The 229,797-nt window shown below is 67.9% G+C and carries 191 protein-coding genes, 2 tRNA genes, 1 rRNA gene and 1 other RNA gene (2 of these 195 running past the window's edge); 98 read left to right on the top strand and 97 right to left on the bottom strand.

Annotation, left to right across the window (positions count from 1 at the left end; genetic code table 11):
- The 8 genes from AC1HFW_RS29605 to AC1HFW_RS29570 all read left to right on the top strand — a co-directional run.
- Window positions 1–471, top strand: the 3' portion of a protein-coding gene (locus tag AC1HFW_RS29605; RefSeq protein WP_479286217.1) for a thiolase family protein. It extends 705 nt beyond the left edge of the window; the window shows 471 of its 1,176 coding nt (coding positions 706–1,176); its start codon lies off the left edge, out of view; the stop codon is at window positions 469–471.
- A complete protein-coding gene (locus AC1HFW_RS29600; RefSeq protein WP_479286216.1) occupies window positions 468–1,709 on the top strand; it encodes an SDR family NAD(P)-dependent oxidoreductase in 1,242 nt (413 codons plus the stop codon). The genes AC1HFW_RS29605 and AC1HFW_RS29600 overlap by 4 nt, the downstream gene beginning before the upstream one ends.
- 31 nt (window positions 1,710–1,740) lie before the next feature.
- Window positions 1,741–2,526 (top strand): cyclase family protein, encoded by a 786-nt coding sequence (locus AC1HFW_RS29595; RefSeq protein WP_006393120.1) that lies wholly within the window; start codon window positions 1,741–1,743, stop codon window positions 2,524–2,526.
- A 39-nt stretch (window positions 2,527–2,565) separates the two neighbouring features.
- A complete protein-coding gene (locus AC1HFW_RS29590) occupies window positions 2,566–3,294 on the top strand; it encodes an SDR family NAD(P)-dependent oxidoreductase (RefSeq protein ID WP_116522811.1) in 729 nt (242 codons plus the stop codon).
- 172 nt (window positions 3,295–3,466) lie between these two features.
- Window positions 3,467–4,615, top strand: a complete 1,149-nt coding sequence (locus AC1HFW_RS29585; protein ID WP_006393118.1) for an ABC transporter substrate-binding protein — start codon at window positions 3,467–3,469, stop codon at window positions 4,613–4,615.
- A gap of 143 nt (window positions 4,616–4,758) precedes the next feature.
- A complete protein-coding gene (locus AC1HFW_RS29580; protein ID WP_061072340.1) occupies window positions 4,759–5,799 on the top strand; it encodes a branched-chain amino acid ABC transporter permease in 1,041 nt (346 codons plus the stop codon).
- Window positions 5,796–7,589, top strand: coding sequence for a branched-chain amino acid ABC transporter ATP-binding protein/permease (locus AC1HFW_RS29575; protein WP_479286212.1), 1,794 nt, complete (start codon window positions 5,796–5,798; stop codon window positions 7,587–7,589). The genes AC1HFW_RS29580 and AC1HFW_RS29575 overlap by 4 nt, the downstream gene beginning before the upstream one ends.
- On the top strand, window positions 7,589–8,332 hold the full coding sequence (locus tag AC1HFW_RS29570) for an ABC transporter ATP-binding protein (RefSeq protein ID WP_061072342.1): 744 nt from the start codon (window positions 7,589–7,591) through the stop codon (window positions 8,330–8,332). The genes AC1HFW_RS29575 and AC1HFW_RS29570 overlap by 1 nt, the downstream gene beginning before the upstream one ends.
- A gap of 40 nt (window positions 8,333–8,372) precedes the next feature.
- On the opposite strand, the gene AC1HFW_RS29565 is transcribed toward AC1HFW_RS29570, so the two are convergent.
- Window positions 8,373–9,308 carry a glycosyltransferase family 2 protein gene (locus AC1HFW_RS29565; RefSeq protein WP_061072343.1) on the bottom strand — a complete coding sequence of 312 codons (936 nt, stop codon included), beginning with the start codon at window positions 9,306–9,308 and terminating at the stop codon, window positions 8,373–8,375.
- A 223-nt stretch (window positions 9,309–9,531) separates the two neighbouring features.
- On the opposite strand from AC1HFW_RS29565, the gene AC1HFW_RS29560 reads away from it, so the two are divergent.
- Both AC1HFW_RS29560 and AC1HFW_RS29555 read left to right on the top strand, forming a co-directional pair.
- Window positions 9,532–10,491 (top strand): LysR family transcriptional regulator, encoded by a 960-nt coding sequence (locus AC1HFW_RS29560; RefSeq protein ID WP_006393113.1) that lies wholly within the window; start codon window positions 9,532–9,534, stop codon window positions 10,489–10,491.
- Between the two features lie 1,076 nt (window positions 10,492–11,567).
- Entirely contained in the window at window positions 11,568–11,696 is a 129-nt protein-coding gene (locus tag AC1HFW_RS29555; RefSeq protein ID WP_006226408.1) for a hypothetical protein, read from the top strand.
- A 133-nt stretch (window positions 11,697–11,829) separates the two neighbouring features.
- Here the strand turns inward: AC1HFW_RS29555 and AC1HFW_RS29550 are convergent, their stop codons facing one another.
- Genes AC1HFW_RS29550 through AC1HFW_RS29540 form a run of 3 tightly spaced genes read right to left on the bottom strand, consistent with a single transcriptional unit; the run spans window position 11,830 to window position 14,194 of the window.
- The gene (locus AC1HFW_RS29550; protein ID WP_479286210.1) at window positions 11,830–12,753 is read right to left on the bottom strand and encodes a sugar kinase; all 924 of its coding nucleotides are present in this window, start codon (window positions 12,751–12,753) and stop codon (window positions 11,830–11,832) included.
- A complete protein-coding gene (locus AC1HFW_RS29545; protein WP_035360020.1) occupies window positions 12,746–13,390 on the bottom strand; it encodes a bifunctional 4-hydroxy-2-oxoglutarate aldolase/2-dehydro-3-deoxy-phosphogluconate aldolase in 645 nt (214 codons plus the stop codon). The genes AC1HFW_RS29550 and AC1HFW_RS29545 overlap by 8 nt, the downstream gene beginning before the upstream one ends.
- Before the next feature lie 24 nt (window positions 13,391–13,414).
- Window positions 13,415–14,194: an IclR family transcriptional regulator gene (locus AC1HFW_RS29540; protein WP_050813218.1), complete on the bottom strand. Its 780-nt coding sequence runs from the start codon at window positions 14,192–14,194 to the stop codon at window positions 13,415–13,417.
- A 243-nt stretch (window positions 14,195–14,437) separates the two neighbouring features.
- On the opposite strand from AC1HFW_RS29540, the gene uvrA reads away from it, so the two are divergent.
- From uvrA to AC1HFW_RS29510, 6 genes are all read left to right on the top strand, one after another.
- A complete protein-coding gene (gene uvrA, locus AC1HFW_RS29535) occupies window positions 14,438–20,197 on the top strand; it encodes an excinuclease ABC subunit UvrA (protein WP_479286208.1) in 5,760 nt (1,919 codons plus the stop codon).
- Window positions 20,198–20,205: 8 nt separating this feature from the next.
- Window positions 20,206–21,342 (top strand): aminodeoxychorismate synthase component I, encoded by a 1,137-nt coding sequence (locus AC1HFW_RS29530; RefSeq protein ID WP_479286206.1) that lies wholly within the window; start codon window positions 20,206–20,208, stop codon window positions 21,340–21,342.
- A 76-nt stretch (window positions 21,343–21,418) separates the two neighbouring features.
- A complete protein-coding gene (locus AC1HFW_RS29525) occupies window positions 21,419–22,051 on the top strand; it encodes an aminotransferase class IV family protein (protein ID WP_006393107.1) in 633 nt (210 codons plus the stop codon).
- 102 nt (window positions 22,052–22,153) lie between these two features.
- Window positions 22,154–22,666: a sigma-70 family RNA polymerase sigma factor gene (locus AC1HFW_RS29520; protein ID WP_241073324.1), complete on the top strand. Its 513-nt coding sequence runs from the start codon at window positions 22,154–22,156 to the stop codon at window positions 22,664–22,666.
- The gene (locus AC1HFW_RS29515; protein ID WP_479286205.1) at window positions 22,663–23,637 is read left to right on the top strand and encodes a FecR domain-containing protein; all 975 of its coding nucleotides are present in this window, start codon (window positions 22,663–22,665) and stop codon (window positions 23,635–23,637) included. Before AC1HFW_RS29520 ends, AC1HFW_RS29515 begins: the two co-directional genes overlap by 4 nt.
- Window positions 23,638–23,738: 101 nt before the next feature.
- Entirely contained in the window at window positions 23,739–26,159 is a 2,421-nt protein-coding gene (locus tag AC1HFW_RS29510) for a TonB-dependent siderophore receptor (RefSeq protein ID WP_479286204.1), read from the top strand.
- 9 nt (window positions 26,160–26,168) lie between these two features.
- Here the strand turns inward: AC1HFW_RS29510 and AC1HFW_RS29505 are convergent, their stop codons facing one another.
- Window positions 26,169–27,071, bottom strand: a complete 903-nt coding sequence (locus tag AC1HFW_RS29505) for a LysR family transcriptional regulator (protein ID WP_006393105.1) — start codon at window positions 27,069–27,071, stop codon at window positions 26,169–26,171.
- Between the two features lie 193 nt (window positions 27,072–27,264).
- On the opposite strand from AC1HFW_RS29505, the gene AC1HFW_RS29500 reads away from it, so the two are divergent.
- The 3 genes from AC1HFW_RS29500 to AC1HFW_RS29490 are packed head-to-tail and all read left to right on the top strand — an operon-like array spanning window position 27,265 to window position 29,339.
- Complete coding sequence (locus AC1HFW_RS29500) at window positions 27,265–28,536, top strand: aromatic ring-hydroxylating dioxygenase subunit alpha (protein WP_479286203.1); 1,272 nt, start codon at window positions 27,265–27,267, stop codon at window positions 28,534–28,536.
- 2 nt (window positions 28,537–28,538) lie between these two features.
- Window positions 28,539–29,012 carry an aromatic-ring-hydroxylating dioxygenase subunit beta gene (locus AC1HFW_RS29495; RefSeq protein ID WP_006393100.1) on the top strand — a complete coding sequence of 158 codons (474 nt, stop codon included), beginning with the start codon at window positions 28,539–28,541 and terminating at the stop codon, window positions 29,010–29,012.
- A 15-nt stretch (window positions 29,013–29,027) separates the two neighbouring features.
- Window positions 29,028–29,339: a non-heme iron oxygenase ferredoxin subunit gene (locus AC1HFW_RS29490; protein ID WP_006393099.1), complete on the top strand. Its 312-nt coding sequence runs from the start codon at window positions 29,028–29,030 to the stop codon at window positions 29,337–29,339.
- 69 nt (window positions 29,340–29,408) lie between these two features.
- Here AC1HFW_RS29490 and AC1HFW_RS29485 read toward each other — a convergent pair whose 3' ends face one another.
- From AC1HFW_RS29485 to AC1HFW_RS29430, 12 genes are all read right to left on the bottom strand, one after another.
- Complete coding sequence (locus AC1HFW_RS29485) at window positions 29,409–30,239, bottom strand: tRNA threonylcarbamoyladenosine dehydratase (protein ID WP_006393098.1); 831 nt, start codon at window positions 30,237–30,239, stop codon at window positions 29,409–29,411.
- 48 nt (window positions 30,240–30,287) lie between these two features.
- Complete coding sequence (locus AC1HFW_RS29480) at window positions 30,288–31,562, bottom strand: efflux RND transporter periplasmic adaptor subunit (protein ID WP_479286201.1); 1,275 nt, start codon at window positions 31,560–31,562, stop codon at window positions 30,288–30,290.
- Window positions 31,555–33,036 carry a TolC family protein gene (locus AC1HFW_RS29475; protein WP_479286200.1) on the bottom strand — a complete coding sequence of 494 codons (1,482 nt, stop codon included), beginning with the start codon at window positions 33,034–33,036 and terminating at the stop codon, window positions 31,555–31,557. The genes AC1HFW_RS29480 and AC1HFW_RS29475 overlap by 8 nt, the downstream gene beginning before the upstream one ends.
- Window positions 33,029–34,231, bottom strand: a complete 1,203-nt coding sequence (locus AC1HFW_RS29470) for an ABC transporter permease (protein WP_479286199.1) — start codon at window positions 34,229–34,231, stop codon at window positions 33,029–33,031. The genes AC1HFW_RS29475 and AC1HFW_RS29470 overlap by 8 nt, the downstream gene beginning before the upstream one ends.
- Before the next feature lie 6 nt (window positions 34,232–34,237).
- Window positions 34,238–34,978, bottom strand: coding sequence for an ABC transporter ATP-binding protein (locus AC1HFW_RS29465; RefSeq protein WP_479286198.1), 741 nt, complete (start codon window positions 34,976–34,978; stop codon window positions 34,238–34,240).
- Window positions 34,979–35,003: 25 nt separating this feature from the next.
- Entirely contained in the window at window positions 35,004–35,846 is an 843-nt protein-coding gene (locus AC1HFW_RS29460; protein WP_479286197.1) for a hypothetical protein, read from the bottom strand.
- 217 nt (window positions 35,847–36,063) lie between these two features.
- Complete coding sequence (locus AC1HFW_RS29455; protein WP_479286196.1) at window positions 36,064–36,474, bottom strand: hypothetical protein; 411 nt, start codon at window positions 36,472–36,474, stop codon at window positions 36,064–36,066.
- A gap of 350 nt (window positions 36,475–36,824) precedes the next feature.
- Entirely contained in the window at window positions 36,825–37,676 is an 852-nt protein-coding gene (locus AC1HFW_RS29450; RefSeq protein ID WP_479286195.1) for a hypothetical protein, read from the bottom strand.
- A gap of 192 nt (window positions 37,677–37,868) precedes the next feature.
- Window positions 37,869–38,780, bottom strand: coding sequence for a LysR family transcriptional regulator (locus AC1HFW_RS29445; RefSeq protein WP_479286194.1), 912 nt, complete (start codon window positions 38,778–38,780; stop codon window positions 37,869–37,871).
- A gap of 319 nt (window positions 38,781–39,099) precedes the next feature.
- Entirely contained in the window at window positions 39,100–40,548 is a 1,449-nt protein-coding gene (locus AC1HFW_RS29440) for an efflux transporter outer membrane subunit (protein ID WP_479286192.1), read from the bottom strand.
- 5 nt (window positions 40,549–40,553) lie between these two features.
- Window positions 40,554–42,512: a MacB family efflux pump subunit gene (locus AC1HFW_RS29435; protein ID WP_035361257.1), complete on the bottom strand. Its 1,959-nt coding sequence runs from the start codon at window positions 42,510–42,512 to the stop codon at window positions 40,554–40,556.
- Window position 42,513: 1 nt separating this feature from the next.
- Window positions 42,514–43,698, bottom strand: a complete 1,185-nt coding sequence (locus AC1HFW_RS29430) for an efflux RND transporter periplasmic adaptor subunit (RefSeq protein WP_061072351.1) — start codon at window positions 43,696–43,698, stop codon at window positions 42,514–42,516.
- A 407-nt stretch (window positions 43,699–44,105) separates the two neighbouring features.
- Here AC1HFW_RS29430 and AC1HFW_RS29425 point away from each other — a divergent pair, with 407 nt between their 5' ends.
- From AC1HFW_RS29425 to purU, 6 genes are all read left to right on the top strand, one after another.
- On the top strand, window positions 44,106–45,314 hold the full coding sequence (locus AC1HFW_RS29425; protein WP_479286191.1) for an MFS transporter: 1,209 nt from the start codon (window positions 44,106–44,108) through the stop codon (window positions 45,312–45,314).
- Between the two features lie 2 nt (window positions 45,315–45,316).
- A complete protein-coding gene (locus tag AC1HFW_RS29420; RefSeq protein ID WP_061072352.1) occupies window positions 45,317–45,970 on the top strand; it encodes a gamma-glutamylcyclotransferase in 654 nt (217 codons plus the stop codon).
- 151 nt (window positions 45,971–46,121) lie between these two features.
- Window positions 46,122–46,751 carry a pyridoxamine 5'-phosphate oxidase gene (pdxH, locus tag AC1HFW_RS29415; RefSeq protein WP_479286188.1) on the top strand — a complete coding sequence of 210 codons (630 nt, stop codon included), beginning with the start codon at window positions 46,122–46,124 and terminating at the stop codon, window positions 46,749–46,751.
- Between the two features lie 45 nt (window positions 46,752–46,796).
- On the top strand, window positions 46,797–47,321 hold the full coding sequence (locus AC1HFW_RS29410) for a flavin reductase family protein (RefSeq protein ID WP_479286186.1): 525 nt from the start codon (window positions 46,797–46,799) through the stop codon (window positions 47,319–47,321).
- Window positions 47,318–48,454: an NAD(P)/FAD-dependent oxidoreductase gene (locus tag AC1HFW_RS29405; RefSeq protein ID WP_479286185.1), complete on the top strand. Its 1,137-nt coding sequence runs from the start codon at window positions 47,318–47,320 to the stop codon at window positions 48,452–48,454. Before AC1HFW_RS29410 ends, AC1HFW_RS29405 begins: the two co-directional genes overlap by 4 nt.
- A gap of 3 nt (window positions 48,455–48,457) precedes the next feature.
- Window positions 48,458–49,312: a formyltetrahydrofolate deformylase gene (gene purU, locus AC1HFW_RS29400; protein WP_006393083.1), complete on the top strand. Its 855-nt coding sequence runs from the start codon at window positions 48,458–48,460 to the stop codon at window positions 49,310–49,312.
- A 27-nt stretch (window positions 49,313–49,339) separates the two neighbouring features.
- Here the strand turns inward: purU and AC1HFW_RS29395 are convergent, their stop codons facing one another.
- The gene (locus tag AC1HFW_RS29395; RefSeq protein ID WP_006393082.1) at window positions 49,340–50,245 is read right to left on the bottom strand and encodes a LysR family transcriptional regulator; all 906 of its coding nucleotides are present in this window, start codon (window positions 50,243–50,245) and stop codon (window positions 49,340–49,342) included.
- An 86-nt stretch (window positions 50,246–50,331) separates the two neighbouring features.
- Between AC1HFW_RS29395 and AC1HFW_RS29390 the strand changes: the two genes are divergently transcribed.
- The 6 genes from AC1HFW_RS29390 to AC1HFW_RS29365 are packed head-to-tail and all read left to right on the top strand — an operon-like array spanning window position 50,332 to window position 55,832.
- Complete coding sequence (locus AC1HFW_RS29390) at window positions 50,332–51,519, top strand: iron-containing alcohol dehydrogenase family protein (RefSeq protein WP_479286182.1); 1,188 nt, start codon at window positions 50,332–50,334, stop codon at window positions 51,517–51,519.
- A 58-nt stretch (window positions 51,520–51,577) separates the two neighbouring features.
- A complete protein-coding gene (locus AC1HFW_RS29385; protein ID WP_479286181.1) occupies window positions 51,578–52,453 on the top strand; it encodes a TauD/TfdA dioxygenase family protein in 876 nt (291 codons plus the stop codon).
- 23 nt (window positions 52,454–52,476) lie between these two features.
- Window positions 52,477–53,457, top strand: a complete 981-nt coding sequence (locus AC1HFW_RS29380; RefSeq protein ID WP_479286179.1) for a Bug family tripartite tricarboxylate transporter substrate binding protein — start codon at window positions 52,477–52,479, stop codon at window positions 53,455–53,457.
- Between the two features lie 22 nt (window positions 53,458–53,479).
- Window positions 53,480–54,637, top strand: a complete 1,158-nt coding sequence (locus tag AC1HFW_RS29375; RefSeq protein ID WP_479286177.1) for an alpha-hydroxy acid oxidase — start codon at window positions 53,480–53,482, stop codon at window positions 54,635–54,637.
- Window positions 54,634–55,056 carry a nuclear transport factor 2 family protein gene (locus AC1HFW_RS29370; RefSeq protein WP_479286176.1) on the top strand — a complete coding sequence of 141 codons (423 nt, stop codon included), beginning with the start codon at window positions 54,634–54,636 and terminating at the stop codon, window positions 55,054–55,056. The genes AC1HFW_RS29375 and AC1HFW_RS29370 overlap by 4 nt, the downstream gene beginning before the upstream one ends.
- Window positions 55,057–55,067: 11 nt before the next feature.
- Entirely contained in the window at window positions 55,068–55,832 is a 765-nt protein-coding gene (locus AC1HFW_RS29365; RefSeq protein WP_198485514.1) for a fumarylacetoacetate hydrolase family protein, read from the top strand.
- Between the two features lie 42 nt (window positions 55,833–55,874).
- Here the strand turns inward: AC1HFW_RS29365 and AC1HFW_RS29360 are convergent, their stop codons facing one another.
- On the bottom strand, window positions 55,875–56,765 hold the full coding sequence (locus AC1HFW_RS29360) for a LysR family transcriptional regulator (RefSeq protein WP_116522664.1): 891 nt from the start codon (window positions 56,763–56,765) through the stop codon (window positions 55,875–55,877).
- A gap of 141 nt (window positions 56,766–56,906) precedes the next feature.
- Between AC1HFW_RS29360 and AC1HFW_RS29355 the strand changes: the two genes are divergently transcribed.
- From AC1HFW_RS29355 to AC1HFW_RS29340, 4 genes are all read left to right on the top strand, one after another.
- The gene (locus AC1HFW_RS29355) at window positions 56,907–58,616 is read left to right on the top strand and encodes an acyl-CoA dehydrogenase family protein (RefSeq protein ID WP_479286174.1); all 1,710 of its coding nucleotides are present in this window, start codon (window positions 56,907–56,909) and stop codon (window positions 58,614–58,616) included.
- A gap of 55 nt (window positions 58,617–58,671) precedes the next feature.
- A complete protein-coding gene (locus AC1HFW_RS29350) occupies window positions 58,672–59,649 on the top strand; it encodes a Bug family tripartite tricarboxylate transporter substrate binding protein (protein WP_479286173.1) in 978 nt (325 codons plus the stop codon).
- A gap of 13 nt (window positions 59,650–59,662) precedes the next feature.
- A complete protein-coding gene (locus tag AC1HFW_RS29345; protein ID WP_006393072.1) occupies window positions 59,663–60,784 on the top strand; it encodes a CaiB/BaiF CoA transferase family protein in 1,122 nt (373 codons plus the stop codon).
- A 292-nt stretch (window positions 60,785–61,076) separates the two neighbouring features.
- Complete coding sequence (locus AC1HFW_RS29340) at window positions 61,077–62,480, top strand: APC family permease (RefSeq protein ID WP_479286171.1); 1,404 nt, start codon at window positions 61,077–61,079, stop codon at window positions 62,478–62,480.
- Window positions 62,481–62,485: 5 nt separating this feature from the next.
- Here the strand turns inward: AC1HFW_RS29340 and ggt are convergent, their stop codons facing one another.
- Window positions 62,486–64,243 carry a gamma-glutamyltransferase gene (gene ggt, locus AC1HFW_RS29335; protein ID WP_479286169.1) on the bottom strand — a complete coding sequence of 586 codons (1,758 nt, stop codon included), beginning with the start codon at window positions 64,241–64,243 and terminating at the stop codon, window positions 62,486–62,488.
- Between the two features lie 127 nt (window positions 64,244–64,370).
- Here ggt and AC1HFW_RS29330 point away from each other — a divergent pair, with 127 nt between their 5' ends.
- Window positions 64,371–65,267, top strand: a complete 897-nt coding sequence (locus AC1HFW_RS29330) for a LysR family transcriptional regulator (RefSeq protein ID WP_479286167.1) — start codon at window positions 64,371–64,373, stop codon at window positions 65,265–65,267.
- Between the two features lie 112 nt (window positions 65,268–65,379).
- Here AC1HFW_RS29330 and AC1HFW_RS29325 read toward each other — a convergent pair whose 3' ends face one another.
- Window positions 65,380–66,363: a tripartite tricarboxylate transporter substrate binding protein BugE gene (locus AC1HFW_RS29325; protein ID WP_006393068.1), complete on the bottom strand. Its 984-nt coding sequence runs from the start codon at window positions 66,361–66,363 to the stop codon at window positions 65,380–65,382.
- A gap of 245 nt (window positions 66,364–66,608) precedes the next feature.
- On the opposite strand from AC1HFW_RS29325, the gene AC1HFW_RS29320 reads away from it, so the two are divergent.
- The gene (locus AC1HFW_RS29320; RefSeq protein ID WP_104021615.1) at window positions 66,609–67,508 is read left to right on the top strand and encodes an AEC family transporter; all 900 of its coding nucleotides are present in this window, start codon (window positions 66,609–66,611) and stop codon (window positions 67,506–67,508) included.
- A gap of 505 nt (window positions 67,509–68,013) precedes the next feature.
- On the opposite strand, the gene fumC is transcribed toward AC1HFW_RS29320, so the two are convergent.
- On the bottom strand, window positions 68,014–69,405 hold the full coding sequence (gene fumC / locus AC1HFW_RS29315; RefSeq protein WP_006393066.1) for a class II fumarate hydratase: 1,392 nt from the start codon (window positions 69,403–69,405) through the stop codon (window positions 68,014–68,016).
- Window positions 69,406–69,576: 171 nt separating this feature from the next.
- On the opposite strand from fumC, the gene tsaE reads away from it, so the two are divergent.
- The 3 genes from tsaE to AC1HFW_RS29300 all read left to right on the top strand — a co-directional run bounded on the left by tsaE (window position 69,577) and on the right by AC1HFW_RS29300 (window position 74,182).
- Complete coding sequence (gene tsaE, locus AC1HFW_RS29310; protein ID WP_081105075.1) at window positions 69,577–70,116, top strand: tRNA (adenosine(37)-N6)-threonylcarbamoyltransferase complex ATPase subunit type 1 TsaE; 540 nt, start codon at window positions 69,577–69,579, stop codon at window positions 70,114–70,116.
- The gene (locus AC1HFW_RS29305) at window positions 70,044–71,423 is read left to right on the top strand and encodes an N-acetylmuramoyl-L-alanine amidase (protein WP_006393064.1); all 1,380 of its coding nucleotides are present in this window, start codon (window positions 70,044–70,046) and stop codon (window positions 71,421–71,423) included. The genes tsaE and AC1HFW_RS29305 overlap by 73 nt, the downstream gene beginning before the upstream one ends.
- 323 nt (window positions 71,424–71,746) lie before the next feature.
- Complete coding sequence (locus AC1HFW_RS29300) at window positions 71,747–74,182, top strand: TonB-dependent receptor domain-containing protein (RefSeq protein WP_479286163.1); 2,436 nt, start codon at window positions 71,747–71,749, stop codon at window positions 74,180–74,182.
- Between the two features lie 49 nt (window positions 74,183–74,231).
- Here AC1HFW_RS29300 and AC1HFW_RS29295 read toward each other — a convergent pair whose 3' ends face one another.
- Window positions 74,232–74,870 (bottom strand): VTT domain-containing protein, encoded by a 639-nt coding sequence (locus AC1HFW_RS29295; RefSeq protein ID WP_085943738.1) that lies wholly within the window; start codon window positions 74,868–74,870, stop codon window positions 74,232–74,234.
- A gap of 98 nt (window positions 74,871–74,968) precedes the next feature.
- Here AC1HFW_RS29295 and mutL point away from each other — a divergent pair, with 98 nt between their 5' ends.
- The 3 genes from mutL to AC1HFW_RS29280 all read left to right on the top strand — a co-directional run bounded on the left by mutL (window position 74,969) and on the right by AC1HFW_RS29280 (window position 78,462).
- Window positions 74,969–76,924, top strand: coding sequence for a DNA mismatch repair endonuclease MutL (gene mutL / locus AC1HFW_RS29290; protein WP_479286161.1), 1,956 nt, complete (start codon window positions 74,969–74,971; stop codon window positions 76,922–76,924).
- 9 nt (window positions 76,925–76,933) lie between these two features.
- The gene (gene miaA / locus AC1HFW_RS29285; RefSeq protein WP_479286160.1) at window positions 76,934–77,884 is read left to right on the top strand and encodes a tRNA (adenosine(37)-N6)-dimethylallyltransferase MiaA; all 951 of its coding nucleotides are present in this window, start codon (window positions 76,934–76,936) and stop codon (window positions 77,882–77,884) included.
- An 83-nt stretch (window positions 77,885–77,967) separates the two neighbouring features.
- A complete protein-coding gene (locus AC1HFW_RS29280) occupies window positions 77,968–78,462 on the top strand; it encodes a hypothetical protein (RefSeq protein ID WP_479286158.1) in 495 nt (164 codons plus the stop codon).
- A gap of 62 nt (window positions 78,463–78,524) precedes the next feature.
- Here AC1HFW_RS29280 and purM read toward each other — a convergent pair whose 3' ends face one another.
- A complete protein-coding gene (purM, locus tag AC1HFW_RS29275; RefSeq protein ID WP_241074629.1) occupies window positions 78,525–79,574 on the bottom strand; it encodes a phosphoribosylformylglycinamidine cyclo-ligase in 1,050 nt (349 codons plus the stop codon).
- 316 nt (window positions 79,575–79,890) lie between these two features.
- Here purM and hda point away from each other — a divergent pair, with 316 nt between their 5' ends.
- From hda to AC1HFW_RS29255, 4 genes are read left to right on the top strand one after another with little or no spacing between them, the layout of a single operon-like run.
- Window positions 79,891–80,592, top strand: a complete 702-nt coding sequence (hda, locus tag AC1HFW_RS29270; protein ID WP_006393057.1) for a DnaA regulatory inactivator Hda — start codon at window positions 79,891–79,893, stop codon at window positions 80,590–80,592.
- Window positions 80,589–81,287: an HAD family hydrolase gene (locus AC1HFW_RS29265; protein ID WP_006393056.1), complete on the top strand. Its 699-nt coding sequence runs from the start codon at window positions 80,589–80,591 to the stop codon at window positions 81,285–81,287. Before hda ends, AC1HFW_RS29265 begins: the two co-directional genes overlap by 4 nt.
- On the top strand, window positions 81,288–82,664 hold the full coding sequence (pcnB, locus tag AC1HFW_RS29260) for a polynucleotide adenylyltransferase PcnB (RefSeq protein WP_006393055.1): 1,377 nt from the start codon (window positions 81,288–81,290) through the stop codon (window positions 82,662–82,664).
- Between the two features lie 4 nt (window positions 82,665–82,668).
- Window positions 82,669–83,151, top strand: coding sequence for a 2-amino-4-hydroxy-6-hydroxymethyldihydropteridine diphosphokinase (locus AC1HFW_RS29255; RefSeq protein ID WP_006393054.1), 483 nt, complete (start codon window positions 82,669–82,671; stop codon window positions 83,149–83,151).
- 58 nt (window positions 83,152–83,209) lie between these two features.
- Here AC1HFW_RS29255 and AC1HFW_RS29250 read toward each other — a convergent pair whose 3' ends face one another.
- The 4 genes from AC1HFW_RS29250 to AC1HFW_RS29235 are packed head-to-tail and all read right to left on the bottom strand — an operon-like array spanning window position 83,210 to window position 87,008.
- Entirely contained in the window at window positions 83,210–84,106 is an 897-nt protein-coding gene (locus AC1HFW_RS29250; protein ID WP_238891962.1) for a sugar kinase, read from the bottom strand.
- Between the two features lie 51 nt (window positions 84,107–84,157).
- Complete coding sequence (locus AC1HFW_RS29245) at window positions 84,158–84,991, bottom strand: HpcH/HpaI aldolase/citrate lyase family protein (protein WP_238891961.1); 834 nt, start codon at window positions 84,989–84,991, stop codon at window positions 84,158–84,160.
- Window positions 84,988–86,181 carry a CaiB/BaiF CoA transferase family protein gene (locus tag AC1HFW_RS29240; RefSeq protein ID WP_479286156.1) on the bottom strand — a complete coding sequence of 398 codons (1,194 nt, stop codon included), beginning with the start codon at window positions 86,179–86,181 and terminating at the stop codon, window positions 84,988–84,990. Before AC1HFW_RS29240 ends, AC1HFW_RS29245 begins: the two co-directional genes overlap by 4 nt.
- Entirely contained in the window at window positions 86,178–87,008 is an 831-nt protein-coding gene (locus tag AC1HFW_RS29235; protein ID WP_479286155.1) for an HTD2 family dehydratase, read from the bottom strand. Before AC1HFW_RS29235 ends, AC1HFW_RS29240 begins: the two co-directional genes overlap by 4 nt.
- A gap of 140 nt (window positions 87,009–87,148) precedes the next feature.
- Between AC1HFW_RS29235 and AC1HFW_RS29230 the strand changes: the two genes are divergently transcribed.
- Window positions 87,149–88,042 (top strand): LysR substrate-binding domain-containing protein, encoded by an 894-nt coding sequence (locus tag AC1HFW_RS29230; protein ID WP_006393049.1) that lies wholly within the window; start codon window positions 87,149–87,151, stop codon window positions 88,040–88,042.
- Window positions 88,043–88,141: 99 nt separating this feature from the next.
- On the opposite strand, the gene paaG is transcribed toward AC1HFW_RS29230, so the two are convergent.
- From paaG to AC1HFW_RS29215, 3 genes are read right to left on the bottom strand one after another with little or no spacing between them, the layout of a single operon-like run.
- Window positions 88,142–88,942 carry a 2-(1,2-epoxy-1,2-dihydrophenyl)acetyl-CoA isomerase PaaG gene (gene paaG, locus AC1HFW_RS29225; RefSeq protein ID WP_479286153.1) on the bottom strand — a complete coding sequence of 267 codons (801 nt, stop codon included), beginning with the start codon at window positions 88,940–88,942 and terminating at the stop codon, window positions 88,142–88,144.
- On the bottom strand, window positions 88,939–90,051 hold the full coding sequence (locus AC1HFW_RS29220; RefSeq protein WP_479286152.1) for an acyl-CoA dehydrogenase family protein: 1,113 nt from the start codon (window positions 90,049–90,051) through the stop codon (window positions 88,939–88,941). The genes paaG and AC1HFW_RS29220 overlap by 4 nt, the downstream gene beginning before the upstream one ends.
- 31 nt (window positions 90,052–90,082) lie before the next feature.
- Window positions 90,083–91,273: an acyl-CoA dehydrogenase family protein gene (locus AC1HFW_RS29215; RefSeq protein WP_241075235.1), complete on the bottom strand. Its 1,191-nt coding sequence runs from the start codon at window positions 91,271–91,273 to the stop codon at window positions 90,083–90,085.
- A 194-nt stretch (window positions 91,274–91,467) separates the two neighbouring features.
- Here AC1HFW_RS29215 and AC1HFW_RS29210 point away from each other — a divergent pair, with 194 nt between their 5' ends.
- The 5 genes from AC1HFW_RS29210 to AC1HFW_RS29190 are packed head-to-tail and all read left to right on the top strand — an operon-like array spanning window position 91,468 to window position 96,579.
- Window positions 91,468–91,866 carry a Zn-ribbon domain-containing OB-fold protein gene (locus AC1HFW_RS29210; protein ID WP_006393045.1) on the top strand — a complete coding sequence of 133 codons (399 nt, stop codon included), beginning with the start codon at window positions 91,468–91,470 and terminating at the stop codon, window positions 91,864–91,866.
- Window positions 91,863–93,035: a thiolase gene (locus AC1HFW_RS29205; protein WP_479286149.1), complete on the top strand. Its 1,173-nt coding sequence runs from the start codon at window positions 91,863–91,865 to the stop codon at window positions 93,033–93,035. The genes AC1HFW_RS29210 and AC1HFW_RS29205 overlap by 4 nt, the downstream gene beginning before the upstream one ends.
- Before the next feature lie 17 nt (window positions 93,036–93,052).
- Window positions 93,053–94,573: a class I adenylate-forming enzyme family protein gene (locus tag AC1HFW_RS29200; protein WP_479286147.1), complete on the top strand. Its 1,521-nt coding sequence runs from the start codon at window positions 93,053–93,055 to the stop codon at window positions 94,571–94,573.
- Between the two features lie 55 nt (window positions 94,574–94,628).
- Window positions 94,629–95,606: a Bug family tripartite tricarboxylate transporter substrate binding protein gene (locus AC1HFW_RS29195; protein ID WP_061074406.1), complete on the top strand. Its 978-nt coding sequence runs from the start codon at window positions 94,629–94,631 to the stop codon at window positions 95,604–95,606.
- Window positions 95,607–95,625: 19 nt separating this feature from the next.
- Window positions 95,626–96,579: an NAD(P)H-dependent flavin oxidoreductase gene (locus AC1HFW_RS29190; RefSeq protein ID WP_479286145.1), complete on the top strand. Its 954-nt coding sequence runs from the start codon at window positions 95,626–95,628 to the stop codon at window positions 96,577–96,579.
- A gap of 376 nt (window positions 96,580–96,955) precedes the next feature.
- Here the strand turns inward: AC1HFW_RS29190 and AC1HFW_RS29185 are convergent, their stop codons facing one another.
- Both AC1HFW_RS29185 and AC1HFW_RS29180 read right to left on the bottom strand, forming a co-directional pair.
- Window positions 96,956–97,939 carry a Bug family tripartite tricarboxylate transporter substrate binding protein gene (locus AC1HFW_RS29185; RefSeq protein WP_479286143.1) on the bottom strand — a complete coding sequence of 328 codons (984 nt, stop codon included), beginning with the start codon at window positions 97,937–97,939 and terminating at the stop codon, window positions 96,956–96,958.
- Between the two features lie 266 nt (window positions 97,940–98,205).
- Window positions 98,206–99,105, bottom strand: a complete 900-nt coding sequence (locus AC1HFW_RS29180) for a LysR family transcriptional regulator (protein ID WP_006393038.1) — start codon at window positions 99,103–99,105, stop codon at window positions 98,206–98,208.
- Between the two features lie 148 nt (window positions 99,106–99,253).
- On the opposite strand from AC1HFW_RS29180, the gene AC1HFW_RS29175 reads away from it, so the two are divergent.
- From AC1HFW_RS29175 to AC1HFW_RS29160, 4 genes are all read left to right on the top strand, one after another.
- Complete coding sequence (locus tag AC1HFW_RS29175) at window positions 99,254–100,168, top strand: SDR family NAD(P)-dependent oxidoreductase (RefSeq protein WP_006393037.1); 915 nt, start codon at window positions 99,254–99,256, stop codon at window positions 100,166–100,168.
- A gap of 7 nt (window positions 100,169–100,175) precedes the next feature.
- Window positions 100,176–101,036 carry a MaoC/PaaZ C-terminal domain-containing protein gene (locus AC1HFW_RS29170; protein WP_479286141.1) on the top strand — a complete coding sequence of 287 codons (861 nt, stop codon included), beginning with the start codon at window positions 100,176–100,178 and terminating at the stop codon, window positions 101,034–101,036.
- A complete protein-coding gene (locus tag AC1HFW_RS29165) occupies window positions 101,033–102,271 on the top strand; it encodes a CaiB/BaiF CoA transferase family protein (protein ID WP_479286140.1) in 1,239 nt (412 codons plus the stop codon). The genes AC1HFW_RS29170 and AC1HFW_RS29165 overlap by 4 nt, the downstream gene beginning before the upstream one ends.
- A gap of 113 nt (window positions 102,272–102,384) precedes the next feature.
- Window positions 102,385–103,839, top strand: a complete 1,455-nt coding sequence (locus AC1HFW_RS29160; RefSeq protein WP_479286138.1) for a PAS domain-containing protein — start codon at window positions 102,385–102,387, stop codon at window positions 103,837–103,839.
- Between the two features lie 112 nt (window positions 103,840–103,951).
- Here the strand turns inward: AC1HFW_RS29160 and AC1HFW_RS29155 are convergent, their stop codons facing one another.
- Together AC1HFW_RS29155 and AC1HFW_RS29150 are read right to left on the bottom strand one after the other, a co-directional pair.
- Window positions 103,952–105,475: a fumarate hydratase gene (locus AC1HFW_RS29155; RefSeq protein ID WP_061072385.1), complete on the bottom strand. Its 1,524-nt coding sequence runs from the start codon at window positions 105,473–105,475 to the stop codon at window positions 103,952–103,954.
- Between the two features lie 162 nt (window positions 105,476–105,637).
- Complete coding sequence (locus AC1HFW_RS29150) at window positions 105,638–106,405, bottom strand: crotonase/enoyl-CoA hydratase family protein (RefSeq protein WP_006393032.1); 768 nt, start codon at window positions 106,403–106,405, stop codon at window positions 105,638–105,640.
- Window positions 106,406–106,662: 257 nt separating this feature from the next.
- Here AC1HFW_RS29150 and glyQ point away from each other — a divergent pair, with 257 nt between their 5' ends.
- The 8 genes from glyQ to def all read left to right on the top strand — a co-directional run bounded on the left by glyQ (window position 106,663) and on the right by def (window position 114,291).
- Entirely contained in the window at window positions 106,663–107,574 is a 912-nt protein-coding gene (gene glyQ / locus AC1HFW_RS29145) for a glycine--tRNA ligase subunit alpha (RefSeq protein WP_006393031.1), read from the top strand.
- Window positions 107,575–109,713: a glycine--tRNA ligase subunit beta gene (gene glyS, locus AC1HFW_RS29140; RefSeq protein ID WP_479286135.1), complete on the top strand. Its 2,139-nt coding sequence runs from the start codon at window positions 107,575–107,577 to the stop codon at window positions 109,711–109,713.
- Complete coding sequence (gene gmhB / locus AC1HFW_RS29135) at window positions 109,710–110,249, top strand: D-glycero-beta-D-manno-heptose 1,7-bisphosphate 7-phosphatase (RefSeq protein ID WP_479286134.1); 540 nt, start codon at window positions 109,710–109,712, stop codon at window positions 110,247–110,249. Before glyS ends, gmhB begins: the two co-directional genes overlap by 4 nt.
- Complete coding sequence (locus AC1HFW_RS29130; RefSeq protein WP_054474610.1) at window positions 110,249–110,977, top strand: lysophospholipid acyltransferase family protein; 729 nt, start codon at window positions 110,249–110,251, stop codon at window positions 110,975–110,977. The genes gmhB and AC1HFW_RS29130 overlap by 1 nt, the downstream gene beginning before the upstream one ends.
- Entirely contained in the window at window positions 110,964–111,947 is a 984-nt protein-coding gene (locus tag AC1HFW_RS29125) for a M48 family metallopeptidase (protein ID WP_479286132.1), read from the top strand. Before AC1HFW_RS29130 ends, AC1HFW_RS29125 begins: the two co-directional genes overlap by 14 nt.
- 56 nt (window positions 111,948–112,003) lie before the next feature.
- Entirely contained in the window at window positions 112,004–113,146 is a 1,143-nt protein-coding gene (locus tag AC1HFW_RS29120; protein WP_479286130.1) for a 2-aminoethylphosphonate--pyruvate transaminase, read from the top strand.
- 11 nt (window positions 113,147–113,157) lie between these two features.
- Window positions 113,158–113,553, top strand: coding sequence for a lactoylglutathione lyase (gloA, locus tag AC1HFW_RS29115; protein WP_006388855.1), 396 nt, complete (start codon window positions 113,158–113,160; stop codon window positions 113,551–113,553).
- Window positions 113,554–113,757: 204 nt separating this feature from the next.
- Window positions 113,758–114,291, top strand: a complete 534-nt coding sequence (gene def, locus AC1HFW_RS29110) for a peptide deformylase (protein WP_006393025.1) — start codon at window positions 113,758–113,760, stop codon at window positions 114,289–114,291.
- Here def and AC1HFW_RS29105 read toward each other — a convergent pair.
- A complete protein-coding gene (locus tag AC1HFW_RS29105) occupies window positions 114,279–116,555 on the bottom strand; it encodes an acyl-CoA dehydrogenase (RefSeq protein ID WP_479286128.1) in 2,277 nt (758 codons plus the stop codon). The genes def and AC1HFW_RS29105 overlap by 13 nt on opposite strands.
- 149 nt (window positions 116,556–116,704) lie before the next feature.
- Here AC1HFW_RS29105 and AC1HFW_RS29100 point away from each other — a divergent pair, with 149 nt between their 5' ends.
- Window positions 116,705–117,934, top strand: a complete 1,230-nt coding sequence (locus AC1HFW_RS29100; protein ID WP_479286126.1) for a nucleoside recognition domain-containing protein — start codon at window positions 116,705–116,707, stop codon at window positions 117,932–117,934.
- Between the two features lie 40 nt (window positions 117,935–117,974).
- On the opposite strand, the gene pyk is transcribed toward AC1HFW_RS29100, so the two are convergent.
- Window positions 117,975–119,417, bottom strand: coding sequence for a pyruvate kinase (gene pyk / locus AC1HFW_RS29095; protein ID WP_006393022.1), 1,443 nt, complete (start codon window positions 119,415–119,417; stop codon window positions 117,975–117,977).
- Between the two features lie 106 nt (window positions 119,418–119,523).
- Here pyk and AC1HFW_RS29090 point away from each other — a divergent pair, with 106 nt between their 5' ends.
- A complete protein-coding gene (locus AC1HFW_RS29090; protein WP_116522681.1) occupies window positions 119,524–120,666 on the top strand; it encodes a glycerate kinase in 1,143 nt (380 codons plus the stop codon).
- Window positions 120,667–120,735: 69 nt separating this feature from the next.
- On the opposite strand, the gene rsmA is transcribed toward AC1HFW_RS29090, so the two are convergent.
- The 3 genes from rsmA to AC1HFW_RS29075 are packed head-to-tail and all read right to left on the bottom strand — an operon-like array spanning window position 120,736 to window position 125,520.
- Window positions 120,736–121,527 (bottom strand): 16S rRNA (adenine(1518)-N(6)/adenine(1519)-N(6))-dimethyltransferase RsmA, encoded by a 792-nt coding sequence (rsmA, locus tag AC1HFW_RS29085; RefSeq protein WP_006393020.1) that lies wholly within the window; start codon window positions 121,525–121,527, stop codon window positions 120,736–120,738.
- 19 nt (window positions 121,528–121,546) lie between these two features.
- Window positions 121,547–123,130, bottom strand: a complete 1,584-nt coding sequence (locus AC1HFW_RS29080) for a peptidylprolyl isomerase (RefSeq protein ID WP_479286123.1) — start codon at window positions 123,128–123,130, stop codon at window positions 121,547–121,549.
- Window positions 123,127–125,520, bottom strand: a complete 2,394-nt coding sequence (locus AC1HFW_RS29075; RefSeq protein ID WP_479286122.1) for an LPS-assembly protein LptD — start codon at window positions 125,518–125,520, stop codon at window positions 123,127–123,129. The genes AC1HFW_RS29080 and AC1HFW_RS29075 overlap by 4 nt, the downstream gene beginning before the upstream one ends.
- Before the next feature lie 169 nt (window positions 125,521–125,689).
- Between AC1HFW_RS29075 and AC1HFW_RS29070 the strand changes: the two genes are divergently transcribed.
- The 6 genes from AC1HFW_RS29070 to AC1HFW_RS29045 all read left to right on the top strand — a co-directional run bounded on the left by AC1HFW_RS29070 (window position 125,690) and on the right by AC1HFW_RS29045 (window position 130,700).
- Window positions 125,690–126,730, top strand: coding sequence for an aminoglycoside phosphotransferase family protein (locus tag AC1HFW_RS29070; RefSeq protein WP_479286121.1), 1,041 nt, complete (start codon window positions 125,690–125,692; stop codon window positions 126,728–126,730).
- Window positions 126,730–127,416, top strand: coding sequence for an N-acetylmuramate alpha-1-phosphate uridylyltransferase MurU (gene murU / locus AC1HFW_RS29065; protein WP_479286120.1), 687 nt, complete (start codon window positions 126,730–126,732; stop codon window positions 127,414–127,416). The genes AC1HFW_RS29070 and murU overlap by 1 nt, the downstream gene beginning before the upstream one ends.
- Before the next feature lie 156 nt (window positions 127,417–127,572).
- Window positions 127,573–128,271, top strand: a complete 699-nt coding sequence (locus AC1HFW_RS29060; protein WP_479286119.1) for a DUF6776 family protein — start codon at window positions 127,573–127,575, stop codon at window positions 128,269–128,271.
- 124 nt (window positions 128,272–128,395) lie between these two features.
- Complete coding sequence (locus tag AC1HFW_RS29055; RefSeq protein WP_479286117.1) at window positions 128,396–130,030, top strand: FAD-dependent monooxygenase; 1,635 nt, start codon at window positions 128,396–128,398, stop codon at window positions 130,028–130,030.
- Window positions 130,027–130,248 (top strand): hypothetical protein, encoded by a 222-nt coding sequence (locus AC1HFW_RS29050; RefSeq protein WP_006393013.1) that lies wholly within the window; start codon window positions 130,027–130,029, stop codon window positions 130,246–130,248. The genes AC1HFW_RS29055 and AC1HFW_RS29050 overlap by 4 nt, the downstream gene beginning before the upstream one ends.
- On the top strand, window positions 130,245–130,700 hold the full coding sequence (locus AC1HFW_RS29045; protein WP_479286115.1) for a MarR family winged helix-turn-helix transcriptional regulator: 456 nt from the start codon (window positions 130,245–130,247) through the stop codon (window positions 130,698–130,700). Before AC1HFW_RS29050 ends, AC1HFW_RS29045 begins: the two co-directional genes overlap by 4 nt.
- Window positions 130,701–130,705: 5 nt before the next feature.
- Here AC1HFW_RS29045 and AC1HFW_RS29040 read toward each other — a convergent pair whose 3' ends face one another.
- The 3 genes from AC1HFW_RS29040 to AC1HFW_RS29030 form a co-directional block, all read right to left on the bottom strand.
- Window positions 130,706–131,032 (bottom strand): 4a-hydroxytetrahydrobiopterin dehydratase, encoded by a 327-nt coding sequence (locus AC1HFW_RS29040; protein WP_006393011.1) that lies wholly within the window; start codon window positions 131,030–131,032, stop codon window positions 130,706–130,708.
- A gap of 120 nt (window positions 131,033–131,152) precedes the next feature.
- The gene (locus tag AC1HFW_RS29035) at window positions 131,153–131,800 is read right to left on the bottom strand and encodes a YiaD family glycine zipper/OmpA-like lipoprotein (RefSeq protein ID WP_061072397.1); all 648 of its coding nucleotides are present in this window, start codon (window positions 131,798–131,800) and stop codon (window positions 131,153–131,155) included.
- Window positions 131,801–131,916: 116 nt separating this feature from the next.
- On the bottom strand, window positions 131,917–132,579 hold the full coding sequence (locus AC1HFW_RS29030; protein WP_479286113.1) for an HAD family hydrolase: 663 nt from the start codon (window positions 132,577–132,579) through the stop codon (window positions 131,917–131,919).
- 305 nt (window positions 132,580–132,884) lie between these two features.
- On the opposite strand from AC1HFW_RS29030, the gene AC1HFW_RS29025 reads away from it, so the two are divergent.
- Window positions 132,885–133,508: an FMN-dependent NADH-azoreductase gene (locus tag AC1HFW_RS29025; protein WP_241074879.1), complete on the top strand. Its 624-nt coding sequence runs from the start codon at window positions 132,885–132,887 to the stop codon at window positions 133,506–133,508.
- A 40-nt stretch (window positions 133,509–133,548) separates the two neighbouring features.
- Here the strand turns inward: AC1HFW_RS29025 and AC1HFW_RS29020 are convergent, their stop codons facing one another.
- From AC1HFW_RS29020 to AC1HFW_RS29000, 5 genes are all read right to left on the bottom strand, one after another.
- Window positions 133,549–136,035, bottom strand: a complete 2,487-nt coding sequence (locus AC1HFW_RS29020) for a TonB-dependent siderophore receptor (protein WP_479286112.1) — start codon at window positions 136,033–136,035, stop codon at window positions 133,549–133,551.
- Window positions 136,036–136,120: 85 nt separating this feature from the next.
- A complete protein-coding gene (locus tag AC1HFW_RS29015; RefSeq protein WP_479286110.1) occupies window positions 136,121–137,116 on the bottom strand; it encodes a FecR domain-containing protein in 996 nt (331 codons plus the stop codon).
- Window positions 137,117–137,118: 2 nt separating this feature from the next.
- Complete coding sequence (locus AC1HFW_RS29010) at window positions 137,119–137,616, bottom strand: sigma-70 family RNA polymerase sigma factor (RefSeq protein WP_104021621.1); 498 nt, start codon at window positions 137,614–137,616, stop codon at window positions 137,119–137,121.
- 371 nt (window positions 137,617–137,987) lie between these two features.
- Window positions 137,988–138,063 (bottom strand) — tRNA-Lys (locus AC1HFW_RS29005).
- Between the two features lie 264 nt (window positions 138,064–138,327).
- Window positions 138,328–139,074, bottom strand: coding sequence for an SDR family NAD(P)-dependent oxidoreductase (locus tag AC1HFW_RS29000; protein WP_116522868.1), 747 nt, complete (start codon window positions 139,072–139,074; stop codon window positions 138,328–138,330).
- 115 nt (window positions 139,075–139,189) lie between these two features.
- On the opposite strand from AC1HFW_RS29000, the gene AC1HFW_RS28995 reads away from it, so the two are divergent.
- Window positions 139,190–139,834: a TetR/AcrR family transcriptional regulator gene (locus AC1HFW_RS28995; RefSeq protein WP_479286107.1), complete on the top strand. Its 645-nt coding sequence runs from the start codon at window positions 139,190–139,192 to the stop codon at window positions 139,832–139,834.
- An 11-nt stretch (window positions 139,835–139,845) separates the two neighbouring features.
- Entirely contained in the window at window positions 139,846–141,441 is a 1,596-nt protein-coding gene (locus tag AC1HFW_RS28990; RefSeq protein WP_479286106.1) for a diguanylate cyclase, read from the top strand.
- 6 nt (window positions 141,442–141,447) lie between these two features.
- Here AC1HFW_RS28990 and AC1HFW_RS28985 read toward each other — a convergent pair whose 3' ends face one another.
- Entirely contained in the window at window positions 141,448–143,520 is a 2,073-nt protein-coding gene (locus AC1HFW_RS28985; protein ID WP_479286104.1) for an AsmA family protein, read from the bottom strand.
- Between the two features lie 295 nt (window positions 143,521–143,815).
- On the opposite strand from AC1HFW_RS28985, the gene AC1HFW_RS28980 reads away from it, so the two are divergent.
- A complete protein-coding gene (locus AC1HFW_RS28980) occupies window positions 143,816–145,741 on the top strand; it encodes an LTA synthase family protein (protein ID WP_061072406.1) in 1,926 nt (641 codons plus the stop codon).
- Window positions 145,742–145,842: 101 nt separating this feature from the next.
- Here AC1HFW_RS28980 and AC1HFW_RS28975 read toward each other — a convergent pair whose 3' ends face one another.
- Window positions 145,843–146,448, bottom strand: coding sequence for a DNA-3-methyladenine glycosylase I (locus AC1HFW_RS28975; RefSeq protein ID WP_479286103.1), 606 nt, complete (start codon window positions 146,446–146,448; stop codon window positions 145,843–145,845).
- Between the two features lie 216 nt (window positions 146,449–146,664).
- Here AC1HFW_RS28975 and AC1HFW_RS28970 point away from each other — a divergent pair, with 216 nt between their 5' ends.
- Complete coding sequence (locus AC1HFW_RS28970; RefSeq protein WP_479286101.1) at window positions 146,665–147,138, top strand: YkgJ family cysteine cluster protein; 474 nt, start codon at window positions 146,665–146,667, stop codon at window positions 147,136–147,138.
- Window positions 147,139–147,151: 13 nt separating this feature from the next.
- Here AC1HFW_RS28970 and AC1HFW_RS28965 read toward each other — a convergent pair whose 3' ends face one another.
- The 3 genes from AC1HFW_RS28965 to AC1HFW_RS28955 all read right to left on the bottom strand — a co-directional run bounded on the left by AC1HFW_RS28965 (window position 147,152) and on the right by AC1HFW_RS28955 (window position 149,106).
- A complete protein-coding gene (locus AC1HFW_RS28965) occupies window positions 147,152–148,015 on the bottom strand; it encodes an alpha/beta hydrolase (protein ID WP_479286099.1) in 864 nt (287 codons plus the stop codon).
- Window positions 148,012–148,170, bottom strand: a complete 159-nt coding sequence (locus tag AC1HFW_RS28960; RefSeq protein WP_157146222.1) for a hypothetical protein — start codon at window positions 148,168–148,170, stop codon at window positions 148,012–148,014. Before AC1HFW_RS28960 ends, AC1HFW_RS28965 begins: the two co-directional genes overlap by 4 nt.
- Before the next feature lie 156 nt (window positions 148,171–148,326).
- Window positions 148,327–149,106, bottom strand: a complete 780-nt coding sequence (locus tag AC1HFW_RS28955) for a helix-turn-helix domain-containing protein (RefSeq protein WP_081105076.1) — start codon at window positions 149,104–149,106, stop codon at window positions 148,327–148,329.
- A 107-nt stretch (window positions 149,107–149,213) separates the two neighbouring features.
- Between AC1HFW_RS28955 and AC1HFW_RS28950 the strand changes: the two genes are divergently transcribed.
- The 6 genes from AC1HFW_RS28950 (at window position 149,214) to AC1HFW_RS28925 (ending at window position 154,159) form a co-directional block, all read left to right on the top strand.
- The gene (locus AC1HFW_RS28950; RefSeq protein ID WP_006392994.1) at window positions 149,214–149,654 is read left to right on the top strand and encodes a ferric uptake regulation protein; all 441 of its coding nucleotides are present in this window, start codon (window positions 149,214–149,216) and stop codon (window positions 149,652–149,654) included.
- A complete protein-coding gene (locus AC1HFW_RS28945; protein WP_006392993.1) occupies window positions 149,651–150,070 on the top strand; it encodes a hypothetical protein in 420 nt (139 codons plus the stop codon). The genes AC1HFW_RS28950 and AC1HFW_RS28945 overlap by 4 nt, the downstream gene beginning before the upstream one ends.
- 410 nt (window positions 150,071–150,480) lie before the next feature.
- The gene (locus AC1HFW_RS28940) at window positions 150,481–151,392 is read left to right on the top strand and encodes a LysR family transcriptional regulator (protein WP_006392992.1); all 912 of its coding nucleotides are present in this window, start codon (window positions 150,481–150,483) and stop codon (window positions 151,390–151,392) included.
- Between the two features lie 183 nt (window positions 151,393–151,575).
- Window positions 151,576–153,192: a methyl-accepting chemotaxis protein gene (locus tag AC1HFW_RS28935; RefSeq protein ID WP_479286096.1), complete on the top strand. Its 1,617-nt coding sequence runs from the start codon at window positions 151,576–151,578 to the stop codon at window positions 153,190–153,192.
- 117 nt (window positions 153,193–153,309) lie between these two features.
- Entirely contained in the window at window positions 153,310–153,597 is a 288-nt protein-coding gene (locus AC1HFW_RS28930) for a hypothetical protein (protein ID WP_054419263.1), read from the top strand.
- A gap of 130 nt (window positions 153,598–153,727) precedes the next feature.
- On the top strand, window positions 153,728–154,159 hold the full coding sequence (locus AC1HFW_RS28925; protein ID WP_479286095.1) for a RidA family protein: 432 nt from the start codon (window positions 153,728–153,730) through the stop codon (window positions 154,157–154,159).
- A gap of 44 nt (window positions 154,160–154,203) precedes the next feature.
- On the opposite strand, the gene AC1HFW_RS28920 is transcribed toward AC1HFW_RS28925, so the two are convergent.
- From AC1HFW_RS28920 to AC1HFW_RS28895, 6 genes are all read right to left on the bottom strand, one after another.
- Window positions 154,204–155,481 (bottom strand): hypothetical protein, encoded by a 1,278-nt coding sequence (locus AC1HFW_RS28920; protein WP_479286094.1) that lies wholly within the window; start codon window positions 155,479–155,481, stop codon window positions 154,204–154,206.
- A 52-nt stretch (window positions 155,482–155,533) separates the two neighbouring features.
- Complete coding sequence (locus tag AC1HFW_RS28915) at window positions 155,534–156,790, bottom strand: hypothetical protein (protein ID WP_479286092.1); 1,257 nt, start codon at window positions 156,788–156,790, stop codon at window positions 155,534–155,536.
- A 10-nt stretch (window positions 156,791–156,800) separates the two neighbouring features.
- Window positions 156,801–168,986, bottom strand: a complete 12,186-nt coding sequence (locus AC1HFW_RS28910) for an Ig-like domain-containing protein (RefSeq protein WP_479286090.1) — start codon at window positions 168,984–168,986, stop codon at window positions 156,801–156,803.
- 65 nt (window positions 168,987–169,051) lie between these two features.
- Window positions 169,052–170,290 carry an HlyD family type I secretion periplasmic adaptor subunit gene (locus AC1HFW_RS28905; protein ID WP_241074486.1) on the bottom strand — a complete coding sequence of 413 codons (1,239 nt, stop codon included), beginning with the start codon at window positions 170,288–170,290 and terminating at the stop codon, window positions 169,052–169,054.
- Window positions 170,287–172,464 carry an ATP-binding cassette domain-containing protein gene (locus tag AC1HFW_RS28900; RefSeq protein WP_479286088.1) on the bottom strand — a complete coding sequence of 726 codons (2,178 nt, stop codon included), beginning with the start codon at window positions 172,462–172,464 and terminating at the stop codon, window positions 170,287–170,289. Before AC1HFW_RS28900 ends, AC1HFW_RS28905 begins: the two co-directional genes overlap by 4 nt.
- The gene (locus AC1HFW_RS28895) at window positions 172,461–173,624 is read right to left on the bottom strand and encodes a TolC family protein (protein WP_479286086.1); all 1,164 of its coding nucleotides are present in this window, start codon (window positions 173,622–173,624) and stop codon (window positions 172,461–172,463) included. Before AC1HFW_RS28895 ends, AC1HFW_RS28900 begins: the two co-directional genes overlap by 4 nt.
- On the opposite strand from AC1HFW_RS28895, the gene AC1HFW_RS28890 reads away from it, so the two are divergent.
- Both AC1HFW_RS28890 and AC1HFW_RS28885 read left to right on the top strand, forming a co-directional pair.
- Window positions 173,518–174,117 (top strand): hypothetical protein, encoded by a 600-nt coding sequence (locus tag AC1HFW_RS28890; protein ID WP_479286578.1) that lies wholly within the window; start codon window positions 173,518–173,520, stop codon window positions 174,115–174,117. The two genes, AC1HFW_RS28895 and AC1HFW_RS28890, sit on opposite strands and share 107 nt — an antisense overlap.
- Before the next feature lie 360 nt (window positions 174,118–174,477).
- Window positions 174,478–174,786, top strand: a complete 309-nt coding sequence (locus tag AC1HFW_RS28885; protein ID WP_479286085.1) for a hypothetical protein — start codon at window positions 174,478–174,480, stop codon at window positions 174,784–174,786.
- Here AC1HFW_RS28885 and AC1HFW_RS28880 read toward each other — a convergent pair.
- From AC1HFW_RS28880 to mnmC, 6 genes are all read right to left on the bottom strand, one after another.
- Window positions 174,776–174,851, bottom strand: a tRNA-Lys gene (locus AC1HFW_RS28880). The genes AC1HFW_RS28885 and AC1HFW_RS28880 overlap by 11 nt on opposite strands.
- A 195-nt stretch (window positions 174,852–175,046) precedes the next feature.
- Window positions 175,047–175,844, bottom strand: coding sequence for a MetQ/NlpA family ABC transporter substrate-binding protein (locus AC1HFW_RS28875; protein ID WP_006392982.1), 798 nt, complete (start codon window positions 175,842–175,844; stop codon window positions 175,047–175,049).
- Between the two features lie 53 nt (window positions 175,845–175,897).
- Window positions 175,898–176,551, bottom strand: coding sequence for a methionine ABC transporter permease (locus AC1HFW_RS28870; protein ID WP_006392981.1), 654 nt, complete (start codon window positions 176,549–176,551; stop codon window positions 175,898–175,900).
- Window positions 176,508–177,596 carry a methionine ABC transporter ATP-binding protein gene (locus AC1HFW_RS28865; protein ID WP_479286082.1) on the bottom strand — a complete coding sequence of 363 codons (1,089 nt, stop codon included), beginning with the start codon at window positions 177,594–177,596 and terminating at the stop codon, window positions 176,508–176,510. Before AC1HFW_RS28865 ends, AC1HFW_RS28870 begins: the two co-directional genes overlap by 44 nt.
- 173 nt (window positions 177,597–177,769) lie before the next feature.
- Complete coding sequence (locus AC1HFW_RS28860; protein WP_104021623.1) at window positions 177,770–179,995, bottom strand: glycoside hydrolase family 31 protein; 2,226 nt, start codon at window positions 179,993–179,995, stop codon at window positions 177,770–177,772.
- A 272-nt stretch (window positions 179,996–180,267) separates the two neighbouring features.
- Complete coding sequence (gene mnmC, locus AC1HFW_RS28855) at window positions 180,268–182,139, bottom strand: bifunctional tRNA (5-methylaminomethyl-2-thiouridine)(34)-methyltransferase MnmC2/FAD-dependent 5-carboxymethylaminomethyl-2-thiouridine(34) oxidoreductase MnmC1 (RefSeq protein WP_479286080.1); 1,872 nt, start codon at window positions 182,137–182,139, stop codon at window positions 180,268–180,270.
- Window positions 182,140–182,270: 131 nt separating this feature from the next.
- On the opposite strand from mnmC, the gene AC1HFW_RS28850 reads away from it, so the two are divergent.
- Window positions 182,271–183,146 (top strand): inositol monophosphatase family protein, encoded by an 876-nt coding sequence (locus AC1HFW_RS28850; protein ID WP_006392977.1) that lies wholly within the window; start codon window positions 182,271–182,273, stop codon window positions 183,144–183,146.
- A 28-nt stretch (window positions 183,147–183,174) separates the two neighbouring features.
- Here AC1HFW_RS28850 and AC1HFW_RS28845 read toward each other — a convergent pair whose 3' ends face one another.
- Window positions 183,175–184,875 (bottom strand): AMP-binding protein, encoded by a 1,701-nt coding sequence (locus tag AC1HFW_RS28845; RefSeq protein ID WP_035359991.1) that lies wholly within the window; start codon window positions 184,873–184,875, stop codon window positions 183,175–183,177.
- 76 nt (window positions 184,876–184,951) lie between these two features.
- On the opposite strand from AC1HFW_RS28845, the gene AC1HFW_RS28840 reads away from it, so the two are divergent.
- Window positions 184,952–186,148, top strand: coding sequence for a M20 aminoacylase family protein (locus AC1HFW_RS28840; RefSeq protein WP_006392975.1), 1,197 nt, complete (start codon window positions 184,952–184,954; stop codon window positions 186,146–186,148).
- A gap of 7 nt (window positions 186,149–186,155) precedes the next feature.
- Here the strand turns inward: AC1HFW_RS28840 and AC1HFW_RS28835 are convergent, their stop codons facing one another.
- Entirely contained in the window at window positions 186,156–187,055 is a 900-nt protein-coding gene (locus tag AC1HFW_RS28835; RefSeq protein ID WP_479286077.1) for a LysR family transcriptional regulator, read from the bottom strand.
- A gap of 141 nt (window positions 187,056–187,196) precedes the next feature.
- On the opposite strand from AC1HFW_RS28835, the gene AC1HFW_RS28830 reads away from it, so the two are divergent.
- The 4 genes from AC1HFW_RS28830 (at window position 187,197) to pagP (ending at window position 190,968) form a co-directional block, all read left to right on the top strand.
- Window positions 187,197–188,285, top strand: coding sequence for a YeiH family protein (locus AC1HFW_RS28830; RefSeq protein WP_006392973.1), 1,089 nt, complete (start codon window positions 187,197–187,199; stop codon window positions 188,283–188,285).
- A gap of 103 nt (window positions 188,286–188,388) precedes the next feature.
- Window positions 188,389–188,799, top strand: a complete 411-nt coding sequence (locus AC1HFW_RS28825) for an acyl-CoA thioesterase (protein WP_479286075.1) — start codon at window positions 188,389–188,391, stop codon at window positions 188,797–188,799.
- A 10-nt stretch (window positions 188,800–188,809) separates the two neighbouring features.
- Window positions 188,810–190,282, top strand: coding sequence for a magnesium transporter (gene mgtE, locus AC1HFW_RS28820; RefSeq protein ID WP_006392971.1), 1,473 nt, complete (start codon window positions 188,810–188,812; stop codon window positions 190,280–190,282).
- A 131-nt stretch (window positions 190,283–190,413) separates the two neighbouring features.
- The gene (gene pagP, locus AC1HFW_RS28815) at window positions 190,414–190,968 is read left to right on the top strand and encodes a lipid IV(A) palmitoyltransferase PagP (RefSeq protein WP_006392970.1); all 555 of its coding nucleotides are present in this window, start codon (window positions 190,414–190,416) and stop codon (window positions 190,966–190,968) included.
- A 40-nt stretch (window positions 190,969–191,008) separates the two neighbouring features.
- On the opposite strand, the gene AC1HFW_RS28810 is transcribed toward pagP, so the two are convergent.
- From AC1HFW_RS28810 to AC1HFW_RS28800, 3 genes are all read right to left on the bottom strand, one after another.
- Window positions 191,009–191,620, bottom strand: a complete 612-nt coding sequence (locus AC1HFW_RS28810; RefSeq protein WP_061072421.1) for a gamma-glutamylcyclotransferase — start codon at window positions 191,618–191,620, stop codon at window positions 191,009–191,011.
- Window positions 191,621–191,850: 230 nt separating this feature from the next.
- Complete coding sequence (locus AC1HFW_RS28805) at window positions 191,851–192,309, bottom strand: Lrp/AsnC family transcriptional regulator (protein WP_006388798.1); 459 nt, start codon at window positions 192,307–192,309, stop codon at window positions 191,851–191,853.
- A 103-nt stretch (window positions 192,310–192,412) separates the two neighbouring features.
- Complete coding sequence (locus AC1HFW_RS28800) at window positions 192,413–193,192, bottom strand: SDR family oxidoreductase (protein WP_006392968.1); 780 nt, start codon at window positions 193,190–193,192, stop codon at window positions 192,413–192,415.
- A 164-nt stretch (window positions 193,193–193,356) separates the two neighbouring features.
- Between AC1HFW_RS28800 and AC1HFW_RS28795 the strand changes: the two genes are divergently transcribed.
- Entirely contained in the window at window positions 193,357–193,893 is a 537-nt protein-coding gene (locus tag AC1HFW_RS28795; protein ID WP_479286073.1) for a cysteine dioxygenase family protein, read from the top strand.
- A gap of 80 nt (window positions 193,894–193,973) precedes the next feature.
- Here the strand turns inward: AC1HFW_RS28795 and AC1HFW_RS28790 are convergent, their stop codons facing one another.
- The 6 genes from AC1HFW_RS28790 to AC1HFW_RS28765 form a co-directional block, all read right to left on the bottom strand.
- Window positions 193,974–195,668: a thiamine pyrophosphate-binding protein gene (locus AC1HFW_RS28790; RefSeq protein WP_479286071.1), complete on the bottom strand. Its 1,695-nt coding sequence runs from the start codon at window positions 195,666–195,668 to the stop codon at window positions 193,974–193,976.
- Window positions 195,669–195,727: 59 nt separating this feature from the next.
- Complete coding sequence (locus tag AC1HFW_RS28785; RefSeq protein ID WP_479286069.1) at window positions 195,728–196,717, bottom strand: tripartite tricarboxylate transporter substrate binding protein; 990 nt, start codon at window positions 196,715–196,717, stop codon at window positions 195,728–195,730.
- Window positions 196,714–197,457, bottom strand: a complete 744-nt coding sequence (locus AC1HFW_RS28780; protein WP_035361235.1) for a GntR family transcriptional regulator — start codon at window positions 197,455–197,457, stop codon at window positions 196,714–196,716. The genes AC1HFW_RS28785 and AC1HFW_RS28780 overlap by 4 nt, the downstream gene beginning before the upstream one ends.
- A gap of 180 nt (window positions 197,458–197,637) precedes the next feature.
- Window positions 197,638–198,357 carry a VOC family protein gene (locus AC1HFW_RS28775; protein ID WP_238891692.1) on the bottom strand — a complete coding sequence of 240 codons (720 nt, stop codon included), beginning with the start codon at window positions 198,355–198,357 and terminating at the stop codon, window positions 197,638–197,640.
- Window positions 198,358–198,369: 12 nt separating this feature from the next.
- A complete protein-coding gene (gene secA / locus AC1HFW_RS28770) occupies window positions 198,370–201,105 on the bottom strand; it encodes a preprotein translocase subunit SecA (RefSeq protein WP_006392962.1) in 2,736 nt (911 codons plus the stop codon).
- 175 nt (window positions 201,106–201,280) lie between these two features.
- Window positions 201,281–202,264, bottom strand: a complete 984-nt coding sequence (locus AC1HFW_RS28765) for a M23 family metallopeptidase (protein WP_035359989.1) — start codon at window positions 202,262–202,264, stop codon at window positions 201,281–201,283.
- A 127-nt stretch (window positions 202,265–202,391) separates the two neighbouring features.
- Between AC1HFW_RS28765 and AC1HFW_RS28760 the strand changes: the two genes are divergently transcribed.
- The gene (locus tag AC1HFW_RS28760) at window positions 202,392–202,799 is read left to right on the top strand and encodes a flagellar hook-length control protein FliK (protein ID WP_006392960.1); all 408 of its coding nucleotides are present in this window, start codon (window positions 202,392–202,394) and stop codon (window positions 202,797–202,799) included.
- A gap of 195 nt (window positions 202,800–202,994) precedes the next feature.
- Here the strand turns inward: AC1HFW_RS28760 and lpxC are convergent, their stop codons facing one another.
- From lpxC to rnpB, 16 genes are all read right to left on the bottom strand, one after another.
- Window positions 202,995–203,918: a UDP-3-O-acyl-N-acetylglucosamine deacetylase gene (lpxC, locus tag AC1HFW_RS28755; RefSeq protein ID WP_006392959.1), complete on the bottom strand. Its 924-nt coding sequence runs from the start codon at window positions 203,916–203,918 to the stop codon at window positions 202,995–202,997.
- Window positions 203,919–204,159: 241 nt separating this feature from the next.
- Window positions 204,160–205,344, bottom strand: coding sequence for a cell division protein FtsZ (ftsZ, locus tag AC1HFW_RS28750; protein ID WP_006392958.1), 1,185 nt, complete (start codon window positions 205,342–205,344; stop codon window positions 204,160–204,162).
- Window positions 205,345–205,533: 189 nt separating this feature from the next.
- Entirely contained in the window at window positions 205,534–206,760 is a 1,227-nt protein-coding gene (ftsA, locus tag AC1HFW_RS28745) for a cell division protein FtsA (protein ID WP_006217473.1), read from the bottom strand.
- A 4-nt stretch (window positions 206,761–206,764) separates the two neighbouring features.
- The gene (locus tag AC1HFW_RS28740; RefSeq protein ID WP_006392957.1) at window positions 206,765–207,589 is read right to left on the bottom strand and encodes a cell division protein FtsQ/DivIB; all 825 of its coding nucleotides are present in this window, start codon (window positions 207,587–207,589) and stop codon (window positions 206,765–206,767) included.
- Between the two features lie 12 nt (window positions 207,590–207,601).
- On the bottom strand, window positions 207,602–208,552 hold the full coding sequence (locus AC1HFW_RS28735) for a D-alanine--D-alanine ligase (protein ID WP_006392956.1): 951 nt from the start codon (window positions 208,550–208,552) through the stop codon (window positions 207,602–207,604).
- The gene (gene murC, locus AC1HFW_RS28730; RefSeq protein ID WP_479286066.1) at window positions 208,549–209,955 is read right to left on the bottom strand and encodes a UDP-N-acetylmuramate--L-alanine ligase; all 1,407 of its coding nucleotides are present in this window, start codon (window positions 209,953–209,955) and stop codon (window positions 208,549–208,551) included. The genes AC1HFW_RS28735 and murC overlap by 4 nt, the downstream gene beginning before the upstream one ends.
- The gene (murG, locus tag AC1HFW_RS28725) at window positions 209,952–211,031 is read right to left on the bottom strand and encodes an undecaprenyldiphospho-muramoylpentapeptide beta-N-acetylglucosaminyltransferase (RefSeq protein WP_479286064.1); all 1,080 of its coding nucleotides are present in this window, start codon (window positions 211,029–211,031) and stop codon (window positions 209,952–209,954) included. Before murG ends, murC begins: the two co-directional genes overlap by 4 nt.
- The gene (ftsW, locus tag AC1HFW_RS28720; RefSeq protein WP_006392953.1) at window positions 211,028–212,221 is read right to left on the bottom strand and encodes a putative lipid II flippase FtsW; all 1,194 of its coding nucleotides are present in this window, start codon (window positions 212,219–212,221) and stop codon (window positions 211,028–211,030) included. The genes murG and ftsW overlap by 4 nt, the downstream gene beginning before the upstream one ends.
- Complete coding sequence (gene murD, locus AC1HFW_RS28715) at window positions 212,218–213,750, bottom strand: UDP-N-acetylmuramoyl-L-alanine--D-glutamate ligase (RefSeq protein ID WP_479286062.1); 1,533 nt, start codon at window positions 213,748–213,750, stop codon at window positions 212,218–212,220. The genes ftsW and murD overlap by 4 nt, the downstream gene beginning before the upstream one ends.
- Window positions 213,747–214,916 (bottom strand): phospho-N-acetylmuramoyl-pentapeptide-transferase, encoded by a 1,170-nt coding sequence (gene mraY, locus AC1HFW_RS28710; RefSeq protein WP_006392951.1) that lies wholly within the window; start codon window positions 214,914–214,916, stop codon window positions 213,747–213,749. The genes murD and mraY overlap by 4 nt, the downstream gene beginning before the upstream one ends.
- Window positions 214,906–217,770 (bottom strand): bifunctional UDP-N-acetylmuramoyl-L-alanyl-D-glutamate--2,6-diaminopimelate ligase MurE/UDP-N-acetylmuramoyl-tripeptide--D-alanyl-D-alanine ligase MurF, encoded by a 2,865-nt coding sequence (murF, locus tag AC1HFW_RS28705; RefSeq protein ID WP_479286059.1) that lies wholly within the window; start codon window positions 217,768–217,770, stop codon window positions 214,906–214,908. The genes mraY and murF overlap by 11 nt, the downstream gene beginning before the upstream one ends.
- On the bottom strand, window positions 217,767–219,494 hold the full coding sequence (locus AC1HFW_RS28700; protein ID WP_006392949.1) for a peptidoglycan D,D-transpeptidase FtsI family protein: 1,728 nt from the start codon (window positions 219,492–219,494) through the stop codon (window positions 217,767–217,769). Before AC1HFW_RS28700 ends, murF begins: the two co-directional genes overlap by 4 nt.
- Entirely contained in the window at window positions 219,491–219,781 is a 291-nt protein-coding gene (ftsL, locus tag AC1HFW_RS28695; protein WP_006392948.1) for a cell division protein FtsL, read from the bottom strand. The genes AC1HFW_RS28700 and ftsL overlap by 4 nt, the downstream gene beginning before the upstream one ends.
- Complete coding sequence (rsmH, locus tag AC1HFW_RS28690; protein WP_061072427.1) at window positions 219,781–220,878, bottom strand: 16S rRNA (cytosine(1402)-N(4))-methyltransferase RsmH; 1,098 nt, start codon at window positions 220,876–220,878, stop codon at window positions 219,781–219,783. Before rsmH ends, ftsL begins: the two co-directional genes overlap by 1 nt.
- 7 nt (window positions 220,879–220,885) lie before the next feature.
- The gene (gene mraZ, locus AC1HFW_RS28685; RefSeq protein WP_006392946.1) at window positions 220,886–221,314 is read right to left on the bottom strand and encodes a division/cell wall cluster transcriptional repressor MraZ; all 429 of its coding nucleotides are present in this window, start codon (window positions 221,312–221,314) and stop codon (window positions 220,886–220,888) included.
- Between the two features lie 325 nt (window positions 221,315–221,639).
- Window positions 221,640–222,045, bottom strand: an RNA gene (gene rnpB, locus AC1HFW_RS28680) — RNase P RNA component class A.
- A 109-nt stretch (window positions 222,046–222,154) separates the two neighbouring features.
- On the opposite strand from rnpB, the gene AC1HFW_RS28675 reads away from it, so the two are divergent.
- Window positions 222,155–223,990: an ATP-binding cassette domain-containing protein gene (locus AC1HFW_RS28675; protein ID WP_479286057.1), complete on the top strand. Its 1,836-nt coding sequence runs from the start codon at window positions 222,155–222,157 to the stop codon at window positions 223,988–223,990.
- Between the two features lie 116 nt (window positions 223,991–224,106).
- Here the strand turns inward: AC1HFW_RS28675 and pyrC are convergent, their stop codons facing one another.
- Entirely contained in the window at window positions 224,107–225,186 is a 1,080-nt protein-coding gene (pyrC, locus tag AC1HFW_RS28670; protein WP_479286574.1) for a dihydroorotase, read from the bottom strand.
- On the bottom strand, window positions 225,182–226,375 hold the full coding sequence (locus AC1HFW_RS28665; RefSeq protein ID WP_006392942.1) for a M20 aminoacylase family protein: 1,194 nt from the start codon (window positions 226,373–226,375) through the stop codon (window positions 225,182–225,184). The genes pyrC and AC1HFW_RS28665 overlap by 5 nt, the downstream gene beginning before the upstream one ends.
- 147 nt (window positions 226,376–226,522) lie before the next feature.
- On the opposite strand from AC1HFW_RS28665, the gene AC1HFW_RS28660 reads away from it, so the two are divergent.
- Entirely contained in the window at window positions 226,523–226,801 is a 279-nt protein-coding gene (locus AC1HFW_RS28660) for an SWIB/MDM2 domain-containing protein (protein WP_006217453.1), read from the top strand.
- A gap of 485 nt (window positions 226,802–227,286) precedes the next feature.
- Here AC1HFW_RS28660 and gcvA read toward each other — a convergent pair whose 3' ends face one another.
- Window positions 227,287–228,189, bottom strand: a complete 903-nt coding sequence (gcvA, locus tag AC1HFW_RS28655; RefSeq protein WP_479286055.1) for a transcriptional regulator GcvA — start codon at window positions 228,187–228,189, stop codon at window positions 227,287–227,289.
- 143 nt (window positions 228,190–228,332) lie between these two features.
- Between gcvA and AC1HFW_RS28650 the strand changes: the two genes are divergently transcribed.
- Complete coding sequence (locus tag AC1HFW_RS28650; RefSeq protein ID WP_479286054.1) at window positions 228,333–228,938, top strand: LysE family translocator; 606 nt, start codon at window positions 228,333–228,335, stop codon at window positions 228,936–228,938.
- A gap of 44 nt (window positions 228,939–228,982) precedes the next feature.
- On the opposite strand, the gene AC1HFW_RS28645 is transcribed toward AC1HFW_RS28650, so the two are convergent.
- The gene (locus tag AC1HFW_RS28645; RefSeq protein ID WP_035359985.1) at window positions 228,983–229,348 is read right to left on the bottom strand and encodes a DUF4870 family protein; all 366 of its coding nucleotides are present in this window, start codon (window positions 229,346–229,348) and stop codon (window positions 228,983–228,985) included.
- A 69-nt stretch (window positions 229,349–229,417) separates the two neighbouring features.
- Here AC1HFW_RS28645 and AC1HFW_RS28640 point away from each other — a divergent pair, with 69 nt between their 5' ends.
- Window positions 229,418–229,720 (top strand): hypothetical protein, encoded by a 303-nt coding sequence (locus AC1HFW_RS28640; protein ID WP_479286052.1) that lies wholly within the window; start codon window positions 229,418–229,420, stop codon window positions 229,718–229,720.
- Here the strand turns inward: AC1HFW_RS28640 and rrf are convergent.
- Window positions 229,715–229,797: ribosomal RNA gene (gene rrf / locus AC1HFW_RS28635) — 5S ribosomal RNA — on the bottom strand (it continues 30 nt past the right edge of the window). The genes AC1HFW_RS28640 and rrf overlap by 6 nt on opposite strands.

Here is a 229,797-nt window from a genome sequence, read left to right as displayed (position 1 = left end):
GCCCGCATCCTGTCCACCATCGAGCGCCACAACGCCTGGATCGAGGACCCGATCCAGACCCGCGGCGGCTGGACCATGGACATCGACGAACTCTACGGCATGGCCGGCGCGGCCCCCGCCGACATGGATTTCCTGCAGGCCTACGACGACTACCCGGTCATCAACCTGATGCAGATGGAAGACCTGGGCTTCTGCCCCAAGGGCGAGGCGCCGCAATTCGTGCGCGCCAACACCTTCACCGTCGACGGCAGTTTCCCGTTCAACACCAACGGCGGCCAACTGTCGGTGGGCCAGGCCGGCGCCGCCGGCGGCTACCTCGGCATGGTCGAGGCGCTGCGCCAGCTGACCGGCACCGCTGGCGGCACCCAGGTGGCCGACGCGCGCCTGGGGCTGGTCAGCGGCTTCGGCATGATCAATTACGACCGCGGGCTGTGCACCGCCGCGGCCATCCTGGCCAGGAGCGACGCATGACCGAGCCGCTAGCCAAGCCGCCACGCAAGAATCCCGTCGCGCGCACGCGCCAGCCAACCCTGCCGCCCGGCGCCCGCAGCCGCGCGGCGCTGGGGCTGACCGCCGCGGCCGCCGAAGGCCGCTTCGAACTGCAGACCTGCGCGGATTGCGGCGCGGTGCAATACCCGCCGCGCGAAGTCTGCGGCCATTGCCTGTCGGAACACCTGCCCTGGCGGCCGGTGGATCCGCAAGGCGAACTGCTGGTCAGCACCACCCTGCATCACAGCAACGACCTCTATTTCCGTGAACGCCTGCCGTGGCGCGTGGGCACGGTGCGCATGGACGCCGGCCCGTCGGTGGTGGCGCACGTGCACCAGGACTGCGCCGACGGCGCCCGCGTGCGGCTGGCCCTGAAACTGGACCGCGGCGGCCAGGCCGTGATGATCGCCCTGCCCGAAAGGAATACGCCCAACATGGAAGACGACAAGACCCTGCGCGAGACCTCGTGCGATCCGAAATTCCGCCGGGCGCTGGTCACCGACGGCAAATCGGCGGTGGGCCTGGCGGTGGCGCGCGCGCTGCTGGACGCCGGCAGCCCGACGGTGTTCGTCGGCGACCCGCAGACCTGGCGCCGCGACGCCGCCTTCGACGCGCTGGCGGCCGATCCGCGGGTGCAGGTGCTGGCGCTGGACGTGACCGATGGCGATTCGGTCGAGCGCGCGGCCGCCTCGATCGGCGGCAAGGTCGAGATCCTCGTCAACACCGCCGACCTGGAACGCGAAGGCGGCCTGCTCGGCCGCAAGGACGTCAACACCGCCCGTGACGCGATGGACGTCAACGTGCTGGGCCTGATGCGGCTGGCGCAGGGCTTCGGCCCGGCGCTGTGCGGCCGCGCCGCCGACGGCGTCAACAACGCCACGGCCTGGGTCAACGTGCTGTCGATCTACGCCCACGTCAACCTGCCGGCGCGCGGCATGTGGTCGGCCTCCAAGGCCGCGGCCCTGTCGCTGGCGCAGTGCCTGCGCGCCGAGATGCGGCCGGCCGGCGTGCGCGTGGTGAATGTGTTTCCCGGCCCGGTGGACCACGAATGGGAGCAGCGCACGCCGCCCCCGCGCGTGGCCCCCGCGGCGATCGCGGGCGCCATCGTGCGCGCGCTGAAGGAAGGCGTCGAGGACGTGTACGTCGGCGACGTGGCACAGGAATTCCGCGCGCGGCTGGCGGAAAACCCCAAGGGACTGGAACGCGAACTGGGCGCTTGACGCCCCGACCCGAAAACCAAAGGAGCAACAGATGAGCCAACCCATACTTGCGCAATTCATGACCGAACTGGTGTCGGGCCGCATCCGCCTGGTGGACCTGACCGAGACGCTGACGCCCGAATTCCCCACCATCGTGCTGCCGCCGGAATTCGGCCAGGCCTGGCCCTTCCGCATCGAGGAAATCTCGCGCTATGACGAGCGCGGCCCGGCCTGGTACTGGAACAACTTCTCGTGCTCCGAACACACCGGCACGCACTTCGACGCGCCGGTGCACTGGGTCACCGGCAAGGACCAGCCCGACAACACCGTCGACACCATCCCGGTCGAGGCCTTCATCGCCGGCGCCAGCGTCATCGACTGTTCGGCCGAGGCCCGCGACAACCCCGACTTCCTGCTGACCATCGACTTCGTCAAGAAGTGGGAGGAACAGCACGGCCGCATCCCGGCCCGATCCTGGGTGCTGATGCGCACCGACTGGTCCAAGCGCGCCAAGCCGGCCGAATACCTGAACATGCAGGAAGACGGCGCCCACTCGCCCGGCCCCGACGCCGAGGTGGTGCCGTGGCTCATCAAGGAGCGCGACGTGCACGGCTTCGGCACCGAGTCGGTGGGCACCGACGCCGGCCAGGCCCATCACCTGAACCCGCCCTACCCCTGCCACTACTTCATGCACGGCAACAACCGCTACGGCCTGCAGTGCCTGACCAATCTGGACCAGCTGCCGCCCACCGGCGCGGTGATCTTCTCGGCGCCGCTCAAGATCCGCAGCGGCTCGGGCAGCCCGCTGCGGGTGCTGGCCCTGGCGCCGCGCGCCTGAACGGCCGTCGATAACAACAGAAACACAGGGGGATCCACCATGACGCAAACCAACGTCGCCATCGTCACCGGCGGCAGCGCCGGCATCGGCGCCGAGATCTGCCGCAGCATGCTCGACGCGGGCTACGAGGTGATCTCGATGGCGCGCCGCGCCGCCGACTTCAGCCACCCGCGCCTGCACAACGTGCAGGTCGACCTGCTGGACGCCGACGCCACCGCCCAGGCCGGCGCCGAGATCGCCGCGCGCTTTCCGGTCAGCCACGTTATCCACAACGCCGGCGTCATCTGGCCCAACCTGCTGCCGCAGGTGACCCAGGAGGAACTGCATGGCCTGACCCAGATCCACCTGGGCGCGGCCATCAGCCTGGTGCAGGCGGCGCTGCCCGGCATGCAGGAACGCAAGTTCGGCCGCATCGTCATGATGTCCTCGCGCGGCGCGCTCGGCCTGCCCACCCGCACCGCCTATTCCGCCACCAAGGCCGGCATGGTCGGCATGGCGCGCACCTGGTCGCTGGAACTGGCGCCCTACGGCATCACCGTCAACGTGGTGGCCCCCGGCCCGATCCAGACCGACATGTTCTACGAAGTGATCGAACCCGGCAGCGAACGCGAAAAGCAGCTGGCCAACGGCATCCCGGTCAAGCGCCTGGGACGCTCGGACGACGTGGCGCGGGCGGTGATGTTCTTCGCCGATCCGGCCAACAGCTTCGTCACCGGCCAGACGCTGTTCGTCTGCGGCGGCGCCAGCGTCAGTTCCATCACCATCTGACCGGCGTCCCGCGCATCCGCTTCGGGTTTTGACGGATAGGTAAGCACGGAGACCGGGTCTACAGTGCAGTGCCTCGCCTCTCAGAAAGTTGAAGCCAAAAGCAATTTCCGCGGTATCCGTTTTCTCCGTTTTCCAGCCGCACCCACTCTGCCCCCTATCCGGAGGTTTTGCCATGCTGTCGAAGAAACTCCCCCTGGCCGCCGCCGTGCTGGCCACGCTGGTCTCCCTGCCCGTCCTGGCCCAGGTCAAGGTCGGCGTGGTCACCTCGTCCACCGGCCCCACCGCGCTGGTCGGCATTCCGCAAAAGAACACCGTGCCGCTGCTGCCCAAGAAGATCGGCGACCTGACCGTGGAATACATCTCGCTGGATGACGCCAGCGATTCCACCAACTCGGTCACCGCCTTCAAGAAGCTGATCACCGAGCAGAATGTGGACGCCCTGATCGGGCCGTCGGGCTCGCCCAACGCCATGGGCGTGATCCAGTTCGCCGCCGAGGCCGGCGTGCCGATGCTGGCGCCGGTGGGCACCGCCGCCGTGGTGCTGCCGATGAACGAGCAGAAGAAGTGGGTCTTCAAGACCACCCAGAACGACGACATCATCGCCCGCGCGCTGGTCGACCACATGGCCAAGACCGGCATCAAGACGGTCGGCTTCATCGGCCTGAACGACCCCTATGGCGAGAACTGGTACAAGGTGTTCTCCGGCCTGGCGGCCGAAAAGGGCATCAAGCTCACTGCCAACGAGCGCTACCTGCGTTTTGACAGCTCGGTCACCGGCCAGGCCCTGAAGATCCTGGCGGCCAAGCCCGACGCGGTGCTGATCGCCGCGCCCGGCGCCGCCAGCGTGCTGCCGCAGACGACGCTGTTCGACCAGGGCTACAAGGGCAAGTTCTACCAGACCCACGGCGCCGCGCTGCCCGACTTCCTCAAGCTCGGCGGCAAGAAGGTCGAAGGCACCGTGCTGGCGGCCAGCCTGATGCTGGTGCTGCCGGAAATGCCCGACAGCAATCCGTCCAAGAAGGTCGCCAGCGACTACATCGCCGCCTACGAAAAGCTCAACGGCTCCAAGCCCGCCACCTTCGGCGCCAACGTCTACGACGCCGGCCTGCTGCTGGAAAAGGCCATTCCGCTGGCCGAGAAGGCCGGCAAGCCGGGCACCAAGGAGTTCCGCAGCGCGCTGCGCGACGCGCTGGAACAGACCCGCGAGCTGGTCGGCACCCAGGGCGTCTACAACATGAGCGCCGCCGACCACAGCGGCTTCGACGACCGCGGCCGCGAACTCATCACCGTCAAGGACGGCAACTGGACGCTGGTGAAGTAAGCCCTCCCCTTGAACGCTGCCCCATCGAGATGCCGCGGAGCCGGCTTTGCCGGTCCGCAGGCATGCCCCCTGGGGGGAGGCGCGCAGCGCTTCGGGGGGGATAAAACCGCTCCAATGTTTTTCCGTTCTATCCGGAAGTACCGATGAATGCTCAGATCGCCCTGATACTCGGGCAGGACGGTATCACCAACGGCGCCATCTACGCGCTGCTGGCGTTGTCCATCCTGCTGGTCTTTACCGTTACCCGCGTGCTGTTCATCCCCCAGGGCGAGTTCGTCGCCTTCGGCGCGCTCACCATGGCCGCGCTGCAGGCCGGCAAGCCGGTGCTGCTGGTGTGGCTGCTGCTGGCCTTCGCCCTGGCTGAGGCCGTGGCCGACCTCATGGCCCGCGCCAAACGGCCCGGCCGCCGCGCGCCGTTGTGGCGCATCGGCGCCAAGGTGGCATACCCGCTGGTGCTGGCCGCGCTGTTCTACCGCCTGCCGCTGGCGCAACTGCCGATGGCGGTGCAGGCGCTGCTGACGCTGTTGCTGGTGGTGCCGATGGGCCCGCAGCTGTACCGCCTGTTCTACCAGCCGATCGCCTCGGCCTCGACGCTGGTGCTGCTGATCGTGTCGATCGCCGTGCACCTGGCGCTGGTGGGCCTGGGCCTGCTGGCCTTCGGCGCCGAGGGCGCGCGCACCGCGCCATTCAGCGACGCCAGCCTGACGCTGGGCCCGGTCAACGTCAACAGCCAGGCGCTGTGGGTGGTGGCGGTGTCGGCGCTGCTGATCGTGGTGTTGTACCAGTTCTTCGAGCGCTCGATGTACGGCAAGGCGCTGCGCGCCGCCGCCTTCAACCGGCTTGGCGCCCGCCTGATGGGCATTTCACCGGTGTTCGCCGGCAAGGCCACGTTTTTCCTGGCGGCGCTGATCGGCACCGTCTCGGGCATCCTGATCGCGCCCATCACCACCATGTATTTCGATTCCGGCTTCATGGTCAGCCTGAAGGGCTTCGTCGGCGCCATCATCGGCGGCCTGGTGAGCTACCCGCTGGCCGCCGCCGGCGCCGTGCTGGTCGGCCTGATCGAGGCCTTCTCCTCGTTCTGGGCCAGCGCCTACAAAGAGATCATCGTCTTCACGCTGATCATCCCCGTGCTGCTCTGGCGCTCCCTGAAAAGCCACCACGTCGAGGAAGAAGAAGAATGACCCCGCGCCACCTCGTCCTCGTATTCCTGGCGCTGCTGGCGGTCGCGCCGCTGGCGTTGCCGCCGTTCTACGTCACCCTGCTGAACTACATCGGCCTGTACGCCATGGTGGCGCTGGGGCTGGTGCTGCTGACCGGCGTCGGCGGCCTGACCAGCTTCGGCCAGGCCGCCTTCGTCGGCATCGGCGCCTACACCACCGCGCTGCTCACCACCCGCGCCGACGCCCTGCCCGCCTGGCTGGCGTGGCTGGGCGCCTCGCCCTGGCTGACGCTGCTGGCCGGCCTGCTGCTGACCCTGGTGGTGGCCTACCTGCTGGGCGCCATCACGCTCAAGCTGTCCGGCCACTTCCTGCCGCTGGGCACCATCGCCTGGGGCCTGTCGCTGTACTTCGCCTTCGGCTCGGTCGAAGGCCTGGGCGGCCACACCGGCATCCCGGACGTGCCCGCCATCAACCTGTTCGGCTGGTCGCTGACGCAGGGCGATGAGATCTACTACCTGATCTGGGCCTTCCTGCTGGTGGCCATGTGGTCGACCAGCAACCTGCTCGACTCGCGCGAGGGCCGCGCCATCCGCGCCCTCAAGGGCGGCCGCGTCATGGCCGAGTCCATGGGCGTGGACACGGCCCGCTCGCGCATGGTGATCTTCATCATCGCCGCGCTGCAGGCCTGCGCCTCGGGCTGGCTGTACGCGCACATGCAGCGCTTCGTCAATCCGAACCCGTTCGGCCTGCAGATGGGCATCGAATACCTGTTCATGACCGTCATCGGCGGCGCCGGCCAGGTCTGGGGCGCGCTGGTCGGCGCGGGCGTGTTCACGGTGCTCAAGCAATGGCTACAGGACTGGCTGCCCAAGCTGCTGGGCCAGACCGGCAACTTCGAGGTGATCGTGTTCGGCTTCGGCATGGTGCTGCTGCTGCACCGCTTCCGCGGCGGCCTGTGGCCGGTGCTGGCGCGCTGCGTGCCGGTGCGCAAGCGCCCGCGGCAGATCGACGGCCAGGCCGAGCCGCTGCCGCGCAAGCCCATGCCGCCGCGCGGCGAAGTGGTGCTGAAGGCGGTCGACGTGACCCGCAAGTTCGGCGGCCTGGTTGCCAACAACGCCATGAACCTGGAGATCCGCGCCGGCGAGATCCTGGCGCTGATCGGCCCCAACGGCGCCGGCAAGAGCACCATGTTCAACCAGATCTCGGGCGTAGACACGCCCACCTCCGGCCAGGTCACGCTGCTGGGCCAGCAAGTGGCCGGCGCCGGCGCGCGCCGCATCGCCCGCCTGGGCCTGTCGCGCACCTTCCAGCACGTGCGCCTGCTGGGCCGCATGAGCGTACTGGAAAACGTCGCCATCGGCGCCCACCTGCGCGGCCATCGCGGCGTGCTGCCGGCCGCCTGGCGGCTGGACCGCGCCGAGGAAGCCCGCCTGCTGGCCGAGGCCGCGCGCCAAGTCGAGCGCGTCGGCCTGGGCAAGCACCTGCACGACGAGGCCGGCTCGCTGGCGCTGGGCCAGCAGCGCATCCTGGAGATCGCGCGGGCGCTGGCGTCGGATCCCTGCATCCTGCTGCTGGACGAACCGGCCGCCGGCCTGCGCTACCAGGAAAAGCGCGAACTGGCCGAGCTGCTGAAAAAGCTGCGGGCCGAGGGCATGGCGATCCTGCTGGTCGAGCACGACATGGATTTCGTGATGGGCCTGGTCGACCGCGTGGTGGTGATGGACTTCGGCGAAAAGATCGCCGAGGGCCTGCCGGCCGAGATCCAGCACAACCCCGCGGTGCTGGAAGCCTATCTGGGCGGAGTGGAATGATGAGCGCGAAACTGCTGGAAGTGCGCGACCTGCGCGTGGCCTACGACAAGGTCGAGGCCGTCTCGGGCGTCAGCCTGTCGGTGGACGAGGGCAAGATCGTCACCGTGATCGGCCCCAACGGCGCCGGCAAGACCACGCTGCTGTCGGCCATCATGGGCGTGCTGCCCTCGCGCGGCGAGATCGTGTTCGGCGGCAAGCGCCAGGAACACGCCGAGATCGAGGAGATGGTGGCGGCCGGCATGAACCTGGTGCCGGAAAAGCGCGAGCTGTTCGCCGAGATGTCGGTCGAGGACAACCTGATGCTGGGCGCCTTCGACCGCTTCCGCCGCGGCCTGCGCGACCAGGACCAGACACTGGCCGAGGTCTACGACCTGTTCCCGCGCCTGCGCGAGCGCCGCGCGCAACTGTCGGGCACGCTGTCCGGCGGCGAACGGCAGATGCTGGCGGTGGGCCGCGCGCTGATGGCCAAGCCGCGCCTGCTGATGCTGGACGAACCCAGCCTGGGCCTGGCGCCGCGCATCGTGCGCGAAGTGTTCCGCATCGTCGAGCAACTGCGCGGCATGGGCGTGTCGATCCTGCTGATCGAACAGAACGCGCGCGCCGCGCTGCAGGTGGCCGATTACGCCTACGTGCTGGAAACCGGCAGCGTCACGCTGGAAGGCCCCGCCGCCCAGGTCGCCGAAGACCCGCGCGTGGTCGAGGTCTACCTGGGCCTGGGCCACGCCGCGCCGGCCTCGGCATAGCGTCGTCGCAAGGCGGCCGCGGCGAACGCCCGGCCGCCGTTCAGGCCACGCCGCGCCGCCGGTCGCGGCGGTACAGCGCGTAGCCCAGCGGCCACATCACCCCCACCATCAGCCGCGCCCACGGGTTGGTCAGGCGATAGGCCTGCAGCGCCGTCGGCACGCCGGAATGCTTCAGGTGCAGCCGGAAGCGGGTGTAGCGCGCCGCGGCCATGATGAACTCGCGCGGCCGGAAGCGGAAGAATTCCAGGTGATGCTGCAGCATGTCCCAGGCCAGCAGGTACAGGCCCTGGGCATTGTTGGCCACCGACGTCGTGCCCCGGCTCAGGCCGCCCGGGGTGTCGTGATAGGTGCGCACCACCTGGTTGATGAAGCGACTCAGGTAGCCGGCCCGCGCGATCGCCCACCACACCAGGCTCTCGGGCACGAAACCCGCCACGTTTTCGGGAAACGGATACTTCCTGAGGACGTCGGTGCGCATGCAGCCGAATTTCTCGCCCTTGATGCGGTAGCGGAAATACACGTCCACCGCCGTGCTGTCGAACACGTCCTGCGGATAGCGGTCGCCGACGATGCGGCCGTCGGGCCGGGCGCACAGGCCGGTCACCGCCACGTAGGAATCGCGCCGCGCCGGCGGAATGGCCTCCCAGGCCGCCTTGAACGTCGCCAGCGCCTCGGGCGGCATTTCGTCGTCGCTGTCGAGCGCCACGATCAACTGGCCGTGCGCTTCGCGCACGCCGCGGTTGAAGGCGGTTTTCTTGTGCTGGTTGTTCTGCCAGATGTAGCGAATGGGGAAACGGGCCCGCTGCTGCCAGTCGAGCACCGCTTCGTGGGTGTTGTCGGTGGAACCATCGTCCACGATCACCCACTCGAAATCCCGGAATGTCTGGCGGGATAGCGATTCGTACACCCTGTGCAGCGTCCCCGCCCGGTTGTAGGTGGGCGTCAGGACGGTGAAGAACGTCGGCGTATCGATCATGCGAACTGGGCCCCTTGGCGATTCCGGATAACCGCTGCGGTCTTGGTATGGTGTTTTCGCCTGAAGTGTAGGGGATATGCCCACGGCAACTGATGCCACGGCATGCAAATTTGCAATCAAATCTGACAAGGTGCGGATTCCCGGACTGATTCCCATCCGCCGCGCCGGCGTTGGGAGCGGCGCCGGAGTGGCGTAAACTCGGGCGGCCCACACCGGAACGCCTATGGAAGCCCCGACCGTCCAGCTCAACGACATTGCCCTGTTTGTAGAAGTCGCCAAGCGCAAGAGTTTCAGCCTGGCCGCCCGGGCGCTGAACATGCCGACCTCGACGCTGTCGCGGCGCATCAACGAGCTGGAACGCGCGATCGGCCTGCGCCTCATCAACCGCAACACCCGCCGCCTCGACCTGACCGAAGCCGGCGCGGCCTACATGAGCCGCTGCCAGGGCCTGATCGACGAGGCCCGCCTGGCGCACGAGCAACTTCAGGCGCTGTCGGGCGGCCCGTCGGGCAACCTGCGGGTGTCCATGCCCTACAGCCTGGCGATCTGGCTGCTGCCGGAAACGATCAACGATTTCACGGACCGCTATCCCGAGGTGGAGTGCGAGTTCGACCTGAGCATGATGACAGCGTCGGACGCCCAGGGCACGCCGTTCGACATCGTGCTGCGTTTCGGCCGCAACAGCGACTATCCGGTGGCCAACGCCGACAATGGCAACGGCGCCGCGCCCGCGCCCCGCAGCGACGGCGCGGTGGTGCAGGAGCTGGTGTCGCTGGACAACTATCTTTACGCGTCGGACCGCTATCTGGAACGTTTCGGCGAGCCGAAGACGCCGACGGACCTGACGCAGCACCAATGCCTGCGCACGACGATCGACGACGCCCATTCGTACTGGACGCTGCACAACGGCCGGGTAAGCGAGCAGGTGCCGGTGAGCGGGCATCTGGCGGCGAACAACATGAGCATCGCGGGGACGCTGGCGGGGCTGGATCTGGCGATCACGCGGATGCCGCATTGCCAGGCGCTGGATCCGATCATCAAGCGCAATTCGCTGCGGCGGGTGTTGCCGGGGTGGTCGGTGGATCCTATTTCCATCTATGTGGTTTATCCGTCGAGCATTCAGCCGGCCAAGACGCGGGCGTTCATGGATTTCATTCGACCTAAGTTGGGGCCGGCTGAGTAGTTTTCTTTTCTGGGCGGTGGGTTCTTTAGCCGCGCGTGGCGGGGGCGGTGCGGGAGGGCGGGGCTACGATTGCGGTCCGGAGCCTTCGCTCCGGACTCCCCCGTCGTCATCCTCGTACGCCTTCGGCTCCCTACGGATTCCCTCGGGCGCATCTACACGCCCCGCCCTCCCGCACCGCCCCCACCACGCGCTCATGATGAGACTCAACCTCGGACTTCGGGGCGGTCTGTGTGCTTGGCGTTCTGGTGACTATCAGGAGGGGGTGAGGAGGGTCTTGCGGGGCCCGCCGCAAGCCGGCCGCGCGGGCGGCCTTTTGCGGCTTACATGGTGTCTTGCGTCGAGGCGATGACGCTCTCGCGTGTGGACTCGACGCACGATCGGTCACGCCAAAACTGCGTGGAAACATCGCAACCATCCACCAATGAAACACCCTCCGCACCCCGACTGTTTGTGGGCGGCGCAAGCAACCGTCACGCGCAAGCCCGTGCCCACCGCGCCGCCCACCACCGCCCCTCCCCCCGAATTGGGACACACAAGAAAACCACCCTCCACCCGCGCGCAGCGCCTCCGCAACACCTTCAACCGAACCAACGCCAACTGCGGCCGCCCGCGCGGCCACAGTTGGCAACCCTGCAGGTTCCATGCCCTGCACACAGATCCAGCAGCGCGACAAACCCAGACGCACGTAGCCCCTCGGGCAGGCGGACCGGGTGGCGGGCAACCTTGATGCGCCCGAGGGAATCCGTAGGGAAGGCCGAAGGCCTGGACGAGGATGACGAAGGGGAAGTCCGGAGCGAACGCTCCGGACCGCAATCGTGGGCGCCCGCCACCCGGTCCGCCTGCCCGAGGGGCGACCTACGAAGCATCATTACGTCCCCGTTTAAAACCCCAGGGACCAGAAACCCACGGAAAAGCCTCAAATTGGCACCCACCCCACTTTCAGGCTAGAATGCCAAGTTACCCAATTCCCCCGCCAGCCCAGTATCCGGTTGTGCGGTCGGGTCGAAGCCCTGCGAAATGCATGACCAGCTTCGCCCCGCAAATCCGATTTCCGCAAATTCAACAGGAGAATCAACATGGCTGAACGCAAACGCGTGCGTCGCAACACCCTGGAACGCCGTTGCCTGGGCAAGGCCTTCAAGCGCTTGTTCGTCAAGTCGCCCAAGGGTGTGTTCAAGATGCTGGAAAAGATCAAGCGCGTCTAAATGACACGCCGGCCGCGCCAGGTTCCTGGCGTGCTGCCTGATCGAAAAAAATCCCCGCCTGGTGCAAACCGGCGGGGATTTTTCTTTGGGCCAGCGAATTCTGGGCCGTAAATATCGAGCCGGAGAATATCAATCAGCCCTTCAGCTTCGCCAACACATCCTCGGCGCGCGGCAACGGATTGACCGCGCCGTAGCCCAGCGTCGACAGCGCCGCCGCCACGTTGGCATAGCGCACCGCGTCGGCCCAATCGTCGCCCTGGCAGCGGCGCGCCAGCAGGCTGCCGGCGAAACAGTCGCCGGCGCCGGTCGCGTCCACCGCATCCACGCGCAGCGCCGCCATCGGCGTGCGGGTCTTGCCATCGTCGATGATGGAACCGTCCTTGCCCAGTTTCAGCACCACCACGCCCGTCGCGCCGGCGTCGCGGATCCAGTCCAGCGTGCGTTCGGGGTCGTCGTTGCCGGTCAGGTGCTGCATGTCGTCCATGCTCGGCAGGAACAGGTCGGCGTGGCACAGCGCCTCGCGCAGCACCGCGCGGGCCCGGTCCAGCGGCCACAGGCGCAGCCGCAGGTTCGAATCCAGGCTGACCTGCACGCCGGCCGCGCGGGCGCGGGCGATCGCGGCGAAGACCGTGTCGCAGGCGCTGGTGCTGATGGCCAGGCTGATGCCCGAGACATGCAGGAAACGGGCGCGCTCGATCAGGCCGCCATCGAGCGTGGCCGGCGTCATCAGGCTGGCGGCCGAGCCGCGGCGCAGGTAGCTGAAGGCGTGGCCGTCGGGGCCGTGCTGCACGAAGTACAGGCCGGTGTGCGCGGTGGCGTCGATCTCGACGCCCGAGATATCCACACCCTCTTCGCGCCACAGCGCCAGGAACTGCGCGCCGAAGGCGTCATCGCCGACGCGCGTCAGGTAGGCGCAGCGCGCGCCCTGGCGGGCCGCGGCGATGACGGCATTGGAGGTGTCTCCGCCGAAGCCCTGCAGGTATTGCTGATGGTCCTGGTGCGTCTGGTTCAGTTCGACCAGCGGCTCACCCAGCGCGACGATGTCGAAATCAGCCATGGGCGGCCTCGCGGGTGCGGGTGATCTGCGCCACCAGCGCGGCGGTGTCGCGCGCGGCGAAGGCGGCCTTGTCGTAGAGGTTGCTGCCGATGCCGACCAGGCCGGCGCCGGCGGCGAAGTACGACGCCATGTTCTCGGCCGTGACGCCGCCGGTGGGGCAGAACACCGTGTCCGGGTAGACCGACTTCAGCGCAGCCAGGTGCTTGGGACCGCCGGTGTCGGCCGGGAACACCTTGACCACGTCGACGCCGGCGCGGCGCGCGGCCAGCACTTCGGTGGGCGTGAAGGCGCCCAGCAGGCACAGGGCGTCGGCGGCGTGCGCCAGGTCGACGATCTCGGTGGCCAGGGCCGGCGACACCAGGAAGTCGGCGCCGGCCACCAGGGCCTCGCGCGCCTGGGTCTCGTCCAGCACCGTGCCCACGCCCAGCAGCAGCGCGGGGCCGTGCTTGTCGCGCAGCGCGCGCACCAGGTCGGTGACGCCGGGAATGGTCCAGGTCAGTTCCAGCGTGGTGCAGCCGGCGGCCACGGCCACCTCGGCGGCATAGGCCGCGGTGGCGGCGTCCTGGTAGCGCAGCACGGGCACCACCCGGGCGGCGAGCAAGGCGTCGAGCTTCGAGGCAAGGGGAGCAGCAGTCATGGCATTCCTTTCGGGACGGAGCGTTCAGGCGCCGCCGGATGGCAGCACGGCGAGTTTGGCGGCGGCCGCATCGCGCAGCCGCAGCAGGGGTTCGATATAGGCGGATTGCGGGTCATCGCGGCGCCGGAACATCAGCGTGCTGACGCTGACGCAGGCCACCGGCTGGCCGGCGGCATCGCGCAGCGCCACGCCATAGCAGACGATGCCGGGCTCGTTTTCCTCGTTGTCCAGGGCATAGCCCCGCGCCGCCGTCTCGGCCAGCGCCGCGCGCAGCGCGGGCAGGCTCGCCACGGTGCCGGGCATGCGCGATTCCAGCGGCAGGTCGCGCAGCAGGTGCTCGCGCGCCGGCTCGCCCAGCGCGGCCAGGTAGGCCTTGCCGACCGCGCTCGAATGCAGCGCCACCGCCGCGCCCACGCGCGAGGCCATGCGCACCGGGCCGGGGCTTTCGAGTTTGTCGATGTAGATCATTTCGGCGCCGGCCGGCACCGCCAGGTGCACGGTCTCGCCGGTCGCGTCGCGCAGCGCCTGCAGGTCGGCCGCCAATGTCGCGCGCAGGTCGAACTGCGACCAGGCGCGGCTGGCCAGGGCCAGCAGGCGCGGCCCCAGGCGGTAGGCGCCGTCGGTCTCGGCCACCATGCCCTGCTCGGCCAGCGCGGCCACGATGCGGTAGACGGTCGGCCGCGGATAGCCGCTGCTGCGCGCCAGCGCCGCCGCCGTGGGCGGCTGCGGCGCATCCGCCACCGCCTGCAACACCGTCATGAATTTGGCGAACGCCGCGGCGCCCGCCACCTTGGATTCCGACACGACCACCCCCACCTCGGGTAGATGCCCTGCGTTAACAATGCACCCGCAGAATGCACCAGGCAAACCGCGCTAATTTCAGACGAATCTGCGATACTGTTTATTTGTACAGCAGCGGAGCGCATGTTTGACCACATTGTGGACACATGCCTCACCATATAGGCAATTATTCCACATCGCCGCGCCCGGAACCAGCCACAGGCCGTCGTCCGGGGACGCGCCCTCCCTCAGGCTACGATACCGTCCATGAGCTCCCAAATCCGCATCGTTGGCGCCCGCCAGAACAATCTCAAGAACCTGGACCTGACCATCGCCACCGGCGAACTGGTCGTCGTGACCGGCGTGTCGGGGTCCGGCAAAAGTTCGCTGGCCTTCGATACCCTCTACGCCGAGGGCCAGCGCCGCTACGTGGAAACCTTCTCGCCCTATGCGCGCCAGTTCCTGGACCGCATGGACAAGCCGCAGGTGGACCGCATCGAGGGCATCCTGCCGGCCATCGCCATCGACCAGACCAACCCGGTGCGCAGCTCGCGCAGCACGGTCGGCACGATGACCGAGCTCAATGACCACATCAAGCTGCTGTTCGCGCGCGGCGCGCGGCTGCACTGCCGCGGCTGTGGCAAGGTGGTGCAGCGCGACACCCCGGAATCGATCTACCGCTCGCTGGCCGAGCGCTCGGCCGCCGCGGGCGATCCGCGCCTGGTGGTGACCTTCCCCATCGCCGTGCCGGCCAACTTCACCGAAGACGAAGTGCGCGGCTTCCTCGAGCAGCAGGGCTACACCCGCGTGCACGCCGAGGAAACCGCCGTGCCGAACGCCACCGCGCCGGCCAAGGGCGCCAAGAAGGAAAAGGGCAAGGCCAAGGCCGCCAACGAGGAACGCCGCATCCTGCACGTCATCCAGGACCGCTTCCGCTTCGCCGGCACCGAGCGCGAACGCGTGATGGAAGCGCTGGATACGGCATTGCGCATGGGCGCCGGCCACCTGGCCGTCTACGTCATGGACGCCGAAGGCGCCAACGCGCACACCTGGAAATTCAGCGACCGCCTGCACTGCGCCGACTGCAATATCGAATACACCGATCCGCTGCCCAGCAGCTTCTCGTTCAACTCGCCGCTGGGCGCCTGCGAGGCCTGCCGCGGCTTCGGCCGCGTGATCGGCATCGACTTCGGCCTGGTCATTCCCGACGAGAACAAGACCCTGCTGGAAGGCGCCATCAAGCCCTGGACCACGCCCTCGTACAAGGAATGCCAGGACGAACTGCAGAAGTACGCGCCGCGCGCCGGCGTTCCGCTCGGCGTGCCGTGGAAGAGCCTGAGCGAGGAGCACAAGCGCTGGGTGCTGTACGGCACGCCCGACTGGAAGGGCGGCAACGACGCCTGGAAGCACCAGTGGTACGGCGTGCAGCGCTTCTTCGACTGGCTCGAGACCAAGTCGTACAAGATGCACGTACGCGTGCTGCTGTCCAAGTACCGCAGCTACACGCCCTGCCCCACCTGCAACGGCGCGCGCCTCAAGCCCGACGCGCTGCTGTGGCGCCTGGGCACCAAGGCCGAGGCCGACGCCGTGCTGCCGCCGGAAGACGGCCGCTACAAGCGCTTCATGCCGGTCGGCGCCAACTGGAGCCGCGAGCAGCTCGACAACCTGGACGGCCTGTCGATCCATGACGTGATGCTGCTGCCCATCGAACGGGTGCGAACGTTCTTCGACAAGCTGTCATTCGAAGGCGCGCTCGACGCCGCCACCGACCTGCTCATGACCGAGGTGCGCGCGCGCCTGAAATTCCTGTGCGACGTCGGCCTGGGCTACCTGACGCTGGACCGCCAGAGCCGCACGCTGTCCGGCGGCGAAGTGCAGCGCATCAACCTGACCACCGCGCTCGGCACCTCGCTAGTGAACACGCTGTTCGTGCTGGACGAGCCGTCCATCGGCCTGCACCCGCGCGACATGCATCGCGTGGTCGAGGTCATGCACCGGCTGCGCAACGCCGGCAACACGCTGGTGGTGGTGGAGCACGACCCGCAGGTCATGGTGGCCGCCGACCGCATCATCGACATCGGCCCCGGCCCCGGCGAGCGCGGCGGCCAGATCGTGTTCGACGGCACGCCGGCGCAGTTGCGCGCGGCCCGCACGCTGACCGGCGACTACCTCGGCGGACGCCAGCGCGTCGAAGCGCCGCGCCCCATGCCCGTGGCGGCCAACACGCCGCGCCTGCTGCTCGAAGGCGTCAGCGCCCACAACCTGAAGAATGTCTCGGTCGAACTGCCGCTGGGCCGCCTGGTGTGCGTCACCGGCGTGTCCGGCTCGGGCAAGTCGACGCTGGTGCAGGACGTGCTGTTCCCCGCCCTGCTCAAGCAGAAGGGCAAGCCGTCGGAAGCGCCGGGCGCTTTCGAGCGCCTGCTGGGCGCCGAGCAGATCGCCGACGTCGTCATGGTCGACCAGACCCCGATCGGCAAGACCGCGCGTTCCAACCCGGCCAGCTACGTGGGCGCGTTCGACGCGATCCGCAAGCTGTTCGCGCAGGCGCCGCTGGCGCGTGAACGCGCCTACACCGCCGGCACCTTCAGCTTCAACGGCGGCGATGGCCGCTGCCCGACCTGCGGCGGCACCGGCTTCGAGCACGTCGAGATGCAGTTCCTGTCCGACGTCTACCTGCGTTGCCCCGATTGCGATGGCAAGCGCTTCCGCCCCGAAGTGCTGGAAGTGCGCGTCGAACACCTGGGCAAGAGCGCCTCGATCGACGAGGTGCTGGAAATGACCGTGAGCGAGGCGCTGGAGTTCTTCAAGGGCCTGCGCGACGTGCAGACCGGCCTGGCGCCGCTGGCCGACGTCGGCCTCGAATACGTGCGGCTGGGCCAGCCGGTGCCGACGCTGTCGGGCGGCGAGGCGCAGCGCCTGAAGCTGGCCGGCCACCTGGCCGAGGCGGCGCGCAGCGGCATCTCCACCGCCAAGGTCGCCAAGAAGGGCAGCCTGTTCCTGTTCGACGAGCCCACCACCGGCCTGCACTTCGATGACGTCGCGCGCCTGATGCGCGCCTTCCGCAAGCTGCTGGCCGCGGGCCACACGCTGCTGGTGATCGAGCACAACCTGGACGTGATCCGCGCGGCCGACTGGCTGATCGACCTGGGCCCCGAAGGCGGCGACGCCGGCGGCCTGGTGATCGGCGTCGGCACGCCGCAGGACCTGATGGCCAACCCCGCCTCGCACACCGGCGCGGCGCTGCGCGACTACGAAGTCAGCATCCTGCCGGCCGACGTGGTGGTCAGCAGCGACATCGACGCGCAGGAAGTCGAGCAGGCCGGCCTGACGGCCCGCATCGCCGAACCGGACGCCGCCTATGGCGCCGGCGAAGGCACGCCGCTGCAATCCATCATGCGCAAGCGCCGCCAGGACAACATGGCGATCGAGATCCGCAACGCGCGCGAGCACAACCTGAAGAACGTCAGCGTCGAGATCCCGCGCGACAAGTTCACCGTGATCACCGGCGTGTCCGGCTCGGGCAAATCGACCCTGGCCTTCGACATCCTGTTCAACGAAGGCCAGCGCCGCTACCTCGAATCGCTCAACGCCTACGCCCGCGCCATCGTGCAGCCGGCCGGCAAGCCCGACGTGGACGCCATCTTCGGCATCCCGCCGACCGTGGCCATCGAGCAGCGCACCAGCCGCGGCGGCCGCAAGTCGACCGTGGCCACGATGACCGAGATCCACCACTTCCTGCGCCTGCTGTACGTCAAGCTGGGCACGCAGTACTGCCCCGACTGCAACGTCGCGGTGGAACCGCAGAACACCGACCAGATCGTGGCGCGCCTGCTGCGCGAGCACAAGGGCGTGCACATCGGCCTGCTGGCGCCGCTGGTCACCGCGCGCAAGGGCTACTACACCGACCTGGCCAAGTGGGCCGGTTCCAAGGGCCACTCGCACCTGCGCGTCGACGGCGAGTTCATCCCGGTGGCGCCGTGGCCGCGCCTGGACCGCTACAAGGAACACACCATCGAACTGCCGGTGGCCGACGTGGTGGTCGACCCCGCCAACGAGGCCGAGCTGCGCGCCGCCGTCAAGAGCGCGCTGGAAAACGGCCAGGGCGTGATGTCGGTGGTGTGGCCGGTGAACAAGCTGCACGAAGCGCTCAACAGCGAACTGCAGCAACAGCATTTCTCGGTCAAGCGCGCCTGCCCGTCGTGCGGCACCAGCTTCCCCGAGCCCGATCCGCGCCTGTTCTCGTACAACTCCAAGCACGGCTGGTGCACCGGCTGCTTCGGCACCGGCCTGCAACTGCAGGGCTTCGACGAAGAGCAGACCGGCGAGGAAACCGCCTGGAACGCCTGGTACGAAGGCGAGGCCAAGGTCTGCACGCAGTGCGACGGCCAGCGCCTGAACCGGGTCGCCCGCGCCGTGCGCTGGCGCGACAAGTCGATCGCCGAACTGGCCTCGCTGCCGGTGTCGGACGCGCACACCTTCTTCACCGGCCTGGTGGCGCGCGGCCGCGAAGGCGAGATCGCCCGCGACATCCTCACCGAGATCCGCGGCCGCCTGAACTTCATGCAGGAAGTCGGCTTGAACTACCTGGCGCTGGACCGCGCCGCCCCCACCCTGTCGGGCGGCGAGGCGCAGCGCATTCGCCTGGCGGCGCAGCTGGGCTCCAACCTGCAGGGCGTCTGCTACGTGCTGGACGAGCCCACCATCGGCCTGCACCCGCGCGACAACCGCATCCTGCTGGACGCGCTGGCACGCCTGGAAGGCAACGGCAACACGCTGGTGGTGGTCGAGCATGACGACGACACCATCCGCCGCGCCTCGCACATCATCGACATCGGCCCCGGCGCCGGCATCCGCGGCGGCCGCGTGGTGGCGCAGGGCAGCGCGCAGGACCTGATCGACGCGCCCGAATCCGTCACCGGCCGCTACCTGGCCAAGCCGCTGCAACACCCGCTGCAGGGCCGCCGCCCGGTCGAGGCCGACACGCCGATGATCGAGATCAAGGGCGCGCGCCTGCACAACCTGCGCAGCGTCGACGCCAAGATCCCGGTCGGCCGCCTGAGCGTGGTCACCGGCGTGTCCGGCTCCGGCAAATCGACGCTGGCGCGCGAAGTGCTGCTGGACAACCTGATGCAGGCCGTCTCGCAGGGCAAGGCGCCCGGCTGGGCCGGCTGCGACAGCATCCGCGGCTGGGAAGCGATCGACCGCGTGCTGGAAGTGGACCAGACCCCGATCGGCAAGACGCCGCGCTCGTGCCCGGCGACCTACGTCGGCTTCTGGGACGACGTGCGCAAGCAGTTCGCCGACACCCGCGAAGCGCGCATGCGCGGCTGGACCGCGGCGCGCTTCTCGTTCAACACCGGCGACGGCCGCTGCCCGATCTGCGAAGGCCAGGGCATGCGCACCATCGAAATGAACTTCCTGCCCGACGTGAAGGTGCCGTGCGACGCCTGCAACGGCGCGCGCTTCAACAGCGACACCCTGAGCGTGCAGATGCGCGGCAAGAACGCCGGCGAACTGCTGTCCATGGAAGTCGATGACGCCATCGAATACTTCGCCGCCCATCCCAAGATCCACCGCCCGCTGCAGCTGATGCAGGACGTCGGCCTGGGCTACCTGACGCTGGGCCAGCCGTCGCCGACGCTGTCCGGCGGCGAGGCGCAGCGCATCAAGCTGGTGACCGAGCTGTCCAAGGCGCGCCTGACCGACGGCCTGATCAAGACCGGCCGCGCCTCGCGCATCCCGCACACGCTGTACGTGCTGGACGAGCCGACCGTGGGCCTGTCGATGGCCGACGTGGAAAAGCTGATCCACGTGCTGCACCGCCTGGTGGAAGCCGGCAACACGGTGGTGGTGATCGAGCATAATCTCGACGTCATCGCCGAAGCCGACTGGCTGCTGGACCTGGGCCCCGAAGGCGGCACCGGCGGCGGCAAGCTGGTGGCGCAGGGGTCGCCGGAACACGTCATGACCCTGAGCGACCACTCCCACACGGGCCGGGTGCTGACGGAGTTCCTGGCGCAACAGTAAAGAGAGTCATGCATTGTCGTTTTGAAGACCGGCTGGCCGGCCGCGCGCTGCGGCTGGACGGTTTCCACGCCCGCATCGAAGCGCGCGCGGCGGCCGAGGTCGGCCCCGCCCTGGCCGCCATCGACGCGGCGCGCCAGCGTGGGCACTGGGTCGCCCTGCTGCTGGACTACGAGCTGGGCGAATGGCTGCTGCCGGAAGCCACCCGGCCCGCGCCCGCCGGCCCCTGGACGGCGCCGCGGGACGACGGCCGGGCGCGCCTGACGGCGCTGGTGTTCGAACGCAAGATCGACGAGTCGCCGTGGGACGGCCCCGCGGCCGACAGCATCCCGGCCGCCCTCAGCCTGCCCGCGCCGCGCATGACCGAGGCCGGCTACGCGCGCCAGATCGAGGCCATCCGCGAGCTGATCGGCGCCGGCGAGCTGTACCAGGTCAACTACACCCAGCCGCTCGACGTGCAGTACCAGGGCGACGCGGCCACGCTGTACCGCCGTATCGCCGCGCGTAATCCGGTGGCGCACGGCGCCTACATCGAGGATGGCGCGCGCACGGTGCTGTCGTTCTCGCCCGAGCTGTTCGTGGCCCGCCGCGGCCCGCGCTTGACCACCCGCCCCATGAAAGGCACGGCGCCGCGCCACTCCGATCCGGCCGAGGATGAACGCCTGGGCCAGGCGCTGCTGGCCAGCGACAAGAACCGCGCCGAGAACCTGATGATCGTGGACCTGCTGCGCAACGACCTGGGCCGGCTGGCCGAGCCCGGCTCGGTCAAGGTCGAGGCGCTGTTCTCGCTGGAGCGCTACCCCACGGTCTGGACCATGACCTCGACCGTCTCGGCCCAGGCGCCGGACGCCACGCTTGAGGACGTGCTGCGCGCGCTGTTCCCCTGCGGCTCCATCACCGGCGCGCCCAAGGTCGCCGCCATGCGCCGCATCCGCCAGATGGAAACCGCGCCGCGCGGCCTGTATTGCGGCAGCATCGGCTGGCTGGCCCCCGACGGCGACTTCTCGCTCAACGTGGCGATCCGCACGCTGGTGCTGGACGCGGCCGGCCACGGCGTCTATAGCGTCGGCGGCGGCATCGTGCATGACTCCGACCCGGCCGAGGAATGGCAGGAATGCCACTGGAAGGCCCGCATCCTGCGCGCCTGAGTGCGCAATCCGTGTCCGCGGGGTAGGATAGAACCCGGCCCCGCCCGCCGCCGTCCGCCGTTTACCAGGAGCCCCCATGCAACCCGAACTGATCGAGACCATCCTGGTCGACGCCGAGCACCGCGTGCCCCTGCTGGCGCGCCACCTGCGCCGCCTGGAGCAGTCGTGCAAGGCGCTGGGCTACACCTGGGGCGGCAACGCGGTGCAAAGCGACATCATGATCGCCGCGCTCAGCCTGAACACCCCCGGCGCGCACCGCCTGCGCCTGCTGGTCGCGCGCGACGGCAGCCGCCACATCCAGACCGCCGTGCTGCCGCCGTTGCCGGCAGAGCAGGAAATCATGCTGGCGCCCGAGGCGCTGCGCTCGTCCGAACCGCTGCTGCGCTACAAGACCACCTACCGCCCCTGGTACACCAAGACCATCGAATGGCTGCCGGCCCATCCGCACATCTTCGACCTGGTCTACCTGAACGAACGCGGCGAACTGTGCGAAGGCAGCCGCAGCAACGTCTACCTGCGCCTGGACGGCGACTGGTACACCCCGCCGGTCGACAGCGGCTGTCTGCCCGGCGTGCAGCGCGCCGAATTGCTCGACACCGGCAACGTCACGGAACGCGTGCTGACCCTGGCCGACCTGCACGCCGCCGACGAAATCCGCCTGTCCAACGCCCTGCGCGGCTGGTTCACCGTCACCCTGCGCGAAACCTGAGTCCCGCCGGCCCCGGAACGACGCCGATTGCCAAACCGGCGAGCCTGAAGAATAATTGATACTCATTCTTATTGATTATTCGACGTTGGCGGCGTCTCCATCGTGTTATCCCCCCCGCGCGCGGCATCCCCTGATATCGAAGTCCTCTACAGCGACCACCACGGCTGGCTGCAGGACTGGCTGCGCCGCCGCCTGGGCAATGCCTTCGACGCCGCCGACCTGGCGCACGACACCTTCCTGCGGGTGCTGCGCAACCTCGAACCGATCCGCGAGCCGCGCGCCTACCTCACCACCATCGCCCATGGCCTGGTGGTGAACCACTGGCGGCGCCAGGACCTGGAACGCGCCTACCGCGACACGCTCGCCACCGTGGCCGACACCCTGGCGCCCTCGCCCGAGGAAGGCGCGCTGCTGCTGGACGCCCTCTGCGAGCTCGACGCGCTGCTGAACCAGCTCAACCCCAAGGCCCGCGCCGCCTTCCTGCTGTCGCACCTCGAGGGCTACACCTACCTCGAGATCGCCGCGCGCCTGGAGGTGTCCGAACGCATGGTCAAGAAATACATGGCGCAGGCGATGCTGCATTGCCTGACCGCCGGCCAGACGCCCGCGCCATGAGCGCCGCCGCGCCCAGCTTCCAGGTGCTGCAGCAGGCCGCCGAGTGGTATGCGGCGCTGGGCGCGCCGTCGGTCGACGCCGCCGAACGCCAGCGCTGGCGGCAATGGCACGACGCCGATCCGGCCCACCAGCAGGCCTGGCGCCAGGTCGAGGCCATCAGCGGCAAATTCCTCGACCTGCCGGGCGGCAACAAGCCCATGGCGCGCCGCCTGCTGGACGCCGCCGCGGCCGGCCAGGCCCGCCGCCGCCTCACCCTGAAGACCCTGACGCTGCTATGCGGCGCCGGCTTCGGCGCCTGGGGCGCATCGCGCGCCCTGCCCTGGCGCCAGTGGGCCGCCAGCCATCACACCGCGCTGGGCGAGCGCCGCCAGGTCCGGCTGGCCGATGGCGCCGTCATCTGGCTCAACACCGACAGCGCGATCGACGTCGACTACGGCCCCGACCTGCGCCGCATCAAGCTGGTGGCGGGCGAGATCCTGGTCGCCACCGCGCCCGACAACCAGTCCCCCGCGCGCCCCTTCGTGGTCGATACGGCCCAGGCGCGGCTGCGCGCGCTGGGCACGCGCTACAGCGTCTACCAGCAGGACGGCGCCAGCGTGGTCGCCGTGTTCGAGGGCGCGGTGCGCATCGAGCCCACGACCGCCGGCGCCGCAGGCGGTATCCTGCATGCCGGCGAGCAGGCCCGCATCACCCGGGCGGGCGCCACGCCCGCCGAAACCGCCGCCCTGGCGCGCCCCTCCTGGGCCGACGGGCTGCTGGTGGCCGAGAACATGCGATTGGGCGATTTCGTGGCCGAGCTGTCGCGCTACCGCCGCGGCTACCTGGGCTGCGCGCCGGAAATCGCCGACCTGCGCATCGTCGGCACCTACTCGACGGCGGATACCCAGCAGGCCCTGGCCACCCTGGAAGCGACGCTGCCGCTGCGGATACGCACGCCCATGCCCTGGTGGACCGTGCTCGAACCCAGGTAGCGCCGGCCGCGATGCGCCGCGCGTTGCCCGCGAGGTTCCCCTTTTTTCGTCGTCGATTGGCATACGGGGTGAAGCCACACCCTTTCACCTCCCGTCGACCTATGCCATCCCGCTCCCAGCCCTTCCCGCGCCACCGCGCCCCCTTCCGCCAACCGGCCGCCACGGCGCTCGTCGCCGCCCTCGCCACCGCATTCATCACCCTTTCGCCGCTGGGCGCCGCGCCGGCCCGGGCCCAGAGCGCCCCCGCCGCCGCGGCCGAGCGCGACTACGACATCGCCGCCGGCGACCTGAGCCGCGTGCTGACCGAGTTCGCGGTGCAGGCCGGCATCCAGGTCTCGGTCGACGCCGCGCTGACCGCCGGACGCCAGAGCCCCGGCGTGCGCGGGCGGCAGTCGCCCTGGTCCGGGCTGAACGCGGTGCTGGCCGGCACCGGCCTGCAACCGGTGCGGCGCGGCAATGCCTTCGGCGCGCGCCTGGCGCCCGCCGGCGACGCCGTCACGCTGCCCAGCGTCACGGTGCAGGGCAGCGCCACCGCCGCCTTGCAGCAGGAAGGCACCGCCAGCGACGGCTATCGCGCCACCACGGTGTCCGCCGCCGGCGCGCTGGGCGGCATGGAGCTGCGCAATACGCCCTATTCCTTCAGCGTGGTGACGCGCGACCTGCTGCAGAACGTGCAGGCGCAATCGCCCGACGACGTCTACCGCATCAACCCGTCCACCCTGACGCAGACGCCGCAACTGAGCGGCTGGGCGCCGATGGTCAAGATCCGCGGCTTCAACAGCTATGATCGCGCCGAAGACGGCCTGCGCCGCTCGTACGGGTTCGCCACCTCGCTGGAAGACAAGGAGAGGGTCGAGGTCCTGAGCGGCCTGTCGGGCTTCCTGTACGGCGCGGCCTCGCCCGGCGGCATGGTCAACTATGTCAACAAGCGCCCGACTCCTGACCGTCTGAACAGCATCACGGTCGGCAACTACGGCGGCAGCCAGTACTACGTGCATGGCGACTTCGGCGGCCCGATCGACGACAACGGCAAGGTCGGTTACCGCGTCAACCTGGTGCGCCAGAACGGCGACACCGCCGTCGACGACCAGAAGATCGACCGCACCCTGGCCAGCCTGGCGCTGGACTTCAACATCACCGACCGCTTCAAGCTCGAGCTGGGCGCCTCGTACAGCGACTACAAGATGCAGTCACCCACGGCGTACTGGTTCGTCGGTGAAGGCGTCTCCCGTCCCAAGGCCCCGGATTCCAGCAAGGATTGGGGCCAGCCCTGGATCCGCGACGAAACGGAAAGCCGCAAATGGATGGCGCGCATGACCTACGAGGCCAGCGACCACCTGACGCTGCGGGTCGCGCACCTGCGCGAATACCAGGACCGTCCGGTCCAGTACCACACCATGAATTCGATACGGCCCAATGGCCAATACGTGCAGCTGCGGCAGAAGGTCGGCGAGACCAAGACCGAGTCCGAAGCCTGGCAGGCGCTGGCCGACATTTCGTTCGACACCTGGCAGGTCGGCCACAAGATCACGCTGGGCTACTACGGCTACATGGACAAGCAGTGGCAGAACACCTACTTCCCCAATACCGGTTACGTCGGCCCGTACAGCCTGGACTCGCCGACCCACGTGCCCGAGCCGGCCTGGCCGTCCGACGCGTCCAAGCGCACCTATTACGCCAGCCGCATCCGCAACGACAACTTCATGATCGGCGACCTGGTCCGCTTCAACGATCAGTGGTCCGCGCTGGTCGGCATCAACCGCAGCACCATCAAGTCGATGGAACGCGACGCCAACGGCGCGCCCGGCCAGCCGGACTATGACCGTGGCCGCAACTCGCCCAATGCCTCGCTGATGTTCTCGCCCACCCCGTGGCTGACCACCTACGCCACCTACATCGAAGGCCTGGAGCAAGGCGGCGTGGCGCCCGACGAGGCCGTCAACCGCCTGCAGGTGCTGCCGCCGATGCGCAGCAAGCAGCGCGAACTCGGCATCAAGGCCGAGCTGGGCGGCTTGCTGGTGAGCGGCGCGCTGTTCGACATCGAAAAGGCCTACGAGTATTCCAACAACGCCAACCTCTACGTGCAGGACGGCATCCAGCGCCATCGCGGCGCCGAGGTCTCGGCGGTGGGCAAGGCGACCGACGCATGGACCATCATGGGCGGCGTGACGCTGCTCACCGCCCGCGTCGAAGGCAGCGCCAACGACGGCAATGCGCCCATCAACGTGCCGAAGGTCATGGCCAAGCTGTATTCCGAATACGCCCTGCCCTTCGCGCCCGGCCTGAGCCTGACGGGCGGCGTCTATTTCGTCGGCCAGCAATACGCCACGGCCAGCAACAACAGCCGGCTGCCGTCGTACACCACCTTCGACCTGGGCCTGCGCTACGCCACCAAGGTCACCGGCCGCCCCGTCACGTTGCGCCTGAACGTCAACAACGTCGCCAACCGCGACTACTGGCTCAACAGCTACTACCTGGGCAGCCCGCGCAGCGTCGCGCTGTCGGCGCAGATGCAGTTCTGAAGCGCGCCGCTAGTCCGCGAACTGCTCCACCACCACCTGCCGCAGCCATTGATTGGCCGGCTCGCGGTGGTTGCGGGCATGCCAGAACACGTTGATGACGGACTCCGGGATCTTCACCGGACAGGGCGCGGTGGCCAGGCCGAACGGCTTGCAGGCGCAATCGGCGAAACGGCGCGGCACCACCGCGATCATGTCGGTGGCCTGCAGCACCGGCCCCACCGCCATGAAGTGCGGCACCGTCAGGCGCAGGCGCCGGCGGATGCCGGCCTGTTCGATGACCTGGTCCACCACGCCGTGGCCGGTGCCCTCGGACACGATGGCGACATGCTCGGCGGCGCGGAACTGCCGCGCCGACACCCCGGTGCGCGCCAGCGGGTGATCCTGGCGGAAGATGCACACATAGGGCTGGCGGAACAGCCGGCGCTGGAAGAAGCCGTGCTTCAGCCCCGGCAGGAACCCCATCGCCAGGTCGATGCGGCCGCGCTCCATCTCGTCCTTCACGTCGATCGAGGTGGTGCGCACCGTGCGGATGGTGACGCCGGGCGCGGCGCCGTCCAGGGCCCGCATCAGGCGCGGCAGGAAATAGGTTTCACCGACGTCGTTCACGCCGATGACGAAAGCCCGCTCGCTGCGCGCCGGATCGAAGCTGGCGCGGGCGTTGAGCGTGCCGTGCAGCGCCGCCAGCGCGTCGGCGATCGGCTGCGCCAGCGCCTCGGCGTACGGCGTGGGCACCATGCCGCGCGAGGTGCGCAGGAACAGTTCGTCGCCCAGCAGCTTGCGCAGCCGCCCCAACGCGTTGCTGACCCCGGGCTGCGAGATGCCCAGGTTCTGCGCCACCGCCGACACCCGGCCGTGCTTGCACAGCTCGTTGAACACGACCAGCAGGTTCAGGTCCATGTCTTGCAGGTTCATGCTTGTCTCCACCAATATTTATTTTGGTGATTGTTGTCATCATCCAGATTCTATTTATTTATTTCACACCCTGGCCGATGATGCAACAAACGCCTGCGCCCATGTCGCGCGGGCCCCGATGGATGAAGGAGACACCCATGCGCCATCCCCCCGCCCCGCCCTGTAGGCGCGGCCGCCTCGCCGGAGGCCGCCGATGAACACTCCCGAACAGCCGCTGTCGTTCGTGCCGCCCTGGCAGGGCGACGGCAGCCACCGCATTCCCTTCGGCGTCTATACCGACGCCGCCCTGCACCAGCGCGAGCTGGAGCGCTTCTTCTATCGCGGCCACTGGAGCTACGTCGGCCTGGAAGCGGAAATCCCCAACCCCGGCGACTTCAAGCGCACCGCCGTGGGCGAGCGCTCCGTCATCCTGCTGCGCGACAACGACGGTCAGGTGCGGGTGGTGGAGAACGTCTGCGCCCACCGCGGCGTGCAGTTCTGCCGCGAACGTTCCGGCAACCGCAGCGAGTTCGTCTGCCCCTACCACCAGTGGAACTACGACCTGCAGGGCAACCTGATCGGCGTGCCGTTCCGCCGCGGCGTCAAGCAGGACGGCCGCGTCAACGGCGGCATGCCGCCCGACTTCAAGCCCGAGGAACATGGCCTGACCAAGCTGGCCGTGGCCTGCCGCAACGGCGTGGTGTTCGCCTCGTTCGACCACGACGTCGAGCCGCTGGAAGACTACCTGGGCCCGGACATCCTGCACTACTTCGACCGTGTCTTCGACGGCCGCCAGCTGGTGATCCACGGCTACAGCCGCCAGCGCATCCCGGGCAACTGGAAGCTGATGCAGGAAAACATCAAGGACCCGTACCACCCGGGCCTGCTGCACACCTGGTTCGTCACCTTCGGCCTGTGGCGCGCCGACAACCGTTCGGAACTGAAGATGGACCGCCACTTCCGCCACGCGGCCATGATCTCGACCCGCGGCCAGGGCGGCAAGGGCAGCGTCACCAGCGGCGTGTCCAGCTTCAAGGAGCAGATGACGCTGAACGACGACCGCTTCCTGGACATCGTGCCGGAACCCTGGTGGAACGGCCCCACCGCCGTGCTGATGACGCTGTTCCCCAGCGTCATCATCCAGCAGCAGGTCAACTCGCTGTCGACGCGCCACATCCAGCCGGTGGGCCACGACGCCTTCGACTTCGTCTGGACCCACTTCGGTTTCGCCGACGACACGCCCGAGATGACGCAGCGCCGCCTGCGCCAGGCCAACCTGTTCGGCCCCGCCGGCTTCGTGTCGGCGGACGACGGCGAAGTCATCGAGTTCTCGCAATCCGGCTTCACGCAGAAGCCCTGGCACCGCAGCGTGGCCGAGCTGGGCGGCAAGACCGCCGAGAACACCGACCACATGGTGACCGAAACCCTGATCCGCGGCATGTACGCCTATTGGCGCCGCGTGATGGAAGCGCGCGAGGAGGCCTGAAGATGCTGGACTTTCCCCTCTACTACCAGCTGACCCGGCTGTACGCCGACTACGCCGCCGCCCTCGACGCCGAACAGTGGGAGCAGTGGCCCGAGTTCTTCCTGGAGGACTGCGTCTACAAGGTGCTGCCGCGCGAGAACCACGAGCGCGGCTATCCGCTGGCGACCATGTCGTTCGAGAGCCGCGGCATGCTCAAGGACCGCATCTACGGCGCCACCGACACCATCTTCCACGACCCCTACTACCAGCGTCACGTGGTCGGCGCCCCGCGCGTGCTGTCGGTGAAGGGCGACCGGATCGAATCGGAAGCCAACTACGCGGTGTTCCGCACCAAGCCGAACCAGCTGACCACGGTCTACAACGTCGGCCGCTACCTGGACGTGATCCGGCAGACGCCCGACGGGCTGAAGTTCGAGTCGCGCCTGTGCATCTTCGACAGCGAGTTGATCCCGAATTCGCTGATCTACCCCATCTGACAAGGACTCCAGGACATGACCACGAACTGGATCAAGGCCATCGCGTTGGCCGACGTGCCGGACGAGGACGTGATCGCCGTGCAGGCGGGCGACCGCGAGATCGCGCTGTACGGCGTGGAAGGCAACGTCTACGCCACCGACAACCTCTGTACGCACGGCAATGCGCGCCTGTGCGACGGCTTCCTGACGGGCCACGAGATCGAGTGCCCGCTGCACCAGGGCCGCTTCGACGTGCGCGACGGCCGCGCGCTCTGTTCGCCGCTGCGCGACAACCTGGCGACCTACCCGGTCAGGATCGAGGACGGCGTGGTGTTCGTGGCGCTGTGAGCATGGCGCGGCGCCGCAAGCGTGGCGCCGCGGCCCGCCATTCCGAACCGGGCGGCGCCAGTCCCCGCCTTACAGCGCCAGCCGCAAGGCCTCGTTGGCGGCCGCCATGCCCATGGCGGCGGTCACGGTGACCACCGAACCATAGCCGGCGCAGGACAACCCCTGCGGCGCCACGGCCTGCCCCGAAGCGCCCATATCGTCCTCGGCCTCGGCCTGCCGCGTCCATTCGTCGGGCAGGATGGCGGGCTGGTCGAACCACAGGGCATGGATGCCCATCTTCGGCACGCGCTTGAGCGCCTTGCCGTTCTTGTCGGACGCCCGCGGAAACCCATGCTCGCGCCGCAGCTTGTTGCGCAGCTTGGACAGCAAGGCGTCGTTGACGGCCGCCGACAGGTCGCCGGCGCGCAATGCCAGCGGATCGGTCTTGCCGCCCGCGCCGCCGCACAACAGCATCGGAATCCCCAGCGCCCGCGCATGCAGGATCATGGCGATCTTGGCGGCGGCCTGGTCGGTGCAGTCGATGATGGCGTTGTAGGGACCGGGCAGCACTTGCCCGACGTTCTCCGGCGACACGAAATCATCGACGCGCGTCAGCCGGCACTCGGGATTGATGGCCAGGACGCGCTCGGCCATGGCATCCACCTTGGATTGCCCCAGGGTCTGCGTCAGGGCGTGGATCTGCCGGTTCACGTTGGATTCGGCGATGTGGTCCAGGTCGATCAGCGTCAGGGCGCCGACGCCGCAACGGGCCAGCGCTTCGACGGTCCAGGAGCCGACGCCTCCCAGCCCGGCGACGGCGATGTGGGCGTTTTGCAGGCGCGCCGGGGCATCGGGGCCGTAGAGGCGGGACAGGCTGCCGAAGCGGCGGGCGATGTCGGCTTTTTCTTGGGGGGTGTTCATGGGCGCCTATTTTATATGGCCGAGGGCCGCACGATCCCTTCCCCATTTTCACGGCCGATGGTCCCCGGGGTTCCAGACGTACCCCGGCGCAAGGCCGGTCACGACGACCCCGTCTTGCGTGGCAGGCCCGACCGAGACAGCGACCTGCCGCTCGGGGGAGCTCGCGGACTCACGAAACCGGACGAGCCGTTTATCCGCATCAGTCCGAATCGCAGGGGCCGGCACCACCAGGGCACCGTCATCATGAAATATCACGATGGCGGCACTTGCGCTCATTCCCAGCCGCACCACCCGCTGCTGCGCCGCCGTCAGCGGAGGCAAGGCGATCACGATCCGGTACATCGTGCCGGCCTGCGAATCGCCTTCGAGCCCCTGCACGCCAATCGATTCCAATTCGCCCGACAGCACCAGGTCCCTGAACCCATCGCCACGTATATCCACCCGCTGGCCCGGGCGCAGCTGATTCAGATCCGTCTCGTCGACCTTGGCCACGACGTTGACGCGCTCGACGCTGGCGACGGCCAACAGCCCCTGGCCCTGCGTCACCTTGGCGCCCGCCAGCAAGGGATCGCCCGTGGCGTCCTGCCTGGCGTTGGCGTTGCCCGGCACGCGGATCACCACCCCGGAGAACGGCGCCGTCACCGTCCCGGAGGCATCCGTGCCCAGCGCATCGACCGCGGCTGAGGCATTGGCCAATTCCATTTCCGCGAGTTGCCGCGCCTCCCCCTTGCCGCGTTGCCGGGTATTCGCCAGCTCTGCCTCGGCCGAAGTCACCGCCAGGGATTGCATCTTTTCCTGTTGGATCAATGCGTCCCGCTCCATGCGGGGCACGATTCCGCGTTCGTAGAGCCGCCGAGTCTCCAGCAGCTTCCCCCGCGTATCGTTCAAGCTGAGGCGCGCGCTCAGCACAGCTTGCCGCGCACGGGCGACATCCGGCCCCGACTCCCAATGATCGATATCGCTCAGGGCCTTGCGCGCCTTGATCTGTTCACTCAGCGCCTGGCGCCGTTGCATGTCGAGCTGGGTCATGTCCATCTCGAACAGGCGCTGGCCCGCGGCCACCCGTTGTCCCTCCGCCACCTCAAGGAACTTGATATTGCCGTCGAAGGGCGCCGTGATCGTGACGATTTCCGCGGCGGCGATCTTCCCTACCACGCCAAGACGAACATCGACGGGACGAGGCGCAATCCGTATCCAGGACGATGAGGCGTCCTGTGACTCGCCGCGAGGCGGTTGAGGCCACGCAAAGACGATCGCCAAGACGGCAAGCAGCGCCAAGCCCGCCGCCAGCAGGCCACGTCTATGAGCACGGAACTCAGTCATTCAGCGAAATACCCCAGCTTTGCAGCGTCATGCCGAGCTCCAGGTCCAACCGCGCCTGGGCGTCCAGGTAGCTGATCAAGGCATTGAGCCGCGCGTTCTCCGCCCCGCGAAGATCGGTTTCAAAGGCAAGGACCTGGAAGTTGCTCGACCGCCCGGCCTGCAACTTTTGATGTTCGATCTCGAGCTTCTTGCGCGAAAGATCCCGCACGCGCCCCGCGATTTCGTACTGGCGCCATCGCGAGGCCAATTCCCGCACCGCGTTGCTCACGTCCAGCGCCAACTGCTGTTCGGCGTTTTCAAGCAGCAATGCCTGGTTGTCAGCATCGGCTTTCGCATGGACTTCGGCCTGTCGCGTGCTCAGGTCCCCGATCGGTATCTGGAGCTGGATCCCGACATACCCCTCCCAGCGGCGATCGGAGACCGCCTCCGAATGGCCCGCTCGCCGGGTTCGCCCTTGGCTGGCGCCGCCCATCAGGGCAACATCCCACAGGCGGTTGTCGCGTGCGACCACAAGATTGATATCGGCCTGTTCACGGGCGATCACCTGCCGCAGATACTGCGGTTGATGCGTCAGCGCGATGCGTTGGGCGTCTTGCAGGCTGAGTCTCGAAGGCCCTTTTTCCGGCGTGTCGCTGACCCGGATCCGACTGTGCAGGTCCAGGGCCAGCAGCTGCAGCAACGCCAATCGGCTGGCGTTGAGATCGTTGTCGGTATTCTCGACATTGAATTCCTGGGTCGCCACATCCGCCTCGGTCTGCACCACGTCGACCTGCGCCATGCGCCCGGCGTCGATCAACGCCTTGTTGATCGCCAAAAGCCCCCTGGAACGCTGCAAGGCCGCCTGGGCGATGGCGACTTGCTCTTGTGCCCGCAGCAATTGCCAGTAGGCCTGGACGATCTGCGTGACAGTCTGGGAAACCGACTCCTGCAAGGCCAGCCGATTGCTCTGCTCGATCAATCGCGCCATGCGAACAGGCGCTGTTGCGACCTCACGCCCCGCGCCGCGCAACAAGGGCTGAATGATCGCGAGCGTGACGCCATCGTCCCGAAATCCGCCCGCCCGGCTGGCGTTGCTCAGTTGACGGGTCCAGCCCAGGCTCAAACGCGTGCCGAATTCACCCACCATCGTCGCCTCGGGGGAAAACAATCCCTGTCGCGAACGATCATCCTGATTGCGGTTGCCGGTGACCTTCCCGGTCACCAGCAGCTTGGGGGAAAAGTAATCCTCGGCCACGCGCAGGTCGAACTTCTGCGCCAGGCGGGTCAGGTAGGCGCTGCGTATGCTGCGATTGCCCCGCAGGCCGAGAAAGACAGCATCGGTCACGGTCAGACTGACAACGCCCTCGCCCCGCGGGACCGGCGCCTGGTGCGACATGGTGGGGCGAGACCGTGGCGGGTGATCATCCGCGCGCGCCACGGGCAGCAGCGTCGCGACGCCGAGCGCCACAATCAGCATCCGCGTGCCATCATGCATCGCGCAAGGCCTGGACAGGCTCCAGCCGCGCCGCCGCGATGGCCGGGTACCAACCGAAGAACAACCCGGTCAGCAGCGAAGTCCCCATCCCCAAGGGCAGGGATGCGGGAGCCAGCACAAACTGCCAGTCAGAGAAGCGCGCAAAAGCGTAGGCCGCGCCAACACCGAAGACCGCGCCCAGCGCCGCGCCGGCCAGGGCCAACAGGCCGGCCTCGGCGAGGAACAACCAGCGGATGTCGCGCCGCGTCGCCCCTAGCGCCAGGCGAACGCCGATCTCGCGCCGCCTTTCGAAGACGCTCATCAGCATCACGTTCATCACGCCCACGCCGCCCACCAGCAGCGAGATCGCGCCCAGTCCGGCCAACATGTACGAAAAGGTTCGCGATTGGCGTTTGAGGCCGTCGATCAACTGCTGGGGAATATCCACCTGAACCTCCCTTCCGGGCACCTGCGTCCTGACGTACTCGCGCAACGCGCTGGCTGTCTCAGGCAGGTCGGCCAGAGGCTTCGCCTTGGCCAGGATGGCGCCGAGTTCAGGCCTGGGAAACAATCGATGCAGTCCCTCAATGGGAACGATCACCGATCGGTCGGCATCGACCGGAATCAGCGGGTTCCCTTTCATGCCGCGCGTGATGCCGATGACCTGATACAGGTAGCCGCCGATTTGCAGCGAGTCCCCCGGAACGAGCGGTTGCCCCGGGGTGCCCAGCGCCAGCGCGGCTTCCGCACCCACGACGGCAAAGGTGGCATCGCGATCAAAGGGCGACAAGAAGCGGCCATGCGCCATGCGCAGATTCATCGCGTCGGCAAGATCCGGCGTCGTGCCCACGATCCTGAGCGCGGTCGTGCGTCCCATGAAACGCAACGGCACGTTGTAGACCGACAGCGGCGCCGCATGGCGGATGCCGGGCACGGCCCGCTCCAACGCACCGGCATCCAGCGTGCGGGGCAGCGCGCGCGGCCTGGCGCCCGTCACCGGGAAAGTCACCACCAGGACATCCGTGCCCATGTCCTTGAACAGGCGCATCACCTGTTCGGCGGCGCTATGCCCGATATTCAGGAGCGCAATGATGGCAGTGCTGCCAACCATGATGCCAAGCAGAGCCAATAAGGCCCGGCGACCCAATTGGCGCAGGCTGTCGACGGCCTGCAGCAGGGTCTGTGCCAGCGATGGGCCGCGCATGCGCTGGATCACCGGGAATCAACGCCCGCCACCGCGGCGGGCAGGCTCATGCAATGCACCATCCCTCACGTGAATCTGGCGCGAGAAGCAAGCCGCCAGGCTGGCATCATGCGTCACCATCACGATCGTGACCGCGCGTTCGCGATTCAATCCCATGAGCAAGGCCATGATGCTGTCGGCTGAAGCCTGATCCAGATTACCGGTCGGTTCGTCCGCAAGAATGACGGAGGGATTGCCAACCAAGGCACGGGCAATGGCGACCCGCTGGCGCTGCCCGCCGGAGAGATCGGCAGGGAGATGCCCGCCGCGATCGGCCAATCCAACTTGACGAAGTCGATCCATGGCCGTGGCCCGCGCCTGCGCTCGCGGGATACCACGATAGAACAGTGGCAAGGCAACGTTATCAAGGGCGTTCATACGGGGCAACAGGTTGAAGGACTGAAAAACGAACCCGATCTCTCGATTGCGCACCCAGGCGCGGGCCTTCTCATCGATACCCAGCATGTCTCGTCCGCGAAACAGGAACTGGCCGGCCGACGGCCGGTCGAGTAAGCCCAGGATATTGAGCAAGGTGCTCTTGCCGGAACCGGACGCCCCAAGCAGCGCGCAGGTTTCGCCGGGATGGATCTCGAGCGTCACGTCGCGCAGCACAAGTACGGATTGGCTGCCCAGGCGATAGGAGTGGTTGATACGCGTGATTTGGATGAGCGAATGGTGCGATATTTTTCGATCTGAATCAGTCAAAAAATCCAAATCCATTAAGACCACGTCGATATCACAAAAATCAGCGGGCAGATGACAATTTCGACTTATGCCCCATGTTTCCGTAAAGAATATCCATCAGAAGGTATTGCCTATCCCGCTCCATATCATGGGATTTCTGCATTATGGATTTTTGTGAAATCCCACCCTTTATTTGTCCCAACGCATCGACGTCCGATTCATCAGGAGGGGTATACCTGAGCGAAAAGTAATCATCACGCCCTTCGAACGGATTACCACGAGGCCCCCATTGGGACATGGACTCCACCGTCTCCCGAAACTTGACACTGAACCCGAACCTGTAGGCAAAATCATCGGGTTGAGACAGGATCAATTTGCCAATCTTCTTGTAGATATCCATCGCCGAACTACCCTTCTCTACTTCCGCCCGATACATGAATTCCAGCTGGGCGACGAACGCATCCGACTGCCGCTTATCGATCACCTCGCTTTCAGGAGTTACCAGAATTCGCGTGGTCGTATAATAGGTCGGTCCTCCATAGATGGCCTCGGTGCAATCATGTGCCGTAGAGTACCCGCTATTAAAAACCATGGTATTGAGGCGCTGAAACCGTTCTTCCTCAGTATAGTTTCTATCAAATCGAGCCAGCTCAGCCGGTGTCCAGCACGCTAACAAACTGAGATCAGCGTCCTCGTCTGCTTCTTTATTTGCCAATACCAACGCTTTATCGGACAGAATTACGGCTTTCGATTCCGACGGGCTTTCAAGGTGATTCTCCTTCACCGAACCCATGACCTCGGTGAAAGTAGATTCACCAGTCACATCTGTAGTGAGCCGCGCCGACGGACCTTTTACTCCGAACGGAACGCGAGGGCCTAATAGCGTTGAAGTAGATATCTGCATTGGAAACTCCTGCGGGAAATTGATCTTCCAATTTAAAATAGCAAACAGTCCTCGCGTTGCTTTATGAGAAGGGCGTGATACCAAAAAGGCAACACACGAGTACTGAGCGCATTACACGTGCGATTTGCATCAGCTCACAACACCCATAGTGCACCCCAATATGCCCGACAGCGATTTATCGCCAGATCCGCGATAAGTCGCTATCGTTTAGGCTAACTTAATCGTTGTAATAAACCACCATCGTGGCGAGGATGTAACGGGGATATGGACCAAGGCCAGTACCGGTATATTTCACAGTAAACGGCTTATCGGCCAGCTTGCCATTAAACATTGTAAAAACTCTCCCATCATAGGTTATCGGATAGCACTCGAACGATCCGTTATAGCAAAGGCTCATCGATACATTTGCCTGAGAGCTATCTTGAAGTTGGACTTGCACGCCAGTGATAGTTTTTCCCACTGGCGAAACCATGAAATTGCTGGGCTGATACACCACAGCGGTGGTTTCGCCCCTTCTGGACACATAGTCGCCACTCTTATAGGTAGACCACACGTAATCACCGGCAAACGCGCTGCCGGAGAACAAAATCGAGGTAATAACCAATGCACGCAGCAATGGGGTTTTCATGGTATCTCTCCAGGGCTAGGTATGAAACTACGCATCAATCACCGATTGATGCCCCCCCTTAGATGACTTGCTTTCAGCTTGACAACATACGGGGTGGACAGGTTGGCAACCTGCACATCAATTTGAACGCAGCAACGGCGTCGTTTATTGCTATTTTGGGAACACGCGTTACCGTATCGGTCAGAAAAATATGGTTTTTACCCTAGCCATAAAAAGCTATGGCCAGCCGAATCCCCACGAAGCGCTACGCCAAGCGGGGTTCGGGCTGACCATCTCATTAGGCCCGGCAAATCCCTCTGCCGACGCCTTTCCGAAAAATGCGATATGCGCATTTTTCGGAAGAACCTGATCTACACCCGGCGACCTGCGTGTTTCGACTTATGGTTCACTTTCCCATACAACAGGTCCATCAGCTGATGCTGCCTGTCTCGCTCCATATCATGTGTTCTCTGTTGCAGCTTGTTGTGCGAAAACCCATCCTTCATTTTTGTCAACATCGCGACATCCGATTCGTCTGAAGCAGCGTGACTACGGGTAAACAACTCACCGCGCTGCCGTTCGACCGGGTTAGCACGCCCCCCCCATTGCATGGACTCCACCCTCTCGCGAAACGTGACACTGAATCCGAACTTATAAGCAAAATCATCCGGCTGGGACAGAATCAATTTTCCGATCTTCTTATAGATATCCAGCGCTGAGCTGCCCTTGTTCCTTTCGGCCTTATACATGGATTTCAACTGCGAAACGAACGTATCCGATTGCCGCCTATCGACAATTTCACTTTCTGGGGTAACCGGAATCCTCGTAGTCGCATAGTAAATCTGACCACCATCCGCAGTAAGCTCACTGCAATCGCATCCTGGCGAATATTGACTGTTAAAAACCATAATATCCAGTTCCTCGAGCCGCTCGCTTTCCGTATAGTTCCTGGTGAAGCGCGCCAGCTCGGCCGGTGTCCAGCACGCCAGCAAGCTAAGATCCGCATCCTCATCTTCGGTCTCCTGGCTTGACAGCGCCACCGCCTTATCAGACAGGGTCACGGCCTTCGATGTGGGGGGGCTTTCAATATATTTTTGCTTCGCAGAACCCATGACTTCGGTGAAGCGGGCTTCCCCATTCGCGTCGGTGGTGAACCGCGTCGACGAATAGTTAAAACCGAGCGGGCCGCTCGGACCAGACAACGTTGAATTGGATACTTGCACAAGCAGCTCCTGATTGATTCAAGCAATTGACACCCCTGGCTTCTTTTCCAAAAGCACTACAAAGGCAGGGAATTGGATCTTTCAATCTAGAACGGCGAGTGGCCCATCACGTTGCCTTTTGGGAAACATGATGGGCCGAAAAGGTAACGTATTGATGGGTCCGAGCCGCGCTCAGGCGCCGATAATTGCCGTCTACCGCGCACGGGGAGGCGGGGCGGGATTGTCTTCGCGCATGGCAATTACCCGCTCGATGAAACGCGCCACGCTCTGGCGCGAGACGCGGGTTGAGCGCAGAAGCCAGGTCGTCAACGCCGCCGGCTCGGCCAGCGGGCGGCTGGCGATGCCGAGTTCCCAGTTTGAAAGGACCTGGGAAGCGCCCATGAGCGCGAGGCCGACGCCGGCGGTCACCATCGAAAGCATGAGATAAACCGATCGCACCTGTGCCGCCACCTGAGGTTGGGCTGAACCCTTGCCGATCAAGCGGTCGATTTGCTGGCGGCATCCCTCGCAATACTTGGGATCGCCAAGCACCAGGGGGTGCCGGAGGACCTCGCTCAATGGGACCGTTTCCAGCGCCAGCAGCGGGTGACGGGTCGGCAGGATCACATGGATCGGATCTTGCCAGGCGCGTTCCGCCACGATGCCGCGGCCCACGTTGTCGGATGCCGCGAAACCCAGGTCGTACAGGCCTTGGCCCAGGCCTGCGAGCTGCTGGGCAAATGGCACCTCCGAGAAATGGATGGCCACGCGCGGCTCGTCCGCGCGACAACCGGCCATCAACGCGGCCAGTCGCGCCGGGTTCATTCCTTCTGACAGGGCAATATGTAGCGCGCCATGATCGCCGACGGCCACGCCTAGGACGCTGTCGCGCGCATGGCCGACTGCGCCAAAGATAGCAGGGATATGATCGCGCAGCGCCTCACCCTCCGGCGTCAGCAAGGTGCCACGGTTGGATCGCACAAAAAGTGATACCCCCAGGCTCGATTCCAGCGATTGAATCGCGCGAGACAGCGGTGAGATTTCGATATTCAGCCGTTCGGCGGCCCGCCGATAGTTCAACTCGTCGGCCAACACAGCGAAGTACTTCAGCAGTCGCAAGTTCATTCTGAGCATTCGGTGATGGTGATCAGCGCTTTCGGTGAACGTGATCAATCTGGAGGGGGGTCTTGCGCGGTCAATAGATTGTAGCGACGGCCTTCATGATTCAGCGTCGGCTGACGCTGCTTTCCGTCTTCTATTGCATCGGGTGAAACCGTCCGAATCTGACGGCGTAGGCGACGATTCGAGAACAGGCCGAAGTGCGGCGGGTCAGCTTGCGAACTGCCCGTGCCGATATCGAAGTTAATGCTTCTGGGAGGATCGAAGGCGATCCGGATTCAACGCTGGCGCCGGCAATATCGCGCGCCGACGCCAGGGTATTTTTTCAGGGCGCTATCGGCGCGATCCGCTCATCGACCGCGCCAGAACCGGCCACGACGGCAGCATCATCGCCACCAAGCGCCTGATAGACCTTCACCTGATTGACCAGGCGATTCAGGCCATTCTCATCCCGCGCGATTTCCGCCGCCCGCCGCTTTTCCTGCGCATCCAGCCAGGATCGCAACGACACCGAACCGGCGCGGTAGCGCACTTCGTAAAGGCGCTCGGCCTCGCGCGCCGCCTTCAACGACGCCTCCAGCTGCTCCGCCTGCAGGCGCAACTGGGTGCGGTTCGAGAGTGCGTTTTCGACGTCCGCCATCGCCTGGTACAGAGCCTGCCGGAACGACACCACCCGCTCATCGAAATCGGTGCGCGACACCTTCAGGTTCAGGTTCAGGCTGTTGAATTGCAGGAACGGCAGTGTCAGCGCCCCCGTCAGCGTGCCGACGGGATTCTGCAAGACGTTCGACAACGTCGGGCTGGTGCTGCCCAGCGCGCCGGTCAGGTTCAGCGTCGGATAGAAGCTGGCGCGCGCCGCGTCGATGTTGGACAGCGACTCGCGCAGCCGCAGCTCGGCCGCGCGCAGATCCGGGCGGCGGCCCAGCAGTTCGGCCGGTACGCCTTCGCGCGCCTGCGGCAGCGGATATTGCGGCAGGCGTTGCGGGTCGGCCATGGTGCGGTCGGGCGGGCCGTCGAACAGGATCGCCAGGGCGTTCACGTATTCCACCCGCTGCTGCACCAGCAGCGCGTGCGCCGCCTGCTGGCTCGCCACGGTCTGCTCGGCCTCGGCCATTTCCAGCGCGGAGGCGCCGCCGGCGGCGTACTGCGCGCGCACCAGGTCCTGCGTCTTGCGGGCGTAGGCGATGCTCTCCAGGCTGCTGGCGATGCGCTGGTTGATGAAGGCCGTCTGCCAGTACAGCGTGGCCGTGGTGCCCACCAGCGACAGCGCCGAACTCTGGCGGTCCTGCTCGCTGGCCAATGCCTCCCATTCGGCGGCGTCGAGCTGGCGCGACAGCTTGCCCCACAGGTCGACCTCGTAGCCGATCGACAGCTCGGCGCTGTTGGTGCGCGTGATCTCGCGCTCGCCACGCAGGTTGCGCGTGCGCGTCACGTTGCCGGTACCGGACAGCTGCGGGATCAACTGGTCCTGCGCCAGGCCGGCCTGCAGCTGTGCGCGGCGCACGCGGATGGCGGCGGCGGCCAGGTCGTTGTTGCGCGCCAGCGCGCCATCGACCAGGCCGTCCAGCACCGGGTCGTTGAAATTGCGCCACCAGGCGCCGCCGGCGGCCAGCGCGCTGGCGGGCGCCTGCGCGGCGTCGGCGCCGTGGCTCCAGGCGGCCGGGGCCTGCGTCGCGGGCGTCTGGTAATCGCTCTTGAGCAGGCCGCCGCAGCCGGCCAGGGCCAGCACCAGGGCCAGGGCGGCGGGTTTGTAGATCAGGGAAACAGCTTTCATCGTCCTCATTCCCGGGCCAGCGCCTCGACGGGATCCAGGCGCGCCGCGTTGCGCGCCGGTAAGTAGCCGAACAACACGCCGATCAGCGTCGAGCAGGTGAACGCCGCCACCATCGACGTGGTCGAATAGATCATGCGGAACGAGCCGCCGGTGGCCTTCGACACCAGCACGCCCAGGCCCAGCGACAACGCGATGCCCACGGCGCCGCCGATCAGGCAGACCAGCACCGCCTCGATCAGGAACTGCTGCATGATGTCGCTGCGCCGCGCGCCCACCGCCATGCGCACGCCGATCTCGCGGGTGCGCTCGGTGACCGACACCAGCATGATGTTCATGACGCCGATGCCGCCCACCATCAGCGAGATCAGCGCGATCAACGACACCAGCAGCGTCATGGTCGCGGTGGTGCGCTCGATGGTCTTGCGGATCGCGTCGGTGTTGAAGACGAAGAAGTCCTTCACCACGTGGCGGCGCAGCAGCACCTTGGTGATGGCCTGCTCGGCCGCGGCCGGCGGCGCGGCGTCATTGACGCGCACCGTGATGCTCTTGAGATGCTGCTGCCCCAGCACGCGCGACAGCGCCGTGGTGTAGGGAATCCACACGTTCAGCGTTTCGTTGTTGCCGAACACGGTGTCGTTCTTCTTGGTGACGCCGATCACCCGCGCCGGCATCGCCCCCAGGAACACGATCTGGCCGATGGGGTCGGTGTGCGAGCCGAACAGGGCCTTGCGGGTGCTTTCGTCGATCACCACTTCCTGGGCGCGCCGCGCCACGCTGGTGGTGTCGAAGAATTTGCCCTGCGCCAGCTTGACCGCGCGCACCCGGAAGTACTGCTCGCCCACGCCCTGGATCGAGCCGTTCACCGCCACGTTGCGGTAGCGCAGCGTGCTGCTGGTGGAGACCTCGGGCGTGACGCTGTCCACATAGGATTCGCGCGACAGCGCCTCGGCGTCGGCCGGCACCAGGGTGCGGATGTTGACGGCCTTCTCGTCGCCGAAGTCCTTGCCCGGGAACACCTCGACGGTGTTGGTGCCGATCTCGCTGATGTCTTCCAGGATCTTCTGGCGCGAGCCCTCGCCCAGCGCCACCACCGACACCACCGCGGCGATGCCGATGATGATGCCCAGCATGGTCAGCGAGGTGCGCAGGCGGTGCGCGTTCATGGCCAGCAGCGCCATGCGCAGCGCTTCGCCGCAGCGGTCCAGGTAGGCCTGCCAGGCCGGCCGCGGCGGCAGCGGCGCGGCTTCTTCGCGCGCCACCTCGATGCGGGGCGCGTCGGGATTGCGCTGGTCCGAGACGATCTCGCCGTCGCTGATCTCGATGATGCGCTGCGCGTGCCGCGCCACGTTCATGTCGTGCGTGACCAGGATGATGGTGTGGCCGGCGGCGTTCAGTTCTTCCAGGATGCGCAGCACTTCCTGGCCGGTGTGCGTGTCCAGCGCGCCGGTCGGCTCGTCGGCCAGGATGATGTCGCCGCCGTTCATCAGCGCGCGGGCGATACTCACGCGCTGCTGCTGGCCGCCGGACAGCTGGCCGGGACGGTGGCCGGTGCGTTCGCCCAGCCCCAGGCGCTCGAGCAGTTCGGCGGCGCGCGCCAGCCGCGCCTCGCGGCGCTTGCCGGCGTAGACGGCCGGCACTTCGACGTTGCCCTGCGCCGTCAGGTCGGACAGCAGGTGGTAGCGCTGGAAGATGAAACCGAAATGCTCGCGGCGCAGTTCGGCCAGCTCGTCCGGGTCCAGTTCGCCGGTGCTGCGGCCGCTGACGCGGTAGTCGCCGCTGGTGGCGCGGTCCAGGCAGCCCAGGATGTTCATCAGGGTCGACTTGCCCGACCCGGACGCGCCGACGATGGCCACCATCTCCCCGGCCTCGATGGTCAGGTTGATGTCCTTGAGGACGGCGATGGTCTGCTCGCCCGCGGGAAACTCGCGCCGGACCCCGGACAGCGAAATCAACGGTTCGGCCATGTCAGCGTCCCGCTGCGGCGGCCACCGGCGCGGCATCGGCCGACACCACGCGCTCGCCCACCTCCAGGCCTTCCAGCACCTGCGCCTGCACGTTGTTGTTCATGCCGATCTTGACCTGGCGGGTCTCGGTCTGGTTGTTCTTGCCGACCACCCGGACCTCGTAGCGGCCGTCCTTGCCGCGCCTGCCCAGCGCCGAGGCCGGCACCACCACGGCGTCGCGCGCCTCGCCCAGCACGATCGAGACCTGCGCCGTCATGGAGATGCGCAGCTTCTCGTCCGGGTTGGGCACGTCGAACAGGCCGTTGTAATAGACCGCCGCGCTGGTCGAGCTGGAGCTGGAGGAGGTCAGCGACGCGGTGGCGTCGTCCTTCTGGATCGAGTCCGGCGCCGGCTCCACCGCGCGCAGTTCGGCGTGGTAGCGCTGGTCGGGTTCGCCCAGGATGGTGAAGTACACCGGCAGGCCCGGCTTGACCCGGGTGACGTCGGCCTCGGATATCTGCGCCTTGATCGTCATGGTGGCCACCTGGGCCACCTTGATGATGGTGGGCGCGCTCTGGAACGAGTTGACGGTCTGGCCTTCCTTGGTCACCACCGCCACCACCACGCCGTCGATGGGCGAGACGATGCGGGTGTAGCCCAGGTTGACCTTGGCCTTGTCCACCTCGATCTCGGCCTGGGCGATCTGGGCGTCCAGCGCGACGATCTCGGCGCGCGTCACGCCCAGGGTGGCCTCGGCGTTTTCATAGGCCTCGCGCGAACTGGCGTCGGCCGCCAGCATCTGGCGCTGGCGGCGGAAGGCCAGTTCGGCTTGTTTCAGGGTGGCGACCTTGGCGGCGCGCTCGGCGCGGCGGGTCTGCAGGGCGGCCTGGGCGTTGCGCAGGTCGTTCTGCTGGGTCATGTCGTCGATTTCGGCGACCAATTGCCCGCGGCTGACGCGGTCGCCCAGCGCCACTTTCAGCGATTTCAACTGGCCGGTGGCCTGCGCGCCGACGCTGACGCGCTGGATGGCGTCCATCGTGCCGCTGGCCAGCACGCTGTCTTCGAGGTTGCCGCGCACGACGTCGGCCACGGCGAAAGTGGGCGGCGGCGGCGCAGAGAAAAAGGCGGCGCGGACGCCAAAGGCGAGGATCAGGAGAACGACGGCGATCAGGACGTAGCGTTTGACTTTGCTGCGAGGCTTTTTCATTGAACCTGGTTCGGATGAGGCGACGGAGACATGGTCCGCCGCTCGGAATAACTGAATACGGATCGGGCCGGCCGGGCTTGCCCATACTGCACGCCCATCCTAAACGCCGATGCGCGCCAAAGCATGGCCAATCTGTGGCGAAAGGGTGAAAAACGGTAAAGCGGGCCGGGTTGGGCCGGACAATGGAACAATTGTTCCGTTGCATCGACGATACATCTGCTGCGCCGCAAGAAGATATGCCCCGTGCCGCGAACGTGATGGCATCTTGCCCCATCCACATCCCAGTTGGTCCATAGATGGCGCCTATCTTGTCGCCACTCGTCAAACCCTATTGCGGCGGTGCAAAAAAACGATGCCTCGACATAGCGCGACGATAGGGACAGAATGAATGCAGTTAAGCCGTATCCGTGTCCAATTCGCCCCCCTCCCCCTCTTCAAACAGCGCCGCCCCGGAGTTTTCCGGGGCGGCGCTGTTGTGCGTGCTGGCCATGCTGAACCACGTGGCGCTGACCGGGGGACGGATCACCGTGTCCCTGACGGCGCTGCAGATGGGCCTGTCGACCTTCAAGGTCGGCACGCTGGTGGCCGTGTTCGCGGTGCTGCCGATGCTGTTCTCGGTGCGCGCCGGCCGCTGGGTCGACCGGGTCGGCATCGTCCGCCCGCTGGTCACCGGCACCACGCTGGTCGCGGTCGGCACCGCGCTGCCGTTCCTGTCGCAGACCCAGTTCGCCCTGTTGGTTGCATCCTGTTGCATCGGCATCGGCTTCATGCTGCACCAGGTCGCCACCCAGGATCTGCTGGGCCACGCCGAACCGACCCAGCGCCTGCGCAATTTCTCGCTGATGTCGCTGGCATTGGCCGGCTCCGGGTTCTCGGGACCGCTGATCGCCGGGCTGGCGATCGACAACCTGGGCACCCGCCTGGCCTTCGGCCTGCTAACCCTGGGGCCGCTGCTGTCGGCCTGCGGTCTGTACTTGCTACGTCACCAATTGCGCGCGGTGGATTCGCAACTGGCCGGCGCCAAGGAAGCGCAACGGCGCCGCGTCACCGAATTGCTGGCCGTGCCCGCGCTGCGCCGCATCCTGATGGTCAACACCATCCTGTCGGGCGCCTGGGACACGCACCTGTTCGTGGTGCCGATCTTCGGCGTCGCCATCGGCCTGTCCGCCACCACCATCGGCATCATTCTTGCCTCGTTCGCAGCGGCAACGTTCATCATCCGCCTGGTATTGCCCTTCATCCAGCGCCGCGTGCGGTCCTGGACACTGGTGCGGGTGGCCATGGCCACGGCCGCCATCGACTTCATGCTTTACCCGCTGTTCACCGACGTTAGCATCCTGATCGTGCTGTCGTTCATCCTGGGGCTTGCGCTGGGATGCTGCCAACCGAGTATGCTGTCGTTGCTGCACCAGCATTCGCCGCCGGGCCGCGCCGCCGAAGCGGTGGGCCTGCGGATGGCGCTGATCAACGGCTCGCAGGTCTCCCTGCCGCTGACATTCGGCGCGCTGGGCGCGGTTATCGGCGTCGCCCCGCTGTTCTGGGCCTATTCCGTGGCCCTGATGGCCGGAGGCTGGGCCAATCGCAACCCCCCGCTCGAATCTGACCGGAAACCGTAGTCGTGAACATGCAGTCCCCCCCTCCCGTGGCCGGCGCCAGCCTGCCATTCCGCCTGTGGACGCCCGAAGAGCGGCAAGCCTCGCTGCGGACCGCCCTGGAACACTGGCGCGACGGCGAGGATGTCTGGGTCTACGGGTACGGATCGCTGATCTGGCGCCCCGATTTCGATTTCGAGGAACGCCGCCTGGCCACCCTGCGCGGCCACCACCGCGCGCTGTGCCTGTGGTCGCGGGTCAACCGCGGCACCCCGGAATGCCCCGGCCTGGTGTTCGGCCTGGATCGCGGCGGCTCCTGCCGCGGCGTGGTCTACCGCCTGTCGGGCAGCCAGGTGCCGACCTACTTCCCCGCCCTGTGGGACCGCGAGATGTCCACCGGCGCCTATCTGCCGCGCTGGATCAACTGCAGCACCGAGGACGGCCCGGTCCGCGCCCTGGTGTTCATCATGAACCGGGACAACCCGGCCTACATCCGCGCCCTGCCCGACGCCGAGCTGCTCGCCATCGTGCGGCGGGCCGCCGGCCGCTACGGCCCCTGCACCGAATACGTGGTGCAGACCGCCCAGGCGCTGCGCGCCGCGGGCATCCACGACGCCCGCCTGGACGCCATCGCCCGGCGCCTGGAACAGGACAGCCACACCCTGCCCGAGGGCGCCTGACGCCAGCCCGGCGCAAGAGCGCCCGGCCCTGCCGGAAGGCGCCTGGGGCATCGCGGGGCAAAAACTTGCCCGGGCCCTGCGCGGGGTCAATGAGGGGTGGGGTTCTTCGGCGGTATAAACTGCTTGTTATCAACGCTGAATCACTCGCCCCATGTCTGTCTCCGATCTGCGTCAAAGCTACGAAAAGAACGTGCTGCTGGAAAGCGAGGCCGCCGCCTCCCCGTTCGAGCAGTTCACCCGCTGGTTCGACGAGGCCCTGGCCGCCAAGGTGCCCGAGCCCAATGCCATGACCCTGGCCACCGTCGACGCCGACGGCCAGCCCAGCGCCCGCATCGTCCTGATCAAGGGGTTCGACGAGCACGGCTTCACGTTCTTCACCAATTACGAATCGCGCAAGGGCACCGACCTGCTGGCCGAGCCGCGCGCCTGCCTGCTGTTCTTCTGGCAACCGCTCGAGCGCCTGGTGCGCATCGAGGGCGTGGTGGAAAAAGTGCCTGCCGAGGAATCGGACGCCTACTATCACAGCCGCCCGGCCGGTTCGCGCATCGGCGCCTGGGCCTCGCGCCAGAGCCAGCCCATCACCCGCGCCGAACTCGAAGCCCGCGAGCAGGAATTCCGCGCCCGCTACGGCGACCAGCCGCCGCGCCCGCCGCACTGGGGCGGCTACCGCCTCAAGCCCACCGCGATGGAGTTCTGGCAAGGCCGGCCCTCGCGCCTGCACGACCGCCTGCGCTACGTCGCCGACGGCCAGGGCTGGAAGATCGAACGCCTGTCGCCTTGACGCCGCCGGGCGCCGTGCGCGGCGCCCGCCCCATCTATCACTTGCATGCCAGCCTCCTCCCCTGATTTCGACGCTGCCTTCTTCCGCACCGCGCTGGGCCGTTACGCCACCGGCGTCACGGTCGTGACCACCGCCGACCTCGATGGCGCACCCATCGGGCTCACGGTCAGTTCGTTCAACTCGGTGTCCCTGAATCCGCCGCTGGTGCTGTGGAGCCTGTCGCGCAATTCCTCGTCGCTGGCCGCCTTCGAGCAGTGCCAACGCTACGTGGTCAACGTGCTGAGCGCCGAGCAGATCGCGCTGGCGCGGCGTTTCGCCACCGGCAAGACGCCCGACCGCTACGCCGGCCTGACCGTGCACCACGCGCCGGGCGGCACGCCGATGCTGGACGGCCATTGCGCCGCCTGGTTCGAATGCCACAACCGCAGCCGCTATGTCGAGGGAGATCACGTCATCATGGTCGGAGAAGTCGAACGTTGCGGCCATAGCGGCGAACCGCCGCTGGTGTTCCACGCGGGCGGTTTCGATCTGACGCCCGCCGGCGCCCGCGCCGACAGGAAGACGACGTGAGCGCCGTCGACATCGATTGCGTCGTCATCGGCGCCGGCGTGGTCGGCCTGGCCATCGCCCGCGCCCTGGCCCAGTCCGGCCGCGAAGTGCTGGTGGCCGAGGCCACCGAGACCATCGGCACCGGTACCAGCTCGCGCAATTCCGAAGTCATCCACGCCGGCATCTATTACCCGGCGGGCAGCCTCAAGGCCCGCCTGTGCGTGCGCGGCAAGCACCTGCTGTACGCCTATTGCGCCGAGCGCGGCATTCCGCACAAGCGGCTGGGCAAGCTGATCGTGGCCACCAGCGCGGAGCAGGCCGCCCAGCTCGAAGGCATCGCGCAGCGCGCCCGCGCCAACGGCGTGGACGACCTGCAGTTCATTTCCGGCGAGGACGCCATGCGGCTGGAACCGGCGCTGCAATGCACCGCCGCGCTGGTGTCGCCCTCCACCGGCATCGTCGACAGCCACGCGCTGATGCTGGCCTACCAGGGCGACGCCGAGAATGCCGGCGCGCAGTGCGTGTTCCACACCCCGCTGGTGTCCGGCCGGGTGCGCCCCGAAGGCGGCTTCGACCTGCAGTTCGGCGGCGATGACGCCATGAGCCTGAGCTGCAACGTGCTGATCAATTCGGCCGGCCTGCAGGCGCCGGCCCTGGCGCGCCGCATCGACGGCGTGCCCGCCGCCAGCATCCCCACCGATTACCTGTGCAAGGGCAGCTATTTCACGCTGTCCGGGCGCGCACCGTTCTCGCGCCTGATCTATCCGGTGCCGCAACACGCCGGCCTGGGCGTGCACCTGACGCTCGACATGGGCGGCCAGGCCAAGTTCGGCCCCGACACCGAATGGGTCGGCACCGAGGACTACACCCTCGACCCGGCCCGCGCCGAGGTCTTCTACGCCGCCGTGCGCAGCTACTGGCCGGCCCTGCCGGACGACGCGCTGGCGCCCGGCTACACCGGCATCCGCCCCAAGATCTCCGGGCCGCACGAACCGGCCGCCGACTTCGTCATCGCCGGCCCCGCCGTCCATGGCGTGCGCGGCCTGGTGAACCTGTTTGGCATAGAATCGCCCGGCCTGACCTCCAGCCTGGCGCTGGCCGAGGAAACCCTGGCGCGGCTGGCCGACGACGCTTCTTCCCATCCTTCCCACTGAATCATGCAGCACAACGACTACATCCTGACCCTGTCCTGCCCCGACCGCACCGGCATCGTCTTCCGCGTCAGCGGCCTGTTGTTCGAATCGGGCTGCAACATCCTGGATTCGCAGCAGTTCGGCGACGAAGAGACCGGCCGCTTCTTCCTGCGGGTGCACTTCGACCTGCCGGCCGACACGGCCCCGGACGCGCTGCGCGCCCGCCTGGACGAAATGGCGGCCGAGTACGGCATGGAGCTGCAGCTGCACGACGCGCGCCGCAAGGAACGCCTGCTGATCATGGTCAGCAAGCAGGGCCACTGCCTGAACGACCTGCTGTTCCGCGTGCACAGCGGCCAGCTGCATGCCGAAGTGGCGGCCATCGTCTCGAACCACAACGACTACGCCAGCCTGGCCGCGTCCTACGGCATCCCGTTCCATCACCTGCCCGTCACGGCCGACACCAAGGCCGAACAGGAACAGCAGGTGCTGGCGCTGGTGGACCGCTACGAGATCGACCTGGTGGTGCTGGCGCGCTACATGCAGATCCTGTCGGCCGACATGTGCCGCGCGCTGAACGGCCGCGCCATCAACATCCACCACAGCTTCCTGCCCAGCTTCAAGGGCGCCCGTCCGTACCACCAGGCGCATGCGCGCGGCGTCAAGATCATCGGCGCCACCGCCCACTTCGTCACCTCGGACCTGGACGAAGGCCCGATCATCGACCAGGACATCGAGCGCGTCGACCACACCATGACGGCGCAGGACCTGACCCAGGTCGGCAGCGACATCGAATCGCTGGTGCTGTCGCGCGCCGTGCGCAGCCATGTCGAGCACCGCATCCTGCTCAACCGCAACAAGACCGTGGTGTTCCGCTAGGACGCCGCCAATGCCGGCGGGCTGCGTTCAGCGCGTCCAGTCGGCGTCCTTGAACCAGTTGCGCAGGTGTTCCACGATCAGCCTGACCTTGTCGGGCTGGTTGCGGCGGGTCTGCACGACGGCGTGGATGTCCAGCCCCTGCGGCTCATAGCCCGGCAGCAGCACTTCCAGCACCCCGTCGGCGATGTCCTGTTCGACCATGTAGCGCGGGTGCATCGACACCCCGCCGCCGCGCTTGGTCATGTTCATCAGCGCTTCGCCCAGGTTTGAATTGAACGAGCCCGCCACCCGCACCACGTGGGTGTTCGACTGGGCGTCGGTGAAGCTCCACTGCCCGGTGGGCGCCTTCAGGTTGTGCACCAGGCAGTTGTGCCGCTCCAGGTCCTGCGGCTTCTCCGGCCGGCCATGGCGCGCGAGATAGTCCCGCGTCGCCACCACCACCTGCGGCACCAGCGTGATCTTGTAGGCGATCTGGTTGGAATCCTTCAGCCGCGGCGCGATGCGCACGGACAGGTCGAGGTTCTCGGCGATCAGGTCGCCGCGGCCGTCGTCGATCAGCAGCGACACCTTGATGGCCGGATAGCGCGCCAGGAAATCCTGGATCGCCGGCACCATGTGCACGGTGCCGAACGACGGCGGCGTGCCGATGCGGATGCGGCCGCTGGCGGTCAGCACCGGCCCCTGCACCAGTTCCTTCAGGTTCATCAGGCTCAGCGCCAGCGTATCGGCGTTTTCCAGCAGCAGCCGGCCGCTTTCGGTCAGGCTGACGTGCTTGGTATTGCGGTTGAGCAGCTGCACTTCGAAGTGCGCTTCGAGCCAGGCGATCTTCTTGGTGACCGCCGAACGGCTCGACGCCAGGCTTTCCGCCGCCTTGGAAAAACTCAGGCTCTTGCCGACTTCGGCGAAGACTTCAAGGCAATCGATAACGTTCATTCCCGATCCGTGTGTTTCCAAAAAGGAAAAAACGATTTCCTTGTTTGGTGATTTTTCAGGGCAACCGGCGTCTCTATACTGGCCGCATGAGCCAAGACCGTCCTCCCGCTGCCGCCGCCAGCGCCGCCGCTTTCGACTATCACCTGTTCGGTACCCATGTCTGTTTCGGCGATGGCGTGTCGGCCTTGATATTAAAAGAACTCGACGCGCTTGGCTGTTTCCGGCCGGCGATCCTGGCGCAGGACGCGATGGCGCGATCCGCCGCCTTCGAAGCGCTGTCCGCCTGTTGGAACGGGCTCGATCACCTGCGGCTCCCGGCGGTTCCGCGGCACTCCAGTGTCGACGTTGTGGAAACAATGGCCGAAAAAGTGCGGGCATTCGGCGCGGACAGCCTGATCGCCATTGGCGGCGGCAGCGTGGCCGATACCGCCAAGGCCCTGGCCCTGCTGCTGGCCGAAGGCGGCCGCCTGGCCGATCACGTCACCACCTTCGAGCCGCCGTCCACGGTGCGCATCCCGCGACGCGTCCGCCTGCAGCTGCCCATCATCGGCATCCCCACCACCGCCTCGGGCGCGGAAGCCACGTCGTCGTTCGGCGTGCGCCGTGAAGACGGCCACAAGCTGATGTTCTGGAACCGCCGGGTGGCGGCGGCGACCCTGCTGATCGATCCGCGCCTGAGCGAGGACCAGCCCGTCGCGCTGCTGCGCGACAGCGCCATGAACGGCATCGCCCATGCGCTGGAGGCCCTGTATTCGCGCGGCCGTTCGCCCGTGTCCGATTGCATCGCCGTGCAGGCGATCCGGCTGTTCGACGCCGCCCTCGACGGCGACAGCCTCGCCGGCCACGACGCGCGCGCCGCGATCCTGCAGGCGGCGCACCTGGCCGGGCTGGCCCTGTCGATGGCGCGCAGCTGCCTGCATCACGCCATCTGCCACGTCGTGGCATCGCGCCAGCGGCTGTCGCACGGCGCGGTCAACAGCGCGATCCTGCCGCATGCGCTGGCCTTCAACGAAGCGGTGGCGGCCGACGCATTGCGGCCCGCGCTCGACGCGGTCAACCAGCGGGCGCGACGGCCCCACGCCACGCTGTCGGCCTGGGTGCGCGACATCCAGCGGCGCCACGCCATGCCGGCGCGGTTGTCGGAACTGGGCGTGGCAGCCGACGCGTTGGCGCCCCTGGCCCGCGATGTGATGACGGAACGCGGGCTGGCGCTCAATCCCCGCCCGGTCGTTGACGCGACCGAGGTCCTGGCAATTCTGCGGGCCGCGTTCTAGCGCGCCGGCATCCCAGGAAGGCCGTCCGTGCCTTCCCCATCCCGAGAACGGAGACATCATGAAGATCGTTGCTGGCGGGGGCTCGTTGGGCGCCCGCATCCTGGATATCGACCTGGCCCTCCCTTTGACCGAGGCCGACTACCGCGCCATCGAGGCCGCGCTGGGCCGGCATGGCGTGGTCAGCTTCCCGCGACAGGCCCTGGAGGCGCCGCACCTGAAGGCGTTCGCCGAGCGCTTCGGCACGCTGGAAGTGAACGTCGCCAACATGTACTTCGAGCCCGGCCTGCCGGAAGTGATGATCCTGTCGAACATGGTGGAAAACGGCAAGCCCGTGGGCCTGAGCGACGCCGGCCAGGACTGGCACACCGACATGTCCTACAGCCGCACCATCGCCTTCAGCAACGTGCTGTACGGCATCCGCATCCCGGTGCGCGACGGCAAGTCGCTGGGCAACACCGAGTTCTCGAACATGCACGCCGCCTATGACGACCTGCCGCAAGCCTTGAAGGACGAATTGGATGGCATGACCATCACCCACGACTTCAACAAGTTCTGGGAGATGATGCGGCGCGAAAAAGGCAGTACCCGCCCGCCGCTGACGGAAGAACAGAAGCGCCGCAAGCCGCCGGTGTCGCACCCGGTGTTCCTGACGCACCCGATCACGGGCCGCAAGGTGCTGTACGCCAACCCCGGATATTCCGTGCGGATCAACGAATTGCCCGAGGCGCGCAGCGCCGAGGTGCTGGACTTTTTGTTCCAGCACCAGTTGCAGGAGAAGTACCGCTATCGCCACCAGTGGCAGGAAGGCGATGTGCTGATGTGGGACAACATGGGGACCATCCATAACGCGGTGGCCGACTACCGCCCCGACGAGCCGCGCCTGATCAAGCGCTGCCAGGTCATGGCGGACCGGTACTTCCCCGACCAATACTGATACCAACACAAGGAGGAGACATCATGAACACAAGAAAATGGACCAACCTGCTCTGCGCCGCGCTGATCGGCGCGGGCGCCGCCGCGCCCGCCCTGGCCGACGACTATCCGTCGCGGCCGATCCGCATGGAGGTCGGCTACGCGGCCGGCGGACCGACCGACGTGATCGCCCGCATCCTGGCCAAGCGCATGTCCGAGAGCCTGAAGGCCTCGATCGTGGTGGAGAACAAGCCGGGCGCCAGCGCATCCATCGCCGCCAACGACGTGATGCGGTCGGAACCGGACGGCTACAAGGTGCTGGTGACCTCGCTCACCCTGAACGTGAATCCGCTGCTGTACCCCGAGCGCTACAACTATGACGCCGTCAAGGACTTCACCCCCGTCGGCAATTTCGCCAAGCTGCCGATGGTGGTGGTGACGAGCTACGGCTCGCCCTACAAGACCATGCAGGAGCTGGTGGCCGCGGCCAAGGCCAGCCCGGACAAACTCACCTTCGGCTCGTCGGGCATCGGCGGGTCGGCCCACCTGACGGCCGAGATGCTGTCGAACATGACCGGCGCGCGCATGATGCACGTGCCCTTCAAGGGTAACGGGCCGGCCCTGCAGGAAATGCTGGCGGGGCGCATTTCGTTCATGTTCTATCCCAGCGTCGGCATCGCCAACTACGTGGCGCAGAAGCAGTTGCGCGTGCTGGCCATCGGCACGCGCGAACCGCAGCCCGACTTTCCCGGCGTGCCGACGCTCGAAAGCCTGGGCTATCCCGGCTTCGACGAGGCCGCCACCTGGGTCGGCATGCTGGCGCCGCCCGCCACGCCCAAGGCCATCGTCGACAAGCTGAACCAGGCCGCCAACGAGGCCCTGGCCGATCCGGCCGTGCGGCAGCAGCTCGCCTCGCTCGGCGCCCTGGCCGACGGCGGCACGTCGCAGCAGTTCAGCCAGTTCCTGGTGCAGGACCGCAAACGCTGGGCCGACGTGATCAAGAAAGGCAATGTCAAAGGCGAATGATGGCCCACCGGAGCAACATGCAATGAGCGCCCGGCTGGACGATTGCTATTCCATCGAGCGCCTGCGCGCCGCGGCCCGGGCGCGCCTGCCGCGGCCGGTGTTCGACTTTTTCGACGGCGGCGCCGAAGACGAGATCACGCTGCGCGAGAACGTCGGCGCGTTCCAGCGCCTGCGGCTGTCGCCGCGGGTGCTGCGGGATGTCTCGCGGGTCGACCCGGCCGGGCCGCTGCTCGGCGCGCCCGCCGCCCTGCCCTGCGCCATCGCCCCCACCGGCGCGGTCGGCTTCGGCTGGCGTGGCGGCGACGTGGCGCTGGCGCGCGCCGCGGCGCAGGCCGGCATTCCCTACGCCCTGTCCACGTCCGCCACCGCGTCTATCGAGGAGATCGCCGACCGCGCGCCCGGCCGGCTCTGGTTCCAGGCCTACATCCTGCAGAACAAGGCCCGGCTCGCGGACCTGATCCGGCGCGCCGCCGCCGCCGGCTATGAGGCGCTGATGATCACGGTGGACCTGCCGGTGGGCGGCAAGCGCGAACGCGACCTGGCGCACGGGCTGGCGTTCCCCATGAAGATCAATCCGCGCAACTTCTTCCAGTTCGCGCGCAAGCCCGCCTGGTCGCTGGACATGCTGCTGCGGCGTCCGCCGGCCATGCCCAGCCTGGCGGGCCTGGCGCCGGTCGCCGCGGACCGCAAGGCGATGAAGTCCGTCGCCGGCCGCAACTACGATCCGGCGTTCAGGCTCGACGACCTGGCGCGGCTGCGCGACGGCTGGCAAGGCAAGCTCATCGTCAAGGGCGTGGTCAATGCCCTCGACGTGGACGCCATCGTCGGCATCGGCGCCGACGCGCTGGTCGTCTCCAACCACGGCGGCCGGCAGCTCGACACCGGCATCGCAACGCTGGCCGCCTTGCCGGAAGTGATCGCCGCCGCGCGCGGCCGGGTGCCGGTGCTGCTGGACGGCGGCGTGCGGCGCGGCAGCGACATCTTCAAGGCGCTGGCGCTGGGCGCGGCGGGCGTGTTGACCGGCCGCGCCACGCTCTACGGCGTGCTGGCGGGAGGCCACCCCGGCGCCTGCAAGGCGCTGGAGATATTGCGCGACGAACTGGCGCGCACCATGCAACTGTGCGGCGCCGACACGCTGGCCGCCATCGATGAAACCATGCTGAGGACGATATCCCCATGAGCGATCCCCTGTCGCTGTGCCACAACCAGGTCATGGCGTTTTTCCGCGACCTGGACGAGAACCGCTACGACGACCTGGTGCGGCGCCTCGCCCCCGACGGCGTCTGGCTGCGCCAGGGCCAGACGCTGGCCGGCCGCGACGCCGTGCTGGCGGCGCTGGCGCGCCGCTCCCCGACCCAGCGCATCCACCACCTGATCTGCAACCTGGCGGCGCACGCCTGGAGCGCGGACCGCTGCGCGATGCGCGCCTACATGCTGGTGGTGCGGCACGACAGCGGCGCGGCGCTGTCCGGCCCCGCGCCGTTGACGGGCATCGATACCATCCGCACCACTCACATCGAACTGGCGCACCACGACGGCGCATGGCTCATCACCCGCATGGCCAACGACGATCCCGGTTTTTCCGCCCAGGCGGCCTGAAGGAACCCACCATGAAATGGATACGCTGCACCCACGACGGCCAGACGTTCTACGGCATCCTCGACGACGACCGCGTCACGCCGGTGCGCGGCGACCCGTTCAACGGCCATGAAAGGCGCAACGAATCGCTGCGCCTGGCCGACGTGCGGATCGAGGTGCCGGTGATCCCGCCGACCTTCTATTGCGTCGGCCTGAACTACGTCCAGCACATCGGCACCGAGGGCAAGAACATCCCCGCCCAGCCCGACGTCGGCTACCGCGCCAACAACGCGCTGCGGGCGCACGGGCAGGACGTGCTGATGCCGGCCGACGCCACCCGCGTGCACTACGAGGGCGAGCTGGTGGTGGTCATCGGCAAGCGCATGAAGCACGTGCGGCCCGACGAGGTGCGCGCCGGCATCCTCGGCTACACCATCGGCAACGACGTCAGCGCGCGCGATTGGCAGGCGTCCGACCGCACCTTCTGGCGCTCCAAGAACACCGATACCTTCAAGCCGATGGGCCCCTGGATCGAGACCGATCCGGACCTGGCGCGCATGGAGACGGTGGTCAGCGTCAACGGCCGCGAGAGCACCCGCTTCGGCACCGCCGACATGCTGTTCGGCGTCGACACCTTCATCAGCACGATGAGCCGCTATCTCACCCTGCAGCCCGGCGACATTCTCTGGATGGGCACCGACGGCCATTCGCCGGACCTGCGCGACGGCGACGTGGTCGACGTGACGCTGACCGGGCTGGGCACGCTGAGCAACCGCTTCGTGCGGCTGCCGGACTGATCCCGGGCGGGCCGCTCCAGGTGGCAATACCCGGACGCCCGCTCAAGCCGCGGGAAACTGGCGCTCGACCAGCGCCAGCGCCTTCTCCTGCAACGGCGAACGGTCCTCGTCCGGCCAGATCACCTGGCTGACCGAGCGCGCCTGGTGCTCGAAGGCGATGAAGCGCGTGCCCGCCAGGCCGCTGCGCGACAGGCAGGACGGCACGATCGACACGCCCAGTCCCTGCGACACCAGCGAGGCCACGCTCAGCCAGTGGCGCACCTCGTGGCGGATCACGGGCATGAAGCCCGCCCCCACGCACAGCGACAGCACGGTCTCGTAATAGCTGGGCGAGGCGGCGCGGGCGAAGAACACGAAGTCGTCGGCGGCCAGCTCCGCCAATGCCAGCGACGGCCGTCCGGCCAGCGGATGGCTCTGCGGCAGGCACACCACGAACGGCTCGGCCAGCAGGTCGCGCGCGGCCACGCCGGCCGGCACCGGGTTGGCGTGGATGAAGCCCAGGTCCTGCTCGCCGCGCCGCACCGCCTCGATCTGGTCGTGCGAATTCAGCTCGGTCAGCACGTGTTCCACGTCCGGCAGCTCCGCCCGCATCGACGCCAGCAGCGCCGGCAGGCCGCGATACAGCATCGAGCCCACGAAGCCGATGCGCAGGCGGCCGCGCAGGCCGGCGTCGACCCGCTGCACCAGCATGCGCACGTCCTCGGCCTGGCGCAGCAGCGTCAGGGCCTCGCGGTACAGCACCTGGCCGGCGGCGGTCAGCTCGACATGGCGGCTGGTGCGCGCCAGCAGGCGCGCGCCGACGTTGTCCTCGAGCTGGCGGATGGCGTAGCTCAGGGGCGGCTGGGAAATGTGCAGGCGCGCGGCGGCGCGGCTGAAGTGGCGCTCTTCGGCCACGGCGATGAAATAGCGCAGCAGGCGCGGATCCAGGTCCATCGGTCTCCTCCCTGGGCGGGCCTGGCGGCGGCGCCCGAGATCCATATTTTTATTGGATAGGTCTACACCAAAACGGTATTTGTATAGATTAATCCATCATCGCACCATGCCGGAAACTCCCTTTTTGCGCAGGATGCCGCCATGGATACCCCCGCCCAGTCCCCCGCCACCCCCAGCGCCACCGCCACACCCATCCCCGACGCGCGCGGCCTGAACCTGTTCCGCGCCGATCCCTACGCCGCGCCGCTGGCCCGGCGCTACCTGCCGCCGGCGCTGCACGCGCACCTGCTGCCGCATCTGGACCGCCTGGGCGAACTGGCGGGAGGCCTGATGGACGAACTGGCGGCCACCGCCGACAAGCATCCGCCCACCCTGTCGGTGCGCAGCCGCGCCGGCGCCGATGAGTCGCGCATCGACAAGCATCCGGCCTATGTCGAACTGGAACGCCTGGCCTACAGCGAATTCGGCCTGGCGGCGCTGTCGCATCGCGGCGGCGTGCTGGGCTGGCCCGAGCCGATGCCGGCCGCCGCCAAGTACGCGCTCAGCCACCTGTTCGTGCAGGCCGAGTTCGGCCTGTGCTGCCCGGTCAGCATGACCGATTCGCTGGCGCGCACGCTGCGCAAGTTCGGCGACCCGGCGCTGGTCGAACGGGTGCTGCCGCAGGTCACCAGCCAGGATTTCGACGCGCTGCGCCAGGGCGCCATGTTCATGACCGAACAGGGCGCCGGCTCGGACGTCAGCGCCACCGAGGTCACGGCCGAGCGCCAGGACGACGGCAGCTGGCGCATCCACGGCGACAAGTGGTTCTGCTCCAACCCCGACGCCGGCTTCGCCATGGTGCTGGCGCGCAGCGAAAGCGAGCCCGGCCTGAAGGGCGTGTCGCTGTTCCTGCTGCCGCGCGACCTGGCCGACGGCACGCACAACCACTACCGCATCCTGCGCCTCAAGGACAAGCTCGGCACCCGCTCCATGGCCAGCGGCGAGATCCGCCTGGAAGGCGCGGTGGCCTGGCTGGTGGGCGAGCGCGGCAAGGGCTTCAAGCACATGGCCGACATGATCAACAACTCGCGCCTGTCCAACGGCATGCGCGCGGCCGGCCTGATGCGCCGCGCCGTCACCGAGGCCACCTACGTCTCGCAGCACCGCCGCGCGTTCGGCAAGCGCCTGATCGACATGCCGCTGATGCAGCGCCAGCTGGTGAAGATGACCGTGTGGGCCGAGCAGGCCCGCAGCGTCATGTTCCAGACCGCCCGCGCGCTGGCCGACGCCGACCAGGGCCAGGGCGACCCCGCGCTGGCGCGCATCCTGACGCCGCTGATCAAGTTCCGCGCCTGCCGCGATGCGCGCAAGGTCACCGGCGACGCCATGGAAGTGCGCGGCGGCTGCGGCTACATCGAGGAATGGACCGAGCCGCGCCTGGTGCGCGACGCGCACCTGGGCTCGATCTGGGAAGGCACCAGCAACATCGTGGCGCTGGACGTGCTGCGCGCCATCAAGAAGGAAGGTTCGCTGCCCGCGCTGCGCCGCCATATCGACCAGTTGCTGGCCGAAGGCCTGCCCTGCGTGCCCGCGCTCGCCGCCACCCAGGCCGATGCGCTGGAACGGACCTATGCGCTGGCCGAACACGCCGCGCAGGGCGACCACGCCGAACTGGCGCGCCAGGCCGCGTCGCTGCTGTACCACGCGGTGTCGATGGCAGCGCTGCGCTGGGAGGCGGCCGGCGACGGCCTGGCCAGCCGCGCCCTGCTGGCCGACCAGGTGCTGCGGCATCGCCTGGCGCCACGCGATCCCTACGCGATTCCCCCCGACGAAAGCGCCGCCAGCCGCGGCATCCTGCAACACGCGCTGTAGCCTGGCGCATCACGACGCCGGCGGCACAGCCGGCGCGCCCCCACTGGAGACAACCATGAAACGCCTGTTCACCCCCTTGCTGCTGGCGCTCGCCGCCATCGCCGCCGTGCCGCCCGCGCTGGCGGCCGACGCCTATCCGTCGCGCCCCGTCACGCTGGTGGTGCCGTTCCCCCCCGGCGGCCCGACCGACGCGCTGGCGCGCCGCCTGGCCGAAAAGCTCAAGCAGCCGCTGGGCCAGACCGTCATCGTCGAGAATCGCGCCGGCGCCGGCGGCAACATCGGCTCCGAATACGTGGCCGCCGCCAAGCCGGACGGCTACACCGTCCTGTTCGGCACCTCGGGGCCGCTGGCCATCAACGTCAGCCTGTACAAGAACCAGGGCTACAACCCCGAGACCAGCTTCGCGCCCATCATCCGCATCGGCCACCTGCCCAACATCCTGGTGGTGAACCCGTCGGTGCCGGCCAACAACGCGCAGGAGCTGATCGCCTACGCCAAGAAGAATCCGGACAAACTCAGCTACGCCTCGTCCGGCAACGGCGCGTCGTCGCACCTGGCCGGCATCCTGTTCAACCAGATGGCCGGCACCCGCATCATGCACATCCCGTACAAGGGCACCGGCCCTGCGCTCAACGACCTGCTGGGCGGCCAGGTGTCGATGTCGTTCACCGACATCCTGACGGCGCTGCCGTACATCAAGGCCGGCAAGCTGCGCGCCATCGGCCTGGCCAGCGCGCAGCGCTCGGACGCGCTGCCCGACCTGCCGACGCTGTCCGAACAGGGCCTGCCGGGCTACGACGTCAGCGTGTTCTTCGGCATCGTCGCGCCCAAGGCCACGCCGCCCGAGACCGTGGCCAAGCTGAACCAGGCATTCCAGGCCGCGCTGTCCGATCCCGCGATCGAACAGACCCTGCACAACCAGGGCATCGTGCGCGCCCAGGACCAGACGCCGCAGGGGCTGTCTTCCTTCATCACGACCGAAGTGCCCAAGTGGCGCACGCTCATCAAGAGCGCCAACGTTTCCATCGACTGACCGCAGAGGCTTCATGGCTCCCAAGCTCCCCGACGCCGGCGCCCTCGCCGGCTGCAAAGTGATCGACCTGTCGCGCGTGCTGGGCGGTCCGTACTGCACCCAGATCCTGGCCGACCACGGCGCCGACGTGCTCAAGATCGAGCCGCCCGGCGGCGACGAGACGCGCGGCTGGGGCCCGCCGTTCCTGGGCGATACGGCGTCGTACTTCGTCGGCGTCAACCGCAACAAGCGCGGCATGACGCTGGACCTGTCGCAGGCGGCGGGCCAGGAGCTGCTGCGCCACCTGCTGGCCGACGCCGACGTGCTGGTCGAGAACTTCAAGCCCGGCACGCTGGAGAAGTGGGGCCTGGGCTACGACACCCTGAGCGAACGCTTCCCGAAACTGATCCACTGCCGCGTCAGCGGCTTCGGCGCCGACGGCCCGCTGGGCGGCCTGCCCGGCTACGACGCCTGCGCGCAGGCCATGTGCGGGCTGATGAGCGTGAACGGCGAAGCCGACGGCGACGCCACCCGCGTGGGGCTGCCGGTGGTCGACATGGTGACGGGCCTGAACGCGGCGGTGGCGATCCTGCTGGCATTGAACGAGCGCGCGCGCAGCGGGCTGGGCCAGTTCCTCGACATCACGCTGTACGACTGCGCGCTGTCGCTGCTGCATCCGCACGCGCCCAACTATTTCTACAGCGGCAAGACCCCGGGCCGCAGCGGCAACGCGCATCCGAACATCGCGCCCTACGAGACCCTGCCCACGGCCAGCGGCCCGATCTTCCTGGCGGTCGGCAACAACCGCCAGTTCGCGCAGCTGGCGCAGGTGCTGGAGGCGCCGGCGCTGGCCACGGACCCGCGTTATGCCGCCAACGCCGACCGGCTGGCGCACCGCCAGGCCTTGCGCGACGAGCTGACCGCCCTGCTCGCGCATCACGAGGCGGCGGCGCTGGCCGACCGCCTGCTGCGCGCCGGCGTGCCGGCCGCGGCCGTGCAGACCGTGGACCAGGCGCTGGCGCACCCGCACACGCGCCATCGCGGCATGGTGCTGGAACAGGGCGACTACCGCGGCGTCGGCTCGCCGATCAAGCTGTCGCGCACGCCCGCCACGCTGCGCCGCCTGCCGCCCGACCTGGCGCCGACGGAACCCTGACGCGCCCTGCGCGATCGCGATCCACGCCCGCCTCGAAGCGGGCGTTTCTCTTCGCGACGCCTGGCACTGCTGGCGATTCGCTCCGCCGCGATCGCGCCGCGCATGTATCGTGCCCAGCCACACGCGCTTGCATGGTTTTCATGCGCAGACAATTGGTTGCATCACTGTTGCATCGCACCGCGCAAGGCCGTTTTAGACTTTTCTCCGTCACCTCGGACCCGCCAGCAACGGCCGGTCCCGGCGTTGCCCTGACGCGACTCCCCCAAATCGAAAGAGAACAAGGAGAAAGACGATGGCCACGAACGATGCCCCGGACGCCGCGCAGCAAAGCGCACCGCTCAAGCGGGTGATGGGTCCCAAGCTGTTGTTGCTGTTCATCGTCGGCGACATCCTCGGCACCGGCGTCTACGCCCTGACCGGGCAGGTCGCCAAGGAAGTCGGCGGCGCGGCCTGGCTGCCGTTCCTGGTGGCCTTCGGCGTGGCGCTGCTGACCGCGCTGTCGTACCTGGAACTGGTCACCAAGTATCCGAAAGCGGCGGGCGCCGCGCTCTACGTGCACAAGGCGTTCGGCGTGCACTTCCTGACCTTCATCGTCTGCTTCACCGTGATGTGCTCGGGCCTGACCTCGGCCGCGACCGCGTCGCAGGCCTTCGCGGCCAACCTGTTCGCGGCCTTCGGCATCGAGGCCGACAAGGCCTGGATCACCGCTGGCGCGCTGGGTTTCATGGCGCTGGTGATGCTGGTGAACCTGCGCGGCGCATCCGAGAGCGTGCGCGCCAACGTGGTGCTGACCCTGATCGAACTGTCGGGCCTGCTGATGGTGATCCTGCTGGGCTTCTACGCCATGTCGGAAGGCCAGGCCGATTTCTCGCGCGTCATCGCCTTCGACACGCCGGAGGACAAGAGCGTGTTCCTGGCCGTCACCTCGGCCACGGCGCTGGCGTTCTTCGCCATGGTCGGCTTCGAGGACTCGGTCAACATGGCCGAGGAGACCCACAACCCGAGCCGCATCTTTCCCAAGGTGATGCTGACCGGCCTGGGGCTGACGGCGGTGATCTACGTGCTGGTGTCGATCTGCGCGGTGGCGCTGGTGCCGGTGGGCGAACTGGCCAGCAGCAGCACGCCGCTGGTGCTGGTGGTCAAGCGCGCCGCGCCCGGCCTGCCGGTGGAATACATCATGCCGGTGATCTCGATGTTCGCCGTGGCCAACTCGGCGCTGATCAACATGATGATGGCCAGCCGCCTGCTGTACGGCATGTCGCGCCAGGGCGTGCTGCCGGCCTTCCTGGCGCACGTGCATCGCCGCAACCAGACGCCGTGGACGGCCATCCTGTTCACCACCGCGCTGGCCTTCGGCCTGATCATCCTGGTGGCGCTGGCCGACTCCGAGGCCATCCGCGCGCTGGGCGGCACCACCGCCCTGCTGCTGCTGGGCGTGTTCGCCTTCGTCAACGTCGCGGTGCTGGTGCTGCGCCGCGACCAGGTCGAGCACGAGCATTTCCGCATCAACCGCATCGTGCCGTGGCTGGGCGCGGCCGCCTGCCTGTTCCTGGTGACGCCGCTGACCGGCCGCGACGTGATCCAGTACCAGGTGGCCGGCTGGCTACTGCTGCTCGGCGTGGTGATGTGGGGCGTGACCTACCTGGCGCGCAGCCGCGAGGACAAGATGCGGCTGGATCCGTCGGCGCTGGAGTAAGGCCTTCAACCGCCTTGCGCCAACCCCTCGCGGCGCGGGTCGACCCCGCCCTGCAGGCCATCGGCGTCGATCACGATGCCATGGATGCCGCTGGGAAAGTCCGTGATCTTCACCGGATGCCCCATGCGCTCCAGGGCCGGCGCCAGCGCCTCCAGCGCGGTGCCCTTCTCCAGCTCGGTTTCCTTGTTGCGGCTGCCCATATTCGGCAGGGCCGCCGCGGCCTGGATGTCGAGCTTCCAGTCCAGCACCGCCACGATGGTCTTGGCGACGTAATTGATGATGGCGCTGCCGCCCGGCGAGCCCACCAGCAGGTAGGGCTTGCCATCGCGCAGCACGATCATCGGCGCCATCGCGCTGCGCGGGCGCTTGCCGGGTTCGACGCGATTGGCCACCAGCCGCCCTTCCGGATCCTTGAACGACGACGAGAAATCGGTCATCTCGTTGTTCAGCAGGAAACCGCGCACGAAGATCTTGCTGCCGAATTCGTTCTCGATGGTGGTGGTCATCGACAGCGCGTTGCCGTCCGCGTCCGCCGCCACCAGGTGGCTGGTGGACGGTTGCTCCAGGGCGTTGTCGCGCCCCAGCGACAGCAGCTTGCCTTCGGGGTCGCCGGGCAGCGCCACCTTCATGCTGCGGTCGGGCTGGATCAATGCGCCGCGCGCCCGCAGGTAGGCCGGGTCCAGCATCGCGCGCACCGGCACGCGGACAAAGTCGGGATCGGCCACGTAGAAATCGCGGTCGGCGAAGGCCAGCCGGCCGGCCTCGGCGAAATAGTGCACCGCCTCGACGCTGCCGGGCGCATAGCGGCCCATGGGGTACTGCTCCAGCTCGCCGAGCATCTGCAGCACGGCGATCGGGCCGCTGCTGGGCGGGCCCATACCGCACAGCTCATAGCCGCGATAGGCGCCGCAGACCGGGTCGCGCTGGCGCGCCTGGTAGCCCGCCAGGTCGGCCAGCGCCAGGTCGCCGGGCTTGGGGTGCGCGTGCACCGCCGCCACGATGTCGCGGGCGATATCGCCCTGGTAGAAGGCGTCCGCGCCGCCCTGCGCCACCGCCCGCAAGGTGGCCGCGAAGGCTGGATTCTTCAGCACGTGGCCGACCGGCCAGGCGCTGCCGTCGGGCGCGTAGAAATAGGCCGCGGCGGCCGGCTGGCGCGGCAATTCCTTGTTGCCCGCCAGCAGCTTGTGCAGGCGCGGCGAGACCGCGAAGCCCTGCTCGGCCAGCCGGATGGCGGGCTGGAACAGGTCGGCCCACGGCAGCTTGCCCTGCCGCTTGTGCGCCATTTCCAGGCCGCGCAACAGGCCCGGCACGCCCACCGCCATGCCGTTGTTGACCGCCTGCGCGAACGGCAGCGGCTTGCCATCGGCATCCAGGAAGCGGTCGGGCCGGGCCGCGGCGGGCGCCGTTTCGCGGCTGTCGTAGGTGACGATGGCGCGGTCCTTGGCCGAGTACACCACCATGAAGGCGCCGCCGCCGATGCCCGAGGATTGCGGTTCGACCAAGTTCAGCACCAGCTGCGTGGCGATGGCGGCGTCCACCACGCTGCCGCCGCGCTTGAGCATTTCGTCGCCGGCCGCGGTCGCCAGCGGATTGGCCGCCACCATCATGTAGTGCGGCGCGCGCACCAGCGTGCGCGCCTGGCTGCCGCTGGCGGCTTCCGGGTTCAGGTCCTCGGCCGCGGTCGGCGTGCGGGCCCAGGCGGACGGCGCCGCCGCCAGCGCGGCGGCGAGCAGGAGAGCGGCGGTGGAACGGCGCACGCGCATGAGACGAACTCCAGGATGGCGCCGGACGGCCGGCATGGACGTCCATGATAGACAAGACCCGCGCCGCTGTCGCAGCGCCCCCGGCGCGCCGTAGAATGCGGGATTGCGCCGATCGACCCTTTGCCCCATGCGCTTGCGCCACATCGAGATCTTCGAAGCGATCCGCCGTACCGGTTCCCTGACCCAGGCCGCGGCGGCGCTGCACATCACCCAGCCCGCCGCCAGCAAGCTGCTGGCCAGCGCCGAGGCCCAGCTGGGCTTCAAGCTGTTCGAGCGCGTCAAGGGCCGCCTGGTGGCCACGCGCGAGGCCGACATCCTGACGCCCGAAGTGGCGCGCCTGAACCAGGACCTCGACAGCGTGCGCCGGCTGGCCGCCAGCCTGCGCGACCGGCCCCACGCGCACCTGCGGCTGGGGTGCGCCCCGGCGCTCGGCCTGGGCCTGCTGCCGGGCGTGGTGCGCGACAGCCGCGCGGCCCAGCCCGGCCTGACCTTCGACATCCACACGCACCACAGTACCGAGCTGGTGCGCGGCATGCTGACGCGCGAACTCGACCTGGCCGTGACCTTCGACACCCGCGACACGCCGGGCCTGGAGCGCATCGAGCTGGGCCACACCGAACTGGTGCACCTGGGCCGCGGCCCAGGCGGCGACGACGGCCCGCTGGCGCTGGCCGACATCGCCGGTGACGCATTGATCCTGCTGGACGCCAGCGACGCCTCCGGCGCGCTGCTTCAGATGGCGCTGGATGCGCAGGGCCTGGACCCTCACGCCGCCGTGCGCGTGCAGACCCATTACGTGGCCTGCGCGCTGGCCCAGGCCGGCGCGGGCGACGCCATCGTCGATGCCATCACGGCCCAGGCCATGCTGCGCCCCGACATGCGCCTGCGGCGGCTGTCGCCGGCCCTGCGCGTGCCGATCAGCGTGCTGGCGCGCAGCCAGGACCCGCTGTCGGCGCTGCACCACGACCTGATCGACCGGCTGCGCGCGGCCTGCGGCGCCAGCCAGGCGGCGCTGGGCGCGTAGCGGGCGCGGCTCACGCAGCCTTCGCCGCCGGGATGCGGCGACCATGAAAAAGGGCGCCCCAGGGCGCCCTTCGCGTGGCAGGCGGCGGGCCGGAGCCCGCGCCATCAGATCATCAGTCCAGCTTGATGTTCTGCTTCTTCACGACGTCCTTCGCCCAGTCGTACTGTTCCTTGATTTCCTTGGCGAACTCTTCCGGCGTGTTGCCCGAAGGAGCCGAGCCCTGGTCGTCCAGCGCCTTGATGACCTTGGGGTCCTTCAGGGCCACGACGGCGGCGTCGCGCAGCTTGTTGACGACGTCCATCGGGGTGCCCTTGGGCGCCAGCAGGCCGTACCAGACCGGCTGGTTCAGCACCGGGAAGCCGGCTTCCTTGAAGTTCGGCACGCCCTTGAGCGAGGCGATGTTGTCAGGCCAGGCGATGGCCATGGCGTTCAGCTTGCCGGCCTGGATCTGCGGCATCGAGGACGGCAGGTTGTCGAAGATGATTTCGATCTGGCCGCCAACGGCGTCGGCCACGGCCGGGCCCGAACCCTTGTAGGGCACGTGCACGATGTCGGTGCCGGTGGCCATCTTGAACGATTCGCCCATCAGGTGCAGCACGCCGCACGTGCCCGAGCTGCCGTACGAGTACTTGCCGGGGTTCTTCTTCAGTTCCTCGACGAAGCCCTTGAAGTCCTTGGCCGGGAACTTGGGGTTCACGGCGACCACGTTGGCGGTGTTGGCGAAGTTGGTGACGGCCTGGAAATCCTTGATCGGATCGTAGGGCAGGTCGTTGGGGCGGCACGCCGGGTTGACGGCCATCGTCGAGACGGTGGCGATCGACAGCGTGTAGCCGTCCGGCGCGGCGCGCGCGGCTTCGGCCGCGCCAATGGCGCCACCGGCGCCGCCCTTGTTTTCAACGACCATCGGCTGGCCCAGTTCCTGGCTCATGCGCTGCGTCACGAGGCGCGCGATGATGTCGGTGGAGCCGCCGGGCGCGAACGGGACGATGACGCGGATCGGCTTGTTGGGGTACTTGTCGGCGGCATGCGCGGCCGACGCACCGATGGTGCCGACGGCCAGCGCGATGGCGACCGCGAGGGAGCGAACTTTAGTCATTAGTGTGTTTCCTCCAAGTGTGCGAGCCCGTATGTGAACGGACCGTTTTGTGGCGCACCCGTCTGTAGACAGGCAAGCAGTTAACGGTGGGGGCGCATCGCTTAGTATGCAGGGCAGAAAGCCGTGCTGTTTTGAGTTGCTTGTGGCACACGCGCCCGCCAGAATGACGGAGAATAGCAGCAAATGCTTACGATCGCATAGCGAGCCGATCCCCGGCCGGCGCGCTCGAAAAACACTCCTTCTCCATGTCGGTCGCACTGCTGGTTTTCCCTGATTTCATGCTGGTCGCGCTGGGTTGGGCGCTGCGCCACAAACTGAATTTCTCGCGCGAGTTCTTCGCCGGCGCCGAGCGCCTGGTGTACTTCGTGCTGTTCCCCGCACTGCTGTTCCAGTCCATCCTGCGCACGCCGATCAGCGCGGGCAATGCCGCAATACTGTTGCAGGCGACGGCGGCGGTGATCATCTCCGGCGTGGCGCTGTCGTGGCTGGCGGGCCTCGCGCTGAAGCCCTCCTCGCTTGGACTGGCGTCCTCGGCGCAATGCGGCTTCCGCTTCAACACGTATATCGGACTGGCCCTATCGGCCAGCCTGGGCGGCGCGCAGGGGCAGACGGTGATGGCGCTGATCATCGGGTTCGCGGTGCCGATGGCGAACGTGGCGGCGGTGTACGGGCTGGCGCGCCACAACGGCGGCAACCTGCTGCGCGAGCTGGCGCGCAATCCGCTGGTGGTGTCGACGCTGGCGGGGCTGGCGTGCAATCTCGCGGGGCTGCAGTTGCCGGGGCCGGTGGACACGGTGCTGGCGCGGCTGGGCGCGGCGGCGATCGCGCTGGGGATTCTCTGCGTGGGGGCCAGCCTGTCGTGGGAAGGCGGCAAGGGTTATGGCGGCTTGATCGCGTGGATGCTGGCGGTGAAGCTGGTGGCGTTGCCGCTGGTGGCGCTGGGCGTGGCCAGGTTGCTGGGGCTGGCGCCGATGGAGGCGCGGATGCTGTTGCTGTTCGCGGCGTTGCCGACGGCTTCGGCGGCTTATGTGTTGGCGATGCGGATGGGGGGAGATGGGAGGATGGTGGCTGTGCTCATTTCCTTGGGGACGTTGTTTTCTGCTTTGACGATTCCGGGGTGGTTGTTGCTGACGGGGAACGTTTAGCGGGTTTCTGTCTGGGTCGGTTTTGCGGTGTTTTTTTCTTCGTAGGTCGCCCCTCGCGGCGGCGTCGGGCGGAGCGAGCGCCCACGATTGCGGTCCGGAGCGTTCGCTCCGGACTGCCCCGTCGTCATCTTCGTCCAGGCCTTCGGCCTTCCCTTCAGATTCCCTCGGGCGCATCGAGGTTGCTCGCTCCGCCCGACGCCGCCGCGAGGGGCTGCGCGGTTTGAGAAATGTTGCGCTGCCAGGCCTAGGGACAGGGACGGGGTTTGCGTTGCCCGCCAGGGCCGGCCGCGCGGGCGGCCGGTCCTGGCATACGCTGTTGTGGGCGTCGAGGCTCTGTGCGCTGCGCGCTTGCGCAGGTGGAGGCGATAGCGGCGATCAGGGCATGGGGCGGCTTCGGGGCACATCCTTGTGGGGGGAGCGATGATTGGCGGCGCGCGGCAGCGCGGTCAAGCCGCATGAAAAAAAGCCGCCCTTTCGGGGCGGCTTTTGCTTGGCGGCGTCGGGGTTACTTGCCGGCGTTGGTCATGCTGCCGGGGACGACCCATTCGGCGAATTGGGCTTCGGTGACGTAGCCCAGGGCCAGGGCGGATTCCTTCAGGGACAGGCCTTCCTTGTGCGCCTTCTTGGCGATCTGGGCGGCCTTGTCGTAGCCGATGTGGGGGTTCAGGGCGGTGACCAGCATCAGGGAGCGGTCGACCAGTTCGGCGATGCGTTCGCGGTTGGGCTCGATGCCGGCGGCGCAGTGTTGGTCGAAGCTGGCCATGCCGTCGGTCAGGAGGCGCACCGACTGCAGGAAGTTGTGGATCACCAGGGGCTTGTAGACGTTCAGTTCGAAATTGCCGCTGGCGCCGCCGATGTTGATGGCGACGTCGTTGCCCATGACCTGCGCGGCCAGCATGGTGATGGCTTCGCACTGGGTCGGGTTGACCTTGCCCGGCATGATGGAGCTGCCGGGTTCGTTTTCGGGGATGCTGATCTCGCCCAGGCCGGAACGCGGGCCGCTGGACAGCCAGCGCACGTCGTTGGCGATCTTCATGAGGCCGGCGGCGAGCGACTTGAGGGCGCCGTGGGCGAACAGCAGGGCTTCGTGCGAGGCCAGGGCCTGGAACTTGTTGGGCGCGGAGACGAACGCGGTTTCGGTGGCGTGGGCCAGTTCGGCCGAGACCTTGGCGGAAAACTGCGGGTGGGCGTTCAGGCCGGTGCCGACGGCGGTGCCGCCGATGGCGAGCTGGTGCAGGCCCGGCAGCGTGGCGCGGATCTGCTGTTCGGCCAGGTCGAGCTGGGCGACGTAGCCGGACAGTTCCTGGCCCAGCGTCAGCGGGGTCGCGTCCTGCAGGTGGGTGCGGCCGATCTTGACGATGTCGTAGAACTCGGCGCTCTTGGCGGCGAAGGTGGCGCGCAGGGTCTTCAGGACCGGCAGCAGGTGGTGCTCGACCTGGACGGCGGCGGCCACGTGCATGGCGGTGGGGAAGGTATCGTTGGACGACTGGCCGCGGTTGACGTGGTCGTTGGGGTGCACCTTGCGTTCTTCGCCGCGCACGCCGCCCAGGAGTTCCGAGGCGCGGTTGGCCAGCACCTCGTTCATGTTCATGTTGCTCTGCGTGCCCGAGCCGGTCTGCCACACGGACAGCGGGAATTCGTTGGGCCACTTGCCGGCGATGACTTCATCGGCGGCGCGAATGATGCCGTCGGCGATCTTGGGATCGAGCTCGCCCAGGTCGGCGTTGACCTTGGCGGCCGCGCGCTTCAGGCGCGCCATCGCGATGACCAGCGGCTCGGGCATCTTTTCGGTGGAGATCGCGAAAAAATGCAGCGAACGCTGCGTCTGCGCGCCCCAGAGGTGATCCTCGGGGACTTCGATGGGGCCAAAGGTGTCTTTTTCGATGCGGGTCTTCATGGCGCTTACTGCTCCGTGGCGGCGTCCGTCGCGGCCCGTGGCGTGGCGCCAGGCCGGACTTATTTGAGAATAGCAATCACTTATAAGATTAGCAGAAACCCGAATTCCTATAATTGCGTTCAATCCGTGTTCCCATCCTGACTTTTTACCACTCGCCTCCCGACCCGCGCCATGTCCGCCCCCCTCAGCAGCCTGACCCTGCACCTGCCCGACGAAGCCGCCACGGAAGCGCTGGCGCGCCAGCTCGCCCCCCTTGTCTCCGGCCGCGAAACCGGGCTGGCGGGCGCATGTATCCATCTTCAGGGGGACCTGGGGGCAGGAAAAACGGCCTTCTCCAGGGCATTGTTGCGGGAATGCGGCATCACAGGCCGAATCAAGAGTCCAAGCTACGCGCTGCTTGAATCCTATAAAGTTTCTAACTTATACTTCTATCACCTTGATTTTTATAGATTTAGTGATTCGCGCGAATGGTTGGACGCCGGATTCCGGGATTTGCTGCGTGAGGATGCGGTCGTTTTGATTGAATGGCCGGAACGGGCCGAGGGCCTGTTGCCCCCTCCCGACCTGCAGATTTCCCTGGCGTATGCCGGCCAAGGACGCGATGTCACGCTGAACGCGCACACCGCTCGAGGACAAACATGGTTGAACGCGATTGTCCCCCCGCCCGACACGGCGCCCTCCCCGCGGCAGGCGCCACCCGACGTCGCCTGATCAGCGTCGCCGCCACCCTGCTCGTCCTGCCGGTGGTACCGCGGCTGGCGCAGGCCGCCACCATCCTGGCCGTGCGTACCTGGCCGGCCGACGAATACACCCGCGTCACGCTGGAACTGGACAGCGAGCTCAAGGCCGAACAGTTCACCCTGGAAAATCCCCACCGCCTGGTGGTCGATATCGAGGGACTGACCCTGAGCGCCGCGCTCAATGACCTGGTGTCCAAGGTCCGCCCCGACGATCCCTACATCCAGAGCCTGCGCGTGGCGCAGAACCGCCCGAACGTGGTGCGGCTGGTGTTCGATCTGAAGCAGGCCGTGGCGCCGCAGGTGTTCACGCTCAAGCCGGTGGCCGACTACCAGTACCGCCTGGTGCTGGACCTGTATCCCAAGATCGCGCAGGACCCGCTGGTCGCCATCCTGAACAAGAGCGGTCCCGACGCCGACGATCCGCTGGCGCGCATCCTCGAAGACATCCAGCGCAATCCGGCCACCCGCGCCGACCCGCCCGAGCCGCCGCGCGTGCGCGGCCAGCAGCCGGCCGCGCCGCTGCCGGTGCCGAAGTCGCCGCCCGCCAGCGCCGGGCGCGGCAAGCAGCGCATGCTGACCATCGCGCTGGATCCCGGCCATGGCGGCGAGGATCCGGGCGCCATCGGCGGCAGCGGCCTGCGTGAAAAAGACGTGGTGCTGCGCATCGCGCGGCGCCTGAAGGCGCTGATCGACAGCCAGCCCTACATGCGCGCCTACCTGACGCGCGACGACGACTTCTTCGTGCCGCTGCACGTGCGCGTGCAGAAGGCGCGCCGGGTCCATGCCGACCTGTTCGTGTCGATCCACGCCGACGCCTGGATCAAGCCTTCGGCCAACGGCTCGTCGGTGTTCGCGCTGTCGCAGCGTGGCGCCACCAGCGCCCAGGCGCGCTGGATGGCCGACAAGGAAAACGCGGCCGACCTGATCGGCGGCGTCAACCTGGGCAGCCACGACCGACAGGTGGCCAAGGTGCTGCTGGACCTGTCCACCACCGCGCAGATCAACGACTCGCTCAAGGTCGGCAACGCCTTCCTGGACGAGATCAAGAAGATCAACCGGCTGCACAAGAACAGCGTCGAGCAGGCCGGCTTCGCCGTGCTGAAGGCGCCGGACATTCCGTCGGTGCTGGTGGAAACCGCCTTCATCAGCAACCCGCAGGAAGAGGCGCTGCTCAAGACCACGGCGCACCAGGAAAAGCTGGCGCAGGCCATGCTGACCGGCATCCAGCGTTATTTCACGGCCAACCCGCCGCTGGCGCGGCTGGGCGACGTCAGCTGAGACCTCGCCGGAAACACCAAGGGCCATGCACGCGCATGGCCCTTTTCTTTTGAGGCGATCGTTCATCAATATCCACGGACGATTTTCCATCGCCTCGCCCGCGGACGGCGGTTTCAAAACGGCGCGGTTATCCGCGTCTCGGGTTACAGAATCCTATATGCGGCCAAGCGCCCGATTTGCCCCCGGGTTTTCAGACGAATCCATGCAGATATCGAAGGACGCCCCGGGTAGATTAGCGGCCATCGTTTTGGAAAGAGTCATGGCCGCCACCCCGCCCCGCGTTCCCGCGCAACCCTGTATTTGTCATGCAGGGGTTCGGGAACATGAAATGCACGAAAATATCGCTGGCAACAGCCCTTTTGTTATCCACGACCGCCTACGGTCAGAGCGCGTCGACTGAAACCGCGCCCGGCGAGGTCAGGAATGACGCGCATGGCGGCGTGAAAGTCTTTTCACCCATCACCGTCACCACCATCAAGCCGGAAGACGTCACCACGCAGTCCATTTCGGCCGAGGAGTTGAAGCGGATCGGTGGAAACAACTTTGGCACCATCATGCGCTACCAGCCGCTGATCAGCGCGTCAGGCGTGAACAGTGGCTCCGGCAACGGCAAATCCGGTTTTGACCGTGGCGGTTACAGCAGCTACAACATCCGGGGCCTGGATGGCAACCGCGTGGCGCTGGACGTGAACGGCATTCCCTTGCCGGATGCCACCGGGCGCAGTTACGCGGTCTCCACCGGCGAAGATACCTTTGGCATCGGCCGCGACTACATCGACCCCTATCTGTACGGCCAGGTGGACATCACCTCCGGCTCGGCTCGCCAGAACACCGTCAAGAACGTGGTCGGCGGCGCCGTGTCATTCATCAGCAAGTCACCGGACAGCTATCTCAAGGACAATAAAAGCAGCTATCTGGAATACACCGGCGAGTTCGACACGGCTGACCATGGCTGGCACAACGGCGTGACCACCGCGTTCGGCAATGAGGGCGCCAGGGTATTGTTCGCCTACAGCCGACGCGATGGCAGGCAGACGCAGAACAACAGCGGCACCCTGGATACCTACCCGATGCGCTGGAATTCCGATGCGGCGCTGATCAATGGCGTGGTCGATGTTGGCGGCAGCAACCGGCTCATCGGCACGCTGGATTTCTATCACAAGTCCAGCAGGGAAAGCGCGCCCATGTATAAAAAGCTGAACAGCCGCGCGCCCCACGAAAGCATTGTCGGCTCGAACAGCCAGAAGAATTCCACGCAACGCGATTCAATCAGCCTGGCGCATGTATTCACGCCAAGAGGCAACGGACTGATCGATACGATGGAGAGCAAGGTCTTCTATCAGCAAACGCGCGTTGGCGATGACACCTTTGCAGTTCAGGACACGGTCACTTCATCCAGGTCGTGGGGGACCGGGCTGGAGACGGAAAAGCCATTGGAGAATACCTCGACCTTCTCCAACCTGAACACCAAGACTTATGGCCTGCAAAGCGAAATCACCAAGGATTATGGCGTCCAGGCATTGAATTACGGCGTGAACTTCTCGATCACCGAGTTTTCCCGGCCGTTTGAACAGGTTGGCGAAAAATACCCAACCTTGCAGCCCCAGGGCAACAACAGAACCTACGATACGAACGTGTGGCTGAGCGACACCGTCACCCTCGGGGCGTTCTCGGTGATGCCGGGGCTGAAATACTCATGGCACACAATCAAACCGCAAGGCTTCGACGCGCCATCCGACGACAACGCGCTGGGCGGATTGACGCTGGCGGAAATCAACCAGATACACGGCAAGACGTTCAAGGACGGCAAGCTATTGCCGTCCTTGAACGTCATGTATGCATTCAAGCAGGGGTTCAACACCTATCTGCAATACAAACGCGGGGTTTCCTACCCCACCAGCAGTCAAATCGCCGGAATCTGGCTGCATCCCAAGGTTGGACGCGCGTCACCGGCCATGGTTGGCAATTCCGATTTGAAACCCGAAACCAGCAACCAGTTTGAGCTAGGGGTGGTCGGCGAGGCTGCCCGGGGCCTTACCGTGCGCGGCAACGTCTTCTACAACAGCTACGATAATTTCATCTATAACCGCAAGTATGCCTTGAGGGATTACAAGACAGGCGCAACGAAACCGGGTGTCGAAGGCCTGCTTGCCAAACTTCCCGCTTCGATTTCCAGCCTCACCATCGCGGAGAACCGCGACAAGGCCCACATTTATGGCGCCGAGCTGGTCACCAGGATCGATTATGGCGCCCTGCTCGGCGCGGCCAACGGACTGAGCAGCACGTTTGCCGTGGGATACAACCAGGGCAAATCCAAATCATCGTATTCGGGGGATGGCTGGGTCGAGCTGGACAGCGTGTTGCCAGTCAAGGCCATTGCATCATTGGCCTGGGACGACCCCCAGAACCGCTATGGCGCAAGCCTTACCGCCACCTTTGTCCAGGGCAAGCAAGCCGTCGATCCTGTCCGGCAGAATTTCCCGAACAACGGCAGCCTCACGTTCGAAGAGTATTCCGGGAAATACGAAAAGGATTACAAGCGCATCCCGGGCTACAGCATTTTCGACCTGGCGGCTTATTACAACGTGAAGAAGCACCTGACGCTGGCCATGGGCATCTACAACCTCACCAACCGCAAGTATTGGGATTACGCCAGCAACAAGAAACTGACCATGGCATCAGACCAGGACCAGCGCGATATCGCCCTGGGTGTCGCGCCTGGCAGGACCTACCAGTTAAGCGTCACCGCGATCTTCTGATCCTGTCCTTTTGCATTTCCGGCAGCGGCCGGGGCGCCCGCAGGCGCCCCTAGCCGCCCCGGCGCGCGCGCAGCAGCTTGAACAGCGCCGCGCCGACCACCGGCACCACGGCCGCGGCCAGGCCGATCAGGACGATAGTGTTCAGGTGTTCCTTCACCAGCGGGATATTGCCGAAGAAGTAACCCGCCGCCACCAGGCTCACCACCCACAGCAGCGCGCCCAGGATGTTGAACAGCTGGAAGCGCGACAGCGGCATGTCGGCCACGCCGGCCACGAACGGCGCGAACGTGCGCACCACCGGTATGAAGCGCGACATGACGATGGTCTTGCCGCCGTGTTTCTCGTAGAACGCATGCGTGCGCATCAGCGCGCCGCGATCCAGGAAGCGCAGGTTCATCGAGAACACGCGCGGCCCGATGTAGCGGCCGATGGCGTAGTTCACGCTGTTGCCGGTGATGGCGGCCACGATCAGCAGCGCCCCCAGCAGCACCGGGTCCAGGCTGCCCGTGGCGCCGAACGCGCCGGCGATGAACAGCAGCGAATCGCCCGGCAGGAACGGCAGCACCACCAGCCCGGTTTCCGCGAAAACGATCAGGAACAGCACCAGATAGACCCACACGCCGTACTGCTGGACCCAAACCCCGAGGGTCTGGTCGATGTGGAGCACCATTTGGAAAAATTCAAGCATCAATACGTCCCTGGAAGCGGAAGGCGGAATCAGGCAACGACTATAGCCGACCCTATCGAGAGGCTAAAATCATCCGTATAGCTACACCGGAACACCCCATGACAGAACGCCGCTCCATTCTTGCGCTGCCCGACCTGCTGATCAGCCAGATCGCCGCGGGCGAAGTGATCGAGAGACCCGCCTCGGTGCTCAAGGAAATCCTCGAGAACGCCATCGACGCCGGCGGGCGCGCGATCGAAGTGCGCCTGGAGGGCGGCGGCATTCGCCGCATCGCCGTGACCGACGACGGCGGCGGGATTCCGCCCGACGAGCTGCCGCTGGCGCTGGCGCGCCACGCCACCAGCAAGATCCGCAACCTGCACGAACTCGAATCGGTCGCCTCCATGGGGTTCCGCGGCGAGGCCCTGGCCTCGATCGCCTCGGTGGCGCAGGTGTCCATCATCTCGCGCACCCGCGACGGCGAGCACGCCTGGCAGATCCACGCCGGCAGCATGCAGGTCAGCCCCGCCTCGGGCCCGCCGGGCACCACCGTGGACGTGCGCCAGCTGTTCGACGCGGTGCCCGCGCGGCGCAAGTTCCTGCGCTCGGAAGCCACTGAATTCGGCCACTGCGTCGACGCCATGGAGCGCATCGCCCTGGCCCATCCGCAGATCGCCTTCCGCCTGTTCCACCACGACCGCGCGCAACGCCAATGGCTGCCGGCCGAGCCGCCGCAGCGCATCCGCGACGTGCTGGGCGCGGAGTTCGCCGAGCATGGCCTGCTGCTGTCGCACAGCGTCGGCACGGTCAGCCTGGCCGGCATGATCACCCGCCCCACCGCGGCCCGCGCCCGCGCCGACCGCCAGTACCTGTACGTCAACGGCCGCTACGTGCGCGACCGCACCGTCAGCCATGCGCTGCGCGCCGCCTATGCCGACGTGCTGCACGGCGATCGCCAGCCGGCCTACGTGCTGTTCCTGGACATCGACCCGGCCGCGGTCGACGTCAACGTGCACCCGGCCAAGCACGAAGTGCGCTTCCGCGACAGCGGCGCCGTGCACCGCTTCGTCAATCACGCGGTCAGCCAGACGCTGGCGCAGACCGGCGGATCGTCGGCGGTGGCGCCGGCCCCGGCAGCACGCGACGACGACGGCGGCTTCGAGACCGTGGCGCCGTCCGCGCCCGCGACGCCCGGCATCGGCCTGCCCGCGTCCGCGCCGGCCGACGCGTCCCCGGCCCGCCCCGGCTACACCGGCGCCAGCCCGGGCGCCGCGCCCGCCTATGGTCTGCGGCCCTCGCCGACGCCGCAACGCCCGCACACGCAAGTGCCGTTCCGCCTGCACGCCGAGCCGGCCGGCATCCCCGCCGCCGACTGGCAATCGCTGTACCGCCCGCTGACCGAAGACACCGCCGCGCGCGTCGAGCCGCTGCGCGACGTGGCGGCGCTGGCCCCCCAGGCCACGCCCGCGCCGACGCTGCCGGCCGACGAGGAACACCCGCTCGGCATGGCGCTCGGCCAGCTGCACGGCATCTACATCCTGGCGCAGAACCGCCGCGGCATGGTGCTGGTGGACATGCACGCCGCCCACGAACGGGTGGTCTACGAACAGCTCAAGCAGGCGCTGGACGCGCGCAGCCTGCCGCGCCAGGACCTGCTGGTGCCCGTGGTGTTCCACGCCCAGGAAAAGGACGTGGCGGTGGTCGAGGAATTCGAGGAACAGCTGGAAGACCTCGGCTTCCAGATGCGCCCGTCCGGCCCCACCTCGATCGCGGTGCGCTCGGTGCCCGCCATCCTGGCGCGCGGCGACATCGAGACGCTGGCCCGCGCCGTGCTGCGCGACCTGGCCGGCGTGGGCGTGTCGCGCCTGTTGACCGAGCAGCGCAACGAATTGCTCTCCACCATGGCCTGCCACGGCTCGGTGCGCGCCAACCGCAAGCTCACCATCGAAGAGATGAACGGCCTGTTGCGGCAGATGGAAGCCACCGAGCGCGCCGACCAGTGCAACCACGGCCGGCCCACCTGGGTGCAGTGGTCGGTGTCCGACCTGGACAAGCTGTTCCTGCGCGGGCAATAGGTCTTGCCCGTGTCCGCCACCCCTCTCGTCATCTGCCTGGCCGGCCCCACCGCGGCCGGCAAGAGCGCATCCACCCTGGCGCTGGCCGAACGCTGGCCGCTGGAGATCGTCAACGTCGATTCCGCCACCATCTACCGGGGCATGGACATCGGCACCGCCAAGCCGTCAGTGGCCGAACAGGCCCTGGTGCCGCAGCACCTGCTCGACATCCTCGACCCGGCGCAGTCGTATTCGGCGGCCGAGTTCCGCGCCGACGCCCTGCGCCTGATCGGCGAGATCACCGCGCGCGGCCGCATTCCGCTGCTGGCCGGCGGCACCATGATGTACTACAAGGCGCTGCGCGACGGCCTGGACGACCTGCCGCAGGCCGACCCGGCCCTGCGCGCCGAACTGGAAGCGCGCGCCGCCCGCGACGGCTGGCCGGCGCTGCACGCCGAACTGGCGCGGCTCGACCCCGTCACCGCCGCGCGCCTGGCGCCCAACGACAGCCAGCGGATCCAGCGCGCGCTGGAGATCTGCCAGCTGTCGGGCCAGCCCATGTCGGCGCTGCTGGGCCGCCAGCGCGCCGCGGCCGGCGAGGCGGACAACCGCTACCTGACCATCAGCCTGGAACCCTCGGAGCGCGCCGCGCTGCACGCGCGCATCGAGCAACGCTTCGACGCGATGCTGGCCAATGGCCTGCTGGACGAGGTGCGCGGCCTGCACGCGCGCGCCGACCTGCACCCGGGCCTGCCGTCGGTGCGCTGCGTCGGCTACCGCCAGATGTGGGCCCATCTCGACGGCGAGATCAGCCTGGAGGAAGCCCGCGAACAGGGCATCGCCGCCACCCGCCAGCTGGCCAAGCGCCAGATCACCTGGCTGCGGGCCCAGCCCGAACGCGTCATCGTCGACTGCCTGGCGGCCGACGCGGTGGCGCAGACCATCGACGCGGTGGCGACCGCGCTGGCGGACGCGCCTTGACGCAAGGGGATGCCCGCCCGCGGGCCTGGCCTTTCGACACAGCGCCCCTAGACGGCGGGGCCTGACCACTGGATATCGAACCGATGGACATCAACCAGGCGAACGCGTCTTTTGCGGCCATGCTGCGCACGCGGGACAAGGCCTTGATCAGCGCAATCCAGCGGTTGCTCCGCGAACGCCCGTTCACGCTCGACCCGGGCGTTGCCCCGGAAACCGTGGACGCCATTCACTTCGAGTACGACTGGGAGTCGTTCGCGCCCGTGGCGATTCCACTGAACACGCGTTCCGGCTACTGTGGCCGGGGCCTGCCGCTGGCATTGCCGTCCCCGTTGATTCCCCCCGATGTCGACGCCGCGTTGACTGACGCCATGGACGACGAGGACGATGATTTCTGCGATGAACTGCGCGAGAAAATGACGGAGACATACATCGCCTGGTTCCAGGCGGCCTGGCGCGACGCGCGCGCCGCCAACCGGGATGTGCGCGGCTTTCTGTCCGTTCACGACACCCTGTGTCGCACGGATCTGGATACGGGAGAGGAATTCCGCGAGGATGCCGGCCGGGTCAAATTCTTCTAGCCGCGCCATGAAGCAAAAAACCCGCCACCAGGGCGGGTTTTTTCATTGCGAAGCCAGCCGGCTCAGACCACCACGGTCTGCGGCATGCCTTCGGTCTGCGTGACGATCTCGCCCAGCTTGCTGACGGTTTCGCCCTGCTCGCGCAGCGTGGCGGCGATGGCGTCGGCCTGGGCCGGATCCACCACCAGCACCATGCCGATGCCGCAGTTGAAGACGCGGTACATCTCGGTGTCCTCGACGCCGCCCTGCTGCTGCAGCCACTGGAACAGCTTGGGCATTTCCCAGCTGTCGCGCTGCAGGCGGGCCGACAGGCCGTCCTGCAGGATGCGCGGCACGTTGTCCAGCAGGCCGCCGCCGGTGATGTGGGCCAGGCCCTTGATGGCGGTGCCGTGCTTGGCCAGCGCGGCCAGCACCTGCTTGACGTAGATGCGGGTCGGGGCCATGACCACGTCGACCAGCGGCTGGCCGTGGAAGTCGTCGCCGGGCTTGGCGCCGGCGCGTTCCAGGATCTTGCGCAGCAGCGAATAGCCGTTCGAGTGCGCGCCGCTGGACGCCAGGCCCAGCACCACGTCGCCGACCTTGATCGACTTGCCGTCGATGATGGCCGACTTCTCGACCGCGCCCACGGCGAACCCGGCCAGGTCGTATTCGCCATCGGGGTACATGCCCGGCATTTCGGCGGTTTCGCCGCCGATCAGGGCGCAGCCCGACAGTTCGCAGCCCTTGGCGATGCCGCCCACCACCGACGCCGCCGTGTCCACCGAAAGCTTGCCGCAACCGAAGTAATCCAGGAAGAACAGCGGCTCGGCGCCCTGCACCAGGATGTCGTTGACGCTCATCGCCACCAGGTCGATGCCGACGGTGTCGTGGCGGTTCCAGTCGAACGCCAGGCGCAGCTTGGTGCCGACGCCGTCGGTGCCCGAGACCAGCACGGGCTCTTTGTAGTTCTTGGGCACTTCGAACAGGCCGCCAAAGCCGCCGATACCGGCCAGCACCCCGGGGCGCATGGTGCGCGCCGCAAGCGGTTTGATACGGTCGACCAGGGCGTCGCCCGCGTCGATGTCGACACCGGCGTCACGGTAGGTCAGGGGAGCTTTGGGTTGATTCGTCATGAGAAATGCCGTGGGATATGTAACAATTGCTGGGAATTGGGGTGGAACGCCCTGCATTTTACGATGTTGCGGCCCGGTCCAGGCCAGCGGCCGGCGAAAGCCGCCTGCGGCGGGCGGGACGGCCCCGGCCCGGCGCGGTGCCATTTTGGCGCAAACCCAAGCCAGGCAAAGGGCTTGGACGCGACACCGGCGCCCCGGGTGGTTTAAAGTGTAGGGTTGGCCGATAGCGATTTTGCCAGTTTCTGGCGGGCAACGCCGCTGGCGGCCATGGGCTCACCCTGAAGCCTGGCTATACCCGCCTGATCGATAACCTCTCATGAACCGCCAGCTGCTGCTCGACGTTCTTCCCGCGCCAGCGCCCTCGCTGAACAATTTCATCGCCGGTCCCAACGGAGAGGCGCTGGCGGCCGTGCGCACGCTCGCTCCCGGCCGCGCGCTGTATATATGGGGCGCGGCCGGTTGCGGCCGCAGCCACCTGCTGCGCGCGCTGACCGCGCGCCCCGACGCCGTCTACATCGAGGCCGCCAACAGCGCCAACATCCTGCGCGTGCTGGCCGAGGCCGATTCCAAGTCGCCCATGCCCAAGTTCGTGGCGGTGGACGACGTGCACCTCATGGACGAGCACCGCCAGGCGGGCTTGTTCGCCCTGTACAACCGCTGGCGCGAATCGGCCGCCACCGGCCGCGCCTTCGCGCTGGCCGTGGCCGGCGACCGCTCGACGCTGTCGATGCCGCTGCGCGAAGACCTGCGCACCCGGCTGGGCTGGGACCTGGTGTTCCGCCTGGACCCGCTGTCCGACGCCGACAAGCTGGCGGCGCTGGCGGCCCAGGCGGCCGAGCGCGGCCTGCACCTGGCGCCCGAAATCATCAACTGGATGTTGACGCACCACGAGCGCGACATCCGCAAGCTGGCTGCGTTGCTGGACGCGCTGGACCGCTATTCCCTGGCCACCGGCCGTCCCATCACCCTGCCCCTGCTGCGCGCCATGCTCGCAGATCCTGATTCACAACGCACATGACCTCCCGACGTCTCGCCCTGTTCGACCTGGATCACACCCTGCTGCCGCTCGACAGCGACTACCAATGGGCCGACTATCTGGCGCGCACCGGCCGGGCCGGCGATCCGGACGAGGCCCGCCGCCAGAACGACGACCTGATGGACCGCTACAACCGCGGCGAACTCACCGCCGAACAGGCCGCCGAGTTCATGCTGGGCCTGCTGGCGGCGCACGCGCCGTTCGAGCTGGCCGCCTGGCACGAGGATTTCATGGCCGAGGTCATCCGGCCGTCGATCACCCCCGCCGCGCGCGAACTGGTCGAATCGCACCTGGAAGCCGGCGACCTGTGCGCCGTGGTCACAGCCACCAACAGCTTCGTCACCGCCCCCATCGCCCGCGCCTTTGGCATTCCCCACCTGGTGGCGACCGACGCCGAAGTCCAGCGCGGCCGCTACACTGGCCGCATCCTCGGCACCCCGAGCTTCAAGGAAGGCAAGGTGGTGCGCGTGAACGACTGGCTGGGCGCCATGGGATTAGGACTTGCGGATTTCTCCGAATCGTTTTTCTATAGCGATTCGGTCAATGATGTTCCACTGCTCGAAAAGGTGACCCGTCCGATCGCCGCCAACCCCAGCCCCACCCTGCGCGCCATCGCCCAGGAACGCGGCTGGCAAGTGATCGACCTGTTCGACCACGTCATAGATGCCAAGTCCTAAATGATCACCGAAACCATAAAAAAATTCGTCGGCCGACTGTTCGCGCCGGCAGCCCGGGGGCCCTTGCGCATCGGACGCGACAAGCACGGCATCGACCGTCGCAATGTCTCGCGCCATGCCATCAAGGTGTGCGAGGTGCTGCGCCAGCACGGCTATGACGCCTACATCGTCGGCGGCGCGGTGCGCGACCTGATCGTCGGCCTGGAACCCAAGGACTTCGACGTCGCCACCAACGCCACGCCCGAGCAGATCCGCCCGCTGTTCCGCCGCGCCCGCATCATCGGCCGCCGCTTCCAGCTGGTGCACGTGGTGTTCGGCCAGGAGATCATCGAGACCTCCACCTTCCGCGCGCCCGCCTCGGAAGACCAGGAAACCGACGCGCACGGCCGCATCCTGCGCGACAACGTGTTCGGCACGCACGAGGAAGACGCGGCGCGCCGCGACTTCACCATGAACGCGCTCTACTACGACCCGCACAACGAGGAAGTGATCGACTTCCACAACGGCGTGGCCGACCTGAAGAAGCGCCAGATCCGCATCATCGGCGACCCCGCCAAGCGCTACCGCGAGGATCCCGTGCGCATGCTGCGCGCGGTGCGCTTCGCCGCCAAGCTCAACGGCACGATCGACCCGGCCACGCGCCAGCCGATCCGCACCATGGCCGACCTGATCGAGAACGTGCCGGCCTCGCGCCTGTTCGACGAGATGCTCAAGCTGCTGACCTGCGGCCACGCCATGGACTGCCTGCGCCAGTTGCGCGCCGACGGCCTGCACAACGGCCTGCTGCCGCTGCTGGACGTGGTGCTGGAACAGCCGGGCGGCGAGAACTTCGTGGAACTGGCGCTGGAACGCACCGACGCCCGCGTGCGCGCCGGCAAGACCATCAGCCCCAGCTTCCTGTTCGCCGCGCTGCTGTGGCAGCAGGTCGACGTGCGCTGGAAGCAGCTGCGCGCCCAGGGCGAGCACACCATTCCGGCGCTGTCACAGGCCGCCGACTCGGTGCTCGACGAGCAGACCGAGAAGCTCGCGATCCAGCGCCGCTTCTCGTCGGACATGCGCGAGATCTGGTTCATGCAGCCGCGCTTCGAGCGCCGCATGGGCAAGACCATCTTCCGCATGATCGAGCAGCCGCGCTTCCGCGCCGCCTGCGACTTCCTGCAGCTGCGCGCCGCCGCCGGCGAGTTCGACAGCGTGCTGGCGCAATGGTGGATGGACCTGGCCAACGCCGACGACGCCACCCGCGCCGACATGATCGAGGAAGTCTCGCGCCTGCCGCGCGACGCCAGCGAAGGCCCCGCGCCGGCCGCGCGCAAGCGCCGCCCGCGTCGTCGCCCGTCCTCGCGCGGCGCCCCCGGCAATGCCGGCACCGCCGAATAAGGCCATGACCGCCCCCGTGCGCGCCTACATCGGGCTGGGCGCCAACCTGGGCGACAGCGCGGCCACGCTGCGCGCGGTGCTGGCCGAACTGGCCGCCGCCGACGGCATCGCGGCAGTGACGGCCTCGCCGTTCTACCGCACGGCGCCGGTGGACGCCACCGGCCCGGACTTCGTCAACGCGGTCGCGGCCCTGGACACCACGCTGGCGCCGCTCGACCTGCTGGACCTGCTGCAGGCGCTGGAACTGCGCCATGGCCGCGAGCGGCCCTACCGCAACGCGCCGCGCACGCTCGACCTGGACCTGCTGCTGCACGGCGACGCCACGCTGGCGCACGAGCGCCTGATCCTGCCGCACCCGCGCATGCAACTGCGCGCCTTCGTGCTGCGCCCGCTGCGCGACTTGGCGCCGGCGCTGACGCTGGCCGGCCGCGGCATCGACGCCTGGCTCGGCGACATCACCGACCAGCCGATCGAACGCCTGGGTTGAAGCGCGCCTGGCGGCGCGGTTCCTGCTTCCTTCCTGATTGTTCCAAGGATTGGCCCCGTCAGGCCTTGGGCGCGAACGCCAGCATGGCGCGTTCGACGTCGTCCACGCCGGGCAGGCCGGCCTCGTTGCCCAGGTGCTGGATCTTGTGCGCCGAGGCGGCGCGCGCGAAGGTGAAGTGTTCCTTCCAGGCCAGCTCGGGCCGGTTCACATACGACCAGACATAGGCGCCGTGGAACACGTCGCCCGCGCCGGAGGTATCGATGATGCGCGCGGCCGGCACGTCCAGCGACGGCAGCGTGTCGACCGCGCCGGTTTCGTCGTACCAGAGCATGCCGCGCTCGCCCAGCGTCACCGCGCCGATGCGGCAGCCGCGCTGCTTGAGCAGGTCCAGCAAGCCGTGCGGCGACAGGTCCAGCTGCTCGCACATGCGTTCGGCGCAGACCGCCACGTCGATGTGGCGCAGCAGTTCGTCGGTGTTCTCGCGCACGCCGCCGCCATCCAGCGAAGTCAGGATGCCCGCCTGGCGGCAGGCGCGCGCGTAGTGCAGCGCGGCGTCGGGCTGGTGGCCGTCCAGGTGCAGCGCGCGGTAGCCGCTGACGTCCAGGCGCGGGAAATCGTTCAGGTAGTCGGCGTCGCGGGCGCGCACGATGGCGCGCTTGCCATGGTTGGGCATGATGAACGACAGCGACGAGCGCCGCACCTGGCGGCCATGCAGCGTGACGCCATGCGCGGCCGCCATGTCGGTGTACATGTGGCCCAGCCAGTCCGGCGCCAGCGAGCAGATCAGGTCGGGCTTCGTGCCCAGCTTGCCGCACGCGAACGCCGCGGTGACGGCGTTGCCGCCGAATGACACGGCGTAGTCGCGCGCCACGCTTTTTTCGTCGCCGGTGGGCCATTCGTCGGCCAGCACGGTGACGTCGATATAGGTATGCCCGATGAAGAGCGCTTCGCTCATGAGTCCGTCCGCGGTAGGGTTTGCCGGATTGTAGGCCGGGCGGCGGACGGCTCAGCCGGTGGCGTTTTCCCCGGCCTGCGCCAGCACGCGGCGGGCGCGGGTGATGACGGGCGCGTCCACCATCTTGCCGTCCAGCATGAAAGTGCCGGCGGCCTTGTCGCGGTGCGCGTCAACCACGCGGCGGGCCCAGGCCAGCTCGGCCGGATCGGGCGCGAAGGCGGCGTGGATCACCGGCACCTGCGCGGGGTGGATGCACAGCATGCCGCCGAATCCCATCTGCTGCGCGCGCGCCGCGGCGGCGGACAGCCCGGCCTGGTCCTCGACGCCCGGAAACACCCCGTCCAGCGCCGGCCCCAGGCCGGCGGCGCGGGTCTGCAGCAACACCTGCACGCGCGCATGGTCCAGCACGGCCTCGGCGCCGGCGGTGTCCGGCGCCAGGCCCAGGTCCAGGCCGTAGTCGAGGCTGCCGAACGCCAGCCGCGCCACGCCGGGCGTGCCCGCGACCTCGGCGGCGTTGAGGATGCCGCGCGCGGTCTCCAGGATGGGAATGACCGGCAGCCCGGCCTGCGCCACGTGGCGCACCTGCGCCAGGCTCTCGGCCTTGGGCAGCAGGATGCCGGCCACCGCGGGCTTGCCGCGGCAGGCCTTGAGGTCGTCGTCGTGCCACGAGGTGGAGGCGTCGTTGATGCGCACCCACACCCGCGCCCGCGGCTGCGTGCCCAGGAAGTCGCAGAGCGCCTCGCGGGCCGAGGCCTTGGCCAGGTGCTCGACCGCGTCTTCCAGGTCGACGATGACGGCATCGGCGCCGCTGGCCAGGGCCTTGGGGATGCGTTCGGGACGGGAGGCCGGCACGAACAACGCGGTACGAACGACGGAATGCATCACACCACCTCCGAAGCATGGAATCGCGCCACCTGTTCGGGCGCGTATCCCAGTGATGCTAGCACCGCATCCGTGTTCTGGCCCACGGCGGGCACCGCCGCCATGCGCGGCGCGAAGGCGTTGCTGCTGGCCGGCGGCAGCAGCGCCGGCAGCGCGCCGGCCGGGCTGTCGACCTGGCTCCAGCGGTCGCGCGCCCGCAATTGCGGGTGGGCCCAGACCCCGGCCATGTCGTTGACCCGGGCGTTGGCGATCTGCGCGTCCTCCAGCCGGTCGGTGACCTGCTGCACGCTGAGGTCGGCGAAGGCCGCCACGATCAGCGCGCGCAGCGCCTCGCGGTTGGAGGTGCGCAGCGAGTTGCTGGCAAAGCGCGGGTCCTCGGCCAGTTCGGCCTGGCGCAGCACCTGGGCGCAGAACACGCGCCATTCGCGTTCATTCTGCAGGCCCAGCATGATGGTGTTGCCGTCGCCGGTGGGGAACGGGCCGTACGGGTAGATCGAGGCGTGGGCCGCGCCGGCGCGCACCGGCGGCTTGGCGCCCTCGAACGCGTAGTACATCGGAAAGCCCATCCACTCGACCATGCTTTCGAGCATGGAGACGTCCAGGCGGCTGCCCAGGCCGGTCTTCTGGCGCAGCAGCAACGCGTTGAGGATGGCGGAATAAGCATACATGCCGGCCGAGATGTCGGCGATGGAGCAGCCCGCCTTGACCGGGTCGTCGGCGGTGCCGGTGACCGACAGGAAACCGCTTTCGCTCTGGATCAGCAGGTCGTAGGCCTTCTTGTCTTGATAGGGGCCGCCCTCGCCGTAGCCGGAGATGTCGCAGACGATCAGGCGCGGGAAGCGGGCGTGCAGCGCCTCGAACGACAGGCCCAGGCGCGCCGCGGCGCCCGGCGCCAGGTTCTGCACCAGCACGTCGGCCTGTTGCAGCAGGCGTTCCATGATGTCGCCGGCCTCGTCGCGTTTCAGGTCCAGCGTCAGGCTTTCCTTGGAGCGGTTGGTCCAGACGAAGTGCGACGACAGGCCGCGCACGCGCTCGTCGTAGCCGCGGGCGAAGTCGCCCGCGCCGGGGCGTTCGATCTTGATGACGCGCGCGCCCATGTCCGCCAGCTGGCGGGTGCAGAACGGAGCGGCGATGGCGTGTTCGAGGCTGACGACGGTGATGCCGTCCAGCGGGCGGGGGGCTGGCGTGCTCATGCGGTGAACCTCAGTTCGGCCTGGTGGGCCAGCGTGCCGTCCTGCTCGGCCCAGAGCCGGGCCAGGCCGGGTTCGTCGATCCGCCCCGCCACCTGGAACGGGGTGGGCGCGATCAACGGCCGCAGGCCGCGGTAGGACAGGTGCGTGGGGCGCGCGCCGGGATGGGCGCGCAGGAAGGCGGCGACCATCTCGGTGGCGATCAGCGGGCCGTGCACCACCAGGCCCGGATAGCCTTCGGTGCCGGTGACGTAGGGATGGTCGTAGTGGATGCGGTGGCCGTTGAAGGTCACGGCCGAATAGCGGAACAGCAACACCGAGGTGGGCTCGATGGTGTCGCGCCACTGCGCCTGCGGCGCCGGCTCGGTGCCGGCGAGCTTGGGCGGCGTGGGCTGCCGATAGACGATGTCCTGCTCTTCCAGGATGGCAACCTCGCCATCCTGGCGGTACTCGTGGCGCACCGTGACGAACAGCAGCGCGCCGGTGCGGCCGGCTTTTTCCTTGACGTCGGCCACCACCGAGACCCGCTCGGCCGGCACGCCCACCCGCAACGGGCGGCGGAACTCGACGCGGCCGCCGGCCCACATGCGGTTGCGGTCGTGCGCCGGCGGCAGGAAGCCGCCGCGGGCTGGATGACCATCCGTCCCCAATCCGTCGGCCGCGACCGTGCTGATGAAGAACGCCCACTGCCACAAGGGCGGCAAGGGGTCGCCGACGGCGGGCGCGGGTCCGCCCAGCGTGGCGGCGATGCGCGCCGCGTGGCCGGGGTCCAGCGCGTCCGCCTGGCGCTCGCCGCTGCCGATCCAGCCGGCCGGGTCTGTCGATGTCATGCCGATATTCCTCTGGTAGATGATTGTTCTGGTGGCTAGCATCCCGCATGCCGCGCGCGCTGTGAATTCATTTTTCCTCAAGGCCGGGTTTGGGGCGCCTGAATCGTGCGCCCGGCGCCGGCCGCCGTAATATAGGCGCCATGCACTTCGACCTCGCCGACCTCCGCCTGTTCATCCACATCGCCGAATCCCCCAGCCTGACGCAGGCCGCCAAGCGGGCGCACCTGTCGCTGGCCGCCGTCAGCGTGCGGATCAAGGCGCTGGAGAACCAGCTCAACACCCGCCTGTTGTACCGCGACAGCCGCGGCGTGGAAATCACCCCCGCGGGCCAGCGGCTGTTGCAGCATGCGCGGGTCATCATGCGCCAGGTCGACCACCTGAAACACGATTTCCAGGAACAGGCCGACGGCGACGCCGGCCATATCCGCATTTTCGCCAACACCACTGCGGTCACGGAATTCATGCCCGACATCCTGGCGCAGTTCCTGGCGGGCCACCCCGGCGTCACGGTCGACCTGCAGGAACGCCTGACCCGCGACATCGTGCGCGGCGTGCTGGACGGCACCACCGACCTGGGCATCGTCGCCGGGCCGGTCGACGCCCCCGAATTGCAGGCCATCCACTTCAGCACCGACCGGCTGGTGCTGGTGGTGCCCAACGGCCATCCGCTGCAGGACCAGGACAAGGTCAAGCTGGCCGACGCCGTGCGCTATCCGTTCATCACCATGCACGAGGGCTCCACCCTGGTGGCATTCCTGCGCGATCAGCTCGAACGCATCGGCCAGCGCCTGCCGCAACGCATCCAGCTGTACAGCTTCGACTCGATCTGCCGCATGGTGCAGGCGGGCGTCGGCGTGGGCGTGATCCCCGACTCGGCCGCGCGCCGCTACGGCGCGGAAATGAAGCTGCGGGTGGTGGAGCTGGACGAGCCCTGGGTGGTACGCGAGCGCAAGCTGCTGGTGCGCGACATCGACGCCCTGCCCGGCTGCGCCCGCGAGCTGATCGAACAGATCCGGCAGCCGGCGGCCGCCTGACGCGCGGACGACCGGCGGCGCAAGACGCAACGAACGCCTCCCGCGCGCCAATGCCACACCCTGGAATCGGCCCACACGACCAGAAGCCTCGCGCAACCCCTAGCGCCCGCTGAACGCCGGCGCGCGCTTCTGCGCGAAGGCGCGCATGCCCTCCAGGTAGTCATCGGTGTAGCCCAGCTCGCGCTGCAAGGCGCATTCCAGGTCGAACTGCCGCGCCAGCGTGTTGCCGCTGGACGCATGCAGGGCGGCCTTGGTGGCGGCGTAGGCGCGGGTCGGCCCCGCCGCCAGCGTGGCGCGGACCTCGGCCTGCGTCGCCGCCAGGTCCGCGTCCGGCACCACGCGCCAGATCAGGCCCCAGGCCTCGGCCTGCCGCGCGCTCACCGCTTCGCCGAACAGGGCCGCGCCCATGGCCCGCGCCGAACCCACCAGGCGCGGCAGGAACCAGGTGCCGCCGGCGTCCGGCAGCAGGCCGATCTTGCTGAAGGCCTGGATGAAGCGCGCCGACTCCACCGCGAACACCACGTCGCACGCCAGCACCAGGCTGGCGCCGGCGCCGGCCGCCACGCCGTTCATCACGCACACCACCGGCGCCGGCAGCGCGCGCAGCCGCATGATGAGCGGCTTGTACAGTTTTTCCAGGTTCTCGCTCAGGTCGCGGCGCGAGCCGTCCTCGGCCGGCTTGCGCTCGCCCAGGTCCTGGCCGGCGCAGAAGCCGCGGCCGGCGCCGGTCAGGATCACCCCGCGCAATCCGGCGTGCGCCTCCAGCGTGTCCAGCGCCCGCGCCAGCTCGGCGTGCATGACCGCGGTGAAGCTGTTCAGGCGCTCGGGGCGGTTGAGCGTGATGACGCCGACGCCCTGCTCCAGCGTGAACGTGATCTCGGTGTAGCGGTCGTCGCTCATGCCAGTTCCTCCAGCACGGCCAATTGCTCGGCGCTGTCGCCCAGCAACAGATCCGCCACCGTCAGGCGCTTGAAGTAGTCGCCGACCTCCAGCTCGTCCGTCATGCCCATGCCGCCGTGCAGCTGCACCGCCATCTGCGCCACCAGCCGGCCCGCGCGCGCGGTTTCCAGCTTGGCCGAGGCCAGCATGCGGCGGCGCTGCGCCGCGTCGGGCTCGGTCAGCGCGGCCACCGCCACGTAGGCCATCGACAGCGCCAATTCCTTGGCCACCAGCATCTCGGCCAGGCGGTGCTGCAAGGCCTGGAACGAGGCCAGCGGCTGGCCGAACTGCTTGCGCGTCTTGAGATAGTCGACGGTGATCTCCAGCAACTGTTCCATCGCGCCCGCCGCATGGGCGCATAGCGCCGCCGTGCCCCATTGCAGCGCCTGCGCCAGGGCCGCGTCGCCCGCCTCGCCTTGCGCCAGCAAGGCGTCCCCGCCAAGCGGCACCGCGTCGAAATCCAGCCGCGCGCAGCGCGCGCCGTCCAGCGTCGGCGTGTCGGTGACGCGCACGCCCCTGGCATCCGCCGGCACAGCCAGCAGCAGCGTGGCGCCGTTTTCGCCGCGCGCGCTCACCAGCCAGGCATGGGCCGCGGCGCCATGCCACACCAGGTGCTTGGCGCCATCCAGGCGCCAGCCGCCGCCATCGCGCGTCGCGCGGCAGTCGCGCGGATCGGCCTGGTAGCGGCGCCCGGGCTCCTGGTACGCCACGCTGACCACCGTGTCGCCCGAGGCGATGCCCGGCAGCCAGCGCTCGCGCGCCGCGTCGCCACACGCGCCGATCAGGGCCGCGCCCATCACGGCGCTGGCAATCACCGGCTCGGCCACCAGGCCGCGCCCCAGCTCCAGGTGCACCGGCAGCAGGCTGGCCGGCACTTCGCCAAAGCCGCCGGCTTCCTGCGGGATGTTCAGGCCCAGCACGCCCAGTTCGGCCAGCGCGGCCCACGCCGCCGGGTCCAGCCGGCCCGCGGTCTCGCGGGCGCGGCGCTGCGGCCGGGTCCAAGCCTGGTCCACCAGGCGGCGCAGGCTGTCGGCCAGCATGCGCTGTTCTTCGGTATAGAGGAAATCCATGCGTCGTGTTCCTTGCGGATGCGGGCCGGGCCTACAGGCCCAGCACCAGGCGGGCGATGATGCCCTTCTGCACTTCGGTGGTGCCGCCGTAGATCGAGGTCTTGCGCATGTCGGCATAGCCGGCGCCCGACGCGGCCGCCATCTCCGGGCCGGGGCCGTGGTAGTCGGCCTCGGCCAGCATCCATTCGGGGTCGTACGGCCAGGCGTCGGGGCCGGCGACTTCCATCTGCAGCATGGCCAGGTCCTGCTGGATCTCGGAGCCGCGGATCTTCAGCACCGAGGCTTCCGGACCGGGCGTGCCGCCGTTGCTGGCGGCCACGCGCAGCAGCAGCATTTCCAGCGCCATGATGTCGACCTCGATGCGCGAGATGCGGTCGCGCATGCGGCTGTCGGCCAGCAGCGGCCGGCCGTGCGAGGTAGCGCGCGCCGCCATGTCCTTGAGGATGCCGAGTTCGCGATGGCAATGGCCCAGGCCGGCGATGCCGGTGCGTTCGTGGCCCAGCAGGTACTTGGCGTAGGTCCAGCCCTGGTTCTCCTCGCCCACCAGGTTGGCGGCCGGCACCCGCACGTTCTCCAGCCAGACCTCGTTGACGTCATGGCCGCCGTCGAGCGTGCGGATCGGGCGCACGGTCACGCCCGGCGCGCGCATGTCCAGCAGCAGCATCGAGATGCCGCGCTGCGCCCGCGCCTCGGGATCGGTGCGCGCCAGGCAGAACATCCAGTCGGCGTATTGCGCCAGCGTGGTCCAGGTCTTCTGGCCGTTGACCACGTAGTCATCGCCATCGCGCACCGCGCGGGTCTTGAGCGAGGCCAGGTCCGACCCCGAGCCGGGCTCGGAATAGCCCTGGCACCACCAGTCCTGAACGCGCGGCATGCGCGGCAGGAAGCGCGCCTGCTGTTCGGCGCTGCCGTACTTCATCAGCACCGGGCCGATCATGGACAGGCCGAACGGCAGCAGGCGCGGCGCGCCGGCCTTGAAGCACTCGACTTCGAAGATCAATCGCTCCAGCGCGTTCCAGCCGGTGCCGCCATGCTCGACCGGCCAGTTCGGCGCGCCCCAGCCCTGGTCGGCCAGGATGTTGTGCCAGCGCACGTAGTCGTCGCGTTCCAGGCGCTGGTGCCGGCACACCTTGTCGCGGATGTCCCGCGGCAGCCGGTCGGCGGCGAACGCGCGCACCATTTCGCGGAACCGGATCTCTTCCGGCGTCCAGGTCAGATTCATGGCCTACCTCCTTTGATGGGTATCTAGCCATGGCGACCGCGCGGCGGACAATCTGCGGTTGCGGAAGACCGGCTTTTGCCTCGGTGTAGGGCGTGGCACTACGGGCCGGCAAAAGGCCTGCTTCAGCAATGAAGAATGGCACGGGCCGGCGCCAGCCCCGACACTGGCGGCTCATCCATCCGGAACCGCATGCAATGACCGCAACCGACCCACGCGCCACGGAAGGCGTCGAGGCGCAGTACCGCCAGGCGCTCGACCAGGGGCGCTTCCAGATCCAGCACTGCGATGCCTGCGATCGCGCCGTGTTCTATCCCCGCATGCTCTGCCCGCACTGCGGCGCCGGCCAACTGTCCTGGCGCACGCCGGACGGGCGCGGCACGGTCTATTCCACCACCACCGTGCGGCGCAAGCCCGAGGCGGGCGGCGACTACAACGTGGCGCTGATCGACCTGGCCGAAGGCGTGCGCCTGATGAGCCGGGTCGAGGGCGTGGCGCCCGAGGCCGTGCGCATCGGCATGGCGGTGCGGGCCCAGGTGGCCGTGAAGGAAGGCCGCGGCCTGCTGGTCTTCGTGCCGAACAAGGAGGCGCAATGACGCTGAACGATCTGCGCGGCGCCGTCGCGGTGGCGGGCGTCGGCCATGCCGGCCTGGGCCAGGCCAACGGCTACACCGAAATGGAAATCCTGGTGCAGGCGGCGCAGCGCGCGGTGGCCGACGCCGGCCTGTCGATGCGCGACATCGACGGCATCTGCACCGCCAGCGTGGCCGCGCCGATGTGGGCGATGCCCGTCATCGAGCACCTGGGCATCCGCCCCAGCTTCATCGACAGCACCATGCTGGGCGGCAGCAGCTTCGTGGCGCACCTGCTGCCGGCGCTGCACGCGCTGGCCTCGGGCCAATGCAACGCGGTGCTGGTCTGCTACGGCAGCACGCAGCGCACCTCGACGCTGAGCCGCGCCGAGATCGGCCGCGTGCGCAAGCAGTTCGATCCGCAGCCCTACGAGACACCGTATGACCCGTTGAGCCCGCTGTCGTCCTATGCGTTGGCCGCGGCGCGCCACATGCACCAGTACGGCACCCGCCGCGAGCACCTGGCGCAGGTCGCGCTGGCCGCCAACCAGTGGGCCCAGCTCAACCCCGAGGCCCAGCTGCGCGAACCGGCCACGCTGGAGCAGATCCTGGGCGCGCGCATGGTGTCCGATCCCCTGAGCGTGCGCGATTGCTGCCTGGTCACCGACGGCGCCGGCGCCTACGTGCTGGTGCGGGCCGACCGCGCCCGCGACCTGCCGCGCCCGCCGGTGTACGTGCTGGGCAACGCCACCGCCGTCTGGAACCGCCAGATCTCGTCGATGGAAGATCTAACCATCACCGCCGCCAGCGAATCGGGCCGCCGCGCCTATGCCATGGCGGGCGTCTCGGCCCGGGACATCGACGTGGTCGAGCTGTACGACGCCTTCACCATTAACACCCTGCTGTTCCTGGAAGACCTGGGCTTCTGCGCCAAGGGCGAGAGCAAGGACTTCATCGCCGGCGGCGCCATCGCCCCCGGCGGGCGATTGCCGGTCAACACCAACGGCGGCGGCCTGTGCTGCGTGCATCCGGGCATGTACGGCGTCTTCATCATGATCGAGGCCGTGCGGCAGCTGCGCGGCGAGGCCGGCGCGCGCCAGGTGGCCGGCGCCGAGCTGGCGCTGGTGCACGGCAACGGCGGCACGCTGTCCAGCCAGGCTACGGCCATCCTCGGCACCGCCGCCACGCTTTGACCCCGATTGCAGCAACCATGTCGCACACCGAACCGCTCACCCGCATCCACCAGCTGCTGGCCCGCCAGGCCAGCGTCCAGCCCGACGCCATCTGCCTGTACGAGGAAGGCGGCGGCATCCTGACCTATGCGCAACTGTGGCGGCGCGCCCTGGCCGCGGCCGGCTGGCTCGCGGCCGCGGGGGTCGAACCGGGCCATCGCGTGATGATGGTCGGCGAGAACTGCGCCGCCATGATCGCCACGCTGTTCGGCTGCGGCCTTGTCGGCGCCTGGCCGGTGGGCGTGAACGCGCGGCTGTCGGCGCGCGAGCTCGCCGCGATCGGCGCCCATGCCCAGCCCGAAATCACGCTCTACACCAGCGGCATATCGCCGGCCGCCGCCGCCCACGCCGAAGCGGCCGGCGCGCAACCGGCCGATGCCGCCGCCTGGGGTCCGGGCGTGCATGCGCGCCATGCGGACAGCCCGACCCAGCCCGAGACCGGCGACCAGGCCGCCGAAGTCGCCACCGTGATCTACACGTCCGGCACCACCGGCGCCCCCAAGGGCGTCATGGTGCCGCATCGCGGCCTGCTGCACTTCGCCGGCGTCTCGGCCGCCTCGCGCCGCCTGACCCCACGGGACATCGGCTACGCCGCGCTGCCGCTGTCGCACATCTTCGGCATCGCCACCGTGCTGATGGCCACGCTGCACGCCGGCGCCAGCCTGGTGCTGCGCAGCCGCTTCGATCCCGCCGACGCCTTCAAGGCGCTGGCCCATCCCGGCGTCAGCATCCTGCAGGGCGTGCCGACCATGTTCAACCGCATGCTGGCGGCCGCGCCGCCGCGCGGCGAACTGCGCGCGCCGGCGCTGCGCTACCTCTACACCGGCGGCGCGGCGCTCGACCCCACCCTCAAGCGCGACGCCGAACGCTACTTCGGCGTCGCCATGCACCACGGCTATGGCATCACCGAATACGCCGGCTCCATGTTCATCACCGACATCGACGCGCCGCCGGCCGATTGCAGCGCCGGCTACGCGGTGGACGGCGTGCAGTTGCGCATCGGCGGTCCCGACGCCGACACGCCGCGGCCGGGCGAACGCGGCGACATCCTGATCCGCGGCCCCGGCGTGATGCTGGGCTACTACCGCGACCCGGCGCAGACCGCGCAGGCGCTGCTGCCCGGCGGCTGGCTCGATACCGGCGACATCGGCTACCTGGATGACCGCGGCGCGCTGTACATCGCCGGCCGCTCCAAGGACCTGATCATCCGTTCCGGCTTCAACGTCTACCCGATCGAGGTGGAGGCGGTCATCAACGCCTTCCCCGGCGTGCGCCTGTCGGCGGTGGTCGGCCGGCCCACCGAGGACCACAACGAGGAAGTCATCGCCTTCGTCGAGCCCCTGGCCGGCGCGCGCCTGGATACCCACCTGCTGATGCTGCACCTGCGCGCCCAGCTGGCGCCGTACAAGCGGCCCGCGCAGATCCACTGTATCGACACGATTCCCACCACCGTCAGCGGCAAGATCCTCAAGCAACCGCTGAAAGAAAGGCTGGCGTAGGCGCGGCCCCGCTGTTCCGCTCCGCGACCGGCTCATTCCACAAGGAGACATGAGCGTGAACATCAAGACCCTGCTCGCCGCGGCCGCCGCCGTGGCGGCCATGGCGACCGGCGCCAGCGCCGCCGCCGACAGCGCCTACCCCGACCGCCCCATCCGCCTGCTGGTGGGCTACGCTCCCGGCGGCCCGGTGGACACCACGGCGCGCGTCTTCGCCAAGTACCTGGGCGACAAGCTGGGCCAGGCCGTCGTGGTCGAGAACCGCGCCGGCGCCAGCGGCATGATCGCCTCCGACGCCACCGCCAAGGCGCCGCCCGACGGCTACCTGCTGGGCTTTGCCGCCAGCCCCACGCTGACCATGTCGCCGCTGGTCCAGCGCAGCACCCTGTTCGATCCGCGCAAGGACTTCTCGCTGATCGGCCTGGTGGTCGACTACGCCAATGTGCTGCTGATCGGCCCGCAGGCGCCGGCCAGGAGCGTGGGCGAACTGGTCGACTACGCCCGCGCCCACCCCGACGCCGTGTCGTTCGGCTCGGCCGGCATCGGGGCGTCGAACCACCTGTCGGCCGAACTGCTGAAGAAGCAGGCCGGCGTGCCCATGCTGCACGTGCCGTATCGCGGCAATTCGCCGGCGATGATGGACGTGGTCAGCGGCAAGATCACCTTCATGTTCGACATCACCAGCACCGCCATCCCGTTCATCAAGAGCGGCAAGGCGCGCGCGCTGGCCGTCACGTCGCGCACCCGCAACCCCGAGCTGCCCGACGTGCCCACCATGATCGAGGCCGGCATGAAGGACTACGAGGTGGTCGGCTGGTACGCGCTGGTCGGTCCCCGCAAGCTGCCCGATGCGGTGCAGGCGCGCCTGAAACGCGCGCTGTCCGAGGTCTCGCGCGACCCCGCCTTCCGCCGCGCCATGACCGACGGCGGCTACACCATCAACACCGGCGACGCCGCCGCCCTGCAACAGCGCATCGACCGCGAGTACGCCTTGTGGGCCGATGTGATCCAGAGCGCCAACATCCAGGCCAACTGACCCACACAGGAACCCGCCTATGAAGCCATCCGCATTGCGCACGCAGACCCGACTGCCCGTCATCGGCGCCCCCATGTTCCTGGTCTCCGGCCCGGACCTGGTGGCGGCGCAATGCGGCGCCGGCATCATCGGCACCTTCCCGTCGCTGAATGCAAGACCGCAGGAACAGCTGCATGAGTGGATCACCCGCATCGAGGACAAGCTGGCCCGCGCGCGCCAGGCCGATCCACAGGCGCCAATCGCGCCCTACGGCGTCAACCTCATCGTCCACCCCAGCAACGCCCGCTGGCAGGGCGACCTGGCCATCTGCGCCGAACGCCGCGTGCCGCTGGTCATCACCTCGCTGCACCCGCCCGAGGCAGTGGTCCGCGCCGTCCACGCCTATGGCGGCCAGGTCTACCACGACGTCACCACCGTGCGCCACGCCCGCCGCGCCCTGGACGCCGGCGTCGACGGCCTGATCCTGGTCGCCGCCGGCGCCGGCGGCCACGCCGGCCAGCTCAACCCCATCGCCCTGGTCAACGAGATCCGCGCCTTCCACGACGGCCCCCTGGCCCTGTCCGGCTGCATCAGCCACGGCAAGGACATCCTCGCCGCCCAGGCGCTGGGCTGTGACTTCGCCTACATGGGCACCCGCTTCATCGCCACCCGCGAATCCCTGGCCAACGACGCCTACCGCGAAATGATCCTGCGCGCCCAGGCCGCCGACGTCACCTACACCCCCTACTTCTCCGGCGTCCCCGCCAACTACCTCACCGAAAGCATCCACGCCGCGGGCCTGGACCCCACCCAACTCCCCCATTACGACGCCCCCCCGCCCAACCTGGACAAGAACTCCCGCCCCAAACCCTGGAAAGACATCTGGAGCGCCGGCCAAGGCGTAGGCGCCACCCAGGAAGTCCTGTCGGTGACCGAACTGGTGAACCAACTGGAAACGGAATACCAGGAAGCCAAAGCCGCGCTGCTGCGCTGACGCGCTGACGCGCACTCATCCCACCAGCGCGCAGCGTCCCCCCCAAACCGCAAGACACCACGAAAGCCTCAAAAGGCCGCCCGCGCGGCCGCCTTGAGGCGGGCCCCGCAAACCGCGCCAACCCGCGCCAACGGTGGCAAAAATGTCAAGCACACCGGCCTCCCCACTCACCGTCGCTGAGTCAAAGCACGAGCGTGTGCGGGGGCAGGCGGGGGATGGCGGGGCGTGTAGATGCGCCCGAGGGAATCCGAAGGCAGCCGCCGCAGGCGGCAACGAGGATGACGAAGGGGAAGTCCGGAGCGAACGCTCCGGACCGCAATCGTAGCCCCGCCATCCCCCGCCTGCCCCCGCACACGCGGCTAAAGAACCCAAAACCCTACTCCACCTTGATCCCCGCCTTAGCAATCACCTCCCGCCACTTGACCACCTCGCCTCGCACGAAAACGCCAAACGCCTCCGCGCTGCCGGGTTTAGGCTCCGCCCCCGCCGCCACCATCGCCTGAGCCGTAGCCGGATCCGACAACACCTTCACCATATCCGCATTCACCCGCGCCACGATTTCAGCAGGCGTCCCCTTCGGCGCCAACACCCCGCTCCACGAATACGCCTCATACCCCGGCACCCCCGACTCGGCAATCGTAGGCACCCCCGGCAACATGCTCGACCGCGTCGGATTCCCCACCCCCAACGCCCGCACCTTCCCCGTCTTCAGATGCGGCACCGCCGACGGCCCGTCGGCAAACATCACCTGCACCTGCCCGCCCAGCAGATCCTGCATCGCCGGCGCGCTGCCGCGGTAGGGGATGTGCTGGATCTTCACCCCCGCCATCGCATTGAACAGCTCGCCCGCCAGGTGCGTGCCGCCGCCCGTGCCCGAGGAACTGAACGACAGCTTGCCCGGATTCGCCTTCGCATAGGCGATCAACTCGCTCACCGAATTCACCGGCAGCGACGGGTTCACCACCAGCACGATCGGGAACACCGCCGCCATGCCCACCGGCACGAAATCGCGCGTGATGTCGTAGGTCAGGTCGCCGCGCAGGCTCGGCAATACCGCATGGTGGATCGACGCGAAGAAGAAGTTGTAGCCATCCGGCTCGGCCTTGGCGGCGAACTGCGCGCCGACGATGCCGCCCGCGCCAGAGCGGTTGTCCACCACCGTCGGCACCGACCACAGGTGGCCCAGCGGCTGCGCCGTGAAACGCGCGGTGGTGTCCACCGGCCCGCCGGCCGGAAACGGCACGATGAAGGTCACGGCATGGCCGGGCCAGGTGGCGGCGCGGGCGAAGGAAGGCAACAAAGCGCTGGCGCACGCGGCGCCCAGCCCCGCGATGACGCGGCGGCGTTGGGGATCTAGCAAGGCAGTCTCCTGAGTCTCGTTCTTGTCGATGGCGCGGCCGCAAGCCACACCTGAACGACGCGGTGCCTTGCCGCCTGCCGGCCCCATTTTTTTCTGCTGCCCGCGCATCAGGCGCGGCCGGGGCTTTTTTTATTATTTGCCGCGCCGCCGCTTTTGCCGCTACACATTTTCAAAAGCCCCTCTTTCGCCGGGAGGCCACGTTCGCTGATCGGACACTATCGCAGGCCCGCTGTGGCGTCATGGCGACGGCCCGCCGGCCGCCGTGGCTACTGCCCCCGAGCCGCCCGCTGCACGTGCTCGATGAAGCACTCGGCAAAGCTCGGCAGGTCGCGCCCGCGCTGGCGGCACAGCAAGCGGTCGCGCAGGGCCCAGGGGTCGTCCAGCTTCAGCACATGCAAGGCATCGGGCCGGCTGTAGCGCGCCGCGCAGGCGCGCGGCACCACGGCGATGCCGGCGCCGGCCTCGACCATGCGGCACACGGCCTCGAAACTGCCCACGTGCACGCGCTGGCAGATGCGCTTGCCCAGGCCGCTGGCGATGTCTTCCAGGAAGGTCTGGATGGCGCTGTCAGGGTGAATGCCGACGAACTGATAGGCGTCGACCAGGTCGGCGAAATGCGCCGACTTCGACGCCGCCAGCGGATGATCCAGCGCCGTGACCACGGTGAGTTCATCGCGGAACAGCGGCGTCACGTCCAGGCCCTCGACGTCGATGTTGCCGGCCACCAGCCCCAGGTCGCCGGCGCCCGCGCGGATCGCGATGACGATGTCGCCCGAGATCTTCTCTTCGAGTTCGACGTCCACGTCCGGGTTCTCGGCCAGGAAGGTCGACAGCGCGTCGGCCAGGAAGGAATTGGTGGCGGTGGTGTTGGCCAGCAGGCGCAGCCGTCCCTTCAGGCCGCTGGCATAGGGCTGCAGGTCGGCGTTCAGGCACTCGAGCTGGCGGAACACCGCGTTGGCGTGCTTGAGCAGCACCTCGCCGGCCGGCGTCAGCGCCACGCCCGTGGCCATGCGCACCAGCAGCCGCGCCTTGAAGGCCTCTTCCATGTGCTTGACGCGCGCGCTCGCGGCGGGCAGCGACAGGAACGTGCGTTCGGCCGCACGGGTCAGATTGAGCGTTTCCCCCACGTTCAGGAAGAGCCGCAGGTCAGTCAGATCATGTCTCATGTTCCACCACACAGAAGGGGGGCATTTCTAATTTTGAATTCTTCGAATGCCGTGACGACCATACCATGGGGCAACCCCGTAAACCATACGGTTTGACGCGGAACTGTTTCCCACGCGGCGCGCGCCGCGGCACCAGGAGTAAGCCTCAATGAGCGGTATTGTTTCCGGCAAGGTAGTGGTGGTTACCGGCGCGGGCGGCGGCATCGGCCGCGGCATCGCGCTGGCCATGGCGCAGGCGGGCGCCAAGGTGGTGGTCAACGACATCGGCGTCTCGCTCACCGGCGAAGGCGGCGGCGAAGGCCCCGCGCATGCCGTGGCGCGCGAGATCGCCGCGGCCGGCGGACAAGCCGTCGCCAATACCGACAGCGTGGCCGCCTACGACAGCGCCAGCCGCGTCATCCAGACCGCCATCGACGCCTTCGGCCGCGTCGACGCGGTGATCAACAACGCCGGCAACCTGCGCGACCGCGTTTTCCACAAGATGAGCGAAGAGGAATGGCGCCAGGTCATCGACGTGCACCTGAACGGCTCGTTCTTCATGAGCCGCGCCGCCGCGCCGTATTTTCGCGAGCAGGAATCGGGCGCCTTCGTGCACATGACGTCCACCTCGGGCCTGATCGGCAACTTCGGCCAAGCCAACTACGCCGCCGCCAAGCTCGGCATCGTGGCGCTGTCCAAGTCGATCGCGCTGGACATGGCGCGCTACAACGTGCGCTCGAACTGCATCGCGCCATTCGCCTGGAGCCGCATGACCAGCTCGATTCCCGCCGAGACCGACGAGGAAAAGGCGCGCGTCGAGAAACTCAAGAAGATGGAAGCCGACAAGGTCGCGCCCATGGCCGTGTACCTGGCCAGCGACGCGGCCAGCGCCATCACCGCGCAGGTGTTCGCGGTGCGCGCCAACGAGATCATGCTGATGAGCCAGCCGCGGCCGCTGCGCAGCGTGCACTACAGCGAAGGCTGGACGCCCGAGCTGATCGGCGAGATCGCCGTGCCCGCCATGCGCAAGCACTTCTACGCGTTGGAGCGCTCGCCCGACGTGATCGACTGGGATCCCATCTGAGGCCGCCATGCCACTCGATTACGCGACCGTGAAGCACTGGCGCTTCGACGACGTGCGCCAGCACTACGACGACAAGGACACCATGCTGTACGCGCTGGGCATCGGCCTGGGGCAGGACCCCGAGGACACCCGGCAGCTGCGCTACGTGTATGAAAAGGACCTTTGCGCCTTTCCCACCATGAGCGTGGTGCTGGGCTATCCCGGATTCTGGATGAGCGATCCGCGCGCCGGCATCGACTGGGTGCGGCTGGTGCATGGCGAACAGCGGCTGGCGGTGCACGCGCCGCTGCCCACGTCGGGCACCGTGATCGGCAGGAGCCGCGTCACCCACGTGATCGACAAGGGCCCGGACAAAGGCGCCATCGTCATCACCGAACGCACGCTGCACGACACCGCCGGCGCCCGCCTGGCCACATTGCGGCAAAGCACTTTCTGCCGCGGCGATGGCGGCTTCGGCCCGGGCGATGCCAGCCCCGAGCCGCTGCCCGCCGCGCCGCAGGGCGAACCGGAGCGCCGCTGCGAACTGCGCATTCCGCCGCAGGCGGCGCTGCTGTACCGCCTGAACGCCGACCGCAATCCGCTGCACGCCGACCCCGAGGTGGCGCACCAGGCGGGCTATCCCAAGCCGATCCTGCATGGGCTGTGCTCCTACGGCGTGGCCGCGCATGCGCTGGTGAAGACCTGGTGCGACTATGACGCCTCGCGGCTGACCCGGCTGGACGCGCGTTTCTCGGCGCCGGTGTATCCGGGCGAGACGCTGCAATGCGACATGTGGCGCATGCCGGACGGCCAGCTACGCTTCATCGCCCGCGCTGTCGAACGCGATATCGTGGTCATGAGCCACGGCACCGCCGAGGTGCGGTCATGACGCGCCCGCCCGCATTGGACGGCGTCCGCGTGCTGGACCTGTCGCGCATCCTGGCCGGCCCCTGGTGCACGCAGAACCTGGCCGACCTGGGCGCCGACGTCATCAAGATCGAGCGCCCCGGCGTCGGCGACGACACGCGCGCCTGGGGCCCGCCGTTCCTGAAGGACGGCCAGGGCGTCGACACCAACGAGTCGGCCTATTACCTCAGCGCCAACCGCAACAAGCGCTCGGTCGAGGCCGACATGGCCACGCCGGCCGGTGCCGCGCTGATCCGCGAGCTGGCGGCGGTCAGCGATATCCTGGTCGAGAACTTCAAGGTCGGCGGGCTGGCCAAGTATGGCCTGGACTACGCCAGCCTGAAGGCCATCAATCCGCGCCTGATCTATTGCTCGATCACCGGCTTCGGCCAGGACGGGCCGTTCGCGCGGCGCCCCGGCTACGACTTCATGATCCAGGGCATGGGCGGCCTGATGAGCATCACCGGCGAACGCGACGACCTGCCCGGCGGCGGTCCGCAGAAGGCCGGCGTGGCGGTCACCGACATCGTCACCGGCATGTACGCCACCGTGGCGATCCTGGCGGCCCTGCAGGAACGGCACCGCAGCGGGCTGGGCCAGCACCTGGACATCGCGCTGCTGGACAGCCACGTGGCCTTGCTGGCCAACCAGAATTCCAACTACTTCAATTCCGGCGTGGCGCCGACGCGCGCGGGCAACGCGCACCAGAACGTGGTGCCCTACCAGGTGTTCGCCGCCCGCGACGGCCACCTGATCGTGGCCACCGGCAACGAATCGCAGTACCGCGCCTATTGCGCGGCCATCGGCGCGCCGGAACTGGGCGACGATCCGCGCTTTGCCATCAACCGGCTACGCGTGGCCAATCGCGAGACGCTGGTGGCGCTGCTGACGGACATCATGCGCACAGGCACGCGCGATGACTGGATCGCCAAACTGGAAGCGGTGGGCGTGCCCTGCGGTCCGATCAACGACATCGCCCAGGCTTTCGCCCATCCGCAGGCGCAGGCGCGGCGGTTGCGCCGCGACATGCCGCATCCGGGCGGCGGCGTCGCGCCGGTGACCGCCAGTCCGCTGCGCTTTTCGGATTCGCCGGTGGTGTATCGACGCGCCCCGCCATTGCTGGGCCAGCACACCGAGGAAGTGCTGCGCGAGGTGCTGGGAAAGTCGCCGAGCGCGATCGCCGAATGGATGGCGACGCCTTCTCACAAGGGGGATTGAGCGGTTACTTATCGGACGATATAACGAGCAAAGGCTCGCATCCCGCGCGGGTTTTGACTCTATGATTCGGGCCACCGATTCATTCATCGCCCCTGCGCGGCGAGCGAGCCTCCATGCCTGCGACCCGATCCTTCAAGCGCCTGTTCCGTCGCAAGCGCGACACGCGAAACGCCGACCTTCACGGCCAGATCGCGGCCATCCACAAGGCGCAGGCGGTGATCGAGTTCGACCTGGACGGCCATGTGCTCATGGCCAACCAGAACTTCCTCGACGCCATGGGCTACACGCTCGACGAACTGCTGGGGCAACACCATCGCCTCTTCGTCGCGCCCGACCGGCGCGACACGCCGCAATACTGTGCCTTCTGGGACAAGCTCAAGCGCGGCGAATATGACGCCGGCCGCTATCGCCGTATCCACAAGGACGGCAGCGACGTCTGGCTGCAGGCCAGCTACAACCCGATCTTCGATCAGCAGGGCCGGCCCTTCAAGGTGGTCAAGTACGCCACCGACGTCACCGAACAGCAACGGCGCCAGGCCGACACCGAGGGCCAGCTCGCGGCCATCTCCAAGGTGCAGGGCATCATCGAATTCGACCTGGACGGCAACATCCTCCGCGCCAACGACCTGTTCCTGGACGCCATGGGCTATCGCGAAGACGAATTGCGCGGCAGGCACCACAGCATGTTGGTGCTGCCGGAAGAAACGCGCGGCCCGGCCTACAAGGAATTCTGGCGCAAGCTGCGCGGCGGCGAGTACGACACCGGCCAATACCTGCGCATCGGCAAGAACGGCCGCCACGTCTGGATCGAGGCCAGCTACAACCCGATCTTCGACGCCGAAGGCCGGCCGTTCAAGGTGGTGAAGTTCGCCACCGACATCACCAAGCGCTTCACCGCCGCGCAGACGCTGCGGGTGGCGGTGCAGGGCCTGACCGAGAACGCCGAACGCGCCGGCCAGGCCAACACGCTGGCACGCGACGCCTGCCTGATCGCCGAGGAAGGCGGCAAGACCGTGGCCGGCGTGGTGGCCACCATGGGCGCCATCACCGACAGCTCGCGGCGCATCTCGGAAATCATCGGCGTGATGGACGGCATCGCGTTCCAGACCAACATCCTGGCGCTGAACGCGGCGGTCGAGGCGGCGCGCGCCGGCCCGCACGGCAAGGGCTTCGCGGTGGTGGCGGCGGAAGTGCGCAGCCTGGCCCAGAACAGTGCGTCCGCGGCCAAGGAGATCAAGGACCTGATCACCACGTCGGTCCAGCAGATCGGCAACGGCGCCGAACAGGTGCAGTCCGCCGGCGCCACCATGGAGAACATCGTGACCTCGTCGCGCCGTGTCACCGAGATCATGGGCGACGTGGTGGAAGTCTCGCTGGCGCAATCGGCCAAGCTGGGCGAAGTGACCGAGGACATCACGCAGATGACGGCCGAGGCGGCCCACGAACGGCAGCGCGCCTACGACGCGCATGCGCATCCCGCGGCAAGCCGGACCCCGGCGCCCGCGCGGGCCAACGCGGCCAGCGCGGCGGCGCCGTCGCGCCAGGCGCTGGAGTACGTGCGCTATTGATACCGCTCCGGCGGACAGGACAATCTCACGCCGGCTCGTCCGGCGGCGCCGGAAAACAGCAAAAAAAAACGGGCGCCGTCACCGGCGCCCGTTCTGCTTTGCCGCTGCCGGCTTACGCCGTGGCGACCGGGATCTTGCCGATCCTGGCCTGCCATTCCTTCGGGCCGGTGGTGTGGACCGAGGTGCCCTGGGCGTCAACCGCCACGGTCACCGGCATATCCTTCACGTCGAACTCGTAGATGGCTTCCATGCCCAGGTCGGCGAAACCCAGCACCTTGGCGCCGCGGATCGCCTTGGACACCAGGTAAGCCGCGCCGCCCACGGCCATCAGGTAGGCCGAGCCGTGCTGCTTGATCGACTCGATGGCGACCGGGCCGCGCTCGGACTTGCCGATCATGGCGATCAGGCCGGTCTGCTCCAGCATCATGTCGGTGAACTTGTCCATGCGGGTGGCGGTGGTGGGACCGGCCGGGCCCACCACTTCGTCGCGCACCGGATCGACCGGGCCGACGTAGTAGATGACGCGGTTGGTGAAGTCCACCGGCAGCGGCTCGCCCTTGGCCAGCATGTCCTGGATGCGCTTGTGCGCGGCGTCGCGGCCGGTCAGCATCTTGCCCGACAGCAGCAGGGTCTGGCCCGGCTTCCAGCTGGCGACTTCTTCCTTCGTCAGCGTGTTCAGGTCGACCTGCCTGGACTTGTTGTAGTCCGGCGCCCAGTGCACTTCCGGCCATTCCGACAGCGACGGCGGATCCAGGCGCGCCGGGCCCGAGCCGTCCAGCTCGAAGTGGGCGTGGCGCGTGGCCGCGCAGTTCGGGATCATGGCGACGGGCTTGGAGGCCGCGTGCGTCGGGAAGGTGCTGATCTTGACGTCCAGCACGGTGGTCAGGCCGCCCAGGCCCTGGGCGCCGATGCCCAGCGCGTTGACCTTTTCGTACAGCTCGATGCGCAGCTCTTCGAGCTTGTTCTGCGGGCCGCGGGCCAGCAGTTCGTACATGTCGATGTCTTCCATCAGCGACTGCTTGGCCATCAGCATGGCCTTTTCGGCGGTGCCGCCGACGCCGATGCCCAGCATGCCCGGCGGGCACCAGCCGGCGCCCATGGTCGGGACCGTCTTGAGCACCCAGTCCACCAGCGAATCGCTGGGGTTGAGCATGGCGAACTTGGACTTGTTTTCCGAACCGCCGCCCTTCGAAGCCAGCTGCACGTCGACCTTGTCACCCGGGACAAGCTCGACGTGCAGGATACAGGGTGTGTTGTCGCGGGTGTTCTTGCGGGCGAACAGCGGATCGTCCAGCACCGAGGCGCGCAGGGGATTGTCCGGGTTCAGGTAGCCGCGGCGCACGCCTTCGTCACACAGTTCCTGCAGGGTGCGCTTGGTGTCGAAACGCACGCCCATGCCGACCTTCAGGAACACGTTGACGATGCCGGTGTCCTGGCACAGCGGGCGCTTGCCCTCGGCGCACATGCGCGAGTTGGTCAGGATCTGGGCCATCGCGTCGCGCGCGGCCGGGCTTTCCTCGCGCTCGTAGGCGCGGGCCAGGTGGCGGATGTAGTCGACGGGGTGGTAATAGCTGATGAACTGGATGCCATCGGCTATCGACTGGATGAAGTCTTCTTCTTTGATGAGGACGGACATGGCGATATGCGATTAACGAAGGGAGAACGTGAAAACGCGGCCGACCTACCGGCCAGCCGCGCTGGTGAAAAGATTACTTTTGCCGCCGGGCCGCCCCAAGGCAAAAGGGCCCCCTCGGGGGGCAGCTAGCTCGCGCAGCGAGCGCGGCGTGGGGGCATTCATTCATTTTCCTTGCCAGACCGGCTTGCGCTTCTCCGCGAAAGCGGTGGCGCCTTCCTTGGCGTCGGCCGACGAGAAGATGTGGGCGATCAGCGGACGCTGGCGGCCGAACATCTCTTCCTGGGTCCAGTCGCCGGACTGCGCCACGATGCTCTTGGCGGTCTGCACCGACAGCGGGCCGTTCTCGACGATGGCGCGGGCCAGTTCCAGCGCGCCGGCCAGGGCGCCGCCCGGCTCGGTCAGGCGGTTGACCAGGCCGAAGCCGTAGGCCCGCTCGGCGCCCAGCATGTCGCCGGTCAGGATCACTTCCATGGCGATGTGGTACGGCAGGCGGCGCGGCAGGCGCAGCATGCCGCCGGCGCCGGCCACCAGGCCGCGCTTGACTTCGGGCAGGCCGAACTTGGCGTTGCTGGCGGCCACGATCAGGTCGGACGCCAGGGCCATCTCGCAACCGCCGGCCAGCGCGTAGCCTTCGACCGCGGCGATCAGCGGCTTTTTCGGCGGCGCTTCGTTCAGGCCGGCGAAGCCGCGGCCTTCGACGTAGGGGCGCTGGCCCGACTTGGCGAACGCCTTCAGGTCCATCCCCGACGAGAACGTGCCGCCCGCGCCCGTCAGGATGCCGATGCGCACGTCGTCGCGGCTGTCCAGCTGGTCGAGCGCCGCGGCCATGGCCTGGGCGGTTTCCAGGTTGATGGCGTTCTTGGCCTCGGGGCGGTTGATGGTGATGATCTGGATGCCGTCGGCGACTTCCACCTTGATCAGGTCAGACATGCGGATGCTCCTTCCGGGGGTTTGGATATTGGTTTTATATAAGACTGGTCAACCTGGAATGATACGACCAATGCCAGGCCGCCGCAGGGCGCCGGCGGGGCAACGTCCGCCTGGAGCACGCCCCGTCCGAGATGTAACCGCGAGGATGTAACCGCAATTCCGGGGTCCGGCCCCCGGGGCCGCCCCGGGCCAGTTAAAATGCCCGGTTTCCCACGCCCACGGCAGACGTCGCCCGGCGACCGAATTCCAAGAATCCTATGCTCACCTTTCAGCAAATCATCCTTACGCTCCAGGAATACTGGGACAAGCAGGGTTGCGCCCTGCTGCAGCCCTACGACATGGAAGTCGGCGCCGGCACCTCGCACACCGCCACCTTCCTGCGGGCGATCGGCCCGGAGCCCTGGCGCGCGGCCTACGTGCAGCCCTCGCGCCGCCCCAAGGATGGCCGCTACGGCGAGAACCCCAACCGCCTGCAGCACTATTACCAGTACCAGGTGGTGCTGAAACCCGCGCCCCCTGAAATCCTGGACCTGTACATCGGTTCGCTCAAGGCGCTGGGCATCGACCCGACGCAGCACGACATCCGCTTCGTCGAGGACGACTGGGAAAACCCGACGCTGGGCGCCTGGGGCCTGGGCTGGGAAGTGTGGCTGAACGGCATGGAAGTGACCCAGTTCACCTACTTCCAGCAGGTCGGCGGCCTGGATTGCACCCCGACCACGGGCGAGATCACCTACGGCCTGGAACGCCTGGCCATGTACCTGCAAGACGTGCAGAGCGTGTACGACCTGGTCTGGACCGAAGGCGCCAACGGCAATCGCGTGCTGTACCGCGACGTGTTCCACCAGAACGAAGTCGAACAGTCCACCTACAACTTCGAGTACTCGTCGGCCGAGATGCTGTTCGCGCACTTCAACGACTACGAGGCCGAGGCCAAGCGCCTGATGGACGTGCCGCTGGCGCTGCCCGCGTACGAAGCCACCCTGAAGGCCGCGCACACCTTCAACATGCTGGACGCGCGCGGCGCGATCAGCGTCACCGAGCGCGCCGCCTACATCGGCCGCATCCGCAACCTGTCGCGCGCCGTCGCGCAGGCCTACTACGATTCCCGCGAACGACTGGGCTTTCCCATGCTGGGCCGCGACAAGGCCGCCGGGGAGGCTGCATAAATGACGACGAACATCCGCCCCCTGCTGGTCGAGCTGCTGACCGAAGAACTCCCGCCCAAGGCCCTGCAGAAGCTGGGCCAGGCTTTCGCCGAGGGCGTGCGCGCCACGCTGGCGCGCCACGGCCTGCTGGCCGACGGCTGCGCCGTGCAGCCCTACGCCACGCCGCGCCGCCTGGCGGTGCGCCTGTCGGCGGTGCTGGCCCAGGCGCCCGACCAGGCCTACGCCGAAAAGCTGATGCCCGTGAAGATCGGCCTGACCGAAGACGGCAAGGCCACCCCGGCGCTGCAGAAGAAGCTGGCCGCCAAGGGCCTGGAAAACATCGACCTGGCCACCCTGGAACGTGAATCCGACGGCAAGCAGGACTACCTGGTCGCCCGCGGCACCGCGCCCGGCGCCTCGCTGGCCGCCGGCCTGCAGGAAGGCATCGACGCGGCCATCGACGGCCTGCCGATCCCCAAGGTCATGCGCTACCAGCTGGCCGATGGCGAAACCACCGTCAAGTTCGTGCGCCCGGCGCACGGCCTGATCGCGCTGTTCGGCGCCGACGTCGTGCCCGTGGCCGCCCTCGGCCTGACCGCCGGCCGCGAAACGCTCGGCCACCGCTACATGAGCAGCGGCGCCATCGCCATCGCCGATGCCGACGCCTACGCCGCCACCCTGGCCGAGAAGGGCCGCGTGGTGGCCTCGTTCGAAGGCCGCCGCGACGAAATCCAGCGCCAGTTGCTGGACCACGCCGGCCGCCTGTCGGCCACGCTGGGCGACGACCCCGAAGTGGCCGCCCTGCTCGATGAAGTCACCGCCCTGGTCGAACACCCCACCGTCTACGTGGGCGAGTTCGAGGAACAGTTCCTGCAAGTGCCGCAGGAATGCCTGATCCTGACCATGCGCCTGAACCAGAAGTACTTCCCGCTGTTCGACCCGGCCAGCGGCCGCCTGACGCACCGCTTCCTGATCGTGAGCAACATGCACACGGACAACCCGGTGAACATCGTCGAAGGCAACCAGCGCGTGGTGCGTCCGCGCCTGGCCGATGCCCAGTTCTTCTTCGAGACCGACCGCAAGACGCCGCTGGCCGCGCGCGTCGAGCAACTGGGCTCGATCGTCTACCACAACAAGCTGGGCACCCAGCTCGAACGCGTCGAACGCGTGCGCGCCATCGCCCGCGACGTGGCCGGCAAGCTGGGCGGCGACGTCGCCGCCGCCGACCGCGCCGCGCTGCTGGCCAAGGCCGACCTCGGCTCGAACATGGTGGGCGAATTCCCCGAGCTGCAAGGCATCATGGGCGCCTACTACGCCGCCGGCGACGGCGAGCCGGACAGCGTCGTGCAGGCCCTGCGCACCCAGTACCGCAACCGTTACGACGCCCCGGTCACGCAGGACGCCCTGACCGCCGCCACGCTGTTCATCGCCGAACGCGCCGAGACCCTGGTCGGCATCTGGGCCATCGGCCTGGCGCCCACCGGCGAACGCGACCCCTTCGGCCTGCGCCGCGCCGCGCTGGGCCTGATCAGCGCCTTCGAGCAACTGGCCGCCGGCGGCTGGCTCAAGCTCAACCAGGACGGCCCGCTGTCGCTGGACGGCCTGCTGGCCGCCACCGCCGCCACCTTCCCGGCCGGCAAGATCCCCGCCGACACGCTGGCGGAAGTGCGCGCCTTCATCTACGAGCGCTACCGCAACCAGCTGATCAATGAACACGACCGCAACGCGGTCGAGGCCGTCATTGCCCTGACCCCGCCGCTGCACCAGGTGGCCGAGCGCGTGCGCGCCGCCGCCGCCTTCGCGCAGATGCCCGAGGCCGCCAGCCTGGCCGCCGCCAACAAGCGCATCGGCAACCTGCTCAAGAAAGCCGAGGGCGAGATCGGCGCGGTCAATGACGCCGCCCTGGTCGAGCCCGCCGAAAAGGCGCTGGCCGCCGCCGTGGCCGCGCTGCGTCCGCAGGCCGAGGCGCAACTGGCCGCTGGCGACTTCGCCGCCAACCTGCGCACGCTGGCCCAGGCCCGCGAGCCGGTGGATGCCTTCTTCGCCGACATCATGGTCATGGCCGAAGACCCGGCGGTGCGCGCCAACCGGCTGGCGCTGCTGGGCCAGCTGCACACCCTGATGAACCAGGTCGCTGACATCTCCAGGCTGGCACAGTGAAACTCATCATCCTCGACCGCGACGGCGTCATCAACCAGGACAGCGACGCCTTCGTCAAAAGTCCCGACGAATGGATCGCCCTGCCCGGCAGCCTGCAGGCCATCGCCCGCCTGACCCAGGCGGACTGGACGGTGGTGGTTGCCACCAACCAGTCGGGCCTGGCCCGCGGCCTGTTCGACATGGACACGCTGACCGCCATCCACACCAAGATGCGGCGCGAACTGGCCGCCGTGGGCGGCAGCGTCGACGCCGTCTTCATGTGCCCGCACGGCCCGGATGACGACTGCACCTGCCGCAAGCCGCGTCCCGGCATGTTCGAGCAGATCGGCCATCGCTACGACGTCGACCTGGCCGGCGTGCCGGCCGTGGGCGACTCGCTGCGCGACCTGCAAGCCTCCAGCACCGCCGGCTGCTCGCCCTGGCTGGTGCTGACCGGCAACGGCAAGAAGACGCTGGCCAAGGGCGGCCTGCCCGAGAACACGCGGGTCTGCGACGACCTGTCGGCCGTGGTCGACGCCTTGCTCCAGGACAACTGATGGCCCGGCTGCGCTCGTTCCTCTATTTCCTGTTCCTGGCCATCACGGTCATCCCCTACGCCTTCGCCTGCGTGCTGTGGGCGCCGCTGCCGCTGCACCTGCGCTACAAGCTCACGGTGGGCTGGCCGCGCCTGGCCATCTGGGGCGCCAAGGTGTTCTGCGGCATCCGCTGGCAGGTCAAGGGCTGGGAGAACCTGCCCGACGGCCCGGCGGTGCTGCTGTCCAAGCACCAGTCGGCCTGGGAGACCCTGTTCTTCCCGGCCTACATGCCGCGCGAGGTCTGCTTCGTCTACAAGAAGGAACTGCACATGGTGCCGTTCTTCGGCTGGGGCCTGGCGTTGCTGCGCATGATCGCCATCGACCGCGCCAAGGGCCGCGACGCCTTCGACCAGGTGGTCAAGCAGGGACAGGTCCGGCTGGACGAAGGCCGCTGGCCGCTGCTGTTCCCGGAAGGCACGCGCGTACCGCCGGGCAAGACCGCGCGCTTCAAGATGGGCGGCGCGCTGCTGGCCTCGCGCACCGGTGCGGTGGTCATCCCGGTGGCGCACAATGCCGGCGAATGCTGGCGCCGCAACGCTTTCGTCAAATATCCGGGCATGGTTACGCTGTCCATCGGTCCCGCGATAGAATCGAAGGGAATCTCCCCCGAGGAACTGAACCAGAAAGTGCAGGACTGGATCGAAGGGGAAATGCGGCGTCTCAATCCAGAAAGGTATGCCCAGCACTGACCAGCTCGAACTCCTGTTCGACGTGCAAGACTCCGACGCGTCCACGGACGCGTCGCCGCTGACCGCGTCTCCCGCGGCGCGCCCGGCCCCGGTGGCCACGCCGCCCGCTACCCTGTTTCCTCCCCCCTCGGCTGCCGCCCCCAAACCGGCCGGCGAACCGCTGCTGACGCTGTCGCCCAATGCGGCGGCGCGCGTGCCCACCCCCTGCCCCGATCCGCTGCCGCCCGGCGCGCGCTGGCGCGAGGTGGACACCGATCCGCAACCCATCGGCTTCGTGCTGCTGCGCTCGCGCCGCCGCAGCATCGGCTTCGTCATCACCGACGACGGCCTGCGCGTCACCGCGCCCAACTGGGTCACCCTGGCGCAGATCGACGACGCGGTGCGCGAGAAGGCCCGCTGGATCGTCGCCAAGCTGCGCGAATGGCACACCCGCAAGCAGCAGCTGGCCATGGCCCACACGCGCTGGCAGGCCGGCGGCGAACTGCCCTACCTGGGCAAGCGCATCGTGCTGGGCGTGGGCGGCGACAGCCGCCAGACCCGCCTGTCGGGCGATGCCGAAGCCCCGGCCGACGGCGACACGCTGTGGCTGGCGCTGCCCGCCGACGCCGACCAGGGCCGCATCCGCGACGCCGCCCAGGCCTGGCTGCAGCAGCGCGCCGGCGCCTGGTTCGGCGCCCGGCTGGCGCATTTCCTGCAGATCAGCGGCCTGAAGATTCGCCGCTGGCGCCTGTCGTCGGCGGCCACGCGCTGGGGGTCGTGCACCAGCGACGGCAACATCATGCTGAACTGGCGCCTGATCCATTTCGCGCCGGCCATCATCGACTACGTCATCGCGCACGAACTGGCGCACCTGCGCGAAATGAACCACAGCCAGGATTTCTGGCGCGAAGTCGGGCAGATCCTGCCCGATTTCGAGGAAGCGAAGAACGTGCTGCGGCGCCACGACCCTGCCTCGCTTCCCCAATTCTAGGATCGGTGCGAGACGCCCCTGCCCCGCAACCGGCCCAGCCCCCACGGAGACATCCCATGCTTCTGCTGATTCCCGGCCCGGTCACGACCGATGCGCGGGTGAAGGCCGCCATGGCGCAGGACTATGCGCCCTGGGACAACGAATTCCGCGCGCTGTACCGCGAGGTCTGCGACGGCGTGCTGCGCGTGGCCCAGGCCGACGCGCGCGAACACGTGGCGCTGGCGCTGCCGGGCTGCGGCCACTTCGCCGTGGAAGCCGCGATCCGCACCCTGGTGCCGGCCGGCGGCCGCCTGCTGGTGCCGTCCACCGGCGCCTACGCGGGCCGTTTGCAGAAGCTGGCCGCCGAGGCCGGCCGCGTCGCCGTGCCGCTGTATGTCGGCGCGCGCGACCGCGTCGATCCCCAGGCCGTGGCCCAGGCGTTGGAACAGGATCCGAGCCTGACGCACGTGGCGCTGGTCTACAGCGAGACCGGCAGCGGCATCTGCCACGACGTGCCGGAACTGGCCCGCATCGCCCACGCGCTGGGCCGCCGCGTCATCGTCGACGCGGTCTCGGCCTTCGGCGCGCTGCCGCTCGACCTGCGCGCGCTGCCGGCCGTGGACGCCGTGGTGCTGACCGCCAACAAATGCCTGGAAGGCCTGCCCGGCGCCGCCTTCGTGGTGGGCCGCCGCGACAGCCTGGATGCCGCGCGCGGCAACGCCGGCAGCTGGTCGCTGGACCTGGCCGACATCTACCAGCACACCCTGGCGCCCAACGCCGGCCCGCGCTTCACGCCACCGGCGCCGACGCTGGCGGCGCTGGCCGTGGCGCTGGAGTTGTATCATCAGGAAGGCCGCGAAGCCCGGCTGGCGCGCTACACCGCCAACATGCGCACCCTCTACGACGGCGTGGCCGACCTGGGGCTCAGCCCCTACCTGCCGCCCGCGCTGCAAGGACCGATCGTCGTCAACGTGCACGCGCCCGACGCGCCGACCTGGAACCTGCAGCTGTTCGTGGACGCGCTCAAGCAGCGTGGCTTCGTGCTCAGCAATTTCACCAACACCGAACTGCCCACTTTCCGGGGCGGTTGCATCGGCGCCTTCGGGCCCGACCAGATGCGGCTTGCGGTCGACGCCATGGGCGGCGCGCTGCAGGACCTCGGCATAACGCGGGAATCCGCCGGACGCGTCCACGGCTTCCCCCCACCTCTCATCGCTTAAGGAATTCCACCATGCGTATGCTCCACACCATGCTGCGAGTCGGCAACCTCGACAAGTCCATCGACTTCTACACCAACGTGCTCGGCATGCGCGTCCTGCGCCGCAACGACTACCCCGACGGCAAGTTCACGCTGGCGTTCGTCGGCTACCAGGATGAGTCCGAAGGCGCCGTGATCGAGCTGACCCACAACTGGGACACCGACAAGTACGACCTGGGCACCGGCTACGGCCACATCGCCCTGGAAGTCGACAACGCCTATGAAGCCTGTGACAAGGTCAAGGAACGCGGCGGCAAGGTCACCCGCGAGGCCGGCCCGATGAAGCACGGCACCACCGTGATCGCCTTCGTGGAAGATCCGGACGGCTACAAGATCGAGTTCATCCAAAAGAAAGGACGGGTGGATTGAGGCCCCCACGCCGCGCCCACTGCGTGGGCTAGCTGCCCCCCGAGGGGGCGCTTTCCCCTTGGGGCGGCCCGGCGGAGGATTAAGCCCCCACGCCGCGCCCACTGCGTGGGCTAGCTGCCCCCCGAGGGGGCGCTTTCCCCTTGGGGCGGCCCGGCGGGGAAAGTCCTCTTCTAACGACAGACCACTTCTTTTTCCAACAACGCCATGATCCACTCCATCCTCAAAATGGGCGATCCCCGGCTGCTGCGCGTCGCGCCGCCGGTCGAGCGCTTCGATACCCCCGAACTGCACGCCCTGATCGAAGACATGTTCGAGACCATGGCGGCGGCGCAAGGGGTGGGCCTGGCCGCGCCGCAGATCGGCGTGGACCTGCAGCTGGTCATCTTCGGTTTCGACCGCAACGAGCGCTATCCCGACGCGCCGGCGGTGCCGCAGACGATCCTGTGCAATCCGGTCATCACGCCGCTGTCCGACGAAATGGAAGACGGCTGGGAAGGCTGCCTGTCGGTGCCGGGCCTGCGCGGCCTGGTGCCGCGCTACCGCCGCATCCGCTACCAGGGCAAGGATCCGTACGGCCGCGACATCGACCGCGAGGCCGAGGGCTTCCACGCCCGCGTGGTGCAGCACGAATGCGACCACCTGATCGGCCGGCTCTATCCTTCCCGGATCCAGGATTTCTCGAAGTTCGGCTTCACCGAAATCCTGTTCCCGGGCATGGACCCGAATCAGGACGACTGATCGTCCCGCGGCGCGGGAGCCGGGTCCACGCCCGCCTCCCGCGGCGCCAGCTCCTCCGGCGCGAAATCATCCACCTGCAACACCCGCGAGACGATCGCCTCGGCCTCTTCCAGCTGCGCCGCCTGCGTCGCCGTGATCGCGCCGTGCCGGTGCGCCTCGCGCCAATCGCGCACGCCCGACTGGTGCAGCCGGTCGCGGATCGGCTGCACCGCATCCACCAGGGCAAACGCGCGGGTCAGCAGCGCCAGCGGATCGGCGTCGCCCTGGCCGCCGCTGCCGGACACGCGCTGCAGGTCGGCCGCCAGCCGCACATGGGTCGGCGACGGCTTGAGCAGCAGTTCCGCGCATTCGCGGCTGAGGGCATCGTCCGGCCCCTTGGCCAGGCGCAGCGGCAGGATGGCCGCGCGCAACGCCCAGGCCAGCGGCCGGCCGGGCAGGTTCGACAGCACCTGGTCCATGCGCTTTTCGATTTCGGCGTAGCCCTGCGCCATGCACCAGCGCACCAGCGGCAGGTCGTCGTGCTTGCGCCCGTCGTCCTCCCAGCGCTTGAGCACGGCCGACAGCAGGTAAAGCTCGGCCAGGATGTCGCCCAGCCGCGCCGAGATCATCTCGCGGCGCTTGAGGCCGCCGCCCAGCCGCGCCAGCGTGGCGTCGGCCAGCAGCGCGAAGCCGGCCGCGTAGCGGCCCAGCCGGCGGTAGTGGCCGGCGGTCGGGCCGGACACCGGCGACGGCGCCAGCACGCCGCCGGTCCAGGCGCGGCCGATGGCGCGCAGCGTGTTCATGCCGGTGTGTCGCAGGTGGCGCCAGAACACGTCATGGAACACTTCCATGCCGCGCTCTTCGTCGGGATTGCCCAGCGCCAGGATCTCCGGCATCAGGTAGGGATGGGCGCGGATCGCGCCCTGGCCGAAGATGATCAGGTTGCGCGTCAGGATGTTGGCGCCCTCGACCGTGATGGCGATGGGCACCGCCCGGTACAGCGCGCCCAGGTAGTTGCTGGGGCCGTCGATCACCGCGCGGCCCGCGTGCACGTCCATGGCGTCGTTGACCGACACCCGCATGCGCTCGGTGGCGTGGTACTTCATGATGCCGGACACCACCGCCGGCTTCACGCCCTGGTTCAGCGCCGCGCAGGTCAGGCGCCGGGCCGCTTCCACCAGGTAGGCATTGCCCGCCAGGCTGGCCAGTTTCTCCTGCACGCCCTCGAACTTGCCGACGGGAATGCCGAACTGTTCCCGCACCCGCGCGTACATGCCGGTGGCGTGCGCGCTCATCACGCACGCCGCCGCCGACAGCGACGGCAATGAAATGCCGCGCCCCGCCGCCAGCGCGCTCATCAGCATCTGCCAGCCATGGCCGGCGCGCTCGACCCCGCCGATCAGCGCGTCCAGCGGCACGAACACGTCGCGGCCGCGGTTGGGGCCGTTCTGGAACACCTGCATCGCCGGCAGGTGGCGGCGGCCGATCTCGACGCCCGGCGCGTCGGTCGGCACCAGCGCCACCGAGATGCCGATGTCGCGCGCCTCGCCCAGGATGCCGTCGGGGTCCGACATCTTGAACGCCAGCCCCAGCACCGTCGCCACCGGCCCCAGCGTGATGTAGCGCTTGTGCCAGTTCAGGCGCACGCCGATCAGCTCGCGGCCATCCACCACCTGGCGGCAGACCACGCCGGTATCGACCATGGAGGCGGCATCGGAGCCGGCCTCGGGGCTGGTCAGGCCGAAGCACGGCACCTCGCGGCCGTCGGCCAGGCGCGGCAGCCAGTAATCGCGCTGGGCCTGCGTGCCGAACTGCATCAGCAGCTCGCCCGGCCCGAGCGAGTTGGGCACCATGACCGTGACGCCGGCGGTGATCGAATAGGCGGAGATGCGCCGCACCACCTCGGAATGCGCATAGGGCGAGAAACCCAGGCCGCCGTGGCGCTTGGGAATGATCATGCCGAAGAAGCGCTGCGTCTTCAGGAAGGTCCAGACCTCGGGCGGCAGGTCGCGCCGGTGCCAGGTGATGTCCCATTCATCCAGCATGGCGCACAGCTGCGCCACCGGGCCGTCGATGAAGCGTTGCTCGTCCGGCGTCAGGGCGGCGGCGGGCACGTCCAGCAGCTTGCGCCAGTCGGGGTTGCCGGTGAACAGGTCGGCTTCCCACCAGGTGTCGCCGGCCTCGATGGCCTCGCGTTCGGTGGCCGAGAGCGGCGGCATCGCGTTGCGCGCCCAGCGGTACGCGGGTTCAGAGATGCGGCGCCGGCGCCATGCGTTGAAATCCATGTGCTCCCCTCTCGTTCGATGCCACTGGGCATATCAGGGCAAAGTACCAGAATTGGGCCTTCCGGGCCAAACCCCAGCGGTCCGACTCTGCGACAATGGGCCTCCCCCGCGCTGGTGCGCAATCCAATCGCTATCCGGGCACACACCGCATGCTGAACAAACTCTGGCTGGGCTTCTTCCTGACTGCCGCCGCGGCCGCGCTGTACCGCTGGCTGGCCATCGGCGACCCGGACGTGTTCCGCGCCATGGTCGCCAGCCTGTTCGACATGGCGCGGGTGTCGGTCGAGGTGATGGTGCTGCTGTTCGGCACGCTGACGCTGTGGCTGGGGTTCCTGCGCATCGCCGAGGGCGCCGGGCTGGTGGAACGGCTGGCGCGGCTGCTGGGGCCGCTGTTCGCGCGCCTGATGCCCGAGGTGCCGCGCAACCACCCCGCGATCGGCTTGATCACGCTCAACTTCGCCGCCAACGGCCTGGGCCTGGACAATGCCGCCACGCCCATCGGCCTGCGCGCCATGCGCGAACTGCAATCGCTCAATCCCACACCCGACACCGCCAGCAATGCCCAGATCCTGTTCCTGGTGCTCAACGCCTCGTCGCTGACGCTGCTGCCGGTGACGCTGTTCATGTTCCGCGCCCAGCAGGGCGCGCCCGACCCCACCCTGGTGTTCCTGCCGATCCTGCTGGCCACCAGCGCGTCGACGCTGGCGGGCTTCCTGGCGGTGGCGGCGTGCCAGCGCCTGCGCCTGGTCGATCCCGTCGTGATGCTGTGGCTGGGCGGCGCGGCGCTGCTGCTGGGCGGCTTCATGGCGCTGCTGGCCAGCATGTCGGTCAGCGCCATCGCCGCGCTGTCGTCGCTGATGGGCAACCTGGCGCTGTTCGGCATCCTGCTGGCCTTCCTCATCGTCGGCGCCTGGAAGAAGGTGCCGGTCTACGAGGCCTTCATCGAGGGCGCCAAGGAAGGCTTCGACATCGCCAAGAGCCTGCTGCCCTACCTGGTGGCGATGCTGTGCGCGGTCGGGGTGCTGCGGGCCTCGGGCGCGCTCGACTTCCTGCTGGACGGCATCCGCTGGCTGGCCGCGACCGCCGGCTGGGACACGCGCTTCGTCGATGCGCTGCCGACCGCGCTGGTCAAGCCGTTCTCGGGCAGCGCGGCGCGCGCCATGATGCTGGAAACCATGACGCATTTCGGCGTGGACAGCTTCCCCGCGCTGCTGGCGGCGGTGGTGCAAGGCAGCACCGAAACCACCTTCTATGTGCTGGCGGTGTATTTCGGCTCGGTCGGCATCCTGCGCGCGCGCCATGCGGTGGGTTGCGCGCTGATCGCCGACCTGGCCGGCGTGCTGGCGGCCATCGGCGTGTGCTACTGGTTCTTCGGTTAGGGCCTGTTCACACTAAAAGCTGCCTCGCACAGGCCCTGGATCAATCCACCAGCAGGATCTTCATGCCGTTGGTGCCGCCGCTGTCGCGGTAGAAGTCGCCCTTGGTCAGGATGACCCAGTCGCCCTCTTTCACCAGGTTGCGCTTCTTCAGCTCGTCGATGGCGGCGTTGCTGAGGTCGGCCGGCTCGTAGTCCGACGGCGCGAACGGGATGGTGTAGACGCCGCGGAACATGGTCACGCGGTTCTGCGTGATGCTGTGCGGGCTGTAGCAGTAGATCGGCACGCCCGAGCGGATGCGCGACATGATCAGCGGCGTGTGGCCGCTTTCGGTCAGCGCGATGATGGCCTTGACGCCGGGGAAGTGGTTGGCCGCGTACATGGCCGCCAGCGCGATGGTTTCATCGCAGCGCGTGAAGGTCTCGCCCAGGCGGTGGTGCGACTGCGTGCTGGTGGGGTGCTTTTCCGCGCCCAGGCAGACGCGCGCCATGGCCTGCACCGTCTCGACCGGATAGGCGCCCGAGGCGCTTTCCGCCGACAACATCACCGCGTCGGTGTAGTCCAGCACCGCGTTGGCCACGTCGGAGACTTCGGCGCGCGTCGGGATCGGGCTGGAGATCATCGACTCCATCATCTGGGTCGCGGTGATCACCACCTTGTTCAGGGTGCGGGCGTGCTGGATGATGCGCTTCTGAATGCCGACCAGTTCGGCGTCGCCCACTTCCACGCCCAGGTCGCCGCGCGCCACCATCACGCCGTCGCTGGCGCGGATCAGCGCGTCCAGCGCTTCGTCGTCGGCCACCGCTTCGGCGCGTTCGATCTTGGCGATGATCCAGGCTTCGCTGCCGGCGGCGCGCAGCAGTTCGCGCGCCTCGTCGATGTCGCTGCCATAGCGCGGGAACGACACCGCCACGAAGTCCAGCTGCATTTCGGCGGCCAGCTTGATGTCGACGCGGTCCTTGTCGGTCAGGCTCGGCGCCGACAGGCCGCCGCCGCGGCGGTTGATGCCCTTGTTGTTGGACAGCGGGCCGCCGACCGTGACGGTGGTGTGGACCTCGTCGCCCGCGACGCTGTCGACCACCAGCACCACGCGGCCGTCATCGAGCAGCAGCTCGTCGCCGACGCGGCAGTCCGTCACCAGTTCGGGATAGTCGATGCCGACGATGCTGGCCGTGCCGGCCTCTTTCGGATGCACCCGCGACAGCGTGAACGGCTGGCCCACCTGCAGCTGCACCAGCTTGTCGGTGAAGCGCGCGATGCGGATCTTGGGGCCCTGCAGGTCGCCCATGATGGCGACGAAGCGGCCCTGCCGCGCGGCGCTCTCGCGCACCAGGCGGGCGCGCTCACGGTGGTCGTCGGCGCTGCCGTGCGAGAAGTTCAGCCGCGCCACATCCAGGCCGGCCTTGATCATGGCGTCGATGCGTTCCGGCGTCGACGTCGAGGGGCCCAGGGTGGCGACAATTTTGGTGCGGCGCAATACAGGCATGGCGATCCACTCTCACATGAACAACGAAAGCGCTATGGTACGACGGCGGCGGACACGCGGGTATCATGATCGACATCCCGTCCCCCAACGAACCGTGGCCGACCTCGTGAAAATCGTCATCGCACCCGACTCTTTCAAAGAAAGCGTTTCCGCGCCCGACGCGGCGGCGGCCATCGCCCGCGGCGTGAAGGCCGCCTGCCCTGGCGCGCAGACCGTCTGCATCCCGATGGCGGACGGCGGCGAAGGCACCGTCGAGGCGGTGCTGGCGGCGGCCGGCGGCCAGGCGCGCGAGCGCACGGTCAACGATGCGCTGGGCCACAAGGTCGACGCCGTGTGGGGCCTGCTCGAAGACGGCACCGCCATCATCGAAATGGCCGCGGCCGCGGGGCTGGAACTGATCGCGCCGGCCAAGCGCGACCCGATGCGCGCCAGCAGCCACGGCGTGGGCGAACTGATCCTGGCGGCGCTGGATGCCGGCGCCGAACGCATCATTCTCGGCCTGGGCGGCTCCGCCACCAATGATGGCGGCGCCGGCATGCTGACCGCGCTGGGCCTGCGCCTGCTCGACCAGGACGGCCGCAGCCTGCCGCCGGGCGGCGGCGCGCTGGGCCAGCTGGCCAGCATCGACCTGCACGGCCTCGACCCGCGGCTGGCGAAGACGCGCATCGTCATCGCCTCCGACGTCGACAACCCGTTGTGCGGGCCACAGGGCGCGTCGCATATCTTCGGTCCGCAGAAAGGCGCCACGCCCGAACAGGTGCTGGCGCTGGACGCCATGCTCGGCCACTTCGCCGACGTCTGTGCGCGCCAGCTGGGCAGCGACCGCCGCGACGACCCCGGCGCGGGCGCCGCCGGCGGTCTCGGCTTCGCCGCCAAGACCTTCCTGAATGCGCACTTCCGGCCCGGCGTCGAGATCGTCGCCGAACTCGGCGGCCTGGCGCAGGCCATGGAGGGCGCCACCCTCGCCTTCACCGGCGAAGGCCGCATGGACGCGCAGACCCTGCGCGGCAAGACGCCCGCGGGCGTGGCCCGCATCGCGCACCAGGCCGGCGTGCCGGTGGTGGCGCTGGCCGGCTCGCTGGGCGAAGGCTACGAAGCGCTGCATGCCGGCGGCATCAGCGCCGCCTTCAGCCTCGCGCCCGGTCCCATCACCCTGCACCAAGCGCTGGCCGACGCCGAACGGCTGCTGCATGACCGCGCCCGCGACGTGATGCAACTGTGGATGGCGGCGCAGAAGCGCATGCTGTAGCCGCCACCACGACGCGACGAAAAAAAGCCCGCTCGACGCGGGCTTTTGCTTACATGGGTTGGCGTGGCGTCAGCCGCCCTGCAGCACGCCAGCCTCGACCAGCGCGTCCGACAGACGGATGTAGCGATCCACCGAAATGTCTTCGGCGCGCGCGGTGGGCGCGATGTCCAGCGCTTCCCAGGGCACCTGGGGCGCCCAGTCGGCCAGCACCCGGCGCAGCATCTTGCGGCGCTGCGAGAAGGCGCGGGCCACCACGGTCTCGAAGGCGCGCGCGCTGACCGGACGCAGGCGCTCGGCCGGCAGCGGCACCATGCGCACGATGGCCGACACCACCTTGGGCGGCGGATCGAACGCTTCGGGCGGCACGTCGAACAGCTTGTGCATGCGGTAGCGCGACTGCAGCATCACGGACAGGCGGCTGAAATCGCCGCTGCCCGGCTGCGCGACCATGCGGTCGATCACTTCCCGCTGCAGCATGAAATGCTGGTCGCGGACGTGATCGGCCCAGGTCATCAGGTGGAACAGCAGCGGGCTGGAAATGTTGTAGGGCAGGTTGCCCACCACCCGCAGCCCGGTGCCGAACTGCGAGAAGTCCACCGTCAGCGCATCGGCCTCGACCACGGTCAGGCGGCCTTCCTCGAATTGCTTGCGCAGGCGCGCCGCCAGGTCGCGGTCGATCTCGACCGCGGTCAGGTGATCGAGCCGCTCGAGCAGCGGCCGGGTCAGCGCCGACAGGCCCGGACCGATCTCGACCACGGTGTCGCCGCGGGCCGGATTGACCGACCGCACGATCGACTCGACCACGCTCTCGTCGGTCAGGAAGTTCTGGCCAAAGCGCTTGCGCGCCTGGTGTTGAGACATGAAAAAACCCGGGCTGCGATCAGCGGTTGTTCTGGTTGATACGGTCCTGCTTCTCGAGACGGTTGTCGATGTACGCCTGGGCGCGCAACTGATCCAGCCAATCTTCGAAAGCGGGTTGGGCACGGCGCTCGAACAGGGTCTGGCGGGCCTTCATGCGGGCCAGGTCGTCGGTGGCGTCGTGCTGGCGGCGCTCTTCGACCTGGATCAGGTGCCAGCCGAACGGCGTCTGGATGGGCTGGCTGATCTCGCCGGGCTTGAGCGCGTTCATCGCGGCCTCGAAGGTCGGCACGGTTTCACCCGGGTTGAGCCAACCCAGATCGCCGCCTTGCGGGGCGGTCGCGTCCTGCGAGTACTGGCGCGCCATGTCGGCGAACTTGGCATCGCCGGCCACCAGGCGCTGGCGCACCTGCTCGAGGCGCTGGCGGGCCTGCTCGTCGCTCATGACGGTCGAGGTCTTGATCAGGATGTGGCGCGCGTGCGTCTGCATCACTTCGACCGGACCTTGCGGCGCCTGGGCCTGGGGTTGCGGACGCGGCTGCGGCGCGGGCGCCGGGGCGGGCGCGCGGGCAGTGCGGCTGGGCGCCGGTTGCGCGGAGCCCCGATCCATCACCTTCAGGATGTGGAAACCGTTGCCGCTCTGGAGCAGCGTCGAAATCTGACCTTTCTGCAGATTGCCGATGGCCTTGGCGAACAGGTCGGGCCAGCCGTCCAGCGGACGCACGCCCATGATGCCGCCCTGCAGGGCTTCGGGGCCGTCCGAGTTGGCGGCCGCCAGGCTGGCGAAGTCATCGCCGCGCTTGGCGCGCGCCAGCAGGTCCTCGGCCTTCTTGCGCAATGCGGCCAGTTGGTCGGGCGACGAGCCTTCCGGCACGCGCACCAGGATCTGCGCCACGGCGTAGAGCATCGGGCCGGCGGGCGCGGCGGCCTGCTCGGGCGCGGCTTCCGGCTGGGGTTGCGGCTGGGCCTGCTGCGCCGATTGGGCCGCGGCGGCGAACGCCGGATTGCGGCGCTGGTCCTTCAGGAAGGCGTCGACCTCGGCATCGGAAATGACGATGTTGGAGTCGACCGCGCGCTGGCGCAGGCGATCCGAACGGATCTCGTCGCGCAGCGATTTGCGATAGCTGTCCCAGGAGGTGCCGGACTTCTCGAGTTCCTGGCGCAACTGCACCGCGCTGATCTTGTTGCGCTCGGCGATGGTCTTGATGGCCTGATCGACCTGGGCATCGTCGACGCGGATGCCGAGGCGGTCGGCCTCGTGGCGCTGCACCCGTTCCATGATGAGGCGCTGCAGCACCTGGTGCTGCAGCGTCTTGTCGTCGGGCACCTGGATGCCGCGCGCCTTCAATTCACCGGCGATGCGCAGCGACGCATCGCGCAATTCGCGCAGGGTGATCACGTCCTTGTCGACCACGGCGGCGATGCCGTCGACGAACTGCTCTCCTGCGGCGGGCGGCGCGCTTTTCTGCGCGGCCGGGGCGGCCGGCGTGTTTTTGGACCCCTTGGCGTTCGGCTCGGCCGCGTGCGCGGCGGAGAAGGCGGCGCAAACGGCCAGCAACAGCGCGTTGCCGGAGAAGCGACGCAAAGAGTGCAACCTACGCATCATTCATACCTTTCAAATGTGGTCCCGGTAGGCGCAGGCGGGGTAATGCGCGTGTAACCGGGGATACTTCTGTTCAGCAGGTTCATCGGATCGGTTCCCAGGGAACCCAGGCCGGTCAACTCCAGCTGGAAAAACACCGCCGTGTTGGCATCGGTGGCGGACACGGCATAGCGTTGGAACACCATCCGGCCGACCCAGCAGCAATCGCCCTTGTATTCGAGGCCGGCGATGGCCTGCGTGATACGCGGGGAATCGTTGGTGCCGCTGATCGTGCTGGACGGACCGTTGCGCAGCGAGTAGTCGACGCGGCCCACGCCATACCAGCGCTTGGTGAACGGCCATTGCACGGCCAGGCTGATCTGGTTCTGCCCTTGCGGCTGGTAGGCCACGCCGGTCTGCGGATCGCGCTGGTAGCGATAGGCCAGCGCCACCGTCGTCAGGCGCTGCGGCGACCAGCGGCCGCTCACCAGCGTGCGCGACCAGCGGTTGTCGTAGGGGTTGTACTGCGCCGCCACGTCGGTCGAGAACGTGTCGGTCAGCGCGGCGCTGGCGCCCACCAGGAAGTCGGAGCGCACGTTCTCGCGCGGCGTCTCGCCCGGCAGCGTCACTTGCTGGTCGGCGAAATACAGGCGCTGCGCCACGCCCACCGACGCGCGCTCGAAACCGGTAGAGGCGTCGAGCCAGCGCGTGGTCAGCGCAGCGGTCAGCTGATTGGCATTGGAGATGCGATCCCAGCCACCCGAATAGATGTTTTCTTCGAAGGCCTGCGAGAAGCTGAAGTCGGACAGCGACGTGTCATACACCGGAATCTTGGATTGATCCCGGTACGGCACGCGCAGGTAATAAAGGCGCGGCTCGAGCGTCTGGATCGACGACTTGCCGAACAGCGTGGTGTCGCGCTCGAAGATCAAGCCGGTATCGAGCGACATGATCGGCACCGTGCGCGACTGCGAGCGCGGATAGCCAAAAGCGGTGCCGGCATTGGCGGTGCCGGAATTCAGGCCCAGCCAATCGCCGTTGTACCAGTTGGTCTGGTACTGGGTGTAGTTGACGCCGACCTTCGGCACCACGAACCAGCCCGGACGCACGATCGGGTACGACACCGTCGGGTAGGTCTGCAGACGGTCGCCGTTGGGGCCGTTGCGATTGCCCAGCAGCAGCGGCTTGCTGAAGCGCACGGCCGTCGAGGTCCAGTCCACGTCGAAGCCGCCCCAGTCATAGCGGGCGCCACGCAGGTACAGTTCCGGCTGCTTGTCATACGGCGGCGTCAACAGCGCGTTCGGATCCTGCAGGGTCTGGTACTTGTAGACCTGGGCGTAGGCGCTCCAGTAGGTCGAAGCCCAGCCCACCCGCGCGCGCTGCGGCAGGTAGGTCGTCGACGCCTGGTTCAGGCCCAGCTGGGAGATATCGCGGAAGTAGTCGTTGTCCGACACCTTGGCCACGTCCCAGTCGGCGTAGAAACCGTTGCCGAACAGCTGTTGATGACGCCACCAGTACATCCAGCGATCTTCGCCGCTGATGTGGTCGTTGGGCAGATAGGCGCCGTAGATGCTGCCGGCGTAGCTGTCTCCCAGATAGCGGAATTCGCCGCCCATCTGCAGCCCGCGCTTGGAGAAGTAGCGCGGCTGGATCGTGGCGTCGTAGTTCGGCGCCAGGTTCAGGTAGTACGGCAGCGAGAAGTCGAAGCCGCCCTTGCTGGTGGTGCCGTACGTCGGTATCAGGAAACCCGACTTGCGTTCCTTCTTGACCGGGAAGGTCATGTAGGGCGACGCCAGGATCGGCACGTCCTTGAAATACAGCACGCCGCTACGGGCCACGCCTTCGTTTTCATCGAAGTCGATGTCGACCGTCTTGGCCTTGATGTACCACGACGGCGTCTCGCACGAGCAGCCGCTGTAGGTGACCGTATGCAGCCGCATCTGCGACTTGCTGAAGATGTCGGCGTGTTCCGCCACGGCGAAACCGCCGGTGGCGCCCAGCCAGAAATTCGGTTTCTCGACTTCGCCGGAATATTTGTCGACGTTGAACTTGGCGTTGGGGCCGGTCACCAGGGTGCCGTCGCGCATCATGCGCGCGTTGCCCTGCACGTCCACCTCGCCGGTATCCTTGCGGTAGTTGATCCGGTCGCCCTTGATGACGCCGTCGATACGGCGGACCTGGGCCGCGCCGGTCAGGGTCAGGTCGGAATCCGGATCCCCCTCGATGGTGTCCGCTTCCATATAGGCGGGGATGTTTCCGTCGGGCAGGCGGTGCACCCGCAGCCCGGGGGACGTGCGCAGCTCAGGGGCCGCGGTGATCGACGTCGACGAGGGAGCCGAGCCTTGGCTGCCCTGGGCCTGAACGGCCCCGGCGACGCTGATAGCAGATAGGATCAACCACCGAACCTTGCGCACGAGTGAAAACAGCCCTTTTTTGACGATGGGAGAACCAGGCGATGGCGCCCGGCAGGGGCCCATGCTAACGGAAACGAGCCGGTATTATAGAGAAGCCGCGCCAGACGCCCAGCCTTATGTGCGCGCAACCCAATTTTCCGCAATATTGCCCTTCTGACACGGATCTTCCTTGAAAAACGATCATGACCCCCGCCTGGAGCAGATCCGCGCCTGGCTGCAAGGCCTGCCCGCCGCCCTGGGACTGGCGGTGGACAGCCTGCGCCCCGCTTCCGCCGACGCCAGTTTCCGCCGCTATTTCCGCCTGGACGCCGCCGGCCGCACCCTGATCGTGATGGACGCGCCGCCCCAGCACGAGGATTGCCGCCCGTTCCTGCACGTGGACCAATTGCTGCGCGACGCCGGCCTGAACGTGCCCGAAGTGATCGCGCAGGACCTCGGCCTGGGCCTGCTGCTGCTGTCCGACCTGGGCGAGCAGACCTATTACCAGCGCATCCAGGACGGCGTGGACGACGCCCGCCTGCAATCGATGTACCGCGACGCCCTGGCGGCGCTGGTGCGCCTGCAACAGGCCAGCACCACCGGCCTGGGCACCTACGACACCGGGCGCCTGGCCGACGAACTCACCCTGTTCCCCGAGTGGTACGTGCAGAAGCACCATGGCGCCGCGCTCGATGACAAGACGCGCCAGGCCCTGGACAAGATCTTCGCCCTGCTCTCGGCCAGCAACGGCAACCAGCCCACCGTGCTGGTGCACCGCGACTACCACTCGCCCAACCTGATGGTCTGCGACCAGCCGCAATACGGCCCCAACCCGGGCGTCATCGACTTCCAGGACGCGCTGGCCGGCCCCATCACCTACGACCTGGCGTCGCTGGTGACGGACGCCCGCACCACCTGGGAAGAACCGCAGCAGCTCGACTGGGCCATCCGCTACTGGGAAATGGCGCGCGCCGCCGGCCTGCCGGTCGACGCCGACTTCGCCGAATTCCACCGCGCCTATGAGTGGATGGGCCTGCAGCGCAACCTGCGGATCCTGGGCGTCTTCGCCCGCCTGAACCACCGCGACGGCAAGGCCCACTACCTGGCCCACATGCCGCGGATGAACGGCTACGTGCGCCAGGTGGCCCAGCGCTACGGCGTCTTCACGCCCCTGCTGCGCCTGCTGGACCAGCTCGACGACCGCCAGGTCAGCGTCGGATACACCTTCTGATGCGGGCCATGATCCTTGCCGCGGGCCGCGGCGAACGCATGCGCCCGTTGACCGACCGCCTGCCCAAGCCGCTGCTGCCGGTCGGCGGTAAGCCCCTGATCGCCTGGCACCTGGAACGGCTGGCCGCGGCCGGCTTCCAGGACGTGGTCATCAATCACGCCTGGCTCGGCCACGAGATCGAGCGCGCGCTGGGCGACGGCACGGCCTTCGGCCTGCGGATCCGCTACTCGCCCGAGGCCAGCGCCCTGGAGACCGCCGGCGGCATCGCCCAGGCCCTGCCGCTGCTGGGGCCGAATCCGTTCCTGGTGATCAACGGCGACGTCTGGTGCGACTGGGATCCGTCCGCCGCGCCGGCCCTGGCGGCCGCCCTGCCCGCCGCCGGCGCCTGGCTGCTGATGGCCGACAACCCGCCGCAGCACCTGGACGGCGATTTCACACTCACGGCCGACGGCCGGATCGAGGACGGCGGCGACGCCCGTTTGACCTTTTCCGGCATCGGCGTCTACCATCCCATGCTATTCGCGGGCATTGCCCGCGGCACGGCCGCGCGGCTCGCGCCCCTGCTCCGGCAAGCCATGGAACAGGACCGCGTGCGCGGCGCCCGCCACGCCGGCCGATGGGCCGACATCGGCACCCCCCAGCGGCTGGCCGACCTCGACGCCGAACTCCGATCCGGCGCGCGGTAAGGCCCGCCAATGCCCACATATTTCACAATATCAAGGTGCGCAACGAGGCTTGTCCGCGCGCCCATCGCCCCGGGTTAACCGGGTATTCTCTGACGCTTTGGCCAGTGCGCGCGGCGCCCGGCCAGGCAACACACAGGACGTTTTCTAGGAATGGGGATGTTTGGAAGATCGCAACGGGCCGTATTCAAGCCCTCCGTATACCAACCCGGCCAACGCACGCGCCGCATGCCGCGCTGGCTGGTCCTGCTGCTGGTGGGCATCGCCCTGGGCGCGGGCGGCGTGCTCTTCCTGCAGACCAACTACGGCCCGCAACGGCTGACCGTCGAGCAATCCGAGCAGCTGCACACCGAACTGAGCGCTTCCAAGCTCGAGAACCAGCGCCTGCAAAGCCAGCTCGAAGAAGCCACGCAGCAACGCGACGCCAACAAGTCCGGCCATGAAAAGCTCACCGCCGACCTGGCCGACGCCCGCGCCAAGCTGGATACCCTGAACAAGGAACTGGTGCTGTTCCAGGACGCCATGCCGCCCGATCCCCGCGGCGGCAACCTGGGCATCCGCTCGGCCACCTTCAAGCGCCAGCCCGGCCAGCTCGACTACCAGGTGCTGGTGATGCGCGAAGAGCGCAACGGCGCGCCGTTCAAGGGCACCCTCACCTTCTCCATCGACGGCAGCTACCCCAACGGCCGCGCCGCCACCATCACCCCGGAAGGCCCCACGCTCAACGTCGACCGCTACGATTACGCGCTGGGCCAGCTGAAGCTGCCCGACGGCTTCACCCCCAAGGTCGTGGTGTTGCGCGTCATGGACGGCGGCCAGAAACAACAGGCCATGCGCATCTACTACGTGCGCAACTGAGCGCCGTCGCGCCCCGACAAGACCCGCCCGCGCCGGCGGGTCTTTTTTTGCCTGGACCAAATGGTTGCGCGCACAACCAATCCGGCGATATAGTTGCGCAAACAACCAATATTCCGGAGACACCATGACGCCACCCGCCCGCGTGCCCGTCCTGATCGTCGGCGGCGGTCCGGTCGGGCTCACCCTGGCCGCGCTGCTGGCGCATTACGGCATCGCCTCGCTCACGCTCGAGGCCGACGACGGCTATTGCAGCGGCAGCCGCGCCATCTGCATCTCGCGCCGCTCGCAGGAAATCCTGGGCTGGGCCGGCGCCGACGCGGCGCTGACCGCCACCGGCCTGCCCTGGAGCGGCGGCCGCAGCTACTACCGCGACCGCGAAGTGCTGCACTTCGAAATGCCGCACGACCCGGCACAGCGCTTCGCGCCGATGGTCAACATCCAGCAGTACTTCGTCGAGGAATACGCGCACCAGGCCATGCTGCGCCAGCCTGGCCCGGCCGCGCTGCAATGGTCGGCCCGCGCCATCGCGGTGCGTCCGGGCCCGGACGGCGTCGACGTCGACGCCGAGATCGACGGCCAGCGCCACACCGTGCGCGCCGACTGGCTGGTGGCCTGCGACGGCGGCCGCAGCAGCGTGCGCGAGGCGCTCGGCCTGAAGCTGGAGGGCATGCAGTACGAAGGCCGCTACGTCATCGTCGATATCGAACAGGCGTCCGACCGCCCCGTCGAACGGCTGGCCTGGTTCGATCCGCCGTCCAATCCCGGCTCCACCCTGTTGATGCACCGCCAGCCCGGCAACGTCTGGCGCGTCGACTACCAGATCCGCGACGACGAGGATGCCGCCGAGGCGGTCAAGCCCGAGAACGTGCTGCCGCGGGTGCAGAGCCACCTGGACATGATCGGCGAGACCGCGCCGTGGAAGCCGCTCTGGATCTCGCTCTACAACGCCAAATGCCTGACGCTGGAACGCTACCGCCACGGCCGCGTGCTGTTCGCGGGCGACGCCGCCCACCTGGTGCCGATCTTCGGCGTGCGCGGCCTGAACTCCGGGCTCGACGACGCCGGCAATCTCGCCTGGAAACTGGCCTGGGTGCTGCGCGGCCAGGCTTCCGAAGCCCTGCTCGACAGCTACAGCGGCGAACGCGTCCACGCCACCCGCCAGAACCTGGCCTACGGCGCCAAGAGCACCGAATTCATGGCGCCGCCGGATTTCGGTTTCCGCCTGATGCGCGAGGCCGCGCTGCGGCTGGCGCTGACCGACGAACGCGCCCGCCCGCTGATCAACCCGCGGCAGTCCGCGCCCATCTCATATGACGGCTCGCCGCTGAACCTGGCCGATGGCGCCGACGGCCAGCATCCCGCCGCCGCTCCCGGCCAGCCCGCGCCCGACCTGCTGCTGGCCGATGCCGACGCGGCGCCGCGCTACCTCAGCGCCTGCTTCGGCCAGGGCTTCGTGCTGCTGGCCTGCGCCCCCGACGCCGCCACCGCCCGCAACCTGCATGCGCTCGCGTCCGCCACCCGGCAAAGCCCCCGGCCGTTGCAGGCCATCGCCGTCGACGGGCCGGCGCCCGACGCCTGGCGCGACCCGCACCGCCACCTGCAGGAGCGCTTCGGCGCGCAGCCCGGCACGGTCTGGCTGTTGCGGCCGGACGGCTACGTGCTCGGCCGCTGGGCCACGGCGGACGAGCACGTCCTGCGCGCCGCGCTGGCTCCCTACTACCCGACGATCGCCCCTTCACCGCGGGAGCCGCAAGCATGAGCAACGATGAACTGGACCAGGTCTATACCCTGATGGCGCAGGCCCTGACTCGCGTCGGCCCCGCGCAAGCGCCGCTGTTCCTGTCGATCCTGGGGCTGTCGGCGCTGGCGCGCCTGCCCGACGCAAGCGCCGCCACCGCCCTGCTGGCGCAGGCCGAGGCGGCCAGCGCCGCCCCTGTGGCACACTATCCCGCCGCCACCGCCGACCGCCCGACGTGACCACGCCCGCCCTCGAACGATTCCTGACCTACCGCCTGCACGTGATCAACAAGATCACCGATCGCGACACGAATCGTGCCTACCTGGAAGACTGCGGCATCCCGCTGGGCGAGGCGCGCTGCCTGGCCGCGATCGGCCGCTACGCGCCGCTGTCGGTCAATGACCTGGCGCTGGCCGCCAACCTGAACAAGGGCCAGGCGAGCCGTTCGGCGCAGGCCCTGGTCGAACGCGGACTGATCGAGAAAAAGGATTCCGCGGCCGACGGCCGCGGCGTGGTGCTGTCGCTCACGCCGGCCGGCGACGCGCATTACCGGCGCATCATCGACCTGATCGCGCGCCGCAACCAGGAGATCTTCGGCTGCCTCAGCGCCGACGAACAGCGCCTGCTGGGCGACATGCTCGACCGCCTGATCGCGCACCAGCGCGACCCGTCCGGCGCGCGCGAAGACTGACCCGCCTACCCGGCCGCTTTCGGCGCGGTGGCGCCCATCTGCGCGGCGGTCTCGTCCATGAACTGCGCCATGCGCACATCCAGCTCGGTCACGCCGCCGGCATCGTGCGTGGTCAGCATCACGTCGACCCGGTTGTAGACATTGGTCCACTCGGGATGGTGGTTCAGCTTCTCGGCGAACATCGCCACCCGCGCCATGAAACCGAAGGCGGCGTTGAAATTGGCGAAGCGGAAGCGCTTTTCGATCGCGTCGCGCATCGCGACGGCCTGCCAACCGGACAGGGCCGCGATCGCGATGTCGGTGCCGATACGGGCAGGGGGAAACATGCTCATGGCGAACTCCAGGAAAAACCAGGGAAGAGCGCCGCGCCGTTCGCGCCGGCAACGGCCCGGCGCGCCATCGCGGCCGGCGGCATGCCGCCGGCGCACGACGGGCGCGGCGCCCGCATGCTACTACTGCTTGACCGCGTATAGGTAGATCTCGACCCGGCGGTTCAGCGCCCGGCCGTCGGCGGTGGCGTTGTCGCCGATCGGGTCGTTGGGCCCGCGCCCTTCGATCGTCAGCCGCGTCGCCGCCACGCCCTGCCGCGACAGATAGTCCGTGACGCTGCGCGCCCGGTTCACCGACAAGGTCTGGTTGTGCGCCAGCGCGCCCGTGCTGTCCGTGTGGCCCACCACCTTGGCGCGCAGCTCGGGATGCTGGTTGAGCGAGCGCGCCACGCTGTCCAGCACCGGCAGCAGCGCCGGCTTGAGGTCGGTCTTGTCGGTATCGAACGACACGTTGCTCGGGATGTTGACCTTCAGGCTGCCATCCGGCATCTCGACCACGTCGATGCCCAGCGAGGTCGCCCCCGACTGCTGCACGTCTTCCTTCACCACCTTCCAGTTGTAGCCAATCAGGCCGCCGGCCACGGCGCCGATACCGGCGCCAACCGCCGCGCCCGTGCCATGGCCGATCAGGGCGCCGATGCCGGCCCCGACGGCCGCGCCCGCCCCGGTTCCCACCGCGGTATTGGTCTGCTGCTGCGTGGCGCACCCCGCCACCAGCACACCCGTTGCCGCGACTACAGCGATACGCTTGAGCATTGTTCTTGAGTGCATGACAACCTCCACGATCCTGTCGGTGCGCCGACGGATGCCGGCAGGATTCATGTTAAGGCCAGTCCCGCCCGCTGCGCGCGCCGCGGGCGCGCAACAGTTTGTACCGCGATCGCCGGCTAGCGCCCCGCCGCACCGAATCCGGCCAGCCACGGCAGCGCATCATCCAGCCGCGGCGACTGCGCCTCGGGCGCCGGCGCGCCTTCAGGCAGGGCCAGGCTGACGCGGTTGTGCCAATAGGTGCGCAGGCCCACCTTGCTGGTGCCGAACAGGTCGTAGCCCGAGCCCGCCACGAACGCCGCCTGCGCGGCCGGGATATCCAGCCGCGCCAGCGCCAGTTCGTAGGGACGCGGGTCCGGCTTGTAATAGCCCGCTTCTTCGGACGTCACCACCACGTCCCAGTCCACCCCCAGCAGAGCGGCCGCGCGATGGCCCAGGCGCCGCGAGCAGTTGGTGACCACGCCCAGCCTGCAATGCGGCCGCAGCGCCCGCAGCAACTCGCGCGCGCCGTCCCAGGCCGGCAGCCCGTCCCACCCAGCCTCCAGCGCCGCCGGCGCGCTGGCCGGCAGCCCCACGGCCGCGGCGGCGCTCTCGACCAGGTGCTCATAGGGCTGGTAGGCGCCGCAGCCGTAGGTCAGGCGCAGATACTCGGCGCGCCAGGCGCGGCCGCGCGCCTCCGACCCCGCGGCGGCATTCCAGACGGTCCAGGAGTCCAGCAGCGCGGTCAACAGGTCGAACAGCACCGCGCGGGGATAGGCGGCGGATGGGGTAACTACGGACATGGCGGCACTCCTTGGATTCGATGCCGTCACTATAGAGACGGCATGGCTCGCCGTGATTTAGCCTGGATGCAATCACCATTCAGTCCGGACTTAACACCGACCGCGCGTCCGCGGCACGTCCGCGGGCATCCGGCCCGTTCGCCACACCCTGGCATTGCCCAGGATCCGCCAGGCATTGCATTTGCAATTCCATCGGGCAACGATACAATCACTCGCCTAACGATTGCAATTGCAATCGTTATTTCCCAATCGGGCCCACCGGCATCCGACCGTCCGGCGCCCGCCCTCATCCGGACTTTCGCAGCATGCGTCTCTTGAACATCGTGTCCTCGCCCCGCGGCGCCCGATCGGCGTCCATCTCGATCGCCGAGTCTTTCCTGGAGGCCTGCGGCCAGGCCCATCCGGGACTCGAGATCGACACCTTGAACGTGTGGGAGGAAGACCTGCCCGACTTCGACAGCCGGGCGATCGGCGCCAAGTACAAGGGCGTCGCGAAAACCCCGCTGGACGACGCCGAGGCCACGATCTGGGCCCGCATCACCGAACTCGCCCGGCGCTTCCAGCAGGCGGACCGGATCGTGCTCGGCGTGCCGATGTGGAACTTCGACTATCCCTACAAGCTCAAGCAGCTGATCGACCTGGTCAGCCAGCGCGGCATGCTGTTCAGTTTCGACGGCCGCGCCTACGGCCCGCTGCTCAGCATCCCGCGCGCCCTGGTCATCCACGTGCGCGGCCAGGGCCACGACCCCGTCGCTTACCCGGCCAGCCCCGGCTTCGCGCACCAGGCCGACTACCTCGACTTCTGGCTGAAGTTCATTGGCGTCAAGGAAGTCCGGCGCCTGATGGTCGAACACACCTGGGACGCCCGGGCCACGGACGCCATCGCGCAGGCCAGGATCCGCGCGGCCGCGATCGCGCGGGATTTCTAGCGCGGCGCCGGCGGCCGCGACGGGCCGCCGGCAACCGGCCTTACATGCGCGCGCTCAACGTCAGCATCACGTTGCGGGGATCGCCGTAGTAGTTGCTGATGCCGGTGGCGTCGACCTTCTTGTAGTAGACCTTGTCGAAGATGTTGTTGACGTTCAGCTGCAGGCGCAGGTTCTTGTTGAAATCGTAGCTCGCCATCGCGTTGTAGACCGCGAACCCGGCCTGGCGCGCCGTGATGCCGCGCGCGCTGGCGTAGGTGTCGCTCTGGGCCTGCACCCCGGCGCCGATCGTCAACCCGCGCAGCTGGCCCGGCAGGCGATAGGTGGTGAACACGCGCAGCAGGTGGCGCGGATCGAGCGTGCGGATCGGCTGGCCGACATTGCTGGCGGTCGAATCGCTCAGGTACTTGGTGCGGGTGTTGGTGTACCCGGCCATGACCTGCCAGTCGGGCGTGAGCTCTCCGCTCACTTCCAGCTCCCAGCCCTCGCTGCGCGTCTTGCCGCCGGCGACCTTGCAATAGCCCGTGGGGTAGTTGGGCAGGCAAGGGTTGGCGCTGCCCGCGTCGTCCATGGCCCGGCCCACGTTGTTGATGCGGAACACCGACAGCGCGGCGTTCAGGCGGCCATCGTAGAAAGCGCCCTTGATGCCGGCCTCGTAGTCCTCGCCGCGGATCGGCTCCAGCAGGTTGCCGCTGCTGTCGTAGGCCTGCTGCGGCGTGAAGATCTCGCTGTAGCTGCCGTAGACGCTGAAGTTCTCGTTCAGGTCGAAGACCAGGCCGGCGTACGGCGTGATCTCGCGGTCGATGCTGTAGCGCGTCGAGCCCTGCAGCACTTCATAGTCCCACCACGTCGCGCGCGCGCCGACCAGCAGCGTCAACGGATCCGCCAGCGAGATGCGGCCCAGCGCATACAGCGCCTGCTGCTTGGTCCGATTGTTGCTCGCTTCGTAATAGGAGCCGCCCGTGGTGCCCTGCGGTTCCGGGTAGGTGGTCGACGGATCCCAGTCGCGGATATCGATGTTGTTCTTCGGCCCGACGTTGAAATAGCCGCTGGAATTGGTCTGCCGCACATAGCTGCTCTCGGCGCCGAGCGTCAGGTGGTGGGTGCGGCCGAACAGCTCGACCGGCCCGTTGGCCGTCAGCGAAACGCCGTTCTGGTCGCTCGCGCTCTTCGGATAGATCGAGGTGGTGACGTTGTACAGATAGGGATTGGTGGTGCTGGCGCGCGTGATGTACGACTGCTTGAAGCCGCCGTCGAAATAGCGGAAGCGCGTGTTCATCGCGGTGGCCTTCACCTCCCAACCGCCCTCGAAGCGGTGCTCCAGCTCGAGCATGGCCTGGTCGTTGTAGCGGTTCCAGTGGTTCCAGTCCGCGCCCAGGTAGGTGCTGCGCCCCAGCTTCAGGTCCGAACCGTCGAAGCCCCGCGGCAGGCCGCCCCAGGCGCCGGTGGCCTTGAGCTCGGTGTGCTGGAACGAGCCGGTCAGCGTGGTGCGGTCGGTCAGGTCCGCCTGCAGCACGCCATAGAACACCTTGCGATGCTCGTAGCGCGCATCCTGGAAGAAGTCCTTGTTGTCCGCCACCGCCACCACCCGGCCGCGCAGCGTGCCGCTGTCGTTGAAGGCGCCCGAGATATCGGCCTCGGCGCGGCGACGGTCCCACGAGCCCACCGTCACGTCGGCGCTGGCCTGGAACTCGCGCGTCGGCCGCTTGCGCACCAGGTTCACCGTCGCCGACGGATTGCCCGAGCCGCGCAGGATGCCGGCCGACCCGCGCAGGATCTCGACGCGATCGAGCACCGCCGTGTCGGGCTGGATGAAGTTCGAACCGGCCTGGTACATGTTCATGCCATCGACCTGCAGCGAATCGATGGCGAAGCCGCGCGAGTAGTAGCTGACCCGCTCGCTGTCGGTATAGTCGACGGTGACGCCGGGCACGTTCTGCAGCACGTCGTGCAGGTCCGGCAGCTTGCGGTCGTCGAGCAGTTGGCGCGACACGATGGTCACCGGCTGCGGCGTGTCACGCACCGACTGGGCGCCCTTGAAAATCGTGGTGGCCGAGCCGCCGTAGGCGCCCGTGCCCTCGGTCGAGGCCGGATTGAAACCCTGGGCCGTGACCTTGACCGGCGCCAGCAGGGTCGCATCGCCGCTGGCCAGCGGACGCGCCTCCAGGATGTAGGCGCCATTGGCCATGCGGCGGGCCTGCCAACGCGTGCCGGCCAGCACCTGCCGCAGTCCGTCCTCCACGCCGTAGCTGCCCTGCACGCCGGCCGATGACTCATTGCGCAGCGCATCGGCATCGAACGTCAGCGCAATGCCCGCCTGGCTCGCGAACCGGTTGACGACGTCGATCAGCGGACCGGCGGACAGGCTGTAGTGCTGCTGCGAGGCGCCGCTGGCGGCCGGCGCGGCCTGCGCGTGCGCCACGGACGTCTGCAGCGACCAGGCGGCGGCAAGGATCAGGACCAGCCGCCTGGGCGTCAACGCGGCGCGGGAAAGGGAAGCGGGTTGGACAGGCAAAGTGAAGGGGAGCATCGGGGAAAGTCCGGCTGAGTGAATGGCTTCCTGGTAGGCCGATCCAGGACACGCCAACCGGAACCCCGATTGGAAACAAGATGTATCAAACCGAGCGGATCGGCCCCTTGGGCCGCGGCACGATCCATGTGACGTAGCGCGTCATGCGCCGGATCTCGACCGGATAGCTGTTTTCCAGCGCATCCAGGGCGAGATCGGCGTTCGCCAGCGGAAACGTGCCCGACACCGGCAGTTCCGCCAGGCTGTCATCCAGCAGCAGCCAGCCCGGCCGATAGGCGCGCAGGCGCGCGACGAACTGGCCCAGCGGCATCTTCACCGCCACCAGCGACCCCGTGCGCCATGCCGCGAACCATTCGCTGTCCACATGACGCGGCGCTCCGACCTCGGTGGCGGAGAAGTCCGCCCACTGGTGCGCGTCCACCTGGCGCGCGCCCGCCCGGCCGTCGCGCGGCACGACGCGCACGGCCTGCGTGTTGACCCGCACCTGGCCCTGGCGGTCGCCGACGCACACGACGAACTCCGCGCCCGCGGCATGCACGTCGCCGAATTCGGTCTGCACCACCACCGCCAGCGAGGCGTTGCCGCGCTCGCCCGCCGCATTGACATACACACGGCCGTTGCGCAGCAGGATCCGGCTTGCGCCCTCGTCGTAGACCACGTCGGCGGCGCTATCCGTATCCAGCACCGCCATCGTGCCGTCCCGCAAGGGCAACCGCGAGATCTGCCCGACAGCCGTGCTGAACTCGGCATTCCAGCGGCGCCAGGCCTGCGGCGCCTGCATCGCCAGCATGCCGAGAGGCAGACAGGTGGCGCCCGCCACGGCCAGGCGCAGGATCCGCCGGCGCCCGCTATCGGTGCCCTGCAGGGTGGCCATCGCGACCTGCTTGCACGAGACATCCGAGAAACAGCGCTGCACGGCCTCGACCTTGGTCCAGGCCTGGCGGTTTTCCGGACAGGCCTCGAACCATTGCTGCCAGGCAACGCGCACGCCCTCATCCTGCTGCGGCGACAGCAGGCGCGCGAACCATTGCGCGGCCTGTCGCGCGGCGTCGCGCTCGCGTGCCTTTGCGGTTCGGATCATGGTCAATCCAGCATGTCGCAGCAGCGCGCCATGGCGCGCGCCATGTAGTCGCCCACGGTGCGCACGGATACGCCCAGGCTCGCGGCGATCACGGGATAGGACGCGCCTTCGATCATGGCCATCAGGAAGGCCGCCTTGACCTTGCGGCCCAGGCCGTCGAGCATGCGGTCCAGGCGGACCAGCCGCTCCATGACCAGCGCCTGCTCTTCGAGCGAGGGGTGATGCGTCTCGGGCAGGCTTTCGAGCACCTGCAGGTAGGCCTGCTCCAGGGCGCGGCGGCGCCACAGATCGATCAGCAGGCCGCGCGCGATGGTCGCCAGGTACGAACGCGGCTCGCGCAGCGTGGCGGCCACATTCGACTGCAACACGCGAATGAAGGTGTCCTGCGCCAGGTCGGCGGCATCATGCCGGTCGTCCACGCGCACGCGCAGCCAACCGGTCAACCACGAGTGATGCGCGCGGTACAGGTCGGAGACGGTCTGCTGGGAATCAGGGCACAAAGCCCCCTCTGTGCTTGGAGGCGGGGACATGCGGGGAACACGGCATTATTTACAATCAATAATCAATCTTATTCGCATTGTTTCGAATCCTCCAAGCCGGAAGGCGAAATTCGATGCAAGGTGTGGTTGGCATGCCGCATTGAGGCCGAGGGTTGAAGTCGCGAATTCGCGCGCGGCGGTCGATTGGGGTGCCGAGTGGTCTGCCGCGGTCTGCTCACGTTGTGGAGCCGACGCGGTTCGATGATGACGGATCGCAGACCGACTGCATGGGCTGCCTGCCTGCGATGACCACGGACGAGTTTGTGGCAGACAGGATCGCGCGGAAAATGAAAAAGGCCGTCGACGATGAACGTCGACGGCCTTTGAAATTCTGGTGGGCTGTGAGTGGCTCGAACACTCGACCTACGGATTAAGAGTCCGCTGCTCTACCAACTGAGCTAACAGCCCTGCATGTTCATTCACAACTGCTTGGGTAACGCCGCTTTCGCGTTGTCGCCGCTGCGTTGTTGTGTTTGACCAGCGAAGAAGCGAGATTATAGGGACCTTTTTTTAATTGTGCAAGTCGATTGCCGATCGACCACAAAAAAGTCGAGCGTCCCCCGACACGGGGCCGCCAATCGTTCATGGCCCGCCATCGAAACGGGCCGCCTGCCACGCGCGGCCCGCCCTCGCTTCAGGACGCATATCGCGGCCGCATGTCAGGCCCGCACATCAGGCCGCGAACCCGCCGTCCACCGCCAGGCTCGCGCCCGTCACGTAGCGTCCATCGGGACCGGCCAGGAATGCCACCATGCCGGCGATGTCGCGCACCTCGCCATAGTGCGGCAGCGACAGCACGGCCACCAGATCGCCCGCGTGCTCGCCAGCGGCCGGGTTCATGTCGGTGTCGATCGGCCCCGGATGCACCACGTTGGCGGTGATGCCGCGCGCGCCCAGGTCACGCGCCAGGCCGCGCGTCATGCCCAGCAGCGCCGACTTGCTGGCCGAGTACAGCGTCACGCCGGCGCGGCCCGAGCGCTCGGCCAGGCAGCTGCCGATGTTGATGATGCGGCCGCCGTCGGGCATCGCGGCCTGCGCCGCCTGGATCGCGACGAACGGCGCACGCACGTTGATGTTCATCGTGCGGTCGTAGTCCTCCAGCGTGACCTCGTCCAGCGGGCCCGCCAGGAAGATGCCGGCGTTGTTCACCAGCACGTCCACCGGGCCCAGTTCGCCGATGGCCTGCTCCACCGCCCGCCGCACTTGCGCCGGATCGGCCGAATCGGCCTGGATGGCGCGCGCGCGCCGTCCCTCCGCCTCGAGTTCGCGCGCCAGCGCCTGCGCCGTGTCGCGCGACGAGGCGCTGACGTAGGTAAAGGCCACGTCGGCGCCTTCCGCCGCCAGGCGGCGCACGATCGCCGCACCGATGCCGCGGCTGCCGCCGGTCACGAAAGCCACTTTTCCGTTCAGGTTCTGCATGGGTCTACCTTAATTTGTAGTGTTCAGTACAAATATCATCGACTGGCGGCGGCCGGACGTCAACGATTTTTTTATCAATCAACACAAAATAGCTCTCGCGAGTAAAATCCGGTTCATGGCAGAACGTGGGCGCCCCAGGAACTTCGACCGGGCCCAGGCCTTGCGCAAGGCCATGGAAGTCTTCTGGTCGAAGGGATATGAAGGAGCATCGCTAACCGATCTGACGGCTGCGATGGGCATCAACTCGCCCAGCCTCTACGGCGCATTCGGCTCAAAAGAAGGACTATTTCGCGAAGCGGTGCAGCTTTACCGCGACACCGACGGCGCCGCCTCGCGCCGCGCCCTGGCCGATGCCGCCACCGCCCGCGCGGGCATCTGCGGCATGCTGCTGGCGGCGGCCGAACGCTTCACCACGCCGGGCGCGCCGCCGGGCTGCCTGATCGTCCTGGGCGCGCCATCCGGCGCCGACACCGATGCCGGCGTGGGCGTGTTCCTGGGCGACAACCGCCGCGAAATGCAAGGCCGCATCCTGGCCCGCCTGACCGCCGGCGCCGCCGCCGGCGAGCTGCCCGCCGGCGCCGACCTGAAAGGGTTGGCGGCGTTCTACACCACCATCCTGCACGGAATGTCGATCCAGGCGCGCGACGGCGCCAGCCGCGAGACCTTGCAAGCCGTGGCGCGCCAGGCGATGTGCGCCTGGGACGCGCTCACCGCCGGCATGCCTCCTTCCGGCCTGCCGCCGGGCCGCGCCCACGCCTGACGGGTTCTTCCATGCTCCGCATCGACCTCCGGCGCCTCATCCTCTGGATCAGCCTGCTGTCGATATTCCTGGTGCTGGCCGCCGGCCTGCATGCCAGCTACCTGGTGCAACGCGACCTGCTGCTGCACAACGCGCTCGAGAGCAACCGCGTCTATGCCGCCAAGCTCGCCGCCACCACGGAGTACTTCCTCGGCGACCTGCGGCGCCACCTGGCCTACAGCGCCGACATGCTGGCGGACATGGAGACCCACCCGCAACTGATGTCGTCCGAGACGCGGCGCCAGGAAGAACAGCTGGGCCACTTCAACTCCAGTTTCGTGGTGTCGGCGCAAGGCAAGGTGCTGGCGGTATCGACCTCCTACCCGCAGCTGATGGGCCAGCAGATGACCAGCGAGGCCGCTCGGATCGCGCTGAGCACCCGCCGGCCGTTCATCAGCGAACCCTTCCGCGCCAACTCGGGCCGCTGGCTGATCCTGTACACCCATCCGATCTTCTCGCGCGACTACCGCTATCTCGGCTATATCGCCGGCACGCTCTACCTGCACGAGGACAACGTGCTGGACCGCCTGCTGGGCCAGCACTTCAACCGCGACGACTCGCTGCTGTATGTGCTGGCGCGCGACGGCACCCTGATCTATCACCCCGACCGCAGCCGCCTGGGCAGCATGTCCGCGAACAAGACGGCGCTGGCCGCGGCGCTGCGCGGCGAAACCGGCGAGGCGCGCTTCACCGACGCGACGGGCGCCGAGATCCTGGCCGGCTACGCGCCGGTGCCCAGCACCGGCTGGACCATCATCGCGCAGCGGCCGGTGGCCAGCACCCTGCTGCCCCTGAACGACCTGCTGATGGCGACCGCCCGCAACACCCTGCCGCTGCTGCTGCTCTCGATCCTGCTGATCTGGCTGCTGTCGCGCTGGATCGCCCGTCCGCTCGGGGAACTGGCCAGCATCGCCAAGCACATGCAGGATCCCGATTCGGCCGAGCGCATCCGCACGGTGCGTTCGTGGTATTTCGAGGCCTCGCAGCTCAAGCGCGCGCTGCTGATGGGCCTGACCTCGATCCAGCACAAGATCCGCGACCTGCGCCGCGCGTCCACCACCGACACCCTGACCTCGCTGCTGAACCGGCGCGGCCTGAACGAAGCCATGGCGCTGCTGCAGGCCGCCGATACGCCACTGGCCATCGTGGCGCTGGACATCGATCACTTCAAGAACGTCAACGACCTTTACGGCCATGCCGCCGGCGACCGCGCGCTGCAGGTGCTGGCGGCGCTGCTGACCGAGGGCTCGCGCAGCGGCGACACGGTCGCGCGCAGCGGCGGCGAGGAGTTCGTGATGCTGATGCCGGGTTCGCCGCTGGCGGCCGCGGTGGCCACGGCCGAGCGCCTGCGCCAGAAGCTGGAGGCGCTCGGCACCGAGACCGGCCTGCCCGCGCCGATCACGCTGTCGGCCGGCGTGGCCTGCTATCCGGAACACGGCGCCACGCTGGACGAAGTGATCCAGCGCGCCGACCGCGCCCTCTATTACGCCAAGAACCACGGCCGCAACGCGGTCTGCGTCGCCGACAACCAGGCGCGCGACGGCGCCCGCATGGCGCTGCCGCGCTGACGGCGCCTACTTGCCCTTGGGCGCCGGCGCCTTGGGCGGCGTGCGCATCTGCTTGAGCAGCGTGCCGCAGGAATTGTCGTCGGTGGTGCTGGGCGCGATCAGCGCCAGCAGGCCCGCCGCCGGCGTCAGGATCACGCCCAGCGCCACCATGCCCGCGCCGCGCGCGGCCAGCGGCCCCACGTGCACGCCTACGTCCGGCTTGCCGAAGGTGCCGCGCACATACAGCGGCGAGCGCAGCGAGAAGATGCGGAAGCCCTTGCTGTCGGGCGTGATGTCCAGGTCGAGCTTCTCGTTCTTGAAGTCGGTGGTGCCGGTGATGTTGATCAGCGCGTTCTCGGTATCGAACACGAACACGCGCGGCGTCATCACGCCGCTCTTCATCTCCAGGTCGGCCGCGCCGCAGTTGATCTTGACCTCGTCGTCGCCGAACAGCTTCGAGACGACGTAGTTGCCGACGTTCAGGCCGGCGATCTCCATCAGGCTGCGGCTGATGACGCCGTCGTTGACCAGCATCTTCACGTCGCCGCTGGCCGAGCCGAGCAGCGCGGCCACGGAATTGCCCGTGCCCGACAGCGCCAGGTCGCCGTTCAATTCGCCCAGCGCGCTCTGCATCGCCTCCGTCGCCGGGAACAGCTGCTTGAGCCGCAGCCGCCGCGCGTGCATCTCGACGCGGCCCGTCAGCGGCGCCTTGGATCCATCCAGCCGCACGATCGCCGCCATGCTGCCGCCGGCCATGCCGAAGCGCAGCGGATCGAGCGTCAGCTGGCCATCCTGCAGGATCACGTGCACCGCCAGGTCCGACAGCGGCAGCTTGGCGTCGTGCACGATGCGGCCCGCCTCCAGCGCCACGTCGGCATCCATGTCGCGCCAGCGGTCGGTGCGGAACGCCTGCGTCGGCAGCACCTTGCCGTTGGGCGGCTTGGCGGGCGCGTCCTTGGGCTTGTCCTGGGCCGGGGCGGGCTTGCCGGACTGCACGCCGATCAGCGGCCCCAGGTCGGCCATGCGCAGCTGCTTGGACGACAGCTTGCCCGTCAGTTTCGGACGCGGCGCAGCCAGCGAGAACGTCATGTCGCCGTGCAGATCGCTGCTGCCGACGCGGCCGTTGAAGTCGCGGTACTCGAACACCGCGCCGCCGGCGTTGCGCAGCCTGGCCACCAGATGGCCATCGGTGGAATACGGCGGGGTGTCGGGCAGCGTCACGCCGGTCAGCGGATACAGCTGCGCCATCGAACCGCCCGACAGCTTCAGGCGCAGGTCCAGCGCGCCCAGGTTGGCGGGGTCGGTCAAGGTGCCGGTGATGGCCGCCTTGGTGCCGCCGATCGACACGTCGGCCTGCACCGGGAAGGGCTGCTTCGGATCCTGCAGCGCCAACATGCCGCCGACCTTGCCTTCGCCCTTGGTGGGCAGGTTCTTGAATTTGCCGTCGACCTTCCAGCCGAAGACGTAGTCGCGCGGCGCCGCCGCGGCGGCGTCTTCCGGCACGAAGGCCGCGCCGGCCACGTCGGCGAACGGCACGGGCTTGCCCAGCGGATCGACCAGCACCGTCAGGTCCGCCTGCAGGATCGCATCGGACAGGCCGACGCTGCCCTTGTCGAAGCCGATTTCATTGATGTCCAGCACCCACGGCGACGGCTCGCCGGTCTCGGGCAGGGTGAAGACCCAGTTGGCGCGGCCATCGGCCAGGCGTTCGAGGTCGGCGGCGGGCTCGGTCAACTGGATGCGCCGGATCACCACCCGGTGGGCCAGCAGCGGCAGCGGCGACAGGCTGAACTCACCGCGCTTGAGGGTGGCGAATTCCGGCACCCGGGCCCATTCGGTGTTGGCGACGCTGATGTCGTTGGCCACGATGTGCGGCCATGGCACCCATCCGCGCCACCCGCCCTCGTCCGATTCGCGCGACCATTCCACGGTCAGGTCGCCGTTGATCGCGAAGGGCCGTCCGATGGCTGCGCTGACGCGTTCATTGATCATCGGGCGGGCGCGGTTCCAGTCGAAGGTGGCAACCAGCACCACCAGCACCGCCACCAGGACGACGAGGGTGCCCACAATCCCGACCGCTATTTTTGTTTTGCGCGTCATCGTTATCATCCTTGCCGTTGCCGCCGAGGCGCCGATGCCCCGGCCCTATTTACCCTCAAGGGTAGCGCGGCGGGCCGGCCGGGTTAAGCTTGCCGGCCTCATAATGTGTACGGATTTTTCCGTGTCATAGGGCGCGGTCGGCAAAAGTTACAAAGCGACCCGCCGGGAACCCGCCGTTCGCCCACCGCGGACGGAATAATTCCTACCGATTTTTTGACGCCCACCCTGTTCAAATGCGCGGCGATCGACCCGCAACCGTCCCGGGGACGGAGCAGCAGTATTACCTGGAGGCCCGATGCGGCATTCAAGCTTGATTTTCGTGCTGGCGGCCTTCGCGCTGCTGACCCTCAGCCGCCTGGCCCTGGCCGCATGGCAATGGCAGCGGGTGCGCAACGCCGGCGGCCTGGCGCCCCTGCTGCTGGGCGGGCTGCGCATCGATGCGCACCAGATCGGCGTGCTGGCCGCGCTGCCGATCGTGCTGTCGCCCTGGCTCGGCCACCTGCCCTTCGCCGCCACCGCCGCCGGCATCTGGTACCTGGTCGCGTTCATCCTGCTGGCCTTCCTGGAAGTCGCCACGCCGCCCTTCATCCTCGAATACGACACCCGTCCCAACCGGCTGTTCGTCGAATACCTGAAGCACCCGCGCGAGGTCTCGGGCATGCTGTGGCGCGGCTACAAGGGCGCGCTGCTGGGCGGCTTCGGCGCCCTGGGTCTGATCGGCTGGGGCGGCTATGCGCTCTTCGGCCACGCCGTGCCCGACGCGCCGCTGGCCTGGTGGCAGATGCCGCTGGCCAGCCTGGCGATCCTGGCGGTGGTGATCCTGGCGATCCGCGGCACCCTCGGCCACCGGCCGATCAACCCGTCGTCGGTGGCCTACAGTTCCGACGGCATGCTCAACACCCTGGCGCTGAACTCGCTCTATAACGTGTTCTACGCCGTCTACAGCATGAAGAACGAGAAATCGGCCTCCGCCGTGTACGGCGGCATGGACGACGACGACATGCAGCGCCGCGTGCTGACGCAGGCCGGCCTGCCCTATCCGCCGGCCAATGCGGACCACCCCAGCCTGCATCGCCAGCCCGCCAGCCGCAAGACGGCGCGCCCGCTCAACCTGGTCATCATCCTGGAAGAAAGCCTGGGCGCGCAGTACAGCGCCGGCCTGGGCGGCATGGACCTGACGCCCGAACTGGACGCGCTGGCGCGCGACGCCTGGACCTTCACCCGCGCCTACGCCACCGGCACGCGTTCGGTGCGCGGCCTGGAAGCGGTGGTGACCGGTTTCCTGCCGACCCCGGCGCAGGCCGTGCTCAAGCTGCCGCGCTCGCAGCGCGGCTTCTTCTCGCTGGCCGACCTGCTGGGCCGCCACGGCTACCACTCGCGCTTCATCTACGGCGGCGAATCGCACTTCGACAACATGAAGGGCTTCTTCCTGGGCAACGGCTTTCGCCAGATCGTCGACCGCGAGGACTTCGTCGATCCGGCCTTCGTCGGCACCTGGGGCGCGTCGGACGAGGACATGTTCAACCAGCTCGACCGGCTGCTGCGCGAGGACGGCGACCAGCCGACCTTCACGCTGGCCTTCAGCGTCTCGAACCACTCGCCCTGGGAATACCCGGCGGGCCGCATCCAGACCGAAGGCAACCCGGCCACGGTGGAGAACACCGTGCGCTACGCCGACTGGGCCCTGGGCCGCTTCTTCGAGCGCGCCAAGGCCGCGCCGTACTGGGAGAACACGGTCTTCCTGATCGCCGCCGACCACGATTCGCGCGTGTTCGGCGCCAGCCTGGTGCCGGTGCGCCACTTCCATATTCCCGCGGTGATCCTGGGCGCCGGCATCGAGCCGCGGCGCGACGACCGCCTGATCAGCCAGATCGACCTGGCGCCGACGCTGCTGTCGCTGATCGGCGTCGATACCGAGCACCCGATGCTCGGCCATGACCTGACGCGCAGCACGCCGGGCCGCGCCATCATGCAGTACGACAACACCTACGGCTACCTGAAGGAAAACGACCTGCTGGTGCTGGCGCCGAACAAGACGCCGGTGCAGTACCGCTACACCGCGCCGGAAGACTATGCCCCGGCGCCGCTGGATCCGGCGCTGGCCGACGAAGCGCTGGCGCACGCGCTATGGCCCAGCTGGGCCTATCGCGAAGGACGCTACTGCATCCCGGGCGCGGCCACCATGGCGCCCGACACGACGACGCCGGCAGCTGCCGGGTAGGCGCCGCGGAAGGCCGGCGATGCACGCCGGCCCGCCGCCACGTTATTCACAGGCGCCTTGCCAACGGGCCGCCCTGGGCCGGCCCCCCTGGGCCGACCACCTTACTTAGGCCGCCGGAACATCTTGCGCGCCTTCTCGCTGGGGCCATGGCAGTGGCAATCAGGATGATGGTCGTTGACCATGCCGACCGACTGCATGAACGCGTAGACCGTGGTCGGGCCGACGAACTTCCAGCCCAGTTTCTTGAGGGCCTTGGACAAGGCCTCCGATTGCGCCGACGTCGACGCGCCGCGCGTGGACGGTGATCCCGGCGGCGCCTCGAAGCGCCAGAAGAACGCCCCCAGCGACCCTTCTTGCTCGATCATATCGAGCGCCCGCTGGGCGTTGTTGATGACGGCTTCGATCTTGCCGCGGTGGAGCACGATACCGGCGTCGGCCAGCAGCGCCAGCACCTGCTTTTCGCCGAAGCGCGCGACCTTGGCCGGATCGAACGCGGCGAAGCCGCGGCGGAAGGCCTCGCGCTTGTTCAGGATGGTGCGCCAGCTCAGGCCCGACTGGAATCCTTCCAGGCACAGCTGCTCGAACAGCGCGCGGTCGTCGCCTTGCGGACGGCCCCATTCGTTGTCGTGGTACGCCATGTATTCGGCGGACGTGTCGACCCAGGCGCAGCGGGCGAGGCCGTCGGAAAAGTCGGAGTTGGCGGTCATGGAAATGGGTCCTGGCGGCTATCGGGTTTCCGATGCTACCGCAGCAACGTCCCCGAAAAAAGTCGTAGCGGCCGCAAGCCGAATCCAGCTACTATTTCCCACCCTGATCCCGCGCCGGCCGTGCCCGAGCGCGCCCCGGATCGGCCAGGCGGGCTTGCGGCATGCAAGCCCGTTTTGCGTCATGCCGGGACCGGACAGGCTTTCGGATCCACCGCCATGTCCCTGCTCGAGACAGTCGCCCTGACCCTGGTGTCGCCCGCCCTGCTGGCCGGCGACAACAACCCCGCCACCAATCCCTGTCTGGACTGCGGCGCCTGTTGTTCGCATTTCCGGGTGTCGTTCTATATCGGCGAACTGGCCGGCGAAAACGGCGGTCAGGTGCCGCTCGACCTCGTGACGCAGATGAGCCCGCTGCGGGCCTGCATGAAAGGCACCGAAATGGGCGGCGGCCGCTGCATCTCGCTGCGCGGCGAACTGGGCCAGCCCGGCATCCACTGCGCCATCTACGAGAACCGTCCGACGCCCTGCCGCGAGTTCGACATCTGGATGCCCGACGGCTCGCCCAATCCCGATTGCCAGCGGCTGCGGCTGGCACTCGGCCAGCCCGCGGTGCCGCCGCGCCCCGACGCGGAAAACGATCCGCAAGGCCCGTCGCACCCCAACCAGCCCGACCAGCCGGCCGCGGCCTGATTCGCGTGCCGCCCTAGCGGGCGGCGACCAGCATGGCCTCGGCGCCCGCCTGCGCCTCCTGCCCGCGCGCGGTCCGCGGCGCATTATCGCGACGCCGCACCCGCACGATGCCCGGATCCTTGCCCAGGAAGCTCAGCACGTTCTGCATCACGCGCTCGCGCTCGTGATCGACACAGATCATGTGATAACTGTCCTGCAGCAGCACCACCGACGCGCCGGGAATGCGCGCCCCCAGCAGCCGCGCCGAACGCGGGCTGGTCAGCTCATCCTCGACCGCGTGCATCACCAGCGTCGGGCAGCGCATCCGCTCCAGGCCGCGCTTGACCATGCCGCGCAGGCGATCGACCTGCCGCACGCAGGCCAGCGGCACCCATTGGTAGTGAAAGCCATCGCCGCGCGCGAAGCCCGCCTTGATGAAGGCCCGCACCAGTTCGCTCTTGACGCCGTAGGGGTCTTCTTCCTCGACCCGGATGCGGCGCGGCACGCCCGGCACGTGATACAGCAGATAGCGCAGGCCCCGGTACCAGGGCGTGCTCCAGCCATCCAGGAACACCGGCGCCGACAGCGACACCAGCGCGCCGCGGGTATGCGACTCGCGCTTGCACAGTTCGACCGCCAGCAAGGCGCCCAGGCACATGCCGATCACGTGCACCACCTCGTACTGCTCGCACAGCTCGCGGTAGCGCCGGGTGACGACGTCCATCCAGTCCTCGACCCGCACGTCCAGCAGGTCCTCGGGCCGCCCGGCGTGGCCAGGCAGCGTCACGCCATGGGTTTCCACCCCGGCGCGCGCCAGCACCTTGTGCAGCGAGCCCATGTCGAATTCCGTGCCGCCCAGCCCGTGGATCAGCAGCGCGCCGGTACGCGAGGTCGTCACGGCATGCTCCCGGCCGGGGCATCGAGCTGCCAGGCGGCGCGCGTGGCCGCCAGCAGGCGCGCCAGGACGTGGGCGAAGGCGAGGACCGGGGTCGGCGCCGCGGCGGCGCCGGCGCTCCCGGCCGGCGAGTAAGCGAGGAAAGGTTGGCAAGTCATGGAACACCCTTGATGCATGGAGGGCAGGACGAGAAGACCTGTCCTACCCTGCCGCCATGGTAGGCAAAGGGTGTCCGCGAAGATCCGCAAATCTGTCGGGAAAAAGTGAAGATCCGTAAAGGCTGGCCAGGGCTGGACGGCGCGCCCGGCGGCGGCTTATTCCCGGCCGGCCAGGTAGCGCGTGGGCGTCATGCCGAAGGCGGCGCGGAAGTTGCCGATGAAGGCGCTGGTGCTCTCGTAGCCGACCGACAGCGCGGCTTCCGTGACCGAACCGCCGCGGCACAGCATTTCCAGGCCGCGCAGCAGGCGCGCCTGCTGGCGCCACTGGCCCAGCGTGACGCCGGTCTCCTGGCGGAAGCGGCGCATCAGGGTGCGCGTCGACATGTTCAGCCGCTGCGCCCATTCGTCGATGCCGGAGGGGTCATCGGGAGTTCCCAGCAGCGTGTTGGCCAGGTCCTGCAGGCGCGGATCATCCGGCATCGGCAGCAGCACCGGCGCGTGCTCGCGCTGCTTGACCTCGACCAGCAGCACTTCGAACAGCTGCTCGAGATAGGCTTCGGGCAGCTCGCCGGGCGGGCTGGTGGTGAAGCGCTCCATCAGCGCGTCGATCAGCCGCGACGACGGCCACGAGCGGCAATGGTCCGGCAGCCGGGCGCAGGCGTCGGGCCGCACGTACAGGAACGAACCGCGCGCCTCGCCGAACCAGCGCGCGGCGTGCGTCACCCCGGGCGGAATCCAGCCCAGGCTGCCCGGCAGCACGGTCCAGACCTCGGCGCCCGACTGCACCAGCACCAGGCCCTCGTGCACCAGCACCAGCATGCCCTCGTTGTGCACGTGGTCAGGCACCGACAGGCCCTTGGACGCGCGCGGATGGCGCATGCTGAACGGCGTCAGCAGGACATCGGGCAAGGCGTTGTGGACCACGGTCACGCGCATGGTTGGCAGGTTTGAGCTACAGGTTGACGGATTCCCGTTAGCGGGGTCATTTGAAAATGTACATCATTCTCATCATTCGGGCATCGCCCCCGGAATGGAGAATCTACATGGACCATACCCGCCTGCGCGTGGCCGGCATCAAAGCCACCTTCCCGCGCCTGAAGATCCTGGACATCTTCCACCAGCACGCGGACCAGCACATGAGCGCGGCGGACATCTACCGCAGCCTCATCTCGGAACACAGCAGCATCGGCCTGGCCACGGTTTATCGCGTCATCACGCAACTTGAGGACGCCGGCGTACTCAAACGTACTCAGCTCGACTCGCACTCCACCGTGTACGAGTTGAATGACAAGGGACACCACGACCATCTGGTCTGCCGCCACTGCGGCCGGATCCAGGAGTCCAGCGACCCCGCGATGGCGCAACTGGTGCGCGATATCGCCCGGCAACGCGGTTTCGCGCTGGAGTCCTACAGCCTGGTGCTTTACGGCGGTTGCGGCTGCCGCAAGGCCGCGCCCGCCCCTTCCATCGGAGAATTCGAATGAACCGCGACCAGTTTTTCTTCCACGACCTGTCCCACTTCCCCATCGTCACCGCCAAGCACGGCAGCGCGCCGGCCGGCTATTCCGCCAGCTGGATCCGCGAGATGGAGATGCTGGTCGACAACCCCCAGACCTTCGTCATGGTGGTGCCGGACATGCGCACCGAGGCCAGCCACGACGACCGCAAGGCCATGATCGACTGGCAAACCACCAACATGCCGCGCCTGAAGGCCCGCTGCCGCGCGTTCATCGCGGTCGAACGCGACGCCGGCGCGCTCGACAAGATCCGCAAGCGCGGCGAGAAAATGGCGCGCGCCTTCGGCATGCCCTTCCTGGCCGTGGCCACTTCGCATGAGGCGGTGCAGTGCGCGCGCGAACTGCTCGGCCAGGCCGGCCCCAGTGGCTTCGCGGTCGACTGACGCGCCGCCACGCTTGCACTCTGCTTTCAAGCGCACCCGCGGGTGCGCTTTTTTTGCGTCTTCAGCCCGTGCCTGCCCGCAAATCCCGGCGCCAGGGCTTATTGCCGAAATTAGAATGCAATATTGATAAATTTGCGATTGTGGCAAAAGGTGTTGCTGGAATAAATTCCACGTCTGGCCCAATCGCCTGTCCCGCAGGCTACGGGGCTGGCATTGCGGCGCGCCGGGCTCCCGGATGGCGCCCTTGCCGCGGCGCAACCCACCTTCGCTTGCGTGGTCCGACGCCGTCGGCCGTGGCGTTCACAAGACGGCACGGCGCGCGGCCCCTCCAAAAAGACCGCCGCCCCCCGCTGTTCATAGCGGTTGCCACCCGCCCGGACTCGACATTGAGATTTACGGCACGCACATCAATGAAGCGATTCCAATTCGACAGCACCGCGCTTCGTTACTTTCTCACTGTCGTCGACACAGGGTCCGTCAATGGCGCCGCCGCGCGGCTCAATGTCGTCAGCTCGGCCGTCAGCCGCCAGATCGCCGGCCTGGAGCAACGCCTGCACAACCAACTGTTCGAACGCCACCCCAAGGGCATGCGGGTGACCGAAGCGGGCCGCATCCTGGCCGACCACGCGCGCCGCGTCGAGGCCGACGCCGCCCGCACCTATGCCGAGATCGACGGCCAGAACGGCCGCTACACCCAGACCGTGAAGATCGCCGGTGCGCCCGGCTTCGCCGCCTACGCCCTGCCGCGCAAGTTCGCCGCCTTCCAGGTCGAACACCCGACCATCCGCTTCAAGCTGCACATCCTCGACGCCGGCCTGGTGGCTGAACGGGTACGCTCGGCGCAGGCCGACATCGGCGTCACCTATAGCCACACGGCGGAAAAGGACATCGCCGTGATCTACTCGCATCCCGCCGAGATCGTCGCGGTGATGCGCCCCGGCCACCCCCTGGCCGCCAGCGAATCGCTGCACATCACGCAATTGTCGGCCTATCCGCTGGCGCTGCCGGATGGCGGCAGCGCCCTGCGGCAGGTGCTGGACATGGCCTGCAGCCTCTACAACGTCACGCTGTCGCCGGCCTTCACCTCGAACCTGCCGGGCGCGGCCTATCACTACGTCCAGGCCAGCGACGCGGTGACGCTGTGCGCCCGCCTGACCGCCAGCGAACACCTGGAAAGCGGGCGGCTGATCTGCCGCCCGATCAACGACGCGCTGCTCAACGCCGGCCAGTTGCAGTTCCAGACCCACGCCTCGCGCCCCCTGTCGGACGCCGCGCACCGCTTCCTGCGCTTCATTCGCAGCGACGCCCCACAACTGTTCTGACCCCGCCGCAAGGCCCGCCAACGCGCGGGAGAGCCAGGCGCGGCGGCAGCATTGCCGAAAGCAGAATGCCGCAATGAAAAATGATCAATTGTTAAATATGTAATTCAAATTTACATTCAGCCGGATTTTCCGCGACCACGCTTTGCCGGGTCAGCCCCAAGACACACACAGGAGCCCCCCACCATGCTTAAGAACCTGAAGATACGCACCGGCCTGCTGGCCGTGATGGCCATCTTCGTCCTGGCACTGGCAACCGCCACAAGCATGGGCTGGATCTATGCACGGGACGCCGACGTCGCGGTGGACGACCTGAACTCCGTCGCCACCGAGCAGACCCGCCCGCTGTACGAAACGCAGACGCTGCTGCTGCGCAGCCGGCTGATGCTGGTGGCCGCCTACCTGGACATCGTCTCCGGCAAGGGCACCCAGGCCCAGGGCAGCATCGACCAGGCCAACCAGTCGTTGCAAGAGGCGCGCAAGCGCTTCGCCGTCTACCAGCGCGTGCCCAAGAACACCGAGGCGGGCCTGAAGCTGTCGGGCGAACTCGACAGCGTGTTCACCGCCTACGTGCGCAGCATCGAGGCGCTGGAAGCCGCCCTGCAGAAGCAGTCGGCCGAAGGCTATGCCGCCGCCGTGGTCGACACCCGCGGCGCCGATGCCCGCTTCGCCGAGCGCGTGACCGGCTTCCTCGAACACACCGAGCGCCGCAGCGCCGCCATCAACGCCGCCTCGGACCAGCGCTACGAGCGCGCCGAACTGTCGACCATCATCATGCTGGCCCTGGCCGCCGCGCTGGCGCTGGGTTGCTGGCGCTTCATCAGCCGCCAGGTGCTGCAGCCCCTCAAGGACGCCGCCACGCATTTCGACCGTATCGCCTCCGGCGACCTGACGCAGCGCGTCGCGGTCAATTCCACCAATGAGATCGGCGTGCTGTTCACCGCCCTCAAGCGCATGCAGGAAAGCCTTACCCGCACGGTGGGCGAAGTGCGCCGCAGCGTCATCGAGATCAACACCGGCGCCGCCGAGATCTCGTCGGGCAACACCAATCTGTCGGCCCGAACCGAGGAACAGGCCGCGTCGCTGGAAGAAACCGCCGCGTCGATGGAAGAGCTCGCCACCGCGGTCAAGCAGAACACCGAGCACGCGCACCAGGCCAACAGCCTGGCCGCCGAAAGCCGCGGCGTCGCCCTGCGCGGCGGCCAGGCCGTCGGCCAGGTGGTCGAAACCATGGCCCGCATCTCGGAAAGCTCGCGCCGCATCTCCGAGATCGTCTCGGTCATCGACGGCATCGCCTTCCAGACCAACATCCTGGCCCTGAACGCCGCGGTCGAGGCCGCCCGCGCCGGCGAACAGGGCAAGGGCTTCGCGGTGGTCGCCGGCGAAGTGCGCACCCTGGCCCAGCGCAGCGCCCAGGCCGCGCGCGAAGTGAAAGACCTGATCGAGCAATCCTCCAGCAATGTCGACAGCGGCGCCGAGCAGGTCCGCGCGGCCGGCGACACCATGCAGGAAATCGTGGACTCGGTGCAGCGCGTCACCCAGATCATGGCGGAAATCACCGAAGCCTCGACCGAGCAGTCCATCGGCATCGACCAGATCAATGGCGCGGTCACGCAGATGGACGACGTCACCCAGCAGAACGCCGCGCTGGTCGAGGAAGCGGCGGCCGCGGCCTCTTCGCTGGAAGACCAGGCCAAGCGCCTGGCGGCCACCGCCGCGTTCTTCAAGCTGCCCGCCGAAACCGTGATCGACGTGACGCCGCAGGCCATCCCGGCCCCGCTGCGCCCAGCCTACGTCGCCTGACGACGGTTTTGCGTCCCGCGGCGATTTAAGACTGCGCCCGATCGGCCGTTGTCCTGTAGGTCAGGCCCCGCGGCATCCCCCGCGACCGGCCTTCAACCGACCACGAGCCCACGACGCATGAGCCGCGCCCTAGCCTGCCATTTTTGCCTCTCGACGCTGGCGCAAGGCGCGCCCCTGCTGGAAAGAAACGGGGCCGCCATCTGCAAATCCTGTGCCGACGCCTTCTCGGCCGAGTTCACCGAGCGTGCCTGGGCCATGGCGTCGTCCCTCGACGAACAGCTGGACGTGCTGCTGGCCGAAAGCCAGCGAGCCCTGCAGCACAGCGCGGTCCTGGCCGAACGCGCCCGCGGCTGCGGCCTGAGCCTGGCCGACCTGTCGGCCATGCCGCCCCGCACGCTGTCCTGACCCGTCGCTGACCCGGCGCGGATCCTTCGCCCTGGCCGACAAGTGATGCCCGGGCTTTTGCCTTGACCTCAACCACGGTTGAGGTTTGATACTGGCGCTCCAACAAGACGAATCGTTCCCGGAGTCCAGCATGTCTGCCCGCATCACCCCCGCCCTGCCCTCGCTCGCCTTCATCAACCCGCCGGGCTTGTACGACCCCCGCCCCAATGGCTATTCGCACGTGGCCGTCGCCGACACGCCCGCGCGCCTGGTGTTCGCCGCCGGCCAGGGCGGCGAAAACACCCGGGGCGAGCTGCAGCCCGACTTCGTGCTGCAGGTGCGCCAGGCGCTCGACAACGTCCAGACCGCGCTGCAAGGCGCCGGCGCCACGCTGTTCGACGTCGCCAAGCTGACCGTGCTGGTGGTGGATCACACCCAGGAGCGCCTGGCGCTGTTCACCCAAGAGATCAAGGCGCGCTGGGGCATCCACCTGGCGCCGGCCTGCACCCTGATCCCGGTTCCGCGCCTGGCGCTGGATGGGATGCTGGTGGAAATCGAGGCGACGGCGTTGCTGCCGCTCTGATCCACGCCGCCCGCGGGCGGCGCGGGGGGGAATGAACCCGGCGTTCAGGCGCTGCCGACCGGCGCGCGCTCCAGCAACGCCCGGATCACCTGCAACTGCGCGTCGAACGCCTGCAGGCGCGCGTCCTGGTGGGCGCCCACCGCCTGATTCCAGGCCTGCAGTGTCTCCAGTACCCGCGGCGCCTGCTCCAGCCCCTGCGTCAACCCCTGCGCGCATTGCTCCAGCACCAGGCCCTGCGCCTTCTGCGCTTCGCCCAGGTCCGCCAGCACGCCGGTGGCGCGGCGCAGCTCGGCCGATTCCTCCGCCGACGCATCCGCCAGGGCCCGCACCGCGGTGACGACCGTGCCGCCGCGCTCGATCAGTTGCTTCAGCATCTCCTCGATCGATGCCGTGCGCGCCTTGGCGGCATTCACCTGTACGATCGTGGCATCCTGCCAGTCGCCGATCTGCTCGAAGCGCGCCTCGATCCCGGCCTGGACGCGTTCCTCGCGTTCGTGCGCCTGCGCCAGCTGCCGCTGCAAGGCCTCGTGCGACTGCAGCGACTCGGCCTGGCGATGTGCCAGCCGCTCGACCAGCTCGCCCAGGTGGTGCACCTGGCGTGCCAGCATCTGCTCGTTCACCACGTCGCCGGGCATGATGCTCAGGCGCTTGTTGCGAACGTCCAGGCATTCCAGCATGAACTTGCGGACGGCGCGGATGTAATCCTCGACCTGCCCCCGCAGCAACACCATCATCAAACCCAGCAGGATCGACCCCACCAGGCCGAACAGCGATGCCGCGAAGGCCGTGCCCATGGCGGTCAACGGGCTCTGCAACTGCGCCACCAGGCGCCCGAAGACCTGCTCGACCTGCGATCCGTCGACGGCGCTCGTATTGAGCTCCGCCAGCATCCCGCCGACATCGCCCAGGGTATAGATCAGGCCGATGAACGTGCCGACCAGGCCCAGCGCCACCATCAGCCCGACCAGGAAATCCGGCAATATCTGGGCCTGATAGACCCGCACCCGCAGATCCTGCACGTCTTTTTCCAGGGCCTCCTGGCCCAGCGCGAGCATTTCCTGGCGCAGCAGCACCTTGCCAAGCGTGGTCTGGACGTACGGCAGCGTGCGCCAGTCCCTGCCCTGATCCTCGACCGCGGCGATGAACAGCCGCAAGGCGTCCCATCGCTTGTTGACCCGCAGGCTCTGGTAGACGATGAGTACGGTGCCCACCGCGATACCCGTCAGGATCACGAAGGTGATGGCATGGCCGGACCCCAGCGCCAACTTGATCAGATCAGGCCAGATGGCCGACGCCACCAACGCGCAAATCAGGGGCGACAAGACCTTCGCCACTTGCCAGCGTATCGATCGGGAACGCATCATGATCGGCTCCTCAAGGCTCGACGGACATGGAGACCGTCATGTCTTTCTGCCCGGCGGACGCCGGGGCCATGTGCATCCGGATCTGCCCGGGCGCCACTTTCCGCTTCATCAAATAGTCCTTGATAGAAATGAGATAGAACAAAGCCGTGCGCTTGTTTTCGGTCAGCGCGTAGTTCGGCACATAGATCACCACGTCGATGCTGACGCCGCTGTCGCGCCGCGCCTCGAATTCCTTGAGGGTGCGCTGCAGGTCATCCTCGATCCGCTGGCGGAAACTGTGATCGTCTTCCGGCATCGTCGGCCCGAACTTGTCGGCGGATTTCGGATGGCCCCCGCCGGCCTCGGCGTTGCCCGCCGCGTTGCCGCCTGCCGCATTGCCGCCCGCCGCGCTTGCGCCCAATGCGTTGCCGCCCACCGCAGCATTGCCACCCGCGGCCAGCGACCCGCTGCCGGGAGCGGCACCTGCCGCTCTTTGCGCCAGCTCGGCCTGCTTCTTGCGCAGAGCAGCCAGCTCCTGCCGCAAGGCATCGTTTTCCCGGCGCAATGTCGTATGTTCCCGCGCCTGCGCCGACGTGCCGGCGGACGCGGCGGCCCGCTCATCCCGCCCCCGGGTCGTTTCATCCCGCGCAACGCCTTCGCCCGCGCCGACCGCGGCCCCGGCCCCGGCATCAACGCCGGACGCCGAGGCGGCGCCAACGCCGGACGCCGGCGCGGCACGAACGGCAGCCGGCATGCCCGGCGCGTCGCCGTCAGCCCCTTCTGCCTGTCCCGGCCGCAGGTCAGTGCCGACCGGTCCCGACGCCCACTGGACGGATTGCGAGGCCTGCGCCTTCGCGCCACCTGAACCATCTGCGCCATTAGGTCCATCTGGGCCAGCTGGACCATCTGTGCCACCCGCGCCATCGGCGCCGCCCGCGGCATCGGCGCCGCCCGCGGCATCGGCGGTATCAGCGGCGTCCACGGTCTTCGACCGGCCGCCCCTGCCGGGGTCGGCCGGCTGCGTGCCCGCCTGCGCGGCAAGGTCCTTGCCACCCGCCGACACGCCCCCATCCTGCCCAGCCGCCGGCGAGCCCGGAACCGTCTTCGACTCATCCAGCCGCTGTTCGATCAGCGCGCGCTGGATCGCCATCTTGGCCATGAGGCCGCTGAACATCCCCAGCGACATGGCCAGGATCACGATCACGAACACCAGCGCCAGCACCAGATTGGAGAAGGCGTCCACGAAGCCCGGCCAGTAGTTGATGTTTCCTGAAGATTCGCTATGCATGGCGGCCCTCTCAGATGACCGGGTGGGCGCTGGAATGCAGCGCGCTGTTCAGATCGAGCGCGACATGGGTATCCACGATCACCTGCAGATGCTCGGTAGGCTGGGTGAACACCGTGTAGCGGTTTCCGTCAGGTGCGTCGATCTGGCCGCTTTCCTTCCAATAGGACGCGCCCCCCAGGGAGCCGAACTGCAGCACATCGTGCTCGCCGCCGCGCACCACCAGTTGGCGGAAAGAGGCATCCAGCAATGCACTGCCCAACGACATGGCAGACCCGACATCGGACATCAGGCGCACGTCCGTGGAGTCCATGGCCAGGGTATTGCCCTGGACATGGGCCGCCTTGTCGGCATCCAGGTCCACCACGTTGACCGTGCCATGCTTGCGCGCGAATTCGATCAACTGCCCGTCACCGATGACGTCGACTTTCTTGTCAACGATGCCAAAGGCGCCATTGGCCAGGAACACCATGCCGGGTTCGCCATGCGCCATCGGGTCGGCCGCCACTGCGCCCGCCTGGGTCACGGTCGCCAGCAGGGTATGGCTCTGGCCGTCGTCGACCGTGGCCTGGAAGGAGAAAGCGGTGGGGTCCGCTGCCTCGTTGACCGCGTTGCCCAGCACGGCGGATTCGAACTGCGCGAATCCGGTCAAGGGCGCGAAGGCGGTCTCCCCGGGCTTGATGACACTGACATGCCAGTCGTCCTTGAGAACGGCCTGCTGGAACAGCGTGGAATCCAGGTAGTGCCATCCCGCCTCCAGGTGCATGGAGGCATACTGGCCATGGGGCTGTCCCCGGTCCGGCGACAGCAGGGTGTAGCCGTCGACCTTGAGCTGCACCTGGTCGTCCCGGGTCGTACTGCGAAACAGCCAGGTGCCGGCCTCGGCCTGCACGACGTGGAACCAGCCCGTCGCCCTCCCGATCAAGGACGCCGCGGACATCTTCACGCCGCTGTCGAACGCATGCCGCCAATCGTAGGACAGGCTGTCGGCCATGCGGGACACCACCGGCGCCACCGTCGAGGTCAACGCCAATCCGTCCTGCAGACTGCGGTTCGCGTCCTCGGGCAGGTTCCAGAATTGCACGCGCAGCCCCTGCGCCGTTCGATGCGCCGTCAAGTCCACCACCTGCAATGCCTCGTCCTTGCCCAACGGCGCGCTCAGCGCATAGGCCAGCTTCACGCTGTGCGCCGTGTCCGTCGCGCCCAGGGCCACGGCTTTCTCGGCCGGGCCGGTCTGCACGTCCTTGATCACGCTGAACCAGGTCTCTCCCGGACGACGCCATTGCACCGTCCAGTACCCCAGCCCGCCGGTATTGCCCGTATCGACCCGCAGATAGTGCCAGCCCGCGTCCAGGCTGATATCGCCTTGGATGCCACCGGCCAGATACTTGCGCCCGACCATGACCCGCTCGCCATCGACGCTGAGGATCTCGAAATCGTCCACCACCGGCGAGCGGAATGTCCAGATACCGGCCTCCTCGGGGCTGACATGGAACCAGCCGCTGCCAACGTAGTTGGCGATGGCCGAGTACGGAACATCCGGCAGCATGGCGCTGTTGTACGCACCGAAGTTGAGCGCGGGCACCTGCCCCTGGCCGGTGGGATTGGCCGTGCTGGTGGCCCAGATGTTGTTGATGTTGCTCGCCTGCGCCTCAGACATGTTCCACACGAATACCGAAAACCCGTTGGTATCGAGCTGCACCGCGCTGCCCAGCGCCGCGCCACCGTCCTGCACGCTGACCGGCGTGACGACCTGGCCCGGCGCCGGAGCCGCAATGGTCAGCTGGAACGGCTGGGAAGCCGGCCCCTTGACGCCCACTTCGTTCTCGACCACCGCCGTCAAGGGATGCGCGCCATTGTTCAGCCCCGCCGACACGTAGGTCCAGTTGCGGCCATTGGCGCCGACGCTGGCATACCCCACCCGCGCATCGCCGTCGTACAGGGCGACCCGCTCGCTGCCCAGCAGGCCGCGGTCCAGCGCGCCGCTCACCACCAGCGCCGGGCTGGTGATCGTCGCGCCGGACGCAACGCTCGACAATCCGTTGGCCTGGGGCGTCGACACGGACAGGATCGTCGCCGCCGTCGCGATGGCGGCCTCCTCGATGACCACCGGCTGCGCCTGCGCCGCGGCGATGCGCGTATGCGTGGGGCCTTCCACCTGCACGGTCAGGACCTGCGCGCCCACGCCGAGGCCCAGCGAAGCGCCCGGGGTGAACGACCAGGCAAAGCGGCCGTCCTTGTCCGCGCCGGCCTGCACCGTTGCGTCGCCCAGCCGCACGGTTTCGCCATTCAGCGTGCGGTACACGCCCAGGACCTCGTCCAGCCCCAGCGCGTGGGACAGCGACCCGCCCAAGGCTTGCCCGGGATCGGTGCGGCTGCCCAGCGCATCGATGCGGATGGCGTCCTCGCCCAGCACCAGGACCGGATAGGCGGCGGCATGGACCGGGTCCGACACCGGCACCGGCTGTTCATTGATGCGAAGCGAGAAGCGGTGCTCGCCGTCGGACAATGGCGGCGCGTTGAATCGCCAGCGCGTGCCGGCAACCGCGGCGACGCCCAGCAACACGTCATTGTCGAAGACCTGTACCTGGTCGCCGGCGCGGGGCGCCTGCGTCAACGTGCCGAAGATCCCGACCCGCTTGCCATCCAGGCTCTGGCCGGGCCGGACACTTTGCCCGACGAGCGTATCGAAGCGGCTACCCGGCGACAGCACCTGCCCGGCCGGCAGGACGATCACGGCCTCGACCAACCCCGCCTGCAGGGGGTCTGGCACGGCTTCGTGCACATTGATCCGCAAAGACTCGAACACCAGCGGCGTCTTGGGGTTGTTGCCGGCGCCGCCGATCGAAATCTTGAAGTCATGCAGGCCGTTGCCCAGCGGCACCGCGATATCGAAATGCCACTGTTGTTGTTCGACGGTGGCGCGTCCCAGGACCAGGGCGCCATCGCTGACTTCCACATATTCATCGCTGGTCAGCGGCGCGGCCAGCTTTCCGCTGATCGTGAACTGTCGTTCGCCGGTGTTCCGCGCCACGACGCCACCCTCGGAATCCCGGGCCTGGATGCCATCCAGCCCTTGCAGGTGAAAGCTGAAGGTGGGCGACGGCATGCCACGGACCGCGCCCTCCGGCGCGGGATAGACCGGCCCCACCTTCGCCGCATTGTCCACCGTCGTGAACAGGTTGACGGTGCCGAACGCCATGTCCACGTCGCTGCGCCATTGCCAGGCGGTTCCCTTGACCGTGGCGTCGCCCAGGTAGCTGACGTTGCCTTTGCCGTCGTCCTGCCAGACGCGCAATACCTGCGCGTTCGACAACGCCGCGCTGAGCGTGCCGGACACCAGCGGGCGCCGATAGTCGATGGCCCCGTCGACCGGCACATTGCCGACCACCGGGCCATCATCGTCGCGCACCGTATTGATCGTCGCGGTCTGGCTGGGCGTGCTGCCGTCCTTGACGAAGGACACGCTGTTCCCGGTCTCGACCTTGGCGTTGTTGGCCGCCACCACGACTTCCACCGACAGGACGTGCTGGCCGTCCGCCAGTGGCGATGCCGGCTGGAAGTACCATTTCAACGGATCGGCCTTGTCGATCTGGGCCTGGCCCAGTTCGGTGGTGACGCCATTCAAGGTATCCGACACGCGCAGGTATTGCTCGCTGCCGCGCAGCGGCGCGCTCAACGTGCCCTTGATGAGCGGGGTGGCTTCATCGGTAACAGGATGGTCTTGATCCAGCACGTTGCCCCTCAGCCCCCCCGTCTGGTCATCCAGCTCGGTGATGGCAACATGCTGGATCTGGAGGTTGGCCGTCGCCTCGGCGATGTCGTTGACGATCCCCGTCAAGCGGTTCTCGGGCATCGCGATCAGCGTATAGACGCCCTGCGGCAGGGCCTTGCCTATCTGGAACTCCCAGGTCGTATCGTTCAGCATCCGCGCCACGCCCAGCCGCACCCGCTCGGCGCCGGACGCCTGTCCGAACACCACGATCTGATCCTGCCCCCCCAGGGCGTCGCTGACGGTGCCGCGCAATATCGGAAACTGACCCTCGATGGTCGCGTTGGCGTTCAACACGGCCGGCCTTGGATTGTCGATCAACCCGGTGATCGATGCGAACAAGGACGGACTCGGCCCGCTTCCGGCCGCCACCAGCGTCAACGCTGCCTGCGCCGACAATGCGGACACCACGCTGGCATCGCCGGCATCCGCGCCCGGCGGCAGTGCCACCACGCTGTACTGATAAGCCCCCGCCGCCTGTTCGGCGGACGCCAGCGAATAGCGCCATTCCAGGCCGTTGACTGTCGCGGTTCCCAGCGCCACGCCATCGCGCCGCACCTGCAGCACGGACCCCGCAGGCAGCGCGCTCGCCAGCTTGCCGGACACCGTCACGCCGCTGTCGCTCATCAACGCCACCAACCCGCCGTCGGGCAAGGTCAGGCCGCCGGCGGGCGCCTCGATGGTGATGGCGTTCTGGTAGACGATCGTCTTCGCCTCGGCGCCCACGGCCGTCGCCAGCGTCGCCAGGTTGACCGGCCTGGCGGCCACCTCATGCGCACCCGGCGGTTGCGCCCACAACGTGTACGACCAATGGGTACCCGAGGCATCGACCCCGGCCAGCCCCGCGTCCTTGCCATCGACCGAAACCATGATGCCCATGCCCGGGGCCATCACCTCGGTGATCGTGCCGGTCAGCAGCGTCAAGCCTTGGTCGGTGAAAATGGGCGCGGCGCCCGTCGTCAAGGCGACGGCAAACGTGGGGGCTTCGGCGCCGCTCACCACGAAGCTCACGGGCGCCAGGCCCTGGACCGCCTGGACCGGCGTGCCGCCGTTGAGCAACACGTATTCGACCCGGTGCACGCCCGTCGTCAGGTCGGCGGGAGGCTGGAATGTCCACGCGCCATCCGTGCCGACCGCCGTCTCGCCAACCACGGCCCCATCGACCAGCACGCGAACCGACAGATCCTTCGTGCTGTCCGTGTTCACCCTGGCCCGCAGCGTGGGACGCAACGCGTCGACCGCCCCCTGCGTCGACAGGCCTTCCACCGATACCGGGGAAAGAGACAGCACATTGACATCGACCGGATCCGACAACACCGCGCCGGCGCCATCCGCCTTGTTCTCGATGGCCGCGCGCAGTTGGCTCACGCCGGCGGGCAGCGAAACCGTGGGCTGCAACGACCAGGTCAGGCCGGAGGTCGTGGCGGTGCCCAGCAGCTGGGTACCGCTGCCGTTCACGGCATAGACCTGCAGCACCTCGGTGGCGTTCAACGCCTTCGCCAAGGTGCCGGACAGGCGCGGACGCGCGTCGTCCAGCACCGCCGTTGCCAGCACATTGCTCGCCGGCGCCGCCTTCCCGAGCGTGGTCTGATCCCACGAACCGAGCAGGTTGTTCGCGTCCAGCACCGAGGTAATGGCCACGGCATGGCCGGGCTGCAACGCCGATACCGCTATTTCCGGGGTCTGCGCCGACATCCGGGAAATGCCGTCGGCCGTCAGCAGCACGGCGCTGAAGCGTTGGGTGCCCGCGGCCACATCCGCCTGTGGCGTGAACGACCACGAGACCCCGTCGGCATCCACCTGCGCCACGCCGAGCCTGGCGTTGCCCTGGAAGATCGTCACCGTCTCGCCGTCCTTGAGCGGCACGGCCAGGCGGCCGATCAAGGTCGGGCGCAGGTCATCGGTGCGCAGGACCGCCCGCTCTCCCGCCGGCACGATGGACTGCTGCGAGAACAGATCTCCCCGCGCATCCCCGTGGCCGTCGATCAACGCCGTGATGCTCAGGGATTGCTGGTGCACGATGAATTCCGCCGAGGCCGCGCCGCGCAGGGACAGCGGATCCGCCCGGTTGACCACGCGGGCGGTGAACGCCGTGTCGCCGAAGGGCAGTTCCCGATCGACCTGGAACGTCCAATCGGCGTTCGTATCCACGGTGGCGAACCCCAGGAACACCGGATCGACCTGTCCAGGCAGGCGGCCATACACCGCGACACTGCGCCCCCCCGCCAACGCCGAGGAGACATGGCCTTTCAATAGCGGCAACGCGTCGTCGGACGACACCCCGGAGACGTTGTCGCCCTTGAACGAGGACCCGGCCGCATAGAGGTCGCGAGACAGGTTGATCGTGACGATCTCCGCAGGCGTCCCGCTGTCGATGTAGACCGTATGCGACGCCGAGACCACCCGCTTTTCTGCGCCGTCATGGCCCATCACCTGCGCGGCAATGACATGGGCGCCATCCGCGAGGGCTTCGCCATCGGGCAGCGTGTATGACCACGCCAGGCCGTTTTTGTCGATCGTGGCCTTTTCATCGCGCAATACGCCGTCGATCGTGAACCTGAGTTCCTCGTCCGCCGCCAGCGGCGCGCCCAGGCGGCCGCCAAACGTGAACTTCCCCTGCTTCGAGGCGCCATCGACCCCCGGCAACAGGATGTTAAGGTCCGGCGCCGCCGGGTCCACGATGGAGTCCAGGAATACCTGCTGCACGCGGATGGAGAATTCCGGCGACAGGTCGCCCGTCTTGTCCATGACGATATTCTCGACCCGCGCCACGAAGGCATGGACGCCGGGCACCAGGGATTCCTGGCTCTGGAAAGTCCAATCGGTGCCCGTCACGGTGGCCTCGCCCATGCGCACCATGTGACCGTCGATACGGTCGTACAACACCACGCGGCGGGTATCGACGTTGATCGCCTTGTCGAGCGTGCCGCGCACGATGCCGCGCGCGTCATCGGTGCTGACGTCCGTCTGCGTCACCAGGGCCTGCAGCGACCCGACCTGATCCTGGTAGCCCGTGATCTCGGCGTGTTCCTGGGGAGCCTGCGTGTCCACCGTGAACACCGCTCGCGTCACCGCCCTCACCGCGCGCGTGGCCGACTCCTCGATGCGGGCCGATACCTCGTAGCGCCCTTCCTGCCAGACTTGCGGCGAGCCATTGCGTTCTGGCAGGCTGAAACTCCAATCGGTGCCATTCTTGGCGATCGTCGCCACGCCGATCGGCGTGAACAGCGCGGCGTCCTCCGCCTTGACGTAGATCGTCACCCGCTCCTGCGCCAGCAGCAGGGGCGACGCGAGCTTGCCATGCAATATCACCTGGTTGTCGCCGGTGCCATGGCCATCCCGGCTCAACACATTGGCGCCCGTGGTCAGCTCGGTCACGTCGGACAGCGCAATGCTGTTCACGTTGACCGAGGTGAACAGCGTATTGCTGGTCAGTCCCGAATTGACCGCCACCACCCGAGCGTAGATCGTCGCGAGTCCGTCCGGCAACGGGTCCTTCAGGATGTAGGTCCAGTTGACGCCATTCATGGTTGCCGCGCCCAGCTTGCGCATGGCGCCGCCGCCGTGCGACAGGAACACCTGCACCTGCTGGCCCGAGCTCAATGCGGCGCTCAGGGTGCCGCTGACCACCGGCTTGCTGTCATCGGTGCTGGCGCGAAACGGGACCGGCCCCGTCTGCGACCCATCGGCGGCATGGTTGTCGGTCACGTTCAACGTCAGCACCGACTGCGTCACCGGCAGGGCGACGGCGTCGATCGTGATGGGAGGCGTCGAGTCCGACAGCAGCACCTGGGGCGTCTTGCCGGCCACGATCCGTTCCACCCGGACCTGGAACGCGTGCGCGCCATTGCTCAGGCCTCCGCCGGGACGGAAGGTCCAGGAAGTGCCCGCCACCGTCGCCACGCCCAACAGCGTCACGGGGCCGCCATCGGCCGAGTCGTAGACCGAGACGCGCTCGTTCGGCCCCAGCGGCATGCCAAGCTTGCCCGACAACTGCGGGCGCACGTCGTCGGTGTAGGGCGGCTGGGGAAACAGCTTCGCATCCAGCAGATTGCCCTGCAGCGCCCCGACGTTGTCCTGGACCGCGTTGATGGTCACCTGGCTTTCCCTGGCCGTGAACGTCTGGCCCACCGGCCCCAGCTGTCCGTTGGCCCGATTCACGATCCTGGCGGAGAAAGTATGGTCGCCCAGCGCCAGGCTCTCGCCCGGCGTGAAGCTCCAGCTGCCGTCGTTGCGCTGGGTGTTGAGCGTGGCCAGGCCCAGCACGCTCTCGGCCACCGTGCCATCGGGCCGCTTCACGGTGTCGACGATCTGCACCGCGCGCGACACCGGCAGCGTCTTCGCGCCCGCCAGCATGCCCGAGATCAACGGCCGGCGATCATCGGTGCTCTGATTGACGACCAGCGCGCCGACAAACCCGTTGTTGCCAGGAATCTGGTCGCGAACCTCGGAGATATTGGCCAACCCGGTGGGCGTGCCATCGTCGACGTCGATGACCCGATCCACCGCCAGGCGGATCTGGCCGCTGGCCGCGTCCACCACCCGGGCCGACAGGGTCGAATGGCCATCCGGCAACTCGCCCTTCCCGCCCTGCGACGTCCCGAGCGCAAGCTGCCACGTGAATCCGCCCTGCGCGCGCGGCGTCAGCGTGGCAAGGCCCAACAGGGTCTCGTGCCCCCCTTGCGCGGATACGATCCGCAGCGCTTCGCCCTGGCCCAGCGCGGTAGCCAGCTGGCCGCGCAGCACCGGCGTCTTGTCATCGGTCAGGAACGGCTCGCCGCCAGCGAACACGTTGCCCGTGATGGGGCCGGCGGCGTCTTCCAGATCGCTGAATGTCAGGTTGTTGATACGCAGGTTGAAATCGGCGTGCCGCGGCCCCATGGCGCCGCCCGCGTTCACCACACCGGCCATCAGGCGGTAGTTCCCCTGGGGCAGCGCGGGCTTGATCTCCAGCGACCAGGCCAGGCCCGTGGCGTCGACCACCGGGTGGTAGGAAAAGAACCGGTCGGCGTCATTGGCGTCTTCCACCCGGACCAGCAGGCCTTGGCCCGGGCGCAACGGCGCGGACAGCGTCCCGGACAGGGAAGGCTTGGCATCGTCGGTGGAGGCGCCGCTGGCGATCGCTCCCGCGTAGACACCCACGTCATCCATGACCCGGTCGATCACCACCTGCTGCTCGGGCAGCTCGGTGCTGACGACGACCGCCGGCGCGCCCGCGCTGAGCAGGGATTGCGACGCTCCGCCCTGCCCGGCCCGCTCGACCACGGCCCGCAACAGGTGCACGCCATCCTTCAGTTGACTGTCGTCATGGAATTCGTAGCGCCACGCCGCTCCCGACCCACCGGCGGCAGGCAGGATTTCCGCCTTGCCAATCAGTTTCGGTGCGCCGCCATCGATGCCATCGTAGATGGCCAAGTACTCGTCCGCCGCCAGCTTGCTGCCCAGCGCGCCCGTCAGGATGGGACGGGTGTAGTCCGTCACATGGTTCTGGCTCGCCAACAGGTTGACCGAGGTCACGCCCGGAACGATCACGCCGTCGAACGACACGGACTGCACGTTGACGTCCCAGCTTCCCCAGTTGGACTGTGCATCCGGCGCATCGGGGTCGACGCCTTCGGGATAGGCTGGCGCGAACGCGTTCAAGCCCGGCGAGAACACCTTGACCACCACTTCATGGTTGCCGAACGCCATGTCCGACACGGGCGTGAAGGACCACTCCGGCATCTGGCCGTCGTTGGGCGGCGCCACGTTGGCATAGCCCAGCAGTTGCTCGACCCCGCCGTTCAGGCGATCGACCAGCACCAGCACCTGGTCGCCTTCCAGCGCGGCGCTGAGCGTGCCGCTGAAGGCAGGCCGCCGGTCGTCCGTGCTCATGTTGGGGCCGAGCACGCCCACGAAATCGTAGGGATCGGTGGACGGATCGCCGACGTCGTCGGCCACCGTGACGATCCGCACGGCCTGCGTCGGCTGGATGCCGACCAGCGCCGGCTCGGTGTACTGGTAAGGGTGCGACACGGTATCGGTGGCGTTGCCAGCCACGTCGCTGATGCGCGCCTGGATTTCGCCCGTGCCGTGCCGGGAGAATCCCACCGCGACGCTCCATGCCGAACCGTCATCCGACAGCTCGCCCACGGTCCAGGTGGCGCCGCCATCGATCGACACCGTGATCCGGTCATCGCCGGTCACCGTCCCGAGCACCGTGCCGCGGATCGTCTGCGAGGCTTGCGTGAACAGGAAACCGCCGGGCAGCATCGCCCCGACGAATGGCGCGCTGATGCTGTCGATGGACGCCACCCGGGCGTCCGGCGGCGTGACATCCAGCACGAACGCGTGCGAAGCGCCGGGCAGCGTCAACGGCTGCTCGCCGTTGACGCCAACCACCGCCACCCTCGTCAGCAGCCGCGCGTCCTCGCCCGCGCCATCCAGCCGCAGGAAATCGGAGACCCAGGTGCCGCCGCTTGCGCCATCGGCCGCCGGCTTGGCCAGCGCCTCGACCCAGGTCTTGCCGCCATCGGCGGATACCTCGATGTGCGTATTGGGCCCCAGTGTGCCGAGATAGTGGCCTGACACGGCCTGCACCGGCTGATTGGTGATGAAGTCGCTGGGCGAAACGCCGGTATCGGCGCTCAGGCCGGTGATCTCATCGACCTCCACGCCGACCAACCCGTAGGTCCGCAGTTCGGAGCGCGCGATCAGCTCGCCCTTGTCGTCGACGATCACCGCGAACAACCGCTTGGCGCCATCCTCGCCCAACGTGTTCGAGCCGTAGTCGCCACTGTCCAGCACCACGCTGCCGGCCGCCACGTCGTCCGGCGTCAACGCACGCGACAGGATCGTGCTGCCATCCATCAGATGCAGCTCGACCCGCTGGCCGGCGCTGACGCGGTCGGCGCTGCCGGTCCATGACACGGTCACCGACGGCTGCGCCTCCTTGCCCAGGGCGTCGAGCGTGGGGCTGGGGGGATCGCCGGCATCCGTAAACGTCACCGACATCATCGCCCACGGCATCTGCGGCAACGTGAAGGTGTCGAACAAGGCGGGATCGACGAGCTTGCCGAGCAGCGCATTGGCTTCCTGCATGGCCGCCACCAGGACCGCGCCTTCGACCGTCGGCGCGATCCGCAACGCGCCGTCGGCATCCGGCGACACGCCGCGGGCCAACAGTTGCAGGGTATTGGCCAGCGCCCCGGAAACCGAATCCATGCCCGCCAGGGCCGCCAGCACCTTGCCATACGCCTGGGCGTCCACCGACGCCTGCGCGAACGTGTCGGCATTGATGGCCACCACCGGCCCCAGGATGTCGACAAGGTGCGCATCGCTGGTGAACTGCGTCATGAGCTTGGCCACCGCGACCGCCATTGCATTGACCTGATCGACCGACACCCCGTCCAGCGGCGCGGTCGGATCGGCCGGCGCGCCCACCAGGCGCGTGACGAGTTCGGTCAGCGGCGTCACCGAAATCGACAGTTCGGCCTGCCCCTCGGCCCGGTAGCCGATGGCGCTCAAGGTCGGGAAATCCGTGGCGGCGAACTGCTCCGCCTGCGCCGGCGTCATTCCCTGCGCCAGCGCCAGCGCCTGGCGATACTCGTCGATGTAGCCCTGGTTGTCGCGTACTCCGTCGGACACCACGACCCGCACCAGGCCGACGTAGTCGGTCGGCAGTTCGGCGCGGTAGGACAGCACCTGGCCGCCCGGTCCCAGCACCAGGTCGCCTTGCCCCAGCGCCTGCCCCTTGCCGTCGTACAGCGAAATCGACAGGGTCTGCGCATGGTTGAACACCCCGGCCGCGATGCCGCCCGTGACCTTGACGACCGGCTTTCCGTCCGTGCCGCCATCAGGGCCGGGCGACGGCGCTGTTGCGCCCCCGCCAGCCTCCGGGTGGTCTCCGACGCCCGGCGCGGGAGCCGCCGCGGCCGGCTTGTCTTCTTCCTTGCCCTTGCCCTTCTTGCCGCCGGACAGTCCCAGGGCCAGACCGACTAGGCCGGCCACGCCGAACATCCAGCCGTACTCCTGGTACCAGGCCTGCGGTTCCTCGGCGCCCTTGCCGTCCTCCTTGGGCGCGGCATCCGCGCTGTCCTGCGCCACGGCGGGCGTGTCATCGGCCGCGCCCTGGTCCTCTTGCGTGGTCGGTTCGGATATCGGCACCTGCAGCGCCTCGGCGGCGTCCTTGAGCGTGGTGCTGTCGATATCGACCTTGGTGAACAGTTCCGCGCCCGACAGCAACTGGTCGTCGAACTGCAGCTCGGGCGACGGCCGTTCGAGTATCTTCACCGCCAGGCCGGGCAACAGCAATCGGCTGCCGTCCTTCATCAACACGACCAGGTCAACGCCGACGATCGCCATGGCCTTGACCTCGGAAAGCTTGAGGTTCAGCTGAATGCGACCATCTTTGACAAGAGTGGAAAGCGTCCTGAATCGATTTTTCATGGCGATGTATTCACAAAAAGAGAATCAAAGGCCCGGGCCTCTCAAGCCCGGCAAGACAAGGCAAATCAGCGTTCACCCAGCGATTGCTGCAATCCCTTGGTGATGGGCTTGGCGAGGTACTGGAGCACCGTGCGCTCGCGCGCCTTGATGTCCACGGTGGCGGTCATGCCCGGCCGCAACCGGATCTGTTCGGACGAATGGCGCTTGAACTCCGCTTCCCGGATCAGGATGCGCACGCGGTAGTAATGCGAAGGCCCCTGGCGCGTCTCTTCTTGCAGCACGTCGGGGCTGATGTAGCTCACCTCTCCCGACATGACGCCGAAGATGGAGGAGTCATAGGCGTCGATGCGCACATTGGCGCCCTGGCCCACCTTGACGAAGGCGATGTCGGCGGGACTCACCTTGGCCTCGGCCAGCAGGTCGCCGCCGGTCGGCAGGATTTCCATGACCGTTTCGCCGGGGCGCACCACGCCGCCTATCGTGTTGACGCGGATGTTGTTGACGATGCCATCCGCCGTGGCGGTCAGCCGGGTCTGCTCCAGCACCTGGTTGCGGTCGCGCAGCTGCTCGGTCTGGCTGGTCAGGTCTTCCTGCGCCTTGGTCATTTCCGCCTGCGCGTCCTGGAAGTACTTGTTGCGCCGGCTGGTCATCTGCGCCTCGATGTCGGCGACGGCGCGTTGCAGCCGCAGGATCTCCGCCTGGCTGACATCGCCCGTGGCCACCAGCTTGCGATTGATCGACAGTTCCTGGCGCGCCAGGGCCAGCATGTTGCCCAGCGCCGCCAGGTCTTCCTCGATCGCGGTGCGGCGCTTCTGGTACAGGTCGCGCTGGTTGCGCATGTAGTCGTGGTAGTCCCGCAGATCTGCCGGGAACTCGAGCGGGGTGCCGTAGACCTCGGCATGCAGGCGCGCCAGCGTGATCCGCAGCGCCGCCACCTTGGCGTTGCTGTCGCTGACGGCGGCGCGGGCCCGCTCTTCCTGCAGCGTCGCCAGGACGTCGCCGGCATGCACCACGTCGCCCTCGCTGACATGCAACTGGGTGATGATGCCGCCATCGGGCGACTGGATCACCTGCGTGCGCGCGGCGGCGATGATCTGGGCCGGCGCCCGAGTGACCTGGTCGATCTTGCCCACCGCGGCCCAGGCCAGCAACGCGCACAGGCCGGCGAACATGGCGCGCATGCACCAGCGCGCCCGGCGTGGCGGCGGCGCCAGCGACAGCCCTTCCCATCCGTCCACCGGCAGGATCGGCGCCAACGCGTCGCCCGTTTCCCGCGCGGCGGGATCAATGATCAGCCGGCTCATGCCTGCGCCCCCGCGACACCCAACGCGCCCCCGGCCGCTGCCCGGGCAGCGTCTTCCCGCCGGGCGGCCTCGAGGTCTTTCAGGACCGCATCGCGCGGCCCGTCCCTGACGATGCCGTTGCCGATCATGACCACGACGCGGTCCACCAGCGGCAGCACATTGGGCTTGTGCGTCACGACCACCAGCGTCGCGCCGGCCTGCGCCTCCTCGGCCAGCACGCCTAGGCAACAGCGCTCCTGGTCGTCGTCCATCGACGCGGTGGGCTCGTCCAGCAGGATGATGCGCGGCCGGCACAGCAGCAGGCGGGTGAACGCCACCAACTGCCGCTGGCCGCCGCTCAATCCGCGGCCCCCCTCGACGATGGGACGGTCCAGCCCCTTGGGATGCGCGGCCACGATGCGGTCCATGCCCGTGCGGCGCATGGCGCGCAGGATGTCTTCGTCGCCGGGATCGGGCAGCCCGATCAACAGGTTCTCGCGCAAGGTTCCCTGGAACAGCCGGTGATCCTGCTGCAGATAGCCGATCTGGCGGCTCAGCGCCAGGCGGCTGATGTGCGACAGGTCCAGGTCGTCCAGCAACACGCGCCCCGCTTGCGGCACGTACATCCCGGTCAGCACGCGCAACAGCGTCGACTTGCCCGACCCGATGGGTCCGACCACGGCGATCCGCTCGCCGGGCTGGATGCAGAAGCGCGGCACGCGCAAGGCCACGGGATTGTCGCCATAGGCGAACGACACGTCTTCGAGCACGAAGCGCCCTTCGATCCGCTCCGGCACCAGCGGCCGCCGCACGCCATGGTTGTCGGTTTTGAGTTGGTAGAGTTTTTCCAGCCCGTCTTCGGCGGCCCGCGCATGGGCACGCTGGATCATCAAGCCCGGCACCGCCAGGATCGGATTCAGGATGCGGCCACTCAGGATGGAGCAGGCGATCAAGCCGCCGGTGGTCATCTCGCCGCGCATCACCGTCAAGGCGCCCACGACGATCAATGAGGCATAGCTGAGTTGCTGGAGCGAGGCGCCCAGATAACCCACGTTCTCGCTCAAGTGGCGCATCTTCAGGTCATTGGCGATGGTGCGGGCGCTGACATCGAGCCAGCGCGACAGGAAGCGCCACCCTCCCGCGCCCGCCTTGATGGTCTCGGCCCCTTCGACCGCCTCCACCAGCAGGCCGGTCTTGAGATTGGCGTAGGCCGCGCCCTCCTTGGCCTGGCGCGCGACCCGGTGCTGCGATGCCAGGCCGACAACCAACGCCACCATCGCGAAACCCAGCAGCACCAGGCCCACGGCCGGCGTCGCCAGCGCCATCACGATCGCGACGAACATTAGGGCCATCGGCAGATCCACCAAGGCGAACAAGGAAGAGGCGGTGTAGAACGCGCGCACCTGTTCATAGCCGCGGATCTGTGAGGCCAGCGAACCGACCGACGCCGGCACCTGATCGATGCGCAACGACATCAGGCGATGGAAGATGTCGCGCGAGAGCATGCCGTCGACCCCGACCACGACGTGGTCCATGACGCGGGCCCGGGCGATCTTGACGGCGAGCTCGATCAGCACGCTGATCAATACCCCGACCGCCAGCACGAACAGGGTGTATTCGCCGCGCGTGGGGATGACACGGTCATACACCTGCATCGAGAACATCGACGTGGCCAGCGCCAGCAGGCCGACCATCACCGAACCGACGCAGGCCTCGACCAACGCGCCCCGGTATGGCCGGATGGCGGCATTGCGACGCGCGCGGAACGTCACCGCCGGCGCGGGCTCGACCGGGTGCCCGCTGGCCGCCGGTGAACCGGCCGAAGCCTCGGCCAGTTGCACCCGCATGCAGCGCCCATCGAGCGTGGCGCCCTTGACCGCCACGCTCGCACCGCCACATTCGACCATCCAGTCGCCGGTGGGCGCCAGGTCGGTCACGAGGCCCCATTGGCCGCCTGGCAAGTGGCACAACAGCGGCAAGTGGGCGGGGTCCGGGCGCCGCAATCCTTGCGGCGCGCCCACCCCCAACTGTCGGCACAACAGATCCAGCTGCTCGGCGGGATGCGACGCGCTGGCGCACTGGCGCAGGCCGGACCGCAATTGCAGTGGATCCAGCGCCGAGCCCTGCAACGTGGCCAGCCGGCTCAATGCCCAGGCGAGCGATTCCAACGATTCCATCTCGGGGGCTGCGCTCACGGCGCCAGTTCCGTCTCGCCCAATCGCACCTGCAGGCGATAGGCGGCCGCGACCAGGGCGGCATGCGAATCGGCCCGCGCGTACTGGTTCTGCGCCAGTTCACGGACGGCATTCAGCAGGTCGATCCAGGTCTTGCGCCCGGCGGTGAACTGCCGGGAATAGGACTCGAGCACGTGTTGCGAACCGGTGACCGCGCTTTGCAACGCCGCCAACTGATTCTCGGCCGCCGCGATCTGGTCGATATCGCCCAGCATCGCCTCGCGCTGTTCGAGCCAGGCCGCATCCACGGCCATGGCCGCGGCCGACACCCGCTCGCGCAACGCATCGGCCTCGACCCCGGTCGAGAACCCCGCGCCCGGCGTGTAGCGCACGCCCACGAACACCGAGGTGCCGCGGTCGGTGCCAGCCCCGGGATAGGCATCGCCCAATGGCCTGTTGACGCGCAAGTAGGCCGTCGGCCACCGCTGCGCCCGCTTGGCGTCGAGCTGCGCCCGCATGGCGGCGGCATCGCCCTGGGCCATCTTCACGGCCGCGCTTTCCCAGGCCTGGGCGCCGATGTCCCGCGACAGCAACCGGAGCGAAGCGTCTTTCACGGACTGCGCGTCGGGCCACGCGGCCAGCGCGTCGGCGTCATGGTCCAGGCCGGCCACGCCCGACAACTGCTCGATCCGCTGCGCGGCCAGCCGCAGCGCGGAACGGGCCGTCGTCAGATCGACTTCCGTCTGCCGCAAGCGCGACAAGGCCAACTCGATATCCACCGCCGGCGAGGCATCCGCCGCCACCCGGCGGCGCATCTGGGCTTCATAGCCGCGCAGCCGCGTCATGGTGGCCTGCGCAATGGCAATCCGGTCGCGGGCGCTGATCAGGGACTGCCAGGCGCCGATGACCTGCAGCGCCAGTTGCTGGCGCTGCCATGCGACCCGCGCCTCGCTCTTGTCCACGTCGGCGCGCGCCCGGTCGATGTTGGCATTGATCTGCCCGCCATCCCACAGCGTCTGCTCGAGCTGGGCGCCGCGCGAGGCGGGCGCATTGACGGACGTCGAATGCGATTCCATGACCAGCGACGCCGAGGGCCACCAGCGGCGCCAGGCGGCGTCGACATCGACCCTGGCGGCTTCCAGTTCCTGCCTCGCGCCCCGCGCCAGCGGATGGCCGCTCATTGCCGCGTCCACCAATGCCTGCAATGTGACCGGCGCCCCTGGCGGGAGGACGGCCCCGGCCGCCGCGACGCTCGGCGCCGGCCGTCCGCCGGGCGCCGACGCCTTGGCGGCGCCGGGACCCGCCAACAACGCAAGCCCCAGGAAGGCGCTGGCACACCAACGCGGCAACGCAAGCCGCCCCGGCGTGAACATTCGCCGTCCGGACCCGACCGGGCCCGGCATCAACATCAGTACAGACATAACTTATCCGAATCAACTTCAACTGCAACAATCGCCGCGCATCGATGCCTGTGCCACCCGGCATTTCAACCGGTTCGCATTTTCACGCCATCATTCCGCATTATTTCGGCAACGAAAACGATTAACTTTTAAATCACCATTTGGATTCAAAGATAATGCGATGGATATATGCGAACCCGCTGCGAAAACTCAGGCGCAAGCCGTCCCGCGCCCGACCGCATTACGGGTGGACGAAGGGCATTTCGATGACTGAATTAGAGCACTCGCGACGTGCGCACCAGGCGCGGCGCCATAGGGATTAATTTTCTCGAAGACCCACTTCGCAGCCAGTCTTTGAGAGAAAGACGAGGGCAAAAGAACCCGTCTACGCTTGATTTAATAAAAATTATTGCGCAAAACCGGATTAATAAATCACATAAATACTTATAAAACAGTAAGACTGTCTTATATTTCTCATAGCACCCGCGGTACACCCCGACTCGCTTTCGACGCCGATTCATCCCACCTGATGCGAAGACGCGCGGATATATATTTTGAATATCGAAAGCCGCTATCTTTCATGATGCGGATTCATCCGGTGCCGCCCCGGGGCCGCGCGACGGATATCACGATAATGCGCCGGTTCGACGCCTCGTGGATGCGCGGGGATGCGATGCGCCAACGCGATCTGTGCATGACGACACGCTCGACGGATTCGGTGAGGCTGGCGGTTTGCCGGCAATGGCCGGTCTCGGCTCGAACGCGAGCATCCATTTTGCCCGTACGCCACGCCCTTCGCCAACGCACGGAAACATTCCCGGCGGACGAGAACAATCCCACCGGACCAGAACATTCCCGGCAGACGAAAAAAAAGCACCGCGATCACTCGCAGGTGCTTGATTTTCTTTCCGCCTTCGTCAAAAGGCAGGGGGTGGTGGGCTGAGCGAGACTCGAACTCGCGACCAACGGATTAAAAGTCCGCTGCTCTACCGACTGAGCTATCAGCCCGACCGAAGCCAGAAATTATGGCTGATTTCGCAGGCCTTGTCAAAAAATAGGCGCATCCCCGCGTCGGCGCTACAACAGCACCGCGTCAGTGCCGCCCCCTCCGCAGCCCCCCCCCTGCCTGGCGGCCGGAACCGGCCGCCCAAAGCAGGACGGCCGCTCGCGCGGCCGTCCTCATCGGGGGGGAGCGCTCCTGGCTTACCAGGCGGCGACCACCGCGCCCTTGAACTTGGTCTCGATGAACTGCTTCACGGCCGGGCTGTGATAGATGCTGACCAGCTTGGCGAACTCGGGACGGTCCTTGTCCTTTTCACGCACCACCAGCACGTTGGCGTACGGCGAGTTGGGCGATTCCTGGGCGATGGCGTCGGTGGCCGGGTTCAGGCCCGCTTCCAGCGCGAAGTTGGTGTTCACGGCCGAGGCGTCGGTGTCGTCCAGCGAACGCGGCAGCTGGGCGGCGTCCAGTTCGATGAAGCGCAGCTTCTTCGGGTTCTCGATGACGTCGATCGGGGTGGCTTTCAGGCCGGCTTCCGGACGCAGCTTGATCAGGCCGTTGGCCTGCAGCAGCAACAGCGCGCGGCCGCCGTTGGTGGGATCGTTCGGCAGCGCGATGCGGGCGCCTTCCTTCAGCTCGGCCAGCGACTTGATCTTCTTGCTGTAGATGCCGATCGGGAAGATCACGGTCTTGGCGATGCTGACCAGCTTGTAGCCGCGGTCGGCGTTGGCGTTATCCAGGTACGGCTGATGCTGGTAGCTGTTGACGTCCAGGTCGCCCGAAGCCAGCGCGACGTTGGGCTGCACGTAGTCGGTGAACTCGATCACCTGGATGTTCAGGCCCTGCTTGGCGGCTTCCTGCTTGACCACGTCGAAGATCTGGGCGTGCGGACCGGCGGTGACGCCAACCTTCAGCGGCTTGTCCTGGGCCAGCGCGGGCTGGGCGAATACGGCGGCGCCGAGGGCGAACGCGGCCAGCGACTTCAAAACCTTGATGCTCATGTTGCGAATTTCCCGAATGTCGGAAGGAGGAGAAGAATGAGGAAAGCCTGCGTTCAACGATGCGAGATGCGGCGCACGTAGCGGTCGCCCAGGCTCTGGATCAGCTGCACCAGCACGATCAGCACGATGACCACGGCGGCCATCACGTCGGACTGGAAGCGCTGGTAGCCGTAGCGGATCGCCAGGTCGCCCAGGCCGCCGCCGCCGATGGCGCCGGCCATGGCCGAGTAGCCGATCAGGCTGACCACGGTGACGATGGTGGCGGCGATCAGGCCGGGCAGCGCCTCGGGCAGCAGCACCTTCATGATGATCTGCATCGGCGACGCGCCCATGGCGCGCGCGGCGGTGATCAGGCCCGGATCGACTTCGCGCATGGCGTTCTCGGCGATGCGCGCCATGAACGGAATCGCGGCGACCGACAGCGGCACGATGGCGGCGGTGGTGCCGATGGAGGTCTGCGCCACCAGGCGCGTGAACGGAATGATGGCGACCATCAGGATCACGAACGGCACCGAGCGGGTGGCGTTGATGACCGCGCCCAGCGCGTGGTTGACGGGCTGGTTCTCCAGCATGTTGCCGCGTGCGGTGACGGTCAGGATCACGCCCAGCGGAATGCCGACCAGCACCGCGATGGCGCTGGCCACGCCCACCATCAGCAGGGTGTCAAGCAGCGACGTAATAAGCAGGTCGATCAGTTGCGGGCTCATGAGCAATTTCTTCAACGGTGATGTCACGGGCGGTCAACGCGGCGATGGCGTCCTTGACCGCGGCGGGCGCGCCTTGGGCCAGCACGAACATCGTGCCGACGGCCACGCCCTGGATGTCTTCGACGCGCGCCTGCACCAGGCCCACGTCCAGCGAATACTGCGTCGACAGGTCGGACAGGAACGAACCCGACGCGTCGGTGCCGGTCAGCGACAGGCGCAGCAGGCGCACGGCCTGGCCCGGCTTGGCGGCGGCCAGCGTCTCGATGCGCTGCTTGACCGCGGCCAGCGTGGCGTCGGTCAGGTCCGACGCGGTCGCGGCCGACACCATGGCGCGGGTCACTTCGTGGCGCGGCTGCGCGAACACTTCGCGCGTGCTGCCCATCTCGACCACTTCGCCCTGCGACAGCACGGCCACGCGGTCGCAGACCTCGCGCACCACTTCCATCTGGTGCGTGATCATGACCACGGTGACGCCGGTCTTGCGGTTGATGTCGCGCAGCAGCGCCAGGATGTTGTGGGTGGTCTCGGGATCGAGCGCGGACGTGGCTTCGTCGCTGAGCAGCACGTCCGGATTGTTGGCCAGGGCGCGCGCGATGCCGACGCGCTGCTTCTGGCCGCCACTGATCTGGCTGGGATAACGGTCGCGCAGGTGCTCCAGGCCCACCAGCGCCAGCAGGCGCTCGACGCGGGCCGGGATCTCGCTCTTGGCGACGCCGGCGATTTCCAGCGGCAGCGCCACGTTGCCATACACCGTGCGGCGCGACAGCAGGTTGAAGCCCTGGAACACCATGCCGATGCGGCGGCGCTGGGCGCGCAATTGCGCCTCGCTCAAGCCGGTCAGCGACTGGCCGCCAATGGCGATGGAGCCCTCGTTGGGACGCTCCAGCAGGTTGATGCACTGGACCAGCGTGCTTTTACCGGCCCCGCTGGGGCCGATGATGCCGAAGACCTCGCCCTGCTGGATGTGCAGGTTGATGCCACGCAGCGCCTGAAACTGGCCATGCGGCGTGGCGTAGGTCTTGGATAGGTTGTCGATCTGAATCATGGCAAGCGATTTTGTATCTTTTCTCTTCTAAAGAGAACGACCGTTTTTTCCATTTTTAATAACTGACAGTAATATAGAATGCGTCCACGCAAAGACGTAAAGGGCAGTCGGGAAGGAAAGCCTTCCTGACTGCCCTTTTTGCATCGGAGGCCGGCGGACCGGCCCCGCCTGGCTCAACGAGCGCGGGAGATACGGACCTCGGCGCCGCGGCGCTTGACCTCCAGGCCTTCCGACGGCGAAATGCGCAGGCCTTCCAACCCCTTGATGTAGCTGGAGCCCTGCATCTGCATGACGCGGATCTTGTTGCGCATGACCACCGGGTTGTGCACAGGCATGCCAAACATCCAGACTTCGTCGAGGATGCGGGCCGAATTGAATTCACCCGTGTGCTGCGCCGCCGGGCCGAGACAGAGCATGTGCCCTTCGCGGCCGAATACCGGGAACTGGCCGTGGTCGCAGTCGATGGTCCAGGTGGTGCCGCCTTCGTAGCGATGGCCGGTGTTAAGGTCCCACCAGGCTTCGCCCTTGGGCAGGTACACCCGCACCTGCTTGCCCGGCGCGGTGATCGGCGCCACCAGCAGGGCCGGGCCCAGCAGGTATTGCAGATCCCATTCGTGGGCATGCGGATCGTTCGGGAACGACAGCGCCATGGAACGCTGCACCGGCAGGCCGGTGCGCGCGGCATCCTCGATGGCGCCCAACACATAGGGCACCAGGCGATAGCGCCATTGCATCCAGGTCTTGACCTGGGCCAGCGTCTCGTCGCCGAAGTCCCACGGCAGCAGGCCGTTCACGCCCTGGAACGAGAAGTTCGCCGAGAACACGCCGGCGGTCAGCCAGCGCAGGTACAGCTCCGGCGTCATGTCGGCGGTGCCGCGCGAACCGGTGCCGATGCCGTGCACCTGGACCGGCAGGCCCGAGGCGCCGATCGACAGCGCGGTGCGCAGGGTATGGCGCAGGCCGTCCCAGGTGTTGTCGACCTGCGGCCCCACCTGCCACGGCAGGCGCTGCGCGGCGGGGAACAGGTCGGTGCTGGGCACCACGCCTTCGGGCGGCACTTTCAGGCCGGCGACGGCGTCGAACAGCGCGCGGCGCACCAGCAGCGGATACATGCTGCGCAGCGCCGGGCCGGTCTCGCCATTGCGGGCGGTGACACCGTCGGGGATGGCGATCTGGGCGTCGCAGGCCGGCGCGTCCAGGCCGTCCTCGACCAGTTGGCGGTGGCGCTCGACCCACAGGTTGTAGATATCGCGATAGGTCAGGTCCAGCAGGCCGTAGGGCTGGCCGGAGGTGGCGGCGATGCCGTCAAACACCTGCGCCGAGCCGTCTTCACGCGTCAGCAGCCAGCCACGGTCTTCGAGTTCCTCGAACAGCGGGCTGGTCTTGATGACGCCGGGAAAACCGGACGCCGCCACGTGCACGTTGTGCTTGTGGAACAGCGCCAGCATCTGCTTGGCGTCGGGGAAGCGCTGGGCGTCCCATTCGAACACGGTCTTGTCGGCCTGGAAGCCCCAGGCCGCCGGCTGCGCCAGGGTCACGGCGTCGACCGGAATCTGGTTCTCGCGCATGCGGCCCACCAGGGCCACGGTCTGCGTCGGCATCTCGCCGCTGGCCTGCTGCAGCCACGCGCCCATCGCCCACAGCACGGGCTGGCCGGCGCGGCCGGTCAACGCGGTGTACTGATTGAGGATTTCGGCGGGCTCGCCGGCGAACAGGAACACGTCCAGCACCACGTCGTCGACACTGACGACGTAGGCCGAATCGGCCGGCGCCGTGCCGACCGCGTGCTCGACGCGGCGCATCGTGTTGACGTACAGCCCCCAGCCGCGCGGGCTCCATGCCAGCGGCAGCGCGCGATGCTCGGGATCGTCGGAGACCACGGATTCTTCGCGGCGGTTCAGGTCGCCCGGGGTTTCGCCCAGGCCGTACACGCGCTCGTCCGGCAGCAGGGTGAACCCCGCCGTCCAGACCGCGTCGTCGGCCTGGTCCAGCGCGTTGTGCCCGAATGCGGGCGTATGCGCGGAAACCTCGGACTCGAACACCCGCTCTTCGTTGCGGTAGAGCGCAAAGCGCACCGGGTTGGATTGGAGCTCCAGGGCCACGTCGCCCTGGGTGATGCGCCAACCGTCCCCGCCTTCGCGCGGGGCGATGGCGGCCTCGCCCACCGCCTCCTGGCGCGCGAGCAGCATCTCGGCCACGGCGCGCGCGCGCGCGCCGGGTTTGTCATCGGTAAGGTGGTTCGCCTCGCCGCAGCGCAGGCGAAACACACCAGGCGCATGCGCCTCGACTACCAGGTGCAACCCATCGCCCGCGTCGAAATCGATGCGACTGGGGCGGGACGTCAGCAGCTCGATGGTGTCGAGCTGGGTAGTATGGGCAAAGTCGAACTTGGGCGGCACAGAGCATCCCCCGGCTTAAGCCAAAAACCATCAAAAGACGCTATTTTGACGGATTTGAGCTTTGAAATAAACTCGGTCCCTCTTTTGGATGGCGATATCATCCAAAAAAAGGGGTCGCAAAGCCCCCCAAGGGCCTCCCGCGAGTCATCGCCAGAACGCCCCCGGAACACCAAACCTGCCCCCAACGCGGGCTCATTTGGCGCCAAATCCTGGCATTTGCCACAATTCTACGCCACCCCATTCCGCCCCTGGCACCCCCGCAGAAGTTTTTTTCAGCGTGGCGCGATCAACCGGGACAGATCGGTTTCAAGAGGTGACGGCTCGCCGCAAAGCCGGGCCGCGATCAGGTCCCCCATCAGCGCCGACCAGGACAGCCCGCGCGACGCGTAGCCGGCCGCCAGCCACAGCCCGGGCACATGGGCCAGCTCGCCCACGGCGGGCAGGCGCCCCGGCAAGACCGCCCGCCACCCCGCCCAGCCCGGCAGGGTGCCCGGCACCAGGGCGTCGAAGGCCGGGAAGCCGCCGCCCAGCAATCCCGCCGCCTTGTCCAAGGTCACGCGCTGACCTTCGGCGCCAATATGCGCCTCGGTGGCGCCGTGCACGTAGGTGCTGCCCGCCACGCAGCCGGCGCCGGTGTCCGGCAGCAGGTAGCCCTCGCCCCCCACCACGCAACGCGGACCGCCGTCCAGCGCCGCCGCCGGCACCAGCGTGACCTCGCCCGCCAGCGCGTGCATCTGCGCCACCCGAGGCAGCGGCGCCAGCAGATCACTGGCGGCCAGCACGCCCTGCGCGCCGAAAGCGTTGGCCAGGATCACGATGTCGGCCCGCGCCAACTCCACGTCCGCGGCGTCCAGCGCGCGCCACCCGGCGCCATCGGGCGCCACCCGCTCCACCATCCCCGCCGCCACGCTCACGCCGGGCGTCGCCAGCAAGGCCGGAATCAACCGGGCGGGCTGCACCAGCATGCCCTGCCCAAAGAAGATGCCGCCGCGCGCCAACGGCAATCCGGCCAGCGCGCTGGCCTCGTCGCGGCTGACCGCGCGCACCCAGTCGCGCGGAAACGCCAGCACCGACAGGGTTTCCTCCAGCGCGGCGGCGCGGCCGGCGTCACGTTCCAATTGCACGGTGCCGCACACGGTCGGCGCGGCGCCGCCGGCCAGCCCGGCCCAACGAGCCTGGGCGCGTCCGCTGCCGGCGCGCGACAGGCGCGCGCGGGCGTTGTCGTCGCGCGCCAGCACCGGCGTCAGCGCCGCCGCGGCGTGGCCGGCATGGGCCAGCGCGCCCCGCGCCAGCGCCGCATCCAGCACCGTCACGCGCCAGCCTCGCAGCGCCAGGGACTGCGCGATGCCCGCGCCCGCCAGGCCCGCCCCCACCACCAGCGCATGGCGGCCATCCTCGGCCACCGCGGCCGGCGCGGCATCGGCGCCGGCCGCGGCGGTGCCCACCGTCATGTGCCATTTGCCGCCATAGCCCGGCGCCCGCCGCACGTCGAACCCCGCATCGCGCAGGGCCTGGCGCAATTCGCCGGTGCAGGCCCAGGTGGCCACCGTGGCCTGCGGCGCGGCCAGCCGCGCCAGGTCCTTGAGCAAGGCGGCCTGCCACATGCGCGGATTGCGCTCCGGCGCGAAACCATCCAGGAAATACGCATCGACCCGCGCCGCCAGCCGCGGCGCCAGCGCTTGCGCATCGCCGAAACCAAGCGTCAGCGTCACCGCGCCGCCTTCGAATTCCAGCCGGTGCAGGCCGGGCAGCAAGGCGGGCCATTGCGCCGCCAGTTGCGTCGCCAGCGCGGCCACGGGCTCGGGCGCATGGCGCGCCAGCAACGCCTGCAGGTCCGCGCGGCCGAAGGGGTGCGCCTCCAGCGACACCACGTGCAGGCCGCGCGAGCGCTGCGGATCGTCGCGCCAGGCGCGCCACAACGCCAGGAAATTGAGCCCCAGGCCGAAACCGGTCTCGCAGACCGTGAAGGCATCGCGTCCGCGCCAGCGTTCCGGCAGGCCGTTGCCCCGCAGGAAAACGTGTTCGGCCTGGCCCAGCGCGCCCGACGGCGAGTGGTAGACGTCGCCATAGGCCGGGCTGTAGAGCCGGCCTTGCGCATCGAATTCAGCGACCGCGGGGGTCAGGGGCACGTAGGACGAAGACATGGAAACAGCGGTGAGCGGAAAACACGGATTATCGGCTGGCGCGGCCGGCTGCGTTGGATACGCACCACGGGCATCGCGGCTTTTGCCGCGCCGCCACGGATTTGACGCATGCCTGGGCTTACACTGGTTTCATGGAAACCTATGACCCGCCCCGCTCGCTCGCCTCGCCCGTAGACCTGTGCGCCGCGCTCGACGCCGCGGTCACGGCAGCCCACGCCGGCGCGGCCATCCTGCAATCCTACGCGCATCATCGCGCCGATCTCGTGATCGATCGCAAGGCGCGCAATGATCTCGTGTCCCAGGCCGACCGCGAGGCCGAGGCCGCGATCATCGAGCAACTGCAGGCGCGCACGCCCAAGTTCGGCATCGTCGCCGAAGAGACCGGCGGCCAGGCGCAAGGCGCCGCCACCTGGTACATCGACCCGCTCGATGGCACCACCAATTTCCTGCACGACATTCCGCACTATGCCGTGTCGATCGCGCTGATCGCGCACGCCGGCACCGCGGTCTCCCCCACCGAGCGCCTGGCGCGCGACACGCCCGTGGCCGGCGTGGTCTACGACCCCTGCCGCGAAGAACTGTTCACCGCCGTGTACGGCCTGGGCGCCTGGCTCAACGGCCGCCGCATCAACTGCTCGCGCACCCGCACGCTGGACGACGCCGTGCTGGCGACGGGCTTTCCCTTCCGCGACTTTTCCTTCGCCAGCCAGTACATGCCGATGCTGCATGACGCCATCAACCGCGCCCGCGGCGTGCGACGCATGGGCGCGGCCGCGCTGGACCTGGCCTGGACCGCCTGCGGCCGCTATGACGGCTATTGGGAAATGGGACTGGCGCCCTGGGACGTGGCCGCGGGCACGCTGATCGTGCGCGAAGCCGGCGGCGCCTGCAGCGACATGCACCAGCAGGACTCCTGGCCCATCGGCGGACGCGTCGTGGCCGGCAATCCCGACATCGAACGCGCCCTGCACGAGATGATCGCCCCGCACCTGGACCAGCCGGGCTGAGACCCGGCCGTCCACACGTCCCGCGCGCTCAGGCCGCCTGGCCCTGCGGCGCGGCGGCCTCGGCGCCCGGACGCAATTCGCGCCGCAGGATCTTGCCGACGTTGCTCTTGGGCAGCTCGTCGCGGAACTCGACGAAACGCGGCCGCTTGTAGCCGGTCAGCTTGTCCTTGCACCACTGCTGCACCTGGGCCTCGGTCAGCGACGCGTCCTTCTTCACCACGAACACCTTCACGGCCTCGCCCGAATGCTCGTCCGGCACGCCGATGGCGGCGCATTCGAGCACGCCCGGCATCTGCGACACCGCCGCCTCGACCTCGTTCGGGTAGACCTTGAATCCGGACACGGTGATCATGTCCTTCTTGCGGTCAACGATGCGCGTATAGCCCTTGTCGTCCATGATGCCGATGTCGCCGGTGCGGAAGAATCCGTCGGCCGTCATGACATCACGGGTCTCGTCGGGCTTCTGCCAATAGCCGGCCATGACCTGCGGCCCGCGGATGCTGACTTCGCCGCGCTCGCCCAGCGGCACCTCGTTGCCGGCATCGTCGAGGATGGCGACATAGGTGGACGGCAGCGGCAGGCCGATGGAACCGGAATACGCCGTGGCATCGCACGGATTGACCGTGGCCACCGGCGAGGTTTCCGACAGGCCATAGCCTTCGATCAGCGGCCGCCCGGTGATCTTCAGCCAGCGCTCTGCCACCGCCTGCTGCACCGCCATGCCTCCGCCCAGCGCCAGCCGCAGCCCGGAAAAGTCGAGCCTGGCGAAATCCTCGTTATGGACCAGCGCGTTGAACAGCGTATTGACGCCGGGAAACACGTTGATCGGCGTCTTGCGCCAGGCGTTGATCAGCGACGGCTGGTCGCGCGGGTTGATGACCAGCACGTTGCGCATGCCCGCGTACATGCCATACAGGCCGCAGACCGTCATGGCGAACACGTGGTACAGCGGCAAGGCGCTCAGCACGGTGATCTGGCGATCCGTCATGTCGTGCAGCGCGGGCGCCGCCACCGCTTCCATCTGCATCACGTTGGACGTCAGGTTGCGGTGCGTCAGCATCGCCCCCTTGGGCACGCCGGTGGTGCCGCCGGTATATTGCAGCACCGCCAGGTCGTCCATCGAGATGGCCGGCGCAGTGAACGGCAGGCCCGCGCCCGTGGCCAGCACCTTGGGCAGCATCTGCGCGCCATCGATGTGCCACGCGGGCACCAGCTTCTTGATATAGCGCGCCGCCAGGTTCACCAGCGGCGCCTTCAGGCCGCCCAGCAGGTCGCCCGGCCCGGTCACCACGACGTGCTTGAGCTGGCCGCGGTCGGACACGCTCTGCAGCGTGTGGGCGAAATTCTCGAGGATGACGATGACCGCCGCGCCGCTGTCCAGCAACTGCCGCTGCAGTTCATCGGGGGTATAGAGCGGATTGACGTTGACCACCGCGTGGCCGGCTCGCAGCGTGCCCAGCAGCGCCACCAGGTAGGCCGGCACGTTGGGCATCATCAGCGCGACCCGCGATCCCTTGGGCAGCCCCAGGCTTTGCAGCCAGGCGGCGAACCCGCGGCCATGCGCGTCCAGTTGCGCATAGGTGATGTCGCTTCCCATGGCGGTGCAGGCGATGCGGGTCGCGTACTGCTTGCAGGCCCGGTCCAGCAGGTCGGTCAGCGACGCGTAGCCGTCGACGGAAATATCGGCGGGCACCCCTTTCGGGTAATGGGCAAGCCACGGACGGGTCATGGTGTTTGTCTCCATTAAATTGGTTTTTGATTGATGATAACCTTGTTGCGTTCCCAAATTCCGCCTGATTCTTCCCATGAAACTCCTCGATCCCATCGTTGCCTGGCGCGACGATATCTCCCAGATCCGACGCGACATCCACGCGCATCCCGAATTGGCATTCGAGGAATTCCGCACCGCCGACGTGGTCGCGGCCAAGCTCGAAGAATGGGGCATTGAAATCCATCGCGGCCTCGGCGGCACCGGCGTGGTCGGCATCATCCGCGGCGACCGCCCCGGCGAACGCGCCGTCGGCCTGCGCGCCGACATGGACGCCCTGCCCATGCAGGAAGCCAATACCTTCGCCCACGCCAGCAAGCACGCCGGCAAGATGCACGCCTGTGGCCATGACGGCCACACCGCCATGCTGCTGGCCGCCGCGCGCTACCTGGCGCAGCACCGCGACTTCGCGGGCACGGTCTACGTGATCTTCCAGCCCGCCGAGGAAGGCGGCGGCGGCGCCAAGCGCATGATCGACGACGGCCTGTTCACCCGCTTCCCGATGGAAGCCGTGTTCGGCATGCACAACTGGCCCGGCATGGCGCCCGGCCAGTTCGGCGTGACCGCCGGCCCCATCATGGCCTCCAGCAACGAATTCTCCATCGTGGTCAAGGGCAAGGGCACCCATGCCGGCATGCCCAACCTGGGCATCGACCCGGTGATGGCGGCGGTGCAGCTGGCGCAATCGCTGCAGACCATCATCACGCGCAACCGCAATCCGCTCGACGCCGCGGTGCTCAGCATCACGCAGATCCACGCCGGCAGCGCCGACAACGTCGTGCCCAACCACGCCGAACTGCGCGGCACGGTGCGCACCTTCACGCTGGACGTGCTGGACCTGATCGAACGCCGCATGGAAGAGATCGCCCGCCACACCTGCGCCGCCATGGATTGCGAAGTGGAGTTCACCTTCCAGCGCAACTATCCGCCCACCATCAACCATCCCGAGGAAGCCGCGTTCTGCGCCGACGTGATGCGCGACATCGTCGGCGACGACAAGGTCAACGACCACGTGCAGCCCACCATGGGCGCCGAGGACTTCGCCTTCATGCTGCAGGAACTGCCGGGCTGCTACGTCTGGATCGGCAATGGCGTTGGCGACCACCGCGCCGCCGGCCACGGCCTGGGCCCGTGCATGCTGCACAACGGCAGCTACGACTTCAACGACGACCTGCTGGCGCTGGGCGGCACCTACTGGGTGCAACTGGCGCTCAAGCGCCTGGCCAAGCCCTGACGCCCCGCTAGAAGCCGCCCCCCTGCCCCGAGCGCACCGCCTGGCACATCGCCAGGAAGCGCTGGGCGGCGCGGGCGGCGGCATCCGCGTGCGGCACCAGGATGCTCAGCGTGCGCGTCAGCGGCCGCGGCAACAGCCGCAACGCGGCCAGCGCGCCGTCCTCGTGCCGCATCGACATGGCCGACACGAAGCCCACGCCCAGTCCGGCCCGCACCGCCTGTTTCACCCCCTCCACCCCGGCCAGTTCCAGCCCGATCGACGGCGCCAGGCCGGCATCGGCGAACGCCCGCTCGACCAGCCGCCGCACGCCTGAACCCGGTTCCCGCATCACCAGCGCCGACTGCGCCAGGTCGCGCAGCGTCACCGCGCCCTTGCCGGCCAGCGCGTGATCGGCCCGCACGATCGCCACCACTTCGTCCTGCCGCCAGGCGTGCACCGCGGTATCGGCGGGCAGGCCCGCCGGCACGTCGCCCTCGATGAACGCCAGGTCCAGCGCGGGCAGGCGCTCGACGATCTCGCGGGTGTTGCCATCGGACAGGTGCAGGCTGACCGCCGGAAACGCCTGGCGGAAATCGGCCACCAGGGCGGGCAACAGGTAGCTGGCGGGGGTGGTGCTGGCCCCCAGCCGCAGCACGCCGGTTTCCAGGCCGCGCCAGGACTCCCGCACCGCGTGGGCCTGGCGATACACCTGGCGCAGCTGGCGCGCCTGCTCGGCCAGGCGCTCGCCCGCTTCGGTGAGGGCGATGCCGTGGCCGCTGCGGCGGTACAGCGGCTCGCCGAACCATTCCTGCAAGGCGCGCAACTGGCCCGACACGGCCGGCTGCGACAGGTGCAGTTGCTGCGCCGCGCGGCTGATGTTGCCGGCATCGGCCACGGTGGCGAAGGTGAGCAATTGGTCGGGGGTCATGGATCATTCCAGCCCGGGGAAGCCCGTGGCCGCTTAATTATCAGAATTTCCGATATTTCATATCAAAAATGAAAATTTTCCAAATAACGACCATGAAATTAATATTTCGCCTAGTTATTTAGATATGCACAAAGGCCCGCCATGAGCACCGCCAGCACCACCGTCCCCCAACCGGCCGCCGCCCCCGCCGCGCCAGCCCCCTCGGCCGCCACGGCCACGCCCTGGCGCGACAAGCTCAACGGCGTCCTGTTCGTCGGCCTGATGTCGGCCGCGGTCATGCAGCTGGCGGACCTGCCCGCCATCCGCCAGCTGGGCTTTTCGCCGCTGGTGGTCGGCATCGTCTGCGGCATGCTGTACGGCAATTTCCTGCGCGGCACCATGCCGGTCGACTGGGGCGTGGGCGTCAACTTCACCGCGCGCCGCCTGCTGCGCATCGCCGTGGCCTTCTACGGCCTGAACATCAGCATCCAGCAGATCGCCGCCGTCGGCCTGCCGGGCCTGGCCGTCTCGGTGGCGGTGGTGGTGGGCACGCTGCTGATCGGCACCTGGGTCGGCCAGCGCCTGCTCGGGCTGGATCGCGACACCGCCATGCTGACCGCCGCCGGCAGCGCCATCTGTGGCGCGGCCGCCGTGCTGGCCTTCGAACCGACCCTGCGGGCGCAGCCGCACAAGAGCGCCGTGGCAGTGGCCACGGTGGTGCTGTTCGGCACGCTGTCGATGTTCCTGTACCCGGTGCTGTATCACGCCGGCTGGCTGCCGTTCGACACCCAGTCGCTGGGCATCTATATCGGCGGCACCATCCACGAAGTGGCGCAGGTGGTCGGCGCGGCCAGCAACATCGACCCCGCCACCACGGAAGTCGCCACCATCGTCAAGATGACCCGCGTCGCGCTGCTGGTGCCGGTGCTGCTGATCCTCGGCCTGTACCTGCGCAGCGCCGCCAGCCACGCCGGCGGTAGCGCCAAGGGCGCCAAGCTGCCGATCCCCTGGTTCGCGGTCGGCTTCCTGGTCCTGGCCATCATCAACTCGCTCAACATCATCCCGGCCGACGTCGTCGCTGCCATCCGCCGCCTGGACGTCTTCGCCCTGACCATGGCCATGACCGCGCTGGGCATCGAAACCCGCTTCGCCAACATCCGCAAGGCCGGTCCCCGCGTGATGGCGCTGGGCCTGATCCTGTACGTCTGGCTGCTGGTCGGCGGCTACGGCATCGTCAAGCTGGCGTCCTGATCCGCGCCCGCTTCGATAAAGCGTCCCGACGGGGCGCCGGCCCGCGCCGGCGCCCCGTTTTTCCTGCATAATCGGCTGGTTGCCTTGCATTGGAGCCGGCCGCATGACCACCAGCACCAAAACTCCCTTCACGACTTTGCCCGCCAATCGCGACGCGGTATTGCGCGTCATGCCGATGCCCGCGGACGCCAACATCCACGGGGACGTTTTCGGCGGCTGGATCATGTCCCAGGTCGACATCGCCGGGTCGATTCCCGCTGCCCGCCGCGCGGCCGGCCGGGTCGCCACCGTCGCCGTCAATGCGTTCCAGTTCAAGCAGCCCGTGTTCGTGGGCGACCTGCTCAGCTTCTATACTTCCATCATCAAGACCGGCAAGACCTCCATCACCGTCTCGGTCGAGGTCTACGCGGAACGCCAGCGCCTGGATGCCGAAGTCGTCAAGGTCACCGAAGCCACGCTGACCTACGTCGCCACCGACGAAGCGCGGCGCAGCCGCCCTCTCCCCATTCTTTGAGCCGTATCGCATGACGCAGTCCGCCGCCGCGCAGAAACCGCCCGCGACGCCCCGCCGCCTCGACCCGGAAGACGCGCAGCACGCCCTGGCCGAAGTCCAGGAACGCCTGCGCCGCCAGCAGCTGGTGGCCGACCTGGTGCATCGCCAGGAAGAAGGCGACGCCAAGGCCAACCTGGTCGAAGACCTGGTGCACCGCCAGCACGAGGCGGAGCTCAAGACCCTGCTGGACGGCCTGCATCCCGCGGACATCGCCTTCATCCTCGAATCGCTGCCCAAGGATGAACGCCAGACGATCTGGAAGCTGGTCAGCCCCGAGCATGACGCCGACGTGCTGCTCGAGGTCGAAGACTGGGTGCGCGAATCGCTGATCGAGGCGATGGACCGCCAGGACCTGGTGGCCGCCACCGGCAACATGGACGCCGACGAACTGGCGGACCTGGCGCCCGACCTGCCGCCGGACGTGGTGGCCGAGGTCCAGAAGGGCCTGACCGAGGAAGAGCGCGCGCAGCTGCTGGAAGCCATGGGCTATCCGGAAGACAGCGTCGGCGCCATCATGGACTTCGAGATGGTCCGGGTGCGCGAGGACGTCACGCTCGAAGTGGTGCTGCGCTACCTGCGCCGCCTGCACGAACTGCCCGATCATACCGACCAGATCTTCGTGGTCGACCGCCAGGACAAGCTGCAGGGCATCCTGCCGCTGTCGCGGCTGCTGGTCAGCGAACCCGAAACCGAAGTGCGCGCGGTCATGAACGCCGACTTCCTGACGCTCAACCCGCTCGACTCCGACGCCGACGCCGCCGGCGCGTTCGAACGCTACGACCTGGTTTCCGCCCCCGTGATGGACGACCAGGGCCGCCTGATCGGCCGCGTCACCATCGCCGACGTGGTCGACGTGATGCGCGAAGACTCGCAGGAACAGGCCCTGTCGCGCGCCGGCCTGCAGGAAGAAGACATCTTCGCGCCGGTCAGCACCGCGCTGCGCAACCGCGCGCCCTGGCTGCTGTTCAACCTCTGTACCGCCGCCACGGCCTCGTTCGTGGCGTCGCAGTTCGAAGGCACGGTCAGCCAGATCGTGATCCTGGCGTTCCTGATGTCCATCGTCGCCGGCATCGGCGGCAACTCGGGCAACCAGACCATGACGCTGATCATCCGCGCCCTGGCGATGGGCCGGATCACCGGCCGCAACCTGTGGCAGCTGGTCAAGCGCGAACTGTTCGTGACCCTGATGGTGGGCCTGTGCGGCAGCCTGGTGGCGGCCCTGTTCGCCTGGGTGATTTCGCACTCGCTGTCGATCGCGCTGGTCATGATGGCCGCCATGATCTGCAACATGCTGGTGGGCGCCTCGGTCGGAGTGCTGGTGCCGATGGTGCGGGCCCGTTTCGGCAAGGATCCGGCCATGGGCTCCTCGGTCCTGCTGACCTTCGCGACGGACTCCCTGGGCTTTTTCATCTTCCTGGGCCTGGCGACCATTTTCCTGCTGTAGCGCGTCCACAACGGACCCGCACGCGAATGTTTCACCGGATGTCCCGAAGGCGTATTTGACAGCGGCATGACAGTCAATCTGGCGACCGCTCCGTTACAGTAACGGAGATGTCATCATTTTCTGTCCCTACAATGACCGCCAGAATTCGGGCAGCGCTTTTTTGCCTGCTGCTATCCACCTTCAGCGCTGCCGCGCACGCCTGCGACAACCTGCCTTCCTGGGCCCAATCCGCCTGTCAACGCCTGGACCAGATCTGGACCGAGGGCGGCAACGATCTCTATTTCAGCGGCTACGCGTGGCACAACCGCGCCATGTACAGCCGTGAAAAGATCAACAGCTTCAACGAACTGGCCTGGGGCGGCGGCTACGGCCGCAGCATCTACGACGAGGACGGCGACTGGCAGGGCCTGTACGCCATGGCGTTCCTGGACTCGCACAGCAAGGTCGAGCCGATCGCCGGCTATGGTTTCCTGAAGATCGGCCGGGTCAGCGAGAATTTCCGGCTGGGCGCCGGCTATACGGTCTTCCTGACCGCGCGCCACGACATCATGAGCTACGTGCCCTTCCCCGGCGTGCTGCCGCTGGTCTCTGCCGGCTACAAGGACACCATGCTGTACGCCACCTACATCCCCGGTTCGCGCGGCGCGGGCAACGTGCTGTTCATGTTCGGCCGCTGGGCCTTCTGACGGCCCAAGCGCGGGCCGCCCTCGCGGCGGGCCGCGCTGCTCAGCAGGGCTGCATGCCCAGCCGGCGCACCAGTTCGCCCAGGCGCCAATCGTCAATGCCGTGGGCGCGCAACGCCTTTTCGGTTTCCACCACGTAATCCAGGCACGGGCCCGAATGCCCGACCGCGTTGCGCACCGACGCCAGCAGGCGGTCGTCGCTCAGGTCGGCGGCGTATTCCTGGCAGGCGCGGTTCAGCAGGAACACCAGCCCCCGCACCGGCGCCTGCTCGGTATGGCAGGCCAGCCAACGCGGCGTGTAGGCGCCGGTGACCATCTCGCGGCGCCACAGCGCCTCGAATACCGAGGGGACATCACAGGCGGCGATCTGGAAGGCCACGCCGCGGCAGCAGCCGCCGCGGTCCAGGCCGAACACCAGCCCGGGATTGTCGGGCGAGCCGCGATGGTCGTGCGACCACAGGCACAGCGAGCGGTGATAGCCGCGCACCGTCGCCAGGCGCCGTTCGCGCCAGGCAAAACCGGGATGCCAGATCAGGGAACCGTAGGCGAACACCCACAGGTCGTCGGCGCCGTTCCATCCAACCAAAAGCTCTTCCACCGACGCGGGTTGCGTCTTCGCCAGTCCGGCACAGCCGGCGGGTACTGCCAACGACATAGGGTCCTCTGATATCCCGGGTTCATTCCCATGGCGGGAATGAGGGATATGCTACGCCGCCTGCCGCGCAAAAGAATTGCGAGATGGGGCGCGCGCAACACGCCGAAAGAAATTTGTATTCGCCGGAGGGCGGCGCCAGGGAAAAAAATTGCGCTTCGCCGCGCCGGCCGGTTTCCGCCCGGCCAGGCGGCCGTTGGCGGCCCGCGTGGCGCGGGAGCCGGCCGCCGCGCCTAGAGCGCGTCCAGCGGCAGTTCGGTGGTGCTCTTGATGACTTCCATCGAGAAACTGGCGCTGACGTCCAGCAGGTCGACCGCGGCGATCAGGCGGCGGTAGAAGCGGTCATAGGCCGCCATGTCCTCGACCACCACCTTGAGCAGGTAGTCGATGTCGCCGGCCATGCGGTGGAACTCGACCACGTTCGGCAGCGCCATGACCGCGTTGATCAGGCTCTGGGTCCATTTCTCGTTGTGCTGGCTGGTCTTGATCGAGACGAACACGGTCAGGTTCAGCCCCAGCGCGCGCGGGTCCAGCAGGATCGCGTTGCGGGCGATGACGCCATCGTCCTTGAGCTTCTGGATGCGGCGCCAGCAGGGGGTGACGGACAGATTGACCTGCTCGGCGATCTCGGCGACCGAGCAGGTGGCGTCCTTCTGCAGCAACGCCAAGATCTTGATGTCCGTCTGGTCCATGGGGGTTCCTCAAGCGATATCGCCGCAATCTTGCCCTGACACCCCGCTCGCGTCCAGCCGCGGAACACCCTAAGCGGCCCAGGGAGCCGCCCCGGGCGCGGGTTCAGTACGTGCCGGGGTAGCCGCCGCCATCGAGCAGGATGTTCTGCGCCGTCATGTAGCCGGCGTGCGCCGAGCAGACGTAGGCGCACAGCGCCCCCAGTTCCTCGGGCTGGCCGTAGCGGCCGGCCGGGCTGGCGCGGCCGCGCTCGTCCCACAGCTGTTCGAAGGTCTTGCCGCCCTCCTCCAGCATGCCGCGGATGTGGCGCGCCTGCGCGTCGGTGGCGAAGGCGCCCGGCAGCAGGTTGTTGATGGTGACGTTGTGGCGCACGGTCTGGCGCGCCAGGCCGCTGACGAAGCCGATCAGCCCGGCGCGGGCGCCGTTGGACAGCCCCAGCTCGGCGTGCGGCGCCTTGACGCTGCGCGAGACGATGTTGACGATGCGTCCGAAGCGCCGTTCGATCATGCCGTCGACCACGCGGCGGATCATGTCGATGGGGCCCAGCATCATGGAATCGAGCGCCGCGATCCAGTCGTCATGGCTCCAGTCGCGGAAATCGCCCGGCATGGGGCCGTCGGCATTGTTGATCAGGATGTCGGGGTGCGGGCACGCGGCCAGCGCGGCGTCGCGCCCCTCCGGCAGCGTCAGGTCGGCCGAGACCCAGCCCACGCCGATGCCCGCCGTGCGCGCGATCTCGGTCGCGGCCTGCTCCAGCGTCTGCGGGTTGCGGGCCGCGATGGTCACCGCCACGCCCTCGCGCGCCAATTGCAGGGCACAGGCCCGGCCCATGCCGCGACTGCCGCCGAATACCAATGCCGTCTTGCCGCTGATCCCCAGATCCATGCCTGACCCTCCAGAGTGGTGCCGTGAAGCGGATCAGTATAGGAGCGGCGGGCCGCCGCGGGGGTGGAAATTTTTTCTAATGTTCGGGTCCGGGCGGCCGAATTTGGCAATGGCATTCCAGCGCGAATCCCTAAGATGAAACCTTGCCATCCAGGGGCCTGCCCATGACCTCCGTCCAACTTGCCACCGCAGACCTGCGCTCGCTGTGCGAATCGGTGCAGGTCGCCCAGATGAACGCGGCCCGCGCCCTGCTGCGCGAGCTGGCCAGCAGCGTCGCCAATGCCGGCGACATGCTGCGCGGCCTGCCCGAAGAGCTGCGGGCCGGCCGCGCCGACACCTACACCCGCCACATCGCCTATGCCGATCCGCATGGCGCCTTCACTATCGCCTACCTGATCTGGCGCCCGGGACAGTTCAGCCCGGTGCATGGCCACAAGACCTGGTGCACCTACCAGGTCCTGCAGGGCGAGCTGGCCGAAACCCACTACCGCTGGGACCCAGCCGCCGCCGCGGCCATTCCCTGCGGCGAGGCCAGCCGCCGGCCGGGCGACGTCGTCACCGCCGCCCCGGGCCTGCGCCAGATCCACCGGCTCGGCAACGCCGGCCCCGGCGTCGCGGTGTCCCTGCACATCTATGGCGTGGACCAGGCCGACCTCTGCACCGGCGTCAATCTCCTGGTGCCCACGCCCGCCACGCATTAGTCGCATGGCGTCGATCATCAGCAACCAAAGCCCCATGAAAAAAGGCGGAGCCAATGGCTCCGCCTTGTCCTGCCGGCCTGTCAGCCCATCCACTGGCTGACCGGCGCCGCCGCATCCTGCAGCGGCTGCGCCACCACGTCGATCAGCGCCGGGCCGTCATGCTCCATGGCCGCCTTGATGGCCGCGTCCAGCTTGGCCGGGTCCTCGACCCGCCAGGCCTTCACGCCATAGGCTTCGGCGATGCGGGCATGGTCGGTGCGATCGAAGTCTACGCTGTAGTAGCGCTTGTCGTAGCCGGCCTTCTGGCTGGCCTTGATCCAGCCATAGACCGAGTTCGAAAACACGATCATCAGCAGCGGCGCCTTGTGGCGCACGATGGTTTCGAGTTCGCCGACCGTGAAGCCGAAGCTGCCGTCGCCCATCACCGACACGCACTTGGCGTTCGGCCGGCCGACCCAGGCGCCCAATGCCGCCGACATCGAGAAGCCCAGTGCGCCATGGGCGCGGTTGGTGATGAAGTGGCGGCCGGGCCGCGACACGTCGTAGTAGGCCGAGAAATACGGGCACGGCGTGCCGGGGTCGGCGCACACCACCGCGTCGTCGGGCAGCAGGCGATTGAGCGACTGCACCACGCGTTCGGGACGGATCGGCGCGTCCATGCTGCTCGCCAGCGGCTCCAGCTGGGCGCGGCGCGCGGCCTTGGCGCGGCCCGCCAGCACCGCGCCATCGGCCGCGTCGGACGGCCGGTGCGCCAGGCGCGCCTGCACTTCGGCGCCCAGCGCCTGCAGGGCCAGCCTGGCGTCGCCCACCAGGCCGACCTCGGTCAGGTAGTTGGCGCCGATCACCATCGGGTCGATGTCGATGTGCAGGATCGGCACGTCGCGGTTCGGGAAGCGCCAGTGCTCGGTCGAGGTCGAACCCGCGCGGCAGCCGACGAACAGCACCACGTCGGCCGCGGCCACCACGTCGCGCGTCGCCATCACGCCGCCGTTCGAGCCCACCACGCCCGCATTCAGCGGATGCGTGTCGGCCAGGCTGCCCTGGCCGCTGACGGTCACGCAGACCGCGGCCTTCAGGCTCTCGGCCAGTTCCTGCAGCGCGCCGCTGGCGCCGGCGATCACCACGCCGCCGCCGCAAATGATGACCGGAGAACGCGCGCCCACCAGGCGCTGCGCCGCGCGCGCCACGTCCGCCGGATCCGGCGCGTAGCGCAGCGAGGGGAATTGCGCGTGTTCCGGCTGGGCCCAGACGTCGGCGGCATCGACCTGCTGCTTCATCACGTCATACGGGAAGCACAGGTGCGCCGAACCGGGCTTGCCGGTGGTCATGGCGCGGAATGCCGCGCGCACCATGCCGGGAATCTGGTCGGCGCGGTCGATGGTGCGGTTCCACTTGGTCAGCGGCCGGTACAGCGCTTCCTGGTCCAGCTCGGTCAGCGGGTATTTGCCGCGCGAGCCCACCGCCACATCAGACGTGATGCCCAGCACCGGGATGGACGACTCGTTGGCCTCCACCAGCCCCGGCAGCAGATAGGTCGCGCCGCCGCCGCTCGGGCCTTCGCACACGCCGACCTTGCCGGTCACGCGGGCATAGGCGTCGGCCATGTAGCCGGCGCTGCGCTCGTCCCGGGTCAGGATGTGCTGCATGCCGTGATCGAGCCGGTAGAGCGCGTCGTAGAACGGCAGGCTGGTATCGCCGCACAGGCCGAAAATATGTTTGACGCCGTTGTGTTGCAGCATCCGCACCATTGCTTCGGCGCCGGTCAAGGTATCCATGTCTTCTCCACGCGATGCGCGGACCGGGCGAGGCGCCATCGCGCCCCGCCGCCGGCCGCTCAGTTATCCAGGTTGATGTTGCTGCTCTTGATGAACTTGCTCCAGCGGTCGTATTCCGCCTTCACATAGGCATCCAGCGCCGGACCGTTCGAGGCCACGATCTCGAAGCCCGCCTCTTCCAGCTTCTTCTTGACGTCGGGATCGGCCAGCACGGTATTGAAGGCCTGTGTCAGCTTCTTCACGGTCGCCTCCGGCGTGCCCTTGGGCGCGAACATGCCGCTCCACGAATACGCGACGAACCCGGGAAAGCCGGACTCGGCCACCGTCGGCACGTTGGGCAGGTCCGGCAGGCGCTTCTCGCCGGCCACCGCCAGCGGCTTGATCTTGCCGGCCTGGATCTGGCCACGCAGCGCGGCGAAGCTCAGCCAGGTCATGTTGGCCTGCCCGCCCACCACCGCCTGGATGGCCGGCCCGCCGCCGCCATACGGCACGTGCAGCAGCTCCACCTTGGACAGGCGCTTGAGTTCCTCGGGCGCCAGGTGGTTCAGCGAACCCACGCCGGTGGAGGCGTAGTTGAACTTGTTGGGCGGCTGCTTGGCCGCGGCCGCCAGGAATTCCTTCAGGTTGTCGCCCGGCACGCCCGGGTTGGCGCCCAGCACCAGCGGAAAGCGCACGGTCTGGGTGATGGCGACGAAGTCCTTGAAGGTGTCGTAGGGCAGCTTGGGCTTCACCGCCGGGTTGATGCCGTGGTTGTCGAAGCTGACCAGCAGCGTGCTGCCGTCGGGCTCGGCCCGCGCCACGAAGGCGGTGGCGATCTGGCTGGCGGCGCCCGGGCGGTTTTCCACCACCACGGCGCGGCCGCCCAGTTCCTTGGACAGCCGCGGCTGCAGGATACGGGCCAGGATGTCGGTGCTGCCGCCGGGCGGATACGGCACCATCAGGATCAGCGGCTTTTCTTCCGCCCGGGCGGGCGCGGCGGCCAATCCGCCCCCCAGCGCGGCAAGCGCGCAAACGGCCGCCAAGGCGCGCCGCATCGTTGTGTAGGTCATGTTTTTTCCCCTGCTGTTGTGGTGTTGGCCGGCGCTGCCGTGGCGGGTTCGGCCTGGTCCCGCATGTAAATCGTGGAAAAACCGGTGCGGATGACATCGGTGATCTGGTCCAGCCGCCGGCCGATATGGCTGCGCATCATGTCCGGCAAGGCCTCGATGTCGCGCCGCTCCAGCGCCTGGACGATGCGCATGTGCTCGCCCTGGGTATGGCTGCGACGGCCCTGCTGCATGTCGATCCAGCGCACGAAATGGATGCGGGCGTTGACGCTTTCCAGCGCCCGCACGAATTCCTCGTTGCGCGAATAGCGCGCCAGCGTCAGGTGGAAGGCTTCGTCCAGTTCCAGCAGGCGGGTCGCGTCGCTGTCCTCGGGCACGTCGCGCGAACGCTCGACGAACGCGCGCAATGACGCCAGTTCCTCGTCGGTCGCGCGCTCGCAGGCGGCGCGCACGATGCCGGCCTCGAGCACCGCGCGGTATTCATAGAGGCTGTGGATCTGCTTGGCGTCCAGCAGCCGCGCGATGAAGCCGCGGTTCACCGAGCGGGTCAGGAAGCCCTCCACCATCAACTGGTTGAGCACTTCGCGCAGGGGCGTGCGGCTCACGTTCAGGCGCCGGGCCAGCTCGACTTCGTTGATGCGTTCGCCCGGCTTGAACTCGAAACTCACCGCCATCGCCTTGACGGCGTTGTACAGCTCGGCCTGGCCGGCCATGGTGCGGGCTGCGGGTCGGGATGGCGTCATGAGGGTGTCGGCCGCCTGGGCGCTCCGGGTGGGGTTGAAGTGCATACTAAAGTGCATACACTTTGCCCGGCAACCCGGGTTTGCCCGCAAGACGCGCGACAAGGCGCCGTCCCTAAAAAATAGAAACGGCGAGGTCAGACAGGGAAAAGGCCCGCGCGGCGACCGCGCGCGGAGGCAGGATCAGACGCCCGTATCGAGCGTGTAGTGGGCGCCGTCGCGGTTTTCCAGCGTCAGCGTGGACAGCACCGGCGTCACCGCCGAGGCGTCTTCGCGCACGTGGATGCGCAGGTTGGCCAGCGGCACGTCCCAGCCGCCCGCGGCGGCTTCGGCCGTCACCCCGGCCACCAGGGCGAGGCGCTCGGCCACCTGCCGCGGCTGCGCCGCGCGGGCGTCGATCCGCAGCAGGCTGCGGGCGCCGTTGGGATGAGCCATCAGTTCAGGCGACCAGACGCACTCGGGCGTCAGGTGGCGACAGAAATACATGCGGATGCCGGGCAGCGGTTGCTCGGCGAAGCGCACAGTATGGAAACGGGCCTCGACTTCCCGGCCATCCAGCATCGCCGGACGGGACAGTTCCTGCATCGGATTGACGGCAAAGCCGGCGGCGAGCAGGCGCTCGCGGGTGGCCTCGGCGTCATAGGTGCGGAACACCAGCGCCTCGAGCCCGAAGGGCGAATCGGCGATTTCCTTGCGCGCCGGCGGCGCGCCGGGCGGCCAGCCCAGCAGTTCGACGTAGGTGCCTTCGAGCACGATCAGGCGGTTGCACGAACCCAGGTTGTGCACCGCCTTGTCGCTCAGGTGAAAGCCCTGGCGCTCGAAGTGGGGCGCCAGCGCATCCAGGCGGTCGCGCACCATGACCACGGCGTGGTCGAACTCGGTGTGGCCGACGGCATGCAGCATGGCGTTATCCGCTCAGACCAGCTTGCCGTGGCACTGCTTGTACTTCTTGCCACTGCCGCACGGGCACGGATCGTTGCGGCCCACCTTGGGCAGCGCGTTGCGCACCGGCTGCGCGCCCGCGTCGTCGGCCGACTGGGCCAGCGCCTCGTCGTAGTCGGAGTGGTGGTACTGCACGTTCTGCACATGCGACTGGGCGGCTTCGGCCTCGGCCTGCTCGACCTGCTCGGACGACTGCACGCGCACCGTCATCAGCACGCGCACGACGTCGTCACGGATGCGGTCCAGCATGCCCGAGAACAATTCGAAGGCCTCGCGCTTGTATTCCTGCTTGGGGTTCTTCTGCGCATAGCCGCGCAGATGGATGCCCTGGCGCAGGTAATCCAGCGCCGACAGGTGCTCGCGCCAGTGCGTGTCGATCGCCTGCAGCATGATCGAACGCTCGAACTGCGACCACGACTCGGTGCCGACCTGCTCGACCTTGCCCTGGTAGATGTCGCGCGCCGCCGCGATCACGCGTTCGCGCAGATCCTCGTCGGTCAGGTTGGCTTCCTTCTCGAGCATCTCGGTCAACGGCAGGTGAACCTGCCAGTCGGCCTCCAGCGCCTTTTGCAGGGCCGGGATGTCCCACTGCTCTTCCACCGATTCCGGCGGCACGTAGGTGTTGAACAGGTCGACCACCGCGGCGTCGCGCAGGTTCTCGACCGTGGCGCCGACGCTGGCCGCTTCCAGCACGTCATTGCGCTGCGAGTACAGCACCTTGCGCTGGTCGTTGGCGACGTCGTCGTATTCCAGCAGTTGCTTGCGAATGTCGAAGTTGCGGCCTTCCACCTTGCGCTGCGCGGTCTCGATGGAACGTGTCACCATGCCGGCCTCGATCGGCTCGCCCTCGGGCAGCTTGAGGCGTTCCATGATGGCGCGCACGCGGTCGCCCGCGAAGATGCGCATCAGCGAATCTTCCAGCGACAGGTAGAAGCGCGACGAACCCGGGTCGCCCTGGCGGCCGGCACGGCCACGCAGCTGGTTGTCGATACGGCGCGATTCGTGGCGCTCGGTGCCGATGATGCGCAGGCCGCCGGCGGCCTTGACCTGCTCGTTGAGCGGCTTCCAGTCGGCGCGGACCTTCTCGATGCGCGCGGTCTTTTCGGCTTCGGACAGCGACTCGTCGGCGCGGATCAGGTCGATCTGCTTGTCGACGCTGCCGCCCAGCACGATGTCGGTGCCGCGGCCGGCCATGTTGGTGGCGATGGTGATGTGGCCCGGCTTGCCGGCTTCGGCAACGATCTCGGCTTCACGCGCGTGCTGCTTGGCGTTCAGCACTTCGTGCGGCAGCTTGGCCTTTTTCAGCAGGCCCGACAGCAGCTCGGAGTTCTCGATGCTGGTGGTGCCCACCAGCACCGGCTGGCCGCGCTCGTGGCAGTCGCGGATGTCTTCGAGGATGGCGTTGTACTTTTCCGCGTCCGTCTTGAAGACCTGGTCGTTCTGGTCCTTGCGGATCATGGGCTTGTTGGTCGGGATGATGACCGTCTCGAGCCCGTAGATTTCCTGGAATTCGTACGCTTCCGTGTCGGCCGTGCCGGTCATGCCGGACAGCTTCTCGTACATGCGGAAGTAGTTCTGGAAGGTGATCGACGCCAGCGTCTGGTTCTCGTGCTGGATCTTCACGCCTTCCTTGGCTTCGACCGCCTGGTGCAGGCCATCGGACCAGCGGCGGCCCACCATCAGGCGGCCCGTGAATTCGTCGACGATGATGACTTCGCCGTCCTGCACCACGTACTGCTGGTCGCGGAAGAACAGCGTATTGGCGCGCAGCGACACCATCAGGTGGTGCATCAGCGCGATGTGGCGCGGGTCGTACAGCGACTCGCCCTCGGGCAGGATGCCCAGGCGCGCCAGGATGCCTTCGGCATTGACGTGGCCGGCTTCCGACAGGTAGACCTGCTGGCTCTTTTCGTCGACCCAGTAGTCGCCCTCGGGTTCCGGTTCCTGGGGCTTGGGCTCGCTGGCCATGCGGGTCAGCAGCGGCGGCACCGCGTTCATGCGGATGTAGAGCTCGGTGTGGTCTTCGGCCTGGCCGGAGATGATCAGCGGCGTGCGCGCCTCGTCGATCAGGATCGAGTCCACTTCGTCGACGATGGCGTAGAACAGGCCACGCTGGCGGCGGTCGTCAACACGGTATTCCATGTTGTCGCGCAGGTAGTCGAAACCGAATTCGTTGTTGGTGCCGTAGGTGATGTCGGCGGCGTAGGCGGCCTTCTTTTCCTCGTTCGGCTGCTGCGGCACCACCACGCCCGTGGACAGGCCCAGGAAGTGATACAGGCGCCCCATCCATTCGGCGTCGCGGCGGGCCAGGTAGTCGTTCACCGTGACCACGTGCACGCCCTTGGCGGCGATCGCGTTCAGGTAGACCGGCAGCGTGGCCATCAGCGTCTTGCCTTCGCCCGTGCGCATTTCGGCGATCTTGCCGCTATGCAGGGCGATGCCGCCCAGCAGCTGCGCGTCGAAGTGGCGCATGCCGAACACCCGCTTGCCGGCCTCGCGCACGACGGCGAAGGCTTCGGGCAGCAGGTCGTCGAGCGACGTGCCCTGGGAATGGCGGGAACGGAATTCCGCGGTCTTGGCCGCCAGCTCCGCATCGGAGAGCGCGGAGATCTTGGGCTCCAGCCCATTGATCTGGGTTACCAGCTTGCGATACTGCTTAAGCAGCCGGTCGTTGCGGCTACCTATGAGTTTTTTGAGCAGAGAAACCATGCGTATGTCGGCCGCACGAGCCCCGCCGCGTCCCCGAAAGGCTGGGTCGGCGTGACCCGTGACTTGATGTTATTTGGTTGAGCGGGGGTCCGCTGGGAAACGAACCAGTTTAACGCACCTGGAGCGTAATAGCCTGGACCTATGGCCAGGGTGGCACTGTAGCCCGGATCGGGCGTCAGCGCGCGGCGCTGCCGCCGCCGGCTTGCGCCACCGTCGGCGGGGCATTCTGCTGCGGCCCCAGGAACAGCCGCGGATCCAGCGGCTGTCCGGCCAGGCGGACCTCGAAATGCAGGTGCGGCCCGGTGGAACGGCCGGACGAGCCGACCCGCGCCACCTGCTGGCCCCGTTCGACCAGTTGCCCCTGCTTGACCATCAGGGACGAGGCGTGGGCATACCGTGTGATCAGGCCGTCGCCATGGTCGATCTCGACCATGTTGCCGTAGCCGGGATGGAACTTGGCTTCCAGCACCACCCCGCCCGAGGCCGCCAGGATCGGCGTGCCCGGCGGCGCGGCGAAGTCCAGCCCCTCGTGCATGGCCGAACGCCCGGTCACGGGGTTGCGGCGCCAGCCGTAGGAAGAGCTGAGATAGGGGTAATCGGTGATCGGCATCGCCGTCGGCATGCGGGCCTGGTCGGCCGAGCGCCGGGTCAGCGCCGCGTCCAGCAGCTTGAGGTTGTCGGTCTGCAGGGCCAGCCGTTCCTGGATCTCGTCCAGCTGGCGGCCCAGGGCTTCGGCCGAGGCGGCGCTGGGCGGCGTGCCCTCGGTGAACAGGTCGTCCATCACCTGGGTGGCCTCGGGGGCATGCTGGCTGTCGGCGGGGGCCGCGACCAGCTGCTTGGCGACCTCGGGGTCGGTGTAGGCCACGCCCGCCACCTTGGCCACCCGCTGGCCCAGGCCGTCGATGCTGACCAGCTTGGCCTGCAGCGCGCCCACCTTGGCGGCCAGCAGGTTCATGTTGCCGCGCAGGAAGTCGGCATCGCGTCCCGGCTGTTCGGACAGCGGCCAGCCCACCGTGTGTACCGCGGGCAGGATGGGTGTAATGTAGCGCTGAAGGGCGGCGCCGAAGATGGCGGCCGTCATCAGCGCGCCCCCCAGAAACAACGCCAAACGCGCGCCTCCCAGGGTGAAATGCCCGTCCCGCCCGTCGCGGGCGTGCATAATCACGATTTTCAAGGTTTGCTTCCTAATTCTCAGAGCCGGGATGAATAGACCCACTTCATACCGTCAACGTTCCAGTTCCAGCCGGCGAGGGGAAAATACCGCCCTGGGATGGCTGGGTCATGACATGCGGGGCGCCGGGGTACTGGCGACCGCCCGCAAGCACTTGCAAATCCAATATGCGGTGGCGGCGATCCTGCCCGCCCCGTTGGGCTCCGTCTGCCAGGTAGGCAAGCTGGAAAACCAGCGCCTTCAACTGGTGGTGCCCAGTGCCGCGCACGCGGCGAAGATGCGTCAATTGGCCCCGCGCATCGCGCAGGCCTTGGCGGACCAAGGCTGGAACCTTAACGAAATTGCGGTGAAGGTACAAGCCGGCCTGCCCAAGCCCGGGGCCCGCAAGCCGCTGCCGCCCAAAGAGGCCCAGCCGCTGGGAACAACCGCGCTGGGCGCCTTCGAGACGCTGCACGACAACCTGCGCCCCGGCCCGCTGGCCGACGCGGTCGCCAAGCTATTGAAGCACCACAAGGGTAGCTGAGAAAACCGGACTTGTCCGGACGCCCGCCATCGGGATGGCGCCTTCGGACCGATGTCCGGGCTGGGCGCGTCCCGCGGATTGCACCTGGACGGCGCCGGCGGGCACAAGGATGGCGACCGGCGCCACCCAATGAAAATGGCCGGATGTCAGCCGGGGACGGTCCCCGGCGCACCGGCCATCAAGGACAGACCGGCCTCAGGCCAGCTGCCATTCGTGCCGGAACGCCTGCGGCGCCTCGGCTTGCGATTCGTAGGTCACCATTTCCCAGGCATCGCGTTGCGCCAGCAGCGCGCGCGCCAGCTGGTTGTTCAGCGCGTGGCCCGACTTGCATGCCACGTAGCGCGCCACCAGCGGCTTGCCCAGCAGATACAGGTCGCCGATGGCGTCCAGGATCTTGTGCTTCACGAATTCGTCGTCGTAGCGCAGGCCGTCGCTGTTCAACACGCGGTATTCGTCCATGACGATGGCGTTGTCCAGGCTGCCGCCGCGGGCCAGGCCCATCGAGCGCAGCGCCTCGACTTCGTTGACGAAGCCGAAGGTGCGGGCGCGCGCGATCTCGCGCACGTACGAATGGGTGGCGAAATCGATTTCAGCGAAATTCGCGGTCGAGTCGATGGCGGGGTGGCGAAAGTCGATCGAGAAAGCCAGCGCGTACCCTTCATGGGGTTCGAGCCGGGCCCATTTCTCGTTGCGGCCTTCGCCCTCGCGCACTTCCACCGTCTTCAACACACGGATGAATTGCTTCGGCGCGTTCTGCTCGACGATGCCCGCCGAGCGCAACAGGTACACGAAGGTTGCCGCACTGCCGTCCATGATGGGGACTTCTTCGGCAGTGAGGTCGATATGCAGGTTGTCAATGCCCAGGCCGGCCAGCGCCGACATGAGATGCTCCACCGTGGAGACGCGGACGTTGCCCTGCTGCAGGACGGACGCCATGCGCGTATCGCCCACGCCAGTGGCCTGCGCGGGCAGGTCGACGACTTCGGGCAGATCGACGCGGTGGAACACGATGCCCGTATTGGGCGCCGCCGGACGCAGGGTGAGCTCGACCCGCCGTCCGGAGTGGACGCCGACGCCTGTCGTGCGGACGAGATTCTGAATGCTGCGCTGTCGGAACATGAGACTAAGGTATTTTGAGCCAGGAAGCCGACAAGATGACAAGAGATTGCCGGCGTAACTGACGTATTGTAACTCTGTCCGGTTCTCAACGCCATCAAAGCGTCAGGACCGACCGATAAAACCGTCCCCTATTCAAAGCCGTGCAAGGGAAACACGGGCCGCTCCGCCTCCGGCTTGCCTGCGGGGACAGGCAAGCCGGAGATGAGGGAGTGCATGTAGAGCCTGAAACCAGGCTCCAGGTTCAATCCGCCTGCTTACGCAGGAAAGCCGGGATGTCGAAATGATCCATGCCCGAGCTTTCCAGCGCGCGCACCTGGGCCGACGCCTGGCTGCGCGGGTTGCGCATGACAGACGGCATGTCCAGATTGCGGTAATCACCCTGACCGGCGGCCGGCATCGTGCCCATGGGCATGTTGTCGGTGCCGGTGCGCAGCACTTCAGCGGTGGTCTGCACCAGTTGCGGACGCGCCTGCGCACGGCCCAGGCCGGTCGCAACCACGGTCACGCGCAGGTTTTCACCCATCGATTCGTCGTAGGCGGTGCCGAAGATCACGGTCGCGTCGTCCGAAGCGTAGCTGCGGATCGTTTCCATGATTTCGCGCGTTTCGCGCATCTTCAGCGAGCGGCTGGCGGTGATGTTGACCAGCACGCCGCGCGCGCCGTTCAGATCCACGCCTTCCAGCAGCGGGCAGGCAATCGCGTGCTCGGCGGCGACGCGGGCGCGGTCAGCGCCCGAAGCCGATGCCGTGCCCATCATGGCCTGGCCCTGCTCGCCCATGATCGTCTTGACGTCTTCGAAGTCGACGTTGACGTTGCCTTCGACGTTGATGATTTCGGCGATACCCGCGCAAGCGTTGTGCAGGATGTCGTCGGCCGAACGGAAGCAGTCTTCCTGCGTCGCGTCCTCGTCCATCAGTTCATACAGGTTCTCGTTGAGCACCACGATGAGCGAATGCACGTGCTTGGCCAGTTCGGCGATGCCGTCCTCGGCCATCTTCAGGCGCTTGTTGCCTTCGAACGTGAAGGGCTTGGTGACCACGCCCACCGTCAGAATGCCCAGCTCCTTGGCGACTTCGGCCACGACCGGGCCTGCGCCCGTGCCGGTGCCGCCGCCCATGCCCGCGGTGATGAAGACCATGTGCGCGCCGTTCAGGGCGGCACGGATCTCTTCACGCGCGGTTTCGGCCGACGCGCGGCCTTGTTCGGGCTTGGCGCCCGCGCCCAGGCCGGTGCGGCCCAGGCGGATCTGCACCGGGGCGTTGGTCGCCGCCAGTGCCTGCGCATCGGTGTTGGCGCAGATGAAATCCACGCCGTGCACGCCGCTGCGAATCATGTGCGCGACGGCATTGCCGCCCGCACCGCCCACACCAACGACCTTGATTACGGTCCCTTTGGTGTTGTTCTCAAGCATCTCAAAGTTCATCATGATGACTCCCTCACAAGTCCGATTTGCAAATCACAAAAATTCCCCAACAACCTATATTTTGTGAATCGCCTCAAAGCCGAAGCCGACTGCTTTGGTCCGCAACGGGTTTGAGACGCCTCCCCTTTCTGGCCCGGTCCGCCCTACCGCTGCGGATCGTGCCAAGGAGCAGGCCCCAACCTGCCCCCCTCTTCAATTCATGAACCATTCCTTCATGCGCGCCAGCAGGCTCTTGAAATTGCCGGTCTGCGCGGCCACCTTGCGGCCACGCACGCGCTGCATGCGCGCTTCCTGCAGCAAGCCCATCACGGTCGAGAAGCGCGGATTGCGCATCACGTCGGCCAGGCTGCCTTCGTATTCGGGCACCGCCACGCGCACCGGCTTGAGGAACACGTCCTCGGCCAGTTCGATCATGCCGGGCAATTGCGCCGAGCCGCCGGTCAGCACCACGCCGGAAGCCAGCAGGTCCTCGTAGCCGGAGTCGCGCACCACCTGCTGCACCAGCGTGAACAGTTCTTCGACGCGCGGCTCGATCACGGCGCCCAGCGCCTGGCGCTTGACCTGGCGCGGGCCGCGGTCGCCCAGGCCCGGCACTTCCACGGACTCGTCCGGGCTGGCCAGCACCTGCTTGGCCACGCCGTAGCGCAGCTTGATTTCCTCGGCATCGGGCGTCGGCGTGCGCAGCATGGCCGCGATGTCGTTGGTGATCTGGTCGCCGGCGATCGGCAGCACGGCGGTATGGCGGATCGCGCCGCCGGTGAAGATCGCGACATCGGTGGTGCCGCCGCCGATGTCCACCAGCACGACGCCCAGTTCCTTTTCGTCGGCGGTCAGCACGGCCAGGCTCGACGCCAGCGGCTGCAGGATCAGGTCCTGCACTTCCAGGCCGCAGCGGCGCACGCACTTGACGATGTTCTGCGCGGCGCTGACGGCGCCGGTCACGATGTGCACGCGCACTTCCAGGCGCAGGCCGCTCATGCCGATGGGCTCGCGGATGTCTTCCTGGCCGTCGACGATGAACTCCTGCGTCAGCACGTGCAGCACCTGCTGGTCGGTCGGGATGTTCACTGCCTTGGCGGTCTCGATGACGCGGGCGACGTCGGTGGCGGTGACTTCCTTGTCCTTCACGGCGACCATGCCGCTGGAATTGAAGCTGCGGATATGGCTGCCGGCGATGCCGGTGTAGACGTCTCGGATCTTGCAATCTGCCATCAGCTCGGCTTCTTCAAGCGCGCGCTGAATCGAATTCACAGTGGTCTCGATATTGACGACCACGCCCTTGCGCATGCCGCGCGATTCATGCTGGCCGAGGCCGAGCACTTCGAATCGCCCTTCGGGCAGGATTTCAGCCACCACAGCCACCACCTTGCTGGTGCCGATATCGAGGGCGACGATAAGGTCCTTGATGTCACGGGTCATGGCGTTAGCGTTTCTTGGGAGGTTTCGGTGTGGATTTGGGTTTGTTTGCCGACGCGGGCAACGGGGCCAGCGCCAGAGCGAAACCATTGGGATAGCGCAGGTCCGCCTGCGTGATGGTGCGCCCTTCCAGGCGCCCCGCCACGGCGGGCCAGGCCTGCACAAAACGTTGAATGCGCGCCGCGAACGGCAGCGCGCCGGGCAGGCCGTGCGGATCCGGCGCGTCGGCGCCCGGATCGCGGCCCAGGTCCAGCAGCATGCCGTTGGACAGCACTACGCGCCAGGCGTAGCGCGGACTCAGCTCCAGCTGCTTGACATGCATATCGAGCGGCGCGAACCAGCGCGCCAGTTCGGCGTAGCGTTGCACCACCAGCGACTCGGTGCCCTCGGGCCCGGAGAACTGCGGCAACACCGTCTCGTCGTCCACCTCGCCCGTGTTGGCCGTGAACGCCTCGCCCCAGGTGTTGATCATCTGGTTCTCGTTCCACAGCGCCAGCGGCTGCTGCTCCTCGATGCGCACGCGCAGCACATTGGGCCAGATCCGCCGCACGGTGGCGTGGCGCACCCACGGCACCGACTCGAAGATCTCGCGCGCGTCGTCCAGGTCCACCGTGAAGAAGTTGCCCTTGAAGCGCCCCGCGATCGCCGCGCGCACCGCGCCCGGCGACACATAGTGCAGCTCGGTGTCCGGCGTGGACTCCAGCTCGATCGCCGACAGCGTGAAATACGGACGCTGCGCCACCCACACCACGCCCGCCAGGAGCATGGCGCAGACCGCCAACACGGCTAGCGTGTTGGCGATCAGGTTGGTCGTGCGAGCGTCGTTCCACACAGAATGTCCGGGTCAAGTATTGCGGGCGGCGCTGTGCAACTTGCACGAAGCGTCGGCCAAAATCGCCACGCACAGCTCGGCATAGCTCATGCCGGTGGCGCGGGCCGCCATCGGCACCAGGGAATGGCCGGTCATGCCGGGCGAGGTATTCATTTCGAGCAGCCAGGGGCGGTTGTCGGCGTCCAGCATGAAGTCGGCGCGGCCCCAGCCTTCGCAGCCCAGCGCGCGATAGGCGCGCACCGCGATGTCGGCGACTTCCTCGGCCACGGCCGGCGGCAGCGTCGCCGGGCAGAAGTACTGCGTGTCGTCGGAGAAGTACTTGTGCTCGTAGTCGTAATTGCCACCCGGCGCGGCGATCTCGATCACCGGCAGCGCGCGCGCGGTCTTGCCGCCGCCCAGGATCGCCACGGTCAGTTCGCGGCCCTGGATGAACTGCTCGGCCAGCACCTCGGCGTCGAACTTGGCGGCCAGCGCGTAGGCGTCCTTCATGTCGGAATAGCCCACCACCTTGGTGATGCCCACGGTCGACCCTTCATGCGGCGGCTTGATGATGAGCGGCAGGCTCAGGCGATCCGGCACCAGGCGCAGTTCGGTGTCGGCGTCCAGCAATTCGAATTCCGGCGTGGGCAGGCCGTGCTGCAGCCACACACGCTTGGTCATGGTCTTGTCCATGGCCAGCGCCGAGGCCAGCGGGCCGCTGCCGGTGTAGGGAATGCCCAGCAATTCCAGCGCGCCCTGGATCGAACCGTCTTCGCCGAAACGGCCATGCAGCGCGATGAACACGCGCTCGAAGCCCTCGGCGGCCAGCTCGGCCAGGCTGCGCTCGCCCGTGTCGAACAGGTGCGCGTCGACGCCGGCGCTCAACAGCGCCTGGTGCACGCCGGCCCCGGACATCAGGGACACTTCGCGTTCGGCCGAACGGCCGCCGTACAACACACCCACCTTGCCGAATTTCGCGCTCATGCCAATTCTCCAACCTGGGCCGGGACCTTGCTGATCGAGCCCGCCCCCATGACGATCACCACATCGCCGTCACGGACGAAATCGACCACCGCCTGCGGCAGTTCGGCCACGTCCTCGACGAACACCGGTTCGACCTTGCCGGCCACGCGCAGCGCGCGCGACAGGGCCCGGCCGTCGGCGGCCACCAGCGGCGGTTCGCCGGCGGAATAGACTTCGGTCAGCAACACCGCGTCGGCCGTGCCCAGCACGCGCACGAAATCCTCGAAGCAGTCGCGGGTACGCGTGTAGCGATGCGGCTGGAACGCCAGCACGATGCGGCGGTCGGGCCAGGCGCCGCGGGCGGCAGCCAGCGTGGCGGCCATTTCCACCGGGTGGTGGCCATAGTCGTCGATCACCGTAAAGGTGCCGCCGCCATGCGTGGCCGGCACCGGGAATTCGCCCGTCTGCGTGAAACGGCGGCCCACGCCCTTGAACGACGCCAGCGCATCGCAAATGGCTTCGTCGGACACGCCCAGCTCGGTCGCCACGGCGATCGCCGCCAGCGCGTTGCGCACGTTGTGCAGGCCTGGCAGGTTCAGCTCCACCTGCAGCGGCGGCAGCAGCGTGTCGCGGTGGCTGCGTTGCACGTTGAAGCGCATGCGCGTGCCGTCCGCCTGCACCTCGTAGCCGCGCACCATCGCGTCTTCGTTCAGGCCGTAGGAGGTGATGGGCCGCGACACGAACGGCATGATCTCGCGCACGTTGGCGTCGTCGGTGCACAGCACCGCGCTGCCGTAGAACGGCAGGCGCTGGGTGAATTCGATGAACGCGCTCTTGAGGCGGGCCACGTCGTGGCCGTAGGTGTCCATGTGATCCGCGTCGATGTTGGTCACGATGGCCATCACCGGCAGCAGGTTCAGGAACGAGGCGTCGGATTCGTCGGCCTCGACCACGATGTAGTCGCCCTGCCCCAGGCGCGCATTGGCGCCGGCCGAATTCAGGCGGCCGCCAATCACAAAGGTCGGGTCCAGGTCGCCGGCGGCCAGGATGCTGGCCACCAGGCTGGTGGTGGTGGTCTTGCCGTGCGTGCCGGCCACCGCGATGCCGCGCTTCAGGCGCATCAGCTCGGCCAGCATGATGGCGCGCGGCACCACCGGAATGCGCGCGGCGCGGGCCGCGATGACTTCGGGGTTGTCGCCCGCCACCGCGGTCGACGTGACGATGGCGCCGGCGCCGGTGACGTTGCTGGCGACGTGGCCGATGGCGATGTTCACGCCCAGGCCGGCCAGGCGGCGCGTCACGGCCGACTCGTTCAGGTCGGAGCCGCTGATGGTGTAGCCCAGGTTGAGCAGCACCTCGGCGATGCCGCTCATGCCGGAACCGCCGATGCCTACGAAATGGATATGCTGGATTCTGTGTTTCATGATGAACGCCCCGCTGCTTGTTCACAGACGTCGGCGATATGCGCCGCCGCTTCCGGGTGCGCATGCGCGCGGGCCCGTTCTGCGACGGCTTGCAGTTCTTGGCGGGAACGCTGGCCCAGCCAGTCCGCCAGCCACTCGGGGCTGAAGGCGTTCTGCGGCTGCAGCCATGCGGCCTGCGCGTCGCTCAGGAAGCGCGCGTTGGCGGTCTGGTGGTCATCGATGGCATGGGGCAGCGGCACGAACAGCGCCGCGACGCCGACGGCGGCCACTTCGGACACCGTCATGGCGCCCGCGCGGCAGACCAGCAGGTCGGCACCGCCCATGGCGCCGGCCATGTCGTCGATGAAGGCGCGGCAGTCGGCCGCCACGCCCGCCTGGGCGTAGGCCTGCTGCAGCGCCGGCAAATGTTGTTCACCGGCCTGGTGCACCACCACCGGACGGCTTTCCTGCGGCAGGCGCGCCAACGCTTGCGGCACGGCGGTATTGAGCGCCTGGGCGCCCAGGCTGCCGCCCACCACCAGCAGCCGCAGCGGACCGCTGCGGGCGGCGTAGCGCTGCGCCGGGTCGGCCAGCGCGCACAGATCGGCGCGCACCGGGTTGCCCATGGCCTCGCCCTTGGGCAGCACGCCGGGGAACCCGCTCAGCACGCGGCGGGCCATCCTGGCCAGCCACTTGTTGGCGGTGCCGGCCACCGCGTTCTGCTCGTGCACCACCAGCGGCGTGCCGCGCAGCGCCGCGATGACGCCGCCGGGGAAGGCGACATAGCCGCCCATGCCCAGCACCACGTCCGGGCGCACCGACGACAGCCGCGACCAGGCCTGCGCGAAGGCGCGCACCAGCAGGAACGGCAGTTTCAGCAGCGCGGCCGCGCCCTTGCCGCGCACGCCGGCGAAACGCAGCGGCACCAACTCGATGCCGCGCGGCGGCACAAGCTTGCCTTCCATCTTGTCCGGATTGCCCAGCCACATCACGCGCCAGCCGCGCTGGCGCAGCACGTCGGCCACGGCCAGGCCGGGCATGATGTGGCCGCCAGTGCCGCCGGCCATGATCAGGATGGTGCGCGACGACGCGGTCATACCCGTCCTCCGCGCATCATGATGCGGTTTTCCACATCCACCCGTATCAGCATGGCCAGGGCGCACAGGTTCATCACCACGCCCGAACCGCCATAGCTCATCAGCGGCAGCGTCAGGCCCTTGGTCGGCAGCAATCCCAGGCACACGCCCATGTTGATGAAGGCCTGCACGCCGAACCACATCGCCACGCCATGCGCCACCAGGCCCGCGAACGTGCGTTCCATGGCGATGGCCTGGCGGCCGATGTCGAAACCGCGATAGACGATGATGGCGAACAGCGTGATCACCAGCATCACGCCGGCGAAACCCAGCTCCTCGCCCACCACCGCCATCAGGAAGTCGGTATGCGCTTCGGGCAGGTAGTGCAATTTCTCGACGCTGGCGCCCAGGCCCACGCCCAGCCACTCGCCGCGCCCCAGGGCGATCAGCGAATGCGACAGCTGGTAGGCGCTACCGTAGGCGTTGTCTTCGTTCCAGGGATCCAGGTAGGCGAACAGGCGCGCGCGGCGCCACGGCGACAGCCAGATCAGCATCAGGAAGGTGCTGACCAGCACCGCCAGCAGGCTGCTGAAGTACTTGCCGTTGATGCCGCCCAGGAACAGGATGCCGATCGCGATCGCCACGATCACCATGAAGGCGCCCAGGTCGGGCTCGAGCAGCAGCAGCATGCCGACGCCGGCCAGCGCGAACGCCATCGGCAGGAAGCCGCGGGCAAAGGCCTGCATGTGCTCCTGCTTGCGCACCGTGTAATCGGCGGCATACAGCAGCGCGGCCAGCTTCATCAGTTCGGACGGCTGGAAATTCAGCGGACCCAGCGGAATCCAGCGGTGCGCGCCGTTGACCTCGCGGCCGATGCCGGGCACCAGCACCGCCACCAGCAGCACCATCGCCACCACGAACAGCGGCACCGCCAGGCGTTGCCACACGCGGATCGGAATCGCCAGCACGACGGCGCCCGCCACCAGGCCGGCGGTGACGAACAGGCCGTGGCGGATCACGAAGTAATAGCGGCCATAGGAGGCATAGCGCGGGCCGTCGGCCAGCGCGATCGACGCCGAATACACCATCAGCAGGCCGAGCAGCAACAAGGTCGACGCCGCGATCGCGAGCGGCATGTCGAAATTGCGCATGCGGGTACGGCCGGGCCGTACGGCATTGACGCTGGCGGTGAGATCGGCGATCAGGCTCATGCCACCTCTCCCCGGTCGCGGGCCAGGTCTTCGACCTCTTCCACGAACACCTGCCCGCGGTGCGGGTAATTGCGGAACATGTCCAGGCTGGCGCAGGCGGGCGACAGCAGCACCACGTCGCCGGCCTGGGCCAGCTCGGCGGCGCGGCGCACGGCGTCGCGCAGCGATTCCACGGCGATGCAGTCGACGCCGGTGGCGGCCAGCACGCGGCCGATTTCCGGGCCGTCCTGGCCGATCAGCAGCACGGCGCGCGCATGGCGCGACACCACCGGGACCAACGGCGAGAAGTCCTGGCCCTTGCCCTGGCCACCGGCGATCAGCACCACCGGCTGGCCCATGCCCTCGAGCGCGGCCACGGTGGCGCCGACGTTGGTGCCCTTGCTGTCATTGATGTAGTCGACGCCGCCGATATTGCGCACGAAGGCGGCACGATGCGGTTCGCCCGCGTACTCGCGCAGGGTGCGCAGCATGGCGCCCCAGCCCAGGTCCAGGCAGCGCGCCAGTTGCAGCGCGGCCAGCGCGTTCAAGGCATTGTGGATGCCGCGGATGCGCAGCGCGTCGACCGGCATCAGGCGGCTCATGCGGCCCTTGGCGCGCACCGGCTCGGGCGCGTCCTTCTTGCGGCGCACGGGCGCCACCGGCTCGTCGAAGTCGACCGGCTCGGCCGCGACCAGCCAGGCCACGCCCTGGCCCAGTTCCAGGCCCATGTCGCCGACCAGCGCCGGCACGTCACGGCCGAAACTGCGCACGGGCATGGCATCCAGCGACGGCACCATGTCCACGGTATACGGATCGTCGCGATTGACGATGGCGATGCGCGCCATCTTCAGCAGGCGCGCCTTGGCGGCGGCATAGGCATCCATGCCGCCGTGCCAGTCCAGATGGTCCTGCGTCACGTTGAGCACGACGGCGGCGTCGGCCATCAGCGTGTGCGTGGTCTCGAGCTGGAAGCTCGACAGTTCCAGCACCCACACCTGCGGCAAGTCGTCGGCGTCCAGCGCCCCCATCAGCGCGGTCAGCGCGGCCGGGCTGATGTTGCCCGCGGCCAGCACCGACAGGCCGCTGGCCTGCACCAGGTCGCGCGTCAGCGCGGTGACGGTGGTCTTGCCGTTGGTGCCGGTCACGGCCAGCACCCGCGGACGGTATTCACGGGTCTCGGCCAGCTCGGCCAGGGCCCGCGCAAACAATTCCATCTCGCAGATGACTTCGATGCCGCGGGCCTTGGCCTCGCGCAGCAGATCGCCGGCCGGCGCGCCTTCGGGCGCCAGTCCCGGGCTGATGACGACCTGGTCCACGCCGTCCAGCAGCGCGACATCGAAGGACGCATCGCAGCCCAGGCGGTATTCCACCTCGGCCTGCGCCAGCGCATCGCGCAGCGCGGGCAGGCCACCCGGCTCCGCGCGCGTGTCGGCCACGCGCAGGCGGGCGCCCTGGCGGGCGCTCCAGCGCGCGGCGGCGACACCCGACTCGCCCAATCCGAGGATCAGGACGAGCGGCGCATCGGCGCGGGAGGATTCCATCGTATTCATCGCAACTTCAGGGTTGAGAGGCCAATCAGCACCAGCATCATGCTGATGATCCAGAAACGCACGACCACCTGGGTTTCCTTCCAGCCGCCCACTTCGAAGTGATGATGCAGCGGAGCCATGCGGAATATGCGTCTACCTGTTCCATAACGTCGCTTGGTGTACTTGAACCACGTCACCTGGATCATCACCGACAGGGTCTCGACCACGAACACGCCGCCCATGATGAACAGCACGATCTCCTGGCGCACGATGACCGCGATGGTGCCCAGCGCGCCGCCCAGCGCCAGCGCGCCGACGTCACCCATGAAGACCTGCGCCGGATACGCGTTGAACCACAAAAACGCCAGCCCCGCGCCGCCGATCGCCGCGCACAGCACCATCAATTCCGACGCGCCGGGGATATACGGGAACAGCAGGTACTTCGAATAGTCGACGCGGCCGACCACGTAGGCGAAGATGCCGAGCGCGCTGCCGACCATCACGGTGGGCATGATCGCCAGGCCATCCAGGCCGTCGGTCAGGTTGACGGCGTTGCTGGTGCCGACGATCACGGCCCAGGTCAGCGCCACGAAGCCGAGCACGCCCAGCGGATAGCTGACGGTCTTGAAGAACGGCACGATCAGGTCGGCGCGCGTCGGCAGCGACATCGTGAAGCCGCTGCCCACCCAGGCCTTGAAGAGCGGCCACAGTTCGGTGTTGGCGGGCGCCGACACGGCGAACGCCAGATAGACCGCGGCCACCAGGCCGATGGTCGCCTGCCAGAAGAACTTCTGGCGCGCCGGCATGCCTTCCGGATCGCGATAGACCACCTTGCGGTAATCGTCCATCCAGCCGATCCAGCCGAAGCCGAACGTCACCAGCAGCACCACCCACACGAAGCGGTTGGTCCAGTCGGCCCACAGCAGCGTGCTGATGGCGATGGAAATCAGGATCAGCACGCCGCCCATGGTCGGGGTGCCGGTCTTGACCAGGTGGGTTTCCGGGCCGTACGAACGCACGGCCTGGCCGATCTTCATCTCGGTCAGCTTGCGGATCACGCGCGGGCCGGCCACCAGGCCGATCAGCAGCGCCGTGGCGCACGCCAGCACCGCGCGCAGCGTGATGTACTCGAACACGCCCAGCGCGCGCACATCATCGGAAAGCAGACGGGCGATCTCAAGCAGCATGGTTGTCCCCCTGCCCCTTGGACGCTTGTCCGTCATTGGAAATAAAAGCCGTCACTACCCGCTCCATGCGCATAAAGCGCGATCCCTTTATCAATACGCAGGACGCGCGCAGGCCGCGCAATGCGGCAACGACTTCGTCTACCGATGCGCAGGCGTGCGCGCCCGTGCCGTAGGCGGCCGCGGCCGCCCGGCTGGCATCGCCTAGCGTGATGAGCGCGTCGAGGCCAAGCTCGCGCGCGTAGTTGCCCACCTCTTCATGCATGGCGGGGCCGTTGTCCCCGACTTCGCCCATGTCGCCCAGTACCAGGACACGCGTGCCGGCCATGCGGGCCAGCACATCGATGGCCACGCGAACCGAGTCGGGGTTGGCATTGTAGGTGTCATCGATGAGCAACGTTCCGTCACTCAATTTCTTGTGCTGCATGCGTCCCGCGACCGGGCTGAAGCCGGCCAGCGCGCGCACGGCGACCTCCAGCGGCGCCCCCGCGGCGATGGCGCTGGCGATCGCCGCCAGCGCATTGCGCAGGTTGTGCACGCCGGGCACCGGCAGCGTCAAGTCGGCGCTGCCCACCGGCGTCACCACGCGGCAGCGCGTCGAATCGACGTCCGCCAGGATCTGCTCGGCATAGACATCCAGACCGGGCTGCAGGCCAAAACGCAGCGCGCGGCGCGGCGCGGCCAGCTTGTCCCAGATCGCCGCGTAGGGTTCGTCGCCGGGATAGACGGCCACGCCGTCCACCGGCAGCGCCGCGATGGCGGCGCCGTTTTCCAGCGCCACCGCTTCCACGGTGTGCATGAATTCCTGGTGCTCGCGCTGGGCATTGGTCACCAGCGCCACGCTCGGCGCCGCGATGGCGGCCAGCTGGGCGATCTCGCCCGGATGGTTCATGCCGAGCTCGAACACGGCGGCGCGATGTTCCGGACGCAGGCGCAGCAGCGTCAGCGGCACGCCGATGTCGTTGTTCAGGTTGCCGGCCGTCGCCAGGCGGCCCGTCTCGCCCTGCCAGCCCGCCAGCATGGCCGAGATCATTTCCTTGGTGGTGGTCTTGCCGTTGCTGCCCGTCACCGCCACCACCGGCAGCGTGAAGCGGGCGCGCCAGGCGGCGCCGATGCGCATCAGCGCCACGCGGGTATCGCCCAGCACCAGTTGCGGCAGGCTCGATTCCGGCACGGCGTGCGCCACCACCGCGGCGCAGGCGCCGCGCTCGGCGGCCTGGTCCAGGTAGTTGTGGGCGTCGAAGTTATCGCCCACCAGCGCCACGAACAGTTCGCCGGCGCCAATGCGCCGCGTATCCGTGGACACGCCCTTGACCAGCGGCAGCAGCAACGCCAGCCGCGCCCACTCGCGATCGTCGAAGGGCAGCTTTTCGCCGGCGATTTCCTGGTAGGTCTCGTGGCCCTTGCCCGCCAGCAGCACCACGTCCTCGGGCGCGCTGGCCCAGACGGCCTGCATGATGGCACGGGCGCGATCCACCTGGACCTCGACCGCCACCGAAGCCGGAATGCCGGCCAGGATCTGCGCCACGATGGCGTCGGGCGACTCGCTGCGCGGGTTATCGCTGGACACCACCACGTGGTCCGCCAATTCAGCGGCGATGCGGCCCATTTCCGGGCGCTTGCCGGCATCGCGGTCACCGCCGCAACCGAACACGCACACCAGGCGGCCGGCACGCGCCTGCGCCACCGGGCGCAGCGCCATCAGCGCGCGCGCCAGCGAATCGGGCGTATGGGAGTAGTCCACCACCACCAGCGCGCCGCGGCCCGCGTGGGCCTGCGTGCTGGAGGCAACCGGTTCCACGGTCTGCAGGCGGCCATCGACCGGATCAGTCGCGGCCAGCTCGCGCGCGATCTGCGCGAACGGCAGGCCCAGCTTGTACAGCACGCCGGCAACCAGCAGCAGGTTCGAGACGTTGTGCGCCCCAAGCAGGCGCGTCACGATCTGCGCCTCGCCGTGCGGCGACACCAGGGTGAAGATCTGGCCTTGGGCGGTGGCCTGCAGGTCACGCGCGCGCATCGCGGCGGGAATCGCGGGATCCGCGCTCAGGCTGTAGCCCATCACCGACAGGTCCGACGGCAGCGAGGCGATCAGGCGGCGGCCGGCCTCGTCGTCGGCGTTGACCACCGCGGCGCTCAGGCCCGGCCAACGGAACAGGCGCGCCTTGGCGGCCTCGTAGCGTTCCATGGTGCCGTGATAGTCGAGATGATCGCGGGTCAGGTTGGTATAGGCGGCCAGCGCCACCCGCACGCCGTCCATGCGGCCCTGCTCGATGCCGATAGACGACGCTTCCATCGCCACCGCCTTGGCGCCGGCGTCGCGCATGGCGGCCAGCAGGCGGTGCACGGTCAGCACGTCCGGGGTCGTGAGATGGCCGCCCAGCGTCTGCCCGTCCGGCAGCACGGCGCCCAGGGTGCCGATGGTGCCGCAGGGCTTGTCGTTGCGGCCCAGCGCGTGGGCGATCCATTGCACCGACGAGGTCTTGCCGTTGGTGCCGGTCACGGCCACCACGGCCAGCGCCGACGACGGCCGGCCGTACCAGGTGTCGCCCAGCTCGCCCAGCAGGGCGCGCAGGCCGGTCACCGGCAGCATCGGCGTCGCGCCGGCGGCGGCCGCGGCCTCGATGGCTTCGGTCGCGGGCGCCTCGAACAACACCGCGCTGGCGCCCAGCGCCAACGCCTTCTCTATATATAGACGGCCATCGCTGGACAGGCCCGGGCAGGCGACGAACACGTCGCCCGGCTCGATCTCGCGGGAGTCCAGCTTCAGGTGCGCGGTCAACGACACGCGCGAATGCAACCACGCCACGGCTTGTTCGACCGTGGCGGCGGGGGATGAGAGGAAGCCTTTGGCGCTCATCTGCCTGGCTCCTTGATACCGGCAACAATTGTGGATTCGAAGGGCGCGTCCGGACGCACGCCCATCAACCGCAGACTCCCGCCGACGATATGGGAGAACACGGGTGCGGCGATCGCGCCGCCGTAGTAACCGCCGACCGTGGGCTCGTCGATCGAGACGGCCACCACGATCTTGGGATCGGACACCGGGGCAAAGCCCACGTACGAGCTGCGGTAGCGCTGCATGCTGTACTTGCCGTCGACGATCTTGCGCGCGGTGCCGCTCTTGCCGGCCACGCGGTAGCCCTGGACCTGGGCCGCCTTGGTGCCTTCCGGACCGGCGGCGGCTTCCAGCATGCCGCGCACCAGCGCGGTGGTCTTGGGCGTGTAGATCTTGACGCTGGTCGGGTCGCTGTCGCGCTTGACCAGCGTCAGCGACACCATGTCGCCGTTGCGGGCGAACACGGTGTAGGCGCGCGCCACCTGCAGCAGCGACACCGACAGGCCATAGCCATAGGCCATGGTGGCCTTCTCGATCAGGCGCCAGCGGTCCCACGGGCGCAGGCGGCCGGGCGCCGCGCCGGGGAATCCCACCTGGGGCGCCTGGCCCAGGCCCAATTCGGTGAAGCGATCCCACATCTCGCGGGATTCCAGCTTCTCGGAGATCATCGTCATGCCGATGTTGCTGGACTTGCGCAGCACGCCGGCCACGTCCAGCGTGCCGTTGCGGCTGACGTCGCTGATCGTGCTGCCCTGGTAGGTGAAGCGGCCGTTGCCGGTCTCGAACAGGGTCGAGGTGGTGATGCGGCCCAGGTCCAGCGCCAGCGCGGCGGTGAACGGCTTCATGATCGAGCCGGGCTCGAACGTGTCGGTGATGGCCTGGTTGCGCAGGTTGGCGCCGTGGAAGGTCTCGCGCTTGTTCGGATCGAAGGTCGGCACGTTGGCCAGCGCCAGGATCTCGCCGGTATGGACGTCCACGACCACGGCGGTGGCGCCCTTGGCCTGGTGCTTGTCCATGGCGTCCTTCAGTTCCTTGAACACCAGGTACTGCAGGCGGGTATCGATCGACAGGCGCAGGTCGCGGCCGTCCACCGGCAGCGTCACGGCCTGCACGTCCTCGATGACGCGGCCCAGCCGGTCCTTGATGACGCGGCGGCTGCCCGGGCGGCCCGACAACTGCTGGTTGAAGGTCAGCTCGACGCCTTCCTGGCCCTGGTCTTCGACGCTGTTGAAACCCACCACGTGGGCCATCACGTCGCCGTCCGGGTAGTAGCGGCGGGTCTCCGGCTGCTGGTGCACGCCGGGCAGGCCGAGCTGCTTGATCTTGTCGGCCACGTCCATCGAGACCTGGCGCTTCAGGTAGACGAAGTTCTTGTCTTCCTCGACCCGGCGGCGCAAGTCGGCGATCGGCGTTTCCAGCAGCTTGGCCAGCGAGTCCAACTGGCTGGCCGTGGCCTGCTTCAGGTCTTCGGGAATGGCCCAGATGGCGCGCGCCGGCACGCTGGATGCCAGCACTGCGCCATTGCGATCCATGATTTTGCCGCGGGTGGCGGACAGCGTCAGGGTGCGCTCGTAGCGGCGCTCGCCCTGCTGCTGCAGGAATTCGGTGGACAGCCCTTGCAGGAACAGCGCGCGGCCGGCCAGCACGGTGAAGCCGCCGAACAGCAGGATCAGCACCAGGCGGGCGCGCCAAGTGGGCAACTGCCCGCGCAGCACCGGATTGTCGAAGAACGGAACGCGCTTCATTGGGCGCCTCCGTTGGCCGGCACCGGCGCCTGATTCAGGTAGAGCGTGCGGTCAGGCACGATGGGGATCATTTTCAGGCTGTCGCGCGCGATCACGTCGACCCGCGCGTTGCGCGCCAGCTCGGCGCGTTCCAGCTGCAGGCGCCGCCAGTTGGTTTCCAGGTCGCGCGCCTGCGCCTGATCGCGGCCCAGCTCGACGAAGAGCTGGCGCGACTGATACCGGCTGGTGACCAGGGAAATGGCCGACAGCATCAGCAAAGCCGCAACGATCAGGTTGACGCGACCCATCAGCGGCGCCCTCCCTTGCCGCCGCGGCGAGGCGGCGGAGCCAGATCGCTGCCGGGCAGCGAACCGATTTTCACGAACGCCATGCCGCCCTCGGCGGGCAAGGGCGTGGCGGTGCGCTCGGCGACGCGCAGCACCGCCGAGCGGGCGCGCGCATTGGCCGAGACTTCATCATCTTCGGCCAGCACGCGTCCCAGGGAACGCAGGACCGGCTGGGGCATTTCGCTTTCGCGCAGGGGCAGGCGCGCATGCGCGGCAGCCGGACGAGCCGCCGCCGCGATGCACTGCTTGACCATGCGGTCTTCAAGCGAATGAAAGCTGATCACCGCCAACCTCCCCCCTGGGGCAAGCAGGTCTAGAGCTGACGCGAGGGTGCGCGCGAGCTCTTCGAGTTCCCGATTGATGTAAATCCGTAGAGCTTGAAAGGTGCGTGTGGCCGGATGCTGCCCCTTTTCGCGCGTGCGGACGGCGCTGGCGACGCACTCGGCAAGTTCGAGCGTGGTGCGCAGCGGCCTTGTTGCGCGGCGAGCAGCAATCGCCTTTGCAACCTGAAAAGCAAACCGTTCTTCGCCATAATCCGCTATGACCTCCCGCATCTCATCCACACTGGCTTGCGCCAGCCAATCCGCCACCGTGGGTCCACGAGTGGTGTCCATCCGCATGTCGAGCGGGCCGTCCCGCATGAACGAGAAACCGCGCTCGGCATCATCGATCTGAGGCGACGACACGCCCAGATCCAGCATCACGCCATCGACCTTCTCGATGCCGAGCTGCTGCAATTCTTCGGCCATGGTGGCAAAGCCGCCATGCACCACCGTCACCCGGGCGTCCGCCGCCGCCAACGCATTGGCTACCGCGATCGCCTCGGGATCCTTGTCGAACACCACCAGGCGCGCCGCCGGGCCCAGGCGGCCAAGCAGCTCGCGGCTGTGGCCGCCGCGACCAAAGGTGCCGTCCACGAAGACGCCGCGTTCCGCTCGCGTAGCCGCGGCCGGCTCGTCGCCGGGCTGCGACCGTGCCGCGCCCTTGCCGCCGAAATCGGCCAGCAACAGCGCGTCCACCGTCGGCTCCAGCAGGACGGGCCGATGTTCGAATTCCATAACTCTTTCAGAACGAAAACTGATTCAACACATCCGGCATACCCTTGGCCAGGTCTTCAGCCTCGCGGCTGGCCAGGGTAGCGGCATCCCACAGCTCGAAGTGGGCGCCCAGACCGAGCAGCATCACATCGCGCGTCATACCGGAAGCGTTGCGCAGTTCAGGCGCGATCAGGACGCGGCCGGAGCCGTCCAGTTCCACGTCCTGAGCGTTGCCCAGCAACAGCCGCTGCAACGCACGCGCCGTCATGGGAAAGGCGGCAATCTGCTCGCGCTTCTTTTCCCACTCGGGCCGCGGGTACACCAGCAGGCAGCCGTCTGGGTGGCGGGTCAGGGTCAGGCGGCCTTCGGCCTGCGCCATCAGCGCGTCACGATGCCGGGTCGGAATCGAGATCCGTCCCTTGGCATCCAGCGTGAGCGCGCTGCTTCCCTGAAACACCACTTTTACCCCACTTAATTGCACAATTTCCTACTATTTCCCACTCTACGGTATGGCAATGGGGCGGTCAAGCGCGCGGTTGCAATTTTTTCAATCACAACAAGGACTTAGAGCAACTTGTAAATGCACAAAAAGAAAAACCTCCCAATAAATCAGGAGGTTGCGTCACTATCTAAAAGTGCTTCTTAAGAAGTGGCGGCTAACAATGCCTTTGCATTGTTCTACCCAGCCCGCTTGCCAAGGGTTGGCGGGCGTTCCGCGCCAGATGGCGGGTGGCCGGCCTTGAAAAAAGCCTGGCGGCGGCCCCGCTCCGATGAGAAATCCAATGCAAGACGGGTCTATAGGCCGGATTCTGTACGCCAGGTTTCCCTGGCGGGCGATCATTCCTCTGCGCGGATCATTGCTGAGCCGCTGTAGCCACCTACCCGCATGCTTGGACGGAGCCGCCCTTCGCGGCCCGAAAGCCGCACGCATGCCTATTTGATGTTGCTCCGGGTAGAGGTTGCCGCGTTTCACCCTGCGATGCCGCCGACCGTTGCCGGCCGGCGCGATACGGAGATGGCCGTATCGGTGCGCGACTGGCGCGCCCGCCCCGCAGACTCGTCTCTGTGGCCCTATTCCTCGACCGCGCCCGAAGACGCGACCGGACGGCCGTTAGCCGCTACCCTGCCCTGTGGAGTCCGGACCTTCCTCGATGGACTTGCATCCACCGCGACCGCCCGACCCGCCTTGCGGTGCGTATTCTAGTACAGGTCGTCGCTCCGTCCCCGAACAGCAGCGCGGGTTCCTGCGACAATACCGGTCTGATCCGCTTATCCGCCGCAAGAACGACCCCACTACATGGCTCTCGCAACGCTCATCACCCTGACCGACATCCAGCTGGCCTATGGCCACCACCCCCTGCTGGACCACGCCGACTTCGCCATCCAGGCCGGCGAGCGCATCGGCCTCATCGGCCGCAACGGCGCCGGCAAGTCCTCGCTGCTGCGGCTGCTGGATGGCCGCACCGTGCCCGACGATGGCGACATCGCCCGCACCTCGGGCCTGCGCGTGGCCACGGTCGAACAGGAGCCGGAGCTGGACGAGAACGCCACCGTCTTCGACGTGGTCTGCAATGTCGACGGCGACCATGAAGACTGGCAGCGCCCCTCGCGCGTGCGCGCCGTGCTGGAAAAGCTCGGCCTGCCGGCGGACGCCCAGATCGCCGGCCTGTCGGGCGGCACCCGCAAGCGCGTCGCGCTGGCCCGCGCGCTGGTCGAGGAACCCGACCTGCTGCTGCTGGACGAGCCCACCAACCACCTCGACTTCGACGGCATCGCCTGGCTCGAAGAGATGCTGCGCACCTGGAAGGGCGCCGCCGTCATCATCACCCACGATCGCCGCTTCCTGGATTCGGTGGCCACCCGCATCGTCGAACTGGACCGCGGCCGGCTGCTCAGCTTCCCCGGCAACTTCTCGCAATGGCAGGAACGCAAGGCCCAGTGGCTGGAATCCGAGCGCCTCGAACAGGCCCGCTTCGACAAGCTGCTGGCCCAGGAAGAAGTCTGGATCCGCAAGGGCGTGGAAGCCCGCCGCACCCGCAATGAAGGCCGCGTGCGCCGCCTGGAACGCCTGCGCGTCGAACGCGCCGAGCGCCGTGAACGCGTCGGCGACGTGTCGCTGGCGCTGGCCGAGGGCCAGCGCTCGGGCAAGATGGTGGCCGAACTGGAACACGTCGGCAAACGCTTCGGCGACAAGATCGTGGTGGACGACTACTCCACCACAATCCTGCGCGGCGACCGCATCGGCATCGTCGGCCCCAACGGCGCCGGCAAGACCACGCTGCTCAAACTCATCCTGGGCGAAATGCAGCCCGACAGCGGCAAGACCCGCATGGGCACCAACGTGTCGGTGGCGTACTTCGACCAGATGCGCGCCCAGCTCGACGAGAACGCGACGCTGGTCGACATCATCAGCCCGGGCAGCGAATGGGTCGAGATCGGCGGCACGCGCAAGCACGTCATGAGCTATCTCGGCGACTTCCTGTTCTCGCCCGCCCGCGCCGGCTCGCCGGTGCGCAGCCTGTCGGGCGGCGAACGCGCCCGCCTGCTGCTGGCGCGCCTGTTCGCGCGCCCCGCCAACGTGCTGGTGCTGGACGAACCCACCAACGACCTCGATATCGAAACGCTGGAACTGCTCGAGGAACTGCTGCAGGAATACTCGGGCACGGTGCTGCTGGTCAGCCACGACCGCGCCTTCCTGAACAACGTCGTCACCCAGACCATCGCCTACGAAGGCAACGGCCACTGGCGCGACTACGTCGGCGGCTACGATGAATGGGTGGCCCAGCGTCCCGCCCCGGCGCCCGTCGCCGCGGCGGAGGAAGACGCGGCCCAGGCGGCGCGCGCCGCCGACGAAGCCGCGGCCCGCGCCAAGGCCGCCAAGCCCAAGCCGGCCCGTGCCGCCAAGATGAATTCGTGGGAACTGCGCGAACTCGAAGGCCTGCCCGAAGCCATTGCCGCGCTCGAAGCGCAGCAGGCCGAACTGGCCGGCAAGCTCGCCGACGGCAGCCTCTACCGCGATGCGCCGGCCGAAGTCGAACGCATCAACGGCGAGCTGTCCAAACTGGAAAGCGAGCTCGAGGAAAAGTTCGCGCGCTGGGAATTGCTCGAGGCGCGCCGCGAAAGCGCCCTCTGATGCGATAGCAGGACCGCGGCGGCGGCGGGTCCGTCACCGCGCCATCGGCTTCATCGCCCTCTATATATAGAGGGCGGCCGCCACGCACTTTGTCCACATGGCGGCGGCTGACGCGCTCAGACCGCGGCGCGCCAGGCCAGCGTCTCGCCGGCGGCCAGCGGCACCAGCCCGGTGTCGCCGAACGGCACTTCGTCCGGGATCTGATAGCTCTCGCGCACCAGCGTCAGCTTGCCGGTATTGCGCGGCAGGCCGTAGAAGTCAGGACCGTGGAAGCTCGCGAAGCCTTCCAGCTTGTCCAGCTTGCCGACCGCCTCGAACGCCGTCGCGTACAACTCCATCGCATGCAGCGCGGTATAACAGCCGGCACAGCCGCAGGCGTGTTCCTTCAGGCCGCGCGCATGCGGCGCGCTATCCGTGCCAAGGAAGAAACGCGGGCTGCCGCTGGTCGCGGCTTCCACCAGCGCCAGCCGGTGGGTCTCGCGCTTGAGGATCGGCAGGCAGTACCAGTGCGGCCGCACGCCGCCCTGGAAGATCGCATTGCGGTTGTACAGCAGGTGCTGCGGCGTGATCGTGGCCGCGATCGGACCTTCGGCATCGCGCACGTATTCAGCGCCTTCCTTGGTGGTGATGTGCTCGAACACCACCTTCAGCGCCGGGAACGCGCGGCGCAGCGGCTTCATCACGCGCTCCACGAAAATCGCTTCGCGGTCGAACACGTCGATCGACGGATCCGTCACTTCGCCGTGCACCAGCAGCGGCATGCCGCATTTCTCCAGCGCTTCCAGCGCCTTGGCGCACTTGCCCAGCAGATCGGTCACGCCGGCGTCGGAGTTGGTGGTCGCGCCCGCGGGATACAGCTTGACCGCATAGACCTGGCCCGACTCGTGCGCGCGGAAAATCTCCTCGGCCGAGGTGTTGTCGGTCAGGTACAGCGTCATCAGCGGCGTGAAGGCGTCGGCATTGCCGCCCGCCTTGGTCAGCGCCGCCAGGATGCGGCCGCGATAGGCCAGCGCCTGCTCGGTGGTGGTCACCGGCGGCTTCAGGTTGGGCATGATGATGGCGCGGGCGAACTGCCTGGCCGTATCGGCCACCACCGCTTCCAGCGCCGCGCCGTCGCGCAGGTGCAGATGCCAATCGTCGGGGCGGGTGATGATCAGTGGATTCGTGTTTTGCGTGGACATGGAGAGCTTCTTAATCTGCCAGCGGCATGCCCCGTTCGGCCAGCGCGCAGAACATCGCGCTGCCCAGGGGAATGACGGCATCGTTGAAATCGAAATGCGAGTTGTGCAGCACGCAGCCGGAGTCGGCTCCGCCCTGCCCCAGCCGGAAATAGGCGCCAGGCTTGCTTTGCAGCATGAAGGAGAAATCCTCCGACCCCATCGACGGTACCAGATCGCGCACCACGTTTTCCTTGCCGATCATCTCGGTGGCGATGTCGGCGACCAGGTTGGCGTGCTGCGGCGTGTTCAAGGTCGCGGGATAGATGCGTTCGTAGGTCAGTTCGGCGGTGCCGCCAAAGGCGCCGGCAATCGCCGTGACCAGTTCGCGCATGCGCGTCTCGACCATTTCCTGCACCGACTTGCGGAACGTGCGCACCGTGCCCACCATCCGGGCCTCGCGCGGAATCACGCTCATCGCGCCGGGGTGGCCCGCCTGCAGCGAGCCGATGGACACCACCGCGGAGTCCAGCGGATTGACGTTGCGCGACACGATGGTCTGCAGCGCCGTGATGATCTGGCCGGCGATCGTGACCGGGTCGATCGTCTGATAAGGATGCGCGCCGTGGCCGCCCCGGCCGGTGATCAGGATCTCGAAGCGGTCGGCCGCCGCCATCATCGGCCCCGGATTGATGCCGATGGTGCCAGGCTTCAGGCCGGGCCAGTTGTGCAACGCGTAGATGGCGTCACAGGGAAAGGTGTCGAATAACCCGTCTTCCATCATGGCCTTGGCGCCGCCGCGCCCTTCCTCGGCCGGCTGGAAGATAAGCACGGCGGTGCCATCGAAATTGCGCGTCTGCGCCAGGTACTTCGCCGCCCCGATCAGCACCGCCGTATGGCCGTCATGGCCGCAACCGTGCATCAGGCCCGGCTTGGTCGACTTGTGCCCGAACGCGTTGTCCTCCGTCATCGGCAGCGCATCCATGTCGGCGCGCAGGCCGATCATGCGGCCGCTATCGCAGCGTTTGCCGCGAATGACGCCCACCACGCCGGTCTTGCCGATCCCCCGGTGCACCTCGATTCCCAGCGCCTCGAGCGCACCGGCAACGATCCCGGACGTCCGGACTTCTTCGAAGCCAAGCTCGGGATGGGCATGCAAGTCGCGCCGCAGCGCCGTCAATTCGTCATGAAACAGCCGAATCGATTCCAAAGCAGAACGTGCGTACATAGGAGGTTACAGAATGACGTGAGAGAGGGGACAGTCGGGATATTTTAGTTGCTACAGAGGATAAATGCCTTTGTCTTTACCGGAGAGACACGTTATGCTCCGGCCGCAGGACAATTTTTCCAACAGCCAGAGAAGGAGCGCCGCATTATGGCCACAACCTCCAAACCCGCGACCGCGCGCAAGCCGAACGCTGCATTCATGAAGCCCCTGACTCCCAGCGCCGAACTGGCTGCTGTGATCGGTTCGGAAGCCGTGCCGCGCACCGAGGTCACCAAGAAGATCTGGGAATACATCAAGAAGCACAACCTGCAAGATGCGAGCAACAAGCGCAACATCAACGCCGATGCCAAGCTGCGCCCGATCTTCGGCAAGGATCAGGTCACGATGTTCGAACTGACCAAGCTGGTCAACGCACATCTGAAGTAAGCAGGCAAAGGGCGTACCCGGTACGTCCCTGCCTCGATACTGTCGCGACGCCCTGGCTTGAACGCCGGGCGGACCCGACTTCCGGCGATTCCCGCCACCGCAGGCTTTCCGCCTTGCGCAGCCAGTCCCATACCCGCGATGGGCACGGCTTCCTTCCCCGCCTTACCCGTCTTGCATGCGAACGCTGCCGCGTCGAATCGCATGGACAACGTCATCCCGGTCTTGGTCGATCAAGAGGCATGAACAGCGTCATCACGATCGTGGCGGATCGAGATGCAGGAACGACCATCGTTCACCCCACACGATGCATGCACGTCCCGAGCGCATACCGCACAGCGAAGGTCCGCGATATCTCACGGCTCGCAATGTCCGGCACGCGACGACCTCCCCACACCACCTTGCGCGGAACGCACACCCGGCATCTCATGCGCGATGGGGTCAATCACATTAGTCATTGCCCGCAAAGCCTTGCCAGGCCTGGCTCTTCAGCGTTTCGCCAACGCCGGCGAGAGGCGCGATCTGCGCGCTTCCTCGAGCAACCAGGCACGAAACATCTGGGCATCCGGTCGCTGCGCGGCCGTGCGCGAAGATACCAGCCAGTAGCTATAGTCGTTGGGCAGCACCTGGTCGAACAGGCGAACCAGCTTGCCGGCGCGCAGGTCATCGGCCGCCAACACCAAGCGTCCCAACGCCACGCCCGCGCCATCGGCCGCCGCTTGCAGGACCAGCGCGGCATCACTGAATTGCACGCCCCGCGTCAGGTCCAGCGACACCTGCGCCAATTCGCACCACTGGCGCCATGCCGCACGCGGCTCATCGTGCAGCAGCATGACGCTCGCCAGATCGGCGGGGTCCGACAAGGCCGGCGGGCCTTGCGCCAAGCGGGGATGGCATACCGGACTCAGGTACTCCCGCGCGATCAGGTCCGCCTTCATTCCCGGCCAACGGCCCAGGCCGGAACGAATGCCGAGATCGAATTCGTCGTCGCCCGGCCACAAGTGCGCCGAGCTGTCGACACGGAACTCGATCTCGGGATGCCGTTGACGGAACGCCGGCAGGCGCGGCAACAGCCAACGCGATGCGAAGGAAGGCAGCGCCGTGATCCGCAACGGCCCCTCGCGATGTTCGCGCACCTGCTCCGTGGCGGCCGCCATGCGGTCAAACGCGAGCGATAGCTCATCCAGATAGGCCAGCCCCTTGTGCGTCAATGCCAACGCATGGCCACGCCGGACAAACAGGTCCCGGCCCAGCCATTGCTCCAGCTGCCGCACCTGGTGGCTGATGGCCGCCTGCGTCACGCACAGCTCGGCCGCCGCGCGCGTGAAACTCAGGTGACGCGCGGCGGCTTCAAAGGCGCGCAAGGCGCCAAGCGGAGGCAGGCGTCGCATCAGCTCGATTAGGCAGGGTTATCGAAGGCATGAGAATAGATCGTTTTGCCAGCCCCGGTAAGCCCCGTCTAATGGCGGCTTCGCCGGCGTTCGGTCCGATACCCGCGCAGGCCCATGGCAAACCAAGGAGCGGCAATGGCGGGATGGGAAGTCTGGACGGCGTTTCTCGGGTATGCGGTGCCCATGATCATCAGCCCCGGGCCGGGCCGGGCAATACGCTACTGGCCACCGCGGGCGGCCGCTACGGCGTGCGGGGATCGGTGCCATTCTGGGCAGGGTTCGAAGCCGCCAACCTAGCGCTGTGCGCCCTCTACGGCCTGGGCCTGGGCAGCGCCCTGCATGAGCATCCGCAAATCCACGTCGTGCTGAAATGGGCGGGCGTCCTCTACCTGCTCTATCTCGCCTGGGGGTTCTTTCGCGCATCGGCCAAGCCCGCGAGCCTGGCTGCCAACACCCGTGCGCTCGGCTTTCTCGACGGCTTCATCTGCGTGATCCTGAATCCAAAGATCCACTCGATGATCGTGGTCATGTTCGCGCAGTTCCTCGCGCCCGGCTTCAGTCTGTCGCTGCAGGTCGGGCAACTCAGCGCCGCGTTCGTGATCCTGGGCCTGTTCTGCCATTTCCCGTGGATCTACGGCGGCAAGGTCATCCTGGGACGCTTCAATTCGCCGCGGGCGCTGCGCATCCAGGCGGCGATATTCGGCGGCGCCATGCTGCTGGTCGCGCTGTACGTGGTACTGAACGGATAAAAAAAGGCCGGCGTGAGCCGGCCTTTGTGTTCGAGCGCCTGGAATCAGGCGTAGGAGGTCGGCGCAACGCCGTCCAGCAGGGCCAACCAGCCCTTGATCAGGCGGTACAAGCCCCACACCACCGTCGCGACCACGCCGATCCAGCCAATATAGATGATCAGCGCCAGGCAGCTGATGGCCAGCCACAGCAGCGCCCACCAGAAGGTGCGTAACAACCAGTCGAAATGGGCCGCATAAACGGTGCCGGCGACGTCCGAACGCTTCAGGTACATCAGCACGACGGCCGCCAGCGTGGCGATGCCCAGGAAACCACTGGTCAGAAAGCCCAGGGCGAACAAACCATAGGCCACATGGGTCAGCGTGCGCAGGTCTAATGCCGTACCGGGCGCGGGGGTCTGGGTATCACTCACGATTACGCTCCAACAATTGACTCGGTCAATCTTACCGCACAAACCCAGCCGGCCCACGAGCGTTGTTATTTGGGCACATTCAATGCTGGCGCGGCTTGCAGGCTTGCTCAAGGTGATTTTGGCTACCCGTTTTCAACGCCAGGAAGATCGCCGCGCCATCGATTGCGCGAGCGGATGTACCGCATTGAAGGCAGCATCGCCGAGTTGAAACCGACGCTGAAAATCATCGGCCCACAACGCAAAACCCCCGTGCGGCGTCAGCCGCACGGGGGTTTCTTTTTTGGGATTCGCAGCGCGGCCTCGAACCTGCACGCACAAAAGACAAAACCCCACAGGCGAGAGCCTATGGGGTTTTGCGGAATAAAAGCCTGACGATGACCTACTTTCACAGACGTCCGTCCACTATCATCGGCGCAAAGGCGTTTCACTGTCCTGTTCGGGATGGGAAG

Source organism: Achromobacter sp. ISS7, assembly GCF_056523125.1.
Note: the sequence above shows the minus strand (reverse complement) of the source record. Positions and strands in the feature narration are given on the sequence as shown.

Excerpts from the sequence above, each read along its gene's own strand:
- AC1HFW_RS29150 (WP_006393032.1), bottom strand. The coding sequence starts at position 106,405 with ATGTCTGACCTGATCAAGGTGGAAGTCGCCGACGGCATCCAGATCATC.
- gloA (WP_006388855.1), top strand. The coding sequence starts at position 113,158 with ATGCGTATGCTCCACACCATGCTGCGAGTCGGCAACCTCGACAAGTCC.
- AC1HFW_RS29530 (WP_479286206.1), top strand. The coding sequence starts at position 20,206 with ATGCATTGTCGTTTTGAAGACCGGCTGGCCGGCCGCGCGCTGCGGCTG.
- AC1HFW_RS29080 (WP_479286123.1), bottom strand. The coding sequence starts at position 123,130 with ATGATGCGTAGGTTGCACTCTTTGCGTCGCTTCTCCGGCAACGCGCTG.
- AC1HFW_RS29040 (WP_006393011.1), bottom strand. The coding sequence starts at position 131,032 with ATGAGCATGTTTCCCCCTGCCCGTATCGGCACCGACATCGCGATCGCG.
- AC1HFW_RS28665 (WP_006392942.1), bottom strand. The coding sequence starts at position 226,375 with ATGTACGCACGTTCTGCTTTGGAATCGATTCGGCTGTTTCATGACGAA.
- AC1HFW_RS29375 (WP_479286177.1), top strand. The coding sequence starts at position 53,480 with ATGAGCGCCCGGCTGGACGATTGCTATTCCATCGAGCGCCTGCGCGCC.
- AC1HFW_RS29200 (WP_479286147.1), top strand. The coding sequence starts at position 93,053 with ATGTCGCACACCGAACCGCTCACCCGCATCCACCAGCTGCTGGCCCGC.
- AC1HFW_RS29230 (WP_006393049.1), top strand. The coding sequence starts at position 87,149 with ATGCACTTCGACCTCGCCGACCTCCGCCTGTTCATCCACATCGCCGAA.
- AC1HFW_RS29560 (WP_006393113.1), top strand. The coding sequence starts at position 9,532 with ATGGAAGCCCCGACCGTCCAGCTCAACGACATTGCCCTGTTTGTAGAA.
- AC1HFW_RS29280 (WP_479286158.1), top strand. The coding sequence starts at position 77,968 with ATGGACATCAACCAGGCGAACGCGTCTTTTGCGGCCATGCTGCGCACG.
- AC1HFW_RS28825 (WP_479286075.1), top strand. The coding sequence starts at position 188,389 with ATGACCACCAGCACCAAAACTCCCTTCACGACTTTGCCCGCCAATCGC.
- murD (WP_479286062.1), bottom strand. The coding sequence starts at position 213,750 with ATGAATACGATGGAATCCTCCCGCGCCGATGCGCCGCTCGTCCTGATC.
- AC1HFW_RS29445 (WP_479286194.1), bottom strand. The coding sequence starts at position 38,780 with ATGAACTTGCGACTGCTGAAGTACTTCGCTGTGTTGGCCGACGAGTTG.
- AC1HFW_RS29365 (WP_198485514.1), top strand. The coding sequence starts at position 55,068 with ATGAAATGGATACGCTGCACCCACGACGGCCAGACGTTCTACGGCATC.
- paaG (WP_479286153.1), bottom strand. The coding sequence starts at position 88,942 with ATGAGCGACGACCGCTACACCGAGATCACGTTCACGCTGGAGCAGGGC.
- AC1HFW_RS28850 (WP_006392977.1), top strand. The coding sequence starts at position 182,271 with ATGGAAACCTATGACCCGCCCCGCTCGCTCGCCTCGCCCGTAGACCTG.
- AC1HFW_RS29555 (WP_006226408.1), top strand. The coding sequence starts at position 11,568 with ATGGCTGAACGCAAACGCGTGCGTCGCAACACCCTGGAACGCCGTTGC.
- AC1HFW_RS28990 (WP_479286106.1), top strand. The coding sequence starts at position 139,846 with ATGCTCCGCATCGACCTCCGGCGCCTCATCCTCTGGATCAGCCTGCTG.
- AC1HFW_RS28995 (WP_479286107.1), top strand. The coding sequence starts at position 139,190 with ATGGCAGAACGTGGGCGCCCCAGGAACTTCGACCGGGCCCAGGCCTTG.
- AC1HFW_RS28775 (WP_238891692.1), bottom strand. The coding sequence starts at position 198,357 with ATGCTGCATGCCGTCGGCCACACCGAGTTCGACCACGCCGTGGTCATG.
- AC1HFW_RS29350 (WP_479286173.1), top strand. The coding sequence starts at position 58,672 with ATGAAACGCCTGTTCACCCCCTTGCTGCTGGCGCTCGCCGCCATCGCC.
- AC1HFW_RS28675 (WP_479286057.1), top strand. The coding sequence starts at position 222,155 with ATGGCTCTCGCAACGCTCATCACCCTGACCGACATCCAGCTGGCCTAT.
- AC1HFW_RS29390 (WP_479286182.1), top strand. The coding sequence starts at position 50,332 with ATGAGCCAAGACCGTCCTCCCGCTGCCGCCGCCAGCGCCGCCGCTTTC.
- AC1HFW_RS29545 (WP_035360020.1), bottom strand. The coding sequence starts at position 13,390 with ATGACTGCTGCTCCCCTTGCCTCGAAGCTCGACGCCTTGCTCGCCGCC.
- AC1HFW_RS29255 (WP_006393054.1), top strand. The coding sequence starts at position 82,669 with ATGACCGCCCCCGTGCGCGCCTACATCGGGCTGGGCGCCAACCTGGGC.
- AC1HFW_RS28780 (WP_035361235.1), bottom strand. The coding sequence starts at position 197,457 with ATGACGCCATCCCGACCCGCAGCCCGCACCATGGCCGGCCAGGCCGAG.
- AC1HFW_RS29355 (WP_479286174.1), top strand. The coding sequence starts at position 56,907 with ATGGATACCCCCGCCCAGTCCCCCGCCACCCCCAGCGCCACCGCCACA.
- AC1HFW_RS29130 (WP_054474610.1), top strand. The coding sequence starts at position 110,249 with ATGGCCCGGCTGCGCTCGTTCCTCTATTTCCTGTTCCTGGCCATCACG.
- AC1HFW_RS29175 (WP_006393037.1), top strand. The coding sequence starts at position 99,254 with ATGAGCGGTATTGTTTCCGGCAAGGTAGTGGTGGTTACCGGCGCGGGC.
- AC1HFW_RS28790 (WP_479286071.1), bottom strand. The coding sequence starts at position 195,668 with ATGGATACCTTGACCGGCGCCGAAGCAATGGTGCGGATGCTGCAACAC.
- murC (WP_479286066.1), bottom strand. The coding sequence starts at position 209,955 with ATGAAACACAGAATCCAGCATATCCATTTCGTAGGCATCGGCGGTTCC.
- tsaE (WP_081105075.1), top strand. The coding sequence starts at position 69,577 with ATGTCCGCCCCCCTCAGCAGCCTGACCCTGCACCTGCCCGACGAAGCC.
- AC1HFW_RS28735 (WP_006392956.1), bottom strand. The coding sequence starts at position 208,552 with ATGAGCGCGAAATTCGGCAAGGTGGGTGTGTTGTACGGCGGCCGTTCG.
- murU (WP_479286120.1), top strand. The coding sequence starts at position 126,730 with ATGCGGGCCATGATCCTTGCCGCGGGCCGCGGCGAACGCATGCGCCCG.
- glyQ (WP_006393031.1), top strand. The coding sequence starts at position 106,663 with ATGCTCACCTTTCAGCAAATCATCCTTACGCTCCAGGAATACTGGGAC.
- AC1HFW_RS29490 (WP_006393099.1), top strand. The coding sequence starts at position 29,028 with ATGACCACGAACTGGATCAAGGCCATCGCGTTGGCCGACGTGCCGGAC.
- AC1HFW_RS29565 (WP_061072343.1), bottom strand. The coding sequence starts at position 9,308 with ATGATCGATACGCCGACGTTCTTCACCGTCCTGACGCCCACCTACAAC.
- def (WP_006393025.1), top strand. The coding sequence starts at position 113,758 with ATGATCCACTCCATCCTCAAAATGGGCGATCCCCGGCTGCTGCGCGTC.
- AC1HFW_RS29595 (WP_006393120.1), top strand. The coding sequence starts at position 1,741 with ATGAGCCAACCCATACTTGCGCAATTCATGACCGAACTGGTGTCGGGC.
- AC1HFW_RS28870 (WP_006392981.1), bottom strand. The coding sequence starts at position 176,551 with ATGAGCCCGCAACTGATCGACCTGCTTATTACGTCGCTGCTTGACACC.
- AC1HFW_RS29060 (WP_479286119.1), top strand. The coding sequence starts at position 127,573 with ATGTTTGGAAGATCGCAACGGGCCGTATTCAAGCCCTCCGTATACCAA.
- AC1HFW_RS28890 (WP_479286578.1), top strand. The coding sequence starts at position 173,518 with ATGACCAGCGACGCCGAGGGCCACCAGCGGCGCCAGGCGGCGTCGACA.
- AC1HFW_RS29205 (WP_479286149.1), top strand. The coding sequence starts at position 91,863 with ATGACGCTGAACGATCTGCGCGGCGCCGTCGCGGTGGCGGGCGTCGGC.
- ftsA (WP_006217473.1), bottom strand. The coding sequence starts at position 206,760 with ATGACCCGTGACATCAAGGACCTTATCGTCGCCCTCGATATCGGCACC.
- uvrA (WP_479286208.1), top strand. The coding sequence starts at position 14,438 with ATGAGCTCCCAAATCCGCATCGTTGGCGCCCGCCAGAACAATCTCAAG.
- pagP (WP_006392970.1), top strand. The coding sequence starts at position 190,414 with ATGACCGCCAGAATTCGGGCAGCGCTTTTTTGCCTGCTGCTATCCACC.
- glyS (WP_479286135.1), top strand. The coding sequence starts at position 107,575 with ATGACGACGAACATCCGCCCCCTGCTGGTCGAGCTGCTGACCGAAGAA.
- AC1HFW_RS28845 (WP_035359991.1), bottom strand. The coding sequence starts at position 184,875 with ATGACCCGTCCGTGGCTTGCCCATTACCCGAAAGGGGTGCCCGCCGAT.
- AC1HFW_RS29170 (WP_479286141.1), top strand. The coding sequence starts at position 100,176 with ATGCCACTCGATTACGCGACCGTGAAGCACTGGCGCTTCGACGACGTG.
- AC1HFW_RS28910 (WP_479286090.1), bottom strand. The coding sequence starts at position 168,986 with ATGAAAAATCGATTCAGGACGCTTTCCACTCTTGTCAAAGATGGTCGC.
- AC1HFW_RS28760 (WP_006392960.1), top strand. The coding sequence starts at position 202,392 with ATGCGGGGCGCCGGGGTACTGGCGACCGCCCGCAAGCACTTGCAAATC.
- AC1HFW_RS29250 (WP_238891962.1), bottom strand. The coding sequence starts at position 84,106 with ATGAGCGAAGCGCTCTTCATCGGGCATACCTATATCGACGTCACCGTG.
- AC1HFW_RS29475 (WP_479286200.1), bottom strand. The coding sequence starts at position 33,036 with ATGCATGATGGCACGCGGATGCTGATTGTGGCGCTCGGCGTCGCGACG.
- pcnB (WP_006393055.1), top strand. The coding sequence starts at position 81,288 with ATGATCACCGAAACCATAAAAAAATTCGTCGGCCGACTGTTCGCGCCG.
- AC1HFW_RS29030 (WP_479286113.1), bottom strand. The coding sequence starts at position 132,579 with ATGTCCGTAGTTACCCCATCCGCCGCCTATCCCCGCGCGGTGCTGTTC.
- AC1HFW_RS29015 (WP_479286110.1), bottom strand. The coding sequence starts at position 137,116 with ATGATCCGAACCGCAAAGGCACGCGAGCGCGACGCCGCGCGACAGGCC.
- mutL (WP_479286161.1), top strand. The coding sequence starts at position 74,969 with ATGACAGAACGCCGCTCCATTCTTGCGCTGCCCGACCTGCTGATCAGC.
- AC1HFW_RS29120 (WP_479286130.1), top strand. The coding sequence starts at position 112,004 with ATGCTTCTGCTGATTCCCGGCCCGGTCACGACCGATGCGCGGGTGAAG.
- AC1HFW_RS29340 (WP_479286171.1), top strand. The coding sequence starts at position 61,077 with ATGGCCACGAACGATGCCCCGGACGCCGCGCAGCAAAGCGCACCGCTC.
- murG (WP_479286064.1), bottom strand. The coding sequence starts at position 211,031 with ATGACCGCGTCGTCGCGCACCATCCTGATCATGGCCGGCGGCACTGGC.
- AC1HFW_RS29330 (WP_479286167.1), top strand. The coding sequence starts at position 64,371 with ATGCGCTTGCGCCACATCGAGATCTTCGAAGCGATCCGCCGTACCGGT.
- lpxC (WP_006392959.1), bottom strand. The coding sequence starts at position 203,918 with ATGTTCCGACAGCGCAGCATTCAGAATCTCGTCCGCACGACAGGCGTC.
- AC1HFW_RS29320 (WP_104021615.1), top strand. The coding sequence starts at position 66,609 with ATGTCGGTCGCACTGCTGGTTTTCCCTGATTTCATGCTGGTCGCGCTG.
- AC1HFW_RS28985 (WP_479286104.1), bottom strand. The coding sequence starts at position 143,520 with ATGACGCGCAAAACAAAAATAGCGGTCGGGATTGTGGGCACCCTCGTC.
- AC1HFW_RS28885 (WP_479286085.1), top strand. The coding sequence starts at position 174,478 with ATGCGCCGGTTCGACGCCTCGTGGATGCGCGGGGATGCGATGCGCCAA.
- AC1HFW_RS29210 (WP_006393045.1), top strand. The coding sequence starts at position 91,468 with ATGACCGCAACCGACCCACGCGCCACGGAAGGCGTCGAGGCGCAGTAC.
- AC1HFW_RS28700 (WP_006392949.1), bottom strand. The coding sequence starts at position 219,494 with ATGAAGCGCGTTCCGTTCTTCGACAATCCGGTGCTGCGCGGGCAGTTG.
- AC1HFW_RS29035 (WP_061072397.1), bottom strand. The coding sequence starts at position 131,800 with ATGCACTCAAGAACAATGCTCAAGCGTATCGCTGTAGTCGCGGCAACG.
- AC1HFW_RS29240 (WP_479286156.1), bottom strand. The coding sequence starts at position 86,181 with ATGAGCACGCCAGCCCCCCGCCCGCTGGACGGCATCACCGTCGTCAGC.
- AC1HFW_RS28975 (WP_479286103.1), bottom strand. The coding sequence starts at position 146,448 with ATGACCGCCAACTCCGACTTTTCCGACGGCCTCGCCCGCTGCGCCTGG.
- murF (WP_479286059.1), bottom strand. The coding sequence starts at position 217,770 with ATGAGCGCCAAAGGCTTCCTCTCATCCCCCGCCGCCACGGTCGAACAA.
- AC1HFW_RS29265 (WP_006393056.1), top strand. The coding sequence starts at position 80,589 with ATGACCTCCCGACGTCTCGCCCTGTTCGACCTGGATCACACCCTGCTG.
- mgtE (WP_006392971.1), top strand. The coding sequence starts at position 188,810 with ATGACGCAGTCCGCCGCCGCGCAGAAACCGCCCGCGACGCCCCGCCGC.
- AC1HFW_RS28840 (WP_006392975.1), top strand. The coding sequence starts at position 184,952 with ATGAAACTCCTCGATCCCATCGTTGCCTGGCGCGACGATATCTCCCAG.
- AC1HFW_RS29580 (WP_061072340.1), top strand. The coding sequence starts at position 4,759 with ATGAATGCTCAGATCGCCCTGATACTCGGGCAGGACGGTATCACCAAC.
- AC1HFW_RS28950 (WP_006392994.1), top strand. The coding sequence starts at position 149,214 with ATGGACCATACCCGCCTGCGCGTGGCCGGCATCAAAGCCACCTTCCCG.
- AC1HFW_RS29165 (WP_479286140.1), top strand. The coding sequence starts at position 101,033 with ATGACGCGCCCGCCCGCATTGGACGGCGTCCGCGTGCTGGACCTGTCG.
- AC1HFW_RS29025 (WP_241074879.1), top strand. The coding sequence starts at position 132,885 with ATGCGTCTCTTGAACATCGTGTCCTCGCCCCGCGGCGCCCGATCGGCG.
- AC1HFW_RS28865 (WP_479286082.1), bottom strand. The coding sequence starts at position 177,596 with ATGATTCAGATCGACAACCTATCCAAGACCTACGCCACGCCGCATGGC.
- ggt (WP_479286169.1), bottom strand. The coding sequence starts at position 64,243 with ATGCGCGTGCGCCGTTCCACCGCCGCTCTCCTGCTCGCCGCCGCGCTG.
- AC1HFW_RS29180 (WP_006393038.1), bottom strand. The coding sequence starts at position 99,105 with ATGAGACATGATCTGACTGACCTGCGGCTCTTCCTGAACGTGGGGGAA.
- AC1HFW_RS29000 (WP_116522868.1), bottom strand. The coding sequence starts at position 139,074 with ATGCAGAACCTGAACGGAAAAGTGGCTTTCGTGACCGGCGGCAGCCGC.
- AC1HFW_RS29050 (WP_006393013.1), top strand. The coding sequence starts at position 130,027 with ATGAGCAACGATGAACTGGACCAGGTCTATACCCTGATGGCGCAGGCC.
- AC1HFW_RS28935 (WP_479286096.1), top strand. The coding sequence starts at position 151,576 with ATGCTTAAGAACCTGAAGATACGCACCGGCCTGCTGGCCGTGATGGCC.
- AC1HFW_RS29410 (WP_479286186.1), top strand. The coding sequence starts at position 46,797 with ATGCCAGCCTCCTCCCCTGATTTCGACGCTGCCTTCTTCCGCACCGCG.
- AC1HFW_RS29395 (WP_006393082.1), bottom strand. The coding sequence starts at position 50,245 with ATGAACGTTATCGATTGCCTTGAAGTCTTCGCCGAAGTCGGCAAGAGC.
- AC1HFW_RS28800 (WP_006392968.1), bottom strand. The coding sequence starts at position 193,192 with ATGGATCTGGGGATCAGCGGCAAGACGGCATTGGTATTCGGCGGCAGT.
- AC1HFW_RS29300 (WP_479286163.1), top strand. The coding sequence starts at position 71,747 with ATGAAATGCACGAAAATATCGCTGGCAACAGCCCTTTTGTTATCCACG.
- ftsW (WP_006392953.1), bottom strand. The coding sequence starts at position 212,221 with ATGAGCCTGATCGCCGATCTCACCGCCAGCGTCAATGCCGTACGGCCC.
- AC1HFW_RS28940 (WP_006392992.1), top strand. The coding sequence starts at position 150,481 with ATGAAGCGATTCCAATTCGACAGCACCGCGCTTCGTTACTTTCTCACT.
- AC1HFW_RS28795 (WP_479286073.1), top strand. The coding sequence starts at position 193,357 with ATGACCTCCGTCCAACTTGCCACCGCAGACCTGCGCTCGCTGTGCGAA.
- AC1HFW_RS29380 (WP_479286179.1), top strand. The coding sequence starts at position 52,477 with ATGAACACAAGAAAATGGACCAACCTGCTCTGCGCCGCGCTGATCGGC.
- AC1HFW_RS29575 (WP_479286212.1), top strand. The coding sequence starts at position 5,796 with ATGACCCCGCGCCACCTCGTCCTCGTATTCCTGGCGCTGCTGGCGGTC.
- AC1HFW_RS28875 (WP_006392982.1), bottom strand. The coding sequence starts at position 175,844 with ATGAGCATCAAGGTTTTGAAGTCGCTGGCCGCGTTCGCCCTCGGCGCC.
- ftsZ (WP_006392958.1), bottom strand. The coding sequence starts at position 205,344 with ATGATGAACTTTGAGATGCTTGAGAACAACACCAAAGGGACCGTAATC.
- AC1HFW_RS29020 (WP_479286112.1), bottom strand. The coding sequence starts at position 136,035 with ATGCTCCCCTTCACTTTGCCTGTCCAACCCGCTTCCCTTTCCCGCGCC.
- AC1HFW_RS29570 (WP_061072342.1), top strand. The coding sequence starts at position 7,589 with ATGAGCGCGAAACTGCTGGAAGTGCGCGACCTGCGCGTGGCCTACGAC.
- AC1HFW_RS29495 (WP_006393100.1), top strand. The coding sequence starts at position 28,539 with ATGCTGGACTTTCCCCTCTACTACCAGCTGACCCGGCTGTACGCCGAC.
- AC1HFW_RS28660 (WP_006217453.1), top strand. The coding sequence starts at position 226,523 with ATGGCCACAACCTCCAAACCCGCGACCGCGCGCAAGCCGAACGCTGCA.
- AC1HFW_RS28955 (WP_081105076.1), bottom strand. The coding sequence starts at position 149,106 with ATGCGCGTGACCGTGGTCCACAACGCCTTGCCCGATGTCCTGCTGACG.
- AC1HFW_RS29435 (WP_035361257.1), bottom strand. The coding sequence starts at position 42,512 with ATGGCCGAACCGTTGATTTCGCTGTCCGGGGTCCGGCGCGAGTTTCCC.
- AC1HFW_RS29215 (WP_241075235.1), bottom strand. The coding sequence starts at position 91,273 with ATGAATCTGACCTGGACGCCGGAAGAGATCCGGTTCCGCGAAATGGTG.
- AC1HFW_RS29485 (WP_006393098.1), bottom strand. The coding sequence starts at position 30,239 with ATGAACACCCCCCAAGAAAAAGCCGACATCGCCCGCCGCTTCGGCAGC.
- AC1HFW_RS29515 (WP_479286205.1), top strand. The coding sequence starts at position 22,663 with ATGAGCGCCGCCGCGCCCAGCTTCCAGGTGCTGCAGCAGGCCGCCGAG.
- AC1HFW_RS29585 (WP_006393118.1), top strand. The coding sequence starts at position 3,467 with ATGCTGTCGAAGAAACTCCCCCTGGCCGCCGCCGTGCTGGCCACGCTG.
- AC1HFW_RS29600 (WP_479286216.1), top strand. The coding sequence starts at position 468 with ATGACCGAGCCGCTAGCCAAGCCGCCACGCAAGAATCCCGTCGCGCGC.
- AC1HFW_RS28980 (WP_061072406.1), top strand. The coding sequence starts at position 143,816 with ATGCGGCATTCAAGCTTGATTTTCGTGCTGGCGGCCTTCGCGCTGCTG.
- AC1HFW_RS28805 (WP_006388798.1), bottom strand. The coding sequence starts at position 192,309 with ATGGACCAGACGGACATCAAGATCTTGGCGTTGCTGCAGAAGGACGCC.
- mnmC (WP_479286080.1), bottom strand. The coding sequence starts at position 182,139 with ATGTCTTCGTCCTACGTGCCCCTGACCCCCGCGGTCGCTGAATTCGAT.
- AC1HFW_RS29235 (WP_479286155.1), bottom strand. The coding sequence starts at position 87,008 with ATGACATCGACAGACCCGGCCGGCTGGATCGGCAGCGGCGAGCGCCAG.
- AC1HFW_RS29455 (WP_479286196.1), bottom strand. The coding sequence starts at position 36,474 with ATGAAAACCCCATTGCTGCGTGCATTGGTTATTACCTCGATTTTGTTC.
- AC1HFW_RS29055 (WP_479286117.1), top strand. The coding sequence starts at position 128,396 with ATGACGCCACCCGCCCGCGTGCCCGTCCTGATCGTCGGCGGCGGTCCG.
- AC1HFW_RS28650 (WP_479286054.1), top strand. The coding sequence starts at position 228,333 with ATGGGAAGTCTGGACGGCGTTTCTCGGGTATGCGGTGCCCATGATCAT.
- AC1HFW_RS29590 (WP_116522811.1), top strand. The coding sequence starts at position 2,566 with ATGACGCAAACCAACGTCGCCATCGTCACCGGCGGCAGCGCCGGCATC.
- AC1HFW_RS29360 (WP_116522664.1), bottom strand. The coding sequence starts at position 56,765 with ATGGACCTGGATCCGCGCCTGCTGCGCTATTTCATCGCCGTGGCCGAA.
- AC1HFW_RS29160 (WP_479286138.1), top strand. The coding sequence starts at position 102,385 with ATGCCTGCGACCCGATCCTTCAAGCGCCTGTTCCGTCGCAAGCGCGAC.
- AC1HFW_RS29370 (WP_479286176.1), top strand. The coding sequence starts at position 54,634 with ATGAGCGATCCCCTGTCGCTGTGCCACAACCAGGTCATGGCGTTTTTC.
- fumC (WP_006393066.1), bottom strand. The coding sequence starts at position 69,405 with ATGAAGACCCGCATCGAAAAAGACACCTTTGGCCCCATCGAAGTCCCC.
- AC1HFW_RS29100 (WP_479286126.1), top strand. The coding sequence starts at position 116,705 with ATGCTGAACAAACTCTGGCTGGGCTTCTTCCTGACTGCCGCCGCGGCC.
- purU (WP_006393083.1), top strand. The coding sequence starts at position 48,458 with ATGCAGCACAACGACTACATCCTGACCCTGTCCTGCCCCGACCGCACC.
- AC1HFW_RS28895 (WP_479286086.1), bottom strand. The coding sequence starts at position 173,624 with ATGAGCGGCCATCCGCTGGCGCGGGGCGCGAGGCAGGAACTGGAAGCC.
- rsmH (WP_061072427.1), bottom strand. The coding sequence starts at position 220,878 with ATGGAATTCGAACATCGGCCCGTCCTGCTGGAGCCGACGGTGGACGCG.
- AC1HFW_RS28960 (WP_157146222.1), bottom strand. The coding sequence starts at position 148,170 with ATGACTTGCCAACCTTTCCTCGCTTACTCGCCGGCCGGGAGCGCCGGC.
- AC1HFW_RS28830 (WP_006392973.1), top strand. The coding sequence starts at position 187,197 with ATGAGCACCGCCAGCACCACCGTCCCCCAACCGGCCGCCGCCCCCGCC.
- ftsL (WP_006392948.1), bottom strand. The coding sequence starts at position 219,781 with ATGGGTCGCGTCAACCTGATCGTTGCGGCTTTGCTGATGCTGTCGGCC.
- AC1HFW_RS28810 (WP_061072421.1), bottom strand. The coding sequence starts at position 191,620 with ATGTCGTTGGCAGTACCCGCCGGCTGTGCCGGACTGGCGAAGACGCAA.
- AC1HFW_RS29295 (WP_085943738.1), bottom strand. The coding sequence starts at position 74,870 with ATGCTTGAATTTTTCCAAATGGTGCTCCACATCGACCAGACCCTCGGG.
- AC1HFW_RS29460 (WP_479286197.1), bottom strand. The coding sequence starts at position 35,846 with ATGCAGATATCTACTTCAACGCTATTAGGCCCTCGCGTTCCGTTCGGA.
- mraY (WP_006392951.1), bottom strand. The coding sequence starts at position 214,916 with ATGCTGCTTGAGATCGCCCGTCTGCTTTCCGATGATGTGCGCGCGCTG.
- AC1HFW_RS29440 (WP_479286192.1), bottom strand. The coding sequence starts at position 40,548 with ATGAAAGCTGTTTCCCTGATCTACAAACCCGCCGCCCTGGCCCTGGTG.
- AC1HFW_RS29190 (WP_479286145.1), top strand. The coding sequence starts at position 95,626 with ATGAAGCCATCCGCATTGCGCACGCAGACCCGACTGCCCGTCATCGGC.
- pdxH (WP_479286188.1), top strand. The coding sequence starts at position 46,122 with ATGTCTGTCTCCGATCTGCGTCAAAGCTACGAAAAGAACGTGCTGCTG.
- AC1HFW_RS28785 (WP_479286069.1), bottom strand. The coding sequence starts at position 196,717 with ATGACCTACACAACGATGCGGCGCGCCTTGGCGGCCGTTTGCGCGCTT.
- AC1HFW_RS28930 (WP_054419263.1), top strand. The coding sequence starts at position 153,310 with ATGAGCCGCGCCCTAGCCTGCCATTTTTGCCTCTCGACGCTGGCGCAA.
- AC1HFW_RS29465 (WP_479286198.1), bottom strand. The coding sequence starts at position 34,978 with ATGGATTTGGATTTTTTGACTGATTCAGATCGAAAAATATCGCACCAT.
- AC1HFW_RS28915 (WP_479286092.1), bottom strand. The coding sequence starts at position 156,790 with ATGCATAGCGAATCTTCAGGAAACATCAACTACTGGCCGGGCTTCGTG.
- AC1HFW_RS29345 (WP_006393072.1), top strand. The coding sequence starts at position 59,663 with ATGGCTCCCAAGCTCCCCGACGCCGGCGCCCTCGCCGGCTGCAAAGTG.
- AC1HFW_RS29385 (WP_479286181.1), top strand. The coding sequence starts at position 51,578 with ATGAAGATCGTTGCTGGCGGGGGCTCGTTGGGCGCCCGCATCCTGGAT.
- AC1HFW_RS29510 (WP_479286204.1), top strand. The coding sequence starts at position 23,739 with ATGCCATCCCGCTCCCAGCCCTTCCCGCGCCACCGCGCCCCCTTCCGC.
- AC1HFW_RS29220 (WP_479286152.1), bottom strand. The coding sequence starts at position 90,051 with ATGGATTTCCTCTATACCGAAGAACAGCGCATGCTGGCCGACAGCCTG.
- purM (WP_241074629.1), bottom strand. The coding sequence starts at position 79,574 with ATGACGAATCAACCCAAAGCTCCCCTGACCTACCGTGACGCCGGTGTC.
- AC1HFW_RS29105 (WP_479286128.1), bottom strand. The coding sequence starts at position 116,555 with ATGGATTTCAACGCATGGCGCCGGCGCCGCATCTCTGAACCCGCGTAC.
- AC1HFW_RS29550 (WP_479286210.1), bottom strand. The coding sequence starts at position 12,753 with ATGGCTGATTTCGACATCGTCGCGCTGGGTGAGCCGCTGGTCGAACTG.
- AC1HFW_RS29505 (WP_006393105.1), bottom strand. The coding sequence starts at position 27,071 with ATGAACCTGCAAGACATGGACCTGAACCTGCTGGTCGTGTTCAACGAG.
- AC1HFW_RS29500 (WP_479286203.1), top strand. The coding sequence starts at position 27,265 with ATGAACACTCCCGAACAGCCGCTGTCGTTCGTGCCGCCCTGGCAGGGC.
- AC1HFW_RS28835 (WP_479286077.1), bottom strand. The coding sequence starts at position 187,055 with ATGACCCCCGACCAATTGCTCACCTTCGCCACCGTGGCCGATGCCGGC.
- hda (WP_006393057.1), top strand. The coding sequence starts at position 79,891 with ATGAACCGCCAGCTGCTGCTCGACGTTCTTCCCGCGCCAGCGCCCTCG.
- rsmA (WP_006393020.1), bottom strand. The coding sequence starts at position 121,527 with ATGTCTCAACACCAGGCGCGCAAGCGCTTTGGCCAGAACTTCCTGACC.
- AC1HFW_RS28925 (WP_479286095.1), top strand. The coding sequence starts at position 153,728 with ATGTCTGCCCGCATCACCCCCGCCCTGCCCTCGCTCGCCTTCATCAAC.
- AC1HFW_RS29430 (WP_061072351.1), bottom strand. The coding sequence starts at position 43,698 with ATGAAAAAGCCTCGCAGCAAAGTCAAACGCTACGTCCTGATCGCCGTC.
- secA (WP_006392962.1), bottom strand. The coding sequence starts at position 201,105 with ATGGTTTCTCTGCTCAAAAAACTCATAGGTAGCCGCAACGACCGGCTG.
- AC1HFW_RS29525 (WP_006393107.1), top strand. The coding sequence starts at position 21,419 with ATGCAACCCGAACTGATCGAGACCATCCTGGTCGACGCCGAGCACCGC.
- AC1HFW_RS28905 (WP_241074486.1), bottom strand. The coding sequence starts at position 170,290 with ATGAGCCGGCTGATCATTGATCCCGCCGCGCGGGAAACGGGCGACGCG.
- AC1HFW_RS29325 (WP_006393068.1), bottom strand. The coding sequence starts at position 66,363 with ATGACTAAAGTTCGCTCCCTCGCGGTCGCCATCGCGCTGGCCGTCGGC.
- AC1HFW_RS29480 (WP_479286201.1), bottom strand. The coding sequence starts at position 31,562 with ATGACTGAGTTCCGTGCTCATAGACGTGGCCTGCTGGCGGCGGGCTTG.
- pyk (WP_006393022.1), bottom strand. The coding sequence starts at position 119,417 with ATGCCTGTATTGCGCCGCACCAAAATTGTCGCCACCCTGGGCCCCTCG.
- AC1HFW_RS29305 (WP_006393064.1), top strand. The coding sequence starts at position 70,044 with ATGGTTGAACGCGATTGTCCCCCCGCCCGACACGGCGCCCTCCCCGCG.
- AC1HFW_RS29125 (WP_479286132.1), top strand. The coding sequence starts at position 110,964 with ATGCCCAGCACTGACCAGCTCGAACTCCTGTTCGACGTGCAAGACTCC.
- AC1HFW_RS28765 (WP_035359989.1), bottom strand. The coding sequence starts at position 202,264 with ATGCACGCCCGCGACGGGCGGGACGGGCATTTCACCCTGGGAGGCGCG.
- AC1HFW_RS28970 (WP_479286101.1), top strand. The coding sequence starts at position 146,665 with ATGTCCCTGCTCGAGACAGTCGCCCTGACCCTGGTGTCGCCCGCCCTG.
- AC1HFW_RS28945 (WP_006392993.1), top strand. The coding sequence starts at position 149,651 with ATGAACCGCGACCAGTTTTTCTTCCACGACCTGTCCCACTTCCCCATC.
- AC1HFW_RS29155 (WP_061072385.1), bottom strand. The coding sequence starts at position 105,475 with ATGTCCGTCCTCATCAAAGAAGAAGACTTCATCCAGTCGATAGCCGAT.
- gcvA (WP_479286055.1), bottom strand. The coding sequence starts at position 228,189 with ATGCGACGCCTGCCTCCGCTTGGCGCCTTGCGCGCCTTTGAAGCCGCC.